Below are 230,686 nucleotides of genomic sequence, written 5' to 3'. Positions count from 1 at the left end.
TTTTTGACCGAATCCGTATTGGTTTCTTACATAGCGTTGGGTATCGGTTTGTTGTTATTATGGTTTATTAAAAATCAGGTGCATGTTTCTTGGCTCACGTGGGAAATTGATCATTTGGGTTACCTGATTCTGTTGTTTTTCGTTTTCAACCTGATTCTGGGTTTAGTAGCGGGTGCTTCGCCAAGTCTTATTCTGTCTTCCTATCAGCCTGTAAAAGTGTTGAAAGGTACTGTTTCGCCGGCAAGTTTCGGAAAAATAGGTTTTCGTAAATCGTTGATCATCGTTCAGTTTACGATTGCATTGGTGTATATATTTTTCATGGGTCATGCGTATCATCAAATAGATTATATGGCCAACGACAATGAAAACTTCCGACGTGAAGGCATCCTAAACATTAATTTGGCTGGGAATCAGAATCAACGATTTGCTACTGATATAAACGCGATCAAAGAGGTGCAAAAGGTAGGATATACTTCCCTCAATTTTGGCATTGCTCCCACGTATTCAGGCATTAAAAACACAAAGAATGAGCCCTCAAAGCCGGCATTTTACTACGCTGCCGATCATAATTTCATTGAAAATATGGGTCTGAAAATAGTGGCAGGCACAAATCTGATCGAAAGTAATTCGGGGGAAACTTCACCCATGATCGTGGTCAATCAAAAAGCTGTAGAAAATCTAAATCTTGGCTCGGAAAAAGAAGCTATTGGAAAACTTATTCTGGTAAATGATACGCTTTCAGCGACAATCATAGGAGTTGTTGCCAATTTCTGCCATTATGATTATGAACATAAAATAGAGCCTGTCATCTTTCAATATCGGCCCGCTTTATTTAAAGTGATGTGTGTAAAAACCAGTCCGGTAGAGGATCGAATTGCACTCGAATCTACCCTGAACGATCTGTGGAAAAAACACAATCCTTACCTCGAAATGAACGCCTCATGGTTGGATACCGATATGTACGAACGCTACTATCCTTATGAAGACATGAAGTTTGCGGGCATGGAAAGCATTGTGATTTTTGTGATCGCCATCTTAGGACTCATCGGCATCCTTACCTACAGTTTGGAAAAACGAACGAAAGAAATCGGCATCCGAAAAGTAATGGGCGCCACTGTTGGGGAAGTCATCAAACTGATGTCGGCTGACTTTATCAAATTACTCGCCATTGCCACTGTCATCGCCATTCCTCTTGGCATAGCCATCGCAATGTTCATGAACAGTTATCTCGTATTTAATAATGGAATAGGCTATTTAGCCATGTCCTTTCTGCTGTTCCTTGTTGTAGGTATTGCCTTAGGAGCAGTGGGGTATTTTTCATGGAAAGCCGCCCAAACCAACCCCGCAAGAACATTGAAGGCAGAGTAAGAAAGCGTGTAACGTATAAAGACAGAAAGTGTAAGGAGAATCTTAGTTTATACCGCAAAACTATGGATCGGAATCAACCACCGCGCTGGGCCACCACACTTTTAGGTTGGTGGGCCGACCCAAATACGTTGGAAGAAGTACAGGGCGATTTGCTCGAACTGTATACGTATTGGGTGCAAACCGTGGGCGTTAGAAAAGCCGATTGGCGCTATGCGCTGAGTGCACTTAAATTATTGCGGCCTTTGGCAAAAAGAGAAACACATTATCCCAAAACCTACATATACAGCCCAACCATGATACGCAATTACTTCAAAATCGCTTTTAGAAATCTTGCACGAAACAAGGTTTATTCTTTTATCAATATTGCAGGCTTATGTATTGGCCTGGCCTGCGCCATGCTGATTATGCTGTATGTAAAAGATGAAGTAAGTTTTGACAGATTTCATAAAAATGCAAACAACATTTACCGCATAGCAAGAGGGCAAAAAGGATTAAAAGGCTACTTTGAAATTGGCAGTACCGGTTTTTTACAAGGGCCGAGGTTTATGCAAAATGTCCCCGGAATAAAATCTTTTGTTCGTGTGCAGGGCGGTTCTGAAGACATAAAAAATGGAACTGCAGTGCAGGAACAGAATGGCGTTTTGCATGTTGACTCCAATTTCTTTTCGGTATTGACATTCCCCTTATTAGCCGGAGACCCTAAAACCTGTTTAACGGAACCACATTCAATTGTATTAAGCGAAGATGCTGCAAAGAAATATTTTGCTACCACTGATGCTGTCGGCAAGGTAATGATGATAAAAGAAGATACGGCCTTTGTTCCTTACAAAGTAACGGCTGTTGCAAAACGTTGCCCGCAAAACTCTTCTATACAATTTACGGCCCTGATGCCTTTAATAGTATCCGATGCTGATGCAAAGGATACCCATAATTGGTTTAACCTTTTCCTGAACACATTTGTAGTGTTGGATGAAAAAGCAAACATGCAAACAGTGGAAAATCAAATGCAGCGTTTTTATGTAGCAGATGCGAAAGCTACTTTCTATGAAATGCTGAAAAATGATGGCGGCGACCCGAGTCAAATTCCCATGGGCACCTATCTTTTGCAACCGTATCTTGACATACATCTGAGCACACAACTACCGGCAGGCAATGGTCTCACCAACGCAAGCAACCCGATGTACTCGTATTTGCTTTCGGGTATTGCCTTGTTTGTGTTACTGATTGCCTGCATCAATTTTGTGAACCTCACTGTTGCCAGGTCTGTTAAGCGTGCAAAAGAAATCGGCATTCGCAAAGTGGTGGGCAGTGATAGAAAACAATTGATAGTCCGGTTTCTCGGCGAATCGTTTTTTCTTTGCACTGTTGCTTTTGTATTAGCTATCGTTTTGGTGCAATTTTTATTGCCGTTGTTTAATGGGCTTTCCAATAAAGTATTAACGATTGCTTATTTGTTCGATGCAAAATTAATTGCAGGTTATATTGCTTTGTATATTATCACAGGCTTGCTGGCAGGCTTTTATCCTGCATTGGTTTTATCGGGTTATAATCCTGTGCAAACTTTGTATAGCCGTTTTCAGATTGCAGGCAAAAATTACCTGCAAAAATCGTTGGTGGTATTGCAGTTTACGCTGGCCTCATCCTTAATCATAGCCACCGGAATAATTTATGCACAGTTTAATTTATTAACTAAAACAGATTTGGGGTACGATGACAGTAATCTTGTTATCGTAAATAAAAACAACCTGGACAATACTGATGCTTTTGTTTTCAAAAATGAATTGCTCAAAAACCCAAATATTATTGGCGTAAGTATAAAGAATGCCGGCAACCGGGGCACCGGTACAAAAAATTTCACTGACGGTACCGTATTCTTTGCTGATGAAACGATTGATGAAAATTATTTGCCGTTACTAAAAATACCATTGGTAGCGGGAAGGAATTTTTCAAAAGCATTTCCTGCTGATTCTGCACAATCAATTATTGTGAACGAAAGTTTTGTAAAAGCGGCAAAATGGAAAAATCCTATCGGCGAAACTGTACAGATGTTAGGAAACAGTAATGAAACCTATAGTGTAATTGGTGTGGTAAAGGATTATCACTTTGCACCATTGACTCAAAAAATAACACCGCAAGCATTCTCATTGAGAGGTAACTATGGAACCTACTATATCAAGATAAAACCCAACACGGCAGCTACAAGTTTAAAATGGATACAGAGAACATATCAGCAGTTTTACCCGATGGACCCTTATGCTTATGTGTTCAAAAACGAAGAAAATAGGAAACAATATGCTGATGTTGAAAAATGGAAACAGATTATTTTATTCAGCGCAATACTTACCATATTTATTTCATGCATTGGTTTGTTTGGATTATCGCTTTTATCTGTAGAAAAACGAACGAAAGAAATTGGCATACGCAAAGTGCTTGGTGCATCGGTGCAACAAATTGTTACAACACTTTCAAGCGATTTTATAAAGCTCGTTGTATTTGCTTTAATCATTGCATCACCGCTTGCATACATGGTTGCAAACAAATGGTTGCAAAATTATCCTTATCGCATTGAAATAAGTTGGTGGCTTTTTGCATCAGCAGAATTCTTAGTAGTAATAATTGCATTATTTACTGTCAGCTTTCACTCCATCAAAACAGCCGTTTCCAACCCGGTCAAGAGTTTACGAAATGAGTAAAAACAACGTTGCAAAGCGGTCCGCCGCGGCGCAAATCAGCAAGGGGCAAATTGAAACAATTGCCCATTTGCTTGCTTGCAAATCTGCCTTTTAAAAAATTGATTATGAACCAAAAACCACCGCGCTGGGCCACCACACTTTTAGGTTGGTGGGCCGACCCAAATACGTTGGAAGAAGTACAGGGCGATTTGCTCGAACTGTATACGTATTGGGTGCAAACCGTGGGCGTTAGAAAAGCCGATTGGCGCTATGCGCTGAGTGCGCTTAAATTATTGCGGCCTTTGGCAAAAAGAGAAACATATTATCCCAAAACCTATATATACAGCCCAAACATGATACGCAACTATTTCAAGATCGCCTTTCGTAATCTATTGAAACACAAAGGTTACTCCTTCATCAACATTTTTGGTCTGGCAACCGGTATGGCCGTAGCAATGCTCATTGGTTTATGGGTTTGGGATGAATTGAGTTTTAATAAATACCATCAGAACTACGACGATATAGCTCAAATACGATATTCCTACTTAGACCAAAGTACCAATACAATCAGAAATAGTGATGCCGTACCTTTTCCAATGGGGGCAGCTCTTAAAAGTAATTATAATCAAAATTTCAAGCATATTTTAATGGCTTGGTGGCTGGGCGATTATACACTTTCATCCGGCGAAAATAAAATAATATCAAAAGGCGAGTTTATTGAACCTGAAGCCATTGATATGCTTTCATTAAAAATGCTGAGTGGCTCCAACAATTCTCTTTACGACCCCCACTCTATCATTCTTTCTAAAACAAAGGCCGAGGCTATTTTTGGTAAAGAAAACCCCATTAATAAAGCTTTAAAAATCGATAATAAAATTAATGTTAAAGTAACCGGGGTTTATGAAGATTTGCCACAAAACAGCAAGTTTGGCGAGGTGAAGTTTTTTGCATCTTGGGATTTATGGGTTTCGACTAACGATTGGATGAAGAGTACTATAGATGATTGGGGAAATAGTTCTTATAATGTTTACGTACAAAAACAACCGAATATTTCGTATTCAGCTGCAAACGCAGCTATTAAAGACGTTTTCTACAAGGTTGGAACTGGAGTAGATAAGCGCTTTAAGAAAGAAGCCATTTTATATCCAATGAGCCAATGGCACTTATATTCTGAATTTAAAGAGGGAAGGCCCGCCGGTGGCCTCATCACTTTTGTATGGTTATTTGGCATTGTTGGTCTTTTTGTATTGCTTTTGGCTTGCATTAATTTTATGAATTTAAGCACGGCACGATCTGAAAAACGTGGCAAAGAAGTGGGTATTCGTAAAGCAATTGGTTCTGCAAAAGGAGCTTTGATTTTTCAATTTTTAAGCGAATCCTTTCTGGTTGTTTTATTGGCATTTTTTCTGGCAATTTTACTCGTAGGTTTATCAATTTCTTGGTTTAATGAATTAGCAGATAAAGAATTGTCATTACCTTTTTCTAACCCACTGTTTTGGCTACTCAATTTGACATTTATTACATTTACCGGCTTTTTGGCAGGGCTTTACCCCGCCTTTTATTTATCGTCCTTTCAACCTATTAAAGTACTGAAAGGTACAATTCGATTGGGACGTTTTGCGGCAATTCCTCGCAAGGTTTTAGTTATTGTTCAATTTGCAGTCTCGGTGGTTTTGATTATCGGAACCATTATTGTCTATCAACAAATCCAATATGCGAGCAATCGGCCAATTGGCTATAATAGAGATGGTTTGATTACTTTACCGATGAACGACCCCAACTACAAAGGAAAGCTCGATGTAATCAAAAGTGAGTTATTAAATACCGGTATGGTGGCAGAAATGGCCATGTCATCCAGTACCTTGACTAAAATCAACAACAATTCCAGTGATTTTAGTTGGAAAGGAAAAGACCCTGATACGGAGGCAAGTTTTGCCTGCATGAATGTTACGCATGATTTTGGAAAAATGGTGGGTTGGCAATTTATAGCCGGTCGAGATTTTTCAAAGATTTTCTCAACCGATTCTTCGGGAATTATTATCAATGAAACGGCGGCAAAATATTTGAATTTGAAAAACCCTATCGGTGAATTTATTAAATCAAGAGGTGGTACCTATTCTTTGCAAATTGTTGGCATAATCAAGGATATGATTATGGATTCTCCTTATGAGCCGGCGAAAAGAGGCATATTCTTTTTGGATAAAAACTACACGGCAGCCAGTCAAATAGTTATCAAAATTAAACCAACAGTCAGTGCTACGGAGGCTTTGCCAAAAATAGAAGCAGTTTTCAAAAAAATAGTACCTTCTGCATCATTCGATTACAAATTTGTAGATAAACTATACGCAAAAAAATTCAGTCAGGAACAGCGTATTGGCAAATTGGCTACTTTCTTCGCCATTCTTGCCATTTTCATTTCCTGTTTGGGTCTTTTCGGATTGGCCTCTTTCGTAGCTGAACAACGTACCAAAGAAATCGGCGTACGTAAAGTATTAGGCGCTTCAGTAGCTAATCTGTGGCAATTATTATCAAAAGATTTTGTGGTTTTGGTCATTATCTCCTGTGTCATCGCGGCTCCGATTGCTTACTGTTTCATGAACGAATGGTTGCAAAAATATACCTATCGCACCGAGATTTCGTGGTGGATTTTTGCCGTCTCGGGCGCGGGGGCTTTAATGATAACTTTATTGACGGTGAGTTTTCAGGCCATTAAAGCGGCCTTGATGAATCCGGTAAAGAGTTTAAAAACGGAATAACCCCCGGTCTCTAAAGGGGAAAAAGGGAAAAATTATCTTTTTAAAAATTAAAATCCCCCTTTAGGGGTTAGGGGTCTTATGATACGCAATTACTTAAAAATCGCCTTTCGAAATCTTGCCAAAAACAAGATTAATTCGTTCATCACTATTAGTAGGCTTGCCATTGTAATCTTTTTGGTTTTAACTATTACCACATGTACTCACGAAAATAAACATTGGAAGATAAATACGGCTTGGGAAAGCCTAATTGCACAGGAACGAACTCAGCCCGGCTCGATTACTCAGGTCGACAATTCGGTGATTGCTTATATGAAGAAGCATAATGTACCCGGGTTGTCGATTGCTATCGCAAAAGACGATAAGTTAATTTATACGAAGGCGTATGGATTTGCTGATGTGATGACACAGGAAAAGGTGACTGCGAAAAGCCTCTTCAGATTAGCCAGTGTGTCAAAACCTATTACGGCAATAGCCATTATGAAATTAATCCAGGATGGCAAATTGTCCCTGAATTCAAAAATATTTGGAGATAGCGGTATTTTAGGAAACGATTACGGTCCCTTGCCTGATGACTCGAACATAAAAAAAATAACCATTGATCACCTGTTACATCATACCAGCGGCTGGTCAAGAAATACAGAAAATCCCACTGAAGATGACCCTACGTTTATACAGCCGTCGTTGAATTCATCACAACTTATAGCATGGGTATTTAGCCATCAGACGTTAAAAACACCACCGGGAACCGCCTTTGCGTATACTAACTTTAATTTTTTCCTTTTGGGGCGAGTGATTGAGAAAGTAACGGGTCAACGTTACGCGGATTATGTTAATTCAACCATATTACACCCCATTGGCATTACAGACATGCAAATTGGAGTCAATTCAAAAGCTGAAAAAAAACCTAATGAAGTAGTCTATTATGAAGAAGGTAATGAACCCTACACTATTAATCTGTCAAGAATGGATGCAGGTGCCGGCTGGATTGCTTCTGCAACGGATTTAGTAAAACTGATTGTCGTTGTTGATGGACTGAAACAGAAAAAGGATATACTGAATAGTTCAACCCTTCAGACAATGCTCACCCCTTCAACAGCCAACAAAGAATACGCCTGTGGCTGGAGATTGGCAACTTCCGGCAATCTTCGTAATTGGTACCATTTCGGAGAGCTAATGGGAACTGCTACCCTGCTGGCCCATACGCATTTAGGTTACTCCTGGGCGATACTCACGAATACCGGTTATCAAAATGAACAAACCCATTCCGATTTAGACCAACTACTTTGGCGCGCAATTAATGATCCGGCAACGCGATGGCCTGACAAAGATTTATTTTAAAAAAGTGCTGCTCGAAGGAATAGCTATACATTTTTAGGTAGAGAATTTGAAAACAAAGTAAGGTGAAAAGGATAAACAGTGTCGCCACGCTCCGACCGTTGCGAACCCCGTTTCTCCCTTACATCTCTAACTGATAATTATGAACCCTCAAATTAAACCGCCGCGCTGGGCCACTAAGCTTCTAAGTTGGTGGGCCAACCCCAACACACGGGAAGAAGTACAGGGCGACTTGCTCGAACTGTATGTTTACTGGGTGCAGACGATAGGGAAACGAAAAGCAGATTGGCGCTATGCACTCAGTGCGCTCAAATTATTGCGGCCTTTGGCCAAACGAAAAAACGATTATCCAACAACTTACTTATTCAGCCCAAACATGATACGCAACTATTTCAAGATCGCCTTTCGTAATCTATTGAAACACAAAGGTTACTCCTTCATCAACATTTTCGGTCTGGCGACCGGTATGGCCGTGGCGATGCTCATTGGTTTATGGGTGTGGGATGAATTGAATTTTAATAAATACCACAAAAATTATGAACGGATAGGACAAATTCGCTCTATTTATACGGAGCCAACGACCGGTGTAAGCGAAGGCAGTCCATTTATGCAAATTCCGATGGGAACTGCATTGAAAGAGAATTATAATCATCTGTTTAAGAAGGTTTTAATTTCTTGGGGCGTAGGTGAATATACGTTGAAACTTGACGAGAAAAACCTGAATAGAAGAGGCCATTTTGTGGAGCCCGGTATATTGGAAATGCTTTCGTTAAAAATGCTCAAAGGAAGTTATGAAAGCTTAAAAGACCCGTATTCTATTGTCCTGTCAAAATCATCGGCGGAAGCTCTGTTTGGCAGCGCCGACCCAATCAACCAACCCCTTAAAATTGACAATAAGATTGATGTAAAAGTAACCGGTGTCTATGAAGATATCCCTAAGAATTCACGTTTTGGCGAAGTGCAATTCTTTTCTCCCTGGGATTTATGGGTATCGTCCAATGAATGGGTAAAAGCAAATGTAAACTCCTGGAATAACACTTCGTTTGGTATCTATGTGGAGCTTCAACCTACTGTCAGTTTAGAAACTGCACAGGCCGGTCTTAACGATTTTTATGCAAAAAATACGCCCAAAGACTTCTTTAAATTGATAGAAAGCGGTAAGCCTCAACTATTTGTACATCCGATGGACCAATGGCATTTGTATTCGGATTTTACCGATGGCAGACCTACCGGCGGACGTATCACCTTTGTCTGGTTGTTTGGTATTATCGGTGCTTTTGTACTCTTATTGGCTTCTATCAACTTCATGAATTTAAGTACGGCTCGGTCTGAAAAACGAGCGAAAGAGGTAGGTATCCGTAAAGCGGTCGGCTCCCTGCGCACGCAGTTGATTGGGCAGTTTTTCAGTGAATCCTTTTTAGTAGTGATACTGGCATTTTTTATTTCCTGCCTATTCATAGTCATCTCCTTAAGTTGGTTCAACGGGTTAGCCGATAAAGCCATTGCCTTCCCATTCACTGATTTGTATTTCTGGGCAAGCAGTTTGGCTTTTATCTCACTAACCGCTATTCTGACAGGCATTTACCCCGCTTTGTATTTGTCTTCTTTTCAACCTCTTAAAGTATTAAAGGGCACATTTAAAGCAGGTCGCTTTGCCGCTGTTCCGCGCAAAGCATTGGTGGTAGTTCAATTTACGGTTTCCGTCATGATGATTATCGGAACCATGGTGGTTTATCAGCAAATTCAGTACGCTAAAAATCGCCCGGTTGGTTATAACAAAGAGGGACTGATAACGCTCAACTTAAATGACCCTAATTATGAAGGCAAGTTTGATTTACTAAAAAGCGAATTGATGAATTCAGGAGCAGTCGCAAACGTTGCGCTTTCCAATAGCCCATTGACCGCTATATCGAATAGTGGCGGAGGGTATACATGGAAAGGAAAAGCCCCCGAAACACCTTCGGGTTTTAATAAAGTCAAGGTTACAGCTGATTTTGGAAAGACAATTGACTGGAAAATAATAGCAGGACGGGATTTTTTAAATGACTACAAAACCGATTCGGCGGGAATAATCTTGAATGAAGCGGCTGCAAAATACATCGGTTTGGACAATCCCATAGGTGAATACATTAAAACAGAAGATGGACGATTTACCTGGCAGATTGTGGGCGTTACGAAAGACATGGTGATTCAGTCACCGTATGAGCCAATCAGTGGTACGTTTTACTTTTTAGATTTCAATAAAGCTTCAAATCAAATGACCATAAGAATCAAATCTACCGTTGGATTTGCCAATGCCTTACCCAAAATAGAGGCGGTATTCAAAAAACTGGTTCCTTCGGCTTCATTTGATTACAAATTTGTGGACGAAGAATATGCTAACAAGTTCAGTCAGGAACAACGGATTGGTACATTGGCCACCGTCTTTGCCATTCTCGCCATTTTTATTTCATGCCTCGGTTTATTTGGATTGGCATCGTTCGTGGCCGAGCAGCGTACCAAAGAAATCGGCGTTCGTAAAGTACTGGGCGCTTCAGTCACTAATTTGTGGCAATTGCTCTCTAAAGATTTTGTGGTGTTGGTTATCATTTCATGCTTTATCGCCGCTCCTATCGCTTACTATTTCATGAGTGAATGGTTGCAGAAATATACCTATCGAACCGAGATTTCATGGTGGGTTTTTGCAGCGGCAGGCGTCGGAGCGTTGTCTATTACTTTATTGACGGTGAGTTTTCAAGCCATCAAAGCGGCACTGATGAACCCGGTGAAGAGTTTACGAAGCGAATAAGGCCCCGCCACGTAGAGACGCCATATCGACGGACCGAAACCATAGAGACGCAAAATTTTGCGTCTCTACATAAATCAGAAATCTATGACTGATAGGCAACCACCCCGAAGCGTTGGGCCGCGCTGGGCTAGCGCTTTACTAAATTGGTTGGGCGACCCCAACACTTCAGAAGAAGTGGAAGGTGATTTATTGGAATTATACTCGCATTGGGTGCAAACCGTCGGCCGAAGAAAGGCTGATTGGAAATACATTTTCAACGTCATCAAACTGTTACGTCCTTTTGCCAAAGACAAACGAGCCATTTATCCCAAAACCTACATATACAGCCCCAATATGATACGCAATTATTTTAAGATCGCTTTTCGTAATCTGTTGAAACACAAAGGTTACTCGTTTATCAACATCTTCGGTTTGGCTACGGGAATGGCTGTGGCGATGTTGATCGGTTTGTGGATGTACGATGAACTGTCGTATAACAAATACCACAAAAACTATGACCACATCGCGCAAGTGATGGAAAACCAGAACATCAGCGATGGAATTGCCACCTTTGAATCCTTGCCGATGCCGCTCGCCGATGAACTTCGCACTGCTTACGGAAGCGATTTCAAAAATGTAGCGGCAACGATGACATTTGAGCAGATCATTGGACAGGACGATAAGCTATTTACCAAAATCGGTTGTTTTTCAGACCCGCAATTACCCGAACTTCTATCCTTGGAAATGGTAAAAGGAACTCAAACGGCGTTGAAAAACCCTAATGCCATTCTGCTGAGTGAATCAATGGCGCAAGCTATTTTTGGCGACACTAACCCCATTAACAAGCCGATAAAGCTTAATAATTCTTTTTTACAACAGGTAGCAGGCGTCTACAAAGACATTCCAAAGAACAGCCGTTTTAATAATCTGAATTTCATTGCTCCGATCAATTTACTTTTCCCGGAGGGGGTACCCGCCGACAGTTGGTTCAGCAGTTCGTTTCAAATTTACGTTCAACTGCATTCAAACGCTAACCTGAGTTCCATCAACAACAGGATAAAAAATACTGTCTATGCGCATACAAAAGATGCATCAAAACCTGCTCTTTTCTTATTTCCGATGGAGCAATGGTATCTGTACGGCACCTTTAAAAACGGCATGAGCATTGGTGGACGCATTGAATTTGTATGGATGTTTGGTATCATCGGCATTTTCGTACTGCTGTTGGCGTGTATTAATTTTATGAATTTGAGCACGGCCAGAAGTGAAAAACGAGCCAAAGAAGTCGGCATTCGTAAAGCCATTGGTTCGGTTCGCGGTCAACTGATTGCGCAGTTTTTTAGTGAGTCATTTCTGATCGTGGCATTTGCTTTTGTATTGTCGATCAGTTTGGTTCTGCTTATTCTTCCTGCTTTTAACGAGGTGGCGGATAAAGAAATGGCTTTTCTGTGGGCCAATCCTTTCTTTTGGCTTTTGGGCATCGGCTTTACCTTGCTTACGGGCATCGTGGCGGGAAGTTACCCGGCCTTTTATCTATCTTCGTTTCAACCGGTCAAAGTACTCAAAGGCACCTTCAAAGTAGGGCGTTTTGCGTCGGTGCCGCGTAAAGTGTTATTAGTCTTACAATTTACCGTTTCTGTTACATTGATCATCGGTACGATTGTCGTTTTTAGACAGATTCAATTTGCCAAAAATCGCCCCGTTGGATATAGTCGAGACGGTTTACTCATGATTCCTCTCACTACTCCGGAAATCCACACGCATTTTCGAGCCTTCCGGGATGATTTACTACGAACCAATATGGTGACTGAAGTAGCGGAGACGTCAAGCCCCATGACGGGCATTTGGTCATCAGCCAATAATTTGGACTGGAAAGGAAAAGATCCGAACATACAGGCGCTTTTTGGGACCATTTCGGTCAATCCGGAATATGGCAAAGTTGTGGATTGGAAAATAAAAGAAGGTCGAAATTTCTCTTCCAATTTTTCAACGGACTCCTCCGCGTTCATTTTTAACGAAGCTGCCATCAAACAAATGGGGCTTAAAAATCCCGTGGGAGAAATCGTCAAATGGCACGGCAAAAACTGGAAAGTCATCGGAGTAATCAAAGACATGGTCATGAAATCACCCTTCGAACCCATTCTCCCAACCGTTTTCATGATAGATGACCGAGAACGGCCTTTCAACGTTGTTGACATTAAAATAAAACCGCAAGCCTCAAGCAGCGAAGCATTAGCTAAAATCGAAACTATCTTTAAAAAATACGCTCCCACCACGCCTTTCGACTACAAATTTGCCGATCAGGAATATGAAAACAAGTTTCGTTCCGAAGAACGTATCGGCCAACTGGCCGGCTTCTTTTCGGCCCTCGCTATTTTCATTTCTTGCCTTGGGCTTTTCGGGTTGGCATCGTTTGTGGCCGAACAGCGTACCAAAGAGATTGGCGTACGGAAAGTGTTGGGCGCATCGGTCTTGAATCTATGGGGGCTGCTTTCCGGAGACTTTGTGGTGTTGGTCATTATTTCCTGCGGTATCGCGGCGCCCATCGCCTACTATTTTATGGAGAAATGGATCCAAAAATATGAGTATCGTACAGACATTTCGTGGTGGATCTTTGTGGGTACGGCCATCTTGGCCGTTAGCATTACCTTGATCACGGTCAGTTTTCAATCCATCAAAGCTGCCTTGATGAATCCGGTGAAAAGCTTACGATCTGAATAATGTCACTATAGAGACGCCGAAGCGTCGGACTACGCGTCAGCGGACTGCGCGTCAGCGGACCGAAAATGGTGTGTCTCTACTTTCAAATGATAAACCATGAAACGGAATCAACCGCCGCGCTGGGCAGACCAATTATTGGAATGGTGGGCAGACCCCAACACTTTGGAAGAAGTGCAGGGTGATTTACAGGAATTGTACACTTATTGGGTACAAACTGTCGGTGAGCGAAAAGCAGATTGGCGTTATGCGCTCAATGCACTTAAATTATTGAGGCCTTTGGCAAAACGAAAAAACAATTATCCAACAACCTATATCTACAGCCCGACCATGCTACGCAACTATTTTAAAATCGCTTTTCGTAACCTGTTGAAACACAAAGGCTACTCATTTATCAACATTTTTGGATTGGCTACAGGAATGGCCGTCGCCATTTTGATTGGCTTATGGATTTGGGATGAATTATCAGTCAATAAAAACTACCAAAACTATGACCGCATCGCTAAAGTGATGCAAAATCAGACCTTCAACGGGGAAATTCAAACGGCGCCTAATGTGCCTATGCAGTTGGCGCCTGAACTGCAAACTGTTTATGGCAACAATTTTAAACATGTAGTAATTTCCGGCTTTCCGGGACAACACCTGTTATCGTTTGGCGAAAAAAAAATCAAGCAAAGCGGCAATTACATGGGGCCGGAAGTTACCGAAATGCTTTCGCTGAAAATGCTGAAAGGAACACGCGCCGGACTGAATGATCCCAACTCCATTTTGCTTTCCGAATCCGTCAGCAAGGACATTTTTGGCGATGCCGACCCAATGGATAAAATCATAAAAATTGATAATAAACAGGATGTGAAGGTAACGGGTGTTTATAAAGACCTGCCTTATAACTCCTCATTCAATAATTTATCCTTCATTGCTCCGTGGGATTTGATGGCGAAAGATCTCCCAAAATGGCTTTCCTGGGGCAACAACTGGTTTCAAATGTTTGCCCAAATAGCGGATAATACTACTGCGGAAAAGGTTTCGTCAAAAATAAAGAAAGCAAAACAAAACAATATCAGTCAGGAGGAGGCCAAATACAAACCTGAAATTTTCCTGCTTCCTATGGCTCAATGGCATTTGTACTCAGAATTTAAAAACGGTGTAAATACAGGCGGACGCATCGAATTTGTGTGGCTTTTCGGCATCATTGGCGCCTTCGTGCTGCTGTTGGCGTGCATTAATTTTATGAATTTGAGCACCGCAAGAAGTGAGAAACGAGCCAAAGAAGTCGGTATTCGTAAGGCTGTAGGTTCCGTAAAAGGACAGTTGGTCATGCAGTTTTTTGGCGAATCGCTGTTGGTAGTGATTTTTGCTTTTATCCTGTCTTTGCTTTTGGTACAACTCAGCCTTCCGTTCTTTAATAATGTGGTAGACAAAAAAATAACCATTCTGTGGCTCAATCCTTTCTTTTGGCTCACGAGCATTGGTTTCATCCTCTTTACAGGTCTGGTTGCGGGTAGTTATCCTGCCCTTTATCTGTCTTCTTTCAAGCCCATCAAAGTATTGAAAGGGACATTTAAACTGGGGCGTTTTGCTTCCGCTCCGCGCAAAGTGTTGGTGGTTTTGCAATTTACCGTTTCGGTTAGTTTGATCATAGGAACAGTGGTTGTTTTCCGCCAAATACAATTTGCCAAAGATCGCCCCATCGGCTACAATCGCAACCGACTCCTCACCTCTTCCATTAAAACGGATGAAATAATTAAGCATTATTCCACCTTTCGCGACGACTTACTAACTACCGGAGCGGTAGAAGAAATGACGGCTACCGATAGTCCGATTACCGATACGTATGTCACCAACGGTGGTTTTACCTGGAAAGGAAAAGACCCTAATATGGCGGAAGAGTTTGTTACACTGCGTATTACGCACGAATTTGGAAAGACCATAAACTGGCAGTTAAAAGAAGGCCGCGATTTTTCGAAACAATTTTCCACCGATACCGCCGGCTTTATCCTGAACGAAGCGGCCGTAAAATACATGGGTTTAAAAAATCCGATCAACGAGATCATCAAATGGGGCGATTCCGAGCAATACAAGGTAATCGGGGTGGTTAAAAATTTGGTAACCCAATCGCCTTATGATCCCGCCAAACAAACCATTTTTTTTCTCAATTACAAGAGGATAAATCAGGTAACGATCAAATTGAAACCGCAGATAAGCGCAAGCGACGCAGTGGCGAAAATTGAAGCAGTATTCAAAAAATACGACCCCGAAAATCCTTTCGAATACCGTTTTGCCGATCAGGAATTTGATAAAAAATTCAGCAACGAAGAACGTATCGGCAAACTGGCGACTTTCTTTGCTACGCTGGCCATTCTCATTTCCTGCCTTGGATTGTTTGGATTGGCGTCGTTTGTGGCTGAGCAACGTACCAAAGAAATCGGCGTGCGGAAAGTGCTGGGCGCTACGGTGCTTAATCTTTGGGGATTGCTTTCGAAAGATTTTGTCGGCTTAGTCATTATTTCTTTTTTGATTTCCAGTCCGATTGCCTATTATTTTCTCAGCAATTGGCTCGAAAAATACGAGTATCGTACCCAAATCTCTTGGTGGATTTTTGCTGCATCGGGAACAGGTGCTTTGCTGATCACTTTAATGACTGTCAGTTTTCAATCTATCAAAGCGGCGCTTATGAATCCCGTGAAGAGTTTGCGAAGCGAATAAAAAGCAAATTTGTGGGGTAGCCACTACGTGGCATAATAAGGGGCTTGCTTTGGAATATCAATTTCTACAAATAGGTAGCCGCTACGCGGCATAATAGGGGGTTTGCTGTGGAATATTAATTTCTACAAATAGGTAGCCGCTACGCGGCATAATAAAGACCTTGCTGTGTAATATCAATTTCTACAAATAGGTAGCCACTACGTGGCATAATAAAGACCTTGCTGTGAAATATCAATTTCTACAAATAGGTAGCCACTACGCGACAAGAATTGATTTTCTATGCCGCGTAGCGGCTACCTATTTGTAGACACAAAAATCGTTTTTTCCTGCATTGCCACATCGTGGCTACCCGATAGGTTACGCCTGTTCATCAACGGACAGTTCTGTACGATTTCGGACATCTACTATTCCTTTATTCTTCGTTTTCAGCCTGTTTTAATGATGGCATAGTTATTTGTTTAGCAAATAATAATGAAATAGAAAATCTCTGAAATTAAGCATGGGCCGATCTTATTTAGGCGAATTTGAAGAACTGGTTTTACTCTCCGTTGCTGTGTTGGAAGACACAGCGTATGGCGTGACGATTGCCGCCGAACTCAAACAACGCACCAACAACCGTCTTATCAATCTGAGCGGGGTACATATCGCTTTGTACCGCCTGGAAGAAAAAGGATTTGTATGCTCGGAACTGGGAGGAGCTACGGCCGAACGCGGCGGGCGCAGAAAGCGTTTATTCAGCATCACGGCTTTAGGGAAAAGAACCTTGGCCGAAATGCGTCAAATTCGGAATGAACTCTGGGATGCTATTCCTAACCCTTCCCTTTCCTGAGCCATGGCAAAGCATCACATTCCCCCGCATTGGGCCGACCGGCTGTTAGCTTTGTTTTGTCCACCTGCTTTATTGGAAGAACTGCTGGGCGACCTCCACGAGCAATTTGTACTTCAATCCGAAGAGTTGGGTGAGCGAAAAGCCCGGTTGTTTTATCTGTTTGAAGTACTGCGCTTTTGCCGCCCTTATTATCTGAAACGACGATTCTCATCACAGCCCGATACTCATTATTCAACCTCTTACACATACAGCCCCTCTATGATACGCAACTATTTTAAAATCGCCCGGAGAAATCTACTTAAAAACAAAATGTATGGTTTTATCAACGTTGGTGGACTGGCAGTAGGAATGTCAGTTGCTATGTTGATTGGGCTATGGGTTTGGGATGAAGTCAGTTACGACCATTCATTTAATAACTATGACAAAATTGCCATGGTGCGCAATCGTTTTACAAGGCCGGTATCACAAGAAACCGGAAGTAGCAGTAGTTTAGCTCAACCGGTTTCAAAAATCCTGAAAACCAACTATGCTCACCTGTTTAAACACGTGTCGCTATTACCTTGGGAAGGCGGCTACTCTGTAAAAGCCGGTGAAAAAATAATCACGAAAACGGGGCAATTTCTTGAAAATGGAGCCATTGATATGTTTTCATTAAAAATGCTCGTCGGCAATACAGAAAGTTTGACCGATATTCAGTCTATCATTGTTTCTGAATCTACTGCCAAAGCGCTTTTTGGCAATCAGAATGCGATTAATCAGGTTATTAAGCTCAACAATAAAATAGATGGCAAAATTACAGGGGTTTATGCTGATTTTCCCAAAAACTCTACCCTTGGAGACATTGGGTTTATTGGAAATTTTGAAAACCTCAGAGCTAATAATGAAGGATACAGAGTTAATGCAGACAACTGGGGTAATTCTTCACTACGACTTTTGGTTCAATTGGCTGATAATGTAAGCTTAGAACAAGCCAACGCTACAATACGTGATTTGTATTTAAAGGATTCACCTGATGAAATAAAAGCTGATGCTAAAAAATATAAAAGCACTATATGGCTTTACCCGATGAGTCAATGGTATCTCTATTCCGAATTTAAAAACGGATTTCCAACTAATGGACGTATTCAGTTTGTTTGGCTTTTTGGTATTGTTGGCATTTTTGTTTTACTGCTGGCCTGTATCAATTTCATGAATTTATCCACTGCCAGAAGCGAAAAAAGAGCCAAAGAAGTAGGTATTCGCAAGGCAATCGGTTCTCAAAAAATGCAACTGATCAACCAATTTATGAGCGAATCATTTTTGGTGGTTTTTCTGGCGTTTGTACTTTCTCTACTATTTGTTTTTATTTCGCTTGCACCTTTCAACGAATTAGCTGATAAAACGATTGAGCTGCCTTTGAGAAATGTATACTTTTGGTTGGCAAGCGTCTCTTTCTTGTTAATAACAGCTTTGTTATCAGGCCTTTATCCATCTTTTTATCTTTCATCGTTTCAGCCGATAAAAGTATTGAAAGGTACCATCAGATTGGGAAAATATGCTGCTGTTCCACGAAAAGTGTTAGTAGTAGTTCAGTTTACGGTTTCCGTAATTTTGATTATTGGCACCGTGATCGTATTTCAGCAAATTAAACATGCACAAAATCGTCCTGTAGGCTACAATCGTTCCAGTTTGCTACGTATCTCAATGGATGACCCTAATTTCTCTAATAAAAAGGAAGTACTCCGAACCGAATTGCTTGCCAGCGGTGCTGTAAGTGATGTTGCCTTTTCCGACATGCCTGTTACGGCTATTTGGGGTAATTGGGGTGGGTTTCGTTGGAAAGGTAAAAATCCCGAATCAGAGTCTTCGTTTTCGGTAAGCTGGATAAATGAAGATTTCGGTAAAACCATCGGTTGGAAAGTAATACAGGGACGCGATTATTCAAAAGAGTATGCTACAGATTCGACGGCTGTAATTATCAACGAATCGGCGGCAAAATACTTAGGATTAAAAAATCCGGTTGGAGAATTTATTACGCATGAAGAATCGGGCCAAAATCGACAAATTATAGGTGTAGTAAGTGATTTGGTAGCTGATTCGCCTTATGAGCCTGTAAAAATCGGGTTTTACTGGTTAGAGAAAAACCTGAATAATCTGAGTCAATTACAATTAAAAATCAGCCCAAATCTATCGGCCGGTGAAGCTTTGGCAAAAATTGAGGCGGTTCAGAAAAAACTGATCCCGTCGGCTCCTTTTCAATACAATTTTGTGGACGATGAATACGGTAAAAAATTTAGCTCCGAGCAGCGTATAGGCAAACTGGCCGCCATTTTCGCCGTACTCGCCATTTTTATTTCCTGTTTAGGGCTTTTTGGCATGGCGAGTTTTGTCGCCGAACAACGTACCAAGGAAATTGGTATCCGCAAGGTGCTTGGTGCAAGTGTTGTAAACCTTTGGCAAATGTTGTCGAAAGACTTTGTGTTATTGATACTGCTTTCATGCCTTATTGCTTCGCCGATAGCCTATTATTATTTAAACAATTGGCTCACAAATTATAAGTATCACATTGAGATTTCGTGGTGGATTTTTGCAATTTCTGCTTTGGGAGCGTTGGGAATTACGCTATTAACGGTGAGTTTCCAAGCCATCAAAGCCGCTTTGATGAATCCCGTAAAAAGTTTGAAATCAGAATAAAGGAGCCATGCCACACCAACCACCCGCTTGGCTTGACGCCTTGGTCCAATGGTTTCTCCCCCCGGAGCTTCGCGAAGAGCTGTTGGGAGACCTCCATGAACAATTTGCTCTTCAATCCGAAGAGTTGGGAGAGCGAAAAGCCCGGTTGTTTTATCTGTTTGAAGTACTGCGCTTTTGCCGCCCTTATTATCTGAAACGACGAATCAGCTCACAATCCGATACTCATTATTCAACCTCTTATTCATACAGCCCCTCTATGATACGCAACTATTTTAAAATCGCTTTTCGTAACCTGCTGAAACACAAAGGCTACTCTTTCATTAACATCTTTGGTCTGGCTACGGGAATGGCCGTGGCGATGATGATCGGGTTGTGGGTTTGGGATGAATTATCCTATGACAAATACCACAAAAATTACGACCGCATTGCTAAAGTGATGCAGAACGGAACGTTTAACGGAGAGTTTGGAGCAGGAGGGCATATGCCGCTTCCGTTGGGAAATGAACTGCGTACTGTTTACGGCACTGATTTTACGCATGTGATCTTGTCTTCCTGGACTCGTGAACATATTTTGGCCTACGGCGACAAGAAATTTACCAAAATGGGCAATTATCTCAGCCCCGAAGCGCCCAATATGTTTTCATTGAATATGCTGAAAGGTACTCGAGCCGGTTTAAAAGACCCTAATTCTATTTTATTGTCTGAATCCGTAGCGTTGGCGCTTTTCGGAGATACTGACCCCATTGGCAAAATCATGAAGATCGACAATAGGCTGAACGTAAAAGTGACGGGCATTTATGAAGATTTGCCTTACAATACCGATTTTAGAGACATGACCTTCATTGCACCGTGGGATTTGTATGTTTCGTCAGAATCTTGGGTAAAGCGCGCGCAAGACAACGCCGAATGGAACAATAACTCTTGGCAAATGCTGGCTCAGATTGCGCCCAATAGTGATTTTAAGACAATCAATGAAAAAATCAAAGGCGTAAAAATAAAGCACGTTCCGGAAGTAGCCGTTTTTAAAAATGAGATCTTTCTCCACCCAATGAGTCAATGGCACTTGTACACGGGCTGGGATAAAACGGGTAAACCGGACGGGCGCATTCAGTATGTCTGGTTGTTTGCCATCATTGGCGTATTCGTGCTGCTGTTGGCGTGCATTAATTTTATGAACCTCTCCACCGCACGCTCGGAGAAACGCGCCAAAGAAGTAGGAATTCGCAAAGCAGTTGGCTCCGTTCGCGCCCAACTCATTAGCCAATTTTTCAGTGAGTCGCTGTTGGTGGTAACGTTTGCCTTTGTGTTATCCTTACTTTTGGTTCTTCTTATGCTTCCCCTTTTCAACGAAGTGGCTGACAAGAAACTGTCACTGCTTTGGACAAATCCTGTTTTCTGGCTCGCGGGAATTGGCTTTAGCCTGATTACGGGTTTGATCGCGGGCAGCTACCCGGCATTTTATCTATCGTCTTTCCAACCCGTAAAAGTATTGAAAGGCACCTTCCGTGTGGGACGTTTTGCGTCGGTTCCCCGAAAAGTATTGGTTGTGGTTCAGTTTACCGTTTCCGTAACGCTTATCATCGGAACTACCATTGTTTTCCGTCAAATCCAGTACGCCAAAAATCGCCCAATTGGTTATGATCGTAACGGACTGATTACAGTTACTATGAATACCCCCGAACTATACAGAAATTACAATACACTCAGAGATGCTCTTTTAGCAAGCGACGGAGCCATAGAAATGTCTACTTCTTCTGCGCCGGCTACTAATCTAAACTCCCAAAACGGCGGCTTTGACTGGGAGGGGAAAGACCCCAATTTTAAAGACAGCTTCGGGACCATTGCCGTCACGCATGATTTTGGCAAAACCGTCGGTTGGCAATTTGTGCAGGGAAGAGATTTCTCCCGTAAATTCTCCACTGACTCGTCGGGAATGGTTCTCAATGAAACGGCCGTTCGTTATATGGGATTGAAAAATCCGGTAGGCAAAATCATGAAATGGAACGGAAAGCCTTTTCAAATTGTGGGCGTTGTAAAGGATATGGTCATGGGTTCTCCTTTTGAACCCGTCTACCAAACCGTTTTCATGATGGACTACAATTGGGCGGGTGTTATCAATATCAAATTAAATCCTGCATTGAGCGCCGGCGAATCGCTGAAAAAAATAGAAGCGGTATTTCAAAAATTCAATCCGGGAAGTCCTTTCGACTATAAATTCTCCGATCAGGAATACGAACGCAAGTTTCTGGCCGAAGAGCGGATTGGTCAGCTCGCGAGCATTTTTGCGGCATTGGCTATCTTCATTTCGTGTTTAGGCTTATTTGGTTTAGCCTCTTTTGTGGCTGAGCAGCGCACCAAAGAGATCGGTATTCGCAAAGTGCTTGGTGCTACCGTTCCTAATCTTTGGGGATTATTGTCCAAAGATTTTGTACTGCTGGTTATTATTTCCTGCCTTATTTCTGCGCCGATTGCGTGGTATTTTCTCAGCGATTGGCTAAAAAAATACGAATACCGCACCGAGATTTCATGGTGGATTTTTGTATTGGCCGGCGCAGGCGCTTTGATTATCACTTTATTAACCGTAAGTTTTCAGGCCATTAAAGCGGCCTTGATGAATCCGGTGAAATCATTGAAATCGGAGTAACTGTAGGGGCAGGCCTCGCGTCTGCCCGTTTGCCTCCGCTCAAATCAACATTTTCGACGTAACCGGGCAGACGCAAGGCCTGCCCTTGCACATCAACAAAAAAACAAAATGATGCTACGCAATTATTTCAAAATCGCCTTTCGTAATTTATTGAAACACAAGGTTTATTCGCTCATTAACATCAGCAGTTTGGCGGCCGGAATGACCGTAACTATGTTGATCGGACTTTGGATCTATGATGAATTGTCTTTTGACAAGTACCATAAGAACTACGACCAAATTGCGCAGGTGGGTTTTACCAATAACATGAACGGCGAAGTAAATACGTGGCCTTATCTTCCTGTCGCGTTGGCCCAGGAACTTCGTACCAATTACGCCGGTGATTTCAAATATGCCGTCATGTCGTCTTTTAATCGGGCTCATGTGTTGGCGTATGGTGATACCAAATTCATAAAATCGGGTTTTTTTATTGAGCCGGAGGCAACGGAAATGTTCACGTTGAAAATGCTCAAAGGCAATCGCGAAGGTTTGAAAGAACCTGCTTCAATTCTGCTTTCTGAATCGGTTGCCAAGGCTTACTTCGGAAGCGAAGACCCTATCAACAAAATCATGAAGTTAGACAATGAGCATGATGTAAAAATCACGGGCGTTTATGAAGATCTCCCTGCCAATTCCACCTTTGCCGAAGTAAGTTTTCTGGTGCCTTGGGCGCTGCAACCTTGGTTAAAAGACGAGCAGAATAATTGGAACGGAAATTCTTCCCAAGTTTTTGTGCAATTGGCCAATAATGCCACTATTACTTCCGCTTCCGCACGCATAAAACCTATTTTATTGAATAAGATCAGCAAGGCTGAAACGCAATCCAATCCCGAATTGCTGTTGGTTCCAATGAAAAAATGGCACTTACACCAAACCTTTAAAAATGGCGTGATCGCAGGCGGAAATGCCGAAAATGTGTGGCTTTTCGGCATTATCGGCGTGTTTGTGTTGCTGCTGGCCTGTATCAATTTTATGAATTTGAGTACGGCTCGCTCCGAAAAACGCGCCAAAGAAGTGGGAATTCGCAAAGCCGTTGGTTCGCTGCGTAGGCAGTTGATTGCTCAGTTTTTTGGAGAATCGTTGTTTGTAGTAGTGTTTGCTTTTGCGTTCTCGCTTTTGTTGATTCAGCTCATTTTGCCTTTTTTCAATGAAATTGCCAATAAAGAAGTTTCTGTTTTATGGACAAATCCGCTGTTTTGGTTCATTGGAATTGGTTTTTGTCTGCTTACAGCATTCGTTGCAGGGAGCTATCCTGCGCTTTATTTATCTTCATTCCAACCGGTAAAAGTTTTAAAAGGTACTATGCGGGCAGGGCGTTTTGCAACCATTCCCCGCAAGGCGTTAGTAGTTGTGCAGTTTACAGTTTCCATCACATTGATCATCGGCACCATCGTCGTTTTCCATCAGGTGCAATTTGCCCAAGATCGCCAAATCGGTTACAACCGCGAAGGATTGCTCATGGTCGAAATGATCAGTCAGGATATTCACCAACATTTTGATGTGGTTAAAGATGAACTGATAAAATCCGGTGCAGTAACCGAAATGGCCGAGTCAGAAATGCCCGCCACTAAGGTGTTGTGGACAGGTCAAAATTTTGATTGGAAAGGCAAAGACCCGAATCTATCTGTGAATTTTCCTGTTCCCGGCGTGTCGTATGGCTACGGAAAAACGGTTGGTTGGCAGTTTATGGAAGGTCGGGATTTTTCCAAATTATTTCCTTCGGATTCGTCTGCGCTCATCTTGAACGAGACTGCCGCCAAATTTATGAATCTAAAAAACCCTATCGGCCAAATCATTCGTTGGGATAAAAAAGAGTTCACCGTCATTGGAGTCATCAAAGACATGATCATGGAGTCTCCTTATGTTTCGGCACGGCCTTCCGTCTTTTTTATCAATCCAAATTATGCAAGCGTTGCCAATCTCAAATTAAATCCGGCGGTGAATCCTAAAGAAGCACTGAGCAAAATCGAAACGGTCTTTAAGAAATACAATCCGACCGAACCGTTCAACTATAAATTTGTGGATGAAGAGTTTGACAAAAAGTTTGCTACCGAAGTACGTATCGGTACGTTGGCTACTTTCTTTGCCGTTTTGGCTATTCTCATTTCCTGCCTTGGTTTATTTGGGCTCGCCACTTTTACAGCCGAGCAGCGCACCAAAGAAATTGGCATTCGCAAAGTGTTGGGCGCCTCGGTCTTGAATTTATGGCAAATGCTTTCCAAAGATTTTGTGTTATTAGTCATTATTTCCTGCCTGATAGCCATACCGATGGCCAACTATTTCCTGAACAATTGGCTTCAAAAATATGAATACCACACCGAAATTTCTTGGTGGATTTTTGCCGTGTCAGGTATTGGAGCTTTATCAATTACTTTATTGACAGTAAGTTATCAAACCATAAAAGCAGCATTGATGAATCCCGTGAAGTCGTTGAAATCGGAGTAAAATCGAAAAAAGGAATAACGGAACACGGAGAACGTCGGGGTAGCGAATCTCTATAAAAAAACGGAGAACGGAACACGGAGAAAGGAATTCCTTCTTCGTGTTCCGTTCTCCATTCTCCCTGTTCCCTCAAAAAATACCCCTCCAAATGCAACATTCTTCAAAATAACCTGTCTTTCTTCAGGTACTGAAAAATACTTCTCAATCAAGATTTTCGGCCTTTTAACATTATTTAAGAAGGCCTCCATGAAAATTTAAAATAGCTTTGCACATTATAACAAAGCTCATACAGCCATCACATACAGCCTATGAAAAACAGTATTTTACTGCGTTTATCTTTTGCATTATTCTTGTTTGCCTCGTACAATTCTTTGGGCCAACTAATTCCTAAAACACTTCCTGCCCAACGCACTTCTTTGCCCGTTGTCATTGATGGAAAATTATCAGATTTGGCTTGGAAAGACGCCGCCAAAGCCGACGATTATACAGAATTTCGTCCCGTCATCGGGCGCAAAGAAGAGCAGGGAAATCATACCGAAACCTTTTTAATGTACGATAATGAAGGTATTTACTTCGGAGGAACCTGCTTTGAAAGAAGCCTTGACAGTATTTCGAAAGAATTGAAAGGTCGCGATGGTTTTGGCATGAATGATTATATCGGAATCATTTTTGACACCTATAATGACAAACTAAACGGATTTGAGTATTTCGTCACGCCTCTCGGTGAACAATGGGACGCAAAAATGACGTCCAACACAGACAATGACAACGGAGGGGAAGATTTCAGTTGGAATGCGGTTTGGAAAAGTGCCGTGGTGGTACACGACAAAGGCTGGTCGTTTGAGATTTTTCTTCCTTACTCGGCCATTCGTTTCAGCAAAGATAAAGTACAAAATTGGGGTCTGAATATTACGCGCCGTCGCCGTAAAACCGAGCAACAATACACTTGGAATGCCATAAATCCCAATGTCAACGGTTTTCTGACCCAAGAAGGGTCCTGGACAGGCATCACCAACATAAAACCTCCGCTCAGGCTACAGTTTTCGCCGTATTTTTCGGTATATGCCAACCACTTTCCAATTAACGAAGCCGGGCAAAAAAACTGGACGAATCAAGTATCCGGCGGCCTTGATTTAAAACTGGGTCTTAATCAGGCTTTTACCTTAGATGCTACCTTGATTCCTGATTTTGGGCAGGTACAGAGCGATAACCGGGTCTTGAACCTTACGCCGTTTGAAGTAAAATTCAATGAGAACAGGTCTTTTTTTACCGAGGGTACAGAGCTTTTCAACAAAGGCAATCTGTTTTACTCCCGACGCATCGGCGGTACGCCCATTCACTTAGGCAATGCCGCCAATGCCCTGAGTGCCAATGAAGAAATTGTCAATAACCCGACTGAATCAAAACTGATCAATGCGTCTAAAATCTCAGGTCGTACCAAAAACGGGCTCGGAATCGGTATTCTGAATGCTATTACGCGGCCGCAATATGCCACCATCGAAAACATCGAAACAGGTCAAACCCGCCGTTTTGAAACGGACCCGATGACCAATTACAATATTTTAGTGCTGGATCAAACCTTTAAGTACAATTCCAGCGTCAGCTTTGTCAACACAAGCGTCATCAGAGGAAACAGTAACTACAATGCGAATGTAAGTGCAGGTCTGTTTAGCTTTTTTGATAAGAAAAATACCTACAATTTGGCAGGTAGTGCCGCTATTAGCCATTTGAACTTTAAAAGTGCAGCGAGTCCAAACGTTGTAGGATATAGACACACGTTGAGCTTTGGAAAAACGAGCGGACGATTTACGTTCAGTTTGGGACAGGAATTGACCGATACCAAATTTAACAGCAACGACTTGGGGTATTTCACCAACAACAATTTCATCAATCACAGTTTGTACGTCGGCTATCGCTACACCGAGCCGAAAGGTTGGTACAATCGGCTGTTCTTCAATTTGAATTCCAGCGTCAGTTCATTGTTTTCACCCATTGGAAACATTGCCGACAAATATCAAAACTCTCGGATTCAGGTTAATATCAATGCCCAAACCAAAAAATTGATTTGGTTTGGCGTCATGCTGAATTACCGTCCCGAAGAGCATGATTTTTACGAACCGCGTAGGATTGGATACATGTACAAAAGAGGAAAAAGCGCAACTGTTGGCGGTTGGATCGAAAGCAATGCCGCTAAAAAGTACTCGTTTACGGTGGAAGCGTATGAACGGATGTTCATTGATTTTTACAATGTCAACGGACTTGATCTGTACATAGGTCAAACCTATCGTTTCAACAGTAAAATATCCATCAACCATCGCATTGGCTTTGAACCCCGCCCTCGTGGCATCGGTTATACCACCACATTGCCCGACAACAGTATCATTTTGGCGCTCCGTAAGGTAAATACGATTGATAACGTGCTCAATTTAAAATACAGTTTTACCAACAAAATGGGGCTGACTTTCAGAGCAAGGCATTACGCAAGTACCGTCAATAACAAAGAATTCTTTGCGTTAATGACCAATGGTGCCTTAAGCCCTCACGCTAAACTGACTGACAATCTGAACCGAAACGTCAATTATTTCAATATCGATATGGTCTATACGTGGCAGTTTGCGCCGGGAAGTTTCCTCAATGCCGTATGGAAAAACGCTACGTTTCACAGTTCAAACATCGTAGACAACAGCTACTTTGATAATTTGCAAAACACGCTTCAATCTGATCAAAACAATAACCTTTCCCTCAAAGTCATCTACTTTTTGGATTACCTGCAATTAAAGAAGAAACGGCGGTAGGAGATTGTTTTAGATAAATTGCCAATAATGCTTTTCAATACTATTGAATTTATTCGGAGAGGACAGGAACATTAAATGCTTCCTGTCCTTTATTTTTTTCGGCACTGTTGCTGTAAGTCAACGATAAATTATTCATTGCCAATGAGACAGTAAGTAATTATGTGATTATAAAGCCTTTGAAGTTCAATAATCAAAGCGAAGCATCAGCAAATTCAACAACATGGAAACTCACAATGGCTGCGATTTTTATGACCAACAAGGTATATTTGAAAACTACGTTAAGTACCGGACATGGAAAGTCATTCCAAATGAATCTATTGAAAAGCCTATTATTTTATCTTTACTGAATACTGATGTAAAAGGCGCTGTATTGGACTTGGGTTGTGGCTACGGTGATTTGGCAAAAGAACTATTGGCCAGAGGAGCAACCAATTATACAGGTGTAGATTCTTCCCGTAAAATGATCACATTTGGCCAAGCCGTGGTAAAGGATGAGCGAGCTGTGCTTATTCAGGCCGATATCAACCAATGGGATTATCCAATCGCTGCTTATGATCTCGTCATTTCCTGTTCTGTATTTCATTATATTGACGATTTAGACGCTTTATTGACTAAGGTCAGCCAAAGCTTAAAGCCGGGCGGAGAATTGATTCTATCAGTTGAGCATCCATTGGTTACCTTCTTTAAGGAGTCAGAATCAATAGTAAGCTATAGTGAATACAGCTATAAGCGTCTATGGGATTCAAACGACTACTTCAATGAAGGTTCCAGAGTGCATGCCTGGATGCAAGGAAATGTAGTCAAATTTCACCGCCCCATTGAAACGTATTGGAGAGTTATTACAGAAGCGGGATTCAGGATCGAATGTTTAAAAGAAGGGCGTCCCGAAGAGGGGTCATTATCAACATTGAAAGGGTTAAAAAGCGGTCTAATCATCCAAGGACCTCAGTTTTTGATCATAAGGGCTGTTAAAGTTTAGAATAATCGTTACTTCATTTTACGCACCTTTCGGATAAACACTGCACATCTATCCGCAAATTTCTCAGGATCACTAAACCACGGATCATGACACGCGGCAGGGATGGTGTAGAGTTCTGCATTAGGAAAAATGGTTGCATATAGGTGCGCCCGGTCAATTCGACAATCCGGGTCATTTCCATTAAACAGCAAAACCGGTTGCATTATTTTTCGTAAACTGTCAAGCACAGGAGCCGACTGAAGACTATGTCTTGTTTCTCCACTCGGAGGCCCTGAATATATTTCTATTTCCTTTTGTATAGGTAGGATGACCTGCGTTAAACCTGTCTCTTTTTTGATACCTGAAGCAAGACGATATTCCGGCATGGTATACTTATAGGTTTTAACGGCATGTGGGACAGTATATCTTCCAATTGTAATGGAATCCAGACCTTTTCCTTCCCAAGAAACAGTTCCGCTTAAAATCAAGCCTTTTACCTTTTCCGGGTATGTATAGGTATAAAGCATAGCCAGAAATGTACCCCAGGAAGAACCCGCCAAAAACACTTTTTTATCTTTGGCAAACCTATTGATTACCCGATCCAAATCTTTCACATGCTCTTTCCAATGATAACCGGTGGCTTGCTGACTCTTTCCACAGCCTCTCTGATCATAATAAATAACTTGTGCAGCTTTGCTAAGGCCGTCAAATTCAGGTCGTAAGTACTGATGAGTAGCGGCAGGACCTCCATGTAATGCAATAACGACCTCTTTTTTATCTCCTATTTTCCAATAAGCCAAGGCAGGTTCTCCCTCAATAAAACCATCTTGCCCGTAGCAATTGACACCTATAATGAATAAGAAGATGAACGTTGTTTTACGGCTCATAGAAAGGATTTGTAGGTCTAGGATTTGCTTTATAATAACGCTAAAAGTTTAAATATGAGGTATTTAAAAGCAAATTATTGAGCAAATCGTTTTTGAGTATTCATGCAAGCATCAGGCGCTGAATTTTATTGTCTCATGATGCAACATTTTTTGTTTCCCGTTGTCATTGGCTTGAAAAATAACTGCAATCATGAAAACGATCTACGCCCATACACCTTACAGTCATTGGTTATTGATCATTGGCTTATTATTTACACTAACTGCCCACGGCGAAGAGTACGGAGCGATAGAGAAAAAGAAATCCGTCATTAAAATCTATGACGTATCAGGCAAGGATAATCTTCTGATCGACAATCAGTTTGGGCAGGTAAAGATCAATCTCTGGGACAAAAGCGAGATTCGCATTGACGTTAAGATCACGGCCAATGCCAACGATGACGACCGCGCCCAACAATACCTGAACGGTGTCGAAATTGAAGACAAAAAAGAAGGAGATCAAATCAGTATTCGCACCATTATCAACAAAAATGGAAATCCTGATTGGAACCGGAAAAATAATAACGGCGAAAAGAATTTCGTGCACATTGACTACACGGTGTCAATGCCTAAAAATACTCCATTGATCGTTAAAAATCGTTTTGGCGCTACCAACATTCCCTTCTTTATGGCACCGCTGATCGTACAATCAATGCACGGAAGTTTTAGCGCCACGGATCTTTCCGGCAGTAAAAACGACATTGATGTAGCGTATGGCAAAGCCGAAATTCAAAATCTATTGAACGGAAATCTTGACATTGCGTATTCAGGCGGACGGATCGGTACACTTAAAGGCTCAAGCAAAATCAAATTCAGTTATTCGGGCGGTTTTAAAATTGACGCCCTCAATGAATCGGCGGAGAATGTAGACATTCAGGCCAGCTATTCATCGTTGACGATTCCGACAGAAAACAATAACTGCAATTTTGACGTAACCGTAAGTTACGGCGGATTTAACTACCCAAGCGACCGCAATGTATCGTTTACGCAAAACGACGATGAACGTAAAGACAACAGCCACCGCTACACCCCTCGAATGACCAAACAATACATCGGCAAAATCGGAAAAGGCAATGGCACTAATGTAAAAATCGTGTCAAAATACGGGCAGGTAAGCTTGCGGTAGCTTTACGTTTGTTGCCCACCCATTGCCCGATAAAGATGTACGCTACAACTGGAAAAACGACCTTTCCGTCGATTAAGTTTGAGGTTTGCCCTAATTCAAGTAATCTTGTAATTTAACTTACTGCGATGGAATTAGGGAAATCAAAAAGCGGTTTAACCATTTTCGTGCACGTAATGGTGTGGTTGCTTCTTGGGTTTATCGTGCTGTTTTATCCTCCCCTTACCTGGAACAGGGTCCCTCCCGCTTCCTTCTGGATAAAGCAAGTGCTCAATTTTATCATGATGGTTGGAATATTTTATTTCACCGTATATTACATGGCACCTACTTTTTTGGTGAATGAAAAAAAAACACTATTCATTACTTGGCTTATTGGGGCCATCGTTTTGTATTTGGTATTGGCCAGAATCATTGAAGTTAAGCTTCATGTATTTGAAGAGATGGCCGCATTAAAGGGTATGAAAAATACCAAAAGCAATTACACCCTGGATGTGCATCTGTTTATGGTCATTGTCATGGTCATGGTGATCAGTGCGGGCTTTGCCGTTACGCAACGCTGGCAGGCGGACGCCAAGAAACACGAAATGATTGAAAAACAACACATTACTTCGGAGCTTGCGCTTTTAAAAGCTCAGATCAATCCGCATTTCTTTTTCAATACCCTCAATAATATTTATGCTTTAACGTATTCTGATATTCCTTTATCCAGAGAGGCGATCCTGAAACTTTCTCGGATGATGCGCTATGTATTGTATGATACCCTTCAGGATAAGGCATTGTTAAGTCAGGAGATTTCTTTCATGAATGACTATATTGAATTAATGAAATTGCGTCTTCATGCTTATACTACTTTAGAAGTTCAGGAGCCTAAGCCTGACCATGAATATTCAGTTGCGCCAATGCTGTTGCTTCCATTCATTGAAAATGCCTTTAAACATGGAACAAGTTCGCTGAAAAAAACAGGGATCTCCATTGAGATCAATGCGCGCAAAGGCATCCTTGAGCTTAAGGTGGTGAACCAAATACATCATAACAAGGATGCTGTTACGCATGCCAACGGCGGAATCGGATTGGCTAATACGAAACGCAGACTTAATTTACTTTATCCCGACCGGCACCGGCTTGTCATACATGAAGATCTCGACACAAAAACGTATAAGGTTGACCTAAAAATAGAACTATAATCCACAACTTACGGTAAATCGTACTTTTCGGGTTGATTAACATCATGAATTTAAATTGTATTACCGTAGATGATGAACCGCTTGCGTTGGGCCTGATCAGCGCCTTTGTGCAGCAAACTCCTTTTTTAAACTTAACGGGCCAATACGCAAACGGAGTGGAAGCCCTACAGGCAATTCACACTCAGGCAATTCATCTTATCTTTTTGGATATTCAGATGCCGGAATTGAACGGGATGGAGCTTGCCAGAATTATCAGCCGGACAAATTCATTGGTACAGGCCAAAATTATATTCACTACCGCTTATAATCAGTTTGCCGTAGAAGGCTATAAGGTGGATGCGCTGGATTATTTAATGAAGCCTTTCGGCTACGAAGAGTTTTTACGAGCGGCAACAAAGGGGAAAAATTATTTTGAGTCGAATGAAGCCCAATTGCAGGAAACCTGCATGTTTGTAAAATCCGAATACAAACTGATCCGCATTGATTTTGACGCCATTTTATACATCGAATCCTTTAAGGATTATGTCAAAATCCATCTGGCTTTTCCTGCCGATCCTGTGATCACACTGAGTAGATTAAAGACCATTGAAGATAAACTTCCTTCCTCAAAATTTCTGCGGATACACCGCTCGTTTATTGTAGCCATTCATAAAATTGATTCCATCAGCAGAAATACCGTACAAATCGGGAAAGTGACGCTTTCCGTTGGAGAGTTGTATAGAGATGCGTTTAAAGAATTGATGGGAATGTAAAATAACTCAGCAAAGCAGCGACAGCTTGATTTATGGACTGTTGGGCAGAAAAAAAGAGTTTCTGTCGATAAATTACTACTCTCCGGCAGACTGCGTTTGTCGTTATTGAAATCACAATATAGCTTTAAAGTTACTTATTAATTTAAGTAGATAGATAATTATCTTACACCGTTTCGGCTATGCCGGAGCGGTGTTTATCATTTAGTATTTTAATCAATATAATGGTACGACACCGTCACAAATCAATTTTCTGAAGCCAAACTCATAAACAAGCCCGGCATTATCGAAATTTTTTCTCCAAAAAACAGTGACATGGTGTTGGTATTGAAGAAGAAATAACGCCTTGTCCGGAAAATCAACGGCTTTCAGAAGATTGTCAAAATTTCATTCATCGGTAAATTTTTTGAGTCTGTCTATTAGAATACACGATTGGTAGATTGTTGTAAATGTACGTTAAACGTTGGTGGTCGGAAACGTTCTAACCATCGTAAACCAACAAATAACACACTATTTAAACAACAGCAATCATGAAAAAGTCAATCTTAGCCATCGCCGCTTTCGTTCTTTTGAGCATCGCCAATGTTAATGCCCAACGTGGCCAATATCCAAGCCAGCGTCCTACTCAGGCACCACAATACGATAACCCTCGGATAGATAATGCTTACGAAGAACTAAGCATCAACAAATTGGACAATATTGTCAAACTGTCTCGTAAGCAGGAAAACGAGTTGAAAAGAATTGAAAATAAATACGACCGTTTACTGAAAGGAAGACGTCTCGGCAGCAGAGATATCCAACGTTTTGAAAACGAAAAACAACAGGAAATCTGGTCGGTTTTGACTCCCGTGCAACGCCAACGTTTGGCTGTCCACCAACAATCTCAAAAATTTGACCGTAACCATCGCAGAGGTTAATCGTAACTATCTGAAGCTTATATAAAACCTATAAGGTCTGTTTGCTATCATTACTCAGACCTTAGAATTTTCAGATAAGTAAGCCATGAAATTGAATAGTTAGTTGAATAACAAGTGAATGCAAAAAGCCGCCCCTTTCGGAGCGGCTTTTTGTGTATTGCTAACCTAAGAATGTTACTTAGCCGGTTTCTTGAAAATAGACTCATCTACCTTGCCGTTAACGGTTACTTTGTTGGTAATAAAACTCATCGTCCCCATTTGGCTGCTCATATCCATGGTATTGGCTATTTTAATGCCTTCTACATCCTTGTAATCAGAAAAAGCAATTTCACCTTCCTGACCCTGCATATTAGTTTTCAATTTGGTCAACATGTACGTATTCGCATCAATAAATTCGTCCATCGTTTGTCCGTCTTTAGTAGTTATTTTGAGGTGAAATGCATCTGCTTTCTCCACCTTTTCTTTACCTACCAACTCTACTTTATTTCCCTTCTCTTTATAGTTGAATAAGGGTCCAAAAGGATCCAATTGGCCTACCTGTTGCTTCACCATTTCGGCAGGCATATCTTCAGGGTCACCGGTTCCCCCCATCATCGCGGGGCGTATCATCCATCCTGTACTGCCATCAACAACCTGCACCATTGAATTGCCCATAATAGACGATTCAGTACGCAGAGCTTTTCCCACCATGATCGTTGTTTTGTTGGGAATCTCCATGTTTTGTACTGAAAGTGTGCGCTCAATTACGAGCGTATTTACCCCTTTCAATTTATCCGCGCCGCCCATTGCCGCAATATGTTTATCCACTATTTCATCTACCGTTTGGGCATATGAACTGATCGAGACAAATGCGGCCAATGTCGCAACCAAAAGTTTGTTTGTTTTCATTTTTTTGAAAGTAAGAAGTTAGTTGTTATTTATTAAAGGTTAACCGTAAGAGGCAATTATCTGTCAAAAAAGATTGCCAATGAGATTTGTCTGAGACGAAAGCTACGAAACAAATTCACCATTGACAATCATCGTTTTATTATTTTATCTGTTGCGTGGCTGGCCACCCGCAGGAGCACCGCCCGGAGCAGCACCGCCGGTTTGACCACCTTCCGATTTCACGTCGTCGTTATTGACCGAACGTGCTTTCTTCTTCGGCGCATCCATCGTCATCTTGCCTATCTTATAAGTGAAGGTCAAACGTACTCCACGGTTGTAGAGATATATATCATTGACCTGATTGAATTGAGAAGATTTCAATTCGGTGTGAATGTTGTAACGACGACTCAGGAAGTTCTCTCCCGCCAAGCCCAAGCTTCCTTTTTTATTCTTGAAATCTTTCTTGATACCGACAGTGTAAAATCCGAAACCTCCCTGCATCCCCTGCAACTGTACTTGTGAGCCCTGCAAAAATCCAAACGCCTGCGCTCCCCAACCATTTTTGAATTGTGCCTGTGAGAACAATCCCCCGCTGATGTTAAAGCCATCGTTGGTCAGGTTTTGAGAAACACCATTCTCGCCCACTGCTTGTCCACTCAACGTGGTATAGAAAGCAGTAGAGAACAGACCCACGTTGATTTTTGAAGTAACCGCGATGTTGGCAAAAACGTTGGCACCATACGCATGTTGACGGCCAATGTTTTCGTATGTCGTAATAATCGCTCCCGCCAGTGTGTCCGAAGGACGTCTTACCTGAGAGATGGCATTGTTAGTGACGCGACCGAAGAACGTAGCATTTACGAACACTTTCTTGATGGTTTTACTCAGCCCTAATTCGAAATTATTAGTCAATTCCGGACGTAACGTAGGATTTCCGATGGTAATGTTTTGTGGGTTGGCCGCATTATAATTCGGGTTCAGCTGCTGCAATCCGGGGCGCTGAATCCGTCGGTTATAGCCTAATTTCAACGTTGTTCCTTTGATCGTTTTTGATGCGTTTACGCTTGGCACCAATACGCCGTAATCGCCGATTCCAATGGGGCCACCTTCTCGGGTTTTGGCGTCAATGAATGTATGTTCGTAGCGCAAACCACCTTTTAACGTGTAGCGTTTTTTGGTAGTATAGGTATAAGAAGTGTAACCGGCGGCAATATTCTGGTGGTAGATCAACTCGCCTGAAGGTTGGTTAATCTCTTTGGTAAATTCACCCGTTGAGCCTGCCAATAGGTAACGATAATCGCTGTTGACTTGACGCAGGATTCCTTTTGCCCCAAATTCGATCATTTGGTTTTTCTTGATCGGAGTTTGATAATCCGTCTGCAACGTAAACTCCTGATTCAGGTTAGAGTTGAGATTCCGCTGACGACTTGCCAAAGCACCGTCTCCATTCAATATATTGGCGTCGAAATCATTCGTTAAATTATTGCGGCTGTAAAGCGTTGAAATACTCCATTCCTGCTGTGGTTTTTTGTAAGTATGCAGGTAATCGACGTTCATATCAATCGTTCCCGAAAGATTTTTAGCGTCCACATCGCGACGGGAAGTGGCTCCCGTAATTCCGTTAGTAAACAACTTCGTCACCAGATCCTGTTGGCTGCTAAAGTTGCGCACGCCGTAACGTATTCCCGCCGTCAAACTTTGATTTTTGGCCAAATCATAATCAAAACCTAAATTATATTGTCCAAACAGCCCTTTGCTGCTACCGTCGCCGGTTTGACGCGTCAGTGTGGTGATTCCGTTGGCAATACTGGTTTGTTCGAGGCTGGTTTTGGTAATGGTATTGTAGTTGGCGCGGCCAAATCCACCCAAGGTAAATCCTGCTTTTCCTTTACGGTAACTGCCGTTGAGCGATAGTGACGAACCTCGATTTCCGACACCTCCATCTACGTTGAGGTTCATTCCCTGAAGACTGTTTTTCTTGGTAATGATGTTGATGATACCACCCGAACCTTCCGCGTCGTATTTAGCTGATGGACTGGTAATTACTTCAACCGTTTTGATCTGGTCGGCAGGAATTTGTTTCAAGGCATCCGATACGCTGCTCGCAATGATCGTACTGGGCTTATTGTTGATCAAAACCCGAATATTCTGACTACCTCTGAGCGAGACATTTCCGTCCAAATCTACCGTCAGCAAAGGCACTTTGCGTAGTACATCGGTGGCATCTCCACCTTTGGCAGCAATATCTTTATCGGCATTGTACACCAAACGGTCTACTTTTTCTTCGATGAGAGCCGCTTGACCTGTCACAACTACCTCATTGAGTGTCTGGACATTGGCACCGAGTTTGATAACGCCCAGATCAAGTTCCTGCCCTTTGGCCAAGGTGATATTTTCAATGGTTTTATTCTTAAACCCAAGGAACGAAATAAGCAGTCGATACTCTCCTTCCAATACTTTGGTTAAGACGAATTTTCCTTTTTCGTCGGCAACAGTTCCGTCTACCGCTTTGCCGGTTGCCTTGTTGTAAAGCGCGATATTGGCAAATTCAACAGCTTTCGTAACCGATGAATCAACCACAAATCCTGTGATCTTAGAACTTCCTTTAGGAGTTTGATCAGTAGCAGTGCCCGGAATTGCTTTTGTAGCCGGTGCTCCGCCCATTGGAAATTGAGCGTGAAGTGACGTTGATAAAGTAAATGCGAAAAATGTAATGGCAAGAAGTAAAGTTGTCCGTTTCATGGCCTTTGTTTATTTAACGGTACAAAAGTGGCTCAGAAACAAACCGAGAAGAAGTAAAAAAGGATAAAGACCGGTTTCGGAAGGATAGACAGCCGTAATTGGCTGATGAAAAGTTTTGGCAAAGTGTAAAGTAAAGAGCAGAAGCGAACTCTCAATAATTGGACAAATCCAATAAAAAAGCGGCAAAACTGCTCTATTTTGCCGCTTTTTGTAAGATATGACTATAAGAGATAGCTGTAACTTGGTATTAATTCGCCTCTTTCAACAATCCCCGACGACGCAGTAACGGCTTTATATCAGGCTCAGCACCTCGAAAATTCAGGTACAATTTCATGGGCTCATCGGTTCCACCTTTTTCCAATACATTCTTACGAAACGATTGGGCTGATTTTTGGTCAAAAAGACCTTTTTGTTTAAATACTTCAAACGCATCGGCATCCAACACCGCCGACCAGATATAGCTGTAATAACCGGCAGAATAACCGCCCGCGAAAATATGCTGAAAGTAAGTGGTACGGTAGCGCGGTGGAATCTGCGAGATCAAACCAATCCTGTCCATTGATTCTTTCTCAAACGACAACACATCCGTCGGCGTTTGGCCGGGTTTTAAGGTATGGTAACTCATGTCTAACAACGAAGCCGCCAAATATTCAGTCGTGGTAAACCCTTGGTTAAAAAGGCTGCTTTTTTTCATTTTTTCAATAAGCGCCTCGGGAATGACGGCTCCTGTTTGGTAATGTTTTGCGTACAATTTCATCATTTCAGGCTCCGTAGACCAGTTTTCCATGATCTGCGAAGGCAGTTCCACAAAGTCACGCGGTACCGATGTACCGGCCAAACTTCCGTAGTTCACATTAGAAAGCAATCCGTGCAAGGCATGCCCAAATTCGTGAAAGAAGGTATGAACTTCATCTACACTAAGCAACGCAGGTGCATTACCGGCAGGACGTGAAAAATTACAGACAATAGACACTATCGGCAATATGCGTTTGCCATTTTCCATTTCCTGCTCACGGTAGCTCGTCATCCAAGCCCCGCCGCGTTTGCTGGCGCGCGGGTGAAAATCCATGTATATCACCCCTACAGATTGGCCGTTGGCTTCTTTTACTTCATATGCCATCGCCTCTTCATGGTATACCGGAATATCAGTGCGGGCTTCAAATTTCAGTCCATAGAGTTTTTGGCAAAGGGTAAAGATTCCTTTACGAACGTTGTCCAATGAAAAATAAGGGCGCAATTCTTCTTCGTCGAGGTCGTATTTTTGTTTGCGAAGTTTTTCGGCGTAGTATCTCCAATCCCAACTTTCCAACTTTTCATTTTTGCCTTCTTTATCCATTAATGTCTGCAACTCGGCAGCTTCCTGTTTCGTAACGGGTACGGTAGCGGTCCAAAGTTGATTCAATAAGGCACTCACTTTCGCAGGTGTTTTTGCCATGCTTTCTTCCAGTACGTAGGCCGCGTGGTTTTCATAACCTAACAACGTTGCTTTTTCAGCCCGCAACGCCACTATTTTGGTCATGATGGTTTTGTTGTCGAAGGCATCGTTATGATTTCCCCGCTCAAGATACGCTTTAAAAATTTTCTCGCGTAAAGAACGGTTATCGGCGTATTGCAGAAAAGGCATGATGCTGGGATTCTGCAACGTAAATACCCATTTTCCTTCCATTTTGCGTTTTTTGGCATCATCTGCTGCCGAGGCTACCAACGAAGAAGGCAACCCGCTCAAGTCTTCCCGGTTTTCAACAACTAATGTATAGTTGTTGTTTTCAGCCAGTAAATTTTGACCAAATTTCAACGTCAACAAAGACAATTCTTCGTTTATTTTGCGCATTCGCTCCTGTTTATCTGCACCTAAAGCTGCTCCGCTGCGGACAAAGCCTTTGTACGTTTTTTCGAGCAATGTCAGTTGTTCACCCGTTAGCTTTAAACCGGTGCGTTGGTCATAAATGGTTTTGACACGCTTAAACAATTCAGCATTAAGTTGAATATCGTCACGGTGTTTAGACAATTTGGGCGAAAGTGTCTGTGCAATTTTTTGGATGGCATCGCTCGTATTAGCGCTGTTGAAATTGAAAAATACCGTTCCAACGCGGTCTAACAAATCACCGCTGTTTTCCAGCGCCAAGATCGTATTGGCAAACGTCGGCGCTTCTTTTTGAGCGGTAATAGCCGCAATCTCAGCAGCCTGTTGCTTCATTCCTTCGATAAAAGCCGGTTCAAAATGCTCATTTTTAATCTGAGCAAAAGGCGGCACACCAAAAGGAGTAGTATAGTTACTGAAAAAGGGATTTTGAGAAATTGTATCCATCGGCACAAAGGCGGTTAAATAAATTGCTGATACCAGCATAAGTACAGTCTGTTTCATAGCAATAGGTCAATGAAGTTAGAACAATGATTCAAAGGTAGTTGCAGGCAGGCAAAATACAATGAAAGGCCTTTTACTTTGGTGATAGAGGAAGCCCGGAACACATAAATCACCTGTCCGCAAATGAACCCAAACGTGTCCGTTTACGGACATATTTATTGCCCTAATAAAACATAACCCCCTATTTACCAAATACTTATTGTTCCGGTATATCATTTGGAGAAATTACCGGCATAACCTCTATTTCCCTTAGCGCCATGATCCGGAATTACCTTAAAATTGCGCTCCGCAACCTTTTCAAACAAAAGGTTTACAGCTCTTTTAATCTTGTTGGTTTGGCTTTGGGGCTTTCCTGCGGCCTGCTGCTCACGCTGCATATCAAGGAAGAATTAAGCTACGAAAAAGACTTTCCCAAACATGACCGCATTTTCCGAATGGTCACGACAGAGTGGTCAAAATCACAACCCCCGTTGGCGGGAGAACTGAAAAACTACTTTCCCGAGATCAAGAGTGCAGGACGTTTTTCAGGCCGGGGCTCTCAGATCACCAATTATGGCCCTGATAAACAGGCCGAAACCACCGGATTTTTTGCGGACTCTTCGGTGGTAGAGATTTTTGACCTGAAACCCATTCACGGTAACGCTTTTAAAGCGCTGAAAGAACCCTCTTCGGTGGTGATCACGAAAAGCATGGCGGAGAAGTTTTTTGGAAAACAGGACCCCATCGGCAAAAAATTGACCTTTGACAACAAAGAAGAATTATGGGTTCGGGCCGTCGTTGATGATCTGCCTATTAACAGCCACCTTAAATTTGATTACTTGGCTTCGATGCCCACTTTTTATAAAAACGTTCCTGAAAACTGGACGAGCAATCGCGGTTGGATGTTTGGATGGACGTATATTTTGCTCAAAGACCCGAATGATGCTCCGAAAATCGAAAAACGATTGAAGGATTTTTACGTCAAATTTTATCAACCCAACAACGCAGATGAGAAAAAACAGGTTGCTGAATTTGCCGCCACCGCTCGCCTTCAGCCTTTGACCGATATCCACCTCAAATCAAATCTGATCCAGGAGATGGGGCCGAACAGCAGTATTTTGTACGTGTATATCTTTATCGCCGTCGAAATTCTGATCCTGATCATTGCCTGTGTCAACTTCATCAATCTTTTCACCACGCAGGCCCTCAGACGGGCTAAAGAAGTAGGAATGAGGAAAGCACTGGGGGCTAAAAAAGCACAAGTCATTACCCAGTTTTTGGGGGAAGCCTTTATTCTAACAACTATTGCAGGCGTGTTAGCCATTGGCCTGTATCGCTTGGTAATTCCTTTTTATAATGAAATGGCGGGCAAAGAGCTTTCGGGCTGGGAGATACTTCAACCTGCCAATTTGTCGATCATGGTGACTATGATCCTGTTCGTCGGATTATTGTCGGGCGTGTTTCCGGCGTTGTTCATTGCCAAATTCGACCCTATCGCGTCGCTTAAGTCTGACAAGCTTCCTAAATCGTCCGCTACTCTACTGCGGAAAAGCCTGATCGTGCTTCAGTTCGTTGTGTCAGGCTTTCTGATCAGTTCAACGATTCTCATTTATCAACAAATGAAGTTGTTCAAAAACAAAGAGTTAGGATTTGATAAAGAGCAGGTGGTGGCAATAAAACTGTACGGAGGTTTCAAAGAAAAAGTATTGAAGAATGCGGCGGTTTTCAAAAATGAACTCACCCGCAATCCCAACGTAATAGCCGTAGGGCAATCGTCTAATTTGATCGGTGACGACCTCAGTGTAGAATCCGTCACACCGCTGAATCCTCCTGCTAACAAAGAATTTCCTTCTTTTAAAGTAAGTCGTATTGATGAAGATTACTTAACGGTGTTGAACATTCCCTTAAAAGAAGGCCGAAATTTTTCACGTCAATTCAACGACTCGGCTTCGTTCATTATCAACGAAAAAGCGGCAAAAGCACTGGAACTGAAAAATCCCGTCGGCTCCGTTATCGTCAATAACACGATGGGATTGCAGGGAAAAGTAGTGGGCGTGGTCAAAGATTACAACTTTGCTTCGCTGCACAGTCAGGTGGAACCACTGGTATTGGAATACAAACCCGCCTGGTCGGGAAATATGTTGGTCAAAATTGCGGCCGGCAATGTTCCGCAAACCATTGATTTCTTAAAAACAACCGTAGAAAAAGTAGCGCCCAACACCATTTTCAGCTATACTTTTTTGGATGAAAGAATGGCCTCGCTTTACAAAAAAGAAGACACCATGAGCCAAATTTTGAATGCGTTTTCGGGCTTAGCCATCATTATTTCGTGTTTGGGATTGTTTGGTGTTGTGGCGCACGAGTCGAAATTGCGCACCAAAGAGATCGGTATTCGCAAAGTATTGGGAGCTTCGGTGCCTAATTTGGTCGTTTTGCTTTCGAGCAGCTTTCTTAAACTTGTCATTATCGGTATTGTCATCGCCACACCGATTGCTTGGTACGCCATGAATCAATGGTTGCAGGATTTTGAATACCGAATTGAACTGCGCTGGTGGGTATTTGCCATTGCGGGGTTATTTACCATCGGCGTGGCGTTGCTGACGGTCAGTTTTCAGAGTATTAAAGCAGCATTGATGGACCCGGTAAAATCATTGAAAACAGAGTAATCTGTAGGGGCGGGGTTTACCTCCGCCCTATCCGCGTCCCCAATCACTCTTACTTGGAAGAGAGCAGACGCAATCAGGGCGGAGGCAAGCCCCCGCCCCTATGTGTATCAACAAATCTAAAAACCATGCTACAGAACTATTTCAAAATAGCCCTTCGTAACCTTGTCAACAACAAGGTTTTTTCCTTTATCAACATCGCCGGTTTGGCGGTGGGAATGGCGGTTTGTCTGTTGATCGTGCTCTTTATCAAAGACGAATTACGTTTTGACACTTCTTTTAAGAAAGCACCGCAAATCTATCAGGTTAACATTGACGGCAATTTTGGCGGTTCAGAATTGTTGGGCGGCTACACACCGCCGCCTGCGGGCAAAACCTTACTGGCCGAATTCCCTGAGATAGAAACATATACACGTACTTTTCAAATCATGGATCTGGTGGTAAGTCATGAGCAAAATGGCAAAAAAGACCATTTTTTTGATGAAAAGAATATCATGGCCGTTGATTCCAATTTTTTGGAAATCTTTGATTTTGCGCTCCAAAAAGGCAATGCTTCTACCTGTCTGCAAAACACGGATGATGTTGTTATCACTGAAACAATGGCAAAAAAATACTTCGGCGACAGCGACCCTATCAATCAGGTGCTTTTATTCGGCGAACGCCCTCGGAAGGTTACGGCAGTGCTGAAAGATATTCCGACCCAGTCTTCGATGCAATTCGATTTTTTGGTGCCTATTCGCAGTGTTAAGGTGGTCAGTTATTTTGATTGGAGTTGGGTATGGCTGAACGTGAGTACATTTGTAGTGCTTAATGATAAAATCGCACAAAATCCCGAGCGTGTTCGCCAATTGGAGGCCAAATTTCCCGCCATGGTTCGCAAACACGCCCAATATGCGTTCAATCGCATTGGGCAGCCTTACGACGAATTCGTGAAAAAAGGCGGTAAATGGGAATTCTTTCTGCAACCTTTCCAAGACGTTCATCTTCGTTCGGGCAAACTGAGTGTATTTTATGACAATACCGGCGACATCAAGCAAGTCTATATGTTTGGAATCGTAGCGGTCTTTATCATTCTGTTGGCCTGTGTCAATTTTATGAATCTCTCCACGGCGCGTTCGCTTAAACGGGCCAAAGAAGTTGGCGTTCGCAAAACGCTCGGTTCCTTTCAGAGCAGTCTCATTAAGCAATTTTTGTCTGAATCACTGTTGTATAGCTTTTTGGCTACAGTTTTGGCGATGGTCATTATCTCCGTGTCGCTGCCTTGGTTCAACCAAATATCCGGCAAAGCCATTGCTTTCAATAGTCTTTTTGAAGGTGGTTTTGGGTTATTTATTGTGTTGCTTATGCTTGGCACGGGCATACTCGCGGGAAGTTACCCCGCTTTTTATTTGACTTCTTTTAAACCCATTGAAGTATTAAAAACCAATAACATCAAAACGGGTATCAGTCATTTGGTGGTTCGCAATGGCTTGGTCGTCTTTCAGTTTGCCGTTTCTACGGCGCTCATTATCTGTACGATCGTTGTTTTTCAGCAACTGCGTTTTACGCAAAACAAAGACTTGGGCTTAACAAAGGAAAACGTCATTATCATCCCCAACGCACAACGACTGGATCAGAGTCAGGAAGCGTTCAGGCAGGAAATTGCCCGCCATCCCGACATTATTAATACATCCATCAGTACCAATGTGCCATTGAGCGGCGGCTTTGGCGATTTTTATCTTCCCCAACAACATACGGGCGACAAACAGGTTGCGAAAGACCTGACGCTTTACTCATTCATGACCGACGAAGAGTTTATCAAAACCCTTGCCATTAAACTCACGAAAGGCCGCGACTTTTCGAAAGAATTCAACGATTCCACTTCGGTTATTTTGAATGAAGCCGCCGTGAAGAAGATCGGTTGGAAAGATCCCGTAGGCAAATACATAGATTATCCCGGCGGAAATATGCAGCGCTTTAAAGTCATTGGTGTTGTGAAAGATTTTGATATCACTACGGTTCACAACGTCATGTCGCCGTTCGCGTTGTTTCATCATTCTTCTAAAACGTATCAAGAACCTAATTCATACATATTGGCCCGAGTGCGTGGTGAGAATGTGGATAAAGTGTTGACAACCATCGAAAATCAATGGAAAAGCTACGCGCCCGGCACGCCGTTCACGTATACTTTTCTGGATGAATCTTTTGCCAAAGCCTACCAACGCGAACAGCGCACGGGTATTGTCTTCGGCGTTTTTACGGGATTGGCCATTCTGATCGCCTGTTTAGGGCTGTTTGGACTGATCGCGTACATGGCCGAAACCAAGACCAAAGAAATAGGCATTCGTAAAGTGATGGGAGCTTCGGTGCAGCAAATCATTTTGCTGCTGTCGCAGGGATTCCTTAAGTTGGTACTGATCTCTTTTCTGATCGCGGTTCCCGCCGCATGGTGGGCCATGAGCCAATGGTTGGAAGGATTTGCCTACCCTATCGCCATCAGTTGGTGGATGTACAGCGTGGCAGGTTTAGCCGCGCTATTAATTGCAGTCTTGACGGTAAGTTATCAGGCCATTCGCGCGGCATTGATGAATCCGGTAATATCGTTAAAAAGTGAATAAGCAACCCTCAATATGATACGTAACTACCTCAAAACCACTTTGCGTAACCTGTGGAAACACAAGTCGTTTACGCTTATCAACATTTTTGGCCTCGCTGCCGGTCTAACGGCCTGTTTGCTCATTGGGCTTTATATTCAGCATGAGCTGAGTTTTGACCAATTTCACCAAAACGGCTCTCGGATTGCGCGGGCAGTAATGCATTACAGCATAGAAGGCACTTCCAACAAAACCGTCATGACAGGTACCAAAGTCGGCCCGGCCATACGGCGCGATTTTCCTGAGGTGGAAGGTTTTGTTCGGGTTTCCGACCCGGCGCTTTCACAACGGACGGTGGTGGTGAAAAAAGGCGATCTGTTGTTTAATGAGTCCCGTTTTATCTGGGCTGACTCTGCTTTCTTCGACGTATTTTCATTCAAATTATTGAAAGGAAGTTCAAAAACGGTGCTTAATGCACCCAATCAAGTCGTTTTGACTACTTCAACCGCAAAAAAATACTTTGGAACCGAAGACCCTGTGGGCAAAATCATCCGTTTGGAAGATAAAGTCGATTATTTGGTGACGGGCATCGCTGAAGATTCTCCTTCCAATTCACAATTGCAATTTGACTTTGTGGCTTCGTTCATCTCTCTTTCGGCGGCCAAGAACGAAACGTGGTGGAATGCCAATTACATCACTTACTTTTTGCTTCGCCCTTCGACGTCTATTCCGGCATTTGAGGCAAAGATTCCTGCGTACATGCGCAAGCAGTCGGCCGAGACCGAAATGACAGGGAATAATTTTGTGACCTACCTCATGGAACCACTCACCAGAGTTCACCTTTATTCCGATGCCGAGGGTGGCATGAGCGCCGCCGGTGACATTACTTACGTGTATATTTTTCTGGTCATTGCGATCCTTATTTTGATCATTGCTGCCACCAATTACATGAACCTGACCACCGCCCGCGCCACCGAGCGCGCCAAGGAAGTAGGTATGCGGAAAGTATTGGGAGCGCTGAGAAAGCAGTTGTTCTGGCAGTTTTTGAGTGAGTCGTTGGTGCTGACATTGGGCGCGTTGTTGTTGAGTTTATTGGCGGCGGCGGCTTTTATTCCTTTATTCAATCAACTCTCTGAGCGTCAACTTTCATTACAGGTTCTCTTTCAACCCGTTGGAATTCTGGCATTGGTGTCTGTGTGGTTGCTCGTCAGTTTTGTGGCGGGCAGTTATCCCGCGTTGGCGCTGACTTACTTTCAGCCTATTAAGGTCTTGAAAGGCGCTTTTAAAAATACGGCTTCGGGATTGTTATTGCGTAAATCGCTGATCGTCCTGCAGTTTATTATTTCCGTGTTCCTGATCGTGAGTACGTTGGTGGTGAATAATCAAATGAATTATATCCAGAACAAGAAGTTGGGATACGACAAAGAGCACATTGTTGCCTTGCCGATGGATGGGCGTATTACCAAAAACCTGAAGACGCTTAAAAACGAATTTCGCCAAAATCCTAACATTAAAAATCTTGCCTTGGCGTACGAAACACCCACCTTCATTCAATGGGGCGACGGCGTTGAAACCGTTGGTACTTCTAATCCGGTTCAGAAAATGATCACGGCGTTTCCGGGCGATGAAGATCTGGCCAAAACCCTAGACATTAAGATCATTGCGGGCAGCGACCTCACCGAGGCCGACATAAAATTGCTTAACGACGAAGATGATGCCAAAAGTGATTATCGGTTTTTGGTGAATGAAACGTTGGCCAAACAATTGGGTTGGAAGCCGCAGGAAGCCGTTGCCAAAAAGATAAAATTGGGCGGTCGTGTGGGAGAGATCAAGGGGGTTTTTCGCGATTTTCACTTTGCTTCCATGAAACAGCCCATCGGCTCGTTGGGCATTTTTCCGGTCACTTGGGGAAATGTATTGTTGGTCAAAATGACGGGCAATAATATTCCGCAAACGCTTTCTTTCATGGAAAACAAATGGAAAACACTTGCCCCGCACCGCCCGTTCAGCTATACTTTCCTCGACGAAGAATACAATCAAATGTACTCCAACGAAAACCGCATCAGCCGCGTATTCACGGTCTTTGCGAGTTTAGCTATTCTGTTGGCTTGTTTGGGTTTATTCGGTTTGGTGGCCTATACAACCGCTCAGCGCACCAAAGAGATCGGTATTCGTAAAGTGCTGGGTGCTTCTGTGTTAGGTATCACAGCGTTGTTATCAAAAGATTTCTTAAAGCTTGTGTTGGTTGCCATCGTGATAGCGTCGCCCATTGCCTGGTATGCCATGAATGAATGGCTCAAAGATTTTGTGTACCGCATGGAGATTCAGTGGTGGGTATTTGTACTGGCCGGAGTTGTTGCCGTCAGCATTGCTTTACTGACCGTAAGCGCCCAATCCATCAAGGCCGCGCTGATGAATCCGGTAAAATCATTGAAATCTGAGTAGAATTGGGAAAAAGGAATAAGGGGAGAACGGAAAACGGGCTTTCCTCTTTCCTTGTTGCACGGGCGACCCCGTCCGTTCTCCGTTTTTCCCTGTTCCAAAAAAGAAAACTATGATCCGAAACTATTTCAACATCGCTTTGCGGCAAATACGTAAAAATGCCCTCTTTTCTTTCGTCAATTTTGCAGGATTGGCGTTGGGGCTGACGTTTTGCTTCCTGACGTTCATTTGGTATCGTTTTGAACATTCTTACGACCGGCACTACCCTACGGTTGAACGGCTTTATCGGCTGAATTATGAGCTCAATTTTACGGGCAGTGCGTTTACCATCACGCGTTCTCCTGCGCCTTTTGCACCGATGTTACCCGCTCATTTTCCCGAAATTGAGCAAACCACTCGGTTTTATCCCCGAAGTATCAGCGTGCGAATACCCGGCAAAGACCGTGAGTTTGAACTAGAAAATGCTTTTTTTGCCGACTCCACAACTATGCAGGTCTTTGGCTTTGAAACCCTGCAAGGCGACCCTGACCGGGCGCTGCATACGCCATTTTCGGTTGTATTGACCGACAAAACGGCCCTGCGATTATTTGGTAAGGAAGATTGCATGGGAAAACAATTGATGTTGGCCAATCGCGGGCCTTTTACCGTGGGCGGAGTGGTGCGCGCCATGCCCGAAAATTCCCATTTTACCTTTGATTTTCTGGCCCCTTTCCGCAATATCGCCGATGTGGAACCTGATTTTGCCCGTGCAGGAATACTGCAAGTCATTGAAAACAACAAATTGGCGTCTTATGCTACTACCTATGTGTTGCTGAAAAAAGGCGCTAAAGCCGCTTCTGTCAATGCCCGATTCAAGGATTTTGTGCTAAAAAACGGCATGAAGGAAATGCGGGGCAAACAAAAATTTGCGCTCTTTCCTGTCCGCGACATTCACTTAAAATCAACCGTTCAGGGGGAGGTTGTCCCTACGGCTAATCCTGAATTTTTGCAACTGTTTGCGCTCATTGGGCTGCTTATTCTCGCCATTGCCATTGTCAATTTTGTAAACCTTAGCACCGCCGCCCAATTAAGCCGCGCCAAAGAAGTGGGCGTACGAAAAGTATTGGGCTCGCAATCGTGGCAAATCATTCGGCAATTGTTGACCGAAACTTTTTTATTGGGATTACCGGCTTTCTTGCTGGCGTTGCTGCTTACAAAACAGTTTCTGGGCCAAATGGAAACCTTTTTTGGGCGCAAACCTAATTTCTCTTTTGGCCAAAATGCGGAAATGCTCTTGTTATTTTTCGGAGTATTTGCGATGGCCTGCTTATTGGCAGGAATTTATCCGGCGGTATTTGCTTCGCGTTTCAAAGCCACAGATATTTTTCGAGGAACGGCTACGGGCAAAGGAAAAGGCGGCAATTGGCTGACCAAAAGCCTTATTACGCTGCAATTCACGGTGGCGGTGGCGCTTTTGGCGGGAGCGGGCATTGTATTGCGGCAAATCGATTACCTGAAAAATCGCCCTCTTGGCTTCAACCGCGATATGACGCTTTCCGTCCCGTTGTTCAGTCAAAATATGAACAATTTGTTTTCGCCGGGCGACCAACAATTACGCAATCGGACGAATGCTTTTGAAGAACGACTGTTGCAAAACCCTTCCGTCAAAGCCGTAACACTCGCCTCTAATCTACCGGGAACGGGCAATGCACGTCATCCCGTGGCTACCGATAAGATCAGGATTGAAGATGGTGTAGTTCTTCCTGCTATTTCGGTAGATTACGACTTTGTCAAAACCTTTGATTTGAAAATAGTGGCCGGCCGCGATTTTGACAAAACGTACGGAACCGATCATTTGGAAGGATTTATCATCAATAACGAAGCCGTAAAAGCGCTGCATTTTGGATCGCCACAGGCTGCCATTGGACAAAATATTGAACGTGGCGGCAAGAAAGGCCGAGTGGTGGGAGTCGTCAATGATTTTCATACCGAAAACCTCCGTACCGGTCTTTCGCCTTTGTTGATGGAAGTGAGTCCGGGTACATTTTCTCAATTCGGGATTAAAATCGCCACCGCCAACACACCCGCTACGTTGGCTTTTATCGAAAAAACGTGGAAAGAATTTTTTCCGGAAAAGGTATTTGAACACAGTTTTCTGGACGAGTCCATCGCTGATAGTTACAGCGAAGAAAGTCGCTTTGCATCGCTCATCGGCTTGTTTGCCGGCGTGGCGATCTTCCTGTCGTGTTTCGGTTTATTTGGCATGATCGCGTTTGTGGTGCGGCAACGTACCAAAGAGATCGGTATCCGCAAAGTATTGGGTGCAAGTGTGGGAAGTGTCGTGGCTCTTTTGTCTGCCGATTTTCTCAAACTTATCCTCGTCGCTATCCTGATTGCCAGCCCAATCGCTTATTATTTTTTGGACAAATGGTTGGCCGATTTTACGTATCGTATTACTATTCAGTGGTGGGTTTTTGCTTTGGCGGGACTGCTCGCGGTGGCTGTTGCCTTGTTTACCATCAGTTTTCACAGTATTAAAGCCGCACTGGTGAATCCGGTGAAATCATTGAAGACGGAATGAAATGTTAGAGAACGGAAAACGTATTTCTTTCTCCGTATCGCACTACGGCGGCGGACCGCGGGCGATTCCGTCCTTTTTCCATGTTCCGTGTTTCCTTTTCCCTTTTTCCCAATAAATCTATGTTACGCAGTTATTTCAAAATCGCCTTTAGAAGCCTGTTAAACAACAAGGTTTTTTCATTGATAAACATTCTGGGACTGGCGCTGGGCATTTCCTGTTTTATTCTATTGTCGTTGTTTATTCTCGACGAACTGAGTTATGATAGTTTTCATAAAAATGCCGACCGGATTTACCGGGTCTATGTGCATTCGGACATTAACGGCAAAGAAACCAACAACTCCAAATCGGCCGCTGCTCTGGGGGCTACCCTGTTAAAGGATTTTCCTGAAGTGCATGCTTATACACGTATTGGTTATTTTGGCACCTTTCATTTTCGGTACAAAGACAAGACCTTCCGCGAACGCAGTATCTATACCGCCGATTCCACCTATTTCTCCGTTTTTTCTTTTCCTTTTCTGTACGGCAATTCGCAGACAGCACTGAATCAACCAAACAGCATTGTATTGACCGAAAAGACATCCAATCGGTATTTTGGCAACGAAAACCCCGTTGGTAAATCGTTTCTTGTCGACGGTCGTCGGTCTTTTCTGATCACGGGTGTGATGAAAGATTTCCCGCCCAAATCCCACTTTCGCTGCGATGCTCTTTTGTCAATGTCTACCTATCCAGAAGCCAACAGCAACTATTGGCTCGACCTTCATTATACCACATATATTGTCTTAAAAGAAGGAGCACAGGCCTCCGTTTTGGCGCTGAAAATGCAAAAAACAGTGAAGGACTACGTTGGGCCGCAGGTGGAAAAGGCTCTTGGGGTCTCGCTGGAGCAGTTTTTGACCAAAGGCAACGCGTATGATTTTCGCCTGCAACCTTTAACCTCCATTTACCTCTACTCTAAAACCAAGTACGGCATCGACAGCAATACGGAATGGGGCAACCTCAAGACCGGCGATGTAACCTACGTGTATATTTTTGGGGCTGTGGCTTTGTTTATTTTATTGATCGCTTGTATCAATTTCATGAATTTAAGCACCGCCCGCAGTGAAAAGCGCGCCAAAGAAGTAGGAATCAAAAAGGCACTCGGTTCCAAAAAGTCCACCCTGATCGGTCAGTTTATCACAGAATCCGTACTGATGACGGCGATCGCGGTTCTTTTTTCTCTTGTCCTTCTGCGGTTGGTGCTGCCGGAGTTCAACGCGCTCGCCAACCGACAACTCACGCTGGAGCTCACAAAGAACAGTTACACGATTCCTGCCCTCCTATTCTTTACGCTGGCGGTGGGTTTTCTGGCAGGCAGCTACCCTGCGTTTGTCCTGTCGTCGTTCAGGCCGATCGAAATTTTAAAATCGGGGGTCAAAAAGCGCAAATTATGGCTGCGAAATGTGCTCGTTATCACTCAATTCGCCATTTCGATCTCGCTCATCATCGGCATGATTGTCATCCGCAGTCAGCTAAGTTATATCCAACACAAAGATCTGGGTTTTTCGAAAGACCATTTGCTTTCCATTGACAATGCCGTTGTGCTCGGCGATAAGATCAAAGTGTTTAAAGAGGAATTGTTGAAAAACCCTAAGATCACGGCCGTCACCAATGCCTCTCTCATGTTTTCGCCGGGCATTCCGGGGAGCGGTTATTTGTTTAACAAACGCTCAGGAACGGACCCCATTTTGTTTCAATTTCTGGACGTTGACTATGATTTTATCAAAACCTTTGACCTCCAATTAACCCAAGGGCGATTCTTCTCGAATGCATTTTCGACCGACAGTACGGCCGTCATTATGAATGAAGCGGCTCTCAAAGAATGCCGCACCACCGACGTACTCAACAAAACCATTACCAAAATCAGCGATGGCGGTGAATCCAAAACGTACACGGTGGTGGGTGTGGTAAAAGATTTCAATTATGAATCGCTGCACAAAGAAATTCGCCCGTTGATTTTTCATTTGAGCGCCGTCCGGCAGGCTTCGAGCATTTTAAACATTCGTATTCATCCCGACAATGCCTCTGCCACGCTTAGATACATCGAAGACACTTGGCACGCGTTTACCCAAGAGGAAAAATGCCGCTATAATTTTCTGGACCAAAATCTGGCCCGACTCTATGAAACAGAACGAAAAGTCAGTGTCATTGCCACCGTCTTTTCGTTTTTGGCCATTTTCATTGCCTGTCTGGGTTTGTTTGGCCTTGCGGTTTTGGTGGCCGAGCAGCGCACCAAGGAGATCGGTATCCGAAAGATATTGGGCGCTTCTTTGGCAGAAATTGTCTTTACCATTTCGAAGCAATTTGTGCTGTGGGTGGGCATTGCCAACCTCATTGCCTGGCCGGTCATGTATTATATCATGCACAACTGGCTGAACAATTTCGCCTATAAGATCGAAATGAGCTGGTGGATGTTTACGGCGGCAGGCGTCTTGGCGTTAGTCATTGCCCTTGCCACCATCAGTACCCAAAGTATCAAAGCCGCACTGGTGAATCCGGTGAAATCATTAAAAACGGAGTAACGTAGGGGCAGGCCTCGCGTCTGCCCGGTTACATTGTCCCAATACGTCGAATTGGGCGGAGGCAAGCCCCGCCCCTACCATTTAAAAACCATGCTACGCAACTATCTCAAAATCGCCTTTCGTAACCTTTTGAAACACAAAGGCTTTACGTTTATTAACATTGCCGGTCTGAGCTTGGGGCTCACAAGTTTTTTGGTCATCGCACTCTACGTGACCGATGAACTTGGCTATGATCGTTTCCACAAAAATGCCGACCGCATTTATCGGGTTTCGCGTTATTTTAAATCTTCTGATGGTCAAATTAGTCTGCGGTTGGGCACGATAGCACCTGCTTTTTTCCCGCATCTTAAAAATGATTTTACCGAAGCCGAGCAAATAACGCGTTTGCTGGAATACGATGGAACCATGCGTTTGCCCGATAATTTAGAGAAAAAATATACGGAAGAAAAACTGTTTTTTGCCGAGGAAAATGTCTTCAAAGTATTTGATTTCAAGCTATTGGAAGGAAATTCTGACAAAGCTCTTTCAGATCCGTTTACGATTGTTTTGACGAAACCCTTGGCTGAAAAATATTTTGGAACGGCAAGCCCCGTAGGCAAACTTGTTAAATTCAACAATCAATACGATTTTAGAGTAACGGGGGTTTTCGAACCGCTTCCTTCACAATCTCACTTTCACCCCAACGCGCTGCTTTCGGCCGTTTCGCTCAACGATGAACGCCTGTACGGGGCAGAAAATATGCGTCAGGATTGGGGCGGAAACAATTTTGCCACGTATTTTTTACTTCCGCCAAACTATGACCCGGCCAAACTCGAAAAAACTTTCCCTGCCTTTTTGGACGAACATTTGCCCCAATCAAGCAGCGGCTTAAAAGGCTCTAAAACTTCGGAGTTGCACTTGACAAAAGTGCCTGATATTCACCTTTATTCACATTTGGATTACGAAATTGAACCCGGCGGCGACATCAAATACGTTTACATTTTCTCGGCCATTGCGTTGTTCATTTTGCTCATTGCCTGTATCAATTACATGAATTTGGCAACGGCTCGTTCGGCAAGTCGCGCCAAAGAAGTCGGAATGCGCAAAGCTGTGGGGGCATTACGCCAACAGCTGATCGGTCAGTTTTTGAGTGAATCTATTTTGGTGACGTTTTTCGCCTTGGTTTTGGCATTACTTGCTACCGCTTCATTGCTTCCTTCGCTCAATGATTTTACCAACAAAAGTCTTTCTTTCACGAAATTATTCAGCGGGCAATTTTTATTGACTGCTACGTTAGCGGTTTTACTTACGGGCCTTGCGGCAGGAAGTTACCCCGCCTTTTTCCTAACCGCTTACCAACCCATTCAAGTGCTGAAAGGAAGTATTGTCAATGCGCTCAAAAATGGAAAATTACGGCAGGTATTGGTTATCACGCAGTTCGCCATTGCCTGTACATTGATCATTTGTACGAGTATTGTCTACAATCAGCTTGATTTTATGATGAACCAAAAAACGGGTTACAAAAAAGAGCAGATTCTGGTGATGTCAGGCATTAGAAGTTCGGAAGCTGATTTTGAAACCTTGAAACAAAAACTCAAGCAACACTCGGGCATTACCAACGCAGCACATTCCTCACGCGTTCCTACCATCCGTTTACTGGATTCGATGGGTGCTTCGGTTACCAAAGGCGATTCGACCACTCCCGTCAAGACCGAGATCAAAGGACTTTCAACGGATTACGATTTCATCAGTACCTACGAAATCAAAATGGCCGCAGGTCGGGATTTTTCGCGGAATTTTGGGGCTGATACCACCAATTTTATTTTGAACGAAGCGGCCGTAAAAGCCATTGGTTGGCAAAGCAATGAAGCGGCCATTGGTCAACGTTTCAAATACGGCAATCGTGATGGGCAGGTCGTGGGAGTTACCAAAGATTTCCATTTCGAGTCGTTGCACCAGAAAATTGCACCGATGGTCATGTTCATGCAACGTGGCTGGCGCAGCCGGTTGTCGATCAGTGCCAAAACGGGCGATTTGCCGTCGGTCATTGCGCACGTTGAAAAGGTTTGGAAGCAGTTTTTCCCCAACAATCCGTTTGAATACACCTTTTTGGATGAACGTTTTAACGACCAATACCAAGCCGAGCAAAAGCAACGCACCTTGTTTTTGATTTTTGCGGCTATTTCCATTTTCATTTCCTGTTTGGGTTTGTTTGCCTTGGCTACTTATACCGCCGAGCAACGCGCCAAAGAGATCGGCATCCGAAAAGTATTGGGCGCAAGCGTGGGCAGCGTGGTTACGCTTTTATCCAAAGATTTCATCAAACTGGTAGTGATCGCCATTGTTATTGCCTCTCCCGTTGCATGGTACGCCATGAGTCTATGGCTCAGCGACTTTGCCTATCGCATTGGTATTCCGTGGTGGATATTTGTGGCTACGGCCCTCTTAGCTGTCGGAATTGCCTTCCTGACGGTGAGTTTTCAGAGTATCAAAGCGGCATTAATGAACCCCGTAAAATCGTTAAAATCAGAATAGTGCAACCACATAGGCACATAGGGCACATAGAAAAGAAATGAACGAAGTTCAAACTATGTACCCTATGTGCCTATTTGGTTGCAAAAATTAAAAAGCCATGCTGAGAAATTATTTCACCATTACCTTCCGTGCGCTAAAGCGCAGTTGGAATTACACTATTATTAATGTTGCCGGGTTGACCTTTGCGCTGGCTTGTTGCCTGATGCTGTTTTTGGCCATTCGGTATGAATTGAGCTACGACCGTCACCACGCCAAGGCCGATCATATTTACCGCCTCACCTCTTATTCCAAAGATTCAGAAGATGATGGTCGCAATACGGGTGTTCCCTTGCCCGGTTTAGCCGCTCTGCGTACAGATTTTCCCGAGATCAAAAATCAAGTGACCATGGCTTATGAGTTGTATGGCGCTTTGATTAGAGTGAATGACAAAAAAGCCAATAAGTTTCAGGAAGAAGGCGGGGTTGTTGCGTTTGTGGAACCGGAATACTTCCGATTATTTGATTATCAATGGAAAGAAGGAAAACCCCAAACCGCTGTCAACAATCCAAACACCGCAGTGCTCTCGGAACGTGCAGCTCATAAATATTTCGGCAACGTTGACCCGGTAGGCAAATCCATTCGGGTCGAAAACAAGATGGATTTCGTTGTAACGGGCGTGGTGGAAAACCCTCCGGCGACGAGTAGTTTGCCTTTTGAAGTTTTGTTGTCGTTTGCTTCACTGAAACAATACGGAGCCAACGGAGGGTGGGACGATTGGGGCTCTACCTACAGCGGCGCTCAGATCTACATGGCATTGCCGGAAAACCTGACCGCAACGCAGGTAGACAAACGCCTGATACCTTTTGTACAAAAACACATGGAAGCGGAACAAGCCAAAAAGTTTGTATTTGAATTACAACCACTGACCAATATCCATACCGATACCCGCACGGGCAACTCCGCCGGGCGCACCGTCAGCAAGCAAATGATCTGGGCAATGGCGCTCATTGGGCTGTTTATTTTGATCACAGCCTGCGTTAATTTTATCAATTTGGCCACGGCGCAAGCCATACGGCGTGCCAAAGAGGTGGGTGTGCGAAAAGTAATGGGCAGCTCAAGAATGCAATTGGTGCGGCAATTTTTGGGTGAAACAGGTTTATTAACAACGTTAGCTGTCAGCTTAGCTTTTTTATTGGCCTATTTGTCAATGCCTTATGTAGCCGGATTGTTGGATATTAAAGCGGACGCATTGGTATTATCTGACCCTACAGTCATTGGTTTTGTACTTATCTTGGCTTTAGTAACTACCGTTTTGGCAGGGTTTTATCCGGCAATGGTTTTGTCGGGCTACCAACCTATTCTGGCGTTAAAAGGTAAAATGAAAATGACCGGCGGAAAGCAACTGACGCTCCGCCGGGGCTTGATCGTGTTTCAGTTTGCCATTTCGCAAATGCTCATTATCGGCACCATTATCGCGTACAATCAAATGACGTACGTACGAACGGCCGATCTGGGGTATAACAAAGAGGCAGTGTTGACGGTCAATATACCCGAGCAAAAACCCGGACAACTGGAAACGTTGAGAAACAAAATAGCCGCCTTACCCAATGTAAAGTCGTTGAGTTATGGCATTTCAATACCTTCTTCCGACGGCAATTGGTGGTCGGGAGTTCGGGTTGACAACGCCGATAAAGACGAAGATTTTGGAATCGTAATGCGTTTTGCCGATACCTCTTACATTAACACCTACGGCCTGAAACTGATCGCGGGACGCATGTATATGCCGGGTGACACGATGCGCGAGCTTATCGTCAACGAGTCATTGATAAAAAAATTAGGACTTCGGAACCCGAACCAAATTATTGGTAAGTATTTGGCCATTGGCGGCGGCGGAAATACCAAACGACCGGTCGTTGGTGTGGTCAAAGATTTTAATACGTTCTCGCTGCATGAGGAAACAAACCCTTGTGTATTGACTACGCGCCGCAGTGCTTACCATTCACTGGGCATTAAATTGGCAACCCAACAAGGAGGTACCCAATCCATCAGTCGACTCATCAGCGAAGTTGAAAAAAACTGGAATGCCACTTTTCCTGATTTTGCCTTCAAATACGAATTTCTGGACCAAAGACTGGACAACTTCTACAAAAACGAAGAGCGCATGTATTCCCTGTTTCGGTTGTTGGCGGGCATTGCCATTTTTATTGGTTGCTTGGGTTTGTATGGTGTCGTAACATTTATGGCGGAATCAAAAACAAAAGAGGTAGGAATTCGCAAGGTATTGGGTGCTTCCGTTGGTCAGATCGTAGGTTTGTTTTCTTTTGAATTCGTTCGACTTGTGTTGGTTGCTTTGGTGATCGCTTCACCCGTTGCCTGGTATGTAATGACGAATTGGTTGAAAGATTTCCCTTATAAAGTTGACATCGAATGGTGGGTTTTTGTGGTTACGGCGCTGTTGGTCGTGTCTGTTACTATCCTGACGGTCAGCTTTCAAAGTATCAAAGCTGCACTGATGAATCCTGTAAAATCCCTAAAATCAGAATAACCGCAGCGGGCCTGCCCCTACGTATTATCAAGAAACCTAAAATCCATGCTACGAAACTATTTTAAAATCGCATTAAGAAGCCTTTGGCGGCATAAATTGTACAGCAGTATCAATATCCTTGGATTGGCCGTTGGCTTGGCGGCCTGTTTGTTGATGTCTTTGTACGTGCGCCATGAGCTGACGTATGATGGGTTTCACAAACATGCCGACCGAATTGTTAGAATCACCTCTTTCCTGAAAACGCCTGAAGACCCTATTGTAGTGGCCGGCACTCCGGCTCTTTTAGCCTCTTTTCTCAATCGCGATTATCCCGAAGTAGAAAAAGCAGTGCGTTTTCATTCTATTGCCGCTACTATTCAGCAGAAAAACAAGCTGTTTAATGAGGATGATGTGTTTTATGCAGACCAAGCCATATTTGAGGTATTTTCGTATCCATTGGTGGTAGGCAACATGAATCGAGCATTGACTCAACCCAACACCGCAGTGATTACGGAGGCGCTGGCAAAAAAATACTTTGGACATAACAACGTCGTAGGTCAAACGCTTAAAATCAACAAAGTGCTTTATCAGATCACGGGCGTCTTGGCTCCTTTGCCTTCTAATACCGACCTGAAAATCAACGCTTTGTTATCACATGACTTTTCAAAAGTCAAAACGTGGATAATGGATGACATCTCGACATTTACGTATGTCTTACTACGGAGGGAAACGAATTTAAAAGCATTTGAGAAAAATTTAAACGTCCTTAGTCAGCGCTATATACAGCCTGAATTGAAACAAATGGGCGATGAAGGGTATTCATTGGAGTTCCAAACAGAATCGCTGAACGATGTCCATTATAGTCAGGGAAAACTGGATGACACACCCAAAGGCGACAAACAATACAGCTATCTTTTCTCTTTTTTGGCCGCGTTTGTACTGGTGATCGCATTGCTTAATTACATCAGTCTGCTCACGGCTCGCGCCACCGAACGTGCCAAAGAAGTGGGCATCAGAAAAGCGAACGGTGCATTCAGAGCACAATTGATTCGGCAATTTTTGTTTGAATCATTGCTCATAAGCACGCTTTCCGTAGTTTTCAGTGTGTTGCTTTTACAGATCGCCATTCCTATTTTGAATGATTTATTGGCAATAAAACTTCAAACTACTTTGTTGGAAATCAGCATATGGATCGTGCTGGGGCTAGGCATTACTACGCTTCTGGGCGGCCTCTACCCCGCCTTTATTGTCTCCGCTTTCCGCCCGGCCGAAGCACTTCGAGGGTCAGTTATCGGAACCGGCAAAGCCGTTTGGCTGCGTCAAAGTATTACAGTATTTCAATTTGTATTGGCTGTTGGGATGATCGTAGGCGTACTGGTGATTTATCGACAAATGGATTTTTTGCAAACTCATTCCCCGGGCTTTGACAAAAATCATGTGCTGACCGTGCAATTACCTGCTGATTCTCTGGCCAAAACCAAAGGGTACGCATTGGCCGCCACACTACGTCAATATCCCCAAATTCAAGACATTACCGTCAGTTCAGGTCTTGAGCCTGCTTCCATAGGGCCCGCAATCTTTACCTCCACCGGTAAAAGAAGGGAGATCATGGTTTATTATTCTTTCATAGATGAACATTATGTGCCGTTGCTTGGCATGAAAATAATCGCAGGTCGCAACTTAATGCTTTCCAATACTTCCGACAAAAAAGGTGGCTTTCTGATCAATGAAGCATTTGTCAAAATGAGTGGCTGGAAGCAACCTCTCGGCCAATCAATGGAAGGATTTGGCAAAAAGGGCAAAGTTATAGGAGTAGTCAAAAACTTTCATTATCGCTCGTTGCACAATTTGGTAAAGCCGCTGGTCATGGCTTATAATAGTACCCCACCCAATAATCTGATGCTGAAAACCAAAGCTGAACATTTGGCAATGGTGAAGAAAGTATGGCAACAACATTTTCCTTACGACCCTTTTGAGTATTCTTTTTTAGATACAACCATTGAAGAACAGTATGAAAAAGACCGCCTGATGATGGTTTTGTTCAATGCTTTTGCCTTTCTAACGATTTTGGTGTCAAGTTTGGGGCTTTTCAGTTTGGTCACCTTTACGACCGAAATTCGCACGAAGGAAATTGGCATTCGTAAAGTTTTAGGCGCTTCGGTGGCGGGCATTACGGCATTGCTGTCAAAAGACTTTTTGAAATTGGTGATGATAGCGATTGTTATTGCTTCACCATTAGCCTATTACGCCATGAATCTGTGGCTGCAGAACTTTGCCTATCATATTGAAATCAATTGGTGGATGTTTGTGGTTGCGGCCATCCTGGCCGTTTTCATTGCCATTGCCACCATTAGTTTTCAAAGCATCAAAGCCGCGTTGATGAATCCCGTGAAATCATTAAAATCTGAATAACCGTAGGGTCAGGCCCGCTGCGGCCGGGAGCGCCCGCGCGATACCGTTTGCCTCTGCCCAATTCATGTTTGCCCCGATTTTGCGAATTTGGGCAGACGCGAGGCCTGCCCCTACATTTACATTCTTCCTAAACTTTAGAAATCATGTTGCGCAATTACTTTAAAATCGCCATCCGAAACCTGTTGAAAAACAAGGTGTTCAGTTTTATTAACATTGCAGGCCTTGCCACGGGAATGGCCGTAAGCATGCTGATCCTGCTGTATGTTTCGCACGAAATGAGTTTTGACCGCTTCCATCCTAACAGCGACCACATTTTTCATACATTGGTCCGAATGAATTTTGGAGGTAATCAGATACAATTCAATCGACTGTCCAAAAACTTTGGGCCTGCCGTGAAACAAGCCAATCCGGAAGTGGAAGAATTTGCGCGGGTCGGACTTTTGTTTCGGGACGATATGGTTATCAAATCGGACGAGAATCACCATTTCTTTGAGAAAAACTTCTATTTCTCCGAACCCTCTCTTTTCAAAATATTTGGATTTGATTTTCTGGAAGGCAATCCGCAATCGGCACTTACCGAGCCTAATTCTGTAGTCATTACGGAAGAAATTGCCCAAAAATATTTTGGAAACGAAAATGCTGTCGGCAAGACGCTGACGTATAACAAAACCGACCTTTTGAATGTAACGGGCGTTGTCAAAAAATTCCCTACCAATTCTTCGATCCATTACGATTTCATCGCCTCGCTTTCCACGTTCGATGCCATGATGAAACGTAGTAACCCTAACCAAGTTGAATCCGACGATGTGGTAGGAACGGGAAATTACGAAACCTATTTTTTGCTTAATAAACCGGAATCGGTTGCTAAGGTCGAAAAGGTAATTCCCAAGCTCCTCACCGACAAGAAAGGAATGTTGGAAAACCATTCTCAGTTCATGTTGGCGCCATTGGTTAACATGCATTTAGGAGATAATTGGGGTGATTTGTCCAATACCAAGTACGTCATGCTCTTTCTGTGCATTGCGGGTATTGTGCTTTTGCTGGCGCTTATCAATTACATGAGTCTTACCACGGCCCGTTCCACTATTCGCGCCAAAGAAGTGGGTGTTCGCAAAGTACTCGGCGCGAATCGCAACAATCTGGCGTCTCAATTTTATGGCGAATCCATTATCGTTAGTCTGATTTCATTCGTATTGGCACTGGTACTGTTTCAAGTTTTAAAGCAATCATTTTATGGTTTGCTTGATTTAAACATTGATGATTCATTTGTCACAAGTCCCTTGTTTTTATCTATTTTGTTGGGGTTAGTGATGGTTACTGCCTTGATCGCCGGCTCTTATCCGGCGTTGCTGTTGTCGAAATTTTCACCATTGTTGATTCTGAAAGGGAAATTTTCGTCGGCTAATCAGGGTGCTGCTTTGCGGCGTAGTTTTATCGTCTTTCAATTTGCCGTTTCTGTTGTGTTGATTGTGTTTAGTGTAGTGGTTCAAAGGCAGTTGAACTACTTACAAACCAAGAAAATCGGTATGAATAAGCAACAGGTGTTGGTTATTCCATTATCCAAAGAAGCGCAGAAACATTACGCCGCTTTCCGCAATGATTTGACGCAATCGGCCGGTATTCAGAAGATCGGGGCCTCTTCCATGAGTTTATTCAACGGCGGATGGAACATGTTTTTTACCAAAACTCCGACCACGAACGAGGATGTGAGCATCAACAACATGACGGTAGACGAGAATTTTCTGGAACTGTTGGAATTGGAATGGAAAACCAAACCTGCCGAGATGAATGAATTGGCCATCGGCAGCCGCATCCTCATCAATGAAACGGCCGTTGGAAAGCTCAAAATTGCGGACAAACCCATTGGAAAAAAGCTGGAACTATCGAACGAAAAAGCCGAAATCGTGGGTATTTTGAAAGATTTCAATTTTACTTCTTTGCAATCCAAGATCGAGGCAATGATGTTTAAGGTTGTCAAAGATACCACGAGTCTGAAATCGCTCTATTTGCGATTGGATCCCAAAACTGATTTTCAACAAAAAATAGCATCCATTGACCGGCTTTATAAAAAATACGAACCGGAAGTGCCCTTCGATTATTACTTTCTGGACGAAGCTTTCAATAAACAATACCGCGCCGAACAACGCATGGGACACCTGTTTGCGGGCTTTACGGGCATTGCCATTTTCATTGCCTGCATGGGTCTTTTTGGGCTGATCACGTTTACTGCCGAACAAAAAACGAAAGAGATCGGCGTACGTAAAGTGCTTGGTGCGAGTGTGGTGAACATTGTCTCGTTGCTTTCCAAAGATTTTCTTCGCTTGGTACTGATCGCCAATGGTATTGCTTTTCCCATTGCCTATTACATCATTCACCAATGGTTACAGGGGTTTGCTTACCAAACCGACGTAAGTGCCGATATTTTCATTTTGGCGGGCGTGTTGGCCGTCGTCATCGCTCTGTCCACAGTGACGTTTCAGGCAGTCAAGGCTGCGTTAGTCAATCCGGTGACGAGTTTGAAAAGCGAATAAAAAAAGAATCTATATTCCTACTTGCTTGAAAAGAAGCTATAGATATGAATAGTTTTTTCTGAAAAAGTCCCGTAGGGACTACCTGTTTGTAGAATAAAAAATGCATAAAGCTGTCCGGCATGCTGTAGGTATGCCACATTTGGGGTGTACCTACGGCACACTTTATGGAATGGAATCTGATATTGGTGCTACAAACAGGCAGTCCCTATGGGACACTCTTCGTTACGTTATTATACTGCTCCTTATTAACGCTTCGCCTTTTCTCAATGTCCATAAACGAACTGAAAATGTCCATAAACGGACATTTTTTTATGTATTATATTTTATCAATTACTGACAATCAGCATTTTATGTTTTTGGTACGGATTTGGAAATAACAGTAACAGAAATATATAAGAGGTTATTAACAGCCATTCAATACCTCCAACTCGTTATACAACAGTTACTGTTTCATACAGCCATGAACGAATTTTGTTATTTGAACAACCCATGCACGCCTTTGTGTAAGCCCTAAACAAATCCCCGGAAGGAGAGAATGAAGTCGTGTTCTCTCCTTCTTTTTTTCTTGCTCAAACCTCCGAAACCATGCTTCAAAACTACCTCAAAATCGCGTTTCGTAATTTGGTTCGGAACAAGGTGTACAGCTTCATCAACATTGCAGGTCTGGCCATGGGGATCGCGGCTTTTTTGTTGATCCTTGAATATGTCAGCCACGAGAAGAGTTTCAATCAGTTTCATGCCGGTCTGCCAAACATGTATCGGCTGCTGAATGAAGATCCCAAAGGCATCACGTGGGGAGAAGTGGAGCCGGGTTGGGCATCGCGCGCCAAACAACGTTTTCCGGACATTAAAGCCTATTGCCGTTTTGCCGACGGCATCGCTCAAGGCATTGTTAAAAAAGAAGGAGCGAAAGATGAATCGTTCCGCGAACGAAACATTGCCTACGTCGAAGGAAATTTCTTCTCATTTTTCAGCTTTCCGCTCAAAGCCGGTCAAGCTAAATCATTAGCTAAACCCAATACGATTTTTGTTTCGGAAACCACCGCCAAAAAATATTTCGGTACGCAAAACCCGATGGGCAAAGTAATGATTCTTTCGAATCAGTTCGGCACGACTCCCTTTACAGTAGAAGGCGTCTACACCGATATGCCCGACAATTCCGACATCCGATACGACATGGTGTTTTCATTGGAAACCTTAACCATTGCAGGCAATTTGGAAGGCAACGATTGGGCAAACACCGAAAACATTGATTCTCAATACACTAATTTGTTCTTTCAGCTCAACAAAGGAGTAAATCCCACCGCTTTTGAAGCCAAGCTGACCGCAATGCGTAATGAATTGGGCAAGGAAAAAGATGGCGTTCGCTTTCGGTTGCAGGCGTTCAAAAATGTGCATTTGGCGGCATCCCTCAATGATACGCTCCTTACCTTGGGGAATCTCAAATACGTGTATATGCTTGGAGGAATTGCGTTTTTGATCTTGGTCATCGGTTGGTTCAATTACATCAATCTTTCAACCGCCAACTCCCTCAAACGTGCCAACGAAGTAGGTGTACGCAAAGTGATCGGCGCTACCCAAGGGCATTTGATAAAGCAGTTTTTGGGAGAATCCATGTTGGTAAACAGCTTAGGATTTGCTTTAGCTTTTGTATTGGTTGCCCTGCTTCAACCATTTTTCAATGAATTGCTTGATAAACCGCTCTCACTTAAAACCTTGGGTTACAGCACTGTCTGGATATGGGGTTTGGCGATAGTAGTGGTTGGTTCATTGGCATCCGGAGCTTATACAGCTTTTGCCTTATCCAATTTCAATCCCATCAAAACGCTGAAAGGTAAATTGACCAGAACCTCCAAAGGCGCTTTTCTTCGGAAGTCTCTGGTAGTAGCTCAGTTTTCTATTTCCATTACGTTGGTATTGGCTACGATGGTTATTTACAACCAATTGAATTACATGCAAAGCCAAAATTTGGGAATGAATACGCAGCAACTCCTGGTGGTTCGCGGACCTGAAATCGGCAAAGACAGCACGTATAAACTGCGTAAAAACGCCTTTTGGAACGAGCTTACGCAGCAAAGTTTTGTAAAGGATTACTGCACGTCGGGAAGCATTCCGAGCGGTTGGTACAACTTTTCCACGGCCGGATTTACGCAGCCCAACTCCAAATCGGGTGATGAATTCAAAACCTACTCGTTTGCCATTATCGGCGAACGTTTTCTAAAAACCTACGAAATAGGGCTCAAAGCCGGTCGAAATTTCACCGCTGAAGAGTGCAATGTAGAATGGAATCAGAACAGCAAAGTATTGCTGAACGAGCGCGCCATTCAGCAGTTGGGTTTTACCTCGCCCGAACAGGCAATCCGCACCAAGATCAAATGGGACGAGCGCTACCTTGAGATCATCGGCGTGGTGAAAGATTATCATCATACGGGTTTACAGAAAGCCATTGATCCGATCATTTTTTATCCACAAAATAACAACGCCTACTTTACCATTCGCCTGACAGCCGACCGGATGCCCGAAAAAATCGCGGCATTGGATAAACTCTATAAAAATTACTTTACAGGAAATCCTTTCGACTACTTCTTTGTGGACGAGAATTTCAACAAACTCTACGTTTCGGAGCAACAGTACAGCAACATTTTCACGACGGCTTCGCTGTGGGCTATTTTCATTGCCTGTTTGGGGTTGTTTGGTCTGGCTACGTTTACCGTAGAATCGCGCACCAAAGAGATCGGTATTCGGAAAGTGTTGGGCGCTTCGGTTACAAGCATTACGGCTTTGCTTTCCAAAGATTTTCTATTGCTGGTACTCGTTGCCATTTTTATTGCCTCACCCATTGCGTATTATTTCATGGATAAATGGTTACAGGATTTTGCCTATCGTATTTCCATTTCGTGGTGGGTTTTTGCCGCTGCGGGCGGACTGGCAGTATTGGTTGCCTTTTTTACCGTTGGTTTTCAGTCTATTAAGGCAGCATTGATGAATCCGGTAAAATCCTTAAAAACAGACTAATGTTGTAACCAAACGATTGAAACACCTGTCACATAGAACAAATAAATCAATAAAAACTATGTGACCTGTGGGTTGCAAAAACGTAAAAAGCCATGCTCCGTAACTATTTCAAAATCGCTTATAGAAATCTTGTCAAAAACAAGGTCTATTCGTTTATCAACATCTTCGGTTTAGCCATCGGAATCGCTACCTGTTTGGTCATCAGCCTTTTTGTCAAAGATGAATTAAGCTATGACCGATTCAACGAAAAAGCCGACCGAATTGTCCGAATCGTTTTTAAAGCCAATATCAACGGAGGAAAAATCAACGAATCTTTTGTCATGCCGCCCACGGCACAGGCATTAAAAAACGATTACGCCGAAGTGGAACAGGCTACGCGACTGCGCAATTTTGGTGTGCCAAGGGTATTTGTCGGCGAAAAGTATTTCAATGATGGTAAGCTAGCCTTAGTCGATGCTAATTTTTTTGATGTATTCACCATTCCGTTTTTGAAAGGCAATCCAAAAACGGCGTTGACGCAGCCTAACTGTATGGTGCTGTCGAAAGCAACCGCAGAAAAATATTTCGGCAATGAAGACCCGATTGGTAAACTGATCTATTCCAAGAAAGGCGACGAGAATCCTCCTTTCAAAGTCACAGGAGTATTTGATAAAATTCCCGCCAATTCTCATTTCCATTTTGATATGCTGGGGTCGTTGGCTTCCGATACAGAAGCAAAATCTACCTCATGGATGACGTCCAATTACTTTACGTATTTAGTATTGGCCGAAGGATATGATTATAAGAAATTAGAAGCCAAAATGCCCCAAATGGTCGAAAAACACATGGGGGCACAGATACTGCAAGCCATGGGCGTAAGTTTGGCGCAGTTTCGGGCCAAAGGAAACGAACTGGGTTTTGAGTTGCAAAAATTGACCGATATTCATTTTCATTCGGAAGGCACCAATGAATTGGAAGCCGGCGGTGATCTCAAATACGTCTACATTTTTGGGGCAATAGCAGTGTTCATGCTGCTCATCGCCTGTATTAATTTCATGAATCTGAGCACCGCAAGTGCTTCAAAAAGAGCCAGAGAAGTGGGTGTTCGCAAAGTATTAGGTTCGGAAAAACTTGAATTGGTACGCCAATTTTTACTGGAATCTACCCTTCTGACTTCGTTCGCTTTACTTTTGGCGATTATTCTGGTTCAGGCAGCTTTACCCGTTTTCAATGAGCTATCGGGCAAAGAGTTGAGTGTTGGTTTTACCTCCAATCCACTCATTTTGCTTGTTCTTTTGGTGTTTGGCTTAGGAGTCGGCGTATTGGCGGGAAGCTATCCGGCCTTTTTCCTTTCCTCCTTTAAGCCAATGGCGGTATTGAAAGGACGCTTTGCCGGCAATAATAAAAGCGCCGGATTGCGCAGTGGCCTCGTAGTGTTTCAATTCTGCATTTCCATTTGTCTTATTGTCGGAACAACCATTGTTTATCAGCAACTTTCCTATATCCAAACCAAGAATTTAGGCTACGATAAAGACCAATTGCTGGTCTTGGGCAACTCATGGGCGTTGGGCAAAAATGAAACTATTTTTCGGGATGAACTCTTAAAAGACAGTCGGGTAGCCGATGTAACCACTTCGCCCTACAAACCCGCCGGCCCCACCAATTCAAACAATTCGTTGGCATATCCTGAAAATAACGAAGACCAAATGATGCGCACGCTGCAATATGGCGTTGACGATCATTACATTCCAACGATGGGCATGAAAATGGTGGCAGGTAGAAATTTCGCCAAAGAATTCGGAGCCGATTCTTCGGGAATGATCATCAATGAAGCGGCTGCCAAAGCCTTTGGTTGGGGCAAAAACGCCGTGGGGCACAATGTAACGCGCCTTGTCACCAATGATGGCAAAAAGAAGGTCTACCAAGTGATCGGCGTGGTCAATGATTTCCATTTCAAATCGCTTCATGAATCCATTGCTCCGCTTTTGATGGTGCATGAAAACAATTGGGGCCTTATTGTAAAAGTAAAAACCAAAGATATTGCAGGGCTTTTGGCGTCTATGAAAAGCCGTTGGGCGAAATTCAACGTAGAAGAGCCTTTTTCGTATGCTTTTATGGATGAGCTTTTTACCAAAACCTACATCGCAGAACAAAAGACGAGTAAGATTCTGTCCATTTTTGCCGGATTGACCATTTTCATTGCCTGTTTGGGGCTGTTCGGTTTGGCCACGTTTACGGCCGAACAACGCACCAAAGAGATCGGCGTGCGCAAAGTGTTGGGTGCCAATATCGGGCAGATCATTGGCTTGTTATCCAAAGATTTTCTGAAACTGATCCTGATCGCCTGCGTTGTGGCATTTCCGCTGGGCTATTGGGGCATGACAAAATGGTTGGAAGATTTTGCATATCGAATAGAAATCAACTGGTGGGTATTTGTATTGGCCGGCGTTAGTGCCATTGCCATTGCTTTGCTGACGGTAAGTTTTCAATCCATTAAAGCAGCATTGATGAATCCCGTCAAAAGTTTGAAAACAGAATAAAGTAAACGGAGTACGGAAAAACAGTAGAACGGAACAATGGAAAACGAAACTTAAAGTCGTTTTCCATTCTCCGTTTTTTCCCTATTCCAACTAAACAACCCTTACAGCTATGCTTAAAAATTATCTCAAAATCGCCCTGAGGAATCTCCTCAAACGTAAAGGATTTACGTTGTTGAACATTTTTGGTTTAGCTATCGGCATGACATGCTGCCTGCTGATCTTACAGTACGTCAATTTTGAGCGCGGGTACGACAAATTTCACAAAGACGGCGACCGAGTGGCGCGTCTGCGCATTGATTCTTACAAAGAAGGAAAATTACTGTGGAAATCTGCCACGGTTTATCCTGCCTTTGGACCTACCATGAAAAAAGACTTTCCCGAGATCGAGTCATTTTGTCGTTTACACGATGCCGATGTTTTACTCACCAACGAATCGCGAAATCTCAAATTCAACGAAAAGAAAGGCTATTTTGCTGATCCCGGCATTTTGGATGTTTTTACCATTCCATTGGTCAAAGGAAATCCTAAAACAGCCTTAAACGCTCCCGAAAAAATGATGCTTTCGGAAAGCTACGCCCGTAAATATTTCGGTGACGAAAATCCCCTTGGTAAATCACTGAAAGTACGCGGCATTGGCCATGAACGCTCCGTAGAAATAACGGGCGTTTTTAAAGATTACCCCAAAAACTCTCATTTAATTATTGATTATCTGCTGTCCTACAGCACTTTGGCCAAGATTGCAAAAGAGCAGGGGGATACCGAGAACTCCACTGAAACCGCTTGGGGATGGTATGATTTCTATACTTATTTCAAACTGCGCCAGGGCGCAACTTTAGAGCAGGTACAGGCTAAAATGCCGGCTTTCTGTCAGCGGTATATTGATTCAAAACGCGATGCCAAAAGCAATCGTCGCACAGAGGCGCATCTGATGCCGATGCAGGACATTCATTTGTATTCCAATTTCAATCAGGAAGCGGAAGTAAACGGCAACGGACAAGCGGTGTCGTGGCTGTTTCTGATCGCTTTTTTCATTTTAGCCATCGCTTGGACAAACTATATCAACCTTGCAACGGCGCGCTCCCTCGAACGTGCTAAAGAAGTGGGCGTTCGGAAAGTAATGGGCGCATTGCGTCCGCAGTTGGTGGGTCAATTTATGATGGAAAGCCTGTTGCTCAATTTTTCCGCTTTGCTTCTGGCTTTACTGACCGCCAAAATAGCGATGCCGTTTTTCAGTAATTTTTTGGAACAGCCGCTTGCGTTCACCTTTGCTGAAAATCTTAGTTTTTGGACGCTCATGATCGGAGTGTTTTTGTTAGGAACCACGCTGTCCGGCATGTATCCGGCGGTTGTAATGTCGGGCGTGAAACCTATCATTGTCTTGAAAGGTATTTTGCCGAAAATTACGGGTGGACTTTCCATGCGCCGAACGCTGATCGTGTCGCAATTTGCCGCTTCGATTGCCCTCATTGTCGGTACCATTGTGGTATATCAGCAGATCGGTTTTATGCGTAATCAAAAATTGGGCGTTGACATTGAGCAAACCTTGGTCTTGGAAGGGGCAAGCTCCGTACGCGATTCTCTGTTTCAAAGTTCATTCAAACCTTTCAAAAACAGCTTGATGCGACTGAGTGATGTACAAAACGTCACTGTTTCTTCCAGCGTACCGGGCGAAGAGATTTACTGGACCAACGGTGCCCGGTGGATGCGAGCGCCCGGTGAAACAAATACGACGATGTACATCATGTCGATGGATTACGATTTTGTGCCCACTTTCAAAACACAATTAGTGGCCGGGCGTACGTTTTCCGAAAAATTCGGCGAAGACCAAAACGGCAAAAATGTATTACTCAATGAGTCAGGGCTTAAAGCATTGGGGATAGCCAATGCGGAGAAAGCATTGAACGAAAATATTATTCTGGGTGGTGATACAATGAAAATCGTTGGCGTGATGGCTGACTTTCACCACGAGAGCCTGAAAAAAGCCGTTAACCCCATGACCATTCGATTGGAAAGAGGCAATAGCCGCTTTAATTCCATAAAGCTCAAAACGAAAGATATGAGCAAAAGTCTGGCCGAAATTCAACAGGTTTGGGCGCAGTATTTCCCCAACGATCCCTTCAATTATTTCTTTTTGGATCAATATTTTGACCGTCAGTACAAATCAGATGTAGTGTTCGGGAAAGTGTTTGGCTTTTTTGCAATGCTCGCCATTTTGGTTGCCTGTTTGGGGCTTTTGGGCCTTTCGTCTTACAATGTTTTGCAGCGTACAAAGGAGATCGGTGTCCGTAAAGTACTGGGAGCCAACGTTTCCAGCATTGTGGTACTGCTCTCTAAAGATTTTCTGAAACTCGTGGTCATCTCGTCGCTCATTGCCTTCCCTATTGCGTGGTTTGTGATGGATTATTGGTTGCAGGATTTTGCGAGCCGCATTGAGATCAAGTGGTGGGTGTTTGTGTTGGCGGGTGTTTCGGCGCTCATTATTGCTTTGCTCACGGTGAGTTTCCAATCCATCAAAGCGGCCTTAATGAATCCGGTAAAATCATTGAAAACGGAATAAAATTTGAAAATGGTGGTAAGGAAGCACGGAGAACATATGTGTCGCATCGCACGAGCGGACCGTGGGAGCTCCCGTCCGCAACTACTTTCTCCATTGTCCCACTATCTCCTGTTCCAATAAAATATAAAAACTATGATACGTAATTATCTCAAGATCGCCCTCCGAACGTTGGTTCGCAATAAACTCTACACGGCGCTCAATGTAGCAGGACTTACCTTTGGCATTTCCTGCTTTTTGCTGATCGGACTGTACCTATTTGACGAACTGACGTTTGACCGACAACACAGTAAAACCGAGCGTATCTACCGCGTCATTGAGCATAAAAAATCAAGCGAAGAAGACCTGACCATTGCAGCAGGAAGCTATAAATTGGCCGAAGAATCCAAAAAAGCAATCGCTGAAATTGAAAATACCGCTCGCATTACGCGCTCAGGACGGGATAATATTTCTATTCCGAAAAGTAAAAACAGATTTCAGGAAACCATTGCCATTGCCGACAATGGCTTGATGGAAATATTTGATTTTGAGACCATTGACGGCGACGCTAAAACGGCCCTTAAAGAACCGAATTCCATTGTTATTGTGGAGGCGTTGGCCCAAAAGCTCTTTACGGATTCAAAAGTTGTCGGAAAAACGGTCAAATTCGATTTTTTTGAAACGCCTTTAAAAGTTACGGCCGTTCTGAAAGATCACCCTCGCAATTCGAGCTTTGATTTTAACCTGATGATCTCCGAAGGCACCTTTCGTAACACCGACGGTTTTAAGCAAATGGCGATAAATGATTGGTCGTCCCATTCGTTTTCGGTGTATGCTTTGTTAAAGGCCAATACCGACGCAGCAAGTGTTTCCAAAAAGATCACCAAGTTCATTTACGCCAATTACAAACCCGAAACAGGCACCACACTTGCTTATACCCTTCAATCATTGAAGGATATTCACCTGTATTCTCAAAATATCGTAGACGGTGCCCGAAATTCAAATGTCGCGGCTACCGGACAGGGAAATTTGCTGTATATAAAAATATTTGCCGTTGTCGCCATTTTTGTACTGCTGATCGCCTGCATCAACTACATGAATTTGACCACAGCCCGCGCTTCCAATCGTTCCAAAGAGATTGGTGTTCGGAAAGCCAACGGAGCCTTTCGCAGTCAATTGATCAATCAGTTTCTGACCGAATCATTGCTTGTAACGATGATTTCGTTTGTTTTGGCGATAGTTGTTGTTAATATTTGCCTGCCTGCGCTCAACGAATTTACCAACAAACAACTCTCGCTCGGCTTTCAAACCGATTATAGAATTTGGCTTTATACCATCGGCATACTTACGATAGCAGGGCTACTGTCAGGCTCTTACCCTGCATTCATGTTATCAAGTTTCAGTCCGCTTTTGTTGCTGAAAAGTCTCAAACTTCAAAACAAAGGCGATCTGTCGTTGCGGAAAGGATTGGTTATTTTTCAGTTTACCATTTCAATCGTAATGATGGTAGCAACGCTTGTGCTTTTCCTGCAAGTGCGCTTCGTGAGTAACAAAAACCTCGGCTTTACTAAAGAACTGTTGGTTGTGGTAGACATCAACAGCGGAAAAGTACGCAAAGGGGCAGAAACCATTAAAGCCGAATTCAACAAAATAGCGGGCGTCAAAACTACGGCGGTCTCGTCGCGCGTGCCGGGCGAGTGGAAAGACATACCTACCGTTAAGATCAAAACCGAAGGTAATACCGAAGAACCGAAGGTGGCTTACCTGTTAGGCGCAGACGAGAACTTTGCCAAAACCTTTGAGATCACACTTTTGAAAGGCAAAAACTTTAGCAGTCTCAATGATTCTTCGTCCATTATCATCAATGAAACGGCGGCTAAACTATTGAACATCACCGAGCTGTCGGACCAGTGGGTGGAAATCCCTACGATGGCTTTTGGCGGCAGTTATTTTCCGGTCAATGAGTCCAAACAACCCTTCAAAGCCCGTATCATCGGTATTTGCAAAGATTTTCATTTCCAGTCATTGCGCGAAAAAATTGCGCCGATGGTGCTGGCGTATCAGCGGAATCCTGTCCACAACATCGACTACTTCACCGCCCGTATTGAAGGAAAAGACATACCGGCCACATTGGAAAAAATGAAAGCCGCTATGCTGCAAACTGATGCGAATGAGCCTTTTGAATACCATTTTCTGGACGAACAACTTGCGTTGTTCTATATTGAAGACCAACGACGCGAAGCCCTTTTGATCTGGGTTGCCTTGGCCACGATCTTCATTGCCTGTCTGGGGCTTTTTGGCTTGGCTACCTACGCCGCCGAGCAACGAATCAAAGAAGTAGGCGTTCGGAAAGTACTGGGGGCAAGTGTGGGCAATCTTACGACATTGCTCTCCAAAGATTTCCTCAAATTGGTGTTGATCGCCAATGGAATTGCGTTTCCAATCGCGTGGTGGGCAACGGATGCGTGGTTGCAGGAATTTGCCTACCACATCGAAGTTAAATGGTGGGTTTTTGCGTTGGCAGGCTTGTCAGCAATTATCATTGCTTTACTCACGGTAAGCTACCAAGCCATCAAAGCAGCCTTAATGAACCCGGTCCAAAGTTTGAAATCGGAGTGATAACCCGTTAACAGCGTTCAGCCATGAAATTTGAGAAATCAAACCCTATTCTTTATTCGGAAGACATTGAGCAAAGCTTGAAATATTACACCGAAATCCTCGGCTTTGAGGAAAGTTGGACGTGGGGTAGCCCTCCCGGTTTTGGTGGGGTCGTGAAAGATGATGTTGAAATCTTCTTTTGTCTGAAAGATCAGGGAAATCCGGGCACTTGGCTGGCGCTTATTGTGGATAATGTGGACGAATATTACGAGCAGATCAAAGGAAAAGGTGCCAAAATACTCGCTCCGCCGCTCAATCAGGAATGGAATATGCGTGAGATGTACATTGAAGATCCCGACGGCCACATACTGCGCATCGGCCACCAAATAGATTGTGGTTAATTAAAAACAAGCCGAAAATCATGAAGAAAATCCCAATGGTTGGCCTTGTGTTTTTGCTGATCAATTATGCAAATGCTCAATCTTTTAAGCCCGCTTTACAGAACGTAAACAAATGGACTTTATCAGGCAGAACGATTGAGACGATCAATGAAAACGGCAAAGATGGCATAAAATTCAATGAAGATAACGGTCCCGGACTTTGGCTCTTGAAAAGCTATATTTTTTCTGAAGGCACGATTGAATTTGATGTAAAAGGAAGAAATGTACTGCAAAAAAGTTTTGTAGGCCTCGCTTTTCATGTCCAAAATGACAGCACTTACGATGTGGTTTATTTCAGGCCATTCAATTTTGCAAATCCTGATACCGCACGGCGCGTAAGAGCGGTTCAGTACATGTCGTTACCGAATTTCCGTTGGTCGAAATTGAGAGCGGAGCATCCGCAAAAATATGAGAATAAGGTCGATCCGGTACCTGATCCTGACGATTGGTTTCATGTAAAAGTGACCGTTAAAGGTAAAAAAGTTGCTGTTTTCGTCAATAATTCACCAAAATCCAGCCTTGAAGCAGAGAAATTGACCGATACAAAAAGTGGACAGATCGGGCTTTGGGTGGATTATGGCTCTGATGGAAGTTTTGCCGATTTAACAATTACCCGACAGTAATGATTCTCCATAAAATCATTAAATACACTGTAAACTATGCTACGCAACTACTTGAAGATCGCTTGGCGAAACCTGCTGAAAAATAAAACCTATACGTTTACCAACGTGTTGAGCCTGACCATTGGTCTGGCAGCCTGCGGTTTAATTGCCCTGTACATTTTTGAAGAATGGCAGGTAGACCGTTTTCACGAAAAAGGCGACCGTATCTACCGCGTGCTTACCAATACGATTTCAAACGGCAAAGAAGAATTGGCGGCCGGCACGGTTGGGCGTCCGTTGGCGCAAACCATCCTGCGGGAAGTACCCGAAGCCGAACAGGTGGTTGCCGTTCGTTGGGCCAATCTGCCCGTTAAAGCCAATAACCAATATTTCTTTGACAAGGAGTTGTTTGCAGGAGAGCATTTTTTGGAAACCTTTACTTTTCCTTTAAAAGAAGGAGACTCACACACTGCTCTTCAACAGCCTTATACATTAGTACTTACGGCTGATATTGCCCGTAAATACTTTGGCAACGAATCGGCATTGGGTAAAACACTTCTCCTCAACGACACCATTCCGTTTAAGGTTACGGGTGTTTTGGCCGAATCGCAACAGCTTTCGCACATTGATTTTCAGGTATTGATCTCGCTGCCCACCTTTTATGCAATGGGCGGAACCGCCGACGCGTGGTTTACGTGGGATGAGTTTTGCTATGTATTGCTGGATAAAAATGCCAATCCGGAAGCGGCTGAAAAGAAAATCTCGGCGTTGTCGATGAAATACAACAGCAAAGAGTATAAAAACAATGGTTTTGAAGTAACTCACAGCTTGGAAGCCGTTCCGTCGATCTATCTTCATTCGGAAGCAAGCGGTATCAACAAAGCTACCGGTAGCGCCAAACAATTGTCTATGTTGGGAGCTATCGGCATTTTCTTATTGCTGCTTGCCTGTATCAACTTCATTAATTTATCAACGGCCCATCAGAGTCAGCGCGCCAAAGAAGTAGGCGTTCGGAAGGCCATCGGCGCGGGGTACAGCGCATTGATCGGTCAGTTTATCGGAGAATCTTTATTATTGGCACTCTTGGCAGGCGTATTGTCTGCGTTGCTGATGGTCGTCGCGTTGCCTTACCTGAATGAATTAACCCAAAAGGCCATTCCCATTGCCCGATTAGTGCACCCTCTTACCATCGCAATCGGTAGTTGTTTTTTAGTAGCAACGGGTCTGTTGGCAGGTTGGTACCCTTCATTGGTGATTACACGTTTTCGACCGATAGATACATTACGGGGCGTTTTAACGGCTGCCAACAAAGGCACTTGGTTGCGCCAAGGATTGGTAGTATTTCAATTTACGATCTCATTGATTCTGATTGTCAGCACATTGGTAGTGGTTCGGCAAGTGCGATTTATGCAGGCACAAAAACTTGGATTTACCAAAGAGCGTGTCCTTGTGGTAGATCTCCGCCAAACACCTCGACGCCAAGTGGTTGAAAATTTTGAATCCATAAAACAACAACTCGCAGCGTTGCCTAACATTGAATCGGCGACGGGAGTAGCCGCTTTGCCGGGACGTAACGGTTGGAACGGGCAAATGGTCTGGGTAGATGGACGTCCACAGGACCAAGCCATTTCGTTGGAAGTCATTCCGGTAGATCATGATTATGTCAAAACGCTGGGAATGAACATCCGGCACGGTCGTGATTATTCAAAAAAATTCACTACGGATGCCGAGCACGGCGTTCTGCTCAACGAAGCAGCTTGCAAAGCCCTCGGCTGGAAACCCGACGAAGCCGTTGGCAAAAAACTAACAACGCCCGGACTGGACGATGGTCAGGTGGTAGGCGTCATCGCTGATTTTCACCAACATGGTTTACAGAAAAAAATAAAGCCTCTTTTGACCTTCATGGCTCCTTACGCCTATGGGTATTTGGCATTGCGCATGGGGTCAGGCGATGTAACCACATCGGTAGCCGAAGTGGAAAAGTTCTGGAAAAATCGTTTTGCAGGTTACACTTTCAATTATTTCTTTCTGGATGAAGATTTCAACCGTCAATATCAATCTGAACAACGTACCTCGACCATTTTCAGCGTCTTTGCGGTATTGGCGATCCTTATTGCCTGTTTGGGCTTATTTGGATTAGCCGCTTTTACAGCTGCCAAACGCACCAAAGAGATCGGCATTCGTAAAGTATTGGGAGCGAGCGTCACAAGCATTGTCAGTATGCTATCGAGCGAGTTTTTAAAGCTTGTGTTCATTGCGCTTGTCATTGCTTCGCCCATTGCGTGGTATTTTATGAATCAGTGGTTGGAAGACTTTGCTTATCGCATCGAAATTTCGTGGTGGATATTCGGCATAGCCGGTTTATTGGCGATATTGATCGCCTTCGGCACGGTGGGTTTTCAGGCCATCAAAGCCGCGTTGATGAACCCGGTGAAATCATTGAAAACAGAGTAAAATCATTCCATACAGCATTAAAAAAAAAATAATATGATACGCAGCTATCTGAAAATCGCCTGGCGTAACCTCTGGAAAAACAAGCTTTTTTCCTTCATCAATATTGTGGGTTTGGGCTTGGCAATTCCGTTTGCCTTGCTTTCGTTTATGCAATTGCAAAGCACCTTTGAGTCCGACAATTTTCACCCAAATTCGGACAGGATCTACCGTATCATTACCGATGAAAACTCGCTTGACGGCAATAAGATCAAGTACGCCTCTTCTCCTTTTCTGCTTGCCGATAAACTGAAAAACGATTATCCCGTTGTCGAAAAAGCAACAAAAGTGGTGCGTGAGTATGGCTGGGAGCTTTCCAATCGGATCAAGAATTTAAGAGTAAATTCCATTTATGTGGAACCCACTTTTTTCGAAATTTTCGGTTTCGGACTGGAGAAAGGTTCGTTGCCGGTCGAGCCAAACAGCTTGGTTCTGACCCATGAAATGGCCGAGAAGTTTTTTAATGACCTCAACCCTATCGGAAAAACCCTGTCGCATCCAACCTACGGAGTATTCAAGATCACGGGAGTGTTGAAGCCGTTTAAAAAACAGACACAGTTCAGGAGCGATGTGATGATCTCGATGGCGACCTATCAAAATCTCAACAAAGATGTTATCAAATCACAATCGTGGGCAAGCTACAAAAGCCATGCGTTTGTCAGACTAAGGGCCGATGCTGACCCAAAATCATTGGATGCGGCGCTTCGGCAAATTGCCAAAGAAACCAATTCAAACTTGGTTTTTGCCAAGAAAAAGAACGAATTCCATAAGCAGGCGCTTGCCGATATTTCTCCAAGTGCTGAAGACCTCCGTGAAAATCCGTACGTGGAAAAGTGGAGCGATATTTATGTCAATTTTGCCCTTCCGCTCATGATCCTTCTCTTGGCAGGATTCAATTACACCAACCTTACGTTGGCTCGTTCGTTGGGCCGTGCGCGTGAGGTTGGCGTTCGAAAAGTAATGGGCGGCCTTCGTGGTCAGTTGATCCTTCAATTCATTTGCGAAGCCATCATTATTGCCTTGTTTGCTTTGTTGATCGGTACGTTGATCCTTTACCTGATGAAGCAGTTCATCCATGTGCAATGGGTAACGTGGGAAGTGGAAAACCAATGGCTGATCTGGCTCACATTCATTGTTTTTGCCTTGTTTTTGGGCATTTTGGCCGGTATACTGCCGGCGTGGATCTTGTCAGGTTTTCAACCTGCGCAGGTGTTGAAAGGCACCCTTTCGCCGGCGTCGTTTGGTAAAGTAAGTTTCCGCAGGAGCCTCATTGTCGTGCAGTTCATTGCCTCCATGTCCTTTGTTTTTTGGATCGGGCATTTCTACAGTCAGTTTGAGTACATGGCTACCGAAAACGACAACTTTAACCGAAAAGGCATTTTCAATATTACGCTGGCCGATAACAACTATCAGTTATTGTTCGATGAGATCTCAAAAAATAAGAATGTTGAAAAAATCGGCCTAACGTCCATTCCATTTGGTGGAATAACGGCTCAAAATGCCATAAAAGCCAACAAAAAAGAAGAGAATACGGCTACTTACTATTATGCAACAGATCGGAATTTCATCGAAAACATGAAACTGACCTTTGTGGCCGGACAAAACCTTCCTGCCTCAAAATCAGATTCAGCAACCAACTTTGTGGTTCTCAACGAAAAAGCCGTAGAAAGGCTGCGTTTGGGATCGCCGAATGAAGCCATCGGAAAAACCATCATTCTCAACAACAACGCTGAGCTTCAGGTAATGGGCGTTGTGCAGAATTTCTGCCATTTCAACTATCAGTTTGACATTCAGCCGTTGGTCTTTCAGTACAATCCTTCACAGTTTCACGTTCTTACCATCAAAATCAACGAAAACACTGCGCAAGAGCCGTTTTTAGCCGACATGAAAGCGATCTGGAAAAAGCAGTATCCTTTTGAACAAATGGTGTTTTCCTGGTACGAAAAAGAAATGTATGACCGCTACTATCCCGCCGAAGACATGAAAATGATGGGAATGGCTTCGATGGTCATTTTTGTCATTGCCATCATGGGTTTGCTCGGAATGGTGACGTACAGTACCGAAAAACGGATAAAAGAAATCGGAATTAGAAAGGTAATGGGCGCTTCGGTGTGGGAGGTGGTCAGGATTTTGTCGTGGAGTTTTATGAAGTTATTGCTCATTGCAGGATTGGTTGCCTTACCGATAGGCTTTTTTTCGGGAATATTTATCCTGAATGTTTTCACTTTTCATACATCTATCGACTTCGGTTTAATGGCCCTGTTCTTTTGCCTGATTTTTCTGATCGCCATTTTTACCGTTGGTTTTCAGTCTATTAGAGCCGCAGCGGCAAATCCGGTGACGAGTTTGAAAACAGAATGAAAGTTCGAAAAAGGAGGCTGGGGAGAATGGAAAACGTATTTTTCCCGTGTTCCGCAACTCCGTTATCCCTGTTCCAACTAAACAACCCTTACAGCTATGCTACGTAATTATTTAAAAATCGCCTGGCGAAACTTGGTTAAAAACAAAACTTTTTCGCTCATCAACATTTTGGGTCTGGCGTTGGGCATGGCGTGCAGCCTGCTCATTATGCTCTGGGTCTATGATGAGCTGAGTATTGATGCTTTTCATGCCAACAAAGAACGGGTGTATTCTATTTACGAACGTCAATACCATGATGGCAAGATCAACACGCATTTTTCGACGCCCGGATTGCTGGCCGACGAAATCAAGCGCAAAATCCCCGAAGTGGAATACGCCTGCGGAGCTGATTGGGGAAACCGCAATACCTTTCAGGCAGGCGATAAAATCAATAAAATGGAAGGCACATGGGCGGGAGCTGATTTCTTCAAAATGTTCAGTTATCCGATTTTGCAGGGAACGGCGGCAACGGCTCTGAAAACGCCCAACGATATTGCCATTTCGAGAAATATGGCAGAGCAATTTTATGGAAGCCCCGAAAAAGCGCTCGGACAAGCGATTCGATTTGACAACAAAAATGATTTTAAAATAGCGGCCGTTTTTGAAAATGTACCGGCCAACTCTTCCGCCAAATTTGATTGGGTATTGAACTGGGCTGAGTACGTAAAACAAAATGAATGGGTGAAAGATTGGGGAAACAACTCACCGGATACGTACATCCAACTTCGCGTCGACGCGGATGCTGCGAAAGTAGCCGCCAAACTGGAACGCTTTTTAGACCTCTACAACAAATACCAAAACAAAGCCTTTTATATCCGATTAGGTATCATGAACTATTCAGATACCTATCTGCGAGGCAATTTTAAGGAGGGCAAACCCGACGGCGGGCGCATTGAATACGTGAAGCTTTTCAGTATTGTAGCGGTCATTATCCTGTTGATCGCCTGCATCAATTTTATGAATCTGACCACCGCCCGCTCAGCAAAACGCGCCAAAGAAGTAGGTATTCGCAAAGTAGTGGGTGCCATGAAATCCGCATTGATCGGTCAATTTTCGGGAGAAGCGCTGTTGCTTACCTTTTTCTCCATTTTAGCCGCGATTTTGCTCGTTACGCTATTGTTGCCTTCGTTTAATAGCCTGACCAATAAAACCATGATTTTACCGCTGAATCAGCCTGTTTTTTGGTTGGCATTGGTCGGTTTATTATTGGTGACTGGCTTGGTAGCCGGCAGTTACCCCGCGCTTTTCTTATCTTCCCTTCAGCCCATTCGAGTGTTAAAAGGCGCGTTGAAATTCAGTTCCGGTGCCACGTATTTTCGTCAGGGGTTAGTAGTTTTTCAATTTGCCCTTTCCATTATGCTCATTGTCAGCATGATCGTCATTTATCGGCAAGTGGATTTTGTCCAAAGTAAGAATCTCGGGTATGACCGCGAAAACCTCATTTACGTTCCTCTGGAAGGTGATCTGTTGAAAAATTACAGCACGTTCAAAGAGGAAATGCTAAAAACCGGCCACATCAAAGAGATCAGTAAAATGACCCAAGCCCCCACCCGCATCGGCAATACTACGGGAGGAGTAGATTGGCCCGGTAAAGACCCCAACGTTAACATTCAATTTGCATTTACGCAGGTAGGCTACGATTTTATAAAAACCCTACAATTGAAACTTCGGGAAGGGCGCGATTTCTCTAAGGCCTTTGCTACGGATTCGGTAGGATACATTATTAACGAAGCGGCACTGAAACGAATTGGGTACAAAAACCCCATCGACCAACCACTTACCATGTGGGGCAAAAAAGGGAAGATCATCGGAGTGCTGAAAGATTTTCATTTCCAATCGCTCCATTCAGCCATCATTCCTATGATTGCGCGCCTTGATGAAAATATTGATTACGGCAGCATTTTAATACGCACACACGCCGGAAAGACCAAAGAGTCCTTGGCGAGTTTGGAAAAGATCAGCAAAGAACTCAATCCTAAATTTCCGTTTACCTACCAATTTTCGGACGATGATTACGCTAAATTGTACAAAAGCGAACAGGTGGTTACGCAATTGGCCAACTACTTTGCTATCCTCGCCATTTTCATTTCGTGCTTAGGGCTGTTCGGTCTGGCCACGTTTACGGCGGAGCAGCGCACCAAAGAGATCGGCGTCAGAAAAGTACTGGGCGCTTCGGTGGCAGGTATTACGACTCTGCTGTCGATGGACTTTATTAAGCCGGTATTGATCGCTACGCTTATTGCGTTTCCGGTGGCGTGGTACTTCCTCAAAAACTGGCTTGAAAAATACGCCTATCAGATTGATCTGGAGTGGTGGTATTTTGCCTCAGCAGCGGTAGCGGCTATTGCCATTGCCTTATTGACCGTAAGTTACCAAGCCATTCGAGCGGCATTGATGAACCCCGTAAAATCATTAAAAGCAGAATAAACAATAATACCATGATACGTAATTTTTTAAAAGTAGCGTTTAGAAACCTCTTCCGTAACAAAGCGTTTACGTTTATCAACATTGCCGGACTGGCCGTTGGCATGGCGAGTGCGATGTTAATTTTGTTATGGGTACAAAATGAGTTGAGTTATGACCAATTCCATGCCAAGAAAGACCGTATCTATGAAGCATGGAATCGAGCCGAGTACAGCGGTAAATTACAAAGCTGGAATACCACCCCTAAGGTGCTGGCAAGGACGCTGGAAAAAGATTTTCCGGAAGTAGAGCGCGCCGTGCGCGTCAACTGGCCAAGCAGTTATCTGTTCAGCATCGGCGATAAACGCCTGACCATTAAAGGAAACGTGGTGGACCCCGGCTTTTTGCAGGTATTCAGTTTTCCACTCATCAACGGCAATCCCAAAACGGCACTGAAAGATGTCGGATCGATTGTATTGACCGAAAAACTGGCTAAAAAGCTATTTGGCGATCAAGATCCAATGGGCAAAACCATCAAATTGGACAACAAAGATAACTTTACCGTTTCGGGGATTGTTAAAGACCTTCCTAACAATACGCGTTTCAATTTTGAATATTTGCTATCGTGGCACTACCTGAAAAAAATAGGCCAAGACGATGAGTATTGGGGTAATAATTCTACCCGCACCTATGTATTACTCAAACCCAATGCTCAACTTTCTTCGATCGCACCTAAGCTCAAAACACTCCGCGCCCGCTACGATAAAGATGACGCCAAAGGGCAAATGTTCATTTATCCTATGAATCGTTGGCGCTTATATTCGAGTTTTGTAGAAGGCGTAGAAGAAGGCGGACGTATCACGTTTGTCAAGCTTTTTGGGATCATTGCCGTCTTTATTCTGCTCATTGCCTGCATCAATTTCATGAATTTAAGTACCGCACGCAGTGAAAAACGCGCCAAAGAAGTAGGCGTTCGGAAAGTGGTAGGGGCTCATAAATCCTCTTTGATCAGTCAGTTTATCGGCGAGTCAATTCTGATTTCATTGATGGCGGGTATTGTTGCGTTTTTCATTGTTTTGCTTAGTCTTTCAGGATTCAATGAACTTACAGATAAAAAACTTTTTATCGACTACGCAAATCCTTTCCTCTGGTTGGCGATCATTGGTTTTATTTTGTTTACGGGCATTTTAGCGGGAAGTTATCCGGCCTTTTTCCTTTCCTCTTTTCAACCCGTAAAAGTATTAAAGGGAACCTTCACCAAAGTAAATGCCTTGGTTACGCCGCGTAAAGTACTGGTTGTGTTGCAGTTTACATTTGCCATTACGCTCATCATCTGCACCATTATTGTCAAACAGCAAATCGACCATGCCCAAAACAAGGAAGCAGGTTATAACAAGAATAACCTGATCTATCATCCTCTCACGGGCGATATTGAGAAAAACTATACCCTTATCAAAAACGAGTTACTGGAATCCGGCGTTGCCACTTCAATCACCAAAACAAGCGCTCCGCTGACGCAAGGCTGGAGCAATACGTGGGGCATTGGGTGGAAAGGCAAAGACCCGAACGACAAAACGATCATCGACCGTTTTTGCGCCGATGAAGGACTTGGCACCACCGCCGGATTGCAATTTGTGGAGGGTCGCGATTTTAACCTGAAAGAATACCCAACCGATTCATTGGCCGTGATCCTGAACCAATCGGCGGTTAAAGCCATGAATTTCAAACAGCCTATCGGTCAACTGATCAACGACAATGGCAAAGAGTGGCACGTGGTAGGTGTCATTAAAGATTTTATTTTACAATCGCCTTACCATCCTACCGTACCAATGGTGATCGAGGGTAGCAAAGGGTGGTTTAACGTAATGCATATCAAGCTTAACAGCGACCGCCAAACCGCTCAGAATTTAAAAAAGGCTGAAAGTATTTTCAAAAAATACAACGCTGAGTACCCATTCGAATACCAATTTGTGGACGCTGAATACGCCGCAAAATTTGAGGATGAAGAACGAACCGGTAAACTGGCCGCACTTTTTGCCGGCCTGACCATCTTTATTTCATGTTTGGGATTATTTGGTTTGGCAACCTACATCGCCGAAAACCGCACCAAAGAAATCGGTGTGCGTAAGGTATTGGGCGCATCGGTGCTAAGTTTGACAGCCTTGTTGTCCAAAGAATTCCTGAAACTGATCTTGGTTTCTTTCGTCATTGCGGCGCTGATTGCCTGGTACGCCATGAGCAGTTGGCTGGAGCAATATCCTTACCGCGTCAGCATTCAGTGGTGGGTCTTTGCGCTATCGGGTTTGATCGCGCTGCTCATTACGTTGCTGACGGTCAGTTACCAAGCCATTCGGGCGGCACTGATGAATCCCGTAAAATCATTAAAAGCAGAGTAACCGTAGGGGCAGGCTTTACGTCTGCCCACCTTTCTGTATAAGGTCGAGACATCGGGCAGACGCAAACGGTACGCCGCAGCGGGCCTGCCCCTACAATCTTTAATAACCCAAAAGCTATGCTGCTAAATTATCTTAAAATCGCCAGGAGGAATCTCCTCAAAAATAAAATGTACAGTTTCATCAATATTGGTGGGCTGGCGGTAGGCATGACGGTAGCCATGCTCATTGGACTTTGGATGCACGATGAGCTGTCGTTCGATAAATACCACCAAAACTACGAACGCATTGCCCAAGTGATGCAACATGCTGAATTCAACGGAAAAGTGGAAACACAAACCTCCAACCCGGCGTTGATGGGCCCTGAAATCAGAGAGAAATTTGGCAGCAATTTCAAATATGTATTACAGGCTTCCTGGCAAGGCTCTTATGTGTTATCGTTGGGCGATAATCACGTTAGCAAACAGGGCATTTATTTTGAGTCCGATGCGCCGGCCATGCTGAGTCTCAAAATGCTGCGTGGTACGTATGCCGGTTTAAAAGACCCTTATTCGATCATGCTTTCAGCGTCAGTGGCAAAGTCACTTTTTGGGGATACAGACCCTTTAGATAAAACACTGAAAGTCAACCGCTCGTATGATGTTAAAGTGACAGGTGTTTACGAAGACTTGCCCTATAACACTTCATTCCGCGACGTAAAGGTAATCATGCCGTGGTCGCTTTGGTTGATCGATAATCCTTGGGCAAAAACAATGGAAAATCCTTGGGGAAGCAATTTCAGCCAAACATTTGCCCAAGTGGCTGATAACGTAAGTATGGCAGCCGCTTCGGCCAGAATCAAAAATGTAAAACTCAATAATGTTGGCAAAGAAGAAGCCAAATACAAATGGGAAGTTTTCCTGCATCCCATGAGCAAATGGCAGCTATATAATGAATTTAAAAACGGCGTAAACATCGGCGGACAGATCAAATACGTTTGGATGTTTGGCATTATCGGTGCCTTTGTGTTGATTTTAGCCTGTATCAATTTTATGAATTTGGCCACGGCGCGCAGTGAAAAGCGCGCCAAAGAAGTAGGCATCAGAAAAGCGGTTGGATCAGTTCGGTCGCAGTTGATCAATCAGTTTTTTGCCGAATCTTATTTAGTGGTGTTTTTTGCTTTCCTCTTATCTCTTCTTTTGGCGGTTTTACTATTACCGTTGTTTAATGAAGTGGCCGATAAAAAAATCGAAATTCTTTGGACAAGCCCGCTTTTCTGGATCATTAGTTTATCATTTATTGGTATCACCGGTCTTTTGGCGGGCAGCTACCCGGCGTTTTATTTATCTTCATTCCAGCCACTTAAAGTGCTTAAGGGTACATTTAGAGTAGGCAAATGGGCGGCCCTTCCCCGTCAGGTATTGGTCATGGTGCAATTTACGGTCTCGGTGATATTAATCATTGGTACTGTCATTGTGTTTCAACAGATCCAACACGCCAAAAACCGGCCCATCGGCTACAATCGCAACGGTTTGGTAAATATGGGAATGGAAAAAGAGATACGAGAGCATTATGAAGCAGTCAGAGCCGAATTGAAATCGGCAGGCGCCATCGAAGAAATGACCTCCTCCAACAGTCCGCTTACCGGGGTTTGGAATACCAACGGCGGTTTTGATTGGGAAGGTAAAGACCCCAACTTAGCCGTTGACTTCCCCAACAGCAACGTGACACCGGAATGGGGGAAAACCGTTGGTTGGAAGGTAAAACAGGGACGCGATTTCTCCCGTGATTTCGCCAGCGACTCCGCAGCGTTCATTGTGAATGAGTCCATGACCAAATTTTTAGGATTTGACAATCCCGTAGGAAAAATATTAAAATGGAACGGCAAACCATTTACTATTATCGGAGTCGTAAGCGATATCATGCAGGAATCGCCCTTTTATCCGGTACGTCCCTCCCTTTATCACTTGGGCAGGGAAGGCAATCGATATAATTTAACGCTCAAATTAAATCCGGCAAAAAGTCCGAGTCAATCAATTGCCAAAGTGGAGCAGACTTGGAAAAAGTATGTCGCTAACGTTCCGTTTACCTACGAATTTGTTGACCAACAATACGGCAATAAATTCAAGGGCGAAGAACGCATTGGCAAGTTATCATTCTATTTTGCTGTTTTGGCCATTTTTATCTCTTGCTTGGGACTTTTCGGTATGGCAAGCTTCGTGGCCGAACAACGTACCAAAGAGATCGGTATCCGCAAAGTATTGGGAGCGAGCGTTGGCAATCTTTGGCAAATGCTTTCCAAAGATTTTGTTTGGTTGGTGTTGCTCTCCTGCCTCATTGCTACCCCAATCGCTTACTATTATCTCAACGATTGGCTCAAAGGCTATGACTATCGCGTCGAAATTTCCTGGTGGGTGTTTATCGCATCGGCCGTCGGAGCTGTTGCCATTACCTTGTTGACCGTAAGTTTCCAAGCTATTCGTGCCGCGTTGATAAATCCCGTAAAATCTTTAAAAGCCGAATAACCGTAGGGGTAGGCTTTACGTCTACCCCGATTTGCGCGGAAGAGGGTAGACGCAAGGCCTGCCCCGATTTGCGCGAAAAAGGGCAGACGCAAGGCCTGCCCTGATTTGCGCGGAAGAGGGCAGACGCAAGGCCTGCCCCTACAATATTAAATTTTCACCCAAAGCCATGATAGAAAACTATTTTAAAATCGCCGTAAGAAGTCTTTTGAAAGACAAAGGTTATGCCGCCCTCAACATTTTGGGCTTAACGATTGGGCTTACTTTCAGCCTGTTTCTCGTATTTTACATTACTGATGAACTAAGCTACGACCGTTACCACGAAAAAGCAGAGCGTATTTACCGCATCGGTGCTACCATTAAGGAACCTGAGCGCGCGGATAAAGTAGCGGTTACCCAATTTCCGTTAGGGCCTACGCTTAAAAAAGAATTCCCGGAAGTGGAACATGCGGTACGTTTTGTGAGAAACGGCAATAAAACCTTATTCAAAAAAGGCGATGAGCAATTTTTTGAAGAAAAGGTATTCTATGCTGACAGCACTGTTTTTGACGTTTTTACCTACAAATTCATCGCGGGTGATGCAAAAAGAGCTTTGATCGCGCCCAACTCATTAGTTTTGACCAGATCGGCAGCGGAAAAATATTTCCAAACAACGGAGAATGTTGTGGGGAAATCATTGCAGGGGAAAAAGGACACCTACAATATTACGGCCATTATTGAAGATGTACCGCAAAATTCGCATCTGCGATTTAACGCTTTGATTTCGGCAGCGAGCCTTGGTAAAGATTTTGGAAACAACTGGGGCAACTTTGGTTTTTACACCTACGCGCTGTTAAACAAAAATGCTAATCCTAAGGCATTTGAAAAGAAATTGATACCGATGTACCAAAAATACATGGCTTCTATTTTCTCTCCTTATAATGTCAAAATAAACTACGTTGTACAACCCATTATTGATATTCACCTACGCTCTGAGCTTAATAATGAGCCCGAAGAATTGGGCAGTATGTCGTATATATACACCTTTTCGGCGGTGGCGTTGTTCATGATCCTGATTGCCTGTATCAATTACATGAATCTCACCACGGCACGTTCGGCGCGGCGGGCCAAAGAGATCGGTATTCGCAAAGTATCGGGGTCATTGCAGCGTCATTTGATCGCGCAGTTTTTGACCGAATCTACCGTTATTACGCTTGTTTCACTTGTTTTAAGTTTACTGCTGATTGCGCTGCTGTTGCCCGTTTTCAACGATATTTCGGGCAAAACCTTTACGTTCTTAACCATTTTTCAACCCATTACCCTCGTTAGCATCCTAACGATTGTGGTTGTGGTGGGTTTGGTCGGCGGAAGCTATCCGGCATTTTATTTGGCCAAATTCAACCCTCTCGTGGTGTTGAAAGGCAACTTGGCCAAAGCCTCCAGCAATGCGCCTTTGCGTCAAACATTGGTGGTATTGCAATTTACCATTTCGATGGTGATGCTCATCAGTACGTGGGTGGTGTACGATCAACTCAACTTCATGAAAAACAAAGACTTGGGCTACAGCAAAGACCAGGTATTGGTGATAAATATGCCCCCTATTGAGCGTGATGGGCACAACGAGATCAAACTCATGAAATCGGAATTTCTGAAAAATCCAAAAGTGATTGCCGCAAGCTCGTCTTGGTATACGCCCAACAGCAACAGTCAGAATTTGAGCTTGATGGAAATTGAAGGAAAATCGGGCTTTGTCAACTTAGGGGTTGAATTCTACGGCATTGACCAGAATTACTTGGAAACATTGGGCATTAAAATAACCAAAGGGCGCAATTTTACCGAACTCGACCACGCCGATTCGTCGCGAAGAATGCTCGTCAACGAGGCGCTTATCAAAAAAATGGGTTGGAGCGACGCGTTGGGCAAGAAAATCCGCTTTGCGGGCGATACCGCCAACTTGGCGGAAGTCGTGGGTGTATTCAAAGATTTTCACCAAAAATCGCTTTATAATCCCATCGAACCGTTGATCTTGGTGTACCGTGAAAACAACGGCTCGGTACAGGCAAAAATCAGCGCCGATGATATTCCCGGCACGTTGGCGTATTTGGAGAAAGTATACAAAAAGGTATTCCCCCAACATTCGTTTCAGTACAATTTCTTAGACCAAAATTTTCAATCGCAATTCGAAGCTGATCAAAAACGCGGCACTATTTTCACCGCTTTCTCCTCACTGACGGTGCTGATCGCCTGTCTTGGGTTGTTGGGTTTGGTGGCCTTCACAACCGAACAACGGCGGAAAGAGATCAGCGTTCGGAAAGTGATGGGTGCCGAAACGGGTCATATCGTTACGCTGATTTCCAAGGGCTTTATCTATTTAGTGGGCGTTTCCTGTCTGATCGCATTTCCGATCGCGTGGTATTTTATGAACCAATGGCTCGAACCGTTTCCGTATAAAACCGCCCTCAGTCCTGCTACTTTTCTGCTTTCAGCGGGTTTGGTATTGTTTATTACGTTGCTGACAGTGAGTTTTCATACCATCAAAGCCGCCCTGATGAACCCCGTAAAGGCATTGAAAGCGGATTAATATACGTAGGGGCAGGCCTTGCGTCTGCCCGGTTACGCCGAAAATTTGATTTGGAGAACGTGAGTGGGCGGAGGCAAGCCCCGCCCCTACATTCTTCTTAAAACCTAAACATAAAAACCATGCTGAAAAACTACTTCAAAATCGCTTTACGGAACCTGTTCAAAAACAAGGTCTTTTCGTTTATCAACATTTTTGGGTTGGCCGTGGGTCTGGCTACCTGTCTGCTGATCATGTTGTATGTTTTTGACGAACTCAGTTACGATAAGCATCATAAAGACAAAGAACAACTTTACAGGGTTGCGACAGAGTCAAATGGTGACAAATGGGCCGGTTCGCCGGCGCCATTTGCGCAGGGGCTTAAAAAAGATTTTGCGGAAATAGAGCAGGTAGCTCGTTTTATAAAATTCCCCAACATTGATAAAATGCTGTTGAAAAATGCGAAAAACAACAGTCAGTTTTATGAAACGAACGGCTATTACGTCGATGCTGATTTTTTCAAGTTGTTTACCTACGATTTCAAATATGGCAATCAAGACGCTTTGAATCAGCCAAATACGCTTGTCATTTCTGAGTCAATTGCCCATAAATTATTCGGAAATGACAATCCGATCGACAAAGTCATCAATGTTGAAATACCTTATGGGAAATTGGATTATACCGTAAAAGGTGTTTTCAAAAATACCCAACACAAATCGCATATCAACGCTCATTTTTTCCTTTCCATGGAAAACGGCGACATTGGGCAGTGGGTAAAACAGCAAACCAATTGGAACAACAACAGTATTTTTCATACTTATTTGAAGTTAAAAGCCGAAACAAATGTGGCTGCATTTGAGGCTAAATTAACTCCTTTTCTTCAACGCAACGGCGGTGCCGACCTAAAGGCAGCGGGTGTATCAAAAAGTCTTTTTTTACAACCCGTGCAGGATATTTATTTAAAATCGAACATTGGGTATGAGATCTCGGCCAACGGCAGCATGACGTATCTGTACATTTTTGGGGCTATTGCCGCCTTTGTATTACTCATCGCCTGCATCAATTTCATGAATTTGAGCACCGCCCGCAGCGAAAAGCGCGCCAAAGAAGTAGGTGTCAGAAAAGCGATGGGTGCCAAAAAAGCGGCGTTGATTTGGCAATTTTTGGGTGAATCACTTATCATGTGCTTGATCGCCCTTTTGGTTTCTATAGTGATTTTGGTTTCGGTTTTACCGGTTTTCAATGCCTTTACTCAGAAGAACATTGTTCTTTTTCAGAACTCTTCACTCATATTTTGGATCGCAGGTATTACCATTTTTACCGGCTTGCTGTCAGGCCTGTATCCTGCTGTTTACTTATCTTCGTTCAAGCCTATTTCGGTCTTAAAAGGAACAATGGCAACGGGTATGTCCGCCCTTTTTATTCGGAAGGGGCTGGTTGTTTTTCAGTTCGTTGTTTCAATTTCTTTAATCATCGTAGCGGTAGTGATTTGGCAGCAACTGAATTTGATCAGAAATACCGATCTTGGTTTTAACAAAAGCCAACAACTTATTTTACCTTTTCAAAGCCGCACTTCTGCCACTAATTACACGGCGTTAAAAAATGAAGTTTTAACGCAATCCAACGTAGTTTCCGCAACGTCCGGGTCGAGTTATCCGGGAATAGGGTTATTGGAAGACTTTTTGTTTTATGCCGAAGGAAAAACCCTCAACGACAAAGTAGACGTAGGTTTTGTCCGCGCCAATGACGATTACATTGAAACTCTTGGTTATAAAATTATGTACGGAAGAGGGCTTTCTAAAAACATGGCTGCCGATTCCAACACCATTATTTTGAACGAAGTGGCCATTAAACAATTGGGCTATGACCCCAAAACCGCTGTAGGGAAAAAGGTCTATTATGAGGCTAATAATCAGCAATTGAGTAAAGAAATTGTCGGTGTTATGAAAAATTTCAATTACCAAAGTCTGCACAATACCATTGCCCCGTATGGCATTATCCGACTCAGCAGCACCGAACAACCCTCCTATTTTATTACCACGATTCGAGAAGGCAACGCCAAAAATACGATTGCTGCCATTGAAAAAATATGGAAGAAAATCAATCCCGAAACACCTTTTGAATTCACTTTTCTGGACCGGGAATTTCAAAAAAGCTACGAAAAAGAAGAGCGCACCGCCGGCATCATTGCCTATTTTACGATCATCGCGATTTTCATTGCCTGTTTAGGACTGTTTGGATTAGCTACTTTCACCGCCGAACAACGCACCAAAGAGATCGGAATTCGTAAAGTTCTGGGGGCTTCTGTGTTGAGCATCACTACTTTATTGTCAAAGGATTTTCTAAAATTGGTTTTGATTTCCTGTCTTGCCGCATTCCCCATCGGGTATTTAGCCATGAGCAAATGGCTACAGGATTTTGCTTATCGCGTAGATATTACATGGAGCATATTTGCCATAGCCGGCTTCACAACCGCTTTAATTGCCTTGCTTACGGTTGGCTACCAAGCCATTAAAGCGGCTTTGATGAACCCCGTGAAAAGTTTGAGAGCTGAGTAGTGTAACCTTTTGAGCGCAGGATTCATCTTAGAGAAGATGACATTGTAATTTCATCGTTTTTGTTGCTTTCTTCCACTGCAAACATCAAAACTATGCTGCAAAATTACGTTAAATTGGGTTTACGAAATCTCCTGAAAAACAGGTTATCGTCCAGTATCAATATTAGTGGGCTTGGTTTAGCGGTAGGTTGCTGTTTAGTGGTGTTTGTTTTTTTGGACAGGTCTATTAATCTCGATAGTTTTCATTCGAAACTGGACCGAATTTATGTGGTGGAAACCATTGCGGAGAAAAACGGCAATCAACAATACAAAACTGATTCGCCGACTCCTATGGGTCAACAGTTGAAAACTGATTTTCCGCAAATAAAAAACGCAGCCCGCATCAATTTTATCAACACTACCATCAAAGTAGGTGATAAAGTTTTTCGGGAAGAAGTCAGTTTTGTGGATGATGTTTTCTACGATTTATTTGATTTTCCCATCAAATGGGGCAACAAAAAAGCCTTTACTGACCAAAACGGAATTGTTTTGACGGAAGAGCTTTCCAATAAACTTTTTGGAAAGGAAAACCCTCTCGGAAAAAGCGTGAATATTCGTTTTAAAAGCAACGGCATTGATATTGTTGAAAATTTCAGCGTGAAAGGCGTTTTTGAAAAACAACCGCACGCGGCTTCTTTCTACTTTTCTGCCCTTATTCCTTTTCAAAAAATGGCTTCGTTGGGCATCAATACCACCGACGATTGGAAGCAACATACAGACATTACGTTTCTGGAAACCGATAGTGAGACTTCCATATTACCAAGCGTTGCTCAAAGCAAAAAGTATTTAGACCTATACAATGCTGCCAATAAGGATGATAAGATCATGGCTTTTCATTATCAGCCGTTGAACACCATGAATTTTCATTCTTATAAATTGGCCTATTCGCGGTTTGAACACATTCACATTATCGGCGTAGTGATGCTTTTGTCCATCGCAATCGCCATATTGTTGATGGTTTGTTTCAATTACATGAATATCGCAGTGGCTTCCGCTTCCAATCGGCTGAAAGAAATTGGCGTTAGAAAAGCAATGGGAAGTGAAAGGCGGCAGATCATCTTTCAGTTTTTATTGGAAAACCTGATCCTTTGTACCGTTGGCGTAGTTATTGGGTTGTTTCTGGCTAAGTTCTTCTTTTTGCCTTGGTTTTCCCAAATGGGCAACAAAGACCTGACCGAAAGCCTGTTTTCCAATATTCGTCTTTGGGTGGCGTTGATAGGCTTGGTTTTTATCACGGTTTTAGGGGGTGCCGCTTATCCTTCTTTCTATATTTCTGCCCTCAAGCCCATTAGTATTGTGAAAGGAAATTTGGTATTGGGCAGCAAAAATCGCTTTAGAAAAAGCCTTTTAGGATTTCAGTTCTTTCTTACATTTTTGGGAATTTCTATGGCGTTGGCCTTCATTCGGGAAGCGGGTATTTCAAAAGCAAAACCGTGGGGATATGACCCGGCAAATAACGTAGTCGTGGCCTTGGAGGAACCGGCAAAGTTTGAGGTTTTAAAAGCCAACCTTAAAAACAACAGTACCGTTACGGGAATTACCGGCTCGGTAGAACCTATCGGCGATTGGTCAAAACAACTTATGGTTAAAATTGAAGGAAAGGAAAAGACGGTTCAAAGCCTGAAAGTGTTACCAAGCTTTACGAGTCAATTGGGGATTGAAATAATCAAAGGAAGGCCTTTAAGCGAGCAAATTGAAACCGACAAAAGCACCTCATTGTTGGTAAATCAGGCATTTTTAAAACAAATGAATTGGACTTCGGGGCTTGGCAAAACCATTGAATATGAAAATCGTCACTATTTAATTGTCGGTGAAGTCAATGACTTTCGATTTGAAAACTTTGAAAGTAAAGTAGAACCGCTTTTGATCATGGGCTGTTCGCCCGAGGAAGTACGGTTTGCCTACGCCAAAACAAGTCCGGGTTTATTTAAGAATGCTCATTCATCCATAGAAGCCACTTGGAAGAAAACCTTCCCAACCCTTCCTTTCGACTATTATTATCAAGACACCGTTTTTGACAATTACTTTGTGGGCTTTACCCAAATATCACAGATACTATCGGCGGCCTCGTTGATCATGGTGCTTGTTTCTATTTCGGGCATTTTTGGTTTGGCATTGTTGATCTTGGGCAAGAAAATGAAAGAACTAAGCGTGAGAAAAGTGTTGGGTGCCGGCATAGGAAACATCAGTTTCCAGATCATAAAAGAGTTTTTATTTGCCATTGGTTTTGCTTTTTTGTTGGGTTTCCCCTTATCATACTTGCTTACAAAGGCTATTTTCAATCAAGTTTCTCCCGAGTCCGTCGTCTCTTTTTTACCGTTGCTCATTGCTTCTACGGGATTGGCACTGATGACCGTTTTCAGTATTTTGTGGCATTTATACAAAGCCTTTACCGCCAATCCGACCACATATTTGAAAAATGATTAAGTAACCCCACGGCAGCGGTCGGCCGCCTAAATCCTCCCGTTGCGGCATACCGTCTTGGAGGACTTATAGGTCCATCGATAAAATTCAATTCCTGAAAACAGCACTGTGCAACTCTGACAGCAAAAAGTTCATCTTACAGAAAACCCCAAAACCATGATAGCAAATTACTTTAAAATCGCTTGGCGGAACCTGTTGAAAAACAAGGTATTCTCATTCATTAATGTGGCCGGTTTGGCCATTGGTCTGTGTTGCTTTATATTAATAGCGCTCTACGTGACCGACGAGCTCAGCTACGACCGTTTTCACGAAAAAGCCGACCGCATTTACCGTATCCACTCCGATATTCGGTTTGGCGGCACGGATTTAAAAATGGCCACAAGCGCTGATCCCGCCGGAGCTACACTCAAAAAAGATTATCCTCAAGTAGAACAATACGCCCGCATTTACGCTTCTGATGGTTCCAAACACATCAAAAAAGGCAAAGAATACATTGTAGAGGACCGTGTAGCGTATGCCGATTCAACATTGTTTGATGTTTTTACGCTGCCGGCCATTGCGGGAAATACCAAAACGGCTTTGGACAATCCTAATACCGTAGTCATTAGTGAAAGCGCTGCTCGCAAGTATTTTGGTACAACCGACGCCGTTGGTAAATCGTTGGAAGTGGGAGTAAGCAATAAAACCATTTATAACGTTACAGCCGTCATCAAAGACATTCCGGCCAATTCTCACTTCCATTTTGATTTCATTTTTTCGATGGATAATGTTAAGTACCAATTCGGAAGCTATCTCAGCCACAATTTCTATACGTATCTTTTGCTTCGAGAAGGCAGTGATTATAAAGCATTTGAGAAGAAATTTGATGAGTATATTGTCCGTTATATTCTCCCGCAAGCCAAACAATTCATTCAGATCAATTCCATGGATGATTTTAAAAAAGCAGGCAATAAAATCGAATATTCGCTCATGCCACTGACTGATATTCACCTGAAATCAGACCGTTATCCTGAGTTGGACGTCAACGGTAATATTCAATATGTTTACATCTTTTCGGCGGTGGCTTTGTTTTTATTACTGATTGCCTGTATCAATTTCATGAATTTGAGTACGGCTCGCTCGTCCAATCGTGCCAAAGAAGTGGGCATTCGAAAAGTATTGGGTACTGAAAGACAAACGCTGATCGGCCAGTTTATTGCAGAATCAACGCTGACGAGCTATTTAGCTTTTGGCTTTGCCCTTTTACTGACGTTTATTCTGCTTCCGTATTTCAATGATATTTCGGCGAAGACCTTTTCGGTTTCATCCCTCTTTCAACCTCAGCTTTTAGCTTTTTTGCTGATTTTACCCTTTGTCGTAGGCATTTTGGCCGGCTACTATCCGGCTTTTTTTCTTTCATCTTTTCGCCCCATTGAAGTCTTAAAAGGGAAATTAAACGCGGGCTTCAAACGCAGTAATCTGCGTAATCTGCTCGTTACTTTTCAGTTTGTTACTTCCTTGGTGTTGGTGATCGGTACCATCATTGTGTATCAGCAACTCAATTATATTCAAACCAAAAAATTGGGTTTTGACAAAGACCAAGTGCTTATCATCAACGGTACCGGCGCTTTGACGACCAATAAAGACGCATTTAAGAACGAAATAGCCCAAATGGCAGGCGTAAAAAGTGCTGCTTACGCCGGCTTTTTGCCCCTGGCAGGCTCTGCTCGCAGTGATAATACCTTCTCAAAAGAAGCAGTGATGGACATGAAAAACGGCTTTAACATGCAGGTTTGGAACATTGACTATGATTATATTCCGACCTTGGGCATGGAAATAATCAAAGGGAGAAATTTGTCAAAATCCTTCGGTTCTGACTCTTCAGCGGTAATTATCAATGAAACCACCGCCAAGGTTTTGGGTTATGACGACCCCATTGGCAAAAAAGTCTATGCTTCCCAAGGTCCGGGGAGTCCAAATATCGTTTATGAAGTCGTGGGTGTCGTAAAAAATTTCCACTACGAATCACTGCGGCAAACCGTTGGACCTTTGTGTATGCGTTTGGGCAACAATAGCTGGACTACTGCCTTCAAGATCAACACAAAAGATGTTCCGGCATTGGTCAGTAAAATCGAAGCCAAATGGAAAACTATGGCACCTGAAATGCCTTTCAGTTATAAATTCTTAGACCAATCCTTTGACCAAATGTATCGCGCCGAGCAACGCGTTGGAAAAGTGGCGCTCACGTTTGCCATTCTCACTATTTTGATTGCCTGTTTAGGCCTTTTCGGATTGGTGACCTACATGGCGGAGCAACGCACCAAAGAAATCGGAATTCGAAAAGTGCTGGGGGCGAGCGTGCCCAATATTGTAAGCTTGTTGTCGAGTGAGTTTCTTATTCTTGTGGTAATCTCAGTGGTCATCGCTTCCCCTATTGCGTATTATGCCATGAGTCAGTGGCTTACGGAATTTGCGTATCGCATTGAAATTTCCTGGTGGATGTTTCTCATAGCCGGTATATTGGCCGTAGCCGTTTCATTATTGACCGTTAGTTATCAAGCCATTCGAGCGGCTTTAATGAATCCGGTCAATTCGTTGAAAGCGGAGTAACCGTAGGGGCGGGGCTTGCCTCTGCCCGGTTGTGTCGAAATTGTTAATTTGGGAGACGTAACCGATACGTACAATTGGGCGGAGGCAAGCCCCGCCCCTACCTTTAATAACCTAAACTTATGCTGCAAAACTACTTCAAGATCGCCCTTCGCAATTTGTTGAAAAACAAAACGAACACGTTCATTAACGTTACGGGTCTTTCCATCGGTATGACCTGTTGTATTCTAATTGTATTGTACGTAGCCGACGAACTCAATTTTGATCGGTTTTGGCCACAGGGGGAGCGTATATACCGTATGGCATTGGAGCGCAAATACCCCGACCGGAGTACAAAATACGCCATTATTCCACCGTCTTATGCGCAGTCGGTTAGCAAGGAAATTCCTGAAATTGAGCAAACGGTACGGGTTTTTAATTTTAACGGTCAAGGAGCCACGCTCATTCGTCATAACGACAAAACACTTGAAGAAAAAGGGTTCATTTTTGCCGATTCTACCTTCTTTCAAGTGTTTCAAATTCCATTGGTCGAAGGTACGCCAACCAAGGTGTTATCACGCCCCAATACAGTCGTGCTGACCCAACGCACCGCACGACGTTTATTTGGCGCGGCCAACCCCATTGGTAAAACGCTGGAACTTGTACAGGGGCAAAAACTGGAAATCTCAGGAATTTGTGCCGACGTACCTGCCAATGGCCATTTTGCGTTTGACTTTTTGGCCTCTACCGTTAGTTTGCGACAAGTGGAACAGCTTAATCACATCAGTTTTGCGGCCTATACATATTTGTTACTGAAACCCCACACGCAGGCCGCCACTGTAGAGGCGAAATTGCCGAAGGTGGTTGAAAAGTATGCCGCCGGCGAAGTGGAACGTAATTTTGGGGTTTCGTACAAAGACTACATAAAAGCGGGAAATGGCTATTTTTATTTTCTACAACCCATTCGCGATATACACTTAGACTCAAATCTCGAAGCGGAATTTCAGCCCAACGGCAACCGCACGCTGGTTTATTTATTTTCGGTCATTGCGTTGTTTATTCTGTTGATCGCCTGCATCAATTTCATGAATCTGGCCACGGCCCGTTCTTCTGAGCGCGCCCGTGAAGTAGGAGTACGCAAAGCGATGGGTTCCACCAAAGGGCAATTGGCAGCGCAGTTTTTGACCGAATCCGTTATGCTGAGTGTGTTCAGTTTTTTGGTTTCCGTGGGCTTGGTGGCGTTGTTTCTTCCTTATTTCAATAACTTGGCTAATAAGCAATTAACCCTTCGTTATTTTCTTGATTGGTCTTTGCTGCCTGTGTTACCGGCGTTGGCGATTTTCGTGGGATTACTGGCAGGAAGTTATCCCGCCGGGGTGCTTTCGGCATTTGAACCTATTAAGGTTTTAAAAGGCAAGTTTCTATCCACCCGTCAAGGCTATTTGTTGCGAAACGGGTTGGTGGTTTTTCAATTTTCCATTTCTATCATTTTGATCATCGGTACCATTATCGTTTACCGTCAGTTGCAATATTTGCAGGACAAAGAGTTAGGCTTTGCCAAAGAGTCGGTTATTAACCTAAAAGGTGCCGGTTTTTTGGGTAACAAAACCGAGACGTTCAAGCGTGAAATTGAACAATTATCGGGCGTAGAAAGTGTAGGAGGAGCCAATGCCACCTTGGGAGACAGGCAGGCATATTTCGGAATAACGTTCCGCAAAGACGGTGATAACGAAAGCGTTACGGGGCGCGGCACGTTGGTAGATGATCGTTATCTCCAAACCATGCGCATGACCATGCTGGCGGGAAGGCCTTTTGAACGTACTTTCAACGATTCTACATCGGTCATTCTCAACGAAGAAGCTGTCACCAAATTAGGCCTTACCGATCCCATAGGCAAGAAAATCATCAGCCCTGATAATTTTGCACAACAGGATGGTCCACCCGTTTTTTATACGGTTGTAGGAGTGGTCAAAAACTTCCATTTCAGTTCGTTGCATGAGCGCATTGTTCCTTTGTTCGTGCTGAATGATCGTTTAGTTGGGCGTTTTAACAATGACATTATTGTTCGGTTCAAGACAACGAACTCCAAGCCGTTGGTGAGCCAAATGGAAACTATTTGGAAACGCTACCAACCCGATCAGCCTTTCCATTATTCCTTTTTGGACACTGATCTGGAGGCTTTATACAAAACCGAGCAGGTATCCCAACGCATTTTCGGCGTGTTCTCGTTGTTAGCCATTTTCATCGCCTGCATGGGTTTATTGGGTTTGGCTATTTACGTTATTCAGCAACGTACCAAAGAGATCGGCGTCCGAAAAGTGTTGGGTGCATCGGTGATAAGCATTACGGCACTTCTTTCGCAGGATTTTATCAAGTTGGTTCTCATTGCAATGCTGATCGCTTCGCCTATTGCGTGGTATGCCGTAGATCGTTGGTTACAGAACTTTGCTTACCGTATCGACATTGAATGGTGGGTGTTTGTGGTAGCAGGTGTACTGTCGATGGGAATTGCCGTTTTGACGGTAAGTTTTCAAAGTATTAAAGCTGCATTGATGAATCCGGTGAAGTCATTGAAATCGGAATAGGTGTATACCCCACCCCAGCCCTCCCCTGTAGGGAGGGAACTCTGTGTATCTCCCTCCCTACAGGGGAGGGCTGGGGTGGGGTTAACTTTAAACCTCCCCCAAATCGTGGGATTTTTCGGGTTTCATGGACTCTAATTCCTTAGCTGTGAGGGTTTATCATTAACTTGCCTAAATACGGTCAGTTTATTGATAAACCCTTTTACAGTTTATGAAAAGAATTGAATTTTTACAGCAAATAGCCTTAGGGACAAGCATTGTTGCTACGCCTCACCTGATGATTGCCCAACAGGAAAAACCGGCAGCCTACGCGGCTGATTTGGTAAGAGATTTTGTCGGAGCAGGTCACAAAGACTTGGCTAAAATTCAAACCATGCTCAAAGAGCACCCAAATTTACTGTTTGCAGCTTGGGATTGGGGTGGCGGTGATTTTGAAACGGCTCTTGAAGCCGCAGGACACGTAGGGAATAAAGAAATTGCCAATTATTTATTGAATCAGGGAGCACGACCTAATCTCTTTGTGCTGACTATGCTCGGCAAAACCGCTTTGGTAAAACCACAATTGGAAGCAATGCCTCACTTGCTTACCTCAAAAGGGCCTCACGGCTTCTCACTCCTTCATCATGCCCAACGCGGCGGCGAAGATGCCAAAGAACTGCTCAATTATATCCAATCAAAAGGGCTGAAAGAGACTAAGTTTAATCTTTGGTAAGTATTCACTATGTATCGACTTTTTCTTTTGCTGCTTCCGGTTTTTGGTAGAAGCGCCTTTTCTCAATCCAATGATTTTGACCAACTTCCTTCAATAAATTGGCAATTCAAAGCGGGGCCTATTGTAGCATCACCTGTTATAGATGCCGATTTAGTATACTTTGGCAGCCTTGACCGAAGCCTCTACGCTCTTGACAAAGCCACCGGCACCGTAAAATGGAAATATCCAACCACAGGCGTTATTCGCTCTACCGTTTGTCTTGAAAATGACAACCTGTTTTTATACAGCGGCAATGGTGGTTTGTATTGTTTGAACAAAAAGACCGGCAAACAAATCTGGAAATTTCAAACCGCTACGGGCTATTTGGGCGACCGCCGCAATGACTTTGCCGATTATTATCACTCTTCGCCCATTGTGCAAAACGGGATCGTTTATTTCGGCTCCGGGGACGGGTATGTGTATGCTCTTAAAAGCAGCAACGGCGAACTGCTCTGGAATTATAAAACGGAGGATGTTGTACACACCAAACCTTTTTTACATAATAACAAGCTGTTCGTTGGCTCTTTTGACGGCTATTTGTATGCTTTAAATCCACAAACGGGTGCATTGCATTGGAAATTTAAATCGACAGGGCAACGCTATTTTCCCAAAGGCGAGGTCATGGGGGATCCCGTAGCAGCCAAAGGATTGGTGATGGTCGGAACGCGCGATTTTAATTTTTATGCCATTGACGAAAACAGCGGTTATTGCCATTGGATGAAAACCTTTCCACGCGGTTGGGCGCTGCCCATTATGCCCAATGATTCGGTCATTTACCTCGGCACATCCGATGACCGACAGCTCTTTGCCGTTGATATTGTGTCAGGCAAGGTTCATTGGAAAGCAGACGCCCATTTCAATATTTTTGGCGGTACAGTGTTGAGCAAAACAATGGGTTATTTCGGCACCTTGAAAGGCCAATTGTTTGGCGTTGACCTAAAAACAGGAGTCGCCAAATGGACATTCACCAACGAAGCATCTCGTACGAATCAAGTCAAGTATTTCAAAGAAAACGGCAGTTATCGCGACGATATAGGTCAAACTCTACCATTTCCGGAAGATCAATTAACTATGTACCAACAACTCGGCGCCATCTTTTCCACGCCTGCCTTATCGGAAAACCTGTTGGTGGTTACGTGTTATGACGGAACCGTTTATGCCCTGAAGAAATAAGAAGTTTTCCTTTCGGTCGGAGTCTGCGGCCATCCATCATTTACATTCATTTCGCTGTTCCTAATTTCCGGAAGTTGTATTATTTTCGTTGAGAGTGAAGGGAAAGTGGAATTTAAGCAGACAGCATGAAAACGTTACTATTTCTTACCATTGCATTATGCGCAATGCAGTTGCGGGCGCAACACGGTTTGCAGGGAGAATACTATAATGGTCGCAATTTTGACGAAAAAGTATTGACCCGCACCGATCCTCAGGTCAATTTTTCCTGGCGCGGCAAAAGCCCGGGACCGAATGTCAAAGAAAACTATTTTTCGGTACGTTGGACCGGAAAGTTAGTTCCTCCTCTTACGGGTGTATATCAGTTTGCCGCAAAGGTAGACGACGGCGTCCGAATATGGGTAGGCGGAAAATTGATCGTTGACGCATGGGGCTTGCACGACACCGGCAATTTTAGGGGTAACGTCAAACTCGAAAAAGGGAAAATTTACGATCTGAAGATCGACTATTTTAACGCAATGTTGGAAGGTGAAGTGCAGGTGTATTGGAAATTGCCCAATGCTTTAGAGTTACAACCTATCAATACCAACTATTTATACAAAGCCGAAGCGCTCGTTCCAAAACCGATTGCGCCTAAAACATCTCCCCCCGCCATTGCTTCCAAACCTGCTCCAAAAGTAGCCTCACCGCCGAAAACCGTTGTAAAATCGCCGACACCGAAGCCGGTTTCATCCAATAAAAAACCAACAACTCCAAAAACGCCTCCTGTAATTTCTACTCCCGTTGAAGAAAAACCGCCCGTAGTGGAGGAAGTACATTATCCTTCTGAAAAGGGAAAAGCCACGATTCTCGAAAATGTTACGTTTGAACAAAGCAGTTATCTTTTACTTCCCTCTTCTTACCGAGAGCTGGATAGGTTAGCCGAGTATTTACAGAAAAACCCTACCATTGCCATTGAAATTGCAGGCCATACCGACAATGTAGGCGACCCGCGCCTCAATTTAGCGCTTTCGGAAAATCGGGCCAAAGTTGTGCGAAACTATCTTGTTCGAAAAGGAATTTCGGAAGAACGAATCATCTCCCGAGGCTACGGTGGTACGCGTCCGCTTACGGCCAATACCAACGAAACCGAGCGCGCCAAAAACCGGCGAGTGGAATTGGTCATTCATTAGCGCTTTTAGAGCTGTCCATCAGCGAACAGGTTCGTCCAAAAACGGACAAATAAAACGCTATATTCTTCGATAAAGCCCTAAGAATCAAGACATAAATTTTGTGGCATGAGGTTTGATCCCAATAAAGTAATACAAACTAAATTATCTGTTTCAGAACGCCGAACGCCGGTTATCATAATTCTACCATAAAAATCATGATAACCGGCGCTTCATTGGGGTATGTGGCGGGAAGGACTTTCTTGCTCAACTTCTCCTAACATGTTTCCATTGGCCTCGAAACCTTCGGGCCATGCATTGCGCTATTGTTTGTTATTGTTGGCCTAACCGTCGGCCTGCAAACATATCGTTCGGCCATTTCGAATCTCGTCAAAGCGCTTGGTTCTGAGTAAAGGGTTGCCTAAAAGCGAAAATTTCAAATTCAGGCCTTTTTTATGTTGTCCATCAACGAACAAAGGATGTCCATATTCGGACAAATATCTCTTTTTATTTACCCATAAAATACTGGCTATCAGTAGAGTTTATTATTTGGTACGAGGTTTGAGCTATGATTGGTCAGCCATTATTTTCATTTTTATTTATTTAAACGTATGGCACATATTGCGATTCCAATTCCTTCTCAACTCGGGAAACAAGACATTGAAGTTGAAGTTTCTATTAATGGCCAACGACAGGCGTTACATTACCGCGTTGAGTTGTTTTATTGGAATGAATGCGGCATGCCGAGCGTCAACCGCGCCGAATGCCTTCGCCACATTCTTTCACACTATGACAAAGATTGGACGCTTTATTACATGGGTTCGCCCACGGAGCAGTTCATTCAGATTACGTTTGTTCGAAAAAAAGAGACATTGCTTTTATCTCCTTTTTTATATTCCCTATTAAACCTTTAATCACATGGCACATATTGCAATTCCAATTCCGACCCAGTTGGGGAAGCAAGACATCGAAATCGAAGTCACCATCAATGGCCAAAAGCAGGCGCTGCACTACCGCGTAGAGCTTTTCTACTGGGAAGATTGCGGCATTCCTACCGTTGACCGCGCGGATTGCCTTCGTCACATTCTCTCAAAATACGATCAGGACTGGTCGCTTTACTACATCGGTGCGCCCACGGATGAGTTTGTGCCCATTACGTTCGTAAAAAGAGAAGATCTGATCAAACAACGTCAAATTTTGACCGGCGCGAATTAATTTATGAATGTGTAGGGGCAGGCTTTACGTCTGCCCGGAATATGAATATAAAATTGGAAGGCTCTGTGTTTCGTCGATATCGGGCAGACGCAAGGCCTGCCCCTACAATTTTTTTGTTTTTATATAACAACCATGATACGCAATTATCTCAAAATCGCTTTCCGCAACCTGTGGAAAAACAAAACCTACCTCTTCATCAACTTAATAGGTCTTTCGGTAGCATTTGGCATCAGCACGTTACTGTTTCTGACAGCCTATGATTTGTTGACCTTTGACCAATTTCATGAAGAAAAAGGCGCGGTTTACCGCGTTTACCACAAAGTAAATGAGCCACAGGGCGAACAATACGGCAACTCAATGCCGCTACCGATGCGCAATGCCCTGAAAGCGGAATTTCCCGAAGTAAAACTGGCGGTACGGGTCATGGACGGCGGAGCGCAGCTCTTAAAAAATGACAAGTTGATCAATCAGGGTATTGTCTTTACCGACCCAGAATATTTACAGGTCTTTGGCTATAAATTGTTGAAAGGTGACCCAAAAACAGCCCTTAAAGATTTGAGTAACATCGTTTTGCGGGAAGATGTGGCCAAAAACATTTTCGGTGAGCAGGATCCGATGGGAAAAACCCTTACCATTAATCACGGCGACAAAAAGCAATCGTTTATGGTAACGGGGATTTTGGAAAAAGGGCCCGAAAATACAAGCATTGATAACGATATGCTCGTACGCATCGAAAATGTGAATGAGTACGACCAAAATAAAGACCGTTGGGATGCTGACCAGCACTCGCTATACATCAAGCTGGATGAAAAAACGACAGTGGCAGCCTTTGAAAAACGCCTTAAATCCTTTAGCGCCAAATATTACAAAGGCAACATTGAGCAATTGAAAAAAGAAGGTGCCAAAGTAGATGATCGGGGCGAGATAATCAGCACGCGTATTATGGGCTTGGCCGATAGTCATTTCGACACAAAAGTGGGTGGACGGAGTCAGGCAATCAACAAAGTTTATCCTTATACGCTGCTCATTGTGGGTATTGTGATCTTGCTGATCGCGGCCATCAATTTCATTAATTTATCCATTGCCAAGTCGTTTACCCGCGCCAAAGAAGTGGGAATGCGCAAAGCACTCGGCGCTTTTAAATCTCAAATTGTGGGTCAATTTTGGGGTGAAGCCTTTTTGATCTGCGTTGCCGCTTTTGGCGCAGGCATTCTATTGGCTTATCTGCTTATTCCGCAATACAACGCCATTTTCCGTACAACATTGTCGCTCGCGATGCTCAAAGCACCGCTGCTGGTAGGCATTATTTTTCTTTGTTTTGCCGTCATTACGCTTATTGCCGGCGGTTATCCCGCTTGGGCCGTAACGAAATTCAATACCGTAGAAGTGCTGAAAGGAAAAGTCAAAGTAAGCGGCAGTTCAGGCGGCATTCGTAATATGTTGATAATCTTCCAATTTACGATGTCGGTATTGCTCATTGCCTGTACGATGATCGTTTGGACACAAATCAAATACCTGCGTTCCAAACCTTTAGGGTTTAACACCACCCAAGTATACAGTATTCCGATTGGCAATGAAGTAGCGGGCAAGCGACTTTTGAAGCATTTCCGCAACCGTTTGGCGAACCAACCGCGCATCCTGAGCATGACCGGCTCTGATGTGAATCTGGGCCGTGGTCAGGACGGTTCTTTCTCCAAGTCTGTATTGGGTTTTGAGCAAAACGGCAAAAGCATCAAAACCAACATGCGCACCGCCGACTACGAGTACGTAAAAACGCTTGACCTGAAGATGTTGGACGGGCGGGATTTCTCAGAAGCGTATGCAACCGATACCGTCAGCGCGGTGGTGATCAACGAAACGATGGCGAAGCAATTGGGCGTAAAAGACCCCATTGGCGTAACGCTCAATACTGACAACAAACACAAAGTGATCGGCGTCGTGAAAGATTTCCATTTCGAGTCATTACATCGTCAGATCGAAGCGGTTACATTTTTCATGAATGGATTTTCCATCAATTATATCTTCGTCAAAATCGCTCCCGACCATACCGATGAAACCATTGCATTGCTGAAGAAAACCTACAACGAAATAGCGCCCAAATCCGAATTTTTGGGCTCGTTTTTGGACGAAAATACTAACAAACAATACCAAAAAGAAGAGCGTCTTTCGCAGATATTTTTCAGCGCGGCCACATTGGCAATCATTCTGTCGTGTTTGGGATTATTCGCCATTGCGATCATGGTTATTTCGCAGCGTACCAAAGAGATCGGCGTTCGCAAAGTGCTTGGTGCTTCGGTCGTAAGTATTATGGCATTGCTGTCGTTTGATTTTCTTAAAATGGTGGGCGTTGCCATTCTTATTGCTTCTCCGGCAGCGTGGTGGCTCATGGATCAATGGTTGGCCGATTTTGCGTATCGCACTCCTATTCAGTGGTGGGTATTTGCCATTACGGCCTTTTTAGCCATCGCCATCGCCTTCCTGACGGTTAGTTTTCAGGCCATACGCGCAGCCCTGACCAATCCAACCACTTCTTTACGTTCCGAGTAACGAAATTTAAAAAGAAAAATATCGAAACCTTCCAGTCCCATAAAGACTTGGAAGGTTTTTTTATTGTAGGTAATTCTTCTAAAGTAGTTTCGAAAAAGTACTTACATTTTCGAAACCTTTCATGCCTGGCAAAGATCAATGCGAAAACTCTATTACAGGCACGATTTTTTATATCATAAACTAAAAAAGTGCCGAGCGCCTTCATTTACATGCTCCGGTTCCAACTTTTTCTTTTCTATTTACGTCCTGTAAAAAACAAAAGTCTAAAACCATGAAACCGATTCTCTTTTTAAACATACTCCTATTGGTGGGATTACTTTCCTGCAATTCGGGAATTACCCCAAAAGACTCCATAACCACCAAAGCCAAACTGGCAAATGCGTTAGCCGTTGATGGTTGTGATTGGCATATATCGGTAGAAGTAGACAAGCAAACGACTACTTTTTTACCGAGCGATTCGTCTAAGGAGAAAGTAAATTCGCTCATTCAGATGGCGGTTGCCCAATATGGCGTCTATTCCGTTGATGTAGAAATGAAATATAAATTGACGGGCAAAAAACAAACCGTCAAATGCGGTTGGGGCAAAACCGGCGAATACGACGAAATTGATGTTCTGGAAATAAACGTGGTAAAATAATGAAAGGATTAATCGCTGTAGTAATACTTGCCGTTTTGACAGGATGCAGCAAAGAAGTGACTGATGAATGCGTCGAAAAAGCGAACAACGGCATGGTATGCGATGCACTTTATGACCCTGTCTGCGGATGCAACGGCAAGACCTACGGAAATGCCTGTGAGGCCGCCCGGGTAGGAATCGGCAATTTTACCAAAGGGGAATGCAAGAAGTAAATAACCCTTGTCCACTCCCGTACTTGAAAGTGTCCACAAATGGACACTTTTTTTTATAAATACCAAATAACGTTCTGATTTTCAAATACCTTCGCTTTTGGCATATATTTAGAGTAAATAATAGGCAATAACCTAAACGTACTACGTTATGCTAAAATTTGCCGTTCGAAATCTGCTCAAAACCCGCCTTTTCGGGATCTTAAACATTACAGGCCTGGCCGTAGGAATGGCCGCCGCCGTTTTGATCCTGATGTGGGTTCAGAATGAATTAAGTTTTGATTCCTATCACACCAAAGCTTCGCGAACGTATCAGATCATTACGCATAATCAAGTCAACAAAGAAGAAACGTGGCATTGGGCAAGTACCCCACTTCCATTGGCCGCGCAGGCCAAGCGCCTTCCCGAAGTAGAGAAGGTGACGCGCGTTATAAAATCGTATTATAACGGCCTCCCCGTTCGGATCGGCGATAAATTATCCAACGAAAAAAACGTAGCCTGTGTAGACGAAAATTGGTTCGAGGTCTTCGATTATACGTTTACGGATGGCAACCCGACAGATTTTGTTAAAAATATACGCAGCGTTGCCCTCACAGAATCGAAGGCATTGCAACTGTTCGGACAAACCAAAGTTGCCGGAAAAATCATTCGAATCGACACCCTTGATTACGTGGTTCGAGCCGTTATTAAAGACAATCCAACCAACTCCAGCTTTCGTTACGACTTCCTGCTTCCGTTGGCAGTGCATTTGTCCAACCCTGATAAATATAAGAACGACAATAATTGGAATAATTTCAATTACGAAACCTTTCTGCTTCTGCGCCCGGATGCCAATCTCAAAAAAATCAACGGAAAGCTGACAAACCTGACGCAGGTCGCTAAAAAAGACACCGGAACAGGCAAAGTCGATACAAGCATTACGCTTGAAGTAGAACCGATCCGTGAAATGCATTTCGATACCGTAGACCGTCATAATACCGCCGAACAGGGAGACAAAAAAACAGTTTATATTTTCTTTGGATTAGCATTGGTTATTCTATTAACGGCTTGTATCAACTACGTCAATCTTACTACCGCCCGAGCGAGTATTCGCGCCAAGGAGGTGAGTGTCAAAAAGTTGATCGGCGCGGCGCCTTCGCAGCTTTTTGCTCAATTCATGATTGAATCTTCGCTGATGTGCCTTGCGGCATTGGTTTTTTCCCTTTTGCTGGTCTACGGTTTTCTGCCCGTTTTCAATGAGTTAACGGGCCAAACGTTCCAATTGGATTTCAGCAATAGTGCACTATGGAGCGTTTTGTTGGGGACAACCTTGCTTGCTATTGTACTTACGGGGGTATATCCTGCCGTTTTGTTATCCTCTTTTCAGCCCATCAGAGCATTGCGTGGTTTCAACGTGTTGGGAACCAACAACAGCACTTTCCGCAAAAGTCTGGTAGTGGTTCAATTCACAGTTTCTATCGTATTTCTGGTTGCTACCCTAGTGGTTTATCAACAGATCAGATTTATCAGAAATACCAAATTGGGCTATGACCGGGCGCATTTATTTGAATTTACGATTCCTTGGGACGTAAAACCGAAAGTGGATGCAACGACTTTCAAAAGTCGACTCCTCAATGAATCAAGCGTTGAAGACGTTACTATTTCGAGCCAGAATATTGTAGAGATCAAGAGTTCTCATAGCGGCAGTTTGGATTGGGACGGTCGCCCGGCTGACTTTCAACCCACGGTTGCGCAGATATCGGTGGAGCCAAATTACCAAAAAATGTTCAATCTGAAAATGGCCGACGGACGTTGGTTTGCCGAAAACAGCACCGCCGATCAGGAAAATGTGGTCCTTAATGAAGCCGCCGTTAAGAAGTTTAAATTAAGAACGCCTGTCGTTGGACAACGCTTTCATTTTCAGGGCCACAAAGGAATCGTGATGGGTGTGGTAAAAGATTTTCATTACAAAAGTCTTCGCGAAAAAATTGAACCGTTGGTACTTTTCAATAATCCGGGCTGGCGCAGCGGTATTTATATCAAGGCCGTTGCCGGCAAAGAGTCGGAAGCCATTCGCGCCGCTGAAAAAGTTTGGGCAGAATTGATTCCAAGCCGCCCGTTGGAATACCGTTTCTTAGATGAAACCTTCGACCGTCTGTATCGCACAGAACAACGTACAGCTACGCTCTTCAATGCCTTCGCGGTTATCGCCGTATTGATCTCTTGTTTGGGATTATTCGGGCTTGCTACATTTACCGCCGAAATGCGTACCAAAGAGATCGGTATTCGCAAAGTATTGGGTGCTACAGTGCTCAGTATTACCACTTTATTAAGCAAAGACTTTTTAAAATTGGTAGTGGTCGGCATCGTGATCGCTTCGCCGATTGCATATTACGCCATGGAAAAATGGTTGCAGGATTTTGCTTACCGTATCCAAATCGGTTGGTGGGTATTTGCCTTGGCAGGTATATTGTCCATTTTAATTGCCCTTATTACGGTGAGTTATCAAGCCATTCGAACCGCCCTGCTGAACCCATCGGAATCATTAAAATCAGAGTAAAATTGGAAACCGGAAGAATATAAACGGAATACGGAAAAACAATGGACCGGAGCAAAGGAAAACGAAACTAAATCCGTTTTCCTGTCTCCGTTTTTCCCTGTTCCAATCTAATTAAAAACGATCATGCTTCAAAACTTCATCAAACTCACGCTGCGTCAGCTTTGGCGGAATCGGCTTTTTACGGGACTCAATGTGTTAGGACTTTCGATTGGTTTAGGGGCCTGCTGGATCATTTTTCAGCTTGTCAGCTACGAATTCAGTTTTGACGCCCAACACCCTAAAGGGGAACGCATCTACAAAATTGTCTCTCTTTTTAACTTCGATGGCAAAGAATCAGGAAATGCCGGTGCACCCAAACCGTTGGCCGAAGGAATACGCAAACAGATCAGCGGCGTAGAAAGCGTGGTGGGAGTTCACAGAAAATGGATAACAAGCCTGCAAATACCGCAATCAACGGGCAAGCCTTTGGTGTTTCCGGACGTGGAAAATGTAATGGCTACGACCAATGCCTATTTCAAAATGGTTCCGTATCAGTGGCTGGCGGGTTCCGCAAACAGCCCTCTCAGTCATCCCAACCAAGTGGTTTTGACAAATTCGCGCGCTCAAAAATACTTTCCCAACCTCAAACCTGAACAGATCATTGGTAAAACCATGCTCTATTGGGATACACTGAGCGTAGAAGTGACGGGTATCGTTGCCAATTTGGATCGCCCAAGTTCATTTTCAGGCGAAGAATTTCTGTCACTTCCTACCATTCAGACCGGCCAAAGAGCCAAAGATTTTGTGGAAGCGTGGGGAAGCACCAACTCTGACGACCAAATTTATATGCTGGTCGATGAAAAAACCAACGTAACACAGTTGGCAAAAAACATTAATGATCTCTCCAATAAAAAAGCGGAAGCGGATTTCAAAAAATGGGGGAATTTCAAGCGTAGGCACGAACTGATTCCGTTGACCGAAGTGCATTTCAGAACGCAATACCGCGACAATAACCGTACCGTCGATAAAAATACGCTGTATGCGTTGATGGGATTAGCGCTGTTTTTGTTGGCATTAGCCATTATCAATTACATCAACCTGACAACGGCCCAAGTTCCCCAACGTGCCCGCGAGATTGGCATTCGCAAAACCTTGGGTAGTCCTCGGGGGCGTTTGGTGGGGCAGTTTTTGGGGGAGACTTTTTTAGTAACCCTTTTTGCCTGCGGGCTGGCTTATGTCTGGACCTTAGCTTTCCGCAGTGGCTTGGGCGATCTGCTTCCTTCGGATTTGAAATTATATCAAAATGTGGGTCAAACCATCGGCTTTATGCTGTTGTTGATTTTGGTGGTTTGTGTATTATCAGGCTGGTATCCGAGTCTATTGGTTACACGCTTTCAGCCTACGCAGGTTTTGCGCGGACAAATTGCATTTTCGGTTGGCAAAAACAAATTTACACTTCGCAAAAGCCTGATCGTCTTTCAGTTTGTTATTGCACAGGCGTTTATTATCGGTGCCATTATTCTGAATCAACAGATCCGTTACGCTCTCGAAAAAGACCTGGGTTTTAACAGAGAAGCCGTCCTGACCTTTCAGGCTCCATGGAAATTACTGAGTAAACCGGAGTATAAAGACAAGCATTTGACTTTGAAAGAAGAACTGAAGCGCATTCCTGAAATTGGCGCCGTCAGCTTGGGAAATCCACCTTTCAATCAATCCTTTTCCAGCAATACCCATAAATACAAAGACAAAAAAGGCGAAATTGAACGGCTTGTTTATCGCAAAAATATAGATACTGATTTAATTGAATTGTACGGAATGAAACTATTGGCCGGCCGTAATCTACAGCCAAGCGATACCGTGCGGGAATACTTAGTCAATGAAACTGCCGTACGGGAATTTGGTTTTAAAAATCCGCAGGAAGCTATTGGCAAATACATTGCTGAAAACGGCTCCAATCGAGCTATTCCGATTGTAGGAGTTGTTTCTGATTTTCATACGGCCACTTTTACTGAAAAGATACAACCTTTGGCCTTGATGACCTCCAAAGACGATACGGGACAGTTTAACATCAAAATGGCTTCAAAAAGCCCCGCAGATTGGCAAAAAGGAATCAAAAAAATGGAAGCTTTATGGAAAAAGACGTTTCCGGAAGCGCCTTTTGAATACAAATTTTACGACGATATGCTCAAGCAGTATTACGAATCTGAGCGTAATATGGCCAAAATCGTCAATCTGGCTACTGCGGTAGCGATATTGATAAGCTGCTTGGGATTGTTTGGATTGGCAACGCTTACTGCCTATCAGCGTACCAAAGAGATTGGCGTGCGCAAAGTGTTGGGAGCAAGCATTGCCGGCATTGTAGGCTTGATCTCCAAAGACTTTTTAATATTGGTTTTGGCCGCATTGGTGATTGCCGGTCCCATTGCTTGGTGGTTGATGAATGAATGGCTGTCTGACTTTGTGTATCGGATCAATATCTCTTGGTGGGTGTTTGCGCTTACGGCGCTTTTGAGTGTCTTGATCGCCTTCCTGACCGTCAGTTATCAATCCATCAAAGCAGCATTGATGAATCCTACAGAATCGTTGAAAACGGAATAAAAATTGGAGAACGAAGCAACGCAGAAAGTACGTGTTCCATTTTTCCTGTTCCAATAAAATCTTAACCTTATGCTGAGAAACTATTTTAAAATCGCGCTGCGGAACCTTTGGCACAACCGCATTTTTAGCTTTATTAACATTACAGGACTGGCTACCGGCTTGGCCGTCACCTTGTTGATTGCATTGTACGTAGCACATGAATACAGTTTTGACCGTTTTCATGAACACGCTGACCGCATTGTAAAAGTAGAACTCAAGCATCAGGAAGGTGATCAAATCTATACTATCCCATGGATGTCATATCGATTTGCCGAAGCTGTTCAGAAGGCTTCGCCTGAAGTGGAGAATTATGCTCGTATCAATATAAGTAACGATGCTACCAAGCAGATCATGTCGGATGTGCAGCATAAGAATTACGAATCGGGCTTTGGTTTTGCCGACAATCGTTTCTTTCAGGTGTTTTCGTTTCCGTTAATCAAAGGTGATCGTCGCACGGTACTTTCGCGCCCTGAAACAGTTGTATTGACCGAAAGCATGGCTAAAAAATATTTTGGCAATAGTGATCCCATTGGCAAGACCATTACCTACGACAAAAAACATCTTTTTGAAGTAGTAGGCATAGTGGCCGACCCGCCATTGAACTCCACCATTCGGTTCAATTTTTTAGCCAATTTCCAAACCCAACGAGCTCTGGACCGCGCCCTGTACCGTAATCATATGGATGAAAAGCAAGTCAATGAACTACTGGAATCGGTAGGAGCAGGCGGTGGCGTTGATACTTATTTTTTATTAAAAAATGCAGATGCTGCCGCTAATGTAGCACGCAAAATTCCATCGGTTTTGAGTGAAAAGGCAAAAAACAAATATGAGAAATTTTATCTGTACGCTTTGCCCAATTATCACTTTGATACTTCTTATAAAACCGTTCAAAAGACGGTCAATACATTTGGGATCATTGCGGTATTGATCTTGAGTTTAGCACTTATCAATTATGTAAGCCTTACTACTGCCCGCGCAACCATCCGCGCCAAAGAAGTTTCGGTTAGAAAAGTGGTAGGAGCAGCGCGCAAATCGCTCATTGTTCAGTTTTATCTGGAATCGACGCTATACGTTACCTTGGCTTTTGGGCTTGCTTTGGTCTTTTTCAGTTTATTAAAGCCCTTTTTTTACGATACGTTACAACTCAAGATCGACTCATCGTTTGTCTCCACTCCTTATTTCTGGTTGCCTGCCATTGGTTTTTATGTTGTTAGTATTTTATTGTCAGGCAGTTACCCCGCGCTTCTTCTTTCCAACTTCACGCCCATTGCCATTTTAAAAGGTAAATTGGGCATCGGCAAGGGCTCCGCAACGGTAAGACGATCCATGACGGTTTTTCAATTTACCATTTCGATTGCGCTTATTATCGGTTCTATTCTGATCAAAAAACAGTTAGATCTGTTTCTCAGACAAAACGTAGGGTTGGAAAGAGAACGGGTTGTCGGAATTCGTTTAGACCCTGAAACGGGGATCGACAAACACTATTCATCGCTCAGAAATAACCTCAGTCAAATCAGCGGCGTAGAGGCCGTAACAGCCTCTACTTTACCTATTTACGGCGGCTATATGAATGGTTGGAATCTCAAGACGCTCCATTCCGATAAAGTTGTGAGCGCCAATAGTTTTCCCGTCGATGAAGAATTCATTAAAACCATGCGTGTACAATGGGCTATTGCGCCCGCTCAAAAGGCTGATTTAAGTAGTGGGGGAAACATTATCATCAATGAAGCCGCCGCAAAAGAATTGGGAATAAATGCCAAAAACTATCAACAGCGTATTGATATCGGCAGCGGAACACCTAAAAATCTGGTGGGCGTGGTCAAAGATTTTCCGTTCACATCTCTCCACCGGCAGATTCGTCCAATGGCTTTCTTTATCGGCAAAAACGATTTATTTCACAACTACATTTATGTTAAATTGGAAAAAACGGCCAACGCTCAGGAAAAATTGGCGGTTATAAAGCACGTTTATGATAGCTATAAAGCAGATAGGCCTTTCGATTATTATTTTCTGGACGAAGCCTATCAAAAGCTTTACGAGTATGAAATCAGCACGGGTAAGATCATTTTCGCCTTTACGGGTTTTGCCATTTTGATCGCCTGTCTGGGCTTGTTTGGCTTGGCTACTTTTACCGCCGAGCAACGCACCAAAGAGATCGGCATTCGCAAAGTATTGGGCGCAAGCATCGTTAGCATTGTCAGGCTGCTTTCCGGCGAATTTCTGAAACTTGTCTTTATTGGAATTGTCATCGCCTCACCTATCGCCTATTATTTTATGGATAATTGGTTGCAGGGCTTCGCGCATCGGGTCGATATCACTTGGTGGTATTTTGCAATCGCCGCTTTGGCAGGAATAACCATTGCATTTTTGACGGTTAGTGCCCAATCCATCAAAGCAGCATTGATGAATCCCACAGAATCGTTGAAAACGGAGTAAAAAAACAACCCGTAGGGGCAGGCTTTACGTCTGCCCTTTTTATTACTCTATTTTGCGTAGAAGAGGGGCTGGCGCGAGGCCTGCCCCTACGGTCTCACATTCAAACAATTAAGCTTTTTTAACAAACCCCGCAACCATTTTGTACGTAGCTTGCAAGGCCATTTTAACGTACAGAACCATGCTTCAAAACTACTTCAAGATCGGTTGGCGCAACCTGCGTAAAAACAAAATATATACGCTCATCAACATTTTGGGTTTGGCCGTCGGCCTGACGTTTACGTTGTTGATCGGCAGTTATGTGTGGGAAGAGTGGCAGGTCAATGCTGATCTACGCAATATTGATAATCAATACATTATCCAAAGCAAGTGGAAACAGCCCAACATGGGCATGGATATCACCACCTTAGCGCCGATTGCCAAAACGCTGAAAGAGCAATACCCCAATTTGATAGCCAACTATTACCGCTTTGACGGTATCAAAACGGTCGTTTCCAAAGGAGATAAACATTTCAGAGAAGACATTCAGTTGGGTGATTCAACCTTGCTGACCATGTACGGACTGCCGCTACTGGCGGGAAATCCTAAAACGGCGTTGACCGGTCCTAATTCGATGGTCATTCCTGTTCAGTTAGCCCAAAAGTACTTTGGCCGAACCGATGTGCTGGGTGAGAGTCTGACCTTTGACTCGTTTTCCGGCAGTCGTAAAGAGTTCATGATTACGGGTGTACTGGACAAACTTCCTCAAAATTCGGTCATTGATCTAATCGAAGACGGCACGCCCATTTTGCTTTCTATGAGTAGCATGGCGTTTTTTGGTCGCGGTCAATTTGAGACTTGGAACAACGTATATATTGTCAACTATCTGGAATTAAAAGAAGGTGTAACTAAAGAAGATTTAAAGGGCCCCATTGCCAAAACGTTGGCTACGAATGCGCCCGAAATTATCCGAGACAATGTAACCATTTATCTAACACCACTCAGAGAATTCTACCGCCAATCCAACAATGGATTGATTCAAAAAACCATCTTGACGCTGAGTGTTGTTGCAGTTTTTATTTTGTTGATGGCGATTGTCAACTTTGTTAATATTTCGATTGGAAGTTCTACTTCGCGCCTCAAAGAAATCGGCGTGCGTAAGGTGTTGGGTAGTAAAAAAGCCCAAATTATCGGTCAGTTTTTGGCCGAATCTCTGCTCATTACTTTTTTCAGCCTCATTGTTTCGTTGATTTTTTACCAAGTTTTGCGGTCGTTTTTTGGAGAGATTTTGGGCAAAGAAATCAAGTCATTGTTTGCCTTTGGGCCGTCCTTTGCGTTGATTTTGGTGTTATTGGCATTTGTAATTGGCATTTTGGCGGGCGCTTATCCCGCGTTTGCCTTATCTGCTTTTCCTTCGATAGATTCAATGAAGGGGAAGTTGAAATCTGTAAAAGAAAATGTACTTTTTAGGCGATTGTTGATCGTGTCTCAGTTTGCCATTGCGCTGTTTGTGTTTGGCGGAGCAGTCGTTATTTCACAGCAGGTTAATTATTTTTTCAATAAAGACTTGGGCTACAACAAAGAATCCATGCTTTGGATACCGCTTCCGCGTGATTGGAGCGAAGCGGGAATCCAAAAGATGGAAACACTTCGCAACGAAATGGCGCGTTTACCCAAAGTGGCGGCCGGAAGTTTTGCGTTCGAAATTCCCAATGGAAGAACGGGCTTCAGCACCGGTCTTTTCAAAGCAGGCGGCGATTCCACCAGCGCCATCGCCATGAATGTTCTGCAAACCGACGAAAGATATGCCGAGACCTACCAAATTCCGATGGCAACGGGAGAATTCTTTTACGCAAAAAAAGGCACTTTTAATCCGGAACAAATCGTCGTTAATGAAGCTACTGCGAAAGCGCTCGGATTCAAAAATGCCGAAGCGGCTCTTGGTCAAAAAGTCAGACTGCAAGGAATTCCGCAAGTGTTTACCATTCATGGCATTACCAAAGATTTTCATTTTACGTCCATGCACCAAACCATACAGCCGCTGGCTTTTGTGCACCTCAGAAACACCAATGTCTATCGCTATTTAACCCTCCGACTTCAACCTACAAACTTGTCAGAATCTTTGACGATTCTTGAGAAAAGTTGGAATCGTCTGGCACCGGGAACTCCGTTTGAGTTTACGTTCTTGGAAGATACCTTACAGAAATTGTATCAGTCGGAAGTGCGGCTCAAAAAAGCGTCTCAGTTGGCTACCGTTTTGGCCATTGTTATTGTATTGTTGGGCGTTGTTGGCATGGTTTCACTGAGCGTTGGGCGTCGTACTAAAGAATTGGGCATTCGCAAGGTTTTGGGCGCTTCGGGTGTAAGTTTGGTGATGCTGTTTCTGAAAGAATTTTTGGCAGTAAGCGCCGTAGCTGCGCTTATTTCTTTTCCGTTAGTATTAATGGCCATGAATCAGTGGCTTCAAAACTATGCCTATCGTATCGAAATGAGTTGGCTTTCTTTTGTGGGCGTCGGAATCACTTTTGGAGTATTAATTATCCTTCTGGTTGGTTTTCAGACATTTAAAGCCACTCTAATGAACCCGACGCAGTCTCTGCGCTCCGAATAACAAACTTTTACATTTCGTTTACATTCTTTTACAGGCGTTTTTCTTTTTGTTCGGTTGTGTCTGATACTTTTGCTTCCATCGAAAGTAACAGGAAAACAACCGACAAAAATGAAAACAATTAAAGTACCGGCAGGAAGCCTACACACCGGAACAGCACAACTGTTTTCCCTGCTGTTATTATTCCTTTTCAGCACTTCCGGCAACGGACAATACAAAACTTCTCACCGGATTTCTGAGTCCGGAAACTCCTCTGTGGATTTACTGAAAATCACAAAGCGCGGTACAGGGCCGTTTAATTACGTTCATTGTGGATTGCAGGACAAAGCCGAAAATAGTTGGTTCGGCACTTACGGTAGAACCGACAATCCTTTTGAAGGGGATGGCGTATATCGTTACGATGGAAAAATCATCACTCATTCAACTACAAAAGAGGGACTTTGCAGTAACAGCATCCGAGGAATTACCAAAGACAAAACCGGAGAAATAAAGTATAAATCAAAATGAAAAAAGCATTTTTATCAATTACTCTTTGGCTAAGCATAGGTCATTTAATGGCGCAAACAACCTATTCAAAAGAAATCGAAGAACAAATAAAACAGGTTGAAAACAATTTAGCAGCTCGTGTAATAATTAACGGCAAAGCCGACAATATTTTGGAACGCATGGCTTATTTTAAGGTAAAAGGCTTAAGTATTGCGGTTATAGATAATTACAAAGTAGTTTGGGCAAAAGGCTACGGCTGGGCTGATGAAAAAGAAAAACGTCCTGTCACTACTGAAACTTTGTTTGAGCCCGGTTCCATTAGTAAATCGTTAAACGCAGTAGGTGTTTTAAAATTAGCTCAGGTTAAAAAACTGGATTTAAATACCGACATTAATACGTATCTAAAATCGTGGAAATTTCCTTATGACACGCTTTCAAAAGGCAAAAAAATTACATTAACGCATTTGCTGAGTCATTCCGCAGGAATTTCATTTAACGGTTCTTTGGGCTATACCCGAAAATCAAAAATCCCGACATTAGCGGAAATATTGGATGGTAAAGCACCCTCTAATTCACCGGGTGTACGTTCTGAATTTGAACCGGGCTTACAACATCAGTATTCTAATGGAGGCATAGTAATGACACAATTAATGATTACTGATATTACTAAACAGCCCTACGCTCAATTTATGTACGATAATGTGCTGAAGCCTTTAGGCATGACACAAAGTTTTTTTAACCAACCACCACCCAACAACAAATTAAAATGGATAGCCACGGGCTATACTGCCGATGGCATCGAATTAGCTACTAAATTTAATATTATACCTGAACAATCTGCCGGAGGTTTATGGACCACACCCACCGAGCTATGCAAGTATATTATTGAAACCCAGATGGCATACCAAGGAAAATCGTCAAAAGTATTATCACCCGAAATGACGAAGTTGCGCCTAACGCCAACCGTTGATGAAGTATCGGCTTTGGGTGTTTTTATTGATAAAAGGGGTGAAACAAAATACTTTACACATGATGCCCGAAATTATGGTTTTTGTGGCGTGTATTATGGTAGTATGGAGGGAGGCAAGGGTGTTGCAATATTTTTAAATTCAGACAATGTCAGCTTGTTACCGGAAATAGTAAACAGCGTGGCCACTGTTTATAAGTGGAAAGAATTTTACAATCCTGTTTTCAGAAAGGAAATTACCCTGTCAGAATCTATTTTGGAGAAATACAAGGGTGTTTATCTTTTTGATAACAAACTCGCTTCCGTATTTAAAAAAAAAGATGGTTATTATTATTGGACGGATGGTCTAAGCAGCAAAATGCATTTTTCAAGCGAGAAAGAATTTTTTAATCAAGAATTTCGTGCTGAAAAAACTTTTGTAAGTGATGCAGCAGGAAATATAACCGGTTTTATTCGTAAAGTAGATGGTAAAGAATATCCTTTTGCCATAAAAATCACAAATGCAGATACTTTAAAAGCGCCGGCTAATCAAATCAACAATTTGGCTTGGCATTTATTGGAAAATAAACAATACGAGGAGGCAATTAACTATTTAAAGCGGGGAATACTACTTGAACCAAATGACAAGTCGGCAGTGATCAATTTGGCACACTGTTATTTATTTAAAAATGAGTATGATAAAGCCATTAAATTATATACAGAGCACCTTAATAAAGATATGCTGAAACAGGATTTTGTGTTCTTTAAAAAGAATGGCTTCGACGCATCTTTAATGGATAAAGTATTTGCCGAATTAAAAATGGAAATACCGGATGGTTATTAGCAAGAAAATTCAACTCTGATAAATGACGATGTTTTACACTCCCAATTTAATTTATTCTTTGCTATTCGTTTTTATGTTTTTTACTTCCTGCAATGGGCAAAACAAACCTCAAACGCAGGAAATCGCAGGTACTCCAAAAACAATCACAAACGGACATCCAAAACTGATAAAGACCCAAGGCTCAACGCAATTTGATAATATTCGTTGTGGATTACAGGACAAAGCAGGAAATATGTGGTTCGGCACTACGAGAGAAGGTGTGTACCGCTATGATGGCAAATCATTTACCCAATTTACCAAGAAAGATGGGCTGAACAGCAATACTGTTTGGTCTATCTTAGAAGATAAAGCCGGCAATATTTGGCTCGGTACAGATGCTGGAATCTGTCGTTACGATCCCAAACAGGCAGTTGGAAAAACGATAATTAACGTTCCAATCATTACAAACTTTATGACCACCGTTAGCAATAACAATTATAACGATTACGGTTCCAAAAAAAATGCGGTATGGAGTATATTCCAAGATAAAACCGGAAAGATTTGGTTTGGTACGGGTGAGGGAGTGTATTGTTACAATGGAAAAACATTTACCCATTTTTTACAAAATGACGGAGTAATTAATAGAGAACATCTTCACCTTAAAATGGTAGATTGTATCTTAGACGATACCAATGGAAATATATGGTTTGCTTCCGGAATGCCGCCCGGAATGGAAGGCGTTTGCCGTTTCGATGGAAAAACGATAAGTCGTTTTAAACCGAATGGTGATGGTTGGATTCGGACAATTATAGAAGATAAGAAAGGGAATCTATGGTTTGGAGGAAGGCAAAATGGCAATTTCTGTTACGATGGAAAAACCTTTACCAATTTTACAGAGAAAGTCGGCATTGGGAATCCTATGTTATCAGATAAATCAGGAAATATTTGGTTCAACGGTGGAGAGAAAGATAATGGATTTAATGGTGACGGAGGTGTGTGGTGCTACGATGGTAAATCTTTTAAAAATTTTACTGTAAAAGATGGCTTGGGTGATTATTCCGTTTGGTGTATGATAGAAGACCGAGATGGAAACATTTGGGTCGGCACCAGAAATACCGGTTTATACCGATACGACCCCAAACAGCCTGTTGGAAAAGCTTTTACCGATTTTTCGGAGAATGCAAACAAGAAATAAACAACTAAAAAAATCACAACAATGAAAAGATCAATGATGCATCTGTTCGCCGCACTAAGTGTAGTGCTGGCATTTAGTACCACCAATACCTTTTCCAAAGGTGGGGAAAATTACTTTTATGGCAACCCGTTGGTTCTGAACGGCAAACCGTTGGATTATCAAACTTTTTGGAAAGGAAGTAAAGGCGTATTGGCACTGGTCAAAGGAAATCCAAGTTCGGCAGAATCGCCGCGAGTTCCTTTCAAAATTTATCTTAAACACGATGGCGAGGTAGTCAACAAGGGTTTATCTTCTGATTCAAGAGAATTGTACGAAGTAGAAATAGCTCACATTCTGGCATTAGCCCGTTTTGGCGACCAACTCATCATCGAACCCACTCGCGAAAGCGATGTGAAGGCCAAACGGGTCATTAATTTGACAAAAGTTGACTTAATGTACATGATTCTCAGCCCATTGTTGGCAAAACAAAAAAGCGGCGACGGTTGCTAAATCCTATTTTTTTCATTTTGTAAGAAATGAACAGCCATGAAATTTAATGTTAACAAATGAAAAAGCATTTCTTGCCAACCCATCTATATCCGCTGTTGCTGTTATTTGTTTCCATCACTTCCTGCAATCCACAAAGCAAACCTAAAAGCGAAGGCGTAACTGAACCGACAACCGTTCCAAAAGGAGTGACAGGCAGTACTATTTTCGAAGCGAATACAACCGCCGCAATTGACGGTAACATACGCAGTATTTTTCAGGATAAAAACGGAATTTATTGGTTTGGTACGAATGCCGCAGGTGTGTATCGTTATGACCCCAAACAACCCGTTGGAAAAAATTTGACTCAATTTACTGAGAAAGATGGGTTAGCCGATAATCAGATTCAATCCATTCAGGAAGATAAAGCGGGTAACATTTGGTTTGGCACCGGCAGATTCGGAGTCAGTCGCTATGACAGTAAAACCTTTACCACATTTACCAAGCAAGAAAGTTTGATAGTAAACAACGATTGGAAATTAGAGTCGGATGATTTATGGTTTTATGCAGGAGGGGGAGTTTATCGCTACAACGCCCATTCGCTTGCCTATTTACCATTTCCTAAACCGGATTTTGATGCCAAATATTCACCAAACCCACCTGAGCTTCTCAGCCGCTATGCCGTTTATTGTACGTTGAAAGACACAAAAGGCAATCTTTGGTTTGGCACACAGGCAAATGGCGTGTGCCGATATGATGGTAAAACCTTTACTTGGTTTACGGAAAAAGGCTTGGCCGGCCCCGCAGTTCTCGGGCTGTTTGAAGATAAAAATGGTAACATCTGGTTTGGCAACAATGGGTCAGGATTATTCCGATATGATGGAAAATCTCTAACCAATTTTACGGAAGAAAAAGGACTGAGCAACAGAGAATTCAGAGCATCGAATAAACCCGGTCCGGGCACCTTAGCCCGTATTTATTCAATCAACGAAGACAACAAGGGGAATCTTTGGATAGGAACTGTTGACGCAGGGGTTTGGCGATACGATGGTAACAGCTTAACGAATTATACCACAAAAGAGGGACTTACAAGTAATGCTGTAAATACCATTTATAAAGACAGAAAAGGGGAGCTTTGGTTTGGAACAGACGCAGCAGGTATGTGCAAATTCAATGGAGTCTCCTTCACTAAGTTTGTTGTCAGATAACATTCCAAATTGGTCGCGGCTTTTATTACTGTGTTAGCGGTCATTGTAGGACGTCACTTAGACATCGAACATACATTAGAAATGAAACAAATTAAACTGACGACTTTAACATTCAAAAAATATGAAAAAAGTTATTTATGCGCTGATCTTATCGCTGGTTGTGGTAAGCGGACCGGTATTTGCTAATCGCGAAATCAAAAATGAAACTTCTAAAAAATCAACCTCAAAGCCGTCGGGCGGCGTTCCGTCGGGCGGCGTTCCGTCGGGCGGCGTTCCGTCGGGCGGCGTTCCGCTCTCTGCTGCTGAAAGGAACGCCGCATTGAAAAAATGGGAGGCTACTCCTGATGGTATAATGTTCAAAAAATGGGAAGCGTCTCCTGCAGGCAAAAAAGTGTATGCCGGTGAAGCTAAAATAAGGAAGCATCTAAGTGATTTTACCAATATGGAGGCTGTTGTCACCTCTCTTTCTCTTCCGCCGGGCTCAAAATTAGGTTTCGGAGTGATGGTCAGGATTAATGATGACGATTATATTGTAAAATTTGAGCCGGAAACGTCTCAACTTGAGCAATTGCACAGCCTGAAAGTTAACGACAACATAATTATAAAAAGCCATAGCGTATCGCACGCGCCCAAGTATGCCTATCCAATAGTATCGGGCGAATATGTAGAGCGAGATGGTAAGGTAATTTTTAAACGTGTACCTCGCAAAGGCGGCTGCTGAATAAATAAATGATGAAATACGCACACGTATATGCTTTGTTCCTGATGGTTGTTTTTTGCAGTTTTTGTAACGCACAAAATAAAACTGAACTATCAACAGGCACTACCAAGCCGGAAACCAGAGATGTAATAATCTCTAATGCTCCCGGCAATATCGTTCGCAAAATCATACAAGATAGAAAGGGCAATATTTGGATGGCTTCATGGGAGGGTATTATTCGATACGATGGTAAATCTTTTACCAATATAACAAATAAAGTGACTTCGGCCCGCTTCTTTTCTGTCTTAGAAGATAGAAAAGGAAATTTTTGGTTCGGTACTATAGGTTCAGGGGTGTATTACTACGATGGAAATTCGTTTCAAAATTTCACAACTGAGAAGGGACTTCTTAATAATGAAGTTACAAGTATTTATGAAGATAAAAAAGGCAACATCTGGTTCGGTGTTTCCGGAGGAGCAAGCCGTTACGATGGGAAATCCTTTCGAAATTATATCATAGATGGGAATGCCATAAATGAAGATTGGATAGGGAAAACTTTTCCCAATAGACAACCTAATGGCGTTAATACTATCATTGAAGACAAAACCGGAAAATTATGGATTGGCACAAGGGGAGATGCCTTCACATTTGATGGAAAAACATTTACCATTTTCAGAAATAATGAAGGCAAGGCTTTTAAGAATGTTTGGTCAATATTCGAAGATAAAAAAGGCAATATATGGCTTGGAGCAGATGACGGTCTGTGGCGTTATGAAGGCAGTACATTTACTAAGTTATCGGAGAAAGGTGCTTTATCAATACTTGAAGATAAAAAAGGAAACATCTGGACTAGTTCTGTTGTGGGTAGAAGTTGTGAACTTTTACGTTATGATGGAAAGTCCTTGTCTAATAAAACCCCCACTGTAACTATCGTGTCAGATGGAGAATATAACCTTTATTTTGGAATTTTAGAAGATTTTGATGGAAGTATTTGGGTTGGCACCGGAAGCGGAGTGTACCGTTATGATGGAAAGGCCTTCACATACTTTAAAAGTAAAGAGGGGCAGAAATAATGTGTGCTGCTGAGTTTAAAATCATTTGTCAATTAGTATTAATCAATATAATCTCTGTTGTGCGTCATACTAAAAGATACCCTTACAATGAAAGTGAAATTAGCTAATCAAACCATTTTTATCCTTTGTTGGACATTTTTGATAGCTGTAACAATTGCTTGCAATAGTCAAAATCAATCGACTAAGGAAAATAAGACAGTTCATTCTAAAATTGACAGCACACGGTTGAAATACACCAAAGGAGTTCGTTCAATTTTAGAGGATAGCAAAGGAAATAGTTGGTTTGGCAGTCATAACGAAGGTGTGTGTTTGCTTCATAATGGGGAGCTCCACTATTTCACAACAGAAAACGGATTAAGTAACAACCAGGTGAGGAGCATTTATGAAGATAAAAATGGCATAATCTGGTTTGAATGTGGGATTGGATTAAGTAGATACGATGGTAAAGAAATGACTGTTTACAATGAAAGAAATTATGATTCAAAAAACAAGTGGAAGTTACCTGACAGTGCCCTTTGGTTTAAAGGTGATGAAACTGCCGGTTACAATAAACTTGAAGGTGGTCCGGGTGTGTATCAATATGACGGAAAAAACCTCTATTACCGCAGCTTCCCAATAAAATCAAAAGTAGGGCAGGAAAATGCCTATTCAATTTCAACACCTTTTGTAAAAAGTAAAAATGGATCTGTTTGGTTTGGTACTTATAATGCATTGATTGGGTATGATGGTAAGCAATTTAAAGTGTTCAATGATGACTCATTAGGATTAAATGGCACAACCGAATCTTTGCATATTCGATCCATAATGGAAGACAGCAAAGGTAATCTATGGATAGGAAATAATTCCGGAGGCAGTCCAATTGGGGGTATCGGTGTATTGAAATATGATGGAAAAGAATTCATCCGGTTTACAAAACAACATCAATTAAGAAAAGAAGACACTAAAGGTAATTCCCTGGACAGAGTTTTTTCAATAGGTGAGGACAGTTTGGGTAATATTTGGTTTGGAACCGTAGAATCAGGTGTGTGGCGGTATGACGGTCATACTATTAAAAACTTTACCAAAAAAGATGGTCTTGATGGTGATTTTGTTTGGATTATTTACAAAAGCAAAACAGGTGAATTGTGGTTTGGCGGAGGTCCCAATGGTGTGTATCGTTTCACCGGCAACTCTTTTGAACGAAAATATTAACTAAAAACCACAGACTTTAAAAGTAAAGAGGAGCAGAAATAATGTGTTTTGCTGATTTTAAAATCATTTGGCAATTATTCAGTGCCGTTTAACTAAGAATATTTTTTGGGGAACAGCGCCGGAATTCTATTTAGCATCGTTGTGTCACTCACTTGTACTTGCAGATGTTCTATTCTGCTTTTCTCACCGCATGCTTAAGTAACCAACATTGAATTATTATTAATCAATATTATTTCTGTAGTATGAACAACAAGCTATCAATCACTTACTTGATTTTAATTATTGCTCCTTACCAAATATGATAAAACAGCACATCCTTACTCTACTTGTTACCTTGTTTTTTACTCAGGCAGGAATTACCCAATCCACCGGCACCTTTACCGACTCACGCGATGGGCAAACGTATAAAACGTTCAGCTTTAAAAATGCTTTGACTGACACCACGGTTACCTGGATGGCCCAAAACCTGAACTATAAAGTGCAGGGGAGCTACGCTTATGATGACAAAGAGAGCAATCGAAAAGAGCTCGGCTTGCTTTACACCTGGGAAGCAGCGAAAAAAGCCTGCCCCAGCGGTTGGCATTTAGCAACGGATAGCGAATGGTCTATGCTGGTGACTAAATTTGGCGGAACCGACAAAGCCGGCGAAGCCCTGAAAAGCGTCAGTGGCTGGGCGGAAGACGGCAACGGCACTAACAGCAGCGGGTTTAACGGGCTTCCGGCAGGTATTCGCAGAAATAATGGTTATGACGTCCTGAGTGTTATGGGTTTCTGGTGGACATCCACACCCTCGGGTGAGGAGGGTAAAGTCTGGGGATGGAACTTCAGTTATGGTGGCCCCGGGGAAAAACCACTTAAAACAAAAGCGTTCCGTTTCGATAGCTCTGTTTCTCAAGCAAAATCTGTTCGTTGCGTCCGGGATTGATTTATTTAGTGAATGCAGCGAATCATATCCGGAGTATAACGTAAAAACGTTCGAGGATTTTAAAAGTGCAGCCGGTCAGAAATAATGTGTGTTGCCATACCTGCTACTTTCCGCTACTAACTAATTACTAAGGTTTTACTTTAAATTAAAAAAAATGAAAAAATTAGTTGTATTTGTTCCGGCTACCCTCCTGGTATTATTTCTACTAAATTCTTTTGTGCTAAAAGAAAAGGAAGCAAAAAAGAAACCAATAAAAGAGGGCAAATCAGGGGAGATTGCCAACATCATTTTTAAATCTATTGATGGCGGACAAACCTGGCAGGACATTAGCAAAGGGCTGCCTGAAAAATTGCAGAGAGAAGGTGTGTCGAGAGATGGTTTCTTTGCAAATGACCATGGGTTCTATTTACGTGCCGGAAATGGAGTTTATCACAATGAACCAAATTCCACAACTTCTTTTTGGACAAAGGAGATCGTTCCCGGGAATCAACGTAACATTGCCCCCGGCAAGAATGGGATATTCGCCTATGATTTCAGGGGCCAATTTTTACAAAAAATAAACGGAACGAGTGATTGGTCGCCCATGTACACGACTTTTCAGGAGCAAGCCATACGCATAGACACAACGACAGATTGGATGACCAGGAATTATAATGAGAAAATAGTACACAACGTTTTTGAAACAGCCGGAGGCACAGTTTTCATTGGTTCCAACAACGTTCTTTTCAGATCCACTAACAGTGGAAAAACCTGGAAACCGGCCCAAGTTGGAGACGCCAGAATGAAATTGATAGAGTCAAACGGTGTACTTCTGTCTACCAGCAAAGAGGGAATAGTAAGATCGACCGATGATGGTCAAACTTGGAATCGCGTGCTCAGTGAAGGAGGGCTTGGCGTCGCTGTGGAACGTATTGATGGAGGATTTGCTGCTATAGTAAACAACATAATAACCCAAACAAACACCCTACATATTTCAATGGATAGTGGAAAAACCTGGAATACCATAGGTGAAGACCTTCAGCCTTCCCGGAGTAGTTTATTAATGAAAAAAGTAGGCTTACTTAAATCCTCATCGGAGATATTATCCATCAAACAAATGGGTAACTATCTACTATGTGGCCGCTCAGATGGTATATTCCGGTCATCTGATAGGGGCAAAACATGGCAACAATTAGTACTTCCTGCTACAGAGAATTTTGGCTTCAATGTATCTGTTTCGGGCAACGTGATCTATGTAATACCAAATAAAGGATGTTGAAAAACTCTTACGCCTCGGTTCGTGAAGACACGAACCAAGGCGAAGTTTTTATTCACAATCCAACTTCCTCAAGCTGAAAAATAGCAAAGTAGATTTGCTGCATCAATTCAGATAGGCTATGAAAAATAAAAGAAATATCTATGAACCGGAGGTTCCGGAAACGCCGCCAAAAAATCCGGTGCTGAAATACATTTTAACAGCAGTTCTGCTTATAACGACTGCAGGTATCCAAGGCAACTCGAAGATAACAGAAAACGCAACCGCGGTTGGAAATATCAATGAGCCGGATATGGTAACGGTACAGGGAGGCAGGTTTGCTATGGGTGGCAATGAAAATGATAATGAAAAGCCAATACATAATGTTACGTTAAGCAGTTTTAAAATAGCTAAGTATGAAACTACGCTGGCACAATGGCAAAACGTTATGGGCAGCAATCCTTCCGGTCGTAAAGACTGTATGGATTGCCCGGTAACAGCGGTAGGCTGGGATGATATACAGACATTTATAAAAAAGCTGAATACCCTATCCGGTAAGAACTATCGCCTGCCTACAGAAGCAGAATGGGAGTATGCTGCAAGAGGCGGTACAAAGAGCAGGAAATTTGAATATGCGGGTAGTAATGATGTCAATGCGGTAGCCTGGACTTATGCCAACAGCGGATCAAATACTCATCCTGTTGGACAAAAAGAGGCCAATGAATTGGGATTATATGATATGTCGGGCAATGTATTTGAATGGTGCAACGATTGGTATGATGAAAACTATTATGATAAAAGTCCGAGAAATGATCCGAAGGGTCCTGCAACAGGGCCGCATCGTGTTTTCCGCGGTGGTAACCGGAACAGCACACCCGATAGAAGCCGCGTAGCCTATCGCAACCCCTTCCAGTTAGGCTACGGCGGAATGGGGTTCCGGCTTGCTTCTTCCCTTTAGTATACCGAATACCTTTGAGCTAAAATAAAAAAAGAGTTTTGCTTAAATAGGCCGGGAGGTCTCAGGCACAGTCTCTTATGCGGCATTAATCAATACAATTTCTTCACTATGAACAACAAGCTATCAACCGCTTACTTAATTTTAATTAATGCTTCTTTCTTCCTCGGTTGTGGTGGGTCTGCAAAAGAGGAAAATAAAAATAATGCATCGGCAAGCTCCATATCCTTACATGTTGGAAATGATAAATACATGATGATAGATACGAAGGAAAGTGTTTTAACATGGGAAGGTTCTATGGTATTAGCTTCTGAGGAGGAACATGTAGGGTACGTCTATATCTCAAAAGGTGAATTGTTGATCGAAAAAGATCAACTTTTGGGTGGTACAGCTGAAATCGACATGAATACAATTGAATATGGAGACAAGGAGAATAAAAACACCCCAATTAAACACTTAAAATCGCCTGATTATTTTGATGTTGAAAAGTTCCCCATTTCTACATTTTCCATTACTGAGGTTGAGTATGCTGTTGGTGGAAATATAAAAGTTACAGGAAACCTAACCATTAAAGGTATTACAAACCCGGTTACTTTTCCGGCCAAAATTGAAGTTAAAGACGGGATTGTCAAGGCCAATGGCAAGCTGGTCATTGATCGAACACAATGGGGTATCCGTTATAACTCAGGAAAGTATTACGATAATTTAGCGGATCAAGCTGTTTCGGACGACATTGAAATCCATATGAAAATCGTAGCAAAAAAATAAGCATCTGAATCCATAAAAGACTCTAACTATATCAGAATCATGATATTATATTCCGTTACAAGAGTTTTTAGGTTTTTGAAATACATACCTAATTATAGGTTGTTGTTAGTGTTTATCTTTTTCACATCCTGCAACGGACAACCCCAACAAGCACCATCAAATGAAGCTGCCGTTGAACAACTATCATTTACAAGTAAAAATACAAAGCTGACCAAAACCCAAGGCTCAGACGAATATCAGCAGGTAGGTTGTAGTTTACGAGACAGGGCTGGGAATCTTTGGTTTGGAACTTCCAAAGAAGGTGTTTATCGATATGATGGAAAAGAATTTACACAATTCACCAAAAAGGATGGTTTATGTGACAATCTTATTTTTCTAATTTTTGAGGACAAAGCCGGAGACATTTGGTTCGGCTCAAAATCAAAAATAAACCGGTACGATGGAAAAAAATTTACAACACTATCAATTCCCGGCTCTATAGGCAGCCATTTTCTGACTACTGCTTCTATTACTAATTCTGCATCCGGGAAAAATGAACTATGGAGTATGATGCAGGATAGAAATGGAACGGTTTGGTTAGGTACGACTGACGGCATTTATTGTTATGATGGAAAATCCTTTACCCGTTTTTTAGATGATAAAAGTATCCTAAATCCAAACAATGTTCATCTCAAATGGACGCAATGCATTTTTGAAGATAAATCGGGAGCTATTTGGTTTGGCTCTTGGGTGCTTGCCAATGAGGGTATTTGCCGTTATGATCCCAAACGGGCAGGTGGCAAATCAATAACCCAATACAAACCTTATGGAGAAGGGTGGATTCGCTCCATATTGGAGGATAAAAATGGAGATTTATTGATCGTAACCAGACACAACGGAGTATGTCGTTTTGACGGAGAGAAGTTTATCAATTTTACAAAAAATGGAGGGATTGAGAACAGTTCCGTTACATCAGCTTTTAAAGATAAAGCGGGAAATCTTTGGTTCGGAACAGAGTTAGGCAGTGGTGAACTCAATGAGGATGGTGGACTATGGATTTACGATCCCGGACGGGCAGATGAAAAAGCATTTACTCGGTTTACAAGAAAAGATGGTTTGTGCCACAACGGAGTATTTTGCATTGTGGAAGATATTGCCGGTAACATTTGGGTAGGTACCAGAAATACCGGCTTATGCCGTTACGCTCCCGGACGGGCAGTTGGAAAAACCTTTACCTCATTTTCAGACTAAATTACAGCTTTTTACGAACATTTTTTTACAACAAAAACAGAGAAAAATGACAAAATATAAGTTTCGCCATCCAATTTACATGCTGCTTTTAGCGGGGTTAGTAATAAATTCCTGCAATGGGCAGCCGAAGGAGACGGCTAATACGTCCAAACCAAGCCCAAAAGTAATCCGAAACTTTAAGGCGGTTGGTTTTGCTCCCGATTTTGACACTACCTTAGTCAGTCAATACTTCCGAAGTATTTTTCAGGATTCGAAAGGGAATTTATGGTTTGGTTCCTTAGGCGAAGGCGTAGTGAGGTATGATGAAAAAACGTTGACCTACTTTTCCAATTCGGATGGTTTTATCAACAACTCTGTTTTTGCCATTAATGAAGATAAAGAGGGTAATCTGTGGTTTGGGACTGACCAAGGGGTGTATAAATATGACCCCAGACGGGCAGTCGGAAAAACCTTTCGGAATTATAATCAAAAAGATGGCCTGAACCATCCGGATATAAGTCGCAAAAGCATCCTTGTTGACAAATCGGGTACTGTTTGGGTAGGTACCCATGGCGGCGTTTACCGATATGACCCGGCTGCCGATAGTAATGGCGATCAACCTTTTTCATTATTTCAAGAACTTCCTCCAATCAATGTTGCCGGCATCATGGAAGACAAAACCGGAAATATTTGGTTTGCTTCTTCGAATAAAGGGGTCTTTCGCTATGATGGAAAAACGATTGTAAATTTCAATGAAAAGGAAGGATTGGGAGAGAACTATGCGGGAGGCATAGCACAGGATAAAGCCGGAAATATGTGGTTCACCATGAAAAACGGCATTTGTAAGTATGACGGTAAAACGTTCACTGAATACACCGCCAAAGATGGATTAGGCGGAACTGAATTTTGGGGAATCATTATAGAACAGTCGGGTATCATTTGGATTACCGCCCGAGGCAACACCACGAGATTTGACCCTTCCATTCCCTTACCAAATCCAAAAGCATTTACCGTGTTTTCAGTAGCAGACGGAATTAATTGTTGTGTTCAAAGTATGTTTCAAGACAGGTCAGGAAATATGTGGTGGGGTACGGGGCAAGGGCTCTATCGCTTTGATGGAAAACGCTTTTATCAAGTTAGAAAGAATGGACCTTGGTAGTATGAACAACAGGAGACAGATTTAAAAATGAAAAAACTATTGATTTTTACATTGCTTATCCCTTTGTCTGCCTATTCGCAGGGAAAAGCGGATTTATCTGCCAAAGAAAGCACCATTTTTTGGAAAGGAACTCATATTGTTGGAAACAATGGCCACGAAGGCACATTGCATTTTACATCAGGAAATTTGACCCAATCTGCCAATGGCACAATAACCGGCGGCAGTTTCATCATTGACATGAATTCCATCAAAAACACGGATGAAGACGATGAGAGAGGACGAAAAAATATAGAAGAACACCTTAAATCGAATGATTTTTTTGATGTCAAAAAGTTCCCTACTGCCACTTTTACCATTGTTAAAATTGCCCCTACTACGCTACCCAATAAATATGCGGTAACAGGCGATTTATTGATGAAAGGCATAAGCAACCGTATTGTTTTTACGGCGCTTATCAACCAAAATAAAGAGGCAATTTCTGTAAAAGCCGATCATACATTGATACGTACCCTGTGGGGAATTACCTATAAATCGCAGGGTGCTTTTGATTTTGGTAACCTTAAAAATGATCTGATTTCCAATGCTGTCCCGATTAAGATGGAATTGTTGTTCAAAAAGAAATAATATGGAGGACAGATTTAACACCTCCATTAAATACCAAATTAAAAGTCTTCCCTACAAGGCCGGGGTGCCGGTGCGGAGGATTTAGGTGAGGTTACTTAAAACGATTTAGAATATAAACCCACAGAAATAACTCAGTAGCAAAGTCCAACCATTGAGTTATTTCTGCTAAATTTGATACAGAACTATGGAAATCATGGCAGGTAAATTGACAATCGTGGCTTCATTTTTAGTGATCAGCATGCTGTTTGGGCAGTTTGCCTGGATCACTCCTTCCACTGATACGATCACTCCGCAGCGCTTTGAAGAAAAAGCGAACCTTGCGCTCCGTCGCACAGGACATCGTTTGTTGCTCGTCAGCGGAGATTCCACTTCCCGTATTCCTGCGGTTAAGAAAATGGATGACGGCACCTACGTTCTTCAATTAAGTAAATCATTCGATTACAGTCAGTTACCTTCTTTGTTACAGGAATCGTTGGACCTTCACGGCATCAAAAACAATTACGATGTAGCGGTAATGGACTGCAAAACAAACCAATTGCAATTGGGATACAATTTTCTGGATTATTCTAAAAGCAAGGAAGTTGCCTGTACGGGGCGTGATCAGGTCATGGGTTGTTACAATATAAAAGTTACGTTTTCTGCACCTGAAAATAGCCCCAAATCCAACCCGGTTTGGTGGACATTGGGGTTGGGTCTTGCCTTAATCGGCGTTTCGTATGTGGTACTTTCGCGTAGAAAAGCGGCTCCTGCTCCGCTTATCGAAACATCTGAGGAACACCCAGTTGAAAAATCTACACGACTTCAATTTGGTGAATCAAGCATGGATTTAGATAACCAACTATTGTACACTGCCAATACACAACATAATCTCACCTTTCGCGAAGCCAAATTGCTGCATTTATTCATCAAGCACCAAAACCAAGTCTTAGAACGTGATTTTATTCTTAAATCCGTTTGGGAAGATGAAGGGGTCACCGTTGGCCGCAGCATTGATGTTTTTGTTTCGCGTCTACGCAAGTTGCTTCAGGAAGATTCTTCCTTAAAAATTGCCGCCGTTCATGGCGTTGGCTATCGACTGGAAGTCAGTCATTCTAACGACGCCTAACTCACTTCTTTTATTTTACAGTATACTTACCCACCATTGTTTCAATGGCGTTTAGGACAACTCATTGCTGATTTTTACTTCAAAACTCATTCACGACCTAATGACATTATGAAAACCTCCATTCTATTCGTTGCCTTTTTACTATTTATCACAACCGCTTTTTCCCAGGCAAATTATTCTCCGGAGACGCTGGAGAAAATAAAAGAAGTTGAGAATACTATTACCGGGAATGTCATTCTCAATGATGAACGGCCAAGTACTATCATCGAACGCATGGCAAAATACAAGGTAAAAGGTATCAGCATAGCGGTCATTCACGATTACAAAATTGCATGGGCCAAAGGATATGGCTGGGCCGATGAAGCAGAAAAAAGACCGGTGACCACCGAAACCTTATTTGAACCGGGCTCCATCAGTAAAACATTGAACGCGGTTGGTATTTTAAAATTAGCACAGGATAAAAAAGTGGATCTCTATGCAGACGTCAATACCTATTTAACCTCTTGGAAATTTCCGTACGATTCGCTTTCAAAAGGCAAAAAAATCACTTTGGCTCAACTACTTAGCCACAATGCAGGTTTATCGGTTCATGGGTTCCCGGGCCACAATATCAAGGCGCAACTTCCCATGGTATTAGAGGTATTGGAAGGCAAATCACCCGCCGTTACCCCTGCTGTACGCAGTGTGTTTGAACCCGACTTAAAATATCAGTACTCAGGGGGAGGCACGACTATTTCGCAAGTGCTGCTTACGGATGTGACCAAACAATCGTACGATACCTGGATGTACGAGAACGTTTTAAAGCCAATAGGCATGGTAAACAGTACTTACGCACAGCCACTTACCAAACAAAAGCAGCGTTTAGCCGCCTCCGGCTACTACCGCGACGGTTTACCGGTCTTAAATAAATTCCATGCGTATCCGGAGCAGGCTGCGGCAGGTTTGTGGATGACACCAAGTGACCTTTGCAATTATGTTATTGATATGCAATTGGCTCATAAGGGCAAACCCTCTAAAGTATTGAACCCCGAAATGGTAAAACTGCATTTAACGCCTTATCACAATGGTCCTACGGGCATGGGTACTTTTATTGACGATCTAAGCGGAGCCAAGTATTTTCAACATTCAGCAGGCAATGATGGCTTTTGCGGATTCTTTTATGCAAGTCTGGATGAGGGCTACGGCTTGGTCGTTTTTTTAAACAGCGAAGATGGGCAGCTTTTATCTGAAATAATCAACAGTGTTGCCAAAGCATACAACTGGAAGAATTTTTACCGCGAACCGCAAAGAAAAAACAGCCCCGCAATAACTATTTCAAACGATGTATTAAAAACCTACGAAGGCATTTACGTGTATGAAAATTCATGGGCTGCCGTAGCAAAAAAAGAGAATGACTACTATTTCCATGCTGATAACCTAGATGTAAAAATGCATTTTACCACACCTACCCGTTTTTTTAATACAGAATTCTCGGCAGTCAAAGAATTTATAAAAGATACCAAGGGAAATAGTATGGGTTATACCCGTACTGTAAATGGCAAAGAATATCCCAAGGCTATAAAAGTCACAAATCTTGATACACTCAAATTGGAAAGCAATGTGTTTGGAGACATTGGCTGGTATTTGTTTGAAAATAAAAGATACACGGAGGCTATTTCTTACTTCAAGCGAGGCCTGCAACTATATCCGAAGGATTATACTATGCTGATGAATATGGCGCATGTCTATTTATTCAACAAGGAGTATAAAAACGCCATCGCTATTTACAAAGCACATCTAAAAGATACCATTGCTCCCGGTAATAGTTGGGAAAATCAGATGCAGAACGACCTGATCTACTTTAAAGAACATCATTTTGATACACAACCCTTTGACAAAGTTTTTGCGGAGTTAAAAATCAAAAAGCCAATGGGATATTAATCCTGAACATTGAATCTTGTCCATTATTTCACTTTATGCTGCGTAATTACTTCAAAATCGCGTTGCGCCATCTTTGGCAAAATCGGCTGTATTCGGGCATTAATATCCTAGGTCCGGCATTTGGCCTTACCTGTGTTTTGTTGGCTATTTTATATATTCGGAGTGAGCATAATTTCGATACATTTCACCAAAAAAGCCCTCATTTACACCGAGTTACCACTACCTTGATTGCCGACAAAGGACAAGACCCTCAAACGTCAGGAGGGACGGGCCAAGTGCAGGGCCCTGCTTTCAAAGCGGCAATACCCGAAATGGAAGAGTATGTACGAGTAATGGGAGGAGCCATTTTTGGTGACATTCGCACTGACCAAAAAGCCTTCAAACTCCAACTGCTTTTTGTGGATGACAACTTCTTTAATGTCTTCAGTTTTAAGTTGATTCACGGCAACCCCAAAACTGTACTGAAAGATGTGGGTTCGGTGGTCATTACAGAAGAAACTGCACTCAGGTTTTTCAATTCTACCAATGTTGTCGGCAAAATCTTACACATGGAAGCCGATCCGTCTGCCAATCGTTTGGGCAAGCCACTGGTGATTTCGGGCGTTGTCGAAAATCCTCCTAAAAACTCCTCCATTCAGTTTGATGTGCTACATCCTTTTAGCTTTATGCAGTTGAGTTTTGAGGATACAAATTGGTTAAATACGTACCTCGGCACTTTTGTGGTCTTGAACTCTAAAGCAGATACGTCATTGGTGATTAAAAAATTCAACCAAGTCCATGCCCGCAATGCGCAGGAACAAATCAAAGACAATGGCTACGATCCTGAAACGAGGTATGGCTTGCAGCCTATCACAGACATTCATTTGAATCCGCTGCATACGGGCGGCGAAGGCGGGGCCATTCATTACAGCAACCCTCTTTATTCGTCTATTTTTCTGGGCATTGCGCTATTTATTTTGTTGATGGCAAGTATCAATTTCGTCAACATCAGCATTGCAAGTTCGCTCAAACGCGCCAAAGAAGTGGGAATTCGCAAAGTAACCGGCAGTCGTCAAAGCCAAATTATCATCCAATTTTTGGGCGAATCAGCCATTTTATGCGTAGCCGCCTTTGTTTTAGCTTTTTTGCTTCTTTTGATTGTGTTGCCAATGTTCAATGAATTGGCTAATAAGCAAATTGCCATTGGAGAAATCTTTGAGTGGAAACTTGTTTTGTCTTTTATCATCGTATTATTGACCAACATTTTACTAGCCGGCTTATACCCTGCCTATATCCTTTCCCACTTCAAAGCCGCAGAAGTTTTATACAGTAAACAAAAGCTTTCCGGAGGCGGTTTTTTGGGGCAAAGCTTAGTTGTTATTCAATTCGCACTCGCGGCCATTTTGCTCATTGCTTCCATCGTTTTTTACAAACAAATGAACTACATCCGCACTAAAGATTTGGGCTACAACCCGTATCAAGTCATTCGTTCGTACATCAGCGGCAACCGCGAGACCAAACCCATTGCCGAATTCATTAGAGACGAAGTAGCCAAAGAACCCTCCATTGTGCAGGTTTCATTTGGCGAGGAACGGGGCGGCAATTACAAAACCAAAGTGAATCAACGCATTGTGAAAAGCGCTTACCAAAATATTGACCAAAATTATTTGTCTGTTTTGGGCATTCATCTAAAAGAAGGAGGAAATCTCTCCGGCAGTCAGGAAGTTATTGTCAATGACGCCTTTGTGAAAGCGGCCGCTTTAGTAAACCCCATTGGGACGTTGGTCAAAACGGAAGACTTTTTTATAAAGTCGCCGGCCCGAATCGTGGGTGTTGTCAAGGATTTTCATTTCGGTTCACTTCGCAATCGAATCTCTCCTTTGGTTATGACCTTAAACGGTGTGTATCACGGTGGCATTTGGCTTAAAATTGACAAAAACCGGCAGCAGGAAGGTATCAAAGCCTTTGAACGAATCTATCGAAAAGCCCTTCCAAATGCCGTGTATACCTATAATTTTCTGGATGAACTTAATAACCGAGATTATATTCAAGAACAACGCTGGCAGAAAATTGTAGGCTTTGCCACCCTTCTTTCCATTTTGCTGTGCGGAATGGGTTTGTTTGGGTTAACGCATCTGGCAATCCAACAACGCACTAAAGAGATCGGCATTCGAAAAGTACTGGGCGCTTCAGTCACGAATATTGTCGCATTGTTATCTCGGAATTTCTTAAAGTTGTGTTTTATTTCCGTGATCATTGCTTCACCGATTGCCTACTATTTCATGGACAAATGGTTGCAGGATTTCGCCTATCGCATCCAAATCTCGTGGCATATTTTTGGTTATACTGCACTGATCATCCTTTTCATTTCCTTCCTGACGGTCAGCTATCAAGCAATTCAAGCCGCCCTGATAAATCCTGCTGACAGTATCAAAATCGAGTAATTTTTGAATTTATGATGCTAAGGTTTAATGCTTGAAACAAATTTTAGAATATCTGAAATAGTAGTGTCGGGTTGTGAACAACCCTCCGCACGTTTTTTTTGTGTAGAGGGTTGCTCACAACCCGATTAAGTGTCCGAACATTAGAACAACACCTTTCCTGTAAAACCCAAAAACTTTTACTTGACCTTAAAAAATAAGGCCGCTTCTTTCGAAGCGGCCTCGGTATGATAAGCTTGCGCTGAAAATTAAGCAGCAGGCGTAGAGTTCATTACTTCTGTCTGTTTACGGATAGAGGCCATATGAACCAATTCGAACAATTCTTCTACGAAATCAGGGTACAAATTCAATTGTTTACCCAAATCACCGCGATTCTTACGCAATTGTCTCCAACGATCCATTTGCAGAACGGCTACGTTGTTATCACGCTTGTATTCGCCCAGCTGCTCAACCAACGACATACGGTGGCTAAGAATTTCGAGCAATTCACGATCAAGGTTATCAAGTTTACTGCGGAGTTGCTCAAGTTCGTTCCGATAATCTGTACCGTATTCAGCTTTACGAACGTGCAGTTCATGCAACATTTCGCCCAAAGCGGCAGGAGTCAACTGCTGAGAAGCATCCGACCACGCTTTGTCCGGATCACGGTGCGACTCAATGATTAGACCATCGTAATTCAAATCCAATGCACGTTGTGCGATCTCAAACAGATATGCACGTTTTCCGGCCATGTGACTAGGGTCGCCGATGATCGGTAAATCCGGGAACGTCGTTTTCAATTCGATGGCAATATTCCACATCGGAGAGTTGCGGTATTTTGTTTCCTGCGCGTTCGAGAAACCACGGTGAATGGCACCCAATTTCTTAATGCCTGCGCGGTTGATACGCTCAAATGCTCCGATCCATAGTGCCAAATCAGGGTTGACCGGGTTTTTGATCAACACCGGTACATCCACACCTTTCAATGCATCTGCTAAGTCCTGAACGTTGAAAGGGTTAACGGTGGTACGAGCACCGATCCACAAAATATCAATTCCGTATTTAAGCGCAAGCTCAATGTGCTGAGGAGTTGCTACTTCAACGGCAATGGGTAAACCTGTTTCTTTTTTTACGGCAGCAAGCCAAGGCAAAGCCGCTTCGCCCATCCCTTCAAAACTCCCCGGACGGGTACGTGGCTTCCATACGCCTGCACGAATTACATTTGCATATCCTTCAGCTTTGATCTGGGTTACGGTCTCCCAAACCTGCTCTTCAGTTTCGGCACTGCATGGGCCTGCAATGACGAGTGGTTTCCCGCCCGTATCAACCCACGAACTCATCGGTAAAATTTCTAAGGTGGCACTCATAATTGAGAAAAATTAAAGAAATTAATTAAGTACAACAATCTGATATTAACAAAATCTGATATTAACAATTTGATAGCTAAGTACAACTTTTGTAATTTTGCATTTGTTTTATTGTTATAACAACAAATACACGTTAAAATTATGTCTATAAGTGTTGCTTCGCCCCAAGCGGGTGTTTCATTTGATGACACTACGGTTGCCTTCTCATCTAAGTCAAATTTTCAGTTAAAGAAAACTTACTGGTTATTTGCATTAATGAACCAACCTTGGCTTGTAAAATTAGGAACTTTTTTTATAAAACTCGCGCTTTTGTTGCGACTTCCTATCAAAAACCTCATAAAAGCCACTCTCTTTGGCCAATTTTGTGGAGGTGAAGATATTAAAGAATGCAATAAAGCCATACAAAATTTGGCTAATTCTAAAATCGGCACAATTTTAGATTATTCAGTGGAGGGAGAAGACAATGAAGAGAGTTTTGAGAAAACTGCCAGCGAAATTCTGCTAACTATTGAAAAAGCAAGCCAAACAGAGGACGTTCCGTTCTCTGTTTTCAAGGTAACGGGTATCGGTTCCACGCCGCTTATGGAAAAAATGCAGTCAGGAGAGCCGTTAAGTGCCGGCGAACAGGCAGCTTTTGAGCGTATAAAAGAACGGGTAAACCAATTGTGCCAAAAAGCGCATGACTTAAATGTAAAGATTTTTGTAGACGCCGAAGAAAGCTGGATTCAAGACGTTATTGATCAATTAGCATATCAGGCAATGCAGAAATACAACACCAAAAAGCCGATTGTGTACAATACTTTTCAAATGTACCGTCGTGATATGCTCGCAAATTTCAAAAAAGCGACTCACGAAGCAAAAACGGATGGTTATTTTCTGGGAGCTAAATTGGTAAGAGGAGCCTATTTCGAAAAAGAACGCCAACGCGCTTACGAAAGTGAATACCAAGATCCGATTCACGCTACCAAAGAAGATACCGATTGCGATTATAACAAATCCATTCTGTTTGCACTTGAAAATCGCGACGTGATCTCTATCTGTTTGGGAACTCACAATGAGGAGAGCTGCAATTACTGCATCGAATTAATGAACAAACTGAACGTTCCGAACAATGATCCTCACGTATGGTTTGCGCAACTTCTCGGAATGAGCGATAATATTTCATACAATTTGGCCAATGCGGGTTATAATGTGGCCAAATACGTACCTTACGGCCCTGTGGAGACCGTAATGCCGTATTTGTTTCGCCGTGCCGAAGAAAATAAATCTATTGCGGGACAAAGCAGTCGCGAGTTTTTGCTGATAAAACGAGAAGTGGAACGTCGCCACACTATGAAAGTTGTTCATTAATTCCCATTCCATGACTCAATCCCCCAAAGGTCCTCTTAAATATTTTTTGTTTGCCCTGCTGCTTATCGGAATAGATCAAGCCTCTAAATTGCTCGTACATCATTATATGTCTCCGGGGTTTGCCGGGCAAATTCGGCTGATTGGCGATTGGTTCAAGCTTTATTACGTTACCAATCCGGGCATGGCATTCGGAATGCAGATCGACCATGAATACGGTAAATTATTTTTAACGGTATTTCGGCTTGGTGCCATGGTCTTCATTGCCGGCTATATGCTGCGCCTTGCCAAAAAAGGAGCCTCAAGCGGATTGCTTTGGGCAATGGCCATGATTCTGGCAGGAGCCATCGGTAATTTAATTGACAGTATTTTTTACGGAATCTTCATTGATAACGCCCCTTACGGCTCCCCTACTCCGTGGTTTCACGGGCAAGTCATTGACATGGTATTCATTGATTTTTGGGAAGGTTTTGTTCCCGATTGGGTGCCTCTTTGGGGTGGTCAGTATTACACGACTCCCATCTTCAACTTTGCCGATGCCTGCATTTTCATCGGTGTTTGTATCATTTTGATGTTTCAGGGCACTTTTTTTCCCCGTTTTGAAGAAGAAGAGGAAACGGAGAAAGCACCGGACAATGATATTGTTACCGAAAATGATCGTTTTGCTGCCACCGAAGAAAATGAAAATTCAGTTTCAGAAACACCGGTAAGCGAAACGGAAGAAGTTGCTCCTTCAACATTTGACGAAAAAACACCGGAGCCTACTTTTGAAGCTCCCCCGGAAAAAGATGACTCTGCCAAATAATCGGCTAACATTACCATAAAAAAAGAGAATACCCTGCGGCATTCTCTTTTTTATGTGTTGCGTTTTCTGAACTTACTTCGCCGCAGCATACAATTCGGCTACTTTATCCCAATTCACAACATTCCAGAATGCATCTAAGTAATCAGGACGTTTGTTTTGGTATTTGAGGTAGTAAGCATGTTCCCATACATCCACTCCCAAAATAGGTGTGCCCTGTACTTCGGCAACCGGCATCAATGGATTGTCCTGGTTTGGTGTAGAGCTTACCACCAATTTATGATCTTTCACGATCAACCACGCCCAGCCTGAACCGAAACGGGTAGTTGCGGCTTCTTTGAATTTCTTTTTAAATTCATCCAACGAACCGAAATCTTTGGTGATGGCATCTGCCAATGCACCTTTAGGTGCGCCGCCTTTACCCGGACCCATGATGCTCCAAAAGAAGGTATGATTCCAATGCCCACCGCCATTGTTGCGTACTGCAGGAGCGGTTTCTTTCGTAATGGTTTTTACCAATGCTTCCGGCGACAGTTTTTCTTCCGGCTTTCCTGCTACTGCTTTATTCAAATTATCTACATACGCCTTGTGATGGCGACCGTAGTGGATCTCCATCGTGGCTTTATCAATACTTGGCTCAAGTGCATCAGATGCATACGGAAGAGGTGCCTGTACAAATTGCGCCATAACCTGCAACGAACCTGCTGCCAGAGCTATCGCCAATGCATTTCGGAAAAATTTAGTTGTCATTTTGCTTAAAAAGGTTGATTAATGAATGATGTGCAATATTACGTAGAATACAACGCAAGAGAAGCGATGAAAGTTATTTTATACGTAAAAATAAAAAACCTTCTGTGGGATTCAGAAGGTTTCTTAAAGTATTTGTTGTAGAGGTTTAGAAATAATCGTTACAAAAGTAGCAGATAAATTTATTAAATGAATTATTTCAAGAAAAAATTTAAAAATATCATTCGTACATTATTTCTTTTTTCGCGTTAAATCTGTTCAAAATAACGTTTCCGCTCCCAATCCGTTACCGAAGCATTGTATGCGGTCTGTTCCGTTTTATAAAAGTGTGTGTAATGTTCCACTACGTCGGTTCCGAAGGTCCGTTTTGCAAACTCGCTGTTTGAAAACACAGCAATGGATTCCGCTAAAGTATAAGGAACGCGCGGTAAATGTGCCGCCGCATAAATATCACCTTCAAAAATGGCAGGCGGTTCAATTTGCTTTTCAATTCCTTCCAAGCCCGAAGCCAATAGTCCCGCAAACGCCAAATAAGGATTGCAATCCGCACCGGGAATACGGCATTCGATCCGCAGACTTTTACCGTGACCCACTACCCGAAAACCGGCAGTACGGTTATCATAACTCCACGCCAAACGTGTAGGAGCCCAAGAGCCATCGACATAGCGCTTATACGAATTGATGGTTGGCGCATAAAAAACCATGACATCGGGCGCATGAGCGATACAACCTCCCAAAAACCAACGAAAAGTATCGGAGCATTTTACGGGGCCAAATGTATTCTCGCCATCAAAGGCATTTTCGCCGTCTTTCCATAAACTGATGTGAATATGACAGCTTGAACCCGCGCGGTCGGCGGCAAACTTAGCCATAAAGGTAATGCTCCAGCCCATAGCATCTGCCACTTCTTTGAGGCATTGTTTATAGACAACGTGACGGTCGGCCATGTCCAGTATTTCGGCGTAGCGCACATTCAGCTCATGTTGCCCTAAGCCCCACTCTCCTTTTGAGTTTTCGACCGGCACACCCGATTGTTTCAGATAACGCCGTGCTGCTGCGTTGAAAGGCTCGGTACGGGTTCCCTGAAGAATATGATAATCTTCAATGTACCAACCTACCGGTCGAAGTTGAGAAAAATTGGTCTCATGTGCTTCGCGGAAGCTGTTTTCAAACAAATAATATTCCAATTCGGAAGCTGCCAATACCTCAAATTGGTGTTGTGACGCCTTTTCAAGTTGTTTTCTCAAGACCGAGCGCGGAGCAATGTCAATGTATTGGTGCGTTTTTTCGCTTTTAACATCGCAAATGATCATGGCTGTACGATCAAGCCAAGCCGCAACCCGCAACGTAGAAAGATCGGGCACTAAATGAAAATCACCATAACCTAATTCCCAATTGGCAAACGAAAATCCCGGTACCGGGTCCATCGCCATGTCGGTGGTAAGAAGATAATTACAGCCGTGGGTGCCGTGTTTATAGATATCATCTACAAAAAAATCTGCATCAAAACGTTTTCCAACCAACCGTCCATAATGGTCGGTAAAGGCAACAATAATGGTTTCAATGGTTTGTTGTTCTACAGCTTCCTTTAGCTGTTCAATGGTAAGAAGTCCTTGGGGTTTAGACATGGTGCCGTTGTTTTTGGCTTAAAAATAGCAAAAAAGGCAACTAACCCTTGCGATAATTCGGCATAGAAGTAAAAAGTATTTGTGTACTAATTATTTAGGATTCTTTTTTAACTGAAACTGAATACATTTGGGAGCATAGGATGCCTGAAAAGTTACCGGAACCCGTACACTGCTTACGCAACCCACATTCAGCAACGATTTGCCTTCGGCATAATAGGTGCCTAAATGCGGAGGTTTAAAAGAAATTGAATTGGCTTTTACTACCTTTCCATTCGTAGATGCATCATACCAATCTACGGTATTATCCGCTCCGACAGAGGCCATAATGGTGGGCAATGTATCGCCTCGACATACTACGGTATTTTGCGTCGTTACATTGACGGTGATCGGCACACAATTACACTCAAAGCGATTAAGTGTGATCGTTTCATCCTTAAAACAGTTGGAGTCACTAAAAATCCGTATTGTATATTTTTGTGAACTTGAAGGGTTTACGATATTTTTAACCAAAATGCTGTCTGTAGGTAAGGCAAGGGCATCATCAAACGTTCGTTGTCCTATATATTTTTCACCTATAGAATAATCATATTTTGTGCCGTATCTATTCGCTTTCAGCTTAATGGACGCATCATTTTGAGGATTATTTTGGAAACAGCTCGGCGTCTTTGATTCAAGCACAAACTCAGGAAGTGGATTTACAAAAGCGTAGGAAGGTACGCGGGTTCCTGATTTGCATCCCGTTATTAAATCTCTTGCTTCAGCATATACAATTCCGGCCTGTGTGGGCTTAAAGAAAAGCGAATTTTGTTTGAGTAGGTTGCCTCCAACGGGCGCATCGTACCAGTCAACTATTGTGCCAAGATTCACAAAGCTATGAATAGTGCGCAACGTATCCCCCGTACAAACGCTTTGACTTTCCGGAACAACTGTGGGTGGATGAGGGCATTCGCAGATCGTTGGTTCGAACTTCAACACGGTATCCTTAAAGCAACCGGTAGCGCCAAATACACGAACAGTATAAAAGTCAGTGGTCAATGGATTCACTAAATTTTCCAGAATAATTCCATTAGCGGCTATATCGGTAGCGGTATCGTACGTTTTATTACCCAAATACTGTACCCCTTTGGTATAGTCGTATCTGCTTCCGTTTTGGACATCCAATAACGTAATTTTAGCATCCGCTACAACACTCGCCCCGATACACGTACCGCCGGTCACAACGCCACGGAAAGAAGGAAGCGTATTGATAAATGCGTAGGAAGGTACTCGTGATACGCCTTTGCAATTCGTTGCAATGTTACGCGCTTCGGCATACACCGCTCCGGCTTGCGTTGGCTTGAAGAAAAGAGAACCTTGTTTGAGTAAATTGCCCTGCTCATCATACCAATCTATGGTTACGCCGGGCTCTACAAACCCATGAATGGTGCGCAATGTATCTCCTTCGCACACGCTCTGGCTTTCCGGAACCACAAACGGCGGTATAGGGCAAATACATTCCCGATGCAGTAAGGTTACACTGCGATCAGAAACACAACCCGTTGATTCAAAGAGACGTACCGTATATTCTTGACTGACGGCCGGGTTAGACAATGTATCTGCCAAAATGCCATTTGGCGGAATGACTGTAGCCGTTGCAAAGGTTTGATTTCCGGTATAATTAGTTCCAACTGAAAAATCATATCGTCTCCCCGCAGGTACGTTGTTGATTTGCAATTTTCCGTCCTGCCGGGCAGTCAGTCCATCACATGACGTTGGTAAACCAGTAATAGTGAAGGAGTCACAGGGACGAAGTGTAATATCATCCAACAAGAGGTCATTGCCGCAACCGCCGGGCGCATCATTAATGATTTTCAACACCACCTCGGTTTGGCCGGCACCGGTCGTAAACAAAAATGCATATTGTTTCCATATAAATGCATTTGTTTCCGCTATATCTCCGGTGGTGTAGGTTTGTAATAAAGTGCCATCCAAGGATTCGATCTGAAGGGTTATGTTAGGGTCTATCCCATTACCACTGCAACCGGTCGTTTTCAAGATGTTAGCCATCCAAGCGGCCACTTCATACGTTGTATTCCCGCAAAGACCGCTTATGGTTTGGCGATAAAATTCTCCGGAACCGTAGGATGCATTAAAGACAGCCATACGACCATTAACATCATTGGGCGTGTGATCCTCCGAAACGATAAACCAAGAGCCGTAGAAGCAGTTATGAGTAGAATCGGCAACGGTATATTGACCATCCTCGGGGCAGTCGGCCGATATCGGATTATACGTAGTAGTTGCGCCGGGAGCCGCGGCAGCCAATGTTGTAAATCCTGTCCCTGTTCCAAAAGTAATATTCACCACCGGACTGCCAAGCGTACCGGTACATGTTTGCGCCAATGCCTTTTCTACGACATAGAAGAGCAATATTGTTGCTGAAAAAAAACATTTAAAAAAGATATGTTTGGCAAACATCTAAGGTACTTTGGCTTAAACTTAAAGCTCAAAGGACAAAAATCATGCCATTTAGACCCGATCGGGTCATTCCCAGATTATGTTCTCTTTGACTTCATACCAAGGCTCCATCATTCGATCATACTCCTTCTCAATGACATTCCGCTTTGTTTTCATGGTGGGTGTCAACATATTATTGTCGACAGTCCAGGCATTCTTCATTACGACGATTTTCTGAACCCGCTCGTACGATTTTAGTTTTGGATTTACATCCGACAAAGTGGCAACGAGACTTTGTGTAACAGCCTCCCGCTCAACGGCACGAGCCATTTCCGACAACACAACCAGCGCAATAGGTTGCGGCAGGCTTTGTCCTACCACACATATCTGTTCAATCAGCTTATTATCGGCAAATCCAAATTCTATCTGAGAGGGCGCCACGTATTCGCCCTTTGCCGTTTTATACATTTCTTTGACCCGCCCTGTTATCTTTAGATACCCCTCATTATCCACTTCGCCTACATCGCCGGTGTGTAGCCATCCATCCTCGTCAATAGTTTCGGCGGTCATTTTAGGATCTTTGTAGTAGCCTACCATGTTCCAATCGGAGCGTGTCAATATTTCACCGGTATCGGGCAGTATTTTTACCTCAACGCCCGGATACAATTTCCCTACCGTTCCGTCTTTGGGCTTATCGCCGGGCGTCATGCACACGGCACCCAAATTTTCAGTCATTCCGTAAGCTTCCTGAATTTTGACGCCCAAACGGCGAAACCACAAAATGAGCGAAGCAGGCATCGGAGCCGCTCCGGTCAAAATCAATTTAGCCTCATTAAGCCCAAGACCCTGACGGATTTTTTTCTTAACAATGCCGCTGATAATGGGGATTTTAAGCAATAAGTCCAATTTTTTCTGCGGCATTTTGGCCAATACTCCCAATTGAAATTTAGTCCAGATACGGGGCACTGCTAAAAAATGTGTAGGTCTTGCTTTCGCCAGATTCTTGGTAAATGTGTCGAGTGATTCGGCAAAATAGATTGTACCCCCCGTCCCGATACTCGTCGCTTCCACAATATTGCGCTCGGCAATGTGCGACAAAGGCAAGTAGGAAAAAAAGCGCGTTTCGGGCAGACCATAAAGAAGCAGGTCTTTGGTTGCCGCAACCGCCGAAGCCATTGCTTTATAGGTGAGCATCACTCCTTTGGGATTGCCCGTTGTGCCGGAAGTATAAATAATGGAAAACAGGTCTTCCAAATTTGGGCGGGGAGATTGTTTTAACGGTTGGTTGTGGGTAATGATATCATCCCATTGTACATGTTCAGGATCAGGATTATACCTTGGAAAAGAAATGCAATTAACGCTTGCGGGAATTCTTTTTTTCATTCCCTGCCAATCGTCCAACTTTCCGACAAACAGCACCGAACAACCACTGTGATTCAGCACCTGATTTAATTGGTCGCCTGTGAGTGTAGGATAAAACGGTACCGAAACATGCCCTGCCACCAAGATAGCCAAATCAGCAATGATCCACTCCGCACAGTTCTTGGAAACAAGCCCTATGTTGCTCTTTGGTGCTAAACCCAGCGAAATCAGATACGTCGCCAATCGCCTTACCTGATCACCCGTTTCTTCCCACGTAAAATCTTTAAATTTATCCCCAAAAGGCTGACGCAAAAAGATCTTTTCAGGCTGGTTTTTTTCCCAATGGTAAAAATAATCCACAAAGGTTTTAAGTACCTCAGGATTAGGAACTGCCGTCGTTTTCATTATTCAATAAGGTTTAGGGTTTTCAAACAAAAATATAACTTTATTGGTAATAAATTGTTTTCAACCTATAAAAATGAAAAACCATAACGAAAAATAGACCGAATCAACAAGTCCGGCAACTTGGGCGGGGCGATACAGAAGAATTTATATACTCAGAGAGGGAACATTTCCAATTATAACTTCTGTCCGGAAGCCCACAAAACAGCATTTTGAAATAAAGTCGTAAAGGCCTCATTCTTAAACAGATCAGGATGATGCCCCATGAAAATATAGACATTTTTGGCCTTCATTTGTTCATTTGACCATATCACCGGATGGTCGCCCATTTTGATTTTTGAGTCAGGAACATAGGTAGATTCATCCACGGAAGCCAATACATGCACATTGGGGCGCGGGCTTTTGTCGTAAGTGTACCACTCTTCTTTACTGAATTCAAACGAAGAAGGCATCCCTTTAAAACAGGGATGCTGCCCGGCTTCGACCCGAACCGTTGCTTTAGCAAAATCAGGAATATAGTTTTTGTAGCGAATGCCGCCCAAAAATGTCGAAAACCAAGGCCACATGGCATATCCATCAAATTCGCCCAGTAACGACGCGTGATGAAACCCGATCCATCCTTTGCCTTTTCCTTCTTTAATGTATTTTTCAAAAGCAGCTTTGGCGGTATCACTCCAACGATACGGCGGATAATCCAATTGAATGAACAATTGATATTGGTTCAAAAAGGCATCGTTGACAGGTGCCGCATTTTCGATGTAATCAACCGTAAAATGATGTTCCGATGCTTTTTGTTGCAGCCAAATTTTTGCCGCCGCCACAAAAGGAGCATGAATACTGTTGGGTTCGGCCAAAACCACCGCTTTGAACGCCTGTTTTTGCTTCTGTGCATCCACAGGAAAAATGGCAGTAAACAGTGGAAAAATGAAAAGGAGAACGCAGGAAAGGTGCTTATCCATCGTTTATACAGTTAACTTTGTGCGTTTAAAAGGGATAACAATGATTCAGTTACTGGCAAAGGTAGGGATAAACGGCTTCTTCTTCGCGTTGATCGGAATGATCGTATTGGCGTATTTTTTTCCTTCTTTCGGAACCGAACAAAGCATCCTCCATTTGCCTGATATTGCCGAATACGGCGTATCTGTTATCTTCTTTTTTTACGGATTAAAACTCAATCCCGAGAAACTGAAAAGCGGCCTGAGCAATTGGAAATTGCACATAGTCATTCAATTAACAACGTTTATATTATTTCCGCTTATTGTTCTGGGGATCGGGGCAATTTTCAGTGTCGACACCACTTCACTGACTTGGGTAGGCATTTTTTATTTAGCTACGCTACCTTCTACCGTTTCTTCTTCGGTGGTTATGGTGGCAATTGCGGGTGGCAATCTACCCGCCGCTATTTTCAACGCCAGCATTTCGAGCATCATCGGCATTTTCATTACACCTCTGTGGATGAGCCAGTTGCTGAAACAACAGGATGCCGCTTTTGAGATCACTCCCATTATTCTTCGCCTGTGCCTGGAAGTGTTATTGCCCGTTATTCTAGGTTTTTTGCTTCATAAAAAATGGGGAAAATGGACGGAGCGTTACACCGGCACATTACGAATGTTTGATCAATTGATCATTCTGATGATCGTTTACACTTCTTTTTGCGAATCATTTGCCAATAATATGTTCAGCAATCAATCCGCAAGCGAAATCGTTGAACTGGGGTTATTGATGCTGTTGTTCTTTCTGGTAGTTTTTGGGATCATGCTATTGGTCAGTCGTTGGCTCAAGTTCAATCGTCCGGACAAGATCACGGTTTTGTTTTGCGGCTCTAAAAAATCATTGGTTCAGGGAGCCGTGATGGGCAAAGTGTTATTTCCCAATCCCGTCATGATGGGCGTGGTTTTGCTTCCTTTGATGATGTATCATGCCCTGCAATTGATGGTGGGAAGCATGATCGCACAGCAAATGGGCAAAAAAGAAGCTTCATAAGCAATTAAGTTTTAACTTGCCATTGCGATGCACAAGCGGTATTTTTGAACAATTTTGTGTCGCAAATCCTTACATTTCATCTTCCAAGCCCTTTTTACCCTTGAAAAAAAATGCTACTCTCGCCATTGCGGCGGCTTTGACCGTTTTTCAGGCAATGGCCCAAAAACCCAAAGAGACGTGGGATGTTTCCAAACCGCACGGTCCTTCCAAAGAAGTAAAATTCACGACCAATGAAGGTACATGGATGAACCTCGACGTGAGTCCCGACGGGAAGGAGATTGTCTTCGACATGCTCGGTGACCTTTATACGCTGCCCATCAGCGGCGGAGAAGCCAAATTGCTTGCGGGAGGATTGCCGTTGGAAATCCAACCCCGCTACAGTCCCGACGGCAAACGAATTTCCTTCACCAGCGACCGTGGCGGCGGCGACAATATCTGGACCATGAAACGCGATGGCTCAGACCTAAAACAAATCTCCAACGAAGAGTTTCGACTTCTTAATAACGCCGTTTGGACGCCGGATGGCCAATACCTCATTGCGCGTAAGCACTTTACGGCTTCTCGCTCCTTAGGGGCCGGTGAAATGTGGATGTATCACGCAAGTGGCGGTACAGCGGGATTGCAATTGACCAAGCGCCGAAACGATCAGCAAGACGCCGGCGAGCCTTGTGTTTCTCCGGATGGCCGCTACGTGTATTTCAGCGAAGACATGAGCCAAGGCCCTAATTTTCAGTATAACAAAGATCCAAACGGGCAGATTTACGTCATTCGTCGTTTGGATCGCCAAACGGGCACTTTAAAAAATATCGTCACCGGTCCCGGCGGCGCGGTCAGACCGCAGATCTCGCCCGACGGAAAGCAACTGGCGTTTGTACGACGCGTGCGCACGAAGTCAGTATTGTACATTCACGACTTGAAAACGGGCGAAGAATTTCCTGTTTTTGATCAATTGAATAAAGACCAACAGGAAGCGTGGGCCATTATGGGTTTATATCCCAATTACGACTGGACTCCCGACAGCAAAGATGTTGTGATCTGGGCAAAAGGTAAATTGTTCCGCGTAAATGTCGCCACGGCTAAAGCCACCGAAATTCCGTTTACGGTCAATGCCAGCATTACGGTACAGGAAGCGGTTCGTTCTCCACAGACGGTATTTACCCCTACTTTTGACTCTAAAATGATCCGTCAGGCACGTACTTCACCCGACGGAAAAACGTTGATTTTTCATGCCGCAGGGTATCTCTACAAGAAAACCCTGCCCAAAGGAACGCCCGAACGCCTTACCAAAGCTACTGATGTATTTGAATACGAACCCACGTTTAGCCCGGATGGAAAGTATTTGCTATATACCACTTGGAGTGATTCATTGACGGGAAGTATTCGAAAATTGACGTTGGCCAATAATACCATTGAAACGCTGACGACGGAAAAGGGATTTTACCAAACACCTGCCTTTTCGCCCGACGGCTCCAAGATTATTTACCGCAAAGGAACAGGCAATGGCTATATGGGTTACGCCTTTGGCAAAGAGCCGGGTTTATACTTAATGTCGGCGACGGGAGGCGAGGGCACGTTTCTCCGTGACAGCGGTGAGGAGCCTCTGTTCAGCGCCGCCGGTGACCGTATTTTCTTTTTGGAAGATGGCCAGAGCAAATCGTTTAAAAGTGTAACGCTCAACAACACCGACGAACAAACGCACTTTACTTCACAATACGCCACCAAGTTTGTGCCCAGTCCTGATAATAAATGGATCGCTTTTCAGGAATTATTCCATCTGTACATTGCTGCTTTTCCTACCACCGGCAAAGCCGTAGACTTATCAGGCAATACCAAGGCATTTCCCGTCTACAAAGTCACACGTGACGCCGGCGATTACCTGCATTGGTCTAACGACAGTCAAAAATTGCATTGGACGATCGGCCCTGAGTATTTTACCCGTTCTATCAAGGAAAGCTTTTTGTTTGTGGAAGATGCGCCCGAAAAATTACCGGCCATTGATTCAACCGGTATCCCGATTGGCTTAACCCTCTCAACCGATGTTCCCAAAGGTGTGGTGGCGTTTAAAGGCGGCACGATTTTAACCATGAAAGAAAACGCCCAAGGACAGTTGGAAGTGATCAAAAACGGCACGTTGGTTGTTAAAGATAATAAAATCGTGGCCGTTGGCGCGGCAGGTCAGGTGAAAATTCCGGCAGAAGCAAAAGTGATTGATGCCTCGGGCAAAACGCTGATGCCGGGTATTATTGATGCACACGCCCACATCGGAACGGGCAATGAAAAGTCGGCGCAACAGCAGTGGTCGTATTTTGCCAATTTGGCCTACGGAGTCACGACCGTTCATGACCCTTCTTCCAATACCGAAATGGTTTTCAGTCAATCTGAAATGGTCAAAACAGGGCGAATGATCGGGCCGCGTGTTTATTCTACGGGAACCATTTTGTACGGTGCCGACGGTGATTTTAAAGCCGTGATCAATAGTTTAGATGACGCACGTTCGCATTTACGCCGCATGAAGGCGGTAGGTGCATTTTCGGTCAAGAGTTACAATCAACCGCGCCGCAATCAACGTCAGCAAATCATTCAGGCCGCTCGTGAATTAGGCATGTTGGTCGTTCCCGAAGGCGGTTCGTTCTTCAATCACAACATGACCATGATCATGGACGGGCACACTACGATTGAGCATAACATTCCGGTTGATCCCGTTTACAAAGATGTGGTGTCTTTGTGGAGCAACAGCAAAACGGGCTATACACCTACACTCATCGTGAGTTTTGGAAGTGTTTCGGGAGAATATTATTGGTACCAAAAAACCAACGTTTGGGAGCAATCACGTTTATTGACATTTGTTCCGCGCTCCATTGTTGACAGCCGCTCGCGCCGCCGTGAGATGCTGCCCGATGATGATTTCGGACACATCGGCAATTCTCAAACAGCCCGCAAATTGGCCGACGCAGGCGTAAGTGTACATTTAGGTGCTCATGGTCAATTGCAGGGCTTGGGTGCGCATTGGGAACTTTGGATGTTGGGACAAGGCGGTATTTCTAATTTACAGGCTCTCAAACAGGCCACCATCGGACCGGCTAAAAGCTTGGGTTTAGACAAAGAGATCGGCTCATTGGAAGTAGGAAAATTAGCTGACTTGCTGGTGCTTGACAAAAATCCGTTGGAAAATCTTCGCAACAGCGAAAGCATAAAATACGTAATGGTAAACGGGCGGTTGTACGATGCCGAAACCATGACTGAAACGGGAAATTATAACTGTACCCGGAAAAAGTTTTTCTGGGAAAACAATCGGTATAACGCTGCTTTTGAGTGGCATGCCGAAACTCGCAGTTTTGGTGCTGTGCGTTGTATTTGCCAAGGACGTCAATAAGTTATGGCATAAATTGGACTAATCCCCTTTGCGTTTTATCCTAAAGGGGATTAGTCATTCGTATAAAATCGTGAGAGTCACAATAGTATACCAAAGCATTAAGTTGCTTTTTGACATACCCAAACTGCATTATTCACACCGTATGCAAAAACTTTTATCTATTCTTACAGCAGCTCTTTGCGTGAGTTTGTCGGTGCGAAGCCAAGTCGCCGACACCAGCACCGTTGCCATGAATGTGCCCGGTTCGCCTTTGGCACTTTATAAATCTGCAACCATTTATTCCCCCCATTTGTACAATGGGCAACGCTATCATATTTACGACAGTCGCTCGAAAGACCATCAGTTTTTTCAGAGCGAGGATTGGCAAACCGGCTCTGTTTACTACGATGGGCAACTGTACCAAAATCTTCCTTTGCTTTACGATATTTTTAAAGGTTTCGTGGTAGTAAGGCACCCCGAGCGCTCCGGATTGGTGCAATTGCAAAGCGAAAGAGTACGCGACTTCTCAATCGTTGGCAACCGTTTTATCAAGATTGAAAAGGACGAGTCAAAAGGCATTGATATACCCACAAGCTTCTATCAGATTCTGTACGACGGAAAAACGCAGGTGCTTGCCCGGCGAGTGAAAGAACGGCAGGAACAAATTGAGAACAATAAGGTCAACGTCTATTTTCATGAAAAGAATTTCTTTTACATCAAAAAAGACGGGGTATATCATATTATCCGTTCCAAAAAAGCAGCACTTTCTCTGTTTGAAGACCAAAAAGCGGCACTTAGAAAAGCGCTTCGCGAAAATAAGATCAAATACAGAAAAGCCCGCGAACTTGCGCTTATCCAAATGGCCACCCAGTACGACAAGCTACGTCCATGAAACAAACTCTACTCCTCACCTCCCTTTTCTTATCTGTAGCTTTTTCGGCTTTGTTTGCCCAAACAACGAGCGAAAAACGCATGACTGCGCAATTTACTGACGCACGGTTCAGCCAATTTGTCAAAGAAGCGGAAGCACAGACCGGACATTATTTTTACTACGACGCGTCGCAGTTGGACAGTTTGAAAATCACGTTGCAGGCCCAAAATCAGACATTGGTATCGGTATTGCTGCAAGTGTTTAAAGACACCGAATTCAAATTTTCGATAGACGACCAACAACGGGTTTTTGTCACTTCCGGTCAACCACTCATTACGCAATTACCCGATGATCTGTTTAACCTCAGTACGCCTACTAAAGACGCCGATCAAACCCAGTACGTAGCACCCACGACGGAAGAACAGGATAAACTACTGTCAACCGCCGAAAGCAAACTCCATAACATCGGTGCTCAACGTCAACGGATCACGGAAGGGAAATCGACGGTTTCGGGTTACGTCAGAAATGCCGTAACCGGCGAACCGGTAATTGGGGCAGCGGTCTATATTGAATCCCCTTCCATCGGGGTTTCTACCGATGCACTTGGTTTCTTTGCGTTGACCATTCCGCGCGGAAAACATACGTTGAAGATCAAAAGCATCGGTATGCGCGATACTTATCGGCGCATTGTGCTGTACGGAGATGGAAAACTGGATATCGAAATGCAGGAAAGCGTAACGGCGCTGAAGGAAGTAGCCATTACTGCCGGCCGAGATGTAAACATTGCCGGGACGCAAATGGGTCAGGTGAAGCTCAATATCAAAACCATGAAGCAAGTGCCTACGGCGTTTGGGGAAACTGACTTGCTGCGTACCGTACTTACGTTACCGGGCGTAAAAGCAGTCAGCGAAAGCAGCGTAGGGCTTAACGTTCGCGGAGGTTCGACCGACCAAAACCTTATACTTTTCAACGACGCCGTGGTCTATAATCCTTCGCACTTATTTGGATTCTTTTCGGCCTTCAACCCCGACGTTATCAAAGAAGTGGAATTGTACAAAAGCACGATTCCTTCCAAATACGGCGGACGCCTTTCGTCGGTATTGGAGATCAACAGCCGCGATGGAAACAAGAAGAAATTTGTCGGCTCCGGTGGAATAGGCTTGCTGACCGGGCGCTTTGCCATTGAAGGCCCGATCATCAAAGAGAAAAGCTCTTTTATCTTAGCCGGTCGTTCGACCTATTCCAATTGGGTACTCAAAAAATTGGACAGCCCTTCGTACAGTAAAAGCAGGGCCATGTTTTATGACCTAAACCTTCATGTTAACCACGAAGTCAACGAGAAGAACAGCATTTCGCTGATGGCTTATTTCAGTAGTGATCAATTCCGCTTTTTCGGCGATACAACCTATTCTTACCAAAATAGGCTAGCGTCATTGAAATGGAAACATACGTTCAATCCCAAGTTTTACAGCGTTTTCACCACGGCGTACAGTCGCTATCAATATGACATTGGCAGTGAGCGCGTGCCTACTACAGCCTTTGATCTAAAATTTGATATCAGCCAATCGACCGCCAAAGCTGATTTTACCTACTTTTTACACCGTCAACACACGCTGGATTTTGGGGTAAATGCCGTTTATTACAAATTGTATCCCGGCTCATTGAAACCGTCTCATCCTGAGTCATTGTTGATTCCTGACATTATGGAATCTGAGCAAGCGGTGGAAAGTGCCGTGTATTTGGAAGATCGCTTTGATGTAAGTCCCCGATTATCTTTGAGTGGCGGCATTCGTTTTTCCATGTTCAATTACCTTGGCCCAAAAACCGTTTATAGCTATACTGAAGGCCTTCCCATTGAAAAAATCTATACGTCGGGCAGTCAGAAATATACTTCCGGGCAAAACATTAAAAACTATCAGGGCCCTGAATACCGGGCTTCCGCACGCTATCTTGTCAATCCTACCACTTCCGTTAAGCTCAGTTATAACACTACGCGGCAATACATTCATTTGCTGACGAACACAATGGTGATGTCGCCGACCGACATTTGGAAATTGAGCGATTCGTACATCAAGCCGCAATTGGGAAGCCAGTTGGCCTTGGGTGTATATCGTAATTTACGGGGCAATAAACTCGAACTTTCGGTAGAAGCGTATTACAAAAACATTCAGAACTTTTTGGATTACAAGGGTGGTGACTCTCTTATCTTGAACCATCGCGTCGAAACAGCCGTCATTTCCACCACCGGAAAAGCGTACGGTGTGGAATTGATGGTGAAAAAATTGACCGGCAAACTCAACGGTTGGGTGAGTTATACCTATGCTCGCTCGCTGTTGCGCGCCAACGACCGTACCTCTTCCGATGCCCCCAACAACGGTAATTATTACCCAAGCAATTACGACAAGCCGCACGATTTTACGATGGTGAGCAACTATAAGTTCTCGCACCGTTTCAGTCTTTCATTGAACTTTACGTACAGCAGCGGCCGACCTTATACGCCGCCTATCGGGAAGTATATGTTGGAAGGCGTACAGCGCATTTACTATGCCGACCGCAATCAATTCAGAATTCCGGACTATTACCGCATGGATTTCTCCATGAACGTAGAAGGAAATCACAAGATCAAGAAATTGGCACACAGTTCCTGGACGTTTGCCATCTTTAACTTATTGGGCCGCAAAAATCCGTCTTCCGTTTATTTCAGAACCCAAAACGGTATCGTGAATGGGTATATGCTCTCTATTTTCGGCAGACCGATTCCTACCGTTACGTATAATTTCAGATTTTAGCCCACATCGTTATTTGTCACAAACTATATGAAAACCTTTTCATTACTTATCGCAGTCATTGTCAGTGCCATGGTGCTGAATAGCTGCGTTTTACCGTTTACTCCCCCGGAAGTTTCTTCAGCGAGCCGTTTTTTGGTGGTTGATGGCTTTTTGAACACGGGCAGTAAAGACAGCAGTCGTATCACACTGACGTATTCGCAGGTGGTCAGCAATAAAAATACATTTGCGGCCGAACTGAAAGCTCAGGTAATTGTGGAAGGCGATAAAGGAAGCACATTTACCTTTACGGAAATTGGCAAAGGACTTTATCGGCTGGCACCACGAGCCTTCAATGAAGCCGAGAATTACAGAATAAGAATCAAGACCGCCGCCAAAAAAGAATACCTATCTGACTTCGTAGCTGTAAAAAACACCCCGCCAATTGACAGTATTACGTACAAAGTAGCCGACGATAAAGGCTCTGTCCAGATCAAGGTAAATACCCACGATCCACTCAATAAGACGCGGTTTTATCGGTGGAAATTTGAGGAAACGTGGGAATACCACATGCCGCTCATATCGCTGTTTGAAATTAAGAACAATAACATCATTGATCGGCTGGAGAACATCAACACTTGTTGGAAAACCGAAACGCCTTCAACCATTTTGTTGGGTTCGACCATCAAGCTAAGTCAAGATCTGATTCGAGACGCCCCCGTCACTACAATTCCTGTGGCAAGCAATAAGCTTCTTATTAAGTACAGTATTCTCGTTAAGCAATTTGGCCTGACCCAGGAAGGGTTTGAATACTGGGGAGCTTTGGCAAAAACCACGGAGACAACAGGTAGCTTATTTGACTCTCAGCCTTCTCAAATCACGGGCAATATCAAATGCACGACAGATTCTCAGGAGCTTGTGTTTGGTTTTTTCAGCGCCGGAGTTCCGCAGGAGAAACGCGTATTCATTCCGCCGGGGCTGGGTCAATACACTTTTTGTCAACCTATTGATACCGTTAGCCGAGCTGATGCCATCAAATTTCAATACTTCCTTCTTACACAGTATTTTCCCGAGGGTTCAAGCGTTGCTCAATACATAATCGGTGACCCCGGTTGCGCAGATTGTCGTACAAAAGGTGGAACCATCACACGCCCAAGCTTTTGGTAATAACTCTTTCCTTTATGAAAACCAGTTTTATACCCATAAAAATCCCTGCGTTGCTCAAAAAACTGATAGCGGCGGCCATTTCTCTGATTCCGGTCGTTGGTACAGGACAAACGCATCCCCTTTCGCAGCAGCTTGTTCAACACAGCCAACGGGCAGTGCAGGAGAAAGTATTTGTACACCTTGATCGGCCGCTTTATTTGGTAGGCGAAACGATTTGGTTCAAGACCTTTTGTCTTGACGCTTCGTCGAATCAACCGCTAAATATAAGTAAAGTAGCTTATCTGGAAGTGCTGGACAAAGAGCACAATCCGGTGTTACAAACTAAAATTGCGTTGGAAGACGGCAAAGGTTTTGGCTCGGTTTTTATTCCTCCTTTTATCCAAAGCGGTCATTACTCCGTGCGGAGTTACACCAATTGGATGAAAAATTTCAGTGCGGATTTTTATTTTGAAACCACTATCAGCATTGTCAACCCGTTTAATAAACCCACGCTTACGCCCGCGTCAAAATCTACGCTTGCGTATGATCTGCAACTGTTTCCCGAAGGCGGAAATTTGGTCAAAGGCATTGAGAGCAAAGTGGCATTTAGGGCAATAGGTGACGATGGCAAAGGAATTAAGTTTAAAGGAACCATCATCAATCAACAAAACGATACGGTGGCTCATTTTGAACCGTTAAAGTTTGGCATCGGTACTTTCAATTTTACGCCCAGAGAAGGCGAAACGTATCGGGTATTGCTCAATGACACTAAAAAACAATGGTCTGCCTACAACTTACCCGACATCAAAGATCAGGGATATGTGATGCAGGTAAAAGAATCGGCATTGGCGTTAGAAGTAACCGTTTCGGCGCGTTTTCCTCAAAGCGGCACTTCGGACGTGTACCTATTGGCACATACCAAATCTGTTCCGAAGATGACTGAGAAAAAGACGTTGAGTAATGGAAAAAACACTTTCCTGATCAATAAAAGTGCCTTAGGCGATGGCATAACGTCGATCACCCTTTTTGACCAAAATCAAAAACCCGTTTGTGAACGCCTTTATTTTAAACGCCCGGCCCAATCGCTTACAATTGCTGCCCAATCCGATAAAAGACAATACAATACTCGGGAAAAAATCACACTGGATATAGCCTCTGCAGCAAAATCGGTGACCTCGGCTGATTTGTCCGTTTCGGTGTATTTAACCGACTCACTTCCCGCCGAAGACCCCATTTTGATCGATACGTATCTGGCCTTGACCTCTGATCTGAAAGGCAACATTGAATCACCGGGGTATTATTTTATCAATTCCGGGCAGGACGTAGATCAGGCGCTTGATAATCTGATGCTTACCCACGGATGGCGTCGATTTAACTGGGAAGAAATTGGCAAAAAAACCGTTTACAGCTATATTCCCGAACATGGTGGACATTTTATCAGCGGCAAGGTTATAGATACTAAAACAGGGTTGCCTGCACGCTACATTCCTACCTATTTAGCCGCGCCAAGTAAACGTGCTCAGTTGTTCGTATCCCGCAGTGATTCTTCGGGAAGGATCTCCTACGAAATGAAGCATTTTTTCGGCTCGCGAGAAATCATTGTCCAAACCAATACGCAAATCGACAGTACGTACCGCATCGAAATCAATAGCCCTTTTTCGGAGAAAGTATCTTCATACTCCCTCCCTCCTTTTACCTTTAATGCCGGTTGGAAAAACAATTTGTTGACACGCAGTATTAACATGCAGGCTCAAAATGCATTTATTCCCAAATCGGCGCTACAGGTAAACACAGGTGAAACCGATACGTTGGCGTTTTATGGTGTACCCGACGAAAAGTATTTCTTAGACGCCTATACACGTTTCCCGACAGTTGAGGAAGTAATGCGCGAATACGTACCGGGTGTAGGCGTTAGAAAACGACATGGGCATTTTCACTTTTTGGTTTTTGACAAACTCCAACCGGGCGTAGTTTTTGACGAAGACCCACTCATTATGCTTGACGGTATTCCGGTATTTGATACCGACAAAATCATGGCTTTTGACCCATTGAAGATCAGAAAACTGGAAGTAATCGACGGTCTTTACTATTTAGGGCCAATGGCTTTTACGGGCGTTGTGAGCTATACAACCTACAAAGGCGATCTGGCGGGCTTCCCGCTTGACCCGCACGCACTGGTACTTTCTTACGAAGGTGTTCAGGGGAAAAAAGAGTTTTATTCACCGCTGTATGAGACTTCTGACCAACTTAAAAGCCGCACACCTGATTTCAGAAATCTGCTTTATTGGTCGCCGCAGGTTATTACGGATGAACAGGGCAAAAAATCAGTTAGTTTTTATTCTTCTGACCAAGCCGGAACGTATAAGGTTGTGCTTCAGGGAATGAATAAAACGGGCTTGGCAGGAAGTAAAACGTTTACGTTTGAAGTTAAAAAATCTTCTTTGTAATCTATTTCAAGGGTTGAACCGGTGATTACAAATTCCATAAAAAAGAGTCGGGCAAGCGCTCGACTCTTTTAGTATTTATCAAATTGTTGTGTTTATACTATTTGAGGCTTAATTCACGCGTTTTTCCTTTATCCACGGCCTTCATCACACGGAAGAAATTACCGCTCCATATCTTCTCAATATCTTTCTTGGAATATCCCCGACGCACCAATTCAATCGTCATGTTTTCGTATTGGCTTACGTCAAAGCAATCCGCTAAAGCGCCGCCGCCGTCAAAATCAGCGCCCATGCCTACGTGGTCGATGCCGATCAGTTTAACAATGTGGTCGATGTGATCGATGGCGTCTTTTACCGTTGCCAATTGAATAGGGTATTTTTTATTCAGTTCCATAAATTCAGCGCGTGCTTTTTGCTGCTCCGCTTCCGGCAACGTCATCATTCCACGACGGTCTTTGATGTTGTATTTTTCGTAAAGACCTTTCATTGCCGCTTCGCGCTCAGGGCTTGGCGGAATGGTTTTGATATAATCGCTCAATAAATTCAATTGAATTACACCCCCGTTTTTAGCCAATGCTTTGAGCATATCGTCGGTGAGGTTGCGTGGGTGATTGCAAATGGCGCGTGCACCCGAATGCGTTGCTACGATGGGTACTTTAGACAGACGAATGGCATCATAAAAGGTAGAATCCGACACGTGCGACACGTCGATGATCATGCCCAAACGGTTCATTTCTTTTACTACCTGCTCGCCCAATGGGCTTAGGCCTTGGTATTCGGCACCTTTTGGATCGGTTGATGAATCGCAGATATCGTTGTTGCTTGAGTGGCAAAGCGTCATGTAGCGTGTGCCTAAGTCATAAAATTTCTGCAACATGCTCAGATCATGCCCCATAGCATAGCCATTTTCTACGCCAAGAAAAATAACCCGTTTGCCGGTTTTACCAATGCGGTAGGCGTCATCAGGCGTGGTAGCAAGCTCGGCCAATGAACTTGTGTTTTTAAGGGTTGTGTTAATGGCATCAAAAATGCCCAAAGCACGTTTTTTGGCCGCTTCGTGCGCTTCCGGATTTCGCGGGCCCTGTCCCAAATAAACCGCAAAGAAAATAGCATCCAATCCGCCGCGCTTCATACGGGGATAATCTACTTTACTGTTGCTGGTACGGGCGTCGTTGTCTTTGGTAATGTCAAACCCACCTCGCGAAAGCAGCATGGGCGTATCGGCGTGCGTATCAACGGTAAAGGCTTTCTCGTGAATCTTCTTGGCTTTTTTCAGCAAAGCTGCGTCGTCCTGCGCGGCGACTGTCAGAGACGTCAGCGCAACACACGAAATGAGTGTAGATTGGATAAAACTTTTCATCATGATGATTTTTAATATGTAACGATTTAGTGTAAGTAAGCCATAAGAAACAGTTTGCATTATTGAAGGCTGTTTGACCCCGGATGGGGTCAGACGTTTGTAGATGTCAGATTGGTTCCTACAAATATCTGACCCCATCGGGGTCAAACAGCCTATAAGCATCACTCCGGTTTAAAACCGGAATTAAAGGAGTTTTTTCTCCATTATTTTGCGATCCAGAGTTTCATTTTCATATCATTGACACCACCCTGCTGTTTAAGGGCAGCACTAAAGTTAGTATAATTCAGCGATTCTTCAGAACCCGGATAAGGCAAACGCGTTGGAATAACCCCGGCATTTACGTTGATCACCGATGGTTTCAATTCAGGAATACCGGTACGACGGAATTCCGTCCACGCTTCCACTCCCTGACCATACAACGCGATCCATTTTTGCTCCATGATCTGCTTATAACCGTCTGCACCCGTTTTCAATGCATTGGCAGCCAGATAATCAGCACTTACCGTCAATTTGTATTGGGTGTGCGAAGCGGTAATTCCGGCAACATAATTGGCGGTTACATCACCCGCCGCCGTAATTCCTTTATACGCCATTTCCGATTTGATGAAAAGCAATTCGGCATAACTCAAAATAACCCCGGGAGCCGTAGGACCCACAAAATAAGCACCAACTTTAGAAGTTTTTGACAAGCCCAATGCGTTGGCATCAGCATTGGACAGACCGTTAGGAACACCTTTATAATCTCCGCCGTCGGCAGGTTTGTCAGCGTATACCGCCAAACGTGCATCTTTCATCGCGGCCAGTTTGTTCACCAACGTAGCACTTACGCGGTGGTCATCGCGCGTTTTACGGTTTTGATTGATCGGGTTATTGTTGTTGGTAGCATCTAAATAGTTCAATTGAATATTTTCAGAAACAGAACCAATGACGGGGTATTTGGCAGGGTCACCCAATATGCGGTTGATCTCTGTTTTCACGTCGATGCCTGCGTCTGTTTTGCTCAACATCCGGTTCAGAAGGCGTAAGCTCAGTGAATTGGCAAACTTCTTCCATTTCGTTACGTCATTTGCAAAAAGAATGTCCCCCGAAATGGCCTTTGTTTTATCCACAGCGTCAATCATGTCGTTGGCCGTTTTCAACTCCTTAATGATACCCGCATACACTTCTTTCTGAGTATCGTATTTAGGTTGCAGAATACCTTCCAATCCCTGAATGGATTGCGTATAAGGAATATCGCCGTAAACATCGGTCAACAACGAAAATACCCAAGAGCGCATGATCAACGCTACTGCCTGATAATTGGGGTTTTTAGTATCTACGCCCAATTTGTAAATACGCTGATAATCAGCCAATGCTTCGATGTGAAATGTTTGCCAAGCACCACTGTACACATCGCTGGAAACCGAGTACTGGTCAATATCGGTATATTGGATACGTGCCCAATACTGTGAAATAAGGTCGCCGATGTCCATTCCCAACGAGCCACCCCAGTATGCATCTACCGCGCTTTGAATGCCATGCGGTAAAAAAAGGTCAGCCGTGGCAACTGAAGGAGCATTTGGGTTAGTATTGATCGTGTCAAATTTATCGGTACAGGCCGAGGCGCCCAGCATCAACGCTGCCGTTAGTGCTTTATATCGGAAAGAGTGAAATATGCTTTTCATAATTATTGTTCATTTTGAAGTTTGTTGGAAGCGAATTTTTCAGACTTGGAAAGTTTATAAACTTTCCAAGTCTTGTTCGTTCGTTACAGATTGAAACTGATATTGAAACCTACGGTGCGAGTCGTTGGAATTTGTCCGTTCTCAATTCCCTGCAAGTTTCCGTCGTTATAGTAGCTGGTTTCAGGATCAATGTGCGGTACATTGCTGTGCAGAAGGAATAAGTTTCTGCCCACCACCGAAAGTGAAATATCACGGAACGGCAGTTCTTTGAATACCTGACCGCTAATCATATAGGTCAGTTTTACTTCTCTTAATTTCACAAAACTTCCGTCAAAGATGGTTTCTTCGTTGTTGGTCAACGCATAGTATTTCTTATGCCATTCTTCGGAAGAGATACGTGTAGTATTTGGTACATACACCGGCTCCGTTGATGTACCGGTATTTACAACACCCTGTCCGACAATTCCTTCTTCTCTACCCACCAATGTTTCTGCCAATACTCCTGTATAGCGACCGATATTGACGGTCTGTGAGAAAATATCACCCCCGTATTTCATATCGATCAACGTGCTCAATGATACATTTTTGTAAGTGAATGTATTCTGGAATCCACCGATCCACTTAGGCGTAAAGTTGCCCAAAATACGGCGCGTTGGGTTCAGCGTAGGATAACCGCTCTTGTCATAAATGATGTTACCGCTTGGGTCACGCGCAAAACCTTGACCAAAGAAGGTTCCATAAGGCTCACCGACGCGTGCCTCGATGGTCATACCGCGTACTGTACCTAATGTATAAGTGGTTAAGCCTTCGGCTAATTCAATGACTTTGTTTTGGTTACGCGCCCAGTTCACGGCCACATCCCACTGGAAAGCACCTGCTTTTACGGGAGTTGCGCTCAATTGAACCTCAATCCCCTTGTTTTGCAGTCTACCCGCATTCAATAGTTTTGAATTGAAACCCGTAGATTGCGAGATGTTTACGTCCAAAATCTGGTTAAAGGATTCTTTATCATAGTAGGTCACATCCAATCCAACGCGATTGCGCCACAATTTGATTTCAGCCCCGATCTCATAAGAATTGGTCAACTCAGGCTTCAGATTTGCGTTTAACATGGCGTTGTTTTCCGACAATGAAGGCGTGCTGCCCCAAGGGTTTTCGTATTTATACGCCTGAATCAAACGGTAAGCATCGGTATCGTTACCCACTCGGGCGATACCTGCCCGTAATTTGGCAAATGATAACACGGTAGATTTGAGATTGAACATATCTGTCAGCACCGCGCTCAAAGCCGCAGAAGGGTAGAAGTACGAACGGTTGTCGGAAGGCAAAGCGCTCGACCAGTCGTTACGTGCCGTCAAATCCAAAAACAAATAATTTCTGAAACCGATATTAGCTGCTCCGTACACACTGTTTACGACCTTTTCGGTAAAGGAGTTTTCAGCCACTTTAGCTTGGCGAGAGTTTCCTAAGTTCCATACGCGGGGAATTGCCAATTCAGTGGCACCCATGTAATTACGCTGATAATAATTACTGCGGTGGTTGCCACCAAGGTTTGCAGATATATCAAAAGCACCGAATTTGTGCGTAGCGTTTAATAGGAAATCGGAGTTTGACTCACGAATAAAGATCTGCTCTTCATTGTAGCTGTCGTATTGTTTTGCGCCGTTCAGGTTATCGATCCGCGCTGCATTTTTTGTTTTACGACGATCAATGTAAACATCCGTTCCGGAGCGTGCCGTCAATGTCAACCAATCAGTAAACTTGTACGCAGCAGACAGGTTACCGTACACGCGATCACGCTTATTGTATTTGGTGCTCAGGTTCAACACATAATATGGGTTGGTCCAGTAGTTGTAGTTCCAGTTGTTCTGGTAAATACTGTTAGGCGCTTGGTAGGTTTGTAATTTTTCCATGTCCACCTGACGGCCAAACCAGATAAAATAAAGTCCCCAGTTGGTGCGGTTATCGCTTCCGTCCACTACGTAATTACCGGTTGCGCGGATGCTCAGTTTTTTGGTCAAATTCCAACCCGCATTAAGCGATACCGTACGACGTTTGTAATCAGTATTTGGCAAAATCCCTGTTTGATTTAAATCGGTATAGGAAAGACGGAAATCGCCTTTATCATTTCCTCCCGTGATCGCCACGTTGTTGGTGAGTGTGCGACCTGTTTGGAAGAATTGATTTACGTTGTCAGGATGTGGAATGAATGGCGTAGGCGTCCGCGTACCATCGGCAGCAATGGGAGAGTCAAATTGAGGGATCAAACGTCCGTCCATTTTGGGCCCCCAGCTTTCATCTACACCATCGTTTACCCCTTTTCCTGTACCATCCACAAACGAAAACTGACCTTTGTTTCCCTGTCCGTAGCCATTTTGCCACTCAGGTTGACGGAAAGGACTATCAAATGCCGTATTCGAATTGACCGAAACGCCGATTCCTTTAGAACCTTTTCCGCTTTTGGTGGTGATCAGAATAACGCCATTCGCACCGCGCGAACCGTACAAAGCCGCTGCACTTGGTCCTTTCAAAACGCTTACGTTCTCAATGTCATCAGGGTTGATGGAAGCAGCGCCGTTTCCATAATCTACGCCCGTTCCTGAGCCGTAGTTACCATTGTCGATAGGAATACCGTCAACGACGAATAAGGGCTGGTTGTTGCTTCCGATAGAACTCGCTCCGCGAATCAGAATACGGGATGAAGCACCCGGCGCACCGTTTGAGCCCGTCACCTGCACCCCGGCGATTTTACCGGAAAGGGCATTCACAAAGTTGGTGGTACGTGCCTGTGTCATTTGTTTGCCGCTTACTTCCTGTACGGAATACCCGAGGGCTTTTTTCTCGCGGGTAATACCTAAGGCGGTCACAATAACTTCGCTCAGAATGGAAGCATCTTCTTCCAGTGAAACGTCAAAAGAAGTTTGATTTCCGGTGGCGATTTCCTGCGGCTTATAGCCGATAAAAGAAATCACCAATACAGCATTTGGGGGACTGGAGATGGAGAAATCTCCCGTAGAATTTGCGCTGGTTCCTCGGTCAGAACCTTTAATGACGACACTCGCGCCGGGTAAGCTTGTACCGTCTTTAGAAAGGATTCGCCCTTTCAGCATTCGATCTTGGCCATAGCTCGCCAGACACAGGAGCAGGGAGGCCACAAAGCAGGTTGCAGTAAATAAAATTCTCATAGTCGATGAAGTATTAAGTTATTGGGCAATAATTGTATTTTTCCAATTTGAATAATACATTCCTGTTCAGAACATATTATAGATTATTCTTAATAGTTGCGGCCATTTTGAATAAAAAACCTGATTTGAAAGAACGGAAGCTCCTTTTGCTTGGCAGCTAAGTCAATACAAGTTTATGACGATTAAAAATTTATTCCAAATTTTATTCTAAATAAATTTAAATATTCAAAATTATTACCGTGTAAATTATAAAATAGTACAATCAATTATACATCAGTCTCACATTTACTTATATATTATTTTGAATAAGCAATCATAAATTATCTTAACCAACAAAAAATATAATTATTTAAATAATCCGGTTATTTATTTTAGTAAATAATCCCGAAAACACACCCCTAATAAGTAAGTAGTTTTGAGTAAAAAAAGGCGTCGGCCACTAACGTGCCGACGCCTTTTTTGAATAAGAATACTGTTTTTACTGCTAATCGCGGCTTGAAAGTTTTGCCAACAGACGTAAAACTTCTACGTAAAGCCACACGATGGTAACGATCATCCCAAACGCAGAATACCATTCCATGTATTTGGGAGCACCATGAGCAGCACCTTCTTCAATCATATCAAGGTCAAGTACCAAATTGAAAGCGGCCAACCCTACCACAAATAGAGAGAAGCCAATGCCAAACCAGCCGTTGTCGTAAATAAGAGGCATGTCGATGCCAAACATCCGCAATACCATTGCCAACACATAAAAAATGGCAACACCCGCCGTAGCCGCCAAAATGGTACGCTTAAAAGTAGGGGTAGCGCGAATAACACCCGCTTTGTATAAACCAACCATCCCGGCCAATATCGCAAACGTAAGCAACACTGCCGAAAGGCCGATGCCCGGATACATGCTTTCAAATACCAGCGTAATGGCACCCACAAAAACCCCTTCGACCACTGCATAAATCGGGGCAAGCGTCGGGGCAAGGTGTTGTTTGAATGCCAAAATCAAGGCAATAACAAAGCCCGCAATAGAGCCTCCAATGGCTAACGGCATGATAAGCGCAGGACTCGAAGCAAATAAAAACCAGCTTCCCAATGCCGAGGCGAACACCAGTGCGCCCATGATAATAATTTTATTGACCGTTCCCTGTACGGTCATTGTGCCCTGCCCAATACCTTCCTGGGCGGCTTTAATGAAAGACTTTTCCGATAAGGTTGGATTTGCCATTTGTCAAAGTAATGTTTAGTGTTCAGTTAATTATTGAGGACAATTTATACGAATTCTTTTTATCAGGCAAATTTTAATCAATGGCATGATAAGATGTTCATTTTATGAATGAATAACAGTATAACAAAATCATTATGAAAGATATTGCATAACTCACTCAATAGATAATCAGGCAAATTGCCTTACTAAATAGAACTTCATAACTTCCTTTAAACCCTACCATTTTGTCATGGAGAAATTATCTTATAATCGAAGAGATTTTGTTAAACATGCTGCGCTTGGAAGTTTGGCACTCAACATGATTACCCCTCATCAGTCAGTAGCTAAATCGGTAGTGCAGGGGAAACGCGTGGGCATTATCGGATTGGATACGTCGCACAGTACAGCTTTTGTAAAGGCGCTCAACGCACCTGATGCAAACGCTGATTTTCCGGGTTATAAAGTCGTAGCTGCGTATCCGCAAGGCAGCAAAGACATTGAAAGCAGCACCAAGCGCGTTCCCGCCTATACCGAAGAAGTAAAAAAGCAAAACGTAGAAATTGTCGATTCTATCGCCGATTTACTCAAAAAAGTGGACGTAGTATTGCTCGAAACCAACGATGGCCGACTCCATCTCGAACAGGCCATTCAGGTGCTGAAAGCAGGCAAGCGCGTTTTTATTGATAAGCCGATCAGTGCTTCGCTTTCGGATACCATTGCCATTTTTGAAGCTTCTAAGCAATACAACATTCCGCTGTTTTCGGCCTCGTCGCTGCGTTATATCAAAGGGATAGAAAAAGTGGACAAAACCATAGTGGTCGGAGCAGATACATTCAGCCCGGCGGTTCTCGAAAAAACACATCCTGATCTGTTTTGGTACGGCATCCACGGTGTTGAAACGCTCTATACGATCATGGGAACGGGCTGCAAACAAGTCGTTCGGGTAAATACCGAAAACACCGACATTGTAGTAGGCACTTGGGCGGATGGACGCGTGGGTACTTTTCGCGGCACACGCACGGGTAAGCACGACTACGGCGGCACCGTTTACACCAAAAACGGCAATATTGTGTTAGGACCTTACGGCGGTTATGAGCCTTTGTTGAAAGAAATTATTAATTATTTCGAAACAGGCACAGTACCCGTTACGCCAGAAGAAACGATTGAACTATTTGCTTTCATGGAAGCCGCCGACGAGAGCAAACGCCAAGGCGGAGCCGCCGTGACGATTGAAAGCGTATTGAAGAAAGCGAGAAAGGGCTAATTTGTCATGCCGGAGGCATCTAAAAATGTGCGTTAGCTTTTTACGCAAATAATAGAGCCGGCAACTGTAAAAACAGATGCCGCCGGCATGACAAAATAACGATGGCTGACCAATAACTATTCTTATTCTAAAACACTACTTCTATGCCTTCCAACCACTTTTCAAGACGTGAATTTTTGAAGCAAAATTCATTGACAGGATTAGGAGCCGTTTTGACACCGTCGCTTCTTGGTAAAACAGTTGAGCAGAATTCCATTCAGTCGCATAGTTCAGTCTCTTTTTCCATCGCTGAACCGCCTGCTTTATTGGGCGGCAAACCCGTTCGGAGTCAGGGATGGCCGACGTGGCCTTTGTGGAAACCCGAAACCGACGAGAAACAATTGCTAGAGATCATTCGAAGCGGTGTGTGGTCGAGGGCAGGTGTGGTGACTGAATTTGAGGCAAAATGGGCCGAAACCGTGGGAGCAAAACGTTCGCTGGCCGTAGTGAACGGCACGAATGCCATTATGACCGCCTTAACGCAGTTGGATATTGGCGGCGGAGATGAGGTGTTGGTGCCGCCCTATACTTTTATCGGAACGGTTGCGCCCGTTATAGCCACAGGTGCCATGCCTATTTTTGTGGACGTTGACCCCGAAACCTTTCAGATAGATCCTGCCAAGATCGAGGCTAAAATTACGTTCCGCACCAAAGCCATTATTCCAGTTCATATTTTGGGTTTACCCGCCAACATGCCCCAAATCCTGGCCATTGCCAAAAAACATAAATTGGTGGTTATTGAAGATGCCTGTCAGGCGCATTTGGCCGAAATCAATCATCAAAAAGTAGGCACGTTTGGCGATGCGGGCTGTTTCAGTTTTCAGAATTCCAAGAACTTAGCCATTGGCGAAGCCGGAGCAATCGTAAGCAATAACGATGCTTTCATGGATCGTTGTTTTTCGTATCACAACTACGGCAATCCTTATGGGATGGTTTCAGGGGTGATCGGTGCCGGAACGTTGATTCAGGGCAACAAATTGCGACTGACTGAGTATCAGGCGGCTATTGGTTTGGCTCAATTGAAACGGCTTGATGCACAAACTTCTCTTCGCAATGAAAATGCTGCTTACTTGAAAGCAAAGATTCAAACAATTCCGGGCATTATTCCGTACAAATTATACGAGAACGTAACACGGGCGGCATTTCACCTTTTCCCATTCCGCTACCAAAAAGAAGCATTTAAGGGATTATCGCGTGATATTTTTCTAAAAGCGCTGTCGGCCGAAGGAATTCCCTGTCTGAAAGGATACGCCACGCTCAATAATATGCCTTATTTGAACGATGCGCTTCAATCGAAAAATTTCCAAAAGATGTACCCAAAGTCAATGCTTGATTTCAAGAGTTATGTTGAACGAAATCAGTGCCCGCAAAACGACCGCCTTTGCAACGAAGAAGCCGTTTGGCTCACACAAAATATGCTGTTGGGCACCCGCACCGACATGGAAGACATTGCAAACGCCATTGAAAAAATCTACACTCACGCCGATAAATTGCTGAGTCTGAAATGAAAAAATCGTTGTGGTTTATTTGGTTACTAACTCTCTCTTCTGCTTGGGCAAAAGGCTGGAAAGCGGGCGTTGCCAAGGTGATTATCACGCCTAAAGAATCCATTTGGCAGGCAGGTTATGCTTCCCGAACGCATGCCTCCGAGGGAAAATTGCATGATCTGTGGGCCAAAGCGTTGGCATTGGAAGATGAAAACGGAAAACAATCCGTGCTTGTTACGACCGATCTATTGGGTTTTCCCAAAGCTATGTCCGACCGTATTCGTGCGCAACTCCATCGCCAATTTGGTTTGACCAAAGCGCAGATCATTTTAAATAGTTCGCACACGCATTCCGGGCCGGTGCTTGATGATGCGCTACATGATATTTATCCATTGGATGCCAACGAACAAGTTAAGATCACCCGTTATTCCCGCAAATTGGAGGCGCAAGTGATCACATTAGTTGCACAGGCATTAACAGATTTGGAACCTGTTGAGCTATTTGCCCAAAATGGCGTAACGCGGTTTCAGGTGAATCGACGAAATAACAAAGAAGCCTCCTTGCGTGAACAAACCGAATTGAAAGGGCCAAACGATTATGCTGTGCCTGTTATTAAAGTAGTTAATGCAAAAGGAGCGCTCAAAGCGATTGCGTTTGGGTACGCTTGCCACCCAACCGTGTTGGATATTTACCAATTATCGGGCGATTATCCGGGCTTCGCTCAAATAGAAATTGAAAAGGCGCATCCGGGCACGACAGCGCTGTTTTTTCAGGGAGCTGCGGGCGATCAAAATCCTTTACCGCGCCGAACCACCCCCTTGGCGCGCCAATACGGACGTGAATTGGCAGTGGCCGTTGAACGCGTTCTTGAAGAACCGATGCGCCCATTGACCGCGCAACTGCGCACCGCTTACTCCGAAATTGAATTGCCGCTTTCGGCCCCGCCTTCAGAAGCTGAATTGATAAAAATTCAAAGTGAAACTACGCCTTATCTCAAACGATGGGCATCGCGGATGTTGGCCGAAAAGAAACAGGGAAAAACATTTATTTCGTCGTATACGTACCCGGTGCAGATGTGGAAATTAGGAGATCAACCGATAGTAAGTTTTGGTGGAGAACTTGTGATTGAATACACCATTGAATGTAAAAAAAGATTTGGACCCGACATTTTTGTGTTAGGCTATTCCAACGACGTCATGGGATATATTCCATCGGCAACGATCTTGAAAGAAGGTGGCTACGAAGGTGCTTCTTCGCAAATGGTCTATGGTCTTCCGAGCATTTGGGATGCTTCGGTACCTGAACTGATTTATGCAGAAATAGACAAACTCGCACAACAGATCGGAATGGCTAAAAATAAATAAGTCATTGCCGATTACAAATCGGCAGCAGTATGCGTTCGGATTGCAAATCCGAACGAGCAATTAGAGCAATTATTTGCAATCGCGCGGCGAACCGTCCCGAACTAAACTGCTTGAGGATTTGCAATCCGAAACAACATAAGTTCAAAAAAACAAAAATATGAATTCACTTACTGCCAAGGCTTATTTTTCCGGTTTTGAATTAGCACATGATACTTATAATGCCATTACGGCAGCAAGTAACGGCAAAATCTATTACGTCCTTAGTTCACAATCGTACGAAATCGGTGGGCAAATCTACGTCTATGACCCTGCCACCGACCAAACCGAATGGATAGCCGATCTGACCGATATTTGCGGCGAAAGAGACGCCAATGCCATTCCTCAAGGAAAAAGCCACGTCCGTTTTTATGAAAGTGACGGCAAGCTGTATTTCGCTACGCATGTGGGTGTATATGAAATGATCAATGGCATGGAATGTTTGCCTCAAAACAGAAAAAACGGCAGAAATCTTTACCCCGGCGGACATTTTTTGTCGTACGATTTAACAACGGGCAAATTTGAAGATTTGGCTATTGCCCCCGATGGCGAAGGTATTTTGACCATGACGATTGACCATGAAAGAGGGCAGCTGTACGGTATAACGTGGCCATTGGGGCATTTTATCAGTTACGATCTCAGTATTAAAACGCTTAAAAATCACGGGTTGATTTCGGCCAAAGGCGAAGCCGGAATTCCGGGCGAAGATTATCGGGTGCTGTGCCGTTCGATGTTTGTTGAGCCGCATGTAGGAGCCGTTTATTTCTCTACTTCAGAAGGCGATATTTTTACGTATCATCCCGATAAAGAGTCTATTCAAAAAGTAGAAGGGATAGATTTACGCCTTGATTATTTTGGCAAATACGACCCAATACGTCCGGGAAGTATGGGGTATAACTGGCGCAAAATTTTTTGGTATTCACCCGGACAGGCGGCGTATGGGGTTCACGGTAATTCAGGGTATTTGTTTCGGTTTGACACAAAAGCGCCTAAAATTGAAATTGTAGAACGGATCACGTCGGAGCCTTCGCGAAAAAGCGGAATGTTTGATCAGTTCAGTTACGGCTACTTAGGCTTTCAACCGGGCGCTGATGGCGAAACGATTTATTACCTTACGGGCGGACCTATTTACATCGACGGCAAACGCGTAAAAGGAGCCGATCAAATCGCTAAGGGCGGATCCAAAGGACTTGAAAATCTACATTTGATAACGTTTCATATTCCAACCGAAACGTACAAAGACCACGGCCCCATTTTTTATGCGGATGGCACTCGCCCAACATACGTCAATTCCATTGCCATCGGAGCCGATGGAGCCGTTTATACACTTGCCCGATTTGACCATAATGGCCGTCAAATTCAGGATTTAGTCACAATCGCACTTTCCTGACAATTAAAAAGAGCAATCAATAGCCCATTTCCTGTTTTGGAATTTATATTTACCAAACTTGTCTAAACCAAAAGCTGATCTATTCAATGAACTCTACTGAAACCTTCTCAAACGGCGATTCCCGGCGCAACTTTCTCAAAAAGACCCTGATTGGAACGGCGGCATTGACCGTTGGCGGTATTTTGCCGGGATTTAGTGCGAAAAGCTACGGACGTATTCTTGGTGCCAACGAAAAAGTACGCCTTGGCATGATGGGAGTAAACAGCCGAGGGCTGGCGTTGGCGAGCAATTTTGCCTTACAACCTAATTGCGAAGTTGTTTCTGTTTCGGATGTAGATTCGCGGGCGGCGGAAAAGTGTATCAAAGCCGTTGAAAAGATTCAAAATTCCAAGCCCAAAGACGTTCCCGATTTCAGAAAAGCGTTGGAAGACAAAGATGTAGACGCGCTCGTAATTGCCGCTCCTGACCATTGGCATGCTCCGGCAGCTATTTTGGCCTCAAAAGCGGGCAAACATGTGTATTTGGAAAAGCCTTGCAGTCATAATCCTAATGAGGGTGAACTACTGGTAGCAGTGGCGGCCAAATACAAAAATGTAATTCAAATGGGCAATCAACGTCGTTCGTGGCCGAATGTAAAACAAGCCTTGAAAGATATTCAGGATGGCGCTATCGGTCGGCCGTATTTTGCCAAAGGTTGGTATACTAATAACCGGGCGTCGATTGGCATTGGCAAAGAGCAGGCCGTTCCGTCGTGGCTTAATTATGATCTATGGCAGGGACCGGCTCCGCGTCGTGCATACAAAGACAACATTCTGCATTATAATTGGCACTGGTTTTGGCATTGGGGAACGGGCGAAGCCCTCAACAACGGCACTCATATGCTCGACCTTATGCGTTGGGGTTTGGGCGTAGAATTTCCCACAAAAGTTTCATCATCGGGTGGCCGTTATCGCTACCAAGACGATTGGGAAGCTCCCGATACTCAAGTGATTAACATCGAATTTGGCAACAATATTTTCATGACCTGGGAAGGCCGAAGCTGTAACAGCCGCAGTGTAGAAGGAAGCAGCGTAGGCGTTTCTTTTTACGGCGAAAAAGGCACACTGGAATACGGAGGCGGCAATGCGTACAAAATTTACGATTTAGAAAATAAGATCGTTAAGGATGTAAAAAATGATCTGGTCATTGACCCTCGCAATAAAATGGACCCTTCACAGGCACTTGACGCTTTTCACTTTCAAAACTTCGTATCGGCAATAAAAGAGGGTGAAACATTGGCCTCGGGAATTGTAGGCGGACATCAAAGTACGCTACTTTGCCAGCTCGGGAACATTGCGTTACGAACGGGCGAGGTACTTGAAATCGACCCTTCCAATGGGCATATTCTGCACAACAAAGCTGCTAAAAAACTTTGGAAGCGCGAATATGCAAAGGGTTGGGAACCAACAGTATAAATAATTAGACAGGATTTCAGGATTGACAGGATTTAAAATCTTGTCAATCCTGAAATCCTGTCATTAAATAACTTCAATTCAATGAAAGCCACCGCTATTGATGTAAGCAGCCTCACCAAGCGAGAAACCACTATTTCGATCTTTCTGATCGGCGTGATGTTTTTCATTTTTGGTTTTATTTCATGGGTCAATTCCATTCTGATCCCTTATTTTAAAATTGCCTGCGAACTGACCAGCTTTCAGGCGTATTTAGTGGCTTTTGCCTTTTATATTGCCTATTTTATCATGTCCGTACCTGCATCGTATTTACTCAAAACACAGGGTTTCAAGAAAGGTATGATGATCGGTTTTTGGTTCATGGCAACGGGCGCGTTTATTTTTATACCCGCCGCGATGACACGCACCTACGGTATTTTCCTGATGGGACTATTCACGATTGGCATTGGTTTATCCATTCTCCAAACCGCCGCTAATCCCTATATTACCATCTTAGGGCCAAAAGAACGCGGTGCGCAACGCATTAGCATCATGGGCATTTGCAACAAAGCCGCCGGAATCCTTTCTCCGCTCGTTTTTGCCGCTGTGATTTTACGACCAACCGATACGGATTTGTTTGCCCAACTCAGCACCATGAATGAATTTCAACGCAGTGCAGCTCTGGATGAATTGGTGCGGCGCGTGATTCCGCCCTACACGGTGTTGGGAACATTTTTGCTGGTGCTGGGCTATTTGGTGTATCGCTCTCCTTTGCCCGAAATCAATACCGAACACGAAAGCCCCGAAGTAGCTACGGCCAACGCGGGCAAAACGAGCATTTTTCAATTTCCACACCTGATTTTGGGAGCAGTTGCCATTTTTCTGCACGTTGGTACGCAAGTGATTGCGATTGACACCATCATCAGTTACGCCAATTCAATGGGCATTGATTTGCTGAAAGCCAAAACCTTTCCGTCGTATACCTTAGCCTGCACCATTTGCGGATATATTATTGGCATTGCTACGATTCCTAAATTCGTCAGTCAAGTCAATGCGCTGCGTTTTTGTACGGTGTTGGGAACAGTTTTTACATTACTCATTATTTTTGCCAAAGGTTCCGTACATTTCCTCGGACAAACTGCCGACCTTTCCATTTGGTTTATAGTGTTGTTAGGTTTAGCCAACTCATTGGTTTGGGCGGGAATTTGGCCTTTAGCATTGGATGGATTGGGACGTTATACTAAATTAGGCGCTTCTATTCTCATTATGGGCTTGTGCGGCAACGCGCTCATGCCGCTTGTGTACGGCTATTTCGCTGATTTATACGACGTTCGCACCGCTTATTGGGTCTTATTCCCCTGTTATTTGTATTTGGTGTATTACGCAGCTTACGGTCATAAAGTTAAACGTTGGGGATTGTAATCCTTTATAACTTCCCAATGCTCTTTCGGATTTGAAATCCCGAACAGCAATATATCGGATAAAATGAAAATTAAACTCACCAACGGCATCATTCTCACGCCCTTCCGCGCCATCAAAAACGGAACAGTAATCATTGAGAATGGTCAAATTTTAGGCGTCCACGAAGGAAACGTAGAAGTGTCCGATGCTACTGAAATAGATGCTCAAGGTCAATACATAGCGCCGGGCTTCATTGATATTCACGTACACGGTGGCGGCGGCTTTGATTTTATGGACGGAACGGTGGAAGCCTTTTTGAAAATTGCTGAACTCCACGCCCAATACGGAACTACGTCGTTGGTCCCCACCACGCTTACTGCTGAAAAAGAAGACTTACTCCAAACCTTAGATGTGTATGAAAAAGCAACCCGTAGCAATACCAACGGGGCGGCTTTTCTTGGAATGCACTTAGAAGGACCTTATTTTGCGTTGAGTCAGCGAGGCGCACAAGATCCGCGTTACATTCGAAACCCTGATCCGGTCGAATACGAAGAGATTCTCAATCACTCCTCCTCTATCGTACGATGGAGCGCGGCTCCCGAATTGGAAGGTGCGATTGCGTTTGGACAACGTTTGCGCCAAAAAGGCATTTTAGCGGCTATTGCTCATACGGATGCTTTTTATGACGATGTATTGGAGGCCTACGAAAACGGGTATTCACTTGTAACCCATTTGTATTCAGCCATGTCGGGTGTAACGCGCAAAAATGCGTTTCGGTACGCCGGTGTGATTGAAAGTGCTTTTTTGTTAGATTTAGACGTTGAAATCATTGGAGATGGCATTCATTTACCCGCACCGTTACTCAAATTGATCTATAAAATCAAAGGTGCCGACCGCACCGCTCTCATCACCGATGCTATGCGCGGTGCCGGAATGCCCGAAGGCGAAAGCACATTGGGTTCGTTGAAAAACGGCCTGAAAGTCATCATCGAAGACGGTGTAGCCAAAATGCCCGACCGCACCTCATTTGCCGGCAGTGTTGCTACCTTTGACCGATTGGTACGAAACATGGTCAATATGGCCAATGTATCATTATTGGAAGCCGTTCGCATGGCAAGCACCACGCCCGCCCGCATCATGGGTGTAGAAAACCGAAAAGGCTCGCTCGCCAAAGGCAAAGATGCTGATATGGTTATTTTTGATGAAGATATAAACGTCCGCCTGACGATGGTTGGGGGGAAAGTAGTGTTTAAGGTATGAAACACGTCTTTGTTTTGTCATGCTGAAAGCATCTAAAAAACTTTCAAAACTCACAATGTTAAAATAAGATTGATAATTCTATAAAAGCCAAAACCAATTCGCAGCTTTTAGATGCCTCCGGCATGACAAATTTGTCTAAATCCGAAATATAATACTTGAAATGACTCCTATACACGAAGCAACAATAGACAACCTACACGTCAAAGTATTCAAAACACGCCAGGAATTAGGCCAAAATGCGGCAATAATGGCTGCTGCTAAAATCAGAGAATTACTCAAAAAACAAGAAGTTGTTAATATCATTTTTGCCGCTGCTCCTTCACAAAATGAGTTTCTGGATGCCCTGGCTTTACAACTCAACATAGAATGGCAGCGTGTCAATGCCTTTCACATGGATGAGTACATCGGCTTATCCGACGATGCCCCGCAGCGATTCGGCAATTTTTTGAAAGACCGTTTCTTTGATAAAGTTTCGCTTCGTAACGTATTTTACATTAATGGCAACGTCAACGATCCTGAGGCAGAATGTCTGCGCTACGAAGCTTTGCTTAATGAATTCCCCACTGACATTGTTTGTATGGGCATTGGCGAAAACTGTCACATTGCCTTTAACGACCCGCACGTAGCGTTTTTTAATGACCCCGTTTTGGTAAAAAAAGTAGGTTTAGACCTAACCAGTCGTTGGCAACAAGTCCACGACGGTTGTTTTGCGACGCTTGAACAAGTCCCGGAATATGCTCTCACGCTCACAATTCCCACCTTGGTGAAAGCACCTGTGGTTTTTTGCATGGTGCCCGCAGCGCACAAGGCCGAAGCCATTTATCATACATTGATCGATGCCATTTCTGAAATATATCCGTCTACGATTTTACGTAAACATCCCAATGCGACGTTATTTATTGACCAAAACAGCGCCCGGAAATGGAAAGAGGAAATGACCGTTGCAAGTAAATAATACCGCAAGCAGACTTATCAAAATAAAAATCACCCACAATTACGTAGTTTATGAAAACCCGCGTTTTAGGCTGTTTAGTAGCCATTAGTAGTTTAGCACTTCCCGGTATGAGCCAGAAGAAAGCAGTTAACCTGATCGTATTGGAACCCGGCCACTTTCATGCGGCATTGGTTCAAAATACTCCTTATGACAATGTAAATCCCGTTGTTCACGTGTATGCATCTAAAGGACCCGATGTAGAATCATACCTTGATAAAATCAAAAAGTACAATTCTCGCCCGGAAGACCCAACTCAATGGGAGGAAAAAGTATATACAGGCCCTGACTTTTTCCAAAAAATGATCTCAGAAAAAGCGGGAAATCTGGTAGTATTGGCGGGAAATAACCAAAAGAAAACCGACTACATTAAGAAATCAGTAGATGCCGGACTAAACGTGTTGGCCGATAAGCCTATGGCCATTGATGCCGCAGGGTTTTCGTTACTGAAAGATGCTTTTGCACAGGCGAAAAAAAATAACGTATTGCTTTATGACATCATGACCGAGCGGTACGAAATCTCAAATGCGCTTCAACGTGAATTGGCAATGTTGCCTGAGTTGTTTGGTACCTTACAAAAAGGAACACCGCAAGATCCTGCCGTAACCAAAGAAAGCGTTCACCATTTTTTCAAATATGTTTCAGGTGAACCGTTGATCAGACCAAGTTGGTTTTTTGATGTGAATCAACAGGGTGAAGGCATCGTAGACGTAACCACTCACTTGGTGGATTTAATTCAATGGAGCTGTTTCCCCAATCAGGTTATTGATTATCAAAAAGATATAAAATTTTTATCAGCTACGCACAACGCCACAACGCTAACGCCCGAGCAATTCAAATTGGTGACAAAAAGCGATACCTATCCTGATTATCTTAAAAAGGATATGAAAGGCAAAAACCTGGAAGTGTACGCCAACGGGCAGATTGACTACACCCTAAAAGGCGTTCACGCAAGGGCATCGGTGATCTGGAATTTTCAGGCACCGCAGGGAACGGGCGACACGCATTATTCCATCATGAAAGGCAGCAAAGCGAATTTGATCATTCGCCAAGGCAAGGATCAAAACTTTAAGCCTGTGTTGTACATTGAGCCTCTTAATGCGACACCTGCCTACGAAAAAGCAGTAGCAGAGGCCTTTAAAAAAGCACAAACCGCGTATCCGGGCATCGAGTTAAAGAAAAACGACAAAGGATGGGAAGTGATTGTGCCGAAGAAATACGATACGGGTCACGAGTCGCACTTTGCGCAGGTAGCCAAGAAATACATGGAATTTTTGAAAGAAGGCAAACTTCCTGCGTGGGAAGTTCCCAACATGATCTCTAAATATTATACAACGACAGAAGCGTTAAAACTGGCAAAATCGAAGAAGTAAGAGCGAAGCATCAGACTTGGAAAGTTTCAAAAACTTTCCAAGCCTTTTTTATTTACACCAACTCCCCATACAAATCAAACTCTTCTGCGTTAGTGATTTTCACATTAGCAAAATCGCCCAAACGCACAAACTGGCTGGCTGGCAGCAAAACTTCATTATCTACTTCGGGTGAATCAAATTGGGTTCTGCCAATAAAATACCCACCTTCTTTCCGATCAAAAAGCACTTTATAAGTATTGCCGATTTTGGCTTGGTTCAGCGACCATGAAATATCCTGTTGTACCGCCATAATGTCGTCGGCGCGTTGTTGTTTCACTTCCGCCGGAATATCATCGGGCATGGAATGTGAATGCGTCTGCTCTTCGTGCGAGTAGGTAAATACGCCTAAACGATCAAAACGCGTGCGCTCCACAAACTCAAGCGTTTCTTCAAATATCTCTTCCGTCTCGCCCGGGTGACCCGCAATAAGCGTAGTACGTAAAGCGATGTCCGGTACTTTATCGCGAATGGTTTTGATCAAATCTTCGGTTTTTTCACGCGTAATTCCGCGACGCATCAATTTCAACAACTCCGTACTTCCACTCTGCAATGGCATATCCAAGTACTTGCAAATATTGGAACGCTCGCGCATTACGTCCAACACATCCATCGGAAAACCCGACGGATAAGCGTATTGCAAACGAATCCATTCAATGCCTTCCACGTCAGAAAGATGATTCAACAATTCAGACAAATTGCGTTTCTTATAAATATCAAGGCCATAATACGTCAAATCCTGTGCAATCAAAATCAACTCTTTGGTGCCTCTTCTGGCCAATGATTTTGCTTCAATGACCAGATCGTCAATAGTACGCGAAACATGCCCGCCGCGCATAAGGGGAATGGCGCAAAAACTGCAAGGGCGGTCGCAGCCTTCGGCAATTTTGAGATAAGCGTAGTGGGTAGGAGTGGTTAATAAGCGCTCGCCTACCAATTCCTGTTTGTAATCGGCTTTGAGTGTTTTGAGCAAACGCGGCAATTCATTGGTTCCAAACCAAGCATCTACCGTTGGAATTTCAACGGCCAATTCATCTTTATAGCGATGTGACAGACAACCCGTTACGTAAACTTTATCTACCAATCCCGCTTCTTTGGCATCCGCATAGCGCAAAATGGTATCAATGGATTCCTGCTTGGCATTGTCAATAAATCCGCACGTATTTACGATCACAATACTGGCGTCGTCTTTTTTAGATTCGTGCGAAACCTTGTAGCCGTTTCCTTTGAGTTGCGTGTAAATATTCTCACTATCCACCAGGTTTTTACTGCAACCCAGCGTCACGATATTGACTTTATTCTTCTTTGTTCCTTTGGTCTTCATTTCTCCTAAGTATTGGGTATTGAGTAATGGGAATTGAGTGAAATAATGATACTCAATACTTTATATTCATTACTTACTACTGTTTTTTGAGCCACAAAGTTCGACAACTCAACCGGAAGCACCAAAATTGATTTATGAACTCAAAAGGAACCGGCAATTTATGGGGCTATAAAACACGCCTAATTTTCCAAAATCGCACAGCTATAAGGAGCGAGGATAAGTTGAGTTGGCGATGAAAAATTCGTCTCCTGACGCGTACTGAGAAGTAGTTTTTTAGGTAAATCAACAGTATTAAAATTGACTGTCTCACCTGAAAGGTTATGAATGACCCACACAGATTGCCCATTCGATTTTCGAATAAAGGCCACAATACGCTTATTATCATTGTCCAAAGGCACAATATCGCCGTGAATATCAGCCAAAGCAGGGTGCGATTTTCGGAGAGCAATAAGTTGTTTGTAATGATTAAATAAGGAGGTTGGATCATTGACTTGACCCGCCAAAGGGGTAACGTTTTTGCTTTTGCTGTACTTTGGTTTCATCCAACGGGCACGCCGGCGATCTTTCTGACGATAATCCCACAAAAACGGCTCTCTAACAAACTCATCGGGCTTAATTCCCAACATTCCTATTTCTTCACCGTAATACATATAAGGCTGTCCCGGCAAAGTCAAAAGCAAGTTGGCCGCTACTTTCAGGCGGTTCAAACTGCTGTCCAACACACTGCCAATACGCGTTTGGTCATGATTGGTAAGCATTATCGCATCAATAAACCGAGGATTGGTTTGATAAAAAATGGCGCGATTCTTGGCTAATGTAGCTGCTAATTGAATCGTATCTTGCTCCTCCACCGTCACTTTTTGAATCGCCAAACTCAAATCGAAATTAAAGTTAGCGGTAAGGCCCTGAAAATAAGGGGCTATTTTTTCGGCAGAGCTCCAAACCTCGCCCACCAGATACACATTTGGATTGGCTTTTTGCATTTCGGTGCGAAACTCGACCCAAAAATCATAATTCTTGTATTCTTCCCATTCAGGATAAATATGGCGTGCGGCATCAAGACGAAAACCGTCGACGCCCATTTGGAGCCAATAACGTCCTATTTCGTAAATAGCTTGACGTACAGGAGGATAATCACAGTTAAGATCGGGCATTCCTTTCCAGAAAAGTCCGTAGTATTTCTCGCTGTTATGAAGCCAATGATGCCACGGATTACGGTCCCAGGTATCCGGCGTAATTTCTCGCGTGGCAATCCCTAACGTTTCTATTTCTTTGGGGCTTTTCCAGTTATAAAATTGGCGATAAGGATTATCCTGCCCCTTTACAGATTCTTGAAACCAAACATGATTTGCACTCGTATGGTTAATGACCAAATCCATAATCACCGCAATACCTCTGGCATGCGCTTCGGAGATAAGGCGTTTGAAATCATCTAATGTACCGTACTCAGGATCAATGGCATAATAATCAACAACATCGTATTTATGATAACTTGGAGAGGGAAAAATCGGGGTTAGCCAAATGGCCTCTACGCCCAAACTCTGCAAATAATTCAATTTAGATGTGATGCCGTTAAGATCGCCAATATTATCGCCGTTGGAATCACAAAAAGAGCGAACGAAGATTTCGTAACAAATGCGTGGGAAAGTAAACAAGATTTGAAAAGAATTACAATGAATGTGGATTTGAGATTTTCAACCCTTTGATTGCCCTAAAATCTCGCTCATTATCAGTCAGTACTATTAATTTATGAATTAAAGCAGTTGCTGCAATAATAGCATCAGGGGTCTTTAATTTGTATTTACGTCTCAATTGAATGGTTCTCAACACAATATCTTCTGAGAGTGGGAAAACTATTGAATCTTCCACAAAAATCTCTATTTGCTTATAGAGGTTCGTTTCTTCAGTGACCCAACTCAATAATTCTATTTTGGTAATGATTGAAATGTTGCTTTCCAAATCAAAAACCGAGTCCATAAATTCAAATCCTTTTTCGGATAAAAGTCCATCTAAATATTTACTCGCAATAGAACTGTCAATCAAATATCTATTTACCATTCTTCACGTATTTCTTTAATATGTGCTTCCAACCGTTGTGCTTCTTTTCCGGAAATACTTTTTTTCAAACTGTGGATACGGTTCTTTTTAATAGGTATCAATTGCTCGGTATCAGCCGGTAAAATAATAATTTGTACTCGCTTTGCATCAAAATCCAAAGGAAGTTGATAGCTAACTATTCTATCTTTCACCACTACAAAATCACTTATAGCATTCATAATATTAGTGTTTTTACCAAATATACCGGACATGTCCCTTTTTTAATCACCTCTTCGCCAGAATCTTCTGCATATACTTACCCAAAATATCAAATTCTAAATTGATGACATCACCCGCCTGGAGCTGATGAAAGTTGGTATGTTCATAAGTGTATGGGATAATCGTTACGCGGAACCCATCATCCTGCGAATTGAAGACCGTTAAACTCACTCCATTGACACAAACAGAACCTTTTTCAACGGTAATGTTGCCTATAGACGAATCATATTGAAAATCAAACAACCAACTCCCGCCCACTTCTTCGACATAAGTACAAACGCCCGTTTGGTCTACATGGCCTTGAACGATGTGCCCGTCAAAACGTCCGTTGGCAGGCATACAGCGTTCAACGTTCACTTTTGTTCCTACTTTCCAATAGCCTAGATTGGTTTTTTTGAGGGTTTCGTCTACCGCCGTTACTGTATATGTATCTTGCTCCAAACTTGTTACAGTCAAACAAACGCCATTATGGCTCACACTTTGGTCTATTTTGAGCTCAGTAGCCAAATGGGAACGAAGCCTGAACGTAAGATTGGTCCCTTCAAATATGATCTCTACCACTTCGGCAGTGGTTTCTACAATTCCTGTAAACATCTTTTATGGATTTTGAATGTTGGATGTCAGCCAAAATGCTAACGTCCAACATCTGCTATCTTTCTTATTTCAATATACCTAATAAATAACGACCATAACCACTTTTCAGAAGCGGCCGGGCAATTTCACGGAGGCGTTCGGCGTCGATAAAGCCCATTCGATACGCTACCTCTTCAATACAACCAATTTTGAGGCCCTGACGTTCTTCTATTACTTCCACAAACTGCCCCGCCTGCATCAGGGAAGCGAAAGTTCCCGTATCCAACCAAGCCGTTCCGCGATTCAATACCCCCACTTTCAGTTTACCCATTTCAAGATAAACGCGGTTTATGTCTGTGATTTCTAACTCACCGCGCGGGCTGGGTTTGATATTTTTAGCAATCTCAACAACGTCATTATCGTAGAAATAAAGTCCCGGTACGGCATAGTTTGACTTAGGGTTTTCGGGTTTTTCCTCAATGGAAACAACATTAAAGTCCTGATCGAACTCAACTACTCCGTAGCGTTCCGGATCGTGTACCTGATAGGCATATACTACTCCGCCATCAGGGTCATTATTGGCCTGAAGGAGTTTGCTGAGGCCGCTTCCGTAAAATATATTGTCACCTAAAACCAGCGCTACTTTTTCATTTCCTATAAAGTCGGCTCCGATGATAAATGCCTGCGCCAATCCATCGGGACTGGGCTGCTCGGCATAACTGAATTCACATCCTATACGACTTCCATCACCAAGCAATTTTTGAAAATGCGGCAAATCATGCGGCGTTGAAATAATAAGAATTTCACGAATTCCTGCCAACATTAAAATAGACAATGGATAATAGATCATCGGCTTGTCGTAAACAGGCATGAGCTGTTTGCTTACGGCCAACGTAAGTGGATGCAAACGAGTACCGGAACCGCCGGCAAGAATAATTCCTTTCATGATGAATTGATTCAGATTATGTTGAGTGAGCGAAATACTGTTTCACGTACACATTTGATGCCATAAAAATAGAGAATCTCCGTTGGAAAGCCATATCACAGCACAAAAGCCCGTCAAATTGACGGGCTTTTGTTAAAAATCAGTCGCAGAATATCGCTTACGGCTGGCTGTTTTCATTGGCCAACGCAATCATCGTTGAAAGTTCTTCTACCAATATATCGGTGTTACCGCCGAATCCTACACTTTTGAAACGGATATTACCCGATTTGTCGACCACAAATTTTGTAGGAATGCCCGATACTTTAAAGGATGTCACGACCTCGTCTTTATCATCCAACAAGACATTGAACGTGTATTTTTTCTTCTCAATAAAGTCAGCGGCATTTTTACGTTTGTCTTCTTCGGTTTGCCACGTATCTACGAATACAAAAGCCACATTGGGATCATTTTTATACTTGTCAACGGCTTTTTGCATACCGGGGAAGGAAGAGATACAAGGCCCGCACCACGTTGCCCAAAAATCAATGACGACCGTTTTACCTTTTAGATCTGCCAACGAAACGGGCTTGCCTTCCAAATTGACCAAGCTAAATGCAGGTGCCGGTTTCAGGATCATTTTTTCGCGAATCTCTGCTTTGGCATTTTCAGAGGCAATGCGCTTCAAATCGGCCAAATAGGTATCAAATCCGTCAGCACTACCTTTCTTTTGGGTATAGGTTTGTTTAAGGGCTTCAATAATAGCGTCGGTGGATTTTCCCTTTTTGATACTCTTCTCAGCAATTTCTTTGATGGCCGGTGGATTTACTTTCTCCAACGCTTCTACATAGCGTTCGTTGATCTCGGCATTTTTATAGTTACCATACGTTACGGCGGCATCTTCCAAATAGCGCGCCGCTTCCGCATTTTTTCCTGCTTTCAGTAAGATATAGCCATAGGTATCGGCAAACATTGAATACTGACTTTCACGGCTTTTGCGAAGTTGAGCGTCTGTTTTTGCGGTAGGATCACTTGCCATACGCGGTTGAGTGATCTGTGCTTTAGCCCATTCCGTTGCCTGCTTTGACAAATCGGTTGCCTGTTCCAATTTTTCACCTTTTTTCGCCCAATCCCACGCAAGACTATTATAGGTCTGCATCGTTTCGGCTTTTACTTCCGGACGCGCTTCGGCAATTACTTTTTTGAAATCATCCCAACGATTGGAGTCAGCCAACATTCTTACATACGTACTGTAAATGTATTTCATGTATTGCCAGTCCATCGGTTTTGGCTCTGCCGGCATGGTTTTCCACAATTGTTCGTACTCTTTTTTCTTTTCGGCAATCGGAGCTTTCTTCCGTAGGAAACTACTGTAAGACGCCATGCGATCTTCTTTTTTGCCGAATTTTTCTTCTTTACGTTTAACAACCGCCTCGGCTTTTTCCTTTTGCTGCGTACGCTGATAAGCCTGTTGCAAGGTTCCCATTTCCTCTTCGGTCAAATCGCTATTTTTGGACAATGCTTCGGCTTCCGCTAGCAGTTGTTTTTTATCTTCTTCTTTACGTGAACTGAACGTAAACATGTATTCCTGAAAGAATTTACGTTTGTTGGCAGGATAAAGCGTAAATTCTTTTTCCATCAATGCCTTAGCCGTTTCTACTTCACGATCTTCCAAGCCCATGTCGTAGTAATAATTGGCATACGCATAGCCCAAACCGGCATAACTTCCCGAAAGTGGCTTTCCGTCAGAGCCGTAGAGAAGAAACGCATAGGTTAGACCATTGTTGAAATCTTTCTTTTCTTCGTATTGAGGCACTATGCAAAAAGCAACCGCATCAGTAGGAGCTGTAATTTTTGTTTCAAAGGTTTCACCTTTCTTAGCCAAAGAATAGGATTGAGCAATAGGTTCACCTTTGGTACGTAACCAGTAAATGGTAGCATCAACAGAAGGAGATTCCGCTAATTTCGTGTTTTTGGGATTATACGTTACCTCAATGGCTTGCCCTACAAAGGGCTTTTCCGTCGTTAATTTCATTGTATTGCCCGTGTATTGTGCGCGTACAACGCCACACCAACAGAGCAAAAGAGTGAGATAAAAGGGAGCTTTTTTCATGATACGATGAAGAGATTGTGGATGACTCAAACGATTCGTTTTATCAAAATTGGGGAAAAGAATCTTAATTACCAACCTATTACGAGCATAAAAAAGCCCGACACCAAAGTGTCAGGCTTTTACTGTGGAAACCTTTACAAACTAAATTAATTCTTTTTTAGTCATTTACTGAGATAGAACCCGAACTGGCACGCATCGTTACCAATGTACCACCGCCGTTAAGTCTGCCATTCACGCGGTCTTTTTCCAGAGTACCGTCAAAGTTTTTCAATGTTCCAACGTTTACACGATTAGCGCGCAAATCCAAGTCAAGACCTTTATTCATTGGCATTTGTACGTGAATACCACCCGCCGAAGTTGACAGATCAAGGAATTTACCCAACGCTACGATCTCGGCGTCAATTCCTCCCGCGCTTGTAGATGCTTTCAACGAAGCTGCTACGCCGGTCAGGCGAATGGAACCACCTGAAGTTGAGGCCAGCAATTCTCCTTTGATGTCACCGCCTTTGATGCTGCCGCCGCTGGTCGTTGCCCGCACATTGCCGTTCAAACCATCCAAATGAATGCTTCCGCCCGACGTAACCAATTTAATATCTCCCTTGCAGCTTTCGGCTTTGATACTGCCCCCGCTGGTAGCAAGATCAAGTTGATCCTGACAGTTGATCAGTTGAATGCTGCCGCCGGAAGTACGTCCTTTGATCATTCCGCTCAGATCGTCCAAATGTAAACTGCCGCCGCTGGTTGAGAAGTTTTGGGTTCCGGAGAGTTTAGCCAATTTGATGCTTCCGCCGCTGGTGGCCAGGTCCGTCGTTGTTTTTTCAGGAACCGTAATTTTGAACGAAATGCTCAATGATTGTTTCCAATCCCATTTATCGTTCTCATTTTTACGTTTGGATTTGCAAACGAGGGTTTCGCCTTCCATTGCTACGGTCAATTCGTATTCTTTAAGACGATCTTCAATTTCTTCTTTACTCAATTCTGAGCGGCCGTTCCAATTATTGGCCCGGATGTATACTTCTACTTTAGCATCTCCGCCCTGACCGGCTACATTTATGCTGCCACCGGAAGTGCGAACATTAAGGTTTTTAACAGAAGATGCGTTGAATGTTTTGGTCATATACGGTTTTTCATCGCTGTTTTGTGCAAAGACAACCGAGACAACAAAAAGAAAAGAAAGAAGTAGGCTGTATGATTTCATGATCTGTAAATGTTTAGGGCGGAGGATGGTTTTCCGCGTTGTTTTTACAAGAGATGAAAATCGAAAAAGAAACGTTGCACGGCAAAAAAAATATTTCTTAAAAAAATGAATGAGTCAAATAATAAATGCCGATTCCTGCCAAATAGCCCACAAATGCGTAGCCTGAAATACGTTTAAGGTACCAAATAAAATCTATTTTCAGAATACTCATTGACGCTACTCCCGCCGCCGAACCAATGATGAGGATACTTCCACCCGTACCGGCACAATAGGCCAATAAATTCCAAAAATCATGATTGGCAGGGAACTCCGTCATAGAGTACATACCCATCGCAGCAGCCACCAACGGAACATTATCAACAATAGCCGACAGCAATCCGATAAGCGTATTTATGGAATAGCTATTTCCACCCAAATGTTGATTCAATCCTTCGGCAACCTGACGTAGATGTCCGGACGTATTCAAAGCTCCTACTGCCAACAAAATTCCCAAAAAGAATAAGATACTGGGCGTATCTATGCGGTGCAGCATCGCCGCGACCGAAAAACCCTTCTTTGTTTCAACTGTCTTTTTTCGGTGCATGAACTCCGTAAAAAACCACAACAGTCCTACCGAAAACAGCATCCCCATGTAAGGCGGATAATGCGTAACCGCCTTAAAAACAGGAACGAACAACAGACCCAACGCTCCCAACGCAAACATTGTATTCTGCTCTAAGGCAGTTGTTTGATAGTGCACTTTTTTGTCAGACGTTATTGGATGCAAGGTTTCATTTTTCCCGCGAAAAAAGTACGTAGCCAACAGCAACGGCGCCAACAAACTCATTACCGACGGCAGAAACAAGGTTTGCATAATGGCCAAAGGGGTAACTTGTCCACCAATCCAAAGCATGATGGTGGTTACATCACCAATGGGCGACCACGCACCTCCTGCGTTAGCGCCTATGATCACAAAGCCACCCATTAGCCACGCATTTTCATTTTTCTTAACGATTCTTCTGATCAATGCGCACATGATGATCGCCGTCGTCATATTGTCCAAGAGTGCCGACAGAAAGAAAGCCACCCAGGAAATAACCCACAGAAGCTTGACACGATGCGTTGTAGATATACGACTTGTAACGGGGTGAAATCCATCATGAGCATCAACCAACTCCACAATGGTCATGGCTCCGAGTAGAAAGAATAAAATACCTGAAATTTCGCCGAGTTGATCAAAAAGGTCTTTATTAAGCGTTTGATGTACATCAAGTTGCCGGAAATTGGCTTCAAATGCCGGCATTTGTTCAAATCCCCACAACAGGACCAGCCAACAAAATACGCCTGTCAAAAGGGCCGAGGCAGCCTTGTCAATTTTAAGAGGATGTTCAAAGGCAATCAGAGTGTATCCTAAAACGAAACCGGCTAACAGGAGTGCAGACATATTATTTTTCAATTAACTGACCTCAAACTTCGGCAATTCATCGCAAAATACGTCTTTTCGGCATCAATTCTTTCGGCTAAAAGGCGTTTTTCAGTATATTTAGCCTGTAAATCAATTTTTTAGCCCATGCGAAAAATATCCTTCATCATCAACTTGCTTTTTGTTACCGCCTTTTGTTTCGTAAAAAGTGCGCACGTAGCAAAAGCCCAAGCACCCGCTCCTCAAAATTACCACGCCAACGACCGATTCGAACAGTTAGGAACCGGTCTGCCTACTCCCAACACCACTCGGGCTGCTTCGGGAGCGCCGGGTAAGGATTATTGGCAACAACGCGCCGATTACGACATTAAGGTAGAGTTGGATGAGCCCAATAACAAAATCATCGGGACAGAAACCATTACGTATTTCAATCAATCGCCTGATGCTTTGCCGTACGTTTGGATTCAGTTAGACCAGAATCTTTTTGCCAAAAACTCCCACGGTCCGATCACTCGTTCGGGTGAACTCGGCAATCAGACCAGCATGGCAAGTTTAGCCACTATTACCGACATGAATTATTCCAATGCAGATTATGGTTACAACGTCACATCGGTTCGGGATGCAAAAACGGGAAAACCGTTGAAATATACTATCAATCAAACCATGATGCGAATTGATTTGCCCCAAGCCCTGCAAACCAAACAGTCGTATTCATTTTCGATGGATTGGAATTATCGGATCGTTGAGGTTTCAAAAGGTGGTCGCCGTACCGGTTTTGAGGCATTTAAAGATGGAAACAATGTTTATGAAATTGCACAGTTTTATCCTCGTTTGTGTGTTTACGACGATGTGACAGGTTGGCAACACAAACAATACTATGGTCAAGGAGAATTTGCGCTGACGTTTGGCAACTTTAAATTAGCCATTACCGTCCCCGACGACCACGTTTTGGGTGCTACGGGCGAGCTTCTAAATGCAAATCAAGTGTTGACTGCCGGTCAACTAAAGAATTTAGAAAAGGCTAAAACATCCGATAAAGTAGTGGTAATTGCTTCGCAGGAAGAACGTGAGAAAGCAGAAAAAGGAAAACCTTCGGGCAAGAAAACGTGGATTTTCAAAGCAGATAATGTGCGCGACGTGGCCTTTGCCACTTCCCGTAAATACATTTGGGACGGAAAAATGCAGGAAGTAGCGGGCAAAAAAGTGCTTTGCATGTCATTTTATCCTAAAGAAGGAAATCCATTGTGGGGCAAATATTCGACCGAAGTTATTGCGCATACCATCAAAACCTACTCTAAATTTTCGGTAGATTATCCCTATCCCGTCGCTATTTCCTGTCACGGACCCGTGGGTGGAATGGAATATCCAATGATTGCCTTCAATGGCGGTCGCCCGGAAGCAGACGGCACATACTCGGAAGCCACCAAATACGGTATGATCGGGGTAATTATTCACGAAGTGGGTCATAATTTTTTCCCGATGATTGTCAACAACGATGAGCGTCAGTGGATGTGGATGGACGAAGGCTTAAATACTTTTATGCAATATCTCACTGAAAAAGAATGGGATAGAGACTACCCAACGCGTCGTGGCGAACCTCAGGCCATTGTCGATTACATGAAGCAGGACCCTAAAAATTTGGTACCTATCATGACCATGTCTGACAACCTCATCAATGCAGGTGCCAGTGCATATGCTAAACCTGCCACAGCGCTAAATATTTTGCGCGAAACCGTCATGGGTCGTGAGCTGTTTGATTACGCTTTCAAAGAATACAGTCGTCGTTGGGCATTTAAATCTCCCACTCCCGCTGATTTTTTCCGTACGATGGAAGATGCATCAGGCGTAGATCTTGATTGGTTCTGGAAAGGATGGTTTTATGGAACAGAACCTGTGAATCAGGACTTGGTGGAAGTGGAATGGTTTGCTATGGATACCCAAAATCCCGAAATCAATAAAGCTGCCGCCAAAAAAGAAGCCGATGCCAAACGCAACACCGTAGCCCGTCAGCGCGACAAAGATTACATCAAAGAATCGGTGGTTGACAAAAATCCGGACATGAAGGATTTTTATAATACCTATGATCCTTACAAAGTAACCGAAGCCGACAAAAAGAAATACGATACCTATTTGGCAAGTTTGACTCCTGACGAGCGTAAACTGGTCGAATCAGGCATGAATTTCTACACATTAAAAGTAAAAAACAAAGGCGGTTTGCCCATGCCCGTAATCGTGAAAATGCAATACGAAGACGGTACTGATTCTTTGGTGCGTTTCCCCGCGGAGATCTGGCGCTTGAACGATCAACAAATCTCCAAAGTCATTACTTCAAAGAAAAAAGTGGTGCAATGGACATTAGACCCATATCGTGAAATTGCCGACATTGACGAAGAAGACAATAGTTTTCCACGTCAGCCAAGCGAGCCTACAAAGTTTCAGTTGTTTAAGAGCCAGGGAGGAGGTCGCCGAGGCGGCGGAGGTACCAATCCAATGCAGGAAGCACAGCAAAGTCAGCAACCCAAAGCAGGTCAACAGGGCGGGGCCAAAAATTAATACATGCAGGGGCGGATTGATTTCCGCCCTTTTTTTATGCTACAAGATAGACTTTAAGCAATGACCGGTCTGTTTTACTGATTTGTCATATCAATGCTTGGTGGCATATAACATAAAGGGAAGTACTACCGCCAATGGTTTAAAATACATGCCCAATAACGGGTATGTAATTACGTCTAAAAATAAGGAATGAGCAATTTTAGGTAAATATTAAGAGAACTAAACTATATCAATTAAAAGAATATGCGTTTTTGTATATTTGTCATGTGTACAAAAATCCATTGTAATAATGTCGGAGAATAAGGTTCAAATTTTAATTATTGAAGATGAAGCCATCTTAGCGATGTATGTCAGTGACCTTTTGGAAACTCAGGGATATGAAGTGGCAGGCGTGGCTGATAACGGTCCCGAGGCATTATCACTCTATCGACAAAATCGTATTGACTTGATTTTATGTGATATTAACTTAAAAGGAGACTGGGACGGCATTGAAACCATTCGATATATTTTGGATTTCAAACCGGTTCCGGTTATCTATCTTACTTCGCAAACCGATAAAGAAACGATTGAACGAGCTAAAGAAACGTTCCCCGCTGCTTACCTTGCGAAACCCGTCCGACCGGATAATTTGCAGATTTCGGTTGACCTCGCCATTCATAATTATGTCATGAATCGTTTACCGTCGGCGGCCGGAAAGGAAACCAAATCCGGTACAGCGGAGAAGGAAGCATCAAGCCGTGAATCTATTCTCCGCAGCGGGGATCAGGTGTTTATCAAACATAATTATCAGTTTGTCGGAATTTCGCTCAATGACATTCTGTTGCTGGAGGCCGACAATACCTATACGACCATCCAAACCAAAGGTCATAAATACACGCTTCGACTTTCTATGAGCAGTTTACTCGAACGCCTTGATTATTCGTCATTGGTACGGGTACATCGTTCGTATGCGGTTAATGTAAACCAATTGAAAGGGTTCAACGAACGTGAAATTTTTATTGATACTATGACCATTCCTTTCGGACAACAATACAAAGAAGATTTTATGCGTCACTTTCAAGCCCGTTGACATCGCAAGTTCCCGGCACAAAATACAAGCCTAATTTTATGAAATCCTCTTTATTGTTGGCTCTTTGTTTCTGTTTGTTTACCCACAAACTTATGGGCCAGTCTGACACACTGCTTCCTTTTCCTGTATTTCAACATCAAATTGAAACCTTATCGGATTCTGCTCGCTTTGAACGGCTTTACGACTACAGTGTCAATGCTTTAAATCAAAGTAAGTATTCCGAAGCAGCCCCGGCTACCAATGAAATGCTGCAAATCGCCCAACATGCCAATAACCGCATTCAGACAGGCAGAACGTATATGGCAATGGGAAATATGGAACGCAATCAGAATAACCCGACAAAGGCCATATCACATTATTTAAAAGCACAATCCATTTTCAGTTCGGTCGGTGAATATCGGAGGCAGCTCAGAGCGCTGCAACGAATAGAAGGCGTGTACATCAGTCTCCGTGAGTTAGAAAAAGCACAATACTACTGCGAACAGGCACTGACCATTGCCCGGCAACAAAAGCTTGAATTGGAAATTGCCAATATTTATAATGACCTGGCTGCTATTGAAGATATTCGTAAGAAATATAACCAAGCACTTCACTATAACGAGTTAGCCCTTCGCATCTACCAATCGCTCAAGGAAGAAGATTCTTACACTGTCTCGTTATTTAATCGGGCAATCATTCTGAAAAATTCGGGACAATACCGTCAATCGGCAGACATTTATCAGCAATGTTTAAAAGCGGCAAAAGAAACACAGGATGTAGAATTAGAAGGTATGATTTATGTCAACCTGCCGAATACGCTTTTGCTGTTAAATCAGCTCAATGAAGCCGAGGAGTATATCCGAATGGCCTTAACATGGGCTGATTCTCAGTCAAAAACGCCACCCTATTATCAAAATATCTACGAGACCCTGACGGCCATTTACGAAAAACGCGGGCAATTTCAGCAGGCATTTCAGTATCAAAAGCTGAGTATGGTGTATCGGGACAGTGTTATGAATGCTGAAAAAAGCCGCCAATTGATCGAAACAGAAACTCGCTTTCAAACCCGTGAGAAACAGCTGCATATTGAACGCCTTGACGAAGATAATCTCCGCCAAAAACAGCAATTGGCCTGGCTGACGGGTGGTGCTATACTGCTGACCTTTCTGCTCGGCATCATGCTTTTACAATACCGTACTATCCGACAGGTTAACGGCAAACTGGCTGAAACCAACCAAACTCTTTCCGATGCTAATGAACGGATCAATAAACAATCCGGTCAATTGAAACAACTCATGCGCGAACTGCACCACCGGGTCAAAAACAACCTGGCCATTGTGTCGAGCCTGTTGTACTTACAATCCAACCGACTGGAAGACGAAAACGCCGTACGGGCTGTACGGGAAGGGCAGCAGCGGGTGGAAGCCATGTCGTTGATTCATCAGCAATTGTACCAAACGGATAACGTCACTCGGGTGAATATGCAGACCTATATCGACGAGTTGGTACGGGGATTGATGCAATCGTTTAACCACCAAGACAATTTCGACCTCCGGTTAACTATTGCTCCAATTGATTTGGATGTAGAACTGGCCGTTCCGTTGGGCTTGATTTTGAACGAATTGACCACCAATGCCTTCAAACATGCCTATAAAGGGATTGATGCGCCAAGCCTGAGCATCAGCCTATGGAAGGAAGATCAGCTATACCTCGAAATCAAAGACAATGGCCCGGGCATGGATGTGAGTCAGTGGCAAAAGCCAAGTCGTTCGTTTGGGAAGCGACTGATTACCTCCCTGACCAAACAGGCCGGTGGACGACTGGAAATAAGTGGCGAGAATGGTACTCGTTTTCTGTTGATTCTGCCGGTTCCTGAAAAGAAAGCAATACTTACTCCCGAAACAGAACCGGCAATAGCCTGATCTACTGAGCATTGCGCATTAGCTGAGAGCTCGCTTGCATCTACAAAAAGGTTGCCTCCAATTCAGAGACCGCCCATTTGTAGATACTTATCTTATCATTTGAGTTTGACGACCCAATAGTTCATTATCCCTTTTGGCCGCTCACTTTTGTCACTGATTCCTCCGGGCTGGGATTGAGAAGAGCCGGCGGCAATGATTCCGCCATCGGCGGTTATCAGCATATCGCCTAACTTATCTGTAGCCGTTCCGCCCAGGGTTTTATCCTGCCCCAGATAACGTCCATCCGCTTCCAGTTTTGCAATCCAGTAATCTAAAACTCCTTTAGGTATGTCAATTTTTTCACCACCCGGTGCAGAAGGCGTTTCGCCACCCAGCCAGATACCCCCATCGGCTGTTACGGCCAGTGACTTAAAGGTATCGTCGCCCGGGCTCCCAACCGTCTTATCCCACTGCTTATTGCCATTGGCATCAATCTTGACAACCCAGTAATCGTTTTGACCGGCAGCACCGCGCAGACCTTCTGTCTTGTCAGCCCCGGCGGGCGAGGACGAGCTACCGCCCAGGACAAACCCGCCATCGGGCGTTGCGGCCGCCTTGGCTAATTGATCGTCCTGCGTTCCTCCGAACGTCTTATCCCACTGCCTGTTGCCATTGGCGTCAATCTTGACGACCCAGTAGTCATAGCCTCCTTTACCGGCAGCCGTTTTGTTGCCTGCCAAACCCTCAGATGATGAGTAGCCTGCCAGCAGATAGCCTCCATCTGCTGCTTTTACGACCGATGCCAAATAATCATTTCCTCCGTTGCCCAGGGTTATATCCCATTGCTTCTTGCCGTTGCCATCCACCTTTACAATCCAGTAGTCGTAGCTCCCGTTACAACTGTTCATTGATTTGTCGCTGCTGATTGGCTGGGGTTGTAAGGAAGCTATTCCACCCAGCGGGTTTCCGATTACCGGCGTAACTTTATTTGCCAACGAGGCCGAGATACCCCCTACCAGAAAGCCCCCGTCGTTTGTGGCCACCATTGAGGTCAGGTGGTCTTCATTGGTTCCCCCGAGTACTTTATCCCATATCACGTTTCCATAGCGGTTCACTTTGACAATCCAGTAATCATACCCCCCTTTGGAACCCTGGCTTTTAGACATATCCTCAGCCGGCGAATTAGACGATCCGCCCAGCACCATAGTCATGTCTGACAGCGGCACGATGGACGCTAACCGGTCTTCTCCTGAACCGCCTATAGCTCGGTTATAATGTTTAAAAGTACCATCGGCGGTTACTTTAACCACCCAGTAATCATTCCCTCCATAGGCCTCAAACCTATCGTTAGTGCTGGCAGAAGTCGGCGAATTAGAGGAACCACCAAAAATATACCCTCTCGAAGTCGTAGGGTCGTTTAGGGCGACAGTCAATATATCAATGCCATATCCACCCAGTGTTAAATCCCATGCTTTAGGAGGGGCCGGTATTCGCGCACTTGAATGCTTAACGGCGGTCGTTGGGGAGTCAACAGCGTCAATTTCAGTCGGCTTGCAATTCCACATCAAGACAGTTGCAGCCACAATACCATACGTAATTTGCTTTTTCATTGTATTATTATCGTTTAAAAAAGAGAAAATTCGGTCGCTTTAACGAGTTTGGAACTCGGAGGGGTGATCATGAATTATACACCTCCCTGCGAATCCGATACAAGATTACTGCGGATGGAAAGTCAAAACCGGGAATTGTAGGTGAATGCTGACTCTGCGTAGGTAAACCTTCCTTTTTTTGTAGGTAAAAACTGAAAGACATTTTTATTACCCGCTTTTTACCCATGATTAATCAGCTGTATTTCAACTGCCTATACATTTAAAAGTACAATACAGTATTCTCCTACAAAATTGACAGGTTTCACAGCTTCGCAGCAGGCATTCACACCCTATTTCCGGCACATCCCTGTTTGGCAAACTACTTTTGAATCATCAATCAGCCGAGGACAATGTACTTCAAGGAGAAGCACGGGTAGCCAAAGCACTCACAAATCATGTTAGCACAATTTGAAAAATTCGCCATCTCAAAAAATCAGCAAAAAGCCGTACAAGGTGGAGCCAGTGTTACGGGCGTAGCATTAAACGTTGCTAAAACAGGAGCCAACCTTCTGAATTCAACCCTGGAATTGCAACCAAACAGTTCGCCGGCAGCATTACCGGAAGTTCAGAATACGATGAATGCTTTTAACCTTGCCACTCAAACTCAGGCAGCAATTTTAAAACAAACGGGTAACGTGCTGAGTAGCATCGTTAACAATATCAGATAATACAGACAAAATCGCTTGCCGAAGTGCTTGGGTGAATTCATCCGGGCACTTTATTTTTTTAGCCGTTGCCCATCTATTTCTAACGCTTTACAAACACGATGAGCAAGTACCGGCACTTGCTGATTTCCCTACAAAATTGGCAGGTTTCACAGCTTCACAGCAGGCATTCACACCCTATTTCCGGCACGCTCTTGTTTGACAAACTACCTTTGAATCATCAATCAGCCGAGGACAATGTACTTCAAGGAGAAGCACGGGTAGCCAAAGCACTCACAAATCATGTTAGCACAATTTGAAAAATTCGCCATCTCAAAAAATCAGCAAAAAGCCGTACAAGGTGGCGCTTCTGATTCAGATTTCTATGATCTACTAAACCAAGTAAAACAGGCTGAAGCCGAAAAACAGGCTGAAGCCAGAAGAAATTCATCCCAATACCGGTTGAACGCTGCACTCATAAGTGGTTCGATGCAAATAGCGGCAACAATGGCCAGTATGGCCGGCGCAATGCCCAAACGCTAAACGATTTCAATTTTCGGCCGCAGTTTAACTCATTAAGCTCCGGCCTTTTTATAATTTACTTCAAGGACTATGTTAACAAAATTTAAAAAATTCGAGCTTTCAGCCAAGCAACAACAGTCAATTGTTGGAGGCAGGGGATCCGAAACAGTACTATCCATTCGGAAATCAGACTTGTCGTCTTACCTTCCTGACAGGCCCCTTTTACCCAAGGAAAAGCCCATTTGTGGCACTCCGTTTCCAATGGCAGATATCACTCTCGACGGAAATCCTTCAACAATTACTCGTCTTCCTAACCTTAGGGAGAAATTCAACTAATCTGCCAAACCGGCTCTAATCCTTGCCCACTATGAGCTTTCCTGTCTATCGTCAACTTGATCAAATGGATTGCGGGCCAACCTGTCTGCGCATGATTGCCAAACATTATGGTCGCTCGTTATCACTGCAAACGCTCCGAGAAAAGTCTCAAATCAATCGAGACGGCGTGTCGATGTTGGGTATTGCCGAAGCCGCCGAAAATATTGGTTTTCGCACCATGGCTACGCAACTGCCGTTTGAGGTACTGGCGCAGGAAGTACCCCTTCCCTGCATCGTACATTGGCAGCAAAACCATTTTGTAATTGTTTACGAAATCACCGGGGCAGGGAAATCAAATCAACCCACATGGCTTTGGGGAGAGCGACGCAAAACTGTTAGGATAGCCGACCCCGCCAAGGGATTGGTTGATTATTCAGTCGAGGAGTTTTGCCAAAACTGGGCCACTAATTCACCCAATGGCACCTCAAATGGTATTGTGCTACTGCTCGAACCTACCCCTACTTTTTACCGGCAGGAAGACGAAAAAAAGGGGGCATTGGGTTTACGACAATTGGGAAGTTATTTGATTCAATACCGTCGGCTCATTGCGCAAGTGCTGCTCGGGCTTTTAGTAAGCAGCGGCATTCAGCTGATTTATCCTATGCTGACTCAATCGTTGGTAGATATAGGGGTCAATACCGGAAATTTACCTTTTGTATATACGCTATTGGCAGCCATGGCTTTTTTACTTGTCAGTCGGCAAATTATTGAAGCCATTCGGGGCCGAATCATGCTACATATCAGTACCCGATTGAACCTATCCATTCTTTCGGATTTTCTGAACAAACTAATGCGGTTGCCCAACTCGTTTTTTGAAACAAAACGGCTTGGTGATATTCTTCAACGCATTGGCGATCACCAACGCATCGAAAGCCTGCTAACGGGTCAAGCCCTGACGATTCTTTTTTCGTTCATTGATTTGTTGCTGCTCAGTTGTGTATTGGCCTACTACCATCTTACCATCTTTACCATTTTTATGGTTGGAAATAGCTTCTACGTGGGTTGGGTTTTTCTGTTTATGCGCCAACGTCGGAAAATAGATTTTAAATCGTTTGAATTAGCTTCTAAAGACCATAACAAAATTGTCCAAATGGTTTCGGGCGTTCAGGATATTAAACTGGCAGGTGCCGAACGCTTTTTTCGTTGGGATTGGGAACGATTACAAGCTCGGATATTTCACCTGCAAGTTCGTACGTTATCGCTGGGGCAGTTTCAGCAAACCGGTACTTTTACGATTCTCCAGGGAATCAGTTTGGTTATCTTATTTATGAGTGCAAAAGCAGTTATCGACGGAGAACTTACCTTCGGAACAATGCTGGCCATTCAGTCTATTACGGGTCAGTTGAGCGGCCCCATTGGGCAGTTGGTAGGTTTTGCCCATAGCTGGCAAGATGCCAAGATTAGCCTGGAACGACTCAATGAAATTCATACCCTTGAGGATGAAGACCCCGTTGAACGGCCCAAAATGAACTACCTTCCCGAACAGCGCACCCTGAAATTACAACATCTTTCATTCTCCTACCCCGGCATGGCCGACCGTAAAGTGTTAAACGGTATTAACTTAACCATCCCTGCCAACAAAACCACCGCCATTGTAGGCATGAGCGGCAGCGGAAAAACCACCCTTTTAAAGCTCCTCTTAAAATTTCACGAACCCACCGAAGGCACAATCCAAGTAGGCGAATCGCGGCTTCGCGATATGAGTCATGAGATGTGGCGCAGCAACTGCGGAGTAGTGATGCAGGAAGGCTTTATTTTTTCGGATACCATCGCTGCCAATATCGCTTTGGGGGAAGAACATTTCGACCAAAGTCGTTTACGAAATGCCATGCGAGCAGCCAACATCATTGACTTCGTCGATGCACTGCCTTTGGGATACAATACCAAAATCGGAGCAGAAGGAAACGGCCTCAGTCAAGGCCAAAAGCAACGCTTGCTGATTGCCCGAGCTATTTACAAAAACCCACAATTTTTGTTTTTCGACGAAGCTACCAATGCCTTAGATGCCAACAACGAAGCGTCTGTCATGCATGCACTAAATGATTTTTTTAAAGGCCGAACCGTCGTGGTGGTGGCTCACCGACTGAGTACCGTCAAAAATGCGGATCAAATTGTGGTGCTCGATGCGGGCCGAATCCTGGAAGTAGGCTCTCACAGTCAATTGATTGCCCAACACGGGGCTTATTGGGAGTTAGTTAAAAATCAATTGGAATTAGATTCTTAACCTTAAACCTATGTCAAACCATTCATCTTATTCGTCGGTTCGTTCTGAAGAAGTAGAAGAACTTATCACCTGTATCCCACATTCGCTGGTTCGGTGGGGTACCACGATCATCTTTTTGTTGGTCAGCGCTTTCTTTACAGGTACGTGGGTCATTCGTTATCCAGACGTTGTTTCAGCCCCCTTTCGCCTAACGTCGGTCAATGCCCCCAAAAGTATAGTTGCCCGCAGTGAAGGTCGGTTGGTTCGTTTGTTTGTAAAAAATGGGCAAACGGTAGAGGCAAATCAAGTCATGGGCTACCTGGAAAGTACGGCCCACCACGATGAAGTTTTGCGATTGTCTAACGAACTGAATCGAGCGTGGAAAGTGGTAAATGCAGGCAGACTGGAAACATTGGCCCGGCATCGGCTGACTGACTATCGTCATTTGGGTGAATTACAGCCCCAATTTCAGGTATTTGAGGAGTCACTGACGGGATTACAAGCCTACTTGGCAGGACATTTTTACAGCCAAAAAAAGGAACTTCTTTTAAAAGAAATGGAAGACTTAAAGGCCATGACCGACAACCTACGGCAGCAGCAGCAGCTTCAGCAAAAAGACAGCCGGCTGGCACAGGAAGAATATGCCGTTCAAAAAAAACTAGCCGAAGAACGTCTCATCGCTCCTTTGGAATTAAAACGGGAAGAAAGCAAGTTGCTGGCCCGAACCCTCCCCTATCGTCAAACGGAGACGGTAATCCTACAAAACGAAACCGCTCAACGGAACAAACAAGGTGATTTGCTGACACTGGACCAACAGGTGCGCGAATACCGAGCCAATTTTTTACAGCGATTAAATACGCTTCGCAGTGCCGTAGAAGAGTGGAAAAGCCGCTACATACTGACGACATCCATCGCCGGGCGGGTCTCTTTCCCGACTTTATTGGAAGAAAACCAGTTTATCACTGCCCGAACTGAATTGTTTTCAATTGTACCAACAGGCTCAGATTATATTGGCCTGCTGACCGTTCCGCAGCAGAATTTGGGAAAAGTAAAAGCGGGGCAATCGGTATTGATTAAATTTGCAGGATATCCTTTTGAGCAATTTGGGTACGTCAAGGGAATCATCACCGAAATTTCCGAAGTTCCACTTCAAGACGGTGTTTTTCCGGCCAAAGTAACGCTACCCAATGGTCTGACAACTACCTATCATCAAAAACTACGTTATCGTACGGGGATGGTGGCAAACGCCGAAATTGTCACGGAAGACCTCCGGCTATTACAACGGTTTATATACCAATTAAGAAAAGTCGGCGAAGTCCGGTAGCAGAAACTTGCCAATGTACGCCGTCGTACCTAAAAAAATTAGCGGAAATTTTTTCGAAGTTGACAGAAAATAACCGTACTTCCCATACTATTGACCTGTCCCGCCTACATCCACCAAGTAAGGCACTCATAAAAAAAAAGAGACAGGTTTTGCCGGAATCACTTATCAACATCGCAGGTGTATTGATGTAACCTTTAGTTTATTTCGGTACACTTTATTATTTTCGTCCTTATACTTATTATAATAGCAGCAACCAACATTCGTATTTCATCATTTGAAAATGCCCTCCAAGATCGCTTACCGTTTTTATCCGTCGCTGCTCAATACCTATTCACGGTTTTTGCAGGGCAAACTCAGTGAGCAGGATTTGCTGGACCGCATTAATCGAGTAAAGATTCCTTCTACAGAAGCCCAGCTGCGGGGTGTATCTTTCGAAGATGCCGTCTTGAAAGGAATCGGGGAAGACCAATTTGATTTACAAATCCTTCAAACTGTTCGGCAGCGACTTCCCAAGCCGATTATTAAAACACAGGTGTATTGTCAATACCAAATCGACGACGTATTGATCTATGGCTATGCGGATGTCTTGGGAAAAGATGAAGTGGTTGACCTAAAAACGACTGCTCATTACGAACCGGGGCGTTATAAACACGATCACCAGAATTTTTACCTTCCTGCTTTTTACAAAAAAGGCATTCGTCAACTGCGCTATCTGATAACGGATTTTAAGGAAGTGTATGAAGAAGTTTACGATAGAAAAACGCATTTTGAAGCACAGCTAAAAGAACTCTATCAGTTCAAACTATTTCTTCAAGAACACCAAAGTTTGATTACGGACGCCAAGATTTTCTCCGGAAAACGACCGAGCGGCATTCAGCAAACTATTTTGTGGGCCGGCGAATAATTTACTTATTCAGCCTTAACTTGTATCTTTCGCCCCAAAAGGCCGCATTCCTTTTTACTGATCTTCCTTCAAGATGAAAACTTTTTTGACGTTCGGCATTGTAATGGCGTACGCGGCGGCCATTTTTGCACAAAATAAACCTTCTAAAGATTCGACCACCCGAGCAGTTCCTATGAAACTCTGGCAAAAAGAAACAACTTCGATTTCCGAAAAAATTGAAAAATTCACCGTCGGTCGCGACCGTGAAATGGATTTATATTTAGCTCCTTATGATGTTTTGGGCAACATTGCCCACGCCAAAATGCTCGAAAGTGTTGGCTTATTGAAAAAAGATGAACTACAGGCGCTGGAAACTGAATTGAAGAATATTTACCAAGACATTCTTCAGGGAAAATTCGAAATCGAAGACGGCGTGGAAGATGTTCACTCGCAGGTAGAATTGATGCTGACCCGTAAACTCGGCGATGTCGGTAAGAAAATTCATAGCGGACGCTCGCGCAATGACCAAGTGTTGGTTGACATGAAATTGTTTACACGAAGCCGTTTGGAAGAAGTTGCCTTGGCGTCAAGAAAACTGTTCGACTTGCTCATTAAACGTTCCAATCAACACAAAAATGACCTGTTACCCGGTTATACGCACTTGCAAATCGCCATGCCTTCCTCTTTTGGTTTATGGTTTGGGGCGTACGGAGAAGCATTGGTAGACGATATGAGTATGATTCAAACGGCTTATAAACTTTCCAATAAAAATCCGTTGGGTTCGGGAGCGGGCTATGGTTCTTCGTTTCCGCTGAATCGTACAATGACGACCGAGTTATTAGGTTTTGAAACGCTGCATTACAACGTTGTGTACGCCCAAATGTCACGCGGGAAAACCGAACAAACAGCGCTGACGGCGATTGCCGCCCTTTCATCAACTATTTCACGAATGGCGATGGATGTATGTTTGTACAACAGTCAAAATTTTGCCTTCGTGACATTACCGGACGACCTGACCACGGGAAGCAGTATCATGCCGCACAAGAAAAACCCCGACGTTGCCGAGCTTCTTCGAGCTAAAACAAATCGTTTAAAAGCATTGCCCACCGAAATCACGATGGTAATGAGCAACTTACCGTCGGGCTATCACCGCGATATGCAGCTATTGAAAGAACTCTTAATGCCGGCTTTTGATGAAATATTGGACTGCTTGGATATTGCCCATTTTATGTTGGAACATCTTCAGGTAAAACCCGATCTGTTGGCCGATAAGAAATACGATTTGCTGTTTAGTGTAGAACGCGTCAATGAATTGGTGGTGCAGGGAGTCCCTTTCCGGGATGCGTATCGTCAGGTAGGCAAAGAAATCAACGAGGGTACGTATAAAGCTTCGCGTACACTTAACCATACACACGAAGGCAGTATTGGAAATTTGTGTAATGACCAAATCACGGAACTAATGAATGCTGAAATGAAGCAATTTGGCTTTGATAAAGTGCATACAGCGACTACAAAACTATTGAAGTAATTCAGATTTTAGACTTGGAAATCCTTACAAACTTTCCAAGTCTAATAATTTAAACAACAGTTCAATCCCGATGCCGCTTGTCAGCATACGTTCTTTGCGGTTGTTGGATAGTTTTTGCGACCAATCTACGAAACCTCCATCGGCGATTTCAACTTCTTTTTGAGCAATGGTTACGAAGACCTTGAATTGAATAATCTGATAATAAGGCTGTTCTACTTCTTCTTTCACAAACATCACATCTTTTATTTCTTCCATAACAGTATCACGCAAAGACGCAAAGGAAGTGTTTTCTTTTTGAGTTGATTTTAGAACGACTTTGACGGCTTCAACCGCCGGGAAGCTTTTTAAAAAATCAGTAATAAATCGAATGTGTTCTACTAAATGTTGCTTTTCAAAAAGTAAACTTCCTGTATCTTTTCCCGCCGTTACCATGCAAAATATCTTAAAATGAGCCGTAAAAGGCAGTTTTACATAAGGTGTTCGTAAATGCCGGTGCACGGTACAAAGTCGAATAGTGTTTTGGTCAAAAAAGGTTTGTTTTCGGCGAGTTACAGCTTCTAACGCGAGTAAGTTCGTAGCATCGGCTACTACCTCTGTACTTCTTAAAGCAGATAAAATTTTATCCTGATTGACCGTTGCTACTGCCGCGCACGACCCTAACGGGCTTACGGGAGAAAGCTCAAGCGGGGAAAATCCAACCGATTGCGCTTTTTGCAGAAGGCCAAGTTGAAACGCTGAAAAAGACACAAAATCAACGTCGGCCGGTTTGACAAATCGATTGGAAGTATAATTTCTAAACAAATCGCCGGGAGATAGTTGTTCGGTTTTTCGGCGCATTACTTCCATCAACAACGAAGTAAGATCGGAAGAAGGCATTGCCGTAAGTAATGGAAGCAAATCAGCGGTATTTGCCTCTTTATGAATACGTTCAATGATTTTTTTACTCATAATTTAATTAGTCTTCTTCCGACGCAATTGATTTTAACAAATCCCAGACGATATCACTTTCAAATCCGCGACTCAAAGCAAAACGCACGAGTTTTTGTTTGACGGCTGTCGGCTCGCCCCGTAAACTTCTTGCTTTTTTTTCCAGCAAATCCCGCAAAACTGCCTCATAATCATCGCCATCTATTTCTGTTAATCCTTTTTGAATCAGATCATTAGGTACGCCTTTTAGCTTCATTTCCTGACGTATTTTAAGACGTCCCCATTTCTTTACCCGAAACTTCCCTCCCGCAAATGCCCGGGCAAATCGCTCTTCATTGAGGTAGTTTTGGGCTTTCAGTTCTTCCAACACCCACACGATTTCTTCTTCCGAAAGCTCCCAGTCGTTCAAACGTTGTCGGGTTTCTTTCACAGTTCGCTCCTGATAAGCACAAAATGAGGCGGCTTTCAGCAAGGCATATTTTTGACGGTCAGTCATTAATGGATTTTTTTAACAAAAATAAGCATATAACATTTACAACATACCCCGTATATTGCAGAAGTTTTGCTGCAAAAAGTACGTTCCGACCTTTAACCCCTAAGATGAAATGCTCCCCACCAACTTCCGCTGGCGGATAGTGCTGTTGCTTTTTTTGGTAACTACCATAAACTACATCGACCGCAACGTACTCTCTTTTGCGATGCTCGACGATACGTTTAGGAAAGAAATGCTCGGGGTCCCTCTTACGTATACACTGACTCAGGCAGACCTCAATGATTTTAAGATCCAATACGGCTGGGTAGATACTGCTTTTAAAATTGCCTATGCACTTGGCTTTATCATGATCGGTTGGCTCATTGATCGGATAGGTACCAAACGCGGGTTTTCGGTGGCAATCGGCCTCTGGAGTATGGCAAGTATTGCCAATGCCTTTGTGGGTTCTTTTCAGGGGTTGTCTATCACCCGTTTTGTATTGGGCATAGGAGAAGCCGGCAATTTCCCCTCCAGTATAAAGTCCATTGCCGAGTGGTTTCCGAAGAAAGAACGGGCCTTTGCTACGGGTATTTTTAATGCAGGTACCAATGTCGGTATCATAATTACCGCAGCCGTTATTCCCTGGATGACGCTTCAATATGGTTGGCGTATTTCCTTCATCACTACGGGGGTTTTAGGGCTGGGCGTTTTGGTATTTTGGTGGATGACCTACCAACGTCCCGAAAAACACGCCAAAGTTTCTTCTACCGAATTGGCTTATATTCAACAGGATAATCAACAGGAAGAAATTGCGGGACGCCTAACGTGGTGGCGGCTTTTGCGTTATCGCCAAACCTGGGCTTTGATCGTGGGCAAATTTATGGCAGATCCGATTTGGTGGTTTTATCTGACATGGCTGCCCGATTTTTTTAACTCCAGCGAATCGCTCGACCAAACACTTGATCTTCAAAATATTGGTTTGCCATTCATGGTTATTTATATTATTTCTGACGGTGGCAGTGTGTTCTTTGGATGGCTTTCGTCTCAATTCATGAAAATGGGCTGGGATCTCAATCGCGCCCGCAAAACGACCATGCTGATTTGCGCGCTGTGTGTTGTACCGATTTTTTTTGCAGCCCAAACTCAAAATATTTACATCGCTGTAGTCCTCATTGCCATTGCCGCAGCGGGGCACTTGGGTTGGTCGGCCAATGTCTATACCTTTGCCTCTGATCTGTTTCCTAAAAGTGCGGTTGCGATGGTAACGGGCATTGGTGGGTTTTCCGGGGCAGTAGGCGGAGCTGTTTTGGCGGCCATTGCCGGTCCTGTCAGGGTTCAGTTCGGTTATTTACCCCTATTTCTGATTGCGGGGTCTACGTATTTGGTAGCTCTTTTCATCATAAACGTGCTTGTTCCCAAAATGAAACCCGTTGATATGTAAAAAATAAACTTTTGTCTTTTTAACACAAATTCTTTCTGAAAACGTTATAGCTTTGCATTAAAATCTAAGTCCCTTTTTTTCATTACAAAACATTCCTCCTTGGCATGAAACGAGTCACCAAAATGTTATTAGTAGCAGCCATTTTTTGCGCCGGTTCCGTCGTTGCAAACGCGCAAGTTAAAATTCCTGCAGATGTTGAAGCATTACTGAATAAAAACACCTGTTTTGCTTGTCACCGAGCCGACCAAAAATTAGTTGGGCCGGGATATAAGGAAGTAATGGCGAAGAAAAAATATAAGCCTGAACAAATTGTAGAACTTATCTATAAGCCGGAACCAAGCCACTGGCCGGGTTATCCTCCAATGACAGCTCTGCCTAGCGTGCCTAAAGACGAAGCATTGAAAATTGCTCAATGGATCGTAACATTAGCTCCGAAAAAGAAATAATACCCTTTTTTATTTTCCTGTTTGTATAGCCGACGCAAAACGTCGGCTTTTTTGTAGCTTTAACCGCATTTATGATTTTATGCCGTAACACTTAAAGTAAATACATCCAAAACAGGCAGCTCCTTTTTTCTCTATCAGTATGATTCCATCTGTCCTTAAACGAATTACGCTTGCTATCCTGTTGGCCATTACGGGAGTTTGTGTTTATGCGCAGAAAAATGAAAAGCCGGATACAACAAGTGTGCAGGCACCCTTTGATGAGTCGAGCATAGTACAGCGTTCACCTTCCGAGAAACGCCTTGATAGCTTTCGTAATGACCGCGATTACAGCTACCATACTGATGCGCCGCCCCCTGAAAATCCACTGGCTAAATTTTGGTATTGGCTCATGCGCAAAATATCAGCCTTTTTAGAGAGTTCTGCCTATGAAAATTTCTGGCAATATATCATCTTAGCGACTATTGGTGGCTTTGCTATTTGGTTGCTTTACAAATCAGAATTTTTAGGCGGGCTTTTTGGTCGCAGAGCGCAGGAAGACCCGCTTGCTTATAATCGTATCACTGAAAATATCCACGAGTTGAATTTTAATAAACTGATCGAGGAAGCCATCGAAAATCGCAATTACCGCTTGGCCATACGCTTGTATTATTTAAGTGCGCTTAAGCAATTGACCGATAAGCAATTGATTCATTGGCAACCCACCAAAACCAACCGTATTTATGTAGATGAATTGGGCAACCCTCGTTTAAAAGCTGATTTTGAGCGCCTAACCTCCCAATTTGAATACGTGTGGTATGGCGAATTTTCGGTCTCAGAATCAGAATTTGGACTACTGAAAGAGGAATTTTCTAATTTCTCCGGAAAAATCTAATCATTGGCGATACAACGATTGATCATCTTTTGAAAAATTTACGAAGCAAATATTTCTGGTTTCTAACGCTGACTGTCATCGGCTATGGGCTGTTTGAATACTATCGCCCTAAGCCGATTGACTGGACTTCCTCCTATTCAAATAAGGATAAAATACCCTTTGGTACGAAGGCACTCTATGATTTACTGCCCGATGTATTTACCGATCAGGCCGTAGAATCCTTACGACTGCCCATTTACAATCACCTCACAGAAAGCAAGTTACCTGCCCAAAGCAATTATATTTTTGTCTGTCAAAATTTTGATGTAGACAAAAATGATCGTGTCCAACTGCTGAATTATGTCAAAAAAGGCAACAACGCCTTTATCTCCGCTTACGATTTCTCGGATACGTTGCTCAAAATACTAAACGTGCGTGCTACGCTCAAAGCGCCCACGTTGCGTGATACTGCACTGGTAATGAATTTTGTAAATCCGAGATTTAAAAAATCGAAAGGGTATGTTTTTTCGCAGGACGACGGTCGCAATTATTTCTTAGTCAAAAAATCGAAAAATGTCACTGTTTTAGCGCAAAATGCTCGCAATGAGCCTATTTTTCTGAAAGTTGGCTACGGAAAAGGGTATTTCTTTCTGCATAATTTACCTTTGAGTTTGACCAATTATTATGCGCTGGATTCCGTCACGTCTGATTTTGCATTTAAGAGCCTTTCGTATTTGCCCGTTAAGCCTACGTATTGGGATGAATACCTGAAACAAGGCCGTTTTGGCGATAATGAGCAATCCATCTTCCGATTTATCATGACACAGCCGCCTTTACGGTGGGCGTATTATATGATTCTGTTTGGACTGTTTGTGTTTGCCATTTTTGCCGGAAAACGCACACAACGCATTATTCCGATAATGGAGTTGCCCAAAAACACCTCGCTTGAATTTGTGAAAACCATTGGAAAAATGTATTTTCAGCAAAGCGACCATGCCAACATCGCCCAAAAGAAAATCCAGCATTTACTGCTTTATATTCGCGAACGTTTTGGCTTGCGCACCACCGAGATCAACGAAGAATTTAAAGAGACATTGACCATGAAAACAGGCATACCACGCTTAGAGATCGATGTGCTGTTTGGCGAAATAGCCCATGCAGAGCGCAGCGGCATCCTTACCGAATACGCTTTATTGAGCCTGAACCGAAGAATTGAAGATTTTTACCAAAATACAAAATGAGGTTGAATGCTATTGTTCAGCCACTTCTAACATTTAACGCCCGGAATCTATAATCCATCTGCAATCCATGAATTTTGAATCACGCATTGACCTGCAAGACCTTAGCGAAGCTATTTCGGCCATAAAATCAGAAATCGGTAAAATCATTGTTGGCCAACACCACACCATAGAACTTCTCCTAACCGCTATTCTGGCCGACGGCCACGTATTGGTAGAAGGCGTGCCGGGAGTTGCTAAAACACTGACGGCTAAATTATTGGCCAAAACCATCAACACCGAATTCAGCCGCATTCAGTTCACACCGGACCTTATGCCCTCAGACGTTTTGGGAACGTCGATATTTAATCCTAAACTCGCCAATTTTGAGTTTATGAAAGGACCGATCTTTTCCAACATTATTTTAGTCGATGAGATCAACCGAGCACCGGCCAAAACCCAATCGGCGTTGTTTGAAGTAATGGAAGAGCGTCAGGCCACCATCGACGGCAGTACGTATCCGATGAGTTCGCCGTTTATCGTGATCGCTACCCAAAACCCCGTTGAACACGAAGGCACCTATCGCTTGCCGGAAGCGCAGTTGGACCGTTTTCTGTTTAAAATAGTGGTTGGCTACCCCACTGCCGAGCAGGAAGTGGAAGTATTACGCGGCCATCATCTACGTAAAAACATGGCGGAAGCTATCAGCGAAATAACGGCTATTTTACAACCTCAGCAGTTGGCCGAATTGCGAGCAAAAACGCATCAGGTACACGTAGAAGATAAATTATTGGAATACATCGCCCAAATTATCTTGCAAACGCGTAATAACAAATCCTTGTTTTTAGGTGCATCGCCACGGGCGTCGGTTGCTTTGTTGAATAGTTCGAAAGCCCTTGCGGCCATCAGGGGTCGGGATTTTGTGACACCGGAAGACATTCAGGCCCTTGCACCTGCGGTGCTTCGCCACCGAATCATTCTGATGCCCGAACGCGAAATGGAAGGCGCTACTCCCGACGATGTAGTAGCTCAATTGCTGCAAAAAGTGGAAGTACCCCGTTAAGTACTTGAGCATAAATTTTAGAGTATTTGAAACAATAGGCCATTCTCCGAGCAGACGGGTCGGGTTGTGAGCAACCCGACCCGTCCATAATATTACCTTGAAAAAACCCGAAAACTTTTGCTCGGCTACTTAATCATTGTTATTGCAATAAAAAGCCCGCCGGTGAAAAATACTTCATCGGCGGGCTTTTGAGTATAACAGACTAAAGCACTTTAGAGACCATTTGTTCGGTCTTTGCCAGATCAGCCTTGATTTTTTCGATGTTTGCTTTTGATTCTTTCTGCACTTCAAGCATTTGCTCAGGCGTCAGGTCAGGAGCGGGCTTATGATGATGTTCATGCTCCTCACCTTCGTGGTGATGATGCTCGTGGGGCAATCCGGGTACTTCCACCACACTTTCTTCCCAAGACTCAAACGAACTCGCGACAGCATCCAATGCCGCTACGGTCGAATCTAAACTTGCAATGGCCGCCGCGTCGGTCAAGGTTTTTTTCTTATCACTCAGCACGATCTTTAACGAATCTATTCCTTCAATCTGTTCATGAATAGATTCTTCGATAGCCATTGCTTCTAAATGGACCTTGCCGGCTTCTTCCATTTTGGGGTCTTTTTTGTCACCGCAAGCAGAAAATAAAAAGGCACTGAGAAGCACGCCGCAAAGGGTAAGCAGCGAATAAGCGTGTTTTGTCATGGTAAAAGTAGCTTTGGTTAGTCGATCATTGAAACTTGATAGCCCTGCTTCCGAAGTGTAGCCAAAATAGCTTCATCGGACGTTTTTCCTAAATAATAACGCACCGAAACCACTTCGTCATTCAGTTTGATTTGCGAAGGTACTACACCTTCTACAGATTGAAGCGTATTATTTAACTTTTCTACCGATGTTAATGGGGTTTTCAGCTCAAATTGAGCAACCCTTGTAGAGCGAATACGTTCCATCTGCGCCTGAGCCAAACGACCTTCTTCTGCCTGAAAATACCGATGAGGAATTAGATTCAACACAACCGTAAGGCCCACCGCTACCCAAAACACTTTTTTCTCAAACAAAGCCGCTTCGTGTGAATGGCGCAAATATAGATCATAGAAAGACCACGCCAACGCCCCTAACTGCAATGCGATCAGGGGAATACGGTATTCGGCAAGCCACGCGATGGAAGCGCCGTTAAACAAAACAACCAATAAGGGTAACCAGCAACACAACAGGTGCACAAGCCCTGTTAATCCTACATTTAATGTTATCGAAATAATTCTTGTCATGCCTATTTGCAACTATATTGCAAAAGTACGAACAAAAAACCACCATTAAAAAGTTTAGGTTAATTGCTTTTTTTATAAAAATATTTTTCACCGTCAACGATCAGATTTTATGCAAAAGATTGCCATGCTTGGTTCGGGCTTTATCGGACGTTTTTATGCAGAATCCATCCACGGCCAGCGCGGCCGTGACCGCGTCGTGGCCATTTATGCCCGCCGCGAAGAAAGTGCACAAAAATTTGCGACTGATTATGGGTGCACATTTTGGTCAACGGATATGGAAGAGGTAATTGCGCACCCTGACGTGACAATGATTTGTGTAGCTCTGCCCAATAACCTGCACGAAACCGCCATAATGCTTTGCGTAAAACACAAAAAGGCAGTTGTAAGCACCAAACCTTTGGGAAGAAATGGTGCCGAAGCCCTGCGCATGATGCAGGCCGTCGAAGATGCGGGAATATTTGGCGGTTATCTGGAAGATCTATGTTACACTCCAAAGTTCCTGAAATCAAAGCAAATGGTAGAAAATGGAGCTTTGGGACGTATTCTGTGGGCAAAGTCAAGAGAAACGCATCCCGGTCCGCACAGCAACTGGTTCTGGGACAAAGAAATGGCGGGCGGTGGCTGTATCCTTGATCTGGGCTGCCATTGCATCGAAATTGCCCGAAATTTTATTGGAAAGGACATCAAACCCGTAGAAGTGATGTGCTGGGCAGCCACTCAGGTAAAACCCATTGAAGCCGAAGACCACGCCATTGCGCTTGTCAAATACGAAAATGGAGCCATCGGTCAATTTGAAGTAAGTTGGACATTTCGCGGCGGCATGGACCTGCGCGACGAGGTAATGGGAACCGAAGGAACCATATGGATGAATAACTTTCTGCGGACCGGTTTTGAAGTATTTACAACAGGAAAAGGCGGCGATTACGTGGCTGAAAAAGCAGAAAGCAATACGGGGTGGCTTTTTCCGGTAGGTGATGAAGTTAACGAACTGGGCTACAATCACATGTTTACCGACATGTTTCGGTCGGTAGAAGAAGGCACAGAGCCTGCCGAAACATTTTATGATGGCTATGTTGTCAATGCTATTATCGACGCGGCTTATAAATCAGCCAAAACCAAACTTTGGGAACCCGTCGATTTACCCGTTTGGCGCGGTCAGGAAGGCCTTACGCCGGTCACAACGCTAATTGATTACGACGCTGATTATTATTTGATCAAAGAAGAAGTAACACACGACGGTCGTCACAAAGTGATATTGAAGGATAAAAAGACCAACGAAATCATTGAGCGCGATTTGTAACCTGTAGGGGCAGGCCTTGCGTCTGCCCTTGCTAACGCTGAATTACTTGCAAATTATACGCGATACCGGGCAGACGCAAGGCCTGCCCCTACGCGTAGACCCAAAAAAAACGGGGAGCTCTTGCCAGAGTTCCCCGTACCGTTCCTGGGTAAAGAAAAAATCAAATTTTCTTCACTTTAGTAGCGTTCAAGCCTTTTTTACCATCAACGATTTCGTACTCTACGCGGTCTTTTTCGCGGATAACGACCCCGCCCAAGCCCGTTACGTGTACAAAAATTTCTTTTTGAGATTCATCGTCCACAATAAAACCATACCCTCTGGCTTCATTGAAAAACTTTACTGTTCCTGTTTGCATTTTACTACAATAATTAAAAAAATGAAAGAAATAATTAAACAAACAGCCGTTAATTACCTCACTTTCACCAACATAACAAAGACAGTGGCAGAACTAATCGTTGAGCAAAAGGCTTGAACGCTCAAAATTAGGCACACGCCAAGACTTACTTTGTCTTGCTATGAGAATGAAGTTTTATGCCGAGCTAAAACAAAAATATAAAATAATTGTTAGAAGTCAAGTCGTAGGCTCTGTTATTCAGATGCTTGACTTTAAAGAATAGATTTACTACCTTCGTTTTCAAACCTTAAAAAACGCGATGAACCGTTTCCGCTATTTTGTTGAAAACCACGTGTTTGGCGTTTGTACTCGCCTTGGAGAAATATTTAATATCTCGGCAAGCAGTATCCGACTCTACTTTATATACGCCAGTTTTTTGACCTTCGGTTCTCCCATCATTGTATACCTGGTGATGGCCTTCTGGATGGAGATGGGAAAACATCTTCGTCGGCATAATAATCCCACTATTTGGGAATTATAATGCCGAGCCGGCTGATTTCCGTTAAGGTTCGATCTTGCTTTTCAAAAATGCTTTTACCACTTCCAAACCGCGATGAAAATGTCGGTTGTTAGGGATAATTATATCTGCGTCTGCCTTTGAGGGCTTTATGAATTGCTCGTATGTTGGAAATACGTGGTTTTCCCAACGATACAACACATCGGTAAGATCGTAGCCACGCTCTACCTGATCGCGGATAATGCGGCGTTTAAGTTTGATATGCTCTTTGGCGTCAATAAATATCTTCAGATCCAACAACTCCGCAATTTCTTTGAAGTAAAATACAAAAATTCCTTCTACCACAATGATCGGCGTTGGCCTGAACGTAAGCATCTGCGGAATAATGGCAGGATTGTTAAAGGTATATTCCAACTGCTCAACCGTCTTGCCCTCCCGAAGATCAATAATGTGCTCGGCGTATTTACGGTGATTGATGGCGTAGGGCAGATCAAAGTTATGAACCCCGTTTTCATCGACCGGCACTTCGTGCCGAGCGCGGTAATAATGGTCTTGCGAAATCAGACAGATCTCGTCTTCGCCAAAAGCGCCCATCAGGCTGTTAAGAAAATAGGTCTTTCCCGATGCACTCCCGCCCGTGATTCCAACGATAAAAGGTTTTTTCATGCGGTAAAGTTACGTGGCCATGTTTAAATACCGAACTTCCGGCACCGAATTTGTAAAAGAACCCGCAACAAATTGTTAGTTTTGCGGTTAAATTACATTTTCTCCTGCTATGTTTTTGAAAATTCTTCGGGTTGGCCTTTTTCGATGTTGCTGATACTGCGTTTCAGAAAATCAATTTCATAAACCAGTATTCAGTATTATCTTATCATGACACAACCACTCAAAATCTATAATTCGCTTGCCCGCCAAAAAGAACTTTTCCAACCGCTCAGCCCGCCGCACGTAGGCTTGTATGTTTGCGGCCCTACGGTCTATAATTACGTACACTTGGGCAATGTCCGTACCTTCCTGACGTTCGACATTCTTTTTCGGTACCTGACGCACATTGGCTATAAAGTCCGTTATGTGCGCAATATTACCGACGTGGGTCACCTTGTCGGCGACGGTGATGAAGGAGAAGACAAGATCGGACGGATGGCGAAACTGGAAAAGTTGGAACCCATGGAGATCGTTCAGCGCTATACCAACGATTTTCATCAGGTATTGGATCAACTTAATTTTCGTACGCCCAGCATAGAACCTACCGCAACGGGCCATTTGATCGAGCAAATCGAAGCTGTCAAAGACCTGATCGACAAAGGACTGGCGTATGAATCCAACGGCTCGGTTTATTTTGATATCAATCAATACAATGCCAACGGGAATAATTACGGGAAGCTTTCGGGGCGGGTATTGGAAGACCTTTTTACCGAAACCCGTGAATTGGAAGGTACTTCCGAAAAACGTAATCCACTTGATTTCGCCATTTGGAAAAAAGCCGCTCCCGAACACATCATGCAATGGGAATCTCCTTGGGGAAGAGGCTTTCCGGGATGGCATTTGGAATGTACCTGCATGAGTACCAAATACTTAGGCAAACAATTTGACATTCACGGCGGAGGCATGGACTTGAAATTTCCGCACCATGAATGCGAGATCGCGCAGGGAACAGGCTTGAACGGAACGGAACCGGTACGTTATTGGATGCACTCCAATATGCTGACGGTCAATGGGCAAAAAATGTCGAAATCGTTGGGTAATTCATTTTTACCGGCAGAGTTATTTTCCGGCAATCACCCGTTGCTCGATCAGGCGTACAGTCCCATGACTTCGCGGTTTTTCATGCTGCAAAGCCAATACCGAAGCACGCTTGATTTTTCCAATGATGCCCTCAAAGGTTCTCAAAAGGCTTACAAACGTATCATCAACGGGCTTAAGGCCATCAAATCATTGACTTACATTCCCGCTGAGGTAGAAAGTTCGTCCAATGGTTCAGGCTTAAAGGTATCAACGCCCGGCGTCCAAATAGATGAAAAGAAAGTGGCTGATATCAAAAAAACGGTTCAGGGATTTTATGATGCCATGAACGATGATCTCAACACAGCCGTAGCCATTGCGCAGTTATTTAATTTGTTGAAATACGTCAACATGATCTATCTCAACCAATTAGACCCTGCGGCTTTGGGTGAGGAAGGATTTGCACTATTGAAAGAAAAATACGTAACTTTTACGGAAGAAGTGTTGGGGTTGAAAGAAGAAAAACTTGAAAACAATTCAGTGCTGAGCGGTATGCTCGACCTGTATCGTGAATACAAATCTGCCCAACAATACGACAAGGTAGATCAGGTTCGTTCTTATTTCAAGGCTCAAAACTTAGTCATCCGAGACATGAAACATCGGATCGACTGGGCGTATGAAGAATAATTTTTAAAGCAGTCCAATAGTTATTGTCCAACGTTATCAATGTCTTTTATGCAGAATCGTCGTTCGTACGTTAGTTATATTTTATTGGCTGTCTTTGTATTGGCAGGGGCTTTATACCTTCTGAGGCCCTTGCTTATTTCCAACCGTAATGAGTCAGTTTCGACGGAGAACGGGTCTGCGGCTTCGTCAACGGCTCCTGCTGCTACTGAAGGGGGTGTTGTTAAGGAAGGTGAAGTGGTATTTTTGAAAGGCGGTAAAAAATTCCGTAAAATCGACGTAGAAATTGCCGAAAATGAGACCGAACGCCAAAAGGGATTGATGTTTAGGCCTTATCTTTCAGACTCAGTGGGAATGTTATTCGTTTTTGAACAGGCCGTTCCGCAAAGCTTTTGGATGAAAAACACCATGATCTCGTTGGACATCATTTATGTTGACCAAAACAAAAAGATCGTTTCCATTCAAAAAAGGGCGAAACCCTATTCCGAAGAAAGCCTTCCTTCTTTTGGCGATGCACAATACGTAGTGGAAGTAAACGGCGGATATTGTGATAAATACGGTATTCAGGTCGGTGATGCGATTACGTTTTAGAGACGCTCTATTTTGGAACAATAGTTGTAAAGATTTAAAAACGAAATTCGTCATTTTGAAAAACACAATGGCGTAATTTATTGGCAGTCAGCGGGAGATTTTATTTATTCACCTATCATTTCAACTACGAACTGACTTACATGAAGTGCCGGATTTTGTGCGGGCTATTGATGCTATGGAGTGCGGGGGCGTGGGCAAGTCACATCATCGGCGGGGATATTGCGCTTACCAAACAAAGCCCAACTTCTACCAATTATCTTCTCACTTTAACGCTGATCTACGACGGCGTACTCGGCAGTGTTGACGACAAAGCTTTTATTTCTTCGTTTAAGAAAAGCGCCAACACGCGCATCGAAGATTTTACGCTTACCCGTTCTGCACTTCAGGAAATCCCATATTCCAATGCCCGTTGCGTACCCAATCCGCGCGAATCCAAGATAACGCTTGCTCGCTACACTGCAATGGTGACTTTCTCGGCCACTAATTACAATGACCCGGCAGGAACCTATTTTGCGTGGGAAGAATGTTGTCGTAATGGAGGCATTGTTAATATCCAAACACCCAATAAAGTCGGTTTAGCCTTTTATGCCGAAATTCCGGTGAGTGGCATTCCGGCCGGTTTGCCTCAATTTAAAACGCCGGAAGTTAAATACGTCTGCGTTGGAAAAAACTTTGAAGCAGATTTTGGGGCAACCGGCACCGCGGGAAATGAATTACGCTACAGCATTGTAACACCGCTCATTGGCTCTGCCGATCAAGGAGGTACTTTTCCTGATAAATCCAAAGCAGGACCTTATGCCCGCGCCATTTGGGCCAACGGTTTCGACAGTACCAGGGCTATTTCCGGGCTACATCCGCTCAGCATTGACGCTAAAACGGGCAAAATTCATGTCAATGCATCTCAAATAGGCCTGTTTGCGTTTGCTGTTCGCTGCGAAGAATGGAAACAGGGTGTAAAAGTGGGCGAAGTACGCCGAGAATTTGTCTTTAACGTCGTGGATTGTATCTCTTCGACCCCAGCGCCCGTTTTTATTGAAATATTAACCGCTTCGCCCTCTGTTGTTTATCAATCTTCGGCCGGCCATGTTTCATCCGTAGAGATGTGCAAAGGCGATTCCGTGGTTCTGAAAGCCAACGACGAAAATCCTCAATGGGCTTACCAATGGTTAAAGGATGACCAACCCATTGCCGATGCAAATTCGCTTTCTTTAGGCATTTATCAATCAGGCAATTATACCATTGTAAAGCGATTTGCCGAAAGCTGCGGAACAGAAGAGTCAACGTCAAACTCTTCTCGCATAACGGTAAAAAGTGCTCCCGAGGTCCGTATCTCGTCAAGCCGTCCGTTGCCTTTATGCTCCAACGACAGCACTAATCTGAGCATTGGGCTGCCCGCAAACGCAAGTATTAAGTGGCTACAGAACGGCATTGAAACCGGAAACTCGAGTCAAATTTTTCCTAACGTAAAACAGCCCGGAACCTATAGTGTATCTGTGACGGACGGAAACACTAAATGCGTTGCAAAAGACAGCGTCGTGATTAAGCTTATTTCGGCACCGACCGCTTCACTAACTATTTCCGGAACGCCTGTTTTCTGCGCCAATGACTCCGTAAAACTCATTACGCCTCGCAATAATGGCTACGATTATGCTTGGTATCAGGAAGAAACTCCGCTGTTTAATGCTTTTGAAAATGAATTTATTCCCACACAATCAGGGCGTTATTCCGTGGCCGTGTACGATACTGCCACTAAATGCACTACGCATTCTGTTTCCATTAACGTTATTGTCAAGCCTTCGCCCAAAGTAGTTCTTGATTCTATCCCTTCATTATGCACGTCAAGTTTACAGGCAGTTACCTTGTCAGGTACTCCCGCCGGAGGAACATTCAGCGGACAGGGTGTGGTAGGAAACCGGTTTGTGAGTCAGGATCTGGCGTCCGGCACGTATCCCATTACTTATACTTACACCAATGAACAGGGTTGCTCGGCAAGAGATATCAAAAACGCTTCCATTGCTCCGCCTCCCCGGATCGAGGTTTCTAAAAAATTAACCGTTCTACGGGGAGACAGTGTGCAAATCAAAACCCTTTTGCCGCTCAACTCAACGGTTGTATGGTTTCCAACTCTTGGCCTTAACAATCCGCAATCGCTAAATCCCGTCGTTAGTCCCGACCGTACCACCACTTATAAAGTTACAGTTACTACTGAGCAAGGTTGCGTAGCGGAAGCGGAAGTAGTTGTTACTGTCATTGACCTCATTATACCTAACGGATTCACTCCAAATAACGACGGCAGCAATGATTCATGGGAAATTGCCGGTATCCGCGACTTCCCCAATTGTACCGTAGAGATCTTTAATCGTTGGGGCAATTTAGTATTTAGCAACAAAGGTTACGAAACACCGTGGGATGGGCGATGGAACGGCGACCTCGTGCCGGTCGGCACGTATTATTATCACATCTATTTGCGGGAAGTAGAGTATAAATTGACGGGAAGTTTGAACGTGATTCGGTGATTTTGTTGTAAAATCGCACCGACAAATCCTTCTACTACTTATGCAAACTTTACTTCGGCCTTTATTTTTGGCTCTTTTCATAGTGCAAACAGGTTTTGCACAGGTTTCTCCCAAAGATTACACTCAATGGGTCAACCCGTTGATGGGTACAGATTCCAGACACGAGCTTTCGGCCGGTAACACGTACCCCGCCATTGCCACTCCCTGGGGAATGAATTTTTGGTGTCCGCAAACGGGCAAGAACGGCGACGGTTGGATGTATATGTATACCTCAAATAAAATTCGCGGCTTCAAACAAACCCACCAACCAAGCCCGTGGATCAATGATTATGGTATGTTTTCGATCATGCCTGTCACGGGAAAATTAAAATTTACGGAAGAAGCCCGCCAAAGTTGGTTCTCGCACAAAGCAGAAGTTGTTAAACCTCATTATTACAGCGTTTATCTGGCCGACCACGATACGCAGGTTGAAATCGCTCCTACCGAGCGCGCCGCGCAATTCCGTCTTACTTTCCCCAAAACCGACAGTGCCTTTGTGGTTATTGATGCGTTTGCCAAAGGTTCTTACATTAAGATCATTCCGGAACAACAGAAAATCATCGGCTACAGCACTCAAAACAGCGGTGGCGTTCCGCTCAATTTCAGAAATTATTTTGAATTACGTTTTGATAAACCGTTTACTTACAATGCCACTTGGTCAGACCAAAAATTGTCCAAAGGAAATCTTGAGCAAAAAGACCAACATGTTGGTGCCGTGATCGGTTTCAAAACCAAGCAGGGAGAAGTGGTTCACATCAAAGTGGCTTCCTCGTTTATCAGTGCCGAGCAGGCAACCCTGAATCTGACGCGGGAATTGAGCAATGACGATTTCGCCACTACCATGCAGAAAGGCCAAAAGGCGTGGAATCAGGAATTGGGGCGGTTGACCGTAGACGGCGGTACCGACACGCAAATTCGCACGTTTTATTCGTGTTTGTACCGAGCGTTGTTGTTTCCGCGTAAGTTTTATGAATTTGACGCACAAAACAAAGTGGTGCATTACAGTCCTTACAATGGTCAGGTTTTGCCGGGATATATGTTTACCGACAACGGTTTTTGGGATACATTCCGGTCGGCCATTCCGTTTTTTACGCTGATGTACCCAACCCTTGACAGCCAAATCATGGAAGGATTGGTAAACGCGTACAAAGAAAGCGGTTTTTTGCCCGAATGGGCCAGTCCCGGCCACCGCGACTGTATGATCGGCTCCAATTCCGCCTCGTTGATCGCCGATGCCTACATCAAAGGAATTCGCGGGTATGACATTAATACGCTTTACGAAGCCGTTCTGAAAAACACCGAAAATGCCGGAACGTTGAGTTCTGTGGGGCGTTTTGGCCACGAGTATTATAATGAACTCGGCTATGTGCCATACGATGTTAAAATCAACGAAAATGCGGCCCGGACGTTGGAATATGCGTACGCTGATTTTTGTATTTGGCAATTGGCAAAAATCCTCAAACGTCCCGAAAGTGAAATAGCACTTTTTGCCAAGCGCAATCAAAACTACCGTAATTTGTTCGACCCCCAGACCAAACTCATGCGCGGACGCAACAAAGCCGGCGATTTTCAGAAACCTTTCAGTCCTTACAAGTGGGGAGATGCGTTTACGGAAGGTAACAGTTGGCACTATACGTGGTCAGTTTTTCACGATATCAACGGCCTTTCCAAACTCATGGGCGGCAACGCCGCTTTCGCCCAAAAACTCGACAGCGTGTTTATCCTGCCACCCGTTTTTGACGAATCGTATTACGGTTTTGTGATTCACGAGATCCGCGAGATGCAAATCATGAACATGGGCCAATACGCTCACGGCAATCAGCCGATTCAGCACATGCCGTATTTGTACAACTACGCCGGGCAGCCGTGGAAATCACAGTATTGGATCCGTCAGATCATGGACAAACTTTACCAACCCACGCCCGACGGCTATTGTGGCGACGAAGACAACGGCCAAACATCAGCTTGGTACGTATTCAGCGCGCTCGGTTTTTATCCCGTTTGCCCCGGCACCACGCAATACGTGATCGGCAGTCCGTTGTTCAAGCACATGACCATGACTTTTGAAAACGGCAAAAAACTCACCATCAACGCTCCCGAAAACGGCACAAAACAAGTGTACGTAGACCAAGTGACATTCAACGGTAAGCCACACACGCTGAATTATTTAGAACACCATGCGCTCCAACAGGGCGGCACACTGGATTTCAAAATGTCGGCGCAACCCAATCAAACCCGAGGTGCGCAGCCAAGCAGTTTTCCGTATTCGTTTTCGGGGAAGTAGAGAAATCTAAAACGATAAATTTACTACTAATTTTAAAGCCGTTGATTCATCATTAACGGCTTTAATTTTGATAACTTTATGCTTGTAATGCTCTTTTAGCTTATGCAGAGATAATATACAAAACGCCATAAAATAATTAGACTGCCTTTTTCTCCTACCCTCATGAACATCTTTAGCGAATTATCGGTAGTTTTAAAGGATTTTTGCTCATCCTTAAGCATTATCATCAGTGCAAGTATAATGTAGTTGAAACTTTACGGTTTGGTGAATTTTTGCGTCGCTTATCCGTAGGAAGTAGGCACCGGAATAATTATACGGTCTTTATCAGCTTGGGTCCGGTTGAGGTTATCCATTTTATCTCTCAGCTTATTCCATAAGGTCAAGAAATCAGGAGATTTTTTGACCATGGCCGCAAACTTGAGCGCGGCTCCGCCTGCGGCTAATTTGACAATGGATACCCCCAAACGTCCCGTACCATAAAGTTTGTACTCGTTTTTGGGATTGGTCAGATAATCGTACTGTACCGTACTTTTGGCCGCTTCTTTGGCAAAATCTTTGGCTTTTTGCCAACTCATTTGCTGCGTAAATGTGCTCAGTTCATCATATGCCCCTTGTGGGTCGGAGGCTACTTTCAGTCCCATACCCACCAATTCGGGCAGGTCTCTGGCCTCCTCAATCCCCTGATCCAAGGCCCCCGAAATCACCCGCGTTTTATCCTGCACAATGAAATTCTTCTCTTCAGCCGGCAGGTCTTCCTGTGGTTTCCAAACGGCTTCGGGCACCTTGGCCTTGTCCACAAGGCTGTTATAAGTCTTGGAGAGGTTTTTCAGGATGTCCATCAGGTTCATGTTCTGATAGGTGATTTCTCCCGCCGAACCGTAGGTTTTGGTGATGCCTTCCACAATCAGCGTACTTTCGGTGATGCTACCCCCGTTGCGGTCACGGGCCTTTAGCAGCGCTGCCTGTAGGGCTTTCTCTGCTGCCTCAGGGCAGTCAGCGCACTTGCCAAAGGTCTGCCAAGTGCCTTCTACCGTCACGCGGCCATTAGTGGTTTTGATGCGGAAGGTATTGCCGTCAATCTTCACCACCGTTATCTGCTCGCAGGCTTCAAAGCGTTTATCTACCGTAGGGGTGGTATTGGGTTGGATTAAATCAGGCAGGACGGTATTGGTGGTCTTGACGGGAAAATCATACGAATCTTCGTATTGACGGTAGCCGCACACGCCGTTTTCTTCGTAGCGAAACAGCAGATAGGCCTTTTGGCGTCCTGTGGCAGGCGGCATCGGGTTTTGAAATTTGGTGACGTTGTCCAATTGGGATACATAGCCGTACATATTGGTGCCGGGACCATCCAATTGGGCGTAGAAACGCCGCCCGTCGGCCAGTTCAAAGCCATGCAGTGTGCCTTGGGGGTATTTTACCTCTTTAAAAAACAAAGGCGTGGCTCCCTGCGGAAGCTCGAAGGCTTTGAACAAAGAAGTTTTTATCCCAGAGTGGCACAAAAAAAGCCCCGACTATGCGGGGCTATCTCTCTCGAAAATGCGAAGTGTACCGGCTCGGTCCAGGACATAAAGCCGGTTTTGGTGATATTCGATTTTATGAATTCCTTTAAAAACGCCCTCCTCGCCTAATTCTCGACTTGTCCAGGTGATTTGGCGGGTTTGACGATTGAAAATGCCTGCATAAGAGGGGTCTTGGGCAAAACTCCACTCATAAAAAACAATTTCATCTCCTTGCCAAGTACTATATTCTATATGTTTAGCTGTTAGCTGTTTTTCTTTGAGTGTCTCTGTAATATCGTACAAAATATATTCATTGGTTGGATTGGATAAATTAATTTCCCAGTAATAATTTAGTCTTAGACCAAAAAGCTTACCTATTTGACCGTCTAATTGCGAATGATTAGCCCCAAATTGGAGGGGGGAATTGGGGAAATACTCTTCAAAATTAGCAGGGGCAGCGAGGTCATATAGAGTTTTGCCATTTCCAACAGACAATCCCAACAGCCTACCCGAACTGAGAGCTACCCACAAAATATCTTCATAAACCCCAATAATTCGTTCTATCTCCGCTTTGTAGTTTGTACCAAAACGGTCTGCCCAATCGTAAAGACTTTCGGGCAATTCGTATTGCCAGAGGGGGCTAAAATCGGTGAGGGAGTAGGAAACTAAAACTTTTTTTTCCTTAATAAACAGAGATGTACCCCAGAAGGGCTGTCCCCATTTTTTAATATGTGTAGGTGAAAAAATATTAGATTTTATATCAAACAATTGAATCACATTTGTTTCATAATTTTCCAATAGAAATACATTTTCATAATTTAGCAGGTAACCATAGTTGTACAGGTTTAATACCTCATCACCTTCTCTGTAAATCTTTGTATATTCAAAATTGGTAGTGATTAAGTAATAATCCCGACAGTCCACAACTTGATAATCGAGCAGTGTAGGCAGGGTAAATATTTCGTCAAAATCATCATTCAGGAAACTATTTATTTCCCTGCCCTGAATGAAGAGCCCTGATGGTTCATTCTTAAAAAAAGATATTTGGTTAAACTCTCTGATTTTTTTCATTTTGCTTCTACAAATGTTAAAAGTTCCTCAAACCCTTCCTGAGTATCTAATTTCGCGATTAGTTTTTGTGGTGTTGTCATTTCATCACCAAATAACGTTTTGCATTTATCCAGGCCTATTCCGCCGTTGTCAGTGCTTTTATACAAGTTGAAGGCATTTTTTATCAAAAACGCCTTCATCCCCTCTTTTGCCTGTTCGGTGGTGAGCTTTTGGGCGTTGAAGATGTACTTCATTTGACGTAATCCAATCACTGAACTGAGGTAGTTTTTGAACTGGTCTAACGAAATTTTCGTAACATCCTGATAACTTTTAAACTCTACCAACAGCAAATTATTAGGGTTAGCAGCATCAGCATTAAGTAACAAATCAAATTTGCATTTTTCACAGGGTAGCCCTTCTGCTTCAAATTCCATATCAAACTTGCTGACATCCGTTTTTTTATACCCTAATGCCTCAGTGACTTTCATGCCATGCCAGAAACCGTCCTGCACCGCAGGGTTTGCGTTGGTTATAGCATCCTTTATACTTTTATCAAAACCATCAAAGCCTTGAAATTCATCAATATGCTTATTGAGCAGTAATAGGTGAAATACCAAAGAACTTTTTTGGCTGAAAAGCAACAAAAAAAGTCCCGCTAGCCGGCGGGACTGTCTCTCTCAAAAATATGCAGGGTACCGGCTCGGTCTAGGACGTAGAGCCTGTTAGCTTGATATTCGATTTTATTGATTCCTTTAAAAACTCCTTCCTCGCCCAATTCTCGACTTGTCCATGTGATTTGGCGGATTTGACGATTGAAAATGCCTGCATAAGATGCTCCTTTTCCAAAATCTGTTTCCCCGAAAAATATTTCATCGCCTTGCCAAGACCACTCTAAAACGGGCATATTGGCTTTGATTCTATGTTGTTCACAAGTAGCTGAAATATCATATAGGGCAAAGGTTTCATTGGGTTTATTGAGGTCTAACTCAAAATAATAACAACTCGTTAGTCCAAATAAGATACCTTTTTGGCTGTCTAATTGCCAATGCCGACCATACCATAAGTACTTGGTTTCTTCTCTGAAAACATAACCTTCAGGGTATTGATTGGGCTGTGAAATATTATACAACAGAACGCCAGTACCGGCATTAATGCCCAATAATCTACCCGAATTCAGCGATACCCAAAGTATCTCTTCATAAATGCCTATAATTCGTTCTATTTCTCCTTTATGTGCGTAGCCTCCCCCATCTGTCCAATTATAAAGACTTTCGGGCAATTCGTATTGCCACAGGGGGCTAAAATCGGTGAGGGAGTAGGAAACTAAAACTTTTTTTTCCTTAATAAACAGAGATGTACCCCAGAAGGGCTGTCCCCATTTTTTAATATATGTAGGTGAAAAAATATTAGATTTTATATCAAACAATTGAATCACATTTGTTTCATAATTTTCCAATAGAAATACATTTTCATGATTTAGCAGGTAACCATAGTTGTACAGTTTTAATACCTCATCACCTTCTCTGTAAATCTTTGTATATTCAAAATTGGTAGTGATTAAGTAATAATCCCGACAGTCCACAACTTGATAATCGAGCAGTGTAGGCAGGGTAAATATTTCGTCAAAATCATCATTCAGGAAACTATTTATTTCCCTGCCCTGAATGAAGAGCCCTGATGGTTCATTCTTAAAAAAAGATATTTGGTTAAACTCTCTGATTTTTTTCATTTTGCTTCTACAAATGTTAAAAGTTCCTCAAACCCTTCCTGAGTATCTAATTTCGCGATTAGTTTTTGTGGTGTTGTCATTTCATCACCAAATAACGTTTTGCATTTATCCAGGCCTATTCCACCGTTGTCAGTGCTTTTATACAAGTTGAAGGCATTTTTTATCAAAAACGCCTTCATTCCCTCTTTTGCCTGTTCGGTGGTAAGCTTTTGGGCGTTGAAGATGTATCGAAGCTCCGAAAGTGAGTTAATGTTACTCAAATAAGCTAGAAATTGATTTAGCGTAAGTTTTACTGTACCTACACTTTTGTACTCATAAAACTTGGGTATTTCACCATCTTTCATTTGCACATCAAAGCAAGAGGATGCTCCACTTCCACCTCTGCAAGGTAATGATTCTCCCAGTTCATCTTCAAAGGTCATATCTACTTTTTTAACCTTAGAGGGGTCAACGTTGGCATTCATATGATTCATCATGTGATAAAATCCATCTTGGCTGAATGGTTGCCCGGTGAATGCGGGTATTTCAAAACCCTCTATGTTGTTTCCGCCAAATTTCTTGGTGTAGGCAAACATCGAATTCAAGTATAAGTCGGGCGTATCGGGTAGATTTTTATAGCCCTGATTTCCACATGTCGAACATTTTCCTGCATATTCTTTGACAATTTGAGCATATTTGGCTTTTCCGGCCTCAACACTTCCTCCAAGTTTGGTCAAGAAGTCAACATCTTTGAAATGTTTACTCATGGTTTCCAAAATTTCGGGGGCGGTTCGTTTGGCTATGTCTATTCCTTCATCTTTCAACGCCTTCCAGACCTGTGGGTCAATCTCACCACTGTCAAACTTCTTGAGTAAGTCTTCTGATTTTTGGAAATCCAGTGTAAAAGCATCAATATCCGCCTTTGACCAATTGAGGTCTTCCAACTTTTTGATGACTTTTCCTAATAGCTCCAATAGGTCGGGCACTTTATTGATCATACTCAGCACAATGCCACCCGTGACCATATTGAACGCAACAGTACCGGCTACTTTGCCCGTGGCATGCCCTTGGTAGCTGCCGCCTTTGTCAAACTCAGTAGCATCGTATCCCACCAAGCCTTGTGCCATTGTTTTGGCAATGGTGGCTGCTTTGGTCCAATCCAATTCTTTTTTGAAGGAAACTAAGGCCTCCCACGTTGCTTCGGGATCAGCCATTACGGTCAGCCCCAAACCGATGAGTTGGGCTTTGTCAGTGGCTTCTGAGGCGGCTCCGTCAAGCGTACCTGCGATAATGCCTTTGGCGTCTCGGACATAAAACTCCTTCCCCGGCAGCCAGACCTCTTCGGGAACTTTGGCTTTATCCAACAGGCTGTTATAAGTGGTGGCCAAATTTTTCAGGATGTCCATCAGCTTCATATTCTGATAGGTGATTTCTCCCGCCGAACCGTAGGTTTTGGTGATGCCTTCCACAATCAGCGTACTTTCGGTGATGCTGCCCCCGTTGCGGTCACGGGCTTTTTGCAGGGCCGCCTGTAGGGCTTTCTCTGCTGCCTCAGGGCAGTAAGCGCACTCGCCAAAGGTCTGCCAGGTGCCTTCTACCGTCACGCGGCCATTGGTGGTTTTAATGCGGAAGCTATTGCCCTCAATCTTCACCACCCTTACCTGCTCGCAGGCATCAAAACGTTTATCTACCGTAGGGGTGGTATTGGGTTGGATTAAATCAGGCAGGACGGTATTGGTGGTCTTGACGGGAAAATCATAGGAATCTTCGTATTGACGGTAGCCGCACACGCCGTTTTCTTCGTAGCGAAACCCTTTGAACTTCTAATACGCTCAGCGTTAGATGCTTGAAGTGGGCCGTGTTGTTCAATAAAGACACATAGCCAATCCCTGCTAGTGTTTATTCATATACTATTTTTTTTGTTATAAATGTATTTTCTAAATCAACTTTTTTGTTAAAAAATTGAAACTCCTTATGCTGAAATAAACGGAAAGATTCAAAGCGAGTAGGAGGAATTTTATCTGACGAAAATACGGCTATTGGGGCTGTAACTAAAAGCATATTATTGTTTATATCAAACTCGCCTACTGTTATTTGAGAAATAACACCGCCTGTCTTGGTATCATATAAATAGTACTCTCGATTATAGATGGGAGTTTTTCTACTGACTGCATCTTGAAAGTTAACCGTTAATACACCGTTTGCTGGTATTTTTAGAATTATTCTCCCAAAATAACCGTCTGTTTTCTTTATTTCACCATCATGCACATTATAGAAAATGATGCAAGTGCCTTGATAATCATAAGGAATCAATATTTTTTCGCCTCGGAAGTCATAAACCAAGCAAAACCATATCAGAGTAAACACAAGTAGGCTACTCACACTGACTAACAAGTATTTAATTACTGTTTTCATTTTTGTGGTGCCTGAAGATAGGATACCCCTTCGCCAAAGAGGGCTAAGGTGCCTTATAAACAATCGTACGTTGTTTCAAACTTTGATCTCCATCAATTTCTCGCTGGCTATTTTTTCTACGCATTAATTCCTCTACACTAAAACCTTGGGCATAAGTCAGAAACCCTTCTTCGCGAATTGGTTCTCCTCTTTTATTTAAAGAATCTAACGAAACAAAATGGCCTGCTGATTTTAATTCGAATTTTCCGTTAGAATATTTAAGTAAATCTCCTTCTACATTAGCTAATTTATCAAGAATTTTACCATTAGAAGGATCATATAGATAATAGTCCCTATTCTGTAAAGGTGTGTTTCTATATAGGTAATCCTTAAAATTCACCGCTAAAACTCCGCTAGGAGGTATTTTCAAGATAATTCTACCAAAATACCCATCAGTCACTTTTTCCTCACCGTCATCTACATTGTAAAAAATAAGAAACGTACCGTTATAATTCGAAGGTACCAGGATTTTTTCCCCTCTAAAATCATATACTAAGCAGAACCAAATCAGAATCAGAGTGAGCGCAAAACCTGCGCCGATTAACAAAAATTTAAGGATCATTTTCATTTTCTTGGGTTTCGATTTTGAAAGAAGCTGTTCCAGACCGTTAATGCAACCGGTTGCCCAAGCTTATCAACAGCGCTTCGTATTCGACCGGAAGCATCTACCTTAAAATAAGTAACATTGTTAATTAAAGGCAAATGATTTTCTGGGTAACTGGCAATAATCTCCATTTCTTTCGGAATTGAGTAAGTATCTAAAAACCAGCTTTGTTTACTTTGTTGATCAACTATGAAAATTTCACCGGCAGGATACGGGTCGCCTACTAAAGATGTTGTGACTTTAATCGTTTGTATAGATGCTAAATATGCTACTTGAATAGTTAAATCATAATTTAATACAGGAGCTAATCCTAATGCTAATGGGTCTGAAGCTGTATAACTTAAATTACAATATGATAAATTATTGGTAAAAGAAAGTCGTTTACTTATTACTTCCGGATCTGCAGCTTTTCTTATAAAAGCTAACAATTCCGTAAAATCGCAATAGGGTCTACTTACTTCTATTTTTTTTCTCTCAAAATGAATCAAGTTTCTAATAATTACTCGAGCTGAATTCGTCTTCCAGTCTCCATCTTCAACATATGCTTCTTCAAGGACATCATTAGGAACATTTGAAAATCCTCTACCATCTCCTCGATAGGCATAAAAACCATCACGAGTTTCAGGAATAAAATGCCGAGTATAAACAATAAATTGGCCTTTAAATATCAGAAGTGATTCTAAAACTTTTGAATACCCTCCCCGAACATTCTGATTGAAGGCATCGACAGAGATACTGCCGCTGAAGGCCTTGGACAGTTCCTGCCCGGCCGCCTGACAATCGGCCGCCCGCAGGGCCGTAAGTAAGGCATTTTGATCTGCTTTACTGAAGTCGGGTTGGTAAGATCCCAGGGTAGGGTCGGCGGTAATTGCCTGCTGCAAAGCGGCATAAAATGCCTGTGCCCGTTCAGCGGAGCCCTGCCACTGCGGTTTGCTGTCGCAGAGGAGTTTTGCCAGGTAATCGGTCATGGCCAAAGGCAAGGAGGCCGGCAAACAACTGCTGTTGTAGGCCGATACCCTGCCGCCACCGCCTATCTGCCCCGAATTACTGATGATATAATTGACATCTCCCCGGCAAACTCTGCCGGCATCCACCCAACAGTCATAGAAATACGAATAACTGAGTGTTTCTCCCTTATAAACAAGCGGCTCCGCCAGCGCATACGCAGGGTTAGCGGGGGAAAGTTCACAAATGATGGAGTTTTGCGTACGTTCTTCTCTGCTGTACCAAATCACCTTGCCCGGACAGGTCTGTCCGTTTATCCCTACCACATTGGTCAGGTGCGTCAGCGATCGTACGGTTTTGTCAGTACGTGTACCGTACGTCTCACAGAGGTCCTGTTGAATCTCAATCTTTACGTTCTGAGAAGCGCAAACACTCTGAGCGGCATTATAGCAGGTGGCCGTATAGTATGATGTTATGTCGGGAGAGACTTTGTTTCCTTGCCCCAACGAAGGGTCCCAGGTTACTTTTCCGGGGCAATTCTGAGCTGTCAGCACAAACTCGGTGCCCGCGGGATAAGGAGCGGAAAGAGCGCTGTTGATTGGCTTGGCAAAGGCCGTGAAGTTGCTGCACGCCGGGTCGAGCGGCTCTCCGCTCGAATTCCGCAAAATTTTGACCGTTACGGAAGTGGGGACTTTCTCCCCATCTATGATACATTCCGCTACATAGGTCAAATCTTCTTTGAGCGAAAGGTTTTCGGTAAAAGAAAATCCGGTTTTTCCATTACTCCACTGAACCGTACCCGCCTCACAGCCGGAAGCCTCAAAAGTGATGGAAGTGGATTTTCGCGCATACACAAGGGCGGGCGTCGCTTTGGCCACGAAGGCCTTACAGGGCAAATAAGCGGGGGGCGGGGCGAAGAAAATGAATGCCTGACAGCCTGTGGACAGGCAGGTGGCGGTGTAGACCCCGGCTTGGGCCGATGTGGGAACGAAGGTGTTTGCTTTCAAATTCTGCCTC

General features: G+C 43.5%; 148 protein-coding genes (2 of these 148 only partly in view). 110 read left to right on the top strand and 38 right to left on the bottom strand.

Annotated elements, in window-relative coordinates:
* The 13 genes from ACQY73_RS20905 to ACQY73_RS20845 all read left to right on the top strand — a co-directional run.
* Window positions 1-1,368 carry the 3' portion of a permease prefix domain 2-containing transporter gene (locus ACQY73_RS20905; protein ID WP_428654542.1) on the top strand. 1,242 nt of this gene lie to the left of the window's left edge, so only the last 1,368 of its 2,610 coding nucleotides appear in the window; its start codon lies beyond the left edge, outside the window; its stop codon occupies window positions 1,366-1,368.
* Window positions 1,369-1,430: 62 nt separating this feature from the next.
* Window positions 1,431-4,061 carry an ABC transporter permease gene (locus ACQY73_RS20900; RefSeq protein ID WP_428654540.1) on the top strand — a complete coding sequence of 877 codons (2,631 nt, stop codon included), beginning with the start codon at window positions 1,431-1,433 and terminating at the stop codon, window positions 4,059-4,061.
* A gap of 104 nt (window positions 4,062-4,165) precedes the next feature.
* On the top strand, window positions 4,166-6,796 hold the full coding sequence (locus tag ACQY73_RS20895) for an ABC transporter permease (RefSeq protein WP_428654537.1): 2,631 nt from the start codon (window positions 4,166-4,168) through the stop codon (window positions 6,794-6,796).
* 78 nt (window positions 6,797-6,874) lie between these two features.
* Window positions 6,875-8,134 carry a serine hydrolase gene (locus ACQY73_RS20890; protein WP_428654535.1) on the top strand — a complete coding sequence of 420 codons (1,260 nt, stop codon included), beginning with the start codon at window positions 6,875-6,877 and terminating at the stop codon, window positions 8,132-8,134.
* Between the two features lie 139 nt (window positions 8,135-8,273).
* Window positions 8,274-10,919 carry an ABC transporter permease gene (locus ACQY73_RS20885; RefSeq protein ID WP_428654533.1) on the top strand — a complete coding sequence of 882 codons (2,646 nt, stop codon included), beginning with the start codon at window positions 8,274-8,276 and terminating at the stop codon, window positions 10,917-10,919.
* An 84-nt stretch (window positions 10,920-11,003) separates the two neighbouring features.
* Window positions 11,004-13,619 carry an ABC transporter permease gene (locus ACQY73_RS20880; protein ID WP_428654531.1) on the top strand — a complete coding sequence of 872 codons (2,616 nt, stop codon included), beginning with the start codon at window positions 11,004-11,006 and terminating at the stop codon, window positions 13,617-13,619.
* Window positions 13,620-13,715: 96 nt separating this feature from the next.
* Window positions 13,716-16,322: an ABC transporter permease gene (locus ACQY73_RS20875; RefSeq protein ID WP_428654529.1), complete on the top strand. Its 2,607-nt coding sequence runs from the start codon at window positions 13,716-13,718 to the stop codon at window positions 16,320-16,322.
* A 499-nt stretch (window positions 16,323-16,821) separates the two neighbouring features.
* On the top strand, window positions 16,822-17,151 hold the full coding sequence (locus tag ACQY73_RS20870) for a PadR family transcriptional regulator (protein WP_428654526.1): 330 nt from the start codon (window positions 16,822-16,824) through the stop codon (window positions 17,149-17,151).
* Between the two features lie 3 nt (window positions 17,152-17,154).
* Window positions 17,155-19,824, top strand: a complete 2,670-nt coding sequence (locus ACQY73_RS20865) for an FtsX-like permease family protein (RefSeq protein WP_428654523.1) — start codon at window positions 17,155-17,157, stop codon at window positions 19,822-19,824.
* Window positions 19,825-19,831: 7 nt separating this feature from the next.
* Window positions 19,832-22,468 carry an ABC transporter permease gene (locus ACQY73_RS20860; protein ID WP_428654520.1) on the top strand — a complete coding sequence of 879 codons (2,637 nt, stop codon included), beginning with the start codon at window positions 19,832-19,834 and terminating at the stop codon, window positions 22,466-22,468.
* A gap of 108 nt (window positions 22,469-22,576) precedes the next feature.
* Window positions 22,577-24,952: an ABC transporter permease gene (locus tag ACQY73_RS20855; protein ID WP_428654518.1), complete on the top strand. Its 2,376-nt coding sequence runs from the start codon at window positions 22,577-22,579 to the stop codon at window positions 24,950-24,952.
* Between the two features lie 305 nt (window positions 24,953-25,257).
* On the top strand, window positions 25,258-27,744 hold the full coding sequence (locus ACQY73_RS20850; protein ID WP_428654516.1) for a DUF5916 domain-containing protein: 2,487 nt from the start codon (window positions 25,258-25,260) through the stop codon (window positions 27,742-27,744).
* A 220-nt stretch (window positions 27,745-27,964) separates the two neighbouring features.
* Window positions 27,965-28,723, top strand: coding sequence for a class I SAM-dependent methyltransferase (locus ACQY73_RS20845; protein WP_428654514.1), 759 nt, complete (start codon window positions 27,965-27,967; stop codon window positions 28,721-28,723).
* 8 nt (window positions 28,724-28,731) lie between these two features.
* On the opposite strand, the gene ACQY73_RS20840 is transcribed toward ACQY73_RS20845, so the two are convergent.
* A complete protein-coding gene (locus ACQY73_RS20840) occupies window positions 28,732-29,589 on the bottom strand; it encodes an alpha/beta fold hydrolase (RefSeq protein WP_428654511.1) in 858 nt (285 codons plus the stop codon).
* A gap of 190 nt (window positions 29,590-29,779) precedes the next feature.
* Here ACQY73_RS20840 and ACQY73_RS20835 point away from each other — a divergent pair, with 190 nt between their 5' ends.
* From ACQY73_RS20835 to ACQY73_RS20820, 4 genes are all read left to right on the top strand, one after another.
* Window positions 29,780-30,751, top strand: a complete 972-nt coding sequence (locus tag ACQY73_RS20835) for a hypothetical protein (protein ID WP_428654508.1) — start codon at window positions 29,780-29,782, stop codon at window positions 30,749-30,751.
* Window positions 30,752-30,876: 125 nt separating this feature from the next.
* On the top strand, window positions 30,877-31,932 hold the full coding sequence (locus ACQY73_RS20830) for a sensor histidine kinase (protein WP_428654506.1): 1,056 nt from the start codon (window positions 30,877-30,879) through the stop codon (window positions 31,930-31,932).
* A gap of 44 nt (window positions 31,933-31,976) precedes the next feature.
* Window positions 31,977-32,684, top strand: a complete 708-nt coding sequence (locus tag ACQY73_RS20825; protein ID WP_428654504.1) for a LytR/AlgR family response regulator transcription factor — start codon at window positions 31,977-31,979, stop codon at window positions 32,682-32,684.
* A gap of 527 nt (window positions 32,685-33,211) precedes the next feature.
* Window positions 33,212-33,598, top strand: a complete 387-nt coding sequence (locus tag ACQY73_RS20820; protein WP_428654502.1) for a hypothetical protein — start codon at window positions 33,212-33,214, stop codon at window positions 33,596-33,598.
* A 174-nt stretch (window positions 33,599-33,772) separates the two neighbouring features.
* Here the strand turns inward: ACQY73_RS20820 and ACQY73_RS20815 are convergent, their stop codons facing one another.
* The 3 genes from ACQY73_RS20815 to ACQY73_RS20805 form a co-directional block, all read right to left on the bottom strand.
* Window positions 33,773-34,486 carry a LolA family protein gene (locus ACQY73_RS20815; RefSeq protein WP_428654500.1) on the bottom strand — a complete coding sequence of 238 codons (714 nt, stop codon included), beginning with the start codon at window positions 34,484-34,486 and terminating at the stop codon, window positions 33,773-33,775.
* A gap of 144 nt (window positions 34,487-34,630) precedes the next feature.
* Window positions 34,631-37,207 (bottom strand): TonB-dependent receptor domain-containing protein, encoded by a 2,577-nt coding sequence (locus tag ACQY73_RS20810; RefSeq protein WP_428654498.1) that lies wholly within the window; start codon window positions 37,205-37,207, stop codon window positions 34,631-34,633.
* Window positions 37,208-37,454: 247 nt separating this feature from the next.
* A complete protein-coding gene (locus ACQY73_RS20805; protein ID WP_428654496.1) occupies window positions 37,455-39,554 on the bottom strand; it encodes a M3 family metallopeptidase in 2,100 nt (699 codons plus the stop codon).
* Window positions 39,555-39,829: 275 nt separating this feature from the next.
* Between ACQY73_RS20805 and ACQY73_RS20800 the strand changes: the two genes are divergently transcribed.
* The 55 genes from ACQY73_RS20800 (at window position 39,830) to ACQY73_RS20530 (ending at window position 137,165) form a co-directional block, all read left to right on the top strand.
* Window positions 39,830-42,217 carry an ABC transporter permease gene (locus ACQY73_RS20800; protein WP_428654494.1) on the top strand — a complete coding sequence of 796 codons (2,388 nt, stop codon included), beginning with the start codon at window positions 39,830-39,832 and terminating at the stop codon, window positions 42,215-42,217.
* Window positions 42,218-42,342: 125 nt separating this feature from the next.
* Window positions 42,343-44,811 carry an ABC transporter permease gene (locus ACQY73_RS20795; RefSeq protein WP_428654492.1) on the top strand — a complete coding sequence of 823 codons (2,469 nt, stop codon included), beginning with the start codon at window positions 42,343-42,345 and terminating at the stop codon, window positions 44,809-44,811.
* A 12-nt stretch (window positions 44,812-44,823) separates the two neighbouring features.
* Window positions 44,824-47,232 (top strand): ABC transporter permease, encoded by a 2,409-nt coding sequence (locus tag ACQY73_RS20790; RefSeq protein WP_428654490.1) that lies wholly within the window; start codon window positions 44,824-44,826, stop codon window positions 47,230-47,232.
* Between the two features lie 109 nt (window positions 47,233-47,341).
* Complete coding sequence (locus tag ACQY73_RS20785) at window positions 47,342-49,789, top strand: FtsX-like permease family protein (protein WP_428654487.1); 2,448 nt, start codon at window positions 47,342-47,344, stop codon at window positions 49,787-49,789.
* A gap of 119 nt (window positions 49,790-49,908) precedes the next feature.
* Window positions 49,909-52,347 carry an ABC transporter permease gene (locus ACQY73_RS20780; protein ID WP_428654485.1) on the top strand — a complete coding sequence of 813 codons (2,439 nt, stop codon included), beginning with the start codon at window positions 49,909-49,911 and terminating at the stop codon, window positions 52,345-52,347.
* Window positions 52,348-52,437: 90 nt separating this feature from the next.
* A complete protein-coding gene (locus ACQY73_RS20775) occupies window positions 52,438-54,861 on the top strand; it encodes an ABC transporter permease (RefSeq protein ID WP_428654483.1) in 2,424 nt (807 codons plus the stop codon).
* A gap of 97 nt (window positions 54,862-54,958) precedes the next feature.
* Window positions 54,959-57,385, top strand: coding sequence for an ABC transporter permease (locus tag ACQY73_RS20770; RefSeq protein ID WP_428654480.1), 2,427 nt, complete (start codon window positions 54,959-54,961; stop codon window positions 57,383-57,385).
* A 45-nt stretch (window positions 57,386-57,430) separates the two neighbouring features.
* Window positions 57,431-59,776, top strand: coding sequence for an ABC transporter permease (locus ACQY73_RS20765; RefSeq protein WP_428654478.1), 2,346 nt, complete (start codon window positions 57,431-57,433; stop codon window positions 59,774-59,776).
* A gap of 143 nt (window positions 59,777-59,919) precedes the next feature.
* Window positions 59,920-62,307 (top strand): ABC transporter permease, encoded by a 2,388-nt coding sequence (locus ACQY73_RS20760; protein ID WP_428654476.1) that lies wholly within the window; start codon window positions 59,920-59,922, stop codon window positions 62,305-62,307.
* Window positions 62,308-62,892: 585 nt separating this feature from the next.
* Window positions 62,893-65,322 carry an ABC transporter permease gene (locus tag ACQY73_RS20755; protein WP_428654474.1) on the top strand — a complete coding sequence of 810 codons (2,430 nt, stop codon included), beginning with the start codon at window positions 62,893-62,895 and terminating at the stop codon, window positions 65,320-65,322.
* A gap of 92 nt (window positions 65,323-65,414) precedes the next feature.
* Window positions 65,415-67,841, top strand: coding sequence for an ABC transporter permease (locus ACQY73_RS20750; RefSeq protein WP_428654471.1), 2,427 nt, complete (start codon window positions 65,415-65,417; stop codon window positions 67,839-67,841).
* Window positions 67,842-67,950: 109 nt separating this feature from the next.
* Window positions 67,951-70,398 carry an ABC transporter permease gene (locus ACQY73_RS20745; RefSeq protein ID WP_428654469.1) on the top strand — a complete coding sequence of 816 codons (2,448 nt, stop codon included), beginning with the start codon at window positions 67,951-67,953 and terminating at the stop codon, window positions 70,396-70,398.
* 132 nt (window positions 70,399-70,530) lie between these two features.
* Window positions 70,531-72,993 carry an ABC transporter permease gene (locus ACQY73_RS20740; protein ID WP_428654467.1) on the top strand — a complete coding sequence of 821 codons (2,463 nt, stop codon included), beginning with the start codon at window positions 70,531-70,533 and terminating at the stop codon, window positions 72,991-72,993.
* A 23-nt stretch (window positions 72,994-73,016) separates the two neighbouring features.
* Window positions 73,017-73,373 (top strand): glyoxalase superfamily protein, encoded by a 357-nt coding sequence (locus ACQY73_RS20735; RefSeq protein WP_428654465.1) that lies wholly within the window; start codon window positions 73,017-73,019, stop codon window positions 73,371-73,373.
* 20 nt (window positions 73,374-73,393) lie between these two features.
* A complete protein-coding gene (locus ACQY73_RS20730; protein ID WP_428654463.1) occupies window positions 73,394-74,035 on the top strand; it encodes a family 16 glycoside hydrolase in 642 nt (213 codons plus the stop codon).
* A gap of 36 nt (window positions 74,036-74,071) precedes the next feature.
* Window positions 74,072-76,468 carry an ABC transporter permease gene (locus ACQY73_RS20725; protein WP_428654461.1) on the top strand — a complete coding sequence of 799 codons (2,397 nt, stop codon included), beginning with the start codon at window positions 74,072-74,074 and terminating at the stop codon, window positions 76,466-76,468.
* Window positions 76,469-76,501: 33 nt separating this feature from the next.
* Complete coding sequence (locus ACQY73_RS20720) at window positions 76,502-78,865, top strand: ABC transporter permease (protein WP_428654459.1); 2,364 nt, start codon at window positions 76,502-76,504, stop codon at window positions 78,863-78,865.
* Window positions 78,866-78,961: 96 nt separating this feature from the next.
* The gene (locus tag ACQY73_RS20715) at window positions 78,962-81,331 is read left to right on the top strand and encodes an ABC transporter permease (protein ID WP_428654457.1); all 2,370 of its coding nucleotides are present in this window, start codon (window positions 78,962-78,964) and stop codon (window positions 81,329-81,331) included.
* Window positions 81,332-81,342: 11 nt separating this feature from the next.
* Complete coding sequence (locus tag ACQY73_RS20710) at window positions 81,343-83,703, top strand: ABC transporter permease (protein WP_428654455.1); 2,361 nt, start codon at window positions 81,343-81,345, stop codon at window positions 83,701-83,703.
* 167 nt (window positions 83,704-83,870) lie between these two features.
* Window positions 83,871-86,204: an ABC transporter permease gene (locus ACQY73_RS20705; RefSeq protein ID WP_428654453.1), complete on the top strand. Its 2,334-nt coding sequence runs from the start codon at window positions 83,871-83,873 to the stop codon at window positions 86,202-86,204.
* A gap of 166 nt (window positions 86,205-86,370) precedes the next feature.
* On the top strand, window positions 86,371-88,761 hold the full coding sequence (locus ACQY73_RS20700) for an ABC transporter permease (RefSeq protein ID WP_428654452.1): 2,391 nt from the start codon (window positions 86,371-86,373) through the stop codon (window positions 88,759-88,761).
* Between the two features lie 119 nt (window positions 88,762-88,880).
* A complete protein-coding gene (locus tag ACQY73_RS20695) occupies window positions 88,881-91,295 on the top strand; it encodes an ABC transporter permease (protein ID WP_428654450.1) in 2,415 nt (804 codons plus the stop codon).
* A gap of 92 nt (window positions 91,296-91,387) precedes the next feature.
* Window positions 91,388-93,760: an ABC transporter permease gene (locus tag ACQY73_RS20690; RefSeq protein ID WP_428654448.1), complete on the top strand. Its 2,373-nt coding sequence runs from the start codon at window positions 91,388-91,390 to the stop codon at window positions 93,758-93,760.
* Window positions 93,761-93,913: 153 nt separating this feature from the next.
* Window positions 93,914-96,346, top strand: a complete 2,433-nt coding sequence (locus ACQY73_RS20685) for an ABC transporter permease (protein WP_428654446.1) — start codon at window positions 93,914-93,916, stop codon at window positions 96,344-96,346.
* Between the two features lie 119 nt (window positions 96,347-96,465).
* Window positions 96,466-98,907 (top strand): ABC transporter permease, encoded by a 2,442-nt coding sequence (locus ACQY73_RS20680; protein WP_428654444.1) that lies wholly within the window; start codon window positions 96,466-96,468, stop codon window positions 98,905-98,907.
* A gap of 208 nt (window positions 98,908-99,115) precedes the next feature.
* Entirely contained in the window at window positions 99,116-99,616 is a 501-nt protein-coding gene (locus ACQY73_RS20675) for a hypothetical protein (protein WP_428654442.1), read from the top strand.
* Window positions 99,617-99,625: 9 nt separating this feature from the next.
* Entirely contained in the window at window positions 99,626-100,828 is a 1,203-nt protein-coding gene (locus ACQY73_RS20670; RefSeq protein WP_428654440.1) for a PQQ-binding-like beta-propeller repeat protein, read from the top strand.
* Between the two features lie 125 nt (window positions 100,829-100,953).
* A complete protein-coding gene (locus ACQY73_RS20665; RefSeq protein WP_428654438.1) occupies window positions 100,954-101,997 on the top strand; it encodes an OmpA family protein in 1,044 nt (347 codons plus the stop codon).
* A gap of 587 nt (window positions 101,998-102,584) precedes the next feature.
* Window positions 102,585-102,887 (top strand): hypothetical protein, encoded by a 303-nt coding sequence (locus tag ACQY73_RS20660; RefSeq protein WP_428654435.1) that lies wholly within the window; start codon window positions 102,585-102,587, stop codon window positions 102,885-102,887.
* 4 nt (window positions 102,888-102,891) lie between these two features.
* On the top strand, window positions 102,892-103,188 hold the full coding sequence (locus ACQY73_RS20655; protein ID WP_428654432.1) for a hypothetical protein: 297 nt from the start codon (window positions 102,892-102,894) through the stop codon (window positions 103,186-103,188).
* A gap of 132 nt (window positions 103,189-103,320) precedes the next feature.
* Window positions 103,321-105,735 carry an ABC transporter permease gene (locus ACQY73_RS20650; protein WP_428654429.1) on the top strand — a complete coding sequence of 805 codons (2,415 nt, stop codon included), beginning with the start codon at window positions 103,321-103,323 and terminating at the stop codon, window positions 105,733-105,735.
* Window positions 105,736-106,006: 271 nt separating this feature from the next.
* Window positions 106,007-106,372: a hypothetical protein gene (locus ACQY73_RS20645; protein ID WP_428654427.1), complete on the top strand. Its 366-nt coding sequence runs from the start codon at window positions 106,007-106,009 to the stop codon at window positions 106,370-106,372.
* On the top strand, window positions 106,372-106,584 hold the full coding sequence (locus ACQY73_RS20640; protein ID WP_428654425.1) for a Kazal-type serine protease inhibitor family protein: 213 nt from the start codon (window positions 106,372-106,374) through the stop codon (window positions 106,582-106,584). The genes ACQY73_RS20645 and ACQY73_RS20640 overlap by 1 nt, the downstream gene beginning before the upstream one ends.
* Window positions 106,585-106,732: 148 nt before the next feature.
* Window positions 106,733-109,120, top strand: a complete 2,388-nt coding sequence (locus tag ACQY73_RS20635; protein WP_428654423.1) for an ABC transporter permease — start codon at window positions 106,733-106,735, stop codon at window positions 109,118-109,120.
* A gap of 123 nt (window positions 109,121-109,243) precedes the next feature.
* On the top strand, window positions 109,244-111,697 hold the full coding sequence (locus tag ACQY73_RS20630) for an ABC transporter permease (RefSeq protein ID WP_428654421.1): 2,454 nt from the start codon (window positions 109,244-109,246) through the stop codon (window positions 111,695-111,697).
* A 69-nt stretch (window positions 111,698-111,766) separates the two neighbouring features.
* Window positions 111,767-114,172 (top strand): ABC transporter permease, encoded by a 2,406-nt coding sequence (locus ACQY73_RS20625; protein ID WP_428654419.1) that lies wholly within the window; start codon window positions 111,767-111,769, stop codon window positions 114,170-114,172.
* 178 nt (window positions 114,173-114,350) lie between these two features.
* The gene (locus ACQY73_RS20620) at window positions 114,351-116,759 is read left to right on the top strand and encodes an ABC transporter permease (protein WP_428654417.1); all 2,409 of its coding nucleotides are present in this window, start codon (window positions 114,351-114,353) and stop codon (window positions 116,757-116,759) included.
* A gap of 108 nt (window positions 116,760-116,867) precedes the next feature.
* Complete coding sequence (locus tag ACQY73_RS20615; RefSeq protein ID WP_428654415.1) at window positions 116,868-117,263, top strand: hypothetical protein; 396 nt, start codon at window positions 116,868-116,870, stop codon at window positions 117,261-117,263.
* Window positions 117,260-119,032 (top strand): serine hydrolase, encoded by a 1,773-nt coding sequence (locus ACQY73_RS20610; RefSeq protein ID WP_428654413.1) that lies wholly within the window; start codon window positions 117,260-117,262, stop codon window positions 119,030-119,032. The genes ACQY73_RS20615 and ACQY73_RS20610 overlap by 4 nt, the downstream gene beginning before the upstream one ends.
* A 73-nt stretch (window positions 119,033-119,105) precedes the next feature.
* A complete protein-coding gene (locus ACQY73_RS20605; RefSeq protein ID WP_428654411.1) occupies window positions 119,106-120,206 on the top strand; it encodes a ligand-binding sensor domain-containing protein in 1,101 nt (366 codons plus the stop codon).
* A 21-nt stretch (window positions 120,207-120,227) separates the two neighbouring features.
* Complete coding sequence (locus ACQY73_RS20600; protein ID WP_428654409.1) at window positions 120,228-120,695, top strand: hypothetical protein; 468 nt, start codon at window positions 120,228-120,230, stop codon at window positions 120,693-120,695.
* A 56-nt stretch (window positions 120,696-120,751) separates the two neighbouring features.
* The gene (locus ACQY73_RS20595) at window positions 120,752-121,879 is read left to right on the top strand and encodes a ligand-binding sensor domain-containing protein (RefSeq protein ID WP_428654406.1); all 1,128 of its coding nucleotides are present in this window, start codon (window positions 120,752-120,754) and stop codon (window positions 121,877-121,879) included.
* Between the two features lie 121 nt (window positions 121,880-122,000).
* On the top strand, window positions 122,001-122,600 hold the full coding sequence (locus ACQY73_RS20590) for a hypothetical protein (protein WP_428654404.1): 600 nt from the start codon (window positions 122,001-122,003) through the stop codon (window positions 122,598-122,600).
* A gap of 8 nt (window positions 122,601-122,608) precedes the next feature.
* Complete coding sequence (locus ACQY73_RS20585) at window positions 122,609-123,652, top strand: ligand-binding sensor domain-containing protein (RefSeq protein WP_428654402.1); 1,044 nt, start codon at window positions 122,609-122,611, stop codon at window positions 123,650-123,652.
* An 87-nt stretch (window positions 123,653-123,739) separates the two neighbouring features.
* The gene (locus ACQY73_RS20580) at window positions 123,740-124,843 is read left to right on the top strand and encodes a ligand-binding sensor domain-containing protein (protein WP_428654400.1); all 1,104 of its coding nucleotides are present in this window, start codon (window positions 123,740-123,742) and stop codon (window positions 124,841-124,843) included.
* A gap of 298 nt (window positions 124,844-125,141) precedes the next feature.
* The gene (locus ACQY73_RS20575; RefSeq protein WP_428654398.1) at window positions 125,142-125,768 is read left to right on the top strand and encodes an FISUMP domain-containing protein; all 627 of its coding nucleotides are present in this window, start codon (window positions 125,142-125,144) and stop codon (window positions 125,766-125,768) included.
* A gap of 154 nt (window positions 125,769-125,922) precedes the next feature.
* Window positions 125,923-127,026, top strand: a complete 1,104-nt coding sequence (locus ACQY73_RS20570; RefSeq protein ID WP_428654396.1) for an exo-alpha-sialidase — start codon at window positions 125,923-125,925, stop codon at window positions 127,024-127,026.
* Between the two features lie 118 nt (window positions 127,027-127,144).
* Window positions 127,145-127,960 (top strand): formylglycine-generating enzyme family protein, encoded by an 816-nt coding sequence (locus tag ACQY73_RS20565; RefSeq protein WP_428654394.1) that lies wholly within the window; start codon window positions 127,145-127,147, stop codon window positions 127,958-127,960.
* A 108-nt stretch (window positions 127,961-128,068) separates the two neighbouring features.
* Window positions 128,069-128,725 (top strand): YceI family protein, encoded by a 657-nt coding sequence (locus tag ACQY73_RS20560; RefSeq protein ID WP_428654391.1) that lies wholly within the window; start codon window positions 128,069-128,071, stop codon window positions 128,723-128,725.
* 108 nt (window positions 128,726-128,833) lie between these two features.
* Window positions 128,834-129,955, top strand: a complete 1,122-nt coding sequence (locus ACQY73_RS20555) for a ligand-binding sensor domain-containing protein (protein ID WP_428654389.1) — start codon at window positions 128,834-128,836, stop codon at window positions 129,953-129,955.
* A 46-nt stretch (window positions 129,956-130,001) separates the two neighbouring features.
* On the top strand, window positions 130,002-131,093 hold the full coding sequence (locus tag ACQY73_RS20550; RefSeq protein ID WP_428654387.1) for a ligand-binding sensor domain-containing protein: 1,092 nt from the start codon (window positions 130,002-130,004) through the stop codon (window positions 131,091-131,093).
* Between the two features lie 27 nt (window positions 131,094-131,120).
* Complete coding sequence (locus ACQY73_RS20545; protein ID WP_428654385.1) at window positions 131,121-131,717, top strand: YceI family protein; 597 nt, start codon at window positions 131,121-131,123, stop codon at window positions 131,715-131,717.
* Window positions 131,718-131,901: 184 nt separating this feature from the next.
* Window positions 131,902-132,822, top strand: a complete 921-nt coding sequence (locus ACQY73_RS20540) for a winged helix-turn-helix domain-containing protein (protein ID WP_428654382.1) — start codon at window positions 131,902-131,904, stop codon at window positions 132,820-132,822.
* Window positions 132,823-132,930: 108 nt separating this feature from the next.
* Window positions 132,931-134,742 carry a serine hydrolase gene (locus ACQY73_RS20535; RefSeq protein WP_428654380.1) on the top strand — a complete coding sequence of 604 codons (1,812 nt, stop codon included), beginning with the start codon at window positions 132,931-132,933 and terminating at the stop codon, window positions 134,740-134,742.
* Between the two features lie 35 nt (window positions 134,743-134,777).
* A complete protein-coding gene (locus ACQY73_RS20530; protein ID WP_428654378.1) occupies window positions 134,778-137,165 on the top strand; it encodes an ABC transporter permease in 2,388 nt (795 codons plus the stop codon).
* 245 nt (window positions 137,166-137,410) lie between these two features.
* On the opposite strand, the gene ACQY73_RS20525 is transcribed toward ACQY73_RS20530, so the two are convergent.
* Window positions 137,411-138,508, bottom strand: a complete 1,098-nt coding sequence (locus ACQY73_RS20525; protein WP_428654376.1) for a chorismate mutase — start codon at window positions 138,506-138,508, stop codon at window positions 137,411-137,413.
* 141 nt (window positions 138,509-138,649) lie between these two features.
* Here ACQY73_RS20525 and ACQY73_RS20520 point away from each other — a divergent pair, with 141 nt between their 5' ends.
* Window positions 138,650-139,858 carry a proline dehydrogenase family protein gene (locus ACQY73_RS20520; RefSeq protein ID WP_428654374.1) on the top strand — a complete coding sequence of 403 codons (1,209 nt, stop codon included), beginning with the start codon at window positions 138,650-138,652 and terminating at the stop codon, window positions 139,856-139,858.
* 10 nt (window positions 139,859-139,868) lie between these two features.
* Window positions 139,869-140,660, top strand: a complete 792-nt coding sequence (locus ACQY73_RS20515; protein WP_428654372.1) for a lipoprotein signal peptidase — start codon at window positions 139,869-139,871, stop codon at window positions 140,658-140,660.
* 72 nt (window positions 140,661-140,732) lie between these two features.
* Here the strand turns inward: ACQY73_RS20515 and ACQY73_RS20510 are convergent, their stop codons facing one another.
* The 5 genes from ACQY73_RS20510 to ACQY73_RS20490 form a co-directional block, all read right to left on the bottom strand.
* Window positions 140,733-141,407 carry a superoxide dismutase gene (locus ACQY73_RS20510; RefSeq protein ID WP_428654370.1) on the bottom strand — a complete coding sequence of 225 codons (675 nt, stop codon included), beginning with the start codon at window positions 141,405-141,407 and terminating at the stop codon, window positions 140,733-140,735.
* Between the two features lie 245 nt (window positions 141,408-141,652).
* A complete protein-coding gene (locus tag ACQY73_RS20505; protein ID WP_428654368.1) occupies window positions 141,653-143,032 on the bottom strand; it encodes a glutamine synthetase family protein in 1,380 nt (459 codons plus the stop codon).
* 90 nt (window positions 143,033-143,122) lie between these two features.
* Window positions 143,123-145,441, bottom strand: a complete 2,319-nt coding sequence (locus tag ACQY73_RS20500) for an immunoglobulin domain-containing protein (protein ID WP_428654366.1) — start codon at window positions 145,439-145,441, stop codon at window positions 143,123-143,125.
* Between the two features lie 114 nt (window positions 145,442-145,555).
* On the bottom strand, window positions 145,556-147,235 hold the full coding sequence (locus tag ACQY73_RS20495) for an AMP-binding protein (RefSeq protein ID WP_428654364.1): 1,680 nt from the start codon (window positions 147,233-147,235) through the stop codon (window positions 145,556-145,558).
* 173 nt (window positions 147,236-147,408) lie between these two features.
* Window positions 147,409-148,191 carry a ThuA domain-containing protein gene (locus ACQY73_RS20490; RefSeq protein ID WP_428654362.1) on the bottom strand — a complete coding sequence of 261 codons (783 nt, stop codon included), beginning with the start codon at window positions 148,189-148,191 and terminating at the stop codon, window positions 147,409-147,411.
* Window positions 148,192-148,231: 40 nt separating this feature from the next.
* Here ACQY73_RS20490 and ACQY73_RS20485 point away from each other — a divergent pair, with 40 nt between their 5' ends.
* The 6 genes from ACQY73_RS20485 to ACQY73_RS20460 all read left to right on the top strand — a co-directional run bounded on the left by ACQY73_RS20485 (window position 148,232) and on the right by ACQY73_RS20460 (window position 159,796).
* Window positions 148,232-149,215, top strand: coding sequence for a bile acid:sodium symporter family protein (locus tag ACQY73_RS20485; RefSeq protein ID WP_428654360.1), 984 nt, complete (start codon window positions 148,232-148,234; stop codon window positions 149,213-149,215).
* Between the two features lie 154 nt (window positions 149,216-149,369).
* Window positions 149,370-152,588: an amidohydrolase family protein gene (locus ACQY73_RS20480; RefSeq protein WP_428668513.1), complete on the top strand. Its 3,219-nt coding sequence runs from the start codon at window positions 149,370-149,372 to the stop codon at window positions 152,586-152,588.
* A gap of 142 nt (window positions 152,589-152,730) precedes the next feature.
* Window positions 152,731-153,459 carry a hypothetical protein gene (locus ACQY73_RS20475; protein ID WP_428654357.1) on the top strand — a complete coding sequence of 243 codons (729 nt, stop codon included), beginning with the start codon at window positions 152,731-152,733 and terminating at the stop codon, window positions 153,457-153,459.
* On the top strand, window positions 153,456-156,227 hold the full coding sequence (locus ACQY73_RS20470) for a TonB-dependent receptor (RefSeq protein ID WP_428654355.1): 2,772 nt from the start codon (window positions 153,456-153,458) through the stop codon (window positions 156,225-156,227). Before ACQY73_RS20475 ends, ACQY73_RS20470 begins: the two co-directional genes overlap by 4 nt.
* A 27-nt stretch (window positions 156,228-156,254) precedes the next feature.
* Window positions 156,255-157,370 (top strand): DUF4249 domain-containing protein, encoded by a 1,116-nt coding sequence (locus ACQY73_RS20465; RefSeq protein WP_428654353.1) that lies wholly within the window; start codon window positions 156,255-156,257, stop codon window positions 157,368-157,370.
* A gap of 14 nt (window positions 157,371-157,384) precedes the next feature.
* On the top strand, window positions 157,385-159,796 hold the full coding sequence (locus tag ACQY73_RS20460; protein WP_428654351.1) for a hypothetical protein: 2,412 nt from the start codon (window positions 157,385-157,387) through the stop codon (window positions 159,794-159,796).
* Window positions 159,797-159,893: 97 nt separating this feature from the next.
* Here the strand turns inward: ACQY73_RS20460 and ACQY73_RS20455 are convergent, their stop codons facing one another.
* From ACQY73_RS20455 to ACQY73_RS20440, 4 genes are all read right to left on the bottom strand, one after another.
* Complete coding sequence (locus ACQY73_RS20455; RefSeq protein ID WP_428668511.1) at window positions 159,894-161,153, bottom strand: dipeptidase; 1,260 nt, start codon at window positions 161,151-161,153, stop codon at window positions 159,894-159,896.
* A 203-nt stretch (window positions 161,154-161,356) separates the two neighbouring features.
* Window positions 161,357-162,817, bottom strand: a complete 1,461-nt coding sequence (locus tag ACQY73_RS20450; RefSeq protein ID WP_428654349.1) for a SusD/RagB family nutrient-binding outer membrane lipoprotein — start codon at window positions 162,815-162,817, stop codon at window positions 161,357-161,359.
* A gap of 83 nt (window positions 162,818-162,900) precedes the next feature.
* Entirely contained in the window at window positions 162,901-166,002 is a 3,102-nt protein-coding gene (locus tag ACQY73_RS20445; protein WP_428654347.1) for a SusC/RagA family TonB-linked outer membrane protein, read from the bottom strand.
* A 484-nt stretch (window positions 166,003-166,486) separates the two neighbouring features.
* Window positions 166,487-167,221, bottom strand: coding sequence for a Bax inhibitor-1/YccA family protein (locus ACQY73_RS20440; protein ID WP_428654345.1), 735 nt, complete (start codon window positions 167,219-167,221; stop codon window positions 166,487-166,489).
* 229 nt (window positions 167,222-167,450) lie between these two features.
* On the opposite strand from ACQY73_RS20440, the gene ACQY73_RS20435 reads away from it, so the two are divergent.
* From ACQY73_RS20435 to ACQY73_RS20395, 9 genes are all read left to right on the top strand, one after another.
* On the top strand, window positions 167,451-168,464 hold the full coding sequence (locus ACQY73_RS20435; protein ID WP_428654343.1) for a Gfo/Idh/MocA family protein: 1,014 nt from the start codon (window positions 167,451-167,453) through the stop codon (window positions 168,462-168,464).
* A gap of 143 nt (window positions 168,465-168,607) precedes the next feature.
* A complete protein-coding gene (locus ACQY73_RS20430) occupies window positions 168,608-170,011 on the top strand; it encodes a DegT/DnrJ/EryC1/StrS family aminotransferase (protein WP_428654341.1) in 1,404 nt (467 codons plus the stop codon).
* A complete protein-coding gene (locus ACQY73_RS20425) occupies window positions 170,008-171,354 on the top strand; it encodes a neutral/alkaline non-lysosomal ceramidase N-terminal domain-containing protein (RefSeq protein WP_428654339.1) in 1,347 nt (448 codons plus the stop codon). The genes ACQY73_RS20430 and ACQY73_RS20425 overlap by 4 nt, the downstream gene beginning before the upstream one ends.
* A gap of 157 nt (window positions 171,355-171,511) precedes the next feature.
* Window positions 171,512-172,780: a hypothetical protein gene (locus ACQY73_RS20420; protein WP_428654337.1), complete on the top strand. Its 1,269-nt coding sequence runs from the start codon at window positions 171,512-171,514 to the stop codon at window positions 172,778-172,780.
* Between the two features lie 86 nt (window positions 172,781-172,866).
* The gene (locus tag ACQY73_RS20415; RefSeq protein WP_428654335.1) at window positions 172,867-174,234 is read left to right on the top strand and encodes a Gfo/Idh/MocA family protein; all 1,368 of its coding nucleotides are present in this window, start codon (window positions 172,867-172,869) and stop codon (window positions 174,232-174,234) included.
* Window positions 174,235-174,315: 81 nt separating this feature from the next.
* Window positions 174,316-175,632 carry a sugar MFS transporter gene (locus ACQY73_RS20410; protein ID WP_428654332.1) on the top strand — a complete coding sequence of 439 codons (1,317 nt, stop codon included), beginning with the start codon at window positions 174,316-174,318 and terminating at the stop codon, window positions 175,630-175,632.
* Window positions 175,633-175,695: 63 nt separating this feature from the next.
* A complete protein-coding gene (gene nagA, locus ACQY73_RS20405; protein ID WP_428654331.1) occupies window positions 175,696-176,871 on the top strand; it encodes an N-acetylglucosamine-6-phosphate deacetylase in 1,176 nt (391 codons plus the stop codon).
* A gap of 160 nt (window positions 176,872-177,031) precedes the next feature.
* Window positions 177,032-177,826, top strand: a complete 795-nt coding sequence (locus tag ACQY73_RS20400; protein WP_428654329.1) for a glucosamine-6-phosphate deaminase — start codon at window positions 177,032-177,034, stop codon at window positions 177,824-177,826.
* Between the two features lie 50 nt (window positions 177,827-177,876).
* Entirely contained in the window at window positions 177,877-179,235 is a 1,359-nt protein-coding gene (locus tag ACQY73_RS20395; protein WP_428654327.1) for a putative oxidoreductase C-terminal domain-containing protein, read from the top strand.
* Window positions 179,236-179,287: 52 nt separating this feature from the next.
* Here the strand turns inward: ACQY73_RS20395 and rimO are convergent, their stop codons facing one another.
* From rimO to nhaD, 9 genes are all read right to left on the bottom strand, one after another.
* Window positions 179,288-180,595 (bottom strand): 30S ribosomal protein S12 methylthiotransferase RimO, encoded by a 1,308-nt coding sequence (rimO, locus tag ACQY73_RS20390; protein WP_428654325.1) that lies wholly within the window; start codon window positions 180,593-180,595, stop codon window positions 179,288-179,290.
* Between the two features lie 179 nt (window positions 180,596-180,774).
* On the bottom strand, window positions 180,775-182,250 hold the full coding sequence (locus ACQY73_RS20385; RefSeq protein ID WP_428654323.1) for an alpha-amylase family glycosyl hydrolase: 1,476 nt from the start codon (window positions 182,248-182,250) through the stop codon (window positions 180,775-180,777).
* A 13-nt stretch (window positions 182,251-182,263) separates the two neighbouring features.
* Entirely contained in the window at window positions 182,264-182,653 is a 390-nt protein-coding gene (locus ACQY73_RS20380; protein WP_428654321.1) for a type II toxin-antitoxin system VapC family toxin, read from the bottom strand.
* Window positions 182,647-182,871: a hypothetical protein gene (locus tag ACQY73_RS20375; RefSeq protein WP_428654319.1), complete on the bottom strand. Its 225-nt coding sequence runs from the start codon at window positions 182,869-182,871 to the stop codon at window positions 182,647-182,649. Before ACQY73_RS20375 ends, ACQY73_RS20380 begins: the two co-directional genes overlap by 7 nt.
* A gap of 46 nt (window positions 182,872-182,917) precedes the next feature.
* Window positions 182,918-183,505, bottom strand: a complete 588-nt coding sequence (locus tag ACQY73_RS20370) for a riboflavin synthase (protein WP_428654317.1) — start codon at window positions 183,503-183,505, stop codon at window positions 182,918-182,920.
* 64 nt (window positions 183,506-183,569) lie between these two features.
* Entirely contained in the window at window positions 183,570-184,430 is an 861-nt protein-coding gene (rfbA, locus tag ACQY73_RS20365; protein ID WP_428654315.1) for a glucose-1-phosphate thymidylyltransferase RfbA, read from the bottom strand.
* Between the two features lie 157 nt (window positions 184,431-184,587).
* On the bottom strand, window positions 184,588-186,519 hold the full coding sequence (locus ACQY73_RS20360; RefSeq protein ID WP_428654313.1) for a redoxin domain-containing protein: 1,932 nt from the start codon (window positions 186,517-186,519) through the stop codon (window positions 184,588-184,590).
* A gap of 157 nt (window positions 186,520-186,676) precedes the next feature.
* Window positions 186,677-187,717, bottom strand: coding sequence for a DUF4097 family beta strand repeat-containing protein (locus tag ACQY73_RS20355; RefSeq protein ID WP_428654311.1), 1,041 nt, complete (start codon window positions 187,715-187,717; stop codon window positions 186,677-186,679).
* Between the two features lie 97 nt (window positions 187,718-187,814).
* The gene (gene nhaD / locus ACQY73_RS20350) at window positions 187,815-189,140 is read right to left on the bottom strand and encodes a sodium:proton antiporter NhaD (protein WP_428654309.1); all 1,326 of its coding nucleotides are present in this window, start codon (window positions 189,138-189,140) and stop codon (window positions 187,815-187,817) included.
* 126 nt (window positions 189,141-189,266) lie between these two features.
* Between nhaD and ACQY73_RS20345 the strand changes: the two genes are divergently transcribed.
* The 3 genes from ACQY73_RS20345 to ACQY73_RS20335 all read left to right on the top strand — a co-directional run bounded on the left by ACQY73_RS20345 (window position 189,267) and on the right by ACQY73_RS20335 (window position 194,642).
* The gene (locus ACQY73_RS20345; protein WP_428654308.1) at window positions 189,267-191,672 is read left to right on the top strand and encodes a M1 family metallopeptidase; all 2,406 of its coding nucleotides are present in this window, start codon (window positions 189,267-189,269) and stop codon (window positions 191,670-191,672) included.
* A gap of 289 nt (window positions 191,673-191,961) precedes the next feature.
* The gene (locus tag ACQY73_RS20340) at window positions 191,962-192,741 is read left to right on the top strand and encodes a response regulator (RefSeq protein WP_428654306.1); all 780 of its coding nucleotides are present in this window, start codon (window positions 191,962-191,964) and stop codon (window positions 192,739-192,741) included.
* A 92-nt stretch (window positions 192,742-192,833) separates the two neighbouring features.
* Window positions 192,834-194,642 (top strand): histidine kinase dimerization/phosphoacceptor domain -containing protein, encoded by a 1,809-nt coding sequence (locus ACQY73_RS20335; RefSeq protein WP_428654304.1) that lies wholly within the window; start codon window positions 192,834-192,836, stop codon window positions 194,640-194,642.
* Between the two features lie 95 nt (window positions 194,643-194,737).
* Here ACQY73_RS20335 and ACQY73_RS20330 read toward each other — a convergent pair whose 3' ends face one another.
* On the bottom strand, window positions 194,738-196,231 hold the full coding sequence (locus ACQY73_RS20330) for a hypothetical protein (RefSeq protein WP_428654302.1): 1,494 nt from the start codon (window positions 196,229-196,231) through the stop codon (window positions 194,738-194,740).
* Window positions 196,232-196,665: 434 nt separating this feature from the next.
* Here ACQY73_RS20330 and ACQY73_RS20325 point away from each other — a divergent pair, with 434 nt between their 5' ends.
* The 6 genes from ACQY73_RS20325 (at window position 196,666) to argH (ending at window position 203,749) form a co-directional block, all read left to right on the top strand.
* Window positions 196,666-196,938, top strand: a complete 273-nt coding sequence (locus ACQY73_RS20325; protein ID WP_428654300.1) for a hypothetical protein — start codon at window positions 196,666-196,668, stop codon at window positions 196,936-196,938.
* 279 nt (window positions 196,939-197,217) lie between these two features.
* On the top strand, window positions 197,218-197,457 hold the full coding sequence (locus tag ACQY73_RS20320) for a hypothetical protein (protein WP_428654298.1): 240 nt from the start codon (window positions 197,218-197,220) through the stop codon (window positions 197,455-197,457).
* A gap of 346 nt (window positions 197,458-197,803) precedes the next feature.
* The gene (locus ACQY73_RS20315; protein WP_428654295.1) at window positions 197,804-200,035 is read left to right on the top strand and encodes a peptidase domain-containing ABC transporter; all 2,232 of its coding nucleotides are present in this window, start codon (window positions 197,804-197,806) and stop codon (window positions 200,033-200,035) included.
* A gap of 10 nt (window positions 200,036-200,045) precedes the next feature.
* Window positions 200,046-201,338, top strand: coding sequence for an HlyD family secretion protein (locus ACQY73_RS20310; RefSeq protein WP_428654293.1), 1,293 nt, complete (start codon window positions 200,046-200,048; stop codon window positions 201,336-201,338).
* A 280-nt stretch (window positions 201,339-201,618) separates the two neighbouring features.
* Window positions 201,619-202,242, top strand: coding sequence for a hypothetical protein (locus ACQY73_RS20305; protein ID WP_428654291.1), 624 nt, complete (start codon window positions 201,619-201,621; stop codon window positions 202,240-202,242).
* A 172-nt stretch (window positions 202,243-202,414) separates the two neighbouring features.
* Entirely contained in the window at window positions 202,415-203,749 is a 1,335-nt protein-coding gene (gene argH, locus ACQY73_RS20300; RefSeq protein WP_428668509.1) for an argininosuccinate lyase, read from the top strand.
* Between the two features lie 24 nt (window positions 203,750-203,773).
* Here argH and ACQY73_RS20295 read toward each other — a convergent pair whose 3' ends face one another.
* Entirely contained in the window at window positions 203,774-204,697 is a 924-nt protein-coding gene (locus tag ACQY73_RS20295; RefSeq protein WP_428654289.1) for a hypothetical protein, read from the bottom strand.
* 7 nt (window positions 204,698-204,704) lie between these two features.
* Window positions 204,705-205,172, bottom strand: coding sequence for a regulatory protein RecX (locus ACQY73_RS20290; protein ID WP_428654287.1), 468 nt, complete (start codon window positions 205,170-205,172; stop codon window positions 204,705-204,707).
* Window positions 205,173-205,281: 109 nt separating this feature from the next.
* Between ACQY73_RS20290 and ACQY73_RS20285 the strand changes: the two genes are divergently transcribed.
* The 5 genes from ACQY73_RS20285 to ACQY73_RS20265 all read left to right on the top strand — a co-directional run bounded on the left by ACQY73_RS20285 (window position 205,282) and on the right by ACQY73_RS20265 (window position 210,165).
* Window positions 205,282-206,589: an MFS transporter gene (locus ACQY73_RS20285; protein ID WP_428654285.1), complete on the top strand. Its 1,308-nt coding sequence runs from the start codon at window positions 205,282-205,284 to the stop codon at window positions 206,587-206,589.
* A 104-nt stretch (window positions 206,590-206,693) separates the two neighbouring features.
* On the top strand, window positions 206,694-207,035 hold the full coding sequence (locus ACQY73_RS20280; protein ID WP_428654283.1) for a c-type cytochrome: 342 nt from the start codon (window positions 206,694-206,696) through the stop codon (window positions 207,033-207,035).
* Window positions 207,036-207,174: 139 nt separating this feature from the next.
* Window positions 207,175-207,906 (top strand): DUF4129 domain-containing protein, encoded by a 732-nt coding sequence (locus ACQY73_RS20275; protein WP_428654281.1) that lies wholly within the window; start codon window positions 207,175-207,177, stop codon window positions 207,904-207,906.
* Window positions 207,907-207,935: 29 nt separating this feature from the next.
* Window positions 207,936-209,126, top strand: a complete 1,191-nt coding sequence (locus tag ACQY73_RS20270) for a DUF4350 domain-containing protein (RefSeq protein WP_428654278.1) — start codon at window positions 207,936-207,938, stop codon at window positions 209,124-209,126.
* Between the two features lie 67 nt (window positions 209,127-209,193).
* Entirely contained in the window at window positions 209,194-210,165 is a 972-nt protein-coding gene (locus tag ACQY73_RS20265) for an AAA family ATPase (protein ID WP_428654275.1), read from the top strand.
* A 202-nt stretch (window positions 210,166-210,367) separates the two neighbouring features.
* On the opposite strand, the gene ACQY73_RS20260 is transcribed toward ACQY73_RS20265, so the two are convergent.
* Window positions 210,368-210,856, bottom strand: a complete 489-nt coding sequence (locus tag ACQY73_RS20260) for a hypothetical protein (RefSeq protein WP_428654273.1) — start codon at window positions 210,854-210,856, stop codon at window positions 210,368-210,370.
* A 17-nt stretch (window positions 210,857-210,873) separates the two neighbouring features.
* Entirely contained in the window at window positions 210,874-211,419 is a 546-nt protein-coding gene (locus ACQY73_RS20255; RefSeq protein WP_428654271.1) for a heavy-metal-associated domain-containing protein, read from the bottom strand.
* Between the two features lie 109 nt (window positions 211,420-211,528).
* Between ACQY73_RS20255 and ACQY73_RS20250 the strand changes: the two genes are divergently transcribed.
* On the top strand, window positions 211,529-212,719 hold the full coding sequence (locus tag ACQY73_RS20250) for a Gfo/Idh/MocA family protein (RefSeq protein ID WP_428654269.1): 1,191 nt from the start codon (window positions 211,529-211,531) through the stop codon (window positions 212,717-212,719).
* 160 nt (window positions 212,720-212,879) lie between these two features.
* Here the strand turns inward: ACQY73_RS20250 and ACQY73_RS20245 are convergent, their stop codons facing one another.
* Window positions 212,880-213,074, bottom strand: a complete 195-nt coding sequence (locus ACQY73_RS20245; RefSeq protein ID WP_013927601.1) for a cold-shock protein — start codon at window positions 213,072-213,074, stop codon at window positions 212,880-212,882.
* A gap of 298 nt (window positions 213,075-213,372) precedes the next feature.
* Between ACQY73_RS20245 and ACQY73_RS20240 the strand changes: the two genes are divergently transcribed.
* On the top strand, window positions 213,373-213,594 hold the full coding sequence (locus ACQY73_RS20240) for a PspC domain-containing protein (RefSeq protein ID WP_428654266.1): 222 nt from the start codon (window positions 213,373-213,375) through the stop codon (window positions 213,592-213,594).
* A 21-nt stretch (window positions 213,595-213,615) separates the two neighbouring features.
* Here ACQY73_RS20240 and udk read toward each other — a convergent pair whose 3' ends face one another.
* Entirely contained in the window at window positions 213,616-214,236 is a 621-nt protein-coding gene (udk, locus tag ACQY73_RS20235; protein WP_428654264.1) for a uridine kinase, read from the bottom strand.
* Between the two features lie 207 nt (window positions 214,237-214,443).
* On the opposite strand from udk, the gene cysS reads away from it, so the two are divergent.
* The 4 genes from cysS (at window position 214,444) to ACQY73_RS20215 (ending at window position 221,406) form a co-directional block, all read left to right on the top strand.
* Entirely contained in the window at window positions 214,444-215,979 is a 1,536-nt protein-coding gene (gene cysS / locus ACQY73_RS20230; protein ID WP_428654262.1) for a cysteine--tRNA ligase, read from the top strand.
* Window positions 215,980-216,027: 48 nt separating this feature from the next.
* Entirely contained in the window at window positions 216,028-216,567 is a 540-nt protein-coding gene (locus tag ACQY73_RS20225) for a DUF192 domain-containing protein (RefSeq protein ID WP_428654260.1), read from the top strand.
* Between the two features lie 140 nt (window positions 216,568-216,707).
* The gene (locus ACQY73_RS20220) at window positions 216,708-219,083 is read left to right on the top strand and encodes a gliding motility-associated C-terminal domain-containing protein (protein WP_428654258.1); all 2,376 of its coding nucleotides are present in this window, start codon (window positions 216,708-216,710) and stop codon (window positions 219,081-219,083) included.
* A gap of 40 nt (window positions 219,084-219,123) precedes the next feature.
* Entirely contained in the window at window positions 219,124-221,406 is a 2,283-nt protein-coding gene (locus ACQY73_RS20215; protein WP_428654255.1) for a GH92 family glycosyl hydrolase, read from the top strand.
* A 281-nt stretch (window positions 221,407-221,687) separates the two neighbouring features.
* Here the strand turns inward: ACQY73_RS20215 and ACQY73_RS20210 are convergent, their stop codons facing one another.
* From ACQY73_RS20210 to ACQY73_RS20175, 8 genes are all read right to left on the bottom strand, one after another.
* Window positions 221,688-222,881, bottom strand: a complete 1,194-nt coding sequence (locus ACQY73_RS20210) for a hypothetical protein (protein ID WP_428654253.1) — start codon at window positions 222,879-222,881, stop codon at window positions 221,688-221,690.
* A gap of 39 nt (window positions 222,882-222,920) precedes the next feature.
* Complete coding sequence (locus ACQY73_RS20205; RefSeq protein ID WP_428654252.1) at window positions 222,921-223,979, bottom strand: hypothetical protein; 1,059 nt, start codon at window positions 223,977-223,979, stop codon at window positions 222,921-222,923.
* Window positions 223,976-224,602, bottom strand: a complete 627-nt coding sequence (locus ACQY73_RS20200; RefSeq protein ID WP_428654250.1) for a hypothetical protein — start codon at window positions 224,600-224,602, stop codon at window positions 223,976-223,978. The genes ACQY73_RS20205 and ACQY73_RS20200 overlap by 4 nt, the downstream gene beginning before the upstream one ends.
* A gap of 11 nt (window positions 224,603-224,613) precedes the next feature.
* Entirely contained in the window at window positions 224,614-225,687 is a 1,074-nt protein-coding gene (locus ACQY73_RS20195; RefSeq protein ID WP_428654248.1) for a hypothetical protein, read from the bottom strand.
* Entirely contained in the window at window positions 225,684-227,456 is a 1,773-nt protein-coding gene (locus ACQY73_RS20190) for a hypothetical protein (RefSeq protein ID WP_428654246.1), read from the bottom strand. Before ACQY73_RS20190 ends, ACQY73_RS20195 begins: the two co-directional genes overlap by 4 nt.
* A 109-nt stretch (window positions 227,457-227,565) precedes the next feature.
* Window positions 227,566-228,081: a hypothetical protein gene (locus tag ACQY73_RS20185; RefSeq protein WP_428654244.1), complete on the bottom strand. Its 516-nt coding sequence runs from the start codon at window positions 228,079-228,081 to the stop codon at window positions 227,566-227,568.
* A gap of 43 nt (window positions 228,082-228,124) precedes the next feature.
* Window positions 228,125-228,688, bottom strand: coding sequence for a hypothetical protein (locus tag ACQY73_RS20180; protein ID WP_428654242.1), 564 nt, complete (start codon window positions 228,686-228,688; stop codon window positions 228,125-228,127).
* The gene (locus ACQY73_RS20175; RefSeq protein WP_428654240.1) at window positions 228,685-230,676 is read right to left on the bottom strand and encodes a hypothetical protein; all 1,992 of its coding nucleotides are present in this window, start codon (window positions 230,674-230,676) and stop codon (window positions 228,685-228,687) included. The genes ACQY73_RS20180 and ACQY73_RS20175 overlap by 4 nt, the downstream gene beginning before the upstream one ends.
* Here ACQY73_RS20175 and ACQY73_RS20170 point away from each other — a divergent pair.
* Window positions 230,641-230,686, top strand: the 5' portion of a protein-coding gene (locus ACQY73_RS20170) for a hypothetical protein (RefSeq protein WP_428654238.1). The gene runs 425 nt beyond the window's last position; 46 of the gene's 471 nt are visible here — the first part of the coding sequence; it begins with the start codon at window positions 230,641-230,643; its stop codon lies off the right edge, out of view. The genes ACQY73_RS20175 and ACQY73_RS20170 overlap by 36 nt on opposite strands.

Origin of the sequence: Runella sp. (assembly GCF_965279615.1) — a bacterium.
In the GTDB taxonomy this organism is placed as follows: Bacteria; Bacteroidota; Bacteroidia; order Cytophagales; family Spirosomataceae; genus Runella.
This window is presented reverse-complemented; position numbering and strand designations above follow the sequence as displayed.

Bases quoted from the DNA above. Each gene is read 5' to 3' on its own strand.
- ACQY73_RS20900 (WP_428654540.1), top strand. From the start codon at position 1,431: ATGGATCGGAATCAACCACCGCGCTGGGCCACCACACTTTTAGGTTGG.
- ACQY73_RS20895 (WP_428654537.1), top strand. From the start codon at position 4,166: ATGAACCAAAAACCACCGCGCTGGGCCACCACACTTTTAGGTTGGTGG.
- ACQY73_RS20890 (WP_428654535.1), top strand. From the start codon at position 6,875: ATGATACGCAATTACTTAAAAATCGCCTTTCGAAATCTTGCCAAAAAC.
- ACQY73_RS20885 (WP_428654533.1), top strand. From the start codon at position 8,274: ATGAACCCTCAAATTAAACCGCCGCGCTGGGCCACTAAGCTTCTAAGT.
- ACQY73_RS20880 (WP_428654531.1), top strand. From the start codon at position 11,004: ATGACTGATAGGCAACCACCCCGAAGCGTTGGGCCGCGCTGGGCTAGC.
- ACQY73_RS20875 (WP_428654529.1), top strand. From the start codon at position 13,716: ATGAAACGGAATCAACCGCCGCGCTGGGCAGACCAATTATTGGAATGG.
- ACQY73_RS20870 (WP_428654526.1), top strand. From the start codon at position 16,822: ATGGGCCGATCTTATTTAGGCGAATTTGAAGAACTGGTTTTACTCTCC.
- ACQY73_RS20865 (WP_428654523.1), top strand. From the start codon at position 17,155: ATGGCAAAGCATCACATTCCCCCGCATTGGGCCGACCGGCTGTTAGCT.
- ACQY73_RS20860 (WP_428654520.1), top strand. From the start codon at position 19,832: ATGCCACACCAACCACCCGCTTGGCTTGACGCCTTGGTCCAATGGTTT.
- ACQY73_RS20855 (WP_428654518.1), top strand. From the start codon at position 22,577: ATGATGCTACGCAATTATTTCAAAATCGCCTTTCGTAATTTATTGAAA.
- ACQY73_RS20850 (WP_428654516.1), top strand. From the start codon at position 25,258: ATGAAAAACAGTATTTTACTGCGTTTATCTTTTGCATTATTCTTGTTT.
- ACQY73_RS20845 (WP_428654514.1), top strand. From the start codon at position 27,965: ATGGAAACTCACAATGGCTGCGATTTTTATGACCAACAAGGTATATTT.
- ACQY73_RS20840 (WP_428654511.1), bottom strand. From the start codon at position 29,589: ATGAGCCGTAAAACAACGTTCATCTTCTTATTCATTATAGGTGTCAAT.
- ACQY73_RS20835 (WP_428654508.1), top strand. From the start codon at position 29,780: ATGAAAACGATCTACGCCCATACACCTTACAGTCATTGGTTATTGATC.
- ACQY73_RS20830 (WP_428654506.1), top strand. From the start codon at position 30,877: ATGGAATTAGGGAAATCAAAAAGCGGTTTAACCATTTTCGTGCACGTA.
- ACQY73_RS20825 (WP_428654504.1), top strand. From the start codon at position 31,977: ATGAATTTAAATTGTATTACCGTAGATGATGAACCGCTTGCGTTGGGC.
- ACQY73_RS20820 (WP_428654502.1), top strand. From the start codon at position 33,212: ATGAAAAAGTCAATCTTAGCCATCGCCGCTTTCGTTCTTTTGAGCATC.
- ACQY73_RS20815 (WP_428654500.1), bottom strand. From the start codon at position 34,486: ATGAAAACAAACAAACTTTTGGTTGCGACATTGGCCGCATTTGTCTCG.
- ACQY73_RS20810 (WP_428654498.1), bottom strand. From the start codon at position 37,207: ATGAAACGGACAACTTTACTTCTTGCCATTACATTTTTCGCATTTACT.
- ACQY73_RS20805 (WP_428654496.1), bottom strand. From the start codon at position 39,554: ATGCTGGTATCAGCAATTTATTTAACCGCCTTTGTGCCGATGGATACA.
- ACQY73_RS20800 (WP_428654494.1), top strand. From the start codon at position 39,830: ATGATCCGGAATTACCTTAAAATTGCGCTCCGCAACCTTTTCAAACAA.
- ACQY73_RS20795 (WP_428654492.1), top strand. From the start codon at position 42,343: ATGCTACAGAACTATTTCAAAATAGCCCTTCGTAACCTTGTCAACAAC.
- ACQY73_RS20790 (WP_428654490.1), top strand. From the start codon at position 44,824: ATGATACGTAACTACCTCAAAACCACTTTGCGTAACCTGTGGAAACAC.
- ACQY73_RS20785 (WP_428654487.1), top strand. From the start codon at position 47,342: ATGATCCGAAACTATTTCAACATCGCTTTGCGGCAAATACGTAAAAAT.
- ACQY73_RS20780 (WP_428654485.1), top strand. From the start codon at position 49,909: ATGTTACGCAGTTATTTCAAAATCGCCTTTAGAAGCCTGTTAAACAAC.
- ACQY73_RS20775 (WP_428654483.1), top strand. From the start codon at position 52,438: ATGCTACGCAACTATCTCAAAATCGCCTTTCGTAACCTTTTGAAACAC.
- ACQY73_RS20770 (WP_428654480.1), top strand. From the start codon at position 54,959: ATGCTGAGAAATTATTTCACCATTACCTTCCGTGCGCTAAAGCGCAGT.
- ACQY73_RS20765 (WP_428654478.1), top strand. From the start codon at position 57,431: ATGCTACGAAACTATTTTAAAATCGCATTAAGAAGCCTTTGGCGGCAT.
- ACQY73_RS20760 (WP_428654476.1), top strand. From the start codon at position 59,920: ATGTTGCGCAATTACTTTAAAATCGCCATCCGAAACCTGTTGAAAAAC.
- ACQY73_RS20755 (WP_428654474.1), top strand. From the start codon at position 62,893: ATGCTTCAAAACTACCTCAAAATCGCGTTTCGTAATTTGGTTCGGAAC.
- ACQY73_RS20750 (WP_428654471.1), top strand. From the start codon at position 65,415: ATGCTCCGTAACTATTTCAAAATCGCTTATAGAAATCTTGTCAAAAAC.
- ACQY73_RS20745 (WP_428654469.1), top strand. From the start codon at position 67,951: ATGCTTAAAAATTATCTCAAAATCGCCCTGAGGAATCTCCTCAAACGT.
- ACQY73_RS20740 (WP_428654467.1), top strand. From the start codon at position 70,531: ATGATACGTAATTATCTCAAGATCGCCCTCCGAACGTTGGTTCGCAAT.
- ACQY73_RS20735 (WP_428654465.1), top strand. From the start codon at position 73,017: ATGAAATTTGAGAAATCAAACCCTATTCTTTATTCGGAAGACATTGAG.
- ACQY73_RS20730 (WP_428654463.1), top strand. From the start codon at position 73,394: ATGAAGAAAATCCCAATGGTTGGCCTTGTGTTTTTGCTGATCAATTAT.
- ACQY73_RS20725 (WP_428654461.1), top strand. From the start codon at position 74,072: ATGCTACGCAACTACTTGAAGATCGCTTGGCGAAACCTGCTGAAAAAT.
- ACQY73_RS20720 (WP_428654459.1), top strand. From the start codon at position 76,502: ATGATACGCAGCTATCTGAAAATCGCCTGGCGTAACCTCTGGAAAAAC.
- ACQY73_RS20715 (WP_428654457.1), top strand. From the start codon at position 78,962: ATGCTACGTAATTATTTAAAAATCGCCTGGCGAAACTTGGTTAAAAAC.
- ACQY73_RS20710 (WP_428654455.1), top strand. From the start codon at position 81,343: ATGATACGTAATTTTTTAAAAGTAGCGTTTAGAAACCTCTTCCGTAAC.
- ACQY73_RS20705 (WP_428654453.1), top strand. From the start codon at position 83,871: ATGTACAGTTTCATCAATATTGGTGGGCTGGCGGTAGGCATGACGGTA.
- ACQY73_RS20700 (WP_428654452.1), top strand. From the start codon at position 86,371: ATGATAGAAAACTATTTTAAAATCGCCGTAAGAAGTCTTTTGAAAGAC.
- ACQY73_RS20695 (WP_428654450.1), top strand. From the start codon at position 88,881: ATGCTGAAAAACTACTTCAAAATCGCTTTACGGAACCTGTTCAAAAAC.
- ACQY73_RS20690 (WP_428654448.1), top strand. From the start codon at position 91,388: ATGCTGCAAAATTACGTTAAATTGGGTTTACGAAATCTCCTGAAAAAC.
- ACQY73_RS20685 (WP_428654446.1), top strand. From the start codon at position 93,914: ATGATAGCAAATTACTTTAAAATCGCTTGGCGGAACCTGTTGAAAAAC.
- ACQY73_RS20680 (WP_428654444.1), top strand. From the start codon at position 96,466: ATGCTGCAAAACTACTTCAAGATCGCCCTTCGCAATTTGTTGAAAAAC.
- ACQY73_RS20675 (WP_428654442.1), top strand. From the start codon at position 99,116: ATGAAAAGAATTGAATTTTTACAGCAAATAGCCTTAGGGACAAGCATT.
- ACQY73_RS20670 (WP_428654440.1), top strand. From the start codon at position 99,626: ATGTATCGACTTTTTCTTTTGCTGCTTCCGGTTTTTGGTAGAAGCGCC.
- ACQY73_RS20665 (WP_428654438.1), top strand. From the start codon at position 100,954: ATGAAAACGTTACTATTTCTTACCATTGCATTATGCGCAATGCAGTTG.
- ACQY73_RS20660 (WP_428654435.1), top strand. From the start codon at position 102,585: ATGGCACATATTGCGATTCCAATTCCTTCTCAACTCGGGAAACAAGAC.
- ACQY73_RS20655 (WP_428654432.1), top strand. From the start codon at position 102,892: ATGGCACATATTGCAATTCCAATTCCGACCCAGTTGGGGAAGCAAGAC.
- ACQY73_RS20650 (WP_428654429.1), top strand. From the start codon at position 103,321: ATGATACGCAATTATCTCAAAATCGCTTTCCGCAACCTGTGGAAAAAC.
- ACQY73_RS20645 (WP_428654427.1), top strand. From the start codon at position 106,007: ATGAAACCGATTCTCTTTTTAAACATACTCCTATTGGTGGGATTACTT.
- ACQY73_RS20640 (WP_428654425.1), top strand. From the start codon at position 106,372: ATGAAAGGATTAATCGCTGTAGTAATACTTGCCGTTTTGACAGGATGC.
- ACQY73_RS20635 (WP_428654423.1), top strand. From the start codon at position 106,733: ATGCTAAAATTTGCCGTTCGAAATCTGCTCAAAACCCGCCTTTTCGGG.
- ACQY73_RS20630 (WP_428654421.1), top strand. From the start codon at position 109,244: ATGCTTCAAAACTTCATCAAACTCACGCTGCGTCAGCTTTGGCGGAAT.
- ACQY73_RS20625 (WP_428654419.1), top strand. From the start codon at position 111,767: ATGCTGAGAAACTATTTTAAAATCGCGCTGCGGAACCTTTGGCACAAC.
- ACQY73_RS20620 (WP_428654417.1), top strand. From the start codon at position 114,351: ATGCTTCAAAACTACTTCAAGATCGGTTGGCGCAACCTGCGTAAAAAC.
- ACQY73_RS20615 (WP_428654415.1), top strand. From the start codon at position 116,868: ATGAAAACAATTAAAGTACCGGCAGGAAGCCTACACACCGGAACAGCA.
- ACQY73_RS20610 (WP_428654413.1), top strand. From the start codon at position 117,260: ATGAAAAAAGCATTTTTATCAATTACTCTTTGGCTAAGCATAGGTCAT.
- ACQY73_RS20605 (WP_428654411.1), top strand. From the start codon at position 119,106: ATGTTTTTTACTTCCTGCAATGGGCAAAACAAACCTCAAACGCAGGAA.
- ACQY73_RS20600 (WP_428654409.1), top strand. From the start codon at position 120,228: ATGAAAAGATCAATGATGCATCTGTTCGCCGCACTAAGTGTAGTGCTG.
- ACQY73_RS20595 (WP_428654406.1), top strand. From the start codon at position 120,752: ATGAAAAAGCATTTCTTGCCAACCCATCTATATCCGCTGTTGCTGTTA.
- ACQY73_RS20590 (WP_428654404.1), top strand. From the start codon at position 122,001: ATGAAAAAAGTTATTTATGCGCTGATCTTATCGCTGGTTGTGGTAAGC.
- ACQY73_RS20585 (WP_428654402.1), top strand. From the start codon at position 122,609: ATGATGAAATACGCACACGTATATGCTTTGTTCCTGATGGTTGTTTTT.
- ACQY73_RS20580 (WP_428654400.1), top strand. From the start codon at position 123,740: ATGAAAGTGAAATTAGCTAATCAAACCATTTTTATCCTTTGTTGGACA.
- ACQY73_RS20575 (WP_428654398.1), top strand. From the start codon at position 125,142: ATGATAAAACAGCACATCCTTACTCTACTTGTTACCTTGTTTTTTACT.
- ACQY73_RS20570 (WP_428654396.1), top strand. From the start codon at position 125,923: ATGAAAAAATTAGTTGTATTTGTTCCGGCTACCCTCCTGGTATTATTT.
- ACQY73_RS20565 (WP_428654394.1), top strand. From the start codon at position 127,145: ATGAAAAATAAAAGAAATATCTATGAACCGGAGGTTCCGGAAACGCCG.
- ACQY73_RS20560 (WP_428654391.1), top strand. From the start codon at position 128,069: ATGAACAACAAGCTATCAACCGCTTACTTAATTTTAATTAATGCTTCT.
- ACQY73_RS20550 (WP_428654387.1), top strand. From the start codon at position 130,002: ATGACAAAATATAAGTTTCGCCATCCAATTTACATGCTGCTTTTAGCG.
- ACQY73_RS20545 (WP_428654385.1), top strand. From the start codon at position 131,121: ATGAAAAAACTATTGATTTTTACATTGCTTATCCCTTTGTCTGCCTAT.
- ACQY73_RS20540 (WP_428654382.1), top strand. From the start codon at position 131,902: ATGGAAATCATGGCAGGTAAATTGACAATCGTGGCTTCATTTTTAGTG.
- ACQY73_RS20535 (WP_428654380.1), top strand. From the start codon at position 132,931: ATGAAAACCTCCATTCTATTCGTTGCCTTTTTACTATTTATCACAACC.
- ACQY73_RS20530 (WP_428654378.1), top strand. From the start codon at position 134,778: ATGCTGCGTAATTACTTCAAAATCGCGTTGCGCCATCTTTGGCAAAAT.
- ACQY73_RS20525 (WP_428654376.1), bottom strand. From the start codon at position 138,508: ATGAGTGCCACCTTAGAAATTTTACCGATGAGTTCGTGGGTTGATACG.
- ACQY73_RS20520 (WP_428654374.1), top strand. From the start codon at position 138,650: ATGTCTATAAGTGTTGCTTCGCCCCAAGCGGGTGTTTCATTTGATGAC.
- ACQY73_RS20515 (WP_428654372.1), top strand. From the start codon at position 139,869: ATGACTCAATCCCCCAAAGGTCCTCTTAAATATTTTTTGTTTGCCCTG.
- ACQY73_RS20510 (WP_428654370.1), bottom strand. From the start codon at position 141,407: ATGACAACTAAATTTTTCCGAAATGCATTGGCGATAGCTCTGGCAGCA.
- ACQY73_RS20505 (WP_428654368.1), bottom strand. From the start codon at position 143,032: ATGTCTAAACCCCAAGGACTTCTTACCATTGAACAGCTAAAGGAAGCT.
- ACQY73_RS20495 (WP_428654364.1), bottom strand. From the start codon at position 147,235: ATGAAAACGACGGCAGTTCCTAATCCTGAGGTACTTAAAACCTTTGTG.
- ACQY73_RS20490 (WP_428654362.1), bottom strand. From the start codon at position 148,191: ATGGATAAGCACCTTTCCTGCGTTCTCCTTTTCATTTTTCCACTGTTT.
- ACQY73_RS20485 (WP_428654360.1), top strand. From the start codon at position 148,232: ATGATTCAGTTACTGGCAAAGGTAGGGATAAACGGCTTCTTCTTCGCG.
- ACQY73_RS20480 (WP_428668513.1), top strand. From the start codon at position 149,370: ATGGCCCAAAAACCCAAAGAGACGTGGGATGTTTCCAAACCGCACGGT.
- ACQY73_RS20475 (WP_428654357.1), top strand. From the start codon at position 152,731: ATGCAAAAACTTTTATCTATTCTTACAGCAGCTCTTTGCGTGAGTTTG.
- ACQY73_RS20470 (WP_428654355.1), top strand. From the start codon at position 153,456: ATGAAACAAACTCTACTCCTCACCTCCCTTTTCTTATCTGTAGCTTTT.
- ACQY73_RS20465 (WP_428654353.1), top strand. From the start codon at position 156,255: ATGAAAACCTTTTCATTACTTATCGCAGTCATTGTCAGTGCCATGGTG.
- ACQY73_RS20460 (WP_428654351.1), top strand. From the start codon at position 157,385: ATGAAAACCAGTTTTATACCCATAAAAATCCCTGCGTTGCTCAAAAAA.
- ACQY73_RS20455 (WP_428668511.1), bottom strand. From the start codon at position 161,153: ATGAAAAGTTTTATCCAATCTACACTCATTTCGTGTGTTGCGCTGACG.
- ACQY73_RS20450 (WP_428654349.1), bottom strand. From the start codon at position 162,817: ATGAAAAGCATATTTCACTCTTTCCGATATAAAGCACTAACGGCAGCG.
- ACQY73_RS20445 (WP_428654347.1), bottom strand. From the start codon at position 166,002: ATGAGAATTTTATTTACTGCAACCTGCTTTGTGGCCTCCCTGCTCCTG.
- ACQY73_RS20440 (WP_428654345.1), bottom strand. From the start codon at position 167,221: ATGGCAAATCCAACCTTATCGGAAAAGTCTTTCATTAAAGCCGCCCAG.
- ACQY73_RS20435 (WP_428654343.1), top strand. From the start codon at position 167,451: ATGGAGAAATTATCTTATAATCGAAGAGATTTTGTTAAACATGCTGCG.
- ACQY73_RS20430 (WP_428654341.1), top strand. From the start codon at position 168,608: ATGCCTTCCAACCACTTTTCAAGACGTGAATTTTTGAAGCAAAATTCA.
- ACQY73_RS20425 (WP_428654339.1), top strand. From the start codon at position 170,008: ATGAAAAAATCGTTGTGGTTTATTTGGTTACTAACTCTCTCTTCTGCT.
- ACQY73_RS20420 (WP_428654337.1), top strand. From the start codon at position 171,512: ATGAATTCACTTACTGCCAAGGCTTATTTTTCCGGTTTTGAATTAGCA.
- ACQY73_RS20415 (WP_428654335.1), top strand. From the start codon at position 172,867: ATGAACTCTACTGAAACCTTCTCAAACGGCGATTCCCGGCGCAACTTT.
- ACQY73_RS20410 (WP_428654332.1), top strand. From the start codon at position 174,316: ATGAAAGCCACCGCTATTGATGTAAGCAGCCTCACCAAGCGAGAAACC.
- nagA (WP_428654331.1), top strand. From the start codon at position 175,696: ATGAAAATTAAACTCACCAACGGCATCATTCTCACGCCCTTCCGCGCC.
- ACQY73_RS20400 (WP_428654329.1), top strand. From the start codon at position 177,032: ATGACTCCTATACACGAAGCAACAATAGACAACCTACACGTCAAAGTA.
- ACQY73_RS20395 (WP_428654327.1), top strand. From the start codon at position 177,877: ATGAAAACCCGCGTTTTAGGCTGTTTAGTAGCCATTAGTAGTTTAGCA.
- rimO (WP_428654325.1), bottom strand. From the start codon at position 180,595: ATGAAGACCAAAGGAACAAAGAAGAATAAAGTCAATATCGTGACGCTG.
- ACQY73_RS20380 (WP_428654321.1), bottom strand. From the start codon at position 182,653: ATGGTAAATAGATATTTGATTGACAGTTCTATTGCGAGTAAATATTTA.
- ACQY73_RS20375 (WP_428654319.1), bottom strand. From the start codon at position 182,871: ATGAATGCTATAAGTGATTTTGTAGTGGTGAAAGATAGAATAGTTAGC.
- ACQY73_RS20370 (WP_428654317.1), bottom strand. From the start codon at position 183,505: ATGTTTACAGGAATTGTAGAAACCACTGCCGAAGTGGTAGAGATCATA.
- rfbA (WP_428654315.1), bottom strand. From the start codon at position 184,430: ATGAAAGGAATTATTCTTGCCGGCGGTTCCGGTACTCGTTTGCATCCA.
- ACQY73_RS20360 (WP_428654313.1), bottom strand. From the start codon at position 186,519: ATGAAAAAAGCTCCCTTTTATCTCACTCTTTTGCTCTGTTGGTGTGGC.
- ACQY73_RS20355 (WP_428654311.1), bottom strand. From the start codon at position 187,717: ATGAAATCATACAGCCTACTTCTTTCTTTTCTTTTTGTTGTCTCGGTT.
- nhaD (WP_428654309.1), bottom strand. From the start codon at position 189,140: ATGTCTGCACTCCTGTTAGCCGGTTTCGTTTTAGGATACACTCTGATT.
- ACQY73_RS20345 (WP_428654308.1), top strand. From the start codon at position 189,267: ATGCGAAAAATATCCTTCATCATCAACTTGCTTTTTGTTACCGCCTTT.
- ACQY73_RS20340 (WP_428654306.1), top strand. From the start codon at position 191,962: ATGTCGGAGAATAAGGTTCAAATTTTAATTATTGAAGATGAAGCCATC.
- ACQY73_RS20335 (WP_428654304.1), top strand. From the start codon at position 192,834: ATGGGCCAGTCTGACACACTGCTTCCTTTTCCTGTATTTCAACATCAA.
- ACQY73_RS20330 (WP_428654302.1), bottom strand. From the start codon at position 196,231: ATGAAAAAGCAAATTACGTATGGTATTGTGGCTGCAACTGTCTTGATG.
- ACQY73_RS20325 (WP_428654300.1), top strand. From the start codon at position 196,666: ATGTTAGCACAATTTGAAAAATTCGCCATCTCAAAAAATCAGCAAAAA.
- ACQY73_RS20320 (WP_428654298.1), top strand. From the start codon at position 197,218: ATGTTAGCACAATTTGAAAAATTCGCCATCTCAAAAAATCAGCAAAAA.
- ACQY73_RS20315 (WP_428654295.1), top strand. From the start codon at position 197,804: ATGAGCTTTCCTGTCTATCGTCAACTTGATCAAATGGATTGCGGGCCA.
- ACQY73_RS20310 (WP_428654293.1), top strand. From the start codon at position 200,046: ATGTCAAACCATTCATCTTATTCGTCGGTTCGTTCTGAAGAAGTAGAA.
- ACQY73_RS20305 (WP_428654291.1), top strand. From the start codon at position 201,619: ATGCCCTCCAAGATCGCTTACCGTTTTTATCCGTCGCTGCTCAATACC.
- argH (WP_428668509.1), top strand. From the start codon at position 202,415: ATGAAACTCTGGCAAAAAGAAACAACTTCGATTTCCGAAAAAATTGAA.
- ACQY73_RS20295 (WP_428654289.1), bottom strand. From the start codon at position 204,697: ATGAGTAAAAAAATCATTGAACGTATTCATAAAGAGGCAAATACCGCT.
- ACQY73_RS20290 (WP_428654287.1), bottom strand. From the start codon at position 205,172: ATGACTGACCGTCAAAAATATGCCTTGCTGAAAGCCGCCTCATTTTGT.
- ACQY73_RS20285 (WP_428654285.1), top strand. From the start codon at position 205,282: ATGCTCCCCACCAACTTCCGCTGGCGGATAGTGCTGTTGCTTTTTTTG.
- ACQY73_RS20280 (WP_428654283.1), top strand. From the start codon at position 206,694: ATGAAACGAGTCACCAAAATGTTATTAGTAGCAGCCATTTTTTGCGCC.
- ACQY73_RS20275 (WP_428654281.1), top strand. From the start codon at position 207,175: ATGATTCCATCTGTCCTTAAACGAATTACGCTTGCTATCCTGTTGGCC.
- ACQY73_RS20265 (WP_428654275.1), top strand. From the start codon at position 209,194: ATGAATTTTGAATCACGCATTGACCTGCAAGACCTTAGCGAAGCTATT.
- ACQY73_RS20260 (WP_428654273.1), bottom strand. From the start codon at position 210,856: ATGACAAAACACGCTTATTCGCTGCTTACCCTTTGCGGCGTGCTTCTC.
- ACQY73_RS20255 (WP_428654271.1), bottom strand. From the start codon at position 211,419: ATGACAAGAATTATTTCGATAACATTAAATGTAGGATTAACAGGGCTT.
- ACQY73_RS20250 (WP_428654269.1), top strand. From the start codon at position 211,529: ATGCAAAAGATTGCCATGCTTGGTTCGGGCTTTATCGGACGTTTTTAT.
- ACQY73_RS20245 (WP_013927601.1), bottom strand. From the start codon at position 213,074: ATGCAAACAGGAACAGTAAAGTTTTTCAATGAAGCCAGAGGGTATGGT.
- ACQY73_RS20240 (WP_428654266.1), top strand. From the start codon at position 213,373: ATGAACCGTTTCCGCTATTTTGTTGAAAACCACGTGTTTGGCGTTTGT.
- udk (WP_428654264.1), bottom strand. From the start codon at position 214,236: ATGAAAAAACCTTTTATCGTTGGAATCACGGGCGGGAGTGCATCGGGA.
- cysS (WP_428654262.1), top strand. From the start codon at position 214,444: ATGACACAACCACTCAAAATCTATAATTCGCTTGCCCGCCAAAAAGAA.
- ACQY73_RS20225 (WP_428654260.1), top strand. From the start codon at position 216,028: ATGCAGAATCGTCGTTCGTACGTTAGTTATATTTTATTGGCTGTCTTT.
- ACQY73_RS20220 (WP_428654258.1), top strand. From the start codon at position 216,708: ATGAAGTGCCGGATTTTGTGCGGGCTATTGATGCTATGGAGTGCGGGG.
- ACQY73_RS20215 (WP_428654255.1), top strand. From the start codon at position 219,124: ATGCAAACTTTACTTCGGCCTTTATTTTTGGCTCTTTTCATAGTGCAA.
- ACQY73_RS20205 (WP_428654252.1), bottom strand. From the start codon at position 223,979: ATGAAAAAAATCAGAGAGTTTAACCAAATATCTTTTTTTAAGAATGAA.
- ACQY73_RS20195 (WP_428654248.1), bottom strand. From the start codon at position 225,687: ATGAAAAAAATCAGAGAGTTTAACCAAATATCTTTTTTTAAGAATGAA.
- ACQY73_RS20185 (WP_428654244.1), bottom strand. From the start codon at position 228,081: ATGAAAACAGTAATTAAATACTTGTTAGTCAGTGTGAGTAGCCTACTT.
- ACQY73_RS20180 (WP_428654242.1), bottom strand. From the start codon at position 228,688: ATGAAAATGATCCTTAAATTTTTGTTAATCGGCGCAGGTTTTGCGCTC.